203 protein-coding genes, 8 tRNA genes and 1 riboswitch (1 of these 212 running past the window's edge) are annotated in these 230,686 nt (G+C 69.4%); of the genes, 120 read left to right on the forward strand and 91 right to left on the reverse strand.

Annotated elements, in window-relative coordinates:
- Positions 1–162: 162 nt before the first annotated feature.
- From ACH4YP_RS09760 to ACH4YP_RS09775, 4 genes are read right to left on the reverse strand one after another with little or no spacing between them, the layout of a single operon-like run.
- Positions 163–2,418 carry a glycosyltransferase family 39 protein gene (locus ACH4YP_RS09760; RefSeq protein ID WP_361070538.1) on the reverse strand — a complete coding sequence of 752 codons (2,256 nt, stop codon included), beginning with the start codon at positions 2,416–2,418 and terminating at the stop codon, positions 163–165.
- Positions 2,415–3,902 carry a glycosyltransferase gene (locus ACH4YP_RS09765; protein WP_398490157.1) on the reverse strand — a complete coding sequence of 496 codons (1,488 nt, stop codon included), beginning with the start codon at positions 3,900–3,902 and terminating at the stop codon, positions 2,415–2,417. The genes ACH4YP_RS09760 and ACH4YP_RS09765 overlap by 4 nt, the downstream gene beginning before the upstream one ends.
- Before the next feature lie 14 nt (positions 3,903–3,916).
- A complete protein-coding gene (locus tag ACH4YP_RS09770) occupies positions 3,917–5,530 on the reverse strand; it encodes a HAMP domain-containing sensor histidine kinase (RefSeq protein ID WP_361070533.1) in 1,614 nt (537 codons plus the stop codon).
- Complete coding sequence (locus ACH4YP_RS09775) at positions 5,527–6,267, reverse strand: response regulator transcription factor (protein ID WP_361070530.1); 741 nt, start codon at positions 6,265–6,267, stop codon at positions 5,527–5,529. Before ACH4YP_RS09775 ends, ACH4YP_RS09770 begins: the two co-directional genes overlap by 4 nt.
- Positions 6,268–6,470: 203 nt before the next feature.
- Between ACH4YP_RS09775 and ACH4YP_RS09780 the strand changes: the two genes are divergently transcribed.
- Positions 6,471–7,802, forward strand: coding sequence for a PQQ-binding-like beta-propeller repeat protein (locus tag ACH4YP_RS09780; protein ID WP_398490158.1), 1,332 nt, complete (start codon positions 6,471–6,473; stop codon positions 7,800–7,802).
- Between the two features lie 59 nt (positions 7,803–7,861).
- On the opposite strand, the gene ACH4YP_RS09785 is transcribed toward ACH4YP_RS09780, so the two are convergent.
- The 4 genes from ACH4YP_RS09785 to ACH4YP_RS09800 all read right to left on the reverse strand — a co-directional run bounded on the left by ACH4YP_RS09785 (position 7,862) and on the right by ACH4YP_RS09800 (position 10,909).
- Positions 7,862–8,764 (reverse strand): amidohydrolase family protein, encoded by a 903-nt coding sequence (locus ACH4YP_RS09785; protein WP_361070524.1) that lies wholly within the window; start codon positions 8,762–8,764, stop codon positions 7,862–7,864.
- 164 nt (positions 8,765–8,928) lie between these two features.
- Positions 8,929–9,279, reverse strand: coding sequence for an antibiotic biosynthesis monooxygenase (locus ACH4YP_RS09790; RefSeq protein WP_361070547.1), 351 nt, complete (start codon positions 9,277–9,279; stop codon positions 8,929–8,931).
- Positions 9,280–9,534: 255 nt separating this feature from the next.
- The gene (locus ACH4YP_RS09795; protein ID WP_398490159.1) at positions 9,535–10,431 is read right to left on the reverse strand and encodes a DUF2797 domain-containing protein; all 897 of its coding nucleotides are present in this window, start codon (positions 10,429–10,431) and stop codon (positions 9,535–9,537) included.
- A 79-nt stretch (positions 10,432–10,510) separates the two neighbouring features.
- Entirely contained in the window at positions 10,511–10,909 is a 399-nt protein-coding gene (locus ACH4YP_RS09800) for an HGxxPAAW family protein (protein ID WP_398490160.1), read from the reverse strand.
- Positions 10,910–11,131: 222 nt separating this feature from the next.
- Here ACH4YP_RS09800 and ACH4YP_RS09805 point away from each other — a divergent pair, with 222 nt between their 5' ends.
- On the forward strand, positions 11,132–11,554 hold the full coding sequence (locus tag ACH4YP_RS09805; protein ID WP_398490531.1) for a MarR family winged helix-turn-helix transcriptional regulator: 423 nt from the start codon (positions 11,132–11,134) through the stop codon (positions 11,552–11,554).
- A gap of 88 nt (positions 11,555–11,642) precedes the next feature.
- On the opposite strand, the gene ACH4YP_RS09810 is transcribed toward ACH4YP_RS09805, so the two are convergent.
- Together ACH4YP_RS09810 and ACH4YP_RS09815 are read right to left on the reverse strand one after the other, a co-directional pair.
- A tRNA-Arg gene (locus tag ACH4YP_RS09810) sits at positions 11,643–11,715 on the reverse strand.
- A gap of 231 nt (positions 11,716–11,946) precedes the next feature.
- A tRNA-Ser gene (locus ACH4YP_RS09815) sits at positions 11,947–12,037 on the reverse strand.
- A gap of 300 nt (positions 12,038–12,337) precedes the next feature.
- Here ACH4YP_RS09815 and ACH4YP_RS09820 point away from each other — a divergent pair.
- Both ACH4YP_RS09820 and ACH4YP_RS09825 read left to right on the forward strand, forming a co-directional pair.
- Positions 12,338–12,796: an SSI family serine proteinase inhibitor gene (locus tag ACH4YP_RS09820; RefSeq protein WP_398490161.1), complete on the forward strand. Its 459-nt coding sequence runs from the start codon at positions 12,338–12,340 to the stop codon at positions 12,794–12,796.
- A 301-nt stretch (positions 12,797–13,097) separates the two neighbouring features.
- Positions 13,098–17,849, forward strand: coding sequence for a PAS domain-containing protein (locus ACH4YP_RS09825; RefSeq protein ID WP_398490162.1), 4,752 nt, complete (start codon positions 13,098–13,100; stop codon positions 17,847–17,849).
- Positions 17,850–17,996: 147 nt separating this feature from the next.
- Here the strand turns inward: ACH4YP_RS09825 and ACH4YP_RS09830 are convergent, their stop codons facing one another.
- The 8 genes from ACH4YP_RS09830 to ACH4YP_RS09865 form a co-directional block, all read right to left on the reverse strand.
- The gene (locus ACH4YP_RS09830) at positions 17,997–19,643 is read right to left on the reverse strand and encodes a long-chain fatty acid--CoA ligase (protein WP_398490532.1); all 1,647 of its coding nucleotides are present in this window, start codon (positions 19,641–19,643) and stop codon (positions 17,997–17,999) included.
- A 204-nt stretch (positions 19,644–19,847) separates the two neighbouring features.
- The gene (locus tag ACH4YP_RS09835; protein ID WP_143643394.1) at positions 19,848–20,393 is read right to left on the reverse strand and encodes a SigE family RNA polymerase sigma factor; all 546 of its coding nucleotides are present in this window, start codon (positions 20,391–20,393) and stop codon (positions 19,848–19,850) included.
- Positions 20,394–20,946: 553 nt separating this feature from the next.
- Positions 20,947–22,119: a lipid-transfer protein gene (locus ACH4YP_RS09840; protein ID WP_398490163.1), complete on the reverse strand. Its 1,173-nt coding sequence runs from the start codon at positions 22,117–22,119 to the stop codon at positions 20,947–20,949.
- The gene (locus ACH4YP_RS09845; RefSeq protein WP_398490533.1) at positions 22,116–22,592 is read right to left on the reverse strand and encodes a MaoC/PaaZ C-terminal domain-containing protein; all 477 of its coding nucleotides are present in this window, start codon (positions 22,590–22,592) and stop codon (positions 22,116–22,118) included. Before ACH4YP_RS09845 ends, ACH4YP_RS09840 begins: the two co-directional genes overlap by 4 nt.
- 17 nt (positions 22,593–22,609) lie before the next feature.
- Positions 22,610–23,683, reverse strand: a complete 1,074-nt coding sequence (locus ACH4YP_RS09850; protein WP_398490164.1) for an acyl-CoA dehydrogenase family protein — start codon at positions 23,681–23,683, stop codon at positions 22,610–22,612.
- A 1-nt stretch (position 23,684) separates the two neighbouring features.
- Entirely contained in the window at positions 23,685–24,794 is a 1,110-nt protein-coding gene (locus tag ACH4YP_RS09855) for a bifunctional MaoC family dehydratase N-terminal/OB-fold nucleic acid binding domain-containing protein (protein WP_398490534.1), read from the reverse strand.
- A 38-nt stretch (positions 24,795–24,832) separates the two neighbouring features.
- Positions 24,833–26,017 (reverse strand): acyl-CoA dehydrogenase family protein, encoded by a 1,185-nt coding sequence (locus ACH4YP_RS09860; protein WP_398490165.1) that lies wholly within the window; start codon positions 26,015–26,017, stop codon positions 24,833–24,835.
- Positions 26,018–26,257: 240 nt separating this feature from the next.
- On the reverse strand, positions 26,258–26,569 hold the full coding sequence (locus tag ACH4YP_RS09865) for a hypothetical protein (protein ID WP_361059503.1): 312 nt from the start codon (positions 26,567–26,569) through the stop codon (positions 26,258–26,260).
- 383 nt (positions 26,570–26,952) lie between these two features.
- Between ACH4YP_RS09865 and ACH4YP_RS09870 the strand changes: the two genes are divergently transcribed.
- Positions 26,953–27,822: a bifunctional DNA primase/polymerase gene (locus ACH4YP_RS09870; protein ID WP_398490166.1), complete on the forward strand. Its 870-nt coding sequence runs from the start codon at positions 26,953–26,955 to the stop codon at positions 27,820–27,822.
- Between the two features lie 167 nt (positions 27,823–27,989).
- On the opposite strand, the gene ACH4YP_RS09875 is transcribed toward ACH4YP_RS09870, so the two are convergent.
- The 3 genes from ACH4YP_RS09875 to ACH4YP_RS09885 all read right to left on the reverse strand — a co-directional run bounded on the left by ACH4YP_RS09875 (position 27,990) and on the right by ACH4YP_RS09885 (position 29,614).
- A tRNA-OTHER gene (locus ACH4YP_RS09875) sits at positions 27,990–28,070 on the reverse strand.
- Between the two features lie 87 nt (positions 28,071–28,157).
- Positions 28,158–28,823, reverse strand: coding sequence for a YdcF family protein (locus ACH4YP_RS09880; RefSeq protein WP_398490167.1), 666 nt, complete (start codon positions 28,821–28,823; stop codon positions 28,158–28,160).
- A complete protein-coding gene (locus ACH4YP_RS09885; protein ID WP_398490168.1) occupies positions 28,820–29,614 on the reverse strand; it encodes a GntR family transcriptional regulator in 795 nt (264 codons plus the stop codon). Before ACH4YP_RS09885 ends, ACH4YP_RS09880 begins: the two co-directional genes overlap by 4 nt.
- A 736-nt stretch (positions 29,615–30,350) precedes the next feature.
- On the opposite strand from ACH4YP_RS09885, the gene ACH4YP_RS09890 reads away from it, so the two are divergent.
- From ACH4YP_RS09890 to ACH4YP_RS09955, 14 genes are all read left to right on the forward strand, one after another.
- Positions 30,351–30,617 (forward strand): DUF6284 family protein, encoded by a 267-nt coding sequence (locus tag ACH4YP_RS09890; RefSeq protein WP_398490169.1) that lies wholly within the window; start codon positions 30,351–30,353, stop codon positions 30,615–30,617.
- Positions 30,614–31,057 (forward strand): Pycsar system effector family protein, encoded by a 444-nt coding sequence (locus ACH4YP_RS09895; RefSeq protein ID WP_398490170.1) that lies wholly within the window; start codon positions 30,614–30,616, stop codon positions 31,055–31,057. Before ACH4YP_RS09890 ends, ACH4YP_RS09895 begins: the two co-directional genes overlap by 4 nt.
- Positions 31,054–32,148, forward strand: coding sequence for a conjugal transfer protein (locus ACH4YP_RS09900; RefSeq protein WP_398490171.1), 1,095 nt, complete (start codon positions 31,054–31,056; stop codon positions 32,146–32,148). Before ACH4YP_RS09895 ends, ACH4YP_RS09900 begins: the two co-directional genes overlap by 4 nt.
- Entirely contained in the window at positions 32,148–32,531 is a 384-nt protein-coding gene (locus tag ACH4YP_RS09905) for an RRQRL motif-containing zinc-binding protein (protein ID WP_398490172.1), read from the forward strand. Before ACH4YP_RS09900 ends, ACH4YP_RS09905 begins: the two co-directional genes overlap by 1 nt.
- A gap of 30 nt (positions 32,532–32,561) precedes the next feature.
- On the forward strand, positions 32,562–33,116 hold the full coding sequence (locus ACH4YP_RS09910) for a hypothetical protein (RefSeq protein ID WP_398490173.1): 555 nt from the start codon (positions 32,562–32,564) through the stop codon (positions 33,114–33,116).
- A 21-nt stretch (positions 33,117–33,137) separates the two neighbouring features.
- Positions 33,138–35,255 carry an FtsK/SpoIIIE domain-containing protein gene (locus ACH4YP_RS09915; protein ID WP_398490174.1) on the forward strand — a complete coding sequence of 706 codons (2,118 nt, stop codon included), beginning with the start codon at positions 33,138–33,140 and terminating at the stop codon, positions 35,253–35,255.
- 203 nt (positions 35,256–35,458) lie between these two features.
- Complete coding sequence (locus tag ACH4YP_RS09920; protein ID WP_398490175.1) at positions 35,459–35,767, forward strand: hypothetical protein; 309 nt, start codon at positions 35,459–35,461, stop codon at positions 35,765–35,767.
- An 11-nt stretch (positions 35,768–35,778) separates the two neighbouring features.
- Positions 35,779–36,099: a hypothetical protein gene (locus ACH4YP_RS09925; protein ID WP_398490176.1), complete on the forward strand. Its 321-nt coding sequence runs from the start codon at positions 35,779–35,781 to the stop codon at positions 36,097–36,099.
- Positions 36,100–36,186: 87 nt separating this feature from the next.
- Positions 36,187–37,458, forward strand: a complete 1,272-nt coding sequence (locus ACH4YP_RS09930) for a DNA cytosine methyltransferase (RefSeq protein WP_398490177.1) — start codon at positions 36,187–36,189, stop codon at positions 37,456–37,458.
- Between the two features lie 87 nt (positions 37,459–37,545).
- Positions 37,546–38,454: a bifunctional DNA primase/polymerase gene (locus tag ACH4YP_RS09935; protein WP_398490178.1), complete on the forward strand. Its 909-nt coding sequence runs from the start codon at positions 37,546–37,548 to the stop codon at positions 38,452–38,454.
- A complete protein-coding gene (locus ACH4YP_RS09940) occupies positions 38,451–38,798 on the forward strand; it encodes a hypothetical protein (RefSeq protein ID WP_398490179.1) in 348 nt (115 codons plus the stop codon). The genes ACH4YP_RS09935 and ACH4YP_RS09940 overlap by 4 nt, the downstream gene beginning before the upstream one ends.
- A complete protein-coding gene (locus tag ACH4YP_RS09945; protein WP_398490180.1) occupies positions 38,795–39,940 on the forward strand; it encodes a DUF3631 domain-containing protein in 1,146 nt (381 codons plus the stop codon). The genes ACH4YP_RS09940 and ACH4YP_RS09945 overlap by 4 nt, the downstream gene beginning before the upstream one ends.
- 199 nt (positions 39,941–40,139) lie before the next feature.
- Positions 40,140–40,328: a helix-turn-helix domain-containing protein gene (locus ACH4YP_RS09950; RefSeq protein ID WP_217457206.1), complete on the forward strand. Its 189-nt coding sequence runs from the start codon at positions 40,140–40,142 to the stop codon at positions 40,326–40,328.
- Positions 40,329–40,400: 72 nt separating this feature from the next.
- Positions 40,401–41,792, forward strand: coding sequence for a tyrosine-type recombinase/integrase (locus ACH4YP_RS09955; protein WP_398490181.1), 1,392 nt, complete (start codon positions 40,401–40,403; stop codon positions 41,790–41,792).
- A gap of 155 nt (positions 41,793–41,947) precedes the next feature.
- Here ACH4YP_RS09955 and ACH4YP_RS09960 read toward each other — a convergent pair.
- Together ACH4YP_RS09960 and ACH4YP_RS09965 are read right to left on the reverse strand one after the other, a co-directional pair.
- Positions 41,948–42,034 (reverse strand) — tRNA-Ser (locus ACH4YP_RS09960).
- Positions 42,035–42,075: 41 nt separating this feature from the next.
- Positions 42,076–43,572, reverse strand: a complete 1,497-nt coding sequence (locus tag ACH4YP_RS09965; protein ID WP_398490182.1) for a S1C family serine protease — start codon at positions 43,570–43,572, stop codon at positions 42,076–42,078.
- Between the two features lie 279 nt (positions 43,573–43,851).
- Between ACH4YP_RS09965 and ACH4YP_RS09970 the strand changes: the two genes are divergently transcribed.
- From ACH4YP_RS09970 to ACH4YP_RS09980, 3 genes are all read left to right on the forward strand, one after another.
- Positions 43,852–44,664, forward strand: coding sequence for a glycerophosphodiester phosphodiesterase (locus ACH4YP_RS09970; protein ID WP_361059495.1), 813 nt, complete (start codon positions 43,852–43,854; stop codon positions 44,662–44,664).
- A gap of 120 nt (positions 44,665–44,784) precedes the next feature.
- Positions 44,785–45,414: an ATP-binding protein gene (locus ACH4YP_RS09975; RefSeq protein WP_361059492.1), complete on the forward strand. Its 630-nt coding sequence runs from the start codon at positions 44,785–44,787 to the stop codon at positions 45,412–45,414.
- A gap of 405 nt (positions 45,415–45,819) precedes the next feature.
- A complete protein-coding gene (locus ACH4YP_RS09980; protein WP_361059489.1) occupies positions 45,820–46,785 on the forward strand; it encodes a DUF5926 family protein in 966 nt (321 codons plus the stop codon).
- A 244-nt stretch (positions 46,786–47,029) separates the two neighbouring features.
- Here the strand turns inward: ACH4YP_RS09980 and ACH4YP_RS09985 are convergent, their stop codons facing one another.
- Together ACH4YP_RS09985 and ACH4YP_RS09990 are read right to left on the reverse strand one after the other, a co-directional pair.
- A complete protein-coding gene (locus tag ACH4YP_RS09985; RefSeq protein ID WP_398490183.1) occupies positions 47,030–47,608 on the reverse strand; it encodes a hypothetical protein in 579 nt (192 codons plus the stop codon).
- A 136-nt stretch (positions 47,609–47,744) separates the two neighbouring features.
- The gene (locus tag ACH4YP_RS09990) at positions 47,745–48,410 is read right to left on the reverse strand and encodes a bifunctional DNA primase/polymerase (RefSeq protein ID WP_055613955.1); all 666 of its coding nucleotides are present in this window, start codon (positions 48,408–48,410) and stop codon (positions 47,745–47,747) included.
- A 471-nt stretch (positions 48,411–48,881) separates the two neighbouring features.
- On the opposite strand from ACH4YP_RS09990, the gene ACH4YP_RS09995 reads away from it, so the two are divergent.
- The 4 genes from ACH4YP_RS09995 to ACH4YP_RS10010 all read left to right on the forward strand — a co-directional run bounded on the left by ACH4YP_RS09995 (position 48,882) and on the right by ACH4YP_RS10010 (position 54,985).
- Positions 48,882–50,393: a PP2C family protein-serine/threonine phosphatase gene (locus ACH4YP_RS09995; RefSeq protein ID WP_398490535.1), complete on the forward strand. Its 1,512-nt coding sequence runs from the start codon at positions 48,882–48,884 to the stop codon at positions 50,391–50,393.
- Positions 50,394–50,503: 110 nt separating this feature from the next.
- Positions 50,504–51,991 carry an aminopeptidase P family protein gene (locus ACH4YP_RS10000; RefSeq protein ID WP_398490184.1) on the forward strand — a complete coding sequence of 496 codons (1,488 nt, stop codon included), beginning with the start codon at positions 50,504–50,506 and terminating at the stop codon, positions 51,989–51,991.
- 177 nt (positions 51,992–52,168) lie between these two features.
- Positions 52,169–53,536, forward strand: a complete 1,368-nt coding sequence (locus ACH4YP_RS10005) for a PLP-dependent aminotransferase family protein (RefSeq protein WP_398490536.1) — start codon at positions 52,169–52,171, stop codon at positions 53,534–53,536.
- 159 nt (positions 53,537–53,695) lie between these two features.
- Positions 53,696–54,985 carry an MFS transporter gene (locus tag ACH4YP_RS10010; protein ID WP_398490185.1) on the forward strand — a complete coding sequence of 430 codons (1,290 nt, stop codon included), beginning with the start codon at positions 53,696–53,698 and terminating at the stop codon, positions 54,983–54,985.
- Here the strand turns inward: ACH4YP_RS10010 and ACH4YP_RS10015 are convergent.
- From ACH4YP_RS10015 to ACH4YP_RS10025, 3 genes are all read right to left on the reverse strand, one after another.
- Positions 54,960–55,799, reverse strand: coding sequence for a triphosphoribosyl-dephospho-CoA synthase (locus tag ACH4YP_RS10015; protein ID WP_398490186.1), 840 nt, complete (start codon positions 55,797–55,799; stop codon positions 54,960–54,962). The genes ACH4YP_RS10010 and ACH4YP_RS10015 overlap by 26 nt on opposite strands.
- Before the next feature lie 33 nt (positions 55,800–55,832).
- Entirely contained in the window at positions 55,833–56,777 is a 945-nt protein-coding gene (locus tag ACH4YP_RS10020; protein ID WP_361052074.1) for an intradiol ring-cleavage dioxygenase, read from the reverse strand.
- Positions 56,778–56,913: 136 nt separating this feature from the next.
- On the reverse strand, positions 56,914–57,369 hold the full coding sequence (locus ACH4YP_RS10025) for an ATP-binding protein (protein WP_361052077.1): 456 nt from the start codon (positions 57,367–57,369) through the stop codon (positions 56,914–56,916).
- Between the two features lie 224 nt (positions 57,370–57,593).
- Between ACH4YP_RS10025 and ACH4YP_RS10030 the strand changes: the two genes are divergently transcribed.
- The 9 genes from ACH4YP_RS10030 to ACH4YP_RS10070 all read left to right on the forward strand — a co-directional run bounded on the left by ACH4YP_RS10030 (position 57,594) and on the right by ACH4YP_RS10070 (position 67,963).
- On the forward strand, positions 57,594–58,424 hold the full coding sequence (locus tag ACH4YP_RS10030) for a hypothetical protein (RefSeq protein WP_398490187.1): 831 nt from the start codon (positions 57,594–57,596) through the stop codon (positions 58,422–58,424).
- A gap of 129 nt (positions 58,425–58,553) precedes the next feature.
- A complete protein-coding gene (locus tag ACH4YP_RS10035; RefSeq protein WP_398490188.1) occupies positions 58,554–59,300 on the forward strand; it encodes a YcnI family protein in 747 nt (248 codons plus the stop codon).
- A 127-nt stretch (positions 59,301–59,427) separates the two neighbouring features.
- Positions 59,428–60,099 (forward strand): SCO family protein, encoded by a 672-nt coding sequence (locus ACH4YP_RS10040; RefSeq protein WP_398490189.1) that lies wholly within the window; start codon positions 59,428–59,430, stop codon positions 60,097–60,099.
- A gap of 56 nt (positions 60,100–60,155) precedes the next feature.
- On the forward strand, positions 60,156–60,620 hold the full coding sequence (locus ACH4YP_RS10045) for a copper chaperone PCu(A)C (protein WP_398490537.1): 465 nt from the start codon (positions 60,156–60,158) through the stop codon (positions 60,618–60,620).
- 14 nt (positions 60,621–60,634) lie between these two features.
- Positions 60,635–62,641 (forward strand): copper resistance CopC/CopD family protein, encoded by a 2,007-nt coding sequence (locus tag ACH4YP_RS10050; protein ID WP_398490190.1) that lies wholly within the window; start codon positions 60,635–60,637, stop codon positions 62,639–62,641.
- A gap of 8 nt (positions 62,642–62,649) precedes the next feature.
- Positions 62,650–64,041: an iron uptake transporter deferrochelatase/peroxidase subunit gene (gene efeB / locus ACH4YP_RS10055; protein WP_398490191.1), complete on the forward strand. Its 1,392-nt coding sequence runs from the start codon at positions 62,650–62,652 to the stop codon at positions 64,039–64,041.
- A gap of 89 nt (positions 64,042–64,130) precedes the next feature.
- Complete coding sequence (gene pheA / locus ACH4YP_RS10060; protein ID WP_361052098.1) at positions 64,131–65,063, forward strand: prephenate dehydratase; 933 nt, start codon at positions 64,131–64,133, stop codon at positions 65,061–65,063.
- Between the two features lie 768 nt (positions 65,064–65,831).
- A complete protein-coding gene (gene serS, locus ACH4YP_RS10065) occupies positions 65,832–67,109 on the forward strand; it encodes a serine--tRNA ligase (protein WP_361052101.1) in 1,278 nt (425 codons plus the stop codon).
- The gene (locus tag ACH4YP_RS10070) at positions 67,106–67,963 is read left to right on the forward strand and encodes an HAD family hydrolase (RefSeq protein ID WP_361052104.1); all 858 of its coding nucleotides are present in this window, start codon (positions 67,106–67,108) and stop codon (positions 67,961–67,963) included. The genes serS and ACH4YP_RS10070 overlap by 4 nt, the downstream gene beginning before the upstream one ends.
- A 352-nt stretch (positions 67,964–68,315) precedes the next feature.
- Here ACH4YP_RS10070 and ACH4YP_RS10075 read toward each other — a convergent pair.
- From ACH4YP_RS10075 to ACH4YP_RS10100, 6 genes are all read right to left on the reverse strand, one after another.
- Positions 68,316–68,402 (reverse strand) — tRNA-Ser (locus tag ACH4YP_RS10075).
- 364 nt (positions 68,403–68,766) lie between these two features.
- Positions 68,767–69,030 (reverse strand): hypothetical protein, encoded by a 264-nt coding sequence (locus tag ACH4YP_RS10080; RefSeq protein ID WP_398490192.1) that lies wholly within the window; start codon positions 69,028–69,030, stop codon positions 68,767–68,769.
- A 146-nt stretch (positions 69,031–69,176) separates the two neighbouring features.
- A complete protein-coding gene (locus tag ACH4YP_RS10085; RefSeq protein WP_361052110.1) occupies positions 69,177–69,896 on the reverse strand; it encodes an ABC transporter permease in 720 nt (239 codons plus the stop codon).
- A 9-nt stretch (positions 69,897–69,905) separates the two neighbouring features.
- The gene (locus tag ACH4YP_RS10090; RefSeq protein ID WP_398490193.1) at positions 69,906–70,817 is read right to left on the reverse strand and encodes an ABC transporter ATP-binding protein; all 912 of its coding nucleotides are present in this window, start codon (positions 70,815–70,817) and stop codon (positions 69,906–69,908) included.
- Positions 70,814–71,773: an ABC transporter permease subunit gene (locus tag ACH4YP_RS10095; RefSeq protein ID WP_361052116.1), complete on the reverse strand. Its 960-nt coding sequence runs from the start codon at positions 71,771–71,773 to the stop codon at positions 70,814–70,816. Before ACH4YP_RS10095 ends, ACH4YP_RS10090 begins: the two co-directional genes overlap by 4 nt.
- On the reverse strand, positions 71,763–72,749 hold the full coding sequence (locus ACH4YP_RS10100) for an ABC transporter ATP-binding protein (protein WP_398490194.1): 987 nt from the start codon (positions 72,747–72,749) through the stop codon (positions 71,763–71,765). Before ACH4YP_RS10100 ends, ACH4YP_RS10095 begins: the two co-directional genes overlap by 11 nt.
- A gap of 285 nt (positions 72,750–73,034) precedes the next feature.
- Here ACH4YP_RS10100 and ACH4YP_RS10105 point away from each other — a divergent pair, with 285 nt between their 5' ends.
- The 7 genes from ACH4YP_RS10105 (at position 73,035) to ACH4YP_RS10135 (ending at position 80,503) form a co-directional block, all read left to right on the forward strand.
- On the forward strand, positions 73,035–73,904 hold the full coding sequence (locus tag ACH4YP_RS10105) for a M24 family metallopeptidase (protein ID WP_398490195.1): 870 nt from the start codon (positions 73,035–73,037) through the stop codon (positions 73,902–73,904).
- Positions 73,901–75,655: an SDR family oxidoreductase gene (locus tag ACH4YP_RS10110; RefSeq protein WP_398490196.1), complete on the forward strand. Its 1,755-nt coding sequence runs from the start codon at positions 73,901–73,903 to the stop codon at positions 75,653–75,655. The genes ACH4YP_RS10105 and ACH4YP_RS10110 overlap by 4 nt, the downstream gene beginning before the upstream one ends.
- Positions 75,652–76,575, forward strand: a complete 924-nt coding sequence (locus tag ACH4YP_RS10115) for a metal-dependent hydrolase (protein WP_398490197.1) — start codon at positions 75,652–75,654, stop codon at positions 76,573–76,575. The genes ACH4YP_RS10110 and ACH4YP_RS10115 overlap by 4 nt, the downstream gene beginning before the upstream one ends.
- A 65-nt stretch (positions 76,576–76,640) precedes the next feature.
- On the forward strand, positions 76,641–77,585 hold the full coding sequence (locus ACH4YP_RS10120) for a MerR family transcriptional regulator (protein WP_398490198.1): 945 nt from the start codon (positions 76,641–76,643) through the stop codon (positions 77,583–77,585).
- A gap of 122 nt (positions 77,586–77,707) precedes the next feature.
- The gene (locus ACH4YP_RS10125) at positions 77,708–78,256 is read left to right on the forward strand and encodes an RNA 2'-phosphotransferase (RefSeq protein ID WP_361052135.1); all 549 of its coding nucleotides are present in this window, start codon (positions 77,708–77,710) and stop codon (positions 78,254–78,256) included.
- 119 nt (positions 78,257–78,375) lie between these two features.
- Positions 78,376–79,290, forward strand: a complete 915-nt coding sequence (locus ACH4YP_RS10130) for an LLM class flavin-dependent oxidoreductase (RefSeq protein ID WP_398490199.1) — start codon at positions 78,376–78,378, stop codon at positions 79,288–79,290.
- Between the two features lie 325 nt (positions 79,291–79,615).
- Positions 79,616–80,503, forward strand: coding sequence for a Cof-type HAD-IIB family hydrolase (locus ACH4YP_RS10135; protein ID WP_361052141.1), 888 nt, complete (start codon positions 79,616–79,618; stop codon positions 80,501–80,503).
- Between the two features lie 105 nt (positions 80,504–80,608).
- Here the strand turns inward: ACH4YP_RS10135 and ACH4YP_RS10140 are convergent, their stop codons facing one another.
- The 6 genes from ACH4YP_RS10140 to hisC form a co-directional block, all read right to left on the reverse strand.
- Complete coding sequence (locus ACH4YP_RS10140; RefSeq protein WP_398490200.1) at positions 80,609–81,655, reverse strand: M23 family metallopeptidase; 1,047 nt, start codon at positions 81,653–81,655, stop codon at positions 80,609–80,611.
- A gap of 173 nt (positions 81,656–81,828) precedes the next feature.
- Positions 81,829–83,490 carry a GAF domain-containing protein gene (locus ACH4YP_RS10145; RefSeq protein ID WP_398490201.1) on the reverse strand — a complete coding sequence of 554 codons (1,662 nt, stop codon included), beginning with the start codon at positions 83,488–83,490 and terminating at the stop codon, positions 81,829–81,831.
- A gap of 199 nt (positions 83,491–83,689) precedes the next feature.
- Complete coding sequence (cydD, locus tag ACH4YP_RS10150) at positions 83,690–87,205, reverse strand: thiol reductant ABC exporter subunit CydD (RefSeq protein WP_398490202.1); 3,516 nt, start codon at positions 87,203–87,205, stop codon at positions 83,690–83,692.
- Positions 87,206–87,306: 101 nt separating this feature from the next.
- Entirely contained in the window at positions 87,307–88,311 is a 1,005-nt protein-coding gene (gene cydB / locus ACH4YP_RS10155) for a cytochrome d ubiquinol oxidase subunit II (protein ID WP_361052153.1), read from the reverse strand.
- Positions 88,312–88,331: 20 nt separating this feature from the next.
- Positions 88,332–89,840: a cytochrome ubiquinol oxidase subunit I gene (locus ACH4YP_RS10160; RefSeq protein ID WP_361052156.1), complete on the reverse strand. Its 1,509-nt coding sequence runs from the start codon at positions 89,838–89,840 to the stop codon at positions 88,332–88,334.
- A 213-nt stretch (positions 89,841–90,053) separates the two neighbouring features.
- Complete coding sequence (gene hisC, locus ACH4YP_RS10165; RefSeq protein ID WP_361052159.1) at positions 90,054–91,160, reverse strand: histidinol-phosphate transaminase; 1,107 nt, start codon at positions 91,158–91,160, stop codon at positions 90,054–90,056.
- A gap of 432 nt (positions 91,161–91,592) precedes the next feature.
- On the opposite strand from hisC, the gene ACH4YP_RS10170 reads away from it, so the two are divergent.
- The 3 genes from ACH4YP_RS10170 (at position 91,593) to ACH4YP_RS10180 (ending at position 95,178) form a co-directional block, all read left to right on the forward strand.
- On the forward strand, positions 91,593–92,705 hold the full coding sequence (locus tag ACH4YP_RS10170; protein ID WP_361052162.1) for a LacI family DNA-binding transcriptional regulator: 1,113 nt from the start codon (positions 91,593–91,595) through the stop codon (positions 92,703–92,705).
- Between the two features lie 212 nt (positions 92,706–92,917).
- Positions 92,918–94,120, forward strand: a complete 1,203-nt coding sequence (locus ACH4YP_RS10175; protein WP_361052165.1) for a metallophosphoesterase — start codon at positions 92,918–92,920, stop codon at positions 94,118–94,120.
- A 182-nt stretch (positions 94,121–94,302) separates the two neighbouring features.
- The gene (locus ACH4YP_RS10180; RefSeq protein ID WP_361052168.1) at positions 94,303–95,178 is read left to right on the forward strand and encodes a hypothetical protein; all 876 of its coding nucleotides are present in this window, start codon (positions 94,303–94,305) and stop codon (positions 95,176–95,178) included.
- 333 nt (positions 95,179–95,511) lie between these two features.
- Here ACH4YP_RS10180 and thiC read toward each other — a convergent pair whose 3' ends face one another.
- Positions 95,512–97,368: a phosphomethylpyrimidine synthase ThiC gene (thiC, locus tag ACH4YP_RS10185; protein ID WP_361052171.1), complete on the reverse strand. Its 1,857-nt coding sequence runs from the start codon at positions 97,366–97,368 to the stop codon at positions 95,512–95,514.
- A riboswitch (TPP riboswitch) is annotated at positions 97,361–97,517 on the reverse strand. It overlaps the preceding gene by 8 nt.
- 71 nt (positions 97,518–97,588) lie before the next feature.
- Between thiC and ACH4YP_RS10190 the strand changes: the two genes are divergently transcribed.
- Positions 97,589–99,085, forward strand: a complete 1,497-nt coding sequence (locus ACH4YP_RS10190) for a YibE/F family protein (protein ID WP_361052175.1) — start codon at positions 97,589–97,591, stop codon at positions 99,083–99,085.
- A 196-nt stretch (positions 99,086–99,281) separates the two neighbouring features.
- Here ACH4YP_RS10190 and ACH4YP_RS10195 read toward each other — a convergent pair whose 3' ends face one another.
- From ACH4YP_RS10195 to ACH4YP_RS10210, 4 genes are all read right to left on the reverse strand, one after another.
- The gene (locus ACH4YP_RS10195) at positions 99,282–99,722 is read right to left on the reverse strand and encodes an SsgA family sporulation/cell division regulator (RefSeq protein ID WP_359715395.1); all 441 of its coding nucleotides are present in this window, start codon (positions 99,720–99,722) and stop codon (positions 99,282–99,284) included.
- Between the two features lie 99 nt (positions 99,723–99,821).
- Positions 99,822–100,535 carry an IclR family transcriptional regulator gene (locus tag ACH4YP_RS10200; protein WP_398490538.1) on the reverse strand — a complete coding sequence of 238 codons (714 nt, stop codon included), beginning with the start codon at positions 100,533–100,535 and terminating at the stop codon, positions 99,822–99,824.
- 303 nt (positions 100,536–100,838) lie between these two features.
- Positions 100,839–101,051, reverse strand: a complete 213-nt coding sequence (locus ACH4YP_RS10205) for a DUF5326 family protein (protein ID WP_361052178.1) — start codon at positions 101,049–101,051, stop codon at positions 100,839–100,841.
- A 173-nt stretch (positions 101,052–101,224) separates the two neighbouring features.
- Positions 101,225–101,542: a cupin domain-containing protein gene (locus ACH4YP_RS10210; RefSeq protein ID WP_055610299.1), complete on the reverse strand. Its 318-nt coding sequence runs from the start codon at positions 101,540–101,542 to the stop codon at positions 101,225–101,227.
- A gap of 60 nt (positions 101,543–101,602) precedes the next feature.
- Between ACH4YP_RS10210 and ACH4YP_RS10215 the strand changes: the two genes are divergently transcribed.
- The 5 genes from ACH4YP_RS10215 to ACH4YP_RS10235 all read left to right on the forward strand — a co-directional run bounded on the left by ACH4YP_RS10215 (position 101,603) and on the right by ACH4YP_RS10235 (position 105,296).
- The gene (locus tag ACH4YP_RS10215; protein WP_361052181.1) at positions 101,603–101,980 is read left to right on the forward strand and encodes a phage holin family protein; all 378 of its coding nucleotides are present in this window, start codon (positions 101,603–101,605) and stop codon (positions 101,978–101,980) included.
- 8 nt (positions 101,981–101,988) lie between these two features.
- A complete protein-coding gene (locus ACH4YP_RS10220) occupies positions 101,989–102,492 on the forward strand; it encodes a low molecular weight protein-tyrosine-phosphatase (RefSeq protein ID WP_398490203.1) in 504 nt (167 codons plus the stop codon).
- Positions 102,489–103,628 (forward strand): cystathionine gamma-lyase, encoded by a 1,140-nt coding sequence (locus ACH4YP_RS10225; protein WP_398490204.1) that lies wholly within the window; start codon positions 102,489–102,491, stop codon positions 103,626–103,628. Before ACH4YP_RS10220 ends, ACH4YP_RS10225 begins: the two co-directional genes overlap by 4 nt.
- A gap of 213 nt (positions 103,629–103,841) precedes the next feature.
- Positions 103,842–104,747: a LysR family transcriptional regulator gene (locus tag ACH4YP_RS10230; RefSeq protein ID WP_361052191.1), complete on the forward strand. Its 906-nt coding sequence runs from the start codon at positions 103,842–103,844 to the stop codon at positions 104,745–104,747.
- 66 nt (positions 104,748–104,813) lie between these two features.
- Positions 104,814–105,296 (forward strand): NUDIX hydrolase, encoded by a 483-nt coding sequence (locus ACH4YP_RS10235; protein WP_361052194.1) that lies wholly within the window; start codon positions 104,814–104,816, stop codon positions 105,294–105,296.
- 14 nt (positions 105,297–105,310) lie between these two features.
- Here ACH4YP_RS10235 and ACH4YP_RS10240 read toward each other — a convergent pair whose 3' ends face one another.
- The gene (locus ACH4YP_RS10240; protein WP_398490205.1) at positions 105,311–107,014 is read right to left on the reverse strand and encodes a globin domain-containing protein; all 1,704 of its coding nucleotides are present in this window, start codon (positions 107,012–107,014) and stop codon (positions 105,311–105,313) included.
- A 419-nt stretch (positions 107,015–107,433) separates the two neighbouring features.
- A complete protein-coding gene (locus tag ACH4YP_RS10245) occupies positions 107,434–108,066 on the reverse strand; it encodes an HAD family hydrolase (protein ID WP_398490206.1) in 633 nt (210 codons plus the stop codon).
- A gap of 76 nt (positions 108,067–108,142) precedes the next feature.
- Here ACH4YP_RS10245 and ACH4YP_RS10250 point away from each other — a divergent pair, with 76 nt between their 5' ends.
- Both ACH4YP_RS10250 and ACH4YP_RS10255 read left to right on the forward strand, forming a co-directional pair.
- Entirely contained in the window at positions 108,143–108,724 is a 582-nt protein-coding gene (locus ACH4YP_RS10250; protein ID WP_361052203.1) for a DUF2269 domain-containing protein, read from the forward strand.
- Between the two features lie 5 nt (positions 108,725–108,729).
- Complete coding sequence (locus ACH4YP_RS10255; RefSeq protein WP_398490207.1) at positions 108,730–109,596, forward strand: GNAT family N-acetyltransferase; 867 nt, start codon at positions 108,730–108,732, stop codon at positions 109,594–109,596.
- 160 nt (positions 109,597–109,756) lie between these two features.
- Here ACH4YP_RS10255 and ACH4YP_RS10260 read toward each other — a convergent pair whose 3' ends face one another.
- Positions 109,757–110,176, reverse strand: a complete 420-nt coding sequence (locus tag ACH4YP_RS10260) for a heme-binding protein (protein WP_361052209.1) — start codon at positions 110,174–110,176, stop codon at positions 109,757–109,759.
- Positions 110,177–110,363: 187 nt separating this feature from the next.
- Entirely contained in the window at positions 110,364–111,593 is a 1,230-nt protein-coding gene (locus ACH4YP_RS10265; protein WP_398490208.1) for an MFS transporter, read from the reverse strand.
- Between the two features lie 140 nt (positions 111,594–111,733).
- Between ACH4YP_RS10265 and ACH4YP_RS10270 the strand changes: the two genes are divergently transcribed.
- Together ACH4YP_RS10270 and ACH4YP_RS10275 are read left to right on the forward strand one after the other, a co-directional pair.
- Positions 111,734–112,198 carry a MarR family winged helix-turn-helix transcriptional regulator gene (locus ACH4YP_RS10270; protein WP_398490209.1) on the forward strand — a complete coding sequence of 155 codons (465 nt, stop codon included), beginning with the start codon at positions 111,734–111,736 and terminating at the stop codon, positions 112,196–112,198.
- A 67-nt stretch (positions 112,199–112,265) separates the two neighbouring features.
- The gene (locus tag ACH4YP_RS10275) at positions 112,266–112,718 is read left to right on the forward strand and encodes a GNAT family N-acetyltransferase (RefSeq protein ID WP_361052219.1); all 453 of its coding nucleotides are present in this window, start codon (positions 112,266–112,268) and stop codon (positions 112,716–112,718) included.
- Between the two features lie 112 nt (positions 112,719–112,830).
- Here the strand turns inward: ACH4YP_RS10275 and ACH4YP_RS10280 are convergent, their stop codons facing one another.
- Positions 112,831–114,216, reverse strand: a complete 1,386-nt coding sequence (locus tag ACH4YP_RS10280; RefSeq protein ID WP_398490210.1) for a serine hydrolase domain-containing protein — start codon at positions 114,214–114,216, stop codon at positions 112,831–112,833.
- A gap of 168 nt (positions 114,217–114,384) precedes the next feature.
- The gene (gene dnaB / locus ACH4YP_RS10285) at positions 114,385–115,860 is read right to left on the reverse strand and encodes a replicative DNA helicase (protein WP_361052225.1); all 1,476 of its coding nucleotides are present in this window, start codon (positions 115,858–115,860) and stop codon (positions 114,385–114,387) included.
- A 459-nt stretch (positions 115,861–116,319) separates the two neighbouring features.
- On the opposite strand from dnaB, the gene ACH4YP_RS10290 reads away from it, so the two are divergent.
- Entirely contained in the window at positions 116,320–117,657 is a 1,338-nt protein-coding gene (locus ACH4YP_RS10290) for an MATE family efflux transporter (protein WP_398490211.1), read from the forward strand.
- Between the two features lie 228 nt (positions 117,658–117,885).
- Here ACH4YP_RS10290 and rplI read toward each other — a convergent pair whose 3' ends face one another.
- The 4 genes from rplI to rpsF all read right to left on the reverse strand — a co-directional run bounded on the left by rplI (position 117,886) and on the right by rpsF (position 119,625).
- Positions 117,886–118,332: a 50S ribosomal protein L9 gene (gene rplI, locus ACH4YP_RS10295; protein ID WP_055610620.1), complete on the reverse strand. Its 447-nt coding sequence runs from the start codon at positions 118,330–118,332 to the stop codon at positions 117,886–117,888.
- An 18-nt stretch (positions 118,333–118,350) separates the two neighbouring features.
- The gene (gene rpsR / locus ACH4YP_RS10300; RefSeq protein ID WP_003949403.1) at positions 118,351–118,587 is read right to left on the reverse strand and encodes a 30S ribosomal protein S18; all 237 of its coding nucleotides are present in this window, start codon (positions 118,585–118,587) and stop codon (positions 118,351–118,353) included.
- 57 nt (positions 118,588–118,644) lie between these two features.
- The gene (locus tag ACH4YP_RS10305; protein ID WP_398490212.1) at positions 118,645–119,268 is read right to left on the reverse strand and encodes a single-stranded DNA-binding protein; all 624 of its coding nucleotides are present in this window, start codon (positions 119,266–119,268) and stop codon (positions 118,645–118,647) included.
- Between the two features lie 66 nt (positions 119,269–119,334).
- The gene (gene rpsF, locus ACH4YP_RS10310; protein ID WP_055610618.1) at positions 119,335–119,625 is read right to left on the reverse strand and encodes a 30S ribosomal protein S6; all 291 of its coding nucleotides are present in this window, start codon (positions 119,623–119,625) and stop codon (positions 119,335–119,337) included.
- A 276-nt stretch (positions 119,626–119,901) separates the two neighbouring features.
- Between rpsF and ACH4YP_RS10315 the strand changes: the two genes are divergently transcribed.
- The 3 genes from ACH4YP_RS10315 (at position 119,902) to ACH4YP_RS10325 (ending at position 122,654) form a co-directional block, all read left to right on the forward strand.
- Positions 119,902–120,222, forward strand: a complete 321-nt coding sequence (locus tag ACH4YP_RS10315) for a hypothetical protein (RefSeq protein WP_189841539.1) — start codon at positions 119,902–119,904, stop codon at positions 120,220–120,222.
- Positions 120,223–120,435: 213 nt separating this feature from the next.
- Positions 120,436–121,557 (forward strand): peptidoglycan bridge formation glycyltransferase FemX, encoded by a 1,122-nt coding sequence (gene femX / locus ACH4YP_RS10320; RefSeq protein WP_361052238.1) that lies wholly within the window; start codon positions 120,436–120,438, stop codon positions 121,555–121,557.
- A 65-nt stretch (positions 121,558–121,622) separates the two neighbouring features.
- Positions 121,623–122,654, forward strand: coding sequence for an alanine racemase (locus ACH4YP_RS10325; protein WP_361052241.1), 1,032 nt, complete (start codon positions 121,623–121,625; stop codon positions 122,652–122,654).
- Positions 122,655–122,762: 108 nt separating this feature from the next.
- Here the strand turns inward: ACH4YP_RS10325 and ACH4YP_RS10330 are convergent, their stop codons facing one another.
- Positions 122,763–124,277 carry a glycosyltransferase 87 family protein gene (locus ACH4YP_RS10330; protein ID WP_361052380.1) on the reverse strand — a complete coding sequence of 505 codons (1,515 nt, stop codon included), beginning with the start codon at positions 124,275–124,277 and terminating at the stop codon, positions 122,763–122,765.
- A 324-nt stretch (positions 124,278–124,601) separates the two neighbouring features.
- Between ACH4YP_RS10330 and ACH4YP_RS10335 the strand changes: the two genes are divergently transcribed.
- Together ACH4YP_RS10335 and ACH4YP_RS10340 are read left to right on the forward strand one after the other, a co-directional pair.
- Complete coding sequence (locus ACH4YP_RS10335; RefSeq protein ID WP_361052244.1) at positions 124,602–125,012, forward strand: peptidase inhibitor family I36 protein; 411 nt, start codon at positions 124,602–124,604, stop codon at positions 125,010–125,012.
- Positions 125,013–125,094: 82 nt separating this feature from the next.
- Complete coding sequence (locus tag ACH4YP_RS10340) at positions 125,095–126,015, forward strand: hypothetical protein (protein WP_361052247.1); 921 nt, start codon at positions 125,095–125,097, stop codon at positions 126,013–126,015.
- A 115-nt stretch (positions 126,016–126,130) separates the two neighbouring features.
- On the opposite strand, the gene ACH4YP_RS10345 is transcribed toward ACH4YP_RS10340, so the two are convergent.
- Positions 126,131–128,833: a transglycosylase domain-containing protein gene (locus tag ACH4YP_RS10345; RefSeq protein WP_398490213.1), complete on the reverse strand. Its 2,703-nt coding sequence runs from the start codon at positions 128,831–128,833 to the stop codon at positions 126,131–126,133.
- 374 nt (positions 128,834–129,207) lie between these two features.
- Here ACH4YP_RS10345 and ACH4YP_RS10350 point away from each other — a divergent pair, with 374 nt between their 5' ends.
- The 4 genes from ACH4YP_RS10350 (at position 129,208) to ACH4YP_RS10365 (ending at position 132,979) form a co-directional block, all read left to right on the forward strand.
- Positions 129,208–129,891: a PadR family transcriptional regulator gene (locus ACH4YP_RS10350; RefSeq protein WP_361052253.1), complete on the forward strand. Its 684-nt coding sequence runs from the start codon at positions 129,208–129,210 to the stop codon at positions 129,889–129,891.
- A gap of 44 nt (positions 129,892–129,935) precedes the next feature.
- Positions 129,936–131,018, forward strand: a complete 1,083-nt coding sequence (locus ACH4YP_RS10355; protein ID WP_361052256.1) for an inositol-3-phosphate synthase — start codon at positions 129,936–129,938, stop codon at positions 131,016–131,018.
- 78 nt (positions 131,019–131,096) lie between these two features.
- On the forward strand, positions 131,097–132,362 hold the full coding sequence (locus ACH4YP_RS10360) for an MFS transporter (protein ID WP_398490214.1): 1,266 nt from the start codon (positions 131,097–131,099) through the stop codon (positions 132,360–132,362).
- A 116-nt stretch (positions 132,363–132,478) separates the two neighbouring features.
- Positions 132,479–132,979, forward strand: a complete 501-nt coding sequence (locus ACH4YP_RS10365) for a hypothetical protein (protein ID WP_398490215.1) — start codon at positions 132,479–132,481, stop codon at positions 132,977–132,979.
- Between the two features lie 112 nt (positions 132,980–133,091).
- On the opposite strand, the gene ACH4YP_RS10370 is transcribed toward ACH4YP_RS10365, so the two are convergent.
- Complete coding sequence (locus tag ACH4YP_RS10370; protein WP_361052265.1) at positions 133,092–134,558, reverse strand: CCA tRNA nucleotidyltransferase; 1,467 nt, start codon at positions 134,556–134,558, stop codon at positions 133,092–133,094.
- A gap of 234 nt (positions 134,559–134,792) precedes the next feature.
- Here ACH4YP_RS10370 and ACH4YP_RS10375 point away from each other — a divergent pair, with 234 nt between their 5' ends.
- From ACH4YP_RS10375 to ACH4YP_RS10385, 3 genes are all read left to right on the forward strand, one after another.
- On the forward strand, positions 134,793–137,153 hold the full coding sequence (locus tag ACH4YP_RS10375; protein ID WP_398490216.1) for a DUF6049 family protein: 2,361 nt from the start codon (positions 134,793–134,795) through the stop codon (positions 137,151–137,153).
- Positions 137,154–137,199: 46 nt separating this feature from the next.
- Positions 137,200–139,428: a murein biosynthesis integral membrane protein MurJ gene (murJ, locus tag ACH4YP_RS10380; RefSeq protein WP_398490217.1), complete on the forward strand. Its 2,229-nt coding sequence runs from the start codon at positions 137,200–137,202 to the stop codon at positions 139,426–139,428.
- 118 nt (positions 139,429–139,546) lie between these two features.
- Entirely contained in the window at positions 139,547–141,244 is a 1,698-nt protein-coding gene (locus ACH4YP_RS10385) for a protein kinase family protein (RefSeq protein ID WP_361052275.1), read from the forward strand.
- Between the two features lie 22 nt (positions 141,245–141,266).
- On the opposite strand, the gene ACH4YP_RS10390 is transcribed toward ACH4YP_RS10385, so the two are convergent.
- Together ACH4YP_RS10390 and ACH4YP_RS10395 are read right to left on the reverse strand one after the other, a co-directional pair.
- Entirely contained in the window at positions 141,267–142,037 is a 771-nt protein-coding gene (locus tag ACH4YP_RS10390) for a hypothetical protein (RefSeq protein ID WP_398490218.1), read from the reverse strand.
- Positions 142,038–142,285: 248 nt separating this feature from the next.
- The gene (locus ACH4YP_RS10395; RefSeq protein WP_361052280.1) at positions 142,286–142,753 is read right to left on the reverse strand and encodes a hypothetical protein; all 468 of its coding nucleotides are present in this window, start codon (positions 142,751–142,753) and stop codon (positions 142,286–142,288) included.
- 276 nt (positions 142,754–143,029) lie between these two features.
- Here ACH4YP_RS10395 and sigM point away from each other — a divergent pair, with 276 nt between their 5' ends.
- The 4 genes from sigM (at position 143,030) to trxA (ending at position 146,269) form a co-directional block, all read left to right on the forward strand.
- Entirely contained in the window at positions 143,030–143,785 is a 756-nt protein-coding gene (sigM, locus tag ACH4YP_RS10400; protein WP_398490219.1) for an RNA polymerase sigma factor SigM, read from the forward strand.
- Positions 143,782–144,726, forward strand: coding sequence for an anti-sigma factor family protein (locus ACH4YP_RS10405; RefSeq protein WP_398490220.1), 945 nt, complete (start codon positions 143,782–143,784; stop codon positions 144,724–144,726). The genes sigM and ACH4YP_RS10405 overlap by 4 nt, the downstream gene beginning before the upstream one ends.
- A gap of 194 nt (positions 144,727–144,920) precedes the next feature.
- A complete protein-coding gene (gene trxB, locus ACH4YP_RS10410; protein WP_361052290.1) occupies positions 144,921–145,892 on the forward strand; it encodes a thioredoxin-disulfide reductase in 972 nt (323 codons plus the stop codon).
- A gap of 44 nt (positions 145,893–145,936) precedes the next feature.
- Positions 145,937–146,269, forward strand: coding sequence for a thioredoxin (gene trxA / locus ACH4YP_RS10415; RefSeq protein ID WP_143641354.1), 333 nt, complete (start codon positions 145,937–145,939; stop codon positions 146,267–146,269).
- 128 nt (positions 146,270–146,397) lie between these two features.
- Here the strand turns inward: trxA and ACH4YP_RS10420 are convergent, their stop codons facing one another.
- The 9 genes from ACH4YP_RS10420 to rpmH form a co-directional block, all read right to left on the reverse strand.
- Complete coding sequence (locus tag ACH4YP_RS10420; RefSeq protein WP_189841525.1) at positions 146,398–147,015, reverse strand: GNAT family N-acetyltransferase; 618 nt, start codon at positions 147,013–147,015, stop codon at positions 146,398–146,400.
- Between the two features lie 327 nt (positions 147,016–147,342).
- Entirely contained in the window at positions 147,343–148,449 is a 1,107-nt protein-coding gene (locus ACH4YP_RS10425; RefSeq protein WP_361052295.1) for a ParB/RepB/Spo0J family partition protein, read from the reverse strand.
- Positions 148,446–149,519, reverse strand: coding sequence for a ParA family protein (locus ACH4YP_RS10430; protein WP_361052383.1), 1,074 nt, complete (start codon positions 149,517–149,519; stop codon positions 148,446–148,448). The genes ACH4YP_RS10425 and ACH4YP_RS10430 overlap by 4 nt, the downstream gene beginning before the upstream one ends.
- A 386-nt stretch (positions 149,520–149,905) precedes the next feature.
- Positions 149,906–150,622 (reverse strand): 16S rRNA (guanine(527)-N(7))-methyltransferase RsmG, encoded by a 717-nt coding sequence (gene rsmG / locus ACH4YP_RS10435; protein WP_361052298.1) that lies wholly within the window; start codon positions 150,620–150,622, stop codon positions 149,906–149,908.
- A 138-nt stretch (positions 150,623–150,760) separates the two neighbouring features.
- On the reverse strand, positions 150,761–151,273 hold the full coding sequence (locus ACH4YP_RS10440) for a R3H domain-containing nucleic acid-binding protein (RefSeq protein WP_055611477.1): 513 nt from the start codon (positions 151,271–151,273) through the stop codon (positions 150,761–150,763).
- Positions 151,274–151,288: 15 nt separating this feature from the next.
- Positions 151,289–152,578, reverse strand: a complete 1,290-nt coding sequence (gene yidC, locus ACH4YP_RS10445; RefSeq protein ID WP_361052302.1) for a membrane protein insertase YidC — start codon at positions 152,576–152,578, stop codon at positions 151,289–151,291.
- Positions 152,579–152,581: 3 nt separating this feature from the next.
- Entirely contained in the window at positions 152,582–152,947 is a 366-nt protein-coding gene (yidD, locus tag ACH4YP_RS10450) for a membrane protein insertion efficiency factor YidD (RefSeq protein ID WP_055611475.1), read from the reverse strand.
- Positions 152,944–153,315: a ribonuclease P protein component gene (rnpA, locus tag ACH4YP_RS10455; protein WP_079052841.1), complete on the reverse strand. Its 372-nt coding sequence runs from the start codon at positions 153,313–153,315 to the stop codon at positions 152,944–152,946. The genes yidD and rnpA overlap by 4 nt, the downstream gene beginning before the upstream one ends.
- An 18-nt stretch (positions 153,316–153,333) precedes the next feature.
- Entirely contained in the window at positions 153,334–153,471 is a 138-nt protein-coding gene (rpmH, locus tag ACH4YP_RS10460; RefSeq protein WP_006381191.1) for a 50S ribosomal protein L34, read from the reverse strand.
- 442 nt (positions 153,472–153,913) lie between these two features.
- On the opposite strand from rpmH, the gene dnaA reads away from it, so the two are divergent.
- From dnaA to ACH4YP_RS10505, 9 genes are all read left to right on the forward strand, one after another.
- On the forward strand, positions 153,914–155,806 hold the full coding sequence (gene dnaA / locus ACH4YP_RS10465) for a chromosomal replication initiator protein DnaA (protein ID WP_398490221.1): 1,893 nt from the start codon (positions 153,914–153,916) through the stop codon (positions 155,804–155,806).
- 1,041 nt (positions 155,807–156,847) lie between these two features.
- A complete protein-coding gene (gene dnaN / locus ACH4YP_RS10470; RefSeq protein WP_398490539.1) occupies positions 156,848–157,978 on the forward strand; it encodes a DNA polymerase III subunit beta in 1,131 nt (376 codons plus the stop codon).
- 128 nt (positions 157,979–158,106) lie between these two features.
- The gene (gnd, locus tag ACH4YP_RS10475) at positions 158,107–158,988 is read left to right on the forward strand and encodes a phosphogluconate dehydrogenase (NAD(+)-dependent, decarboxylating) (protein ID WP_361052310.1); all 882 of its coding nucleotides are present in this window, start codon (positions 158,107–158,109) and stop codon (positions 158,986–158,988) included.
- Positions 158,989–159,092: 104 nt separating this feature from the next.
- Positions 159,093–160,217: a DNA replication/repair protein RecF gene (gene recF, locus ACH4YP_RS10480; protein ID WP_398490222.1), complete on the forward strand. Its 1,125-nt coding sequence runs from the start codon at positions 159,093–159,095 to the stop codon at positions 160,215–160,217.
- A complete protein-coding gene (locus ACH4YP_RS10485; RefSeq protein ID WP_398490223.1) occupies positions 160,214–160,759 on the forward strand; it encodes a DUF721 domain-containing protein in 546 nt (181 codons plus the stop codon). The genes recF and ACH4YP_RS10485 overlap by 4 nt, the downstream gene beginning before the upstream one ends.
- Before the next feature lie 310 nt (positions 160,760–161,069).
- On the forward strand, positions 161,070–163,130 hold the full coding sequence (gyrB, locus tag ACH4YP_RS10490) for a DNA topoisomerase (ATP-hydrolyzing) subunit B (protein WP_361052319.1): 2,061 nt from the start codon (positions 161,070–161,072) through the stop codon (positions 163,128–163,130).
- 42 nt (positions 163,131–163,172) lie between these two features.
- Complete coding sequence (gene gyrA, locus ACH4YP_RS10495; protein ID WP_361052322.1) at positions 163,173–165,773, forward strand: DNA gyrase subunit A; 2,601 nt, start codon at positions 163,173–163,175, stop codon at positions 165,771–165,773.
- An 18-nt stretch (positions 165,774–165,791) separates the two neighbouring features.
- Positions 165,792–166,589 carry a DUF3566 domain-containing protein gene (locus ACH4YP_RS10500; RefSeq protein WP_361052326.1) on the forward strand — a complete coding sequence of 266 codons (798 nt, stop codon included), beginning with the start codon at positions 165,792–165,794 and terminating at the stop codon, positions 166,587–166,589.
- A gap of 190 nt (positions 166,590–166,779) precedes the next feature.
- Positions 166,780–166,853, forward strand: a tRNA-Ile gene (locus tag ACH4YP_RS10505).
- A 631-nt stretch (positions 166,854–167,484) separates the two neighbouring features.
- Here ACH4YP_RS10505 and ACH4YP_RS10510 read toward each other — a convergent pair.
- A complete protein-coding gene (locus ACH4YP_RS10510; protein WP_361052329.1) occupies positions 167,485–167,826 on the reverse strand; it encodes a DUF6344 domain-containing protein in 342 nt (113 codons plus the stop codon).
- Between the two features lie 326 nt (positions 167,827–168,152).
- On the opposite strand from ACH4YP_RS10510, the gene ACH4YP_RS10515 reads away from it, so the two are divergent.
- Both ACH4YP_RS10515 and ACH4YP_RS10520 read left to right on the forward strand, forming a co-directional pair.
- Positions 168,153–168,281: a DLW-39 family protein gene (locus tag ACH4YP_RS10515; protein ID WP_003999697.1), complete on the forward strand. Its 129-nt coding sequence runs from the start codon at positions 168,153–168,155 to the stop codon at positions 168,279–168,281.
- A 260-nt stretch (positions 168,282–168,541) separates the two neighbouring features.
- Entirely contained in the window at positions 168,542–169,957 is a 1,416-nt protein-coding gene (locus ACH4YP_RS10520) for a hypothetical protein (protein WP_361052332.1), read from the forward strand.
- Positions 169,958–170,001: 44 nt separating this feature from the next.
- Here ACH4YP_RS10520 and ACH4YP_RS10525 read toward each other — a convergent pair whose 3' ends face one another.
- The gene (locus ACH4YP_RS10525) at positions 170,002–171,771 is read right to left on the reverse strand and encodes a protein kinase (protein ID WP_398490224.1); all 1,770 of its coding nucleotides are present in this window, start codon (positions 171,769–171,771) and stop codon (positions 170,002–170,004) included.
- A gap of 130 nt (positions 171,772–171,901) precedes the next feature.
- Positions 171,902–172,453 (reverse strand): DNA-binding protein, encoded by a 552-nt coding sequence (locus ACH4YP_RS10530; RefSeq protein ID WP_143641370.1) that lies wholly within the window; start codon positions 172,451–172,453, stop codon positions 171,902–171,904.
- Positions 172,454–172,636: 183 nt separating this feature from the next.
- Between ACH4YP_RS10530 and ACH4YP_RS10535 the strand changes: the two genes are divergently transcribed.
- From ACH4YP_RS10535 to ACH4YP_RS10550, 4 genes are all read left to right on the forward strand, one after another.
- Positions 172,637–172,709 (forward strand) — tRNA-Ala (locus ACH4YP_RS10535).
- Between the two features lie 653 nt (positions 172,710–173,362).
- A complete protein-coding gene (locus ACH4YP_RS10540; RefSeq protein WP_361052340.1) occupies positions 173,363–173,521 on the forward strand; it encodes a hypothetical protein in 159 nt (52 codons plus the stop codon).
- A complete protein-coding gene (locus ACH4YP_RS10545; RefSeq protein WP_361052343.1) occupies positions 173,518–174,168 on the forward strand; it encodes a sigma-70 family RNA polymerase sigma factor in 651 nt (216 codons plus the stop codon). Before ACH4YP_RS10540 ends, ACH4YP_RS10545 begins: the two co-directional genes overlap by 4 nt.
- Positions 174,152–175,105, forward strand: a complete 954-nt coding sequence (locus ACH4YP_RS10550; protein ID WP_398490225.1) for a hypothetical protein — start codon at positions 174,152–174,154, stop codon at positions 175,103–175,105. The genes ACH4YP_RS10545 and ACH4YP_RS10550 overlap by 17 nt, the downstream gene beginning before the upstream one ends.
- A 97-nt stretch (positions 175,106–175,202) precedes the next feature.
- On the opposite strand, the gene ACH4YP_RS10555 is transcribed toward ACH4YP_RS10550, so the two are convergent.
- On the reverse strand, positions 175,203–175,916 hold the full coding sequence (locus ACH4YP_RS10555) for a DUF5324 family protein (protein ID WP_361052349.1): 714 nt from the start codon (positions 175,914–175,916) through the stop codon (positions 175,203–175,205).
- Between the two features lie 338 nt (positions 175,917–176,254).
- Here ACH4YP_RS10555 and ACH4YP_RS10560 point away from each other — a divergent pair, with 338 nt between their 5' ends.
- Positions 176,255–176,782 (forward strand): peptidylprolyl isomerase, encoded by a 528-nt coding sequence (locus ACH4YP_RS10560; protein ID WP_143641373.1) that lies wholly within the window; start codon positions 176,255–176,257, stop codon positions 176,780–176,782.
- Between the two features lie 144 nt (positions 176,783–176,926).
- Positions 176,927–177,829, forward strand: a complete 903-nt coding sequence (locus ACH4YP_RS10565) for a rhomboid family intramembrane serine protease (protein WP_398490226.1) — start codon at positions 176,927–176,929, stop codon at positions 177,827–177,829.
- Between the two features lie 327 nt (positions 177,830–178,156).
- Here ACH4YP_RS10565 and crgA read toward each other — a convergent pair whose 3' ends face one another.
- Positions 178,157–178,411: a cell division protein CrgA gene (gene crgA / locus ACH4YP_RS10570; protein ID WP_055613069.1), complete on the reverse strand. Its 255-nt coding sequence runs from the start codon at positions 178,409–178,411 to the stop codon at positions 178,157–178,159.
- A gap of 142 nt (positions 178,412–178,553) precedes the next feature.
- Between crgA and ACH4YP_RS10575 the strand changes: the two genes are divergently transcribed.
- The 6 genes from ACH4YP_RS10575 to ACH4YP_RS10600 all read left to right on the forward strand — a co-directional run bounded on the left by ACH4YP_RS10575 (position 178,554) and on the right by ACH4YP_RS10600 (position 183,435).
- Positions 178,554–179,333 carry a DUF881 domain-containing protein gene (locus tag ACH4YP_RS10575; protein ID WP_361052357.1) on the forward strand — a complete coding sequence of 260 codons (780 nt, stop codon included), beginning with the start codon at positions 178,554–178,556 and terminating at the stop codon, positions 179,331–179,333.
- Positions 179,334–179,395: 62 nt separating this feature from the next.
- Complete coding sequence (locus tag ACH4YP_RS10580) at positions 179,396–180,115, forward strand: class E sortase (RefSeq protein ID WP_361052360.1); 720 nt, start codon at positions 179,396–179,398, stop codon at positions 180,113–180,115.
- Between the two features lie 52 nt (positions 180,116–180,167).
- Entirely contained in the window at positions 180,168–180,329 is a 162-nt protein-coding gene (locus ACH4YP_RS10585; RefSeq protein ID WP_107102406.1) for a hypothetical protein, read from the forward strand.
- Positions 180,326–180,964: an aminodeoxychorismate/anthranilate synthase component II gene (locus ACH4YP_RS10590; RefSeq protein ID WP_200397078.1), complete on the forward strand. Its 639-nt coding sequence runs from the start codon at positions 180,326–180,328 to the stop codon at positions 180,962–180,964. Before ACH4YP_RS10585 ends, ACH4YP_RS10590 begins: the two co-directional genes overlap by 4 nt.
- Before the next feature lie 323 nt (positions 180,965–181,287).
- Positions 181,288–182,553, forward strand: coding sequence for a class E sortase (locus ACH4YP_RS10595; RefSeq protein ID WP_398490540.1), 1,266 nt, complete (start codon positions 181,288–181,290; stop codon positions 182,551–182,553).
- Positions 182,554–182,694: 141 nt separating this feature from the next.
- Positions 182,695–183,435 carry a class E sortase gene (locus ACH4YP_RS10600; RefSeq protein WP_361052364.1) on the forward strand — a complete coding sequence of 247 codons (741 nt, stop codon included), beginning with the start codon at positions 182,695–182,697 and terminating at the stop codon, positions 183,433–183,435.
- A gap of 116 nt (positions 183,436–183,551) precedes the next feature.
- On the opposite strand, the gene ACH4YP_RS10605 is transcribed toward ACH4YP_RS10600, so the two are convergent.
- The 8 genes from ACH4YP_RS10605 to ACH4YP_RS10640 form a co-directional block, all read right to left on the reverse strand.
- Positions 183,552–184,595 (reverse strand): restriction endonuclease, encoded by a 1,044-nt coding sequence (locus tag ACH4YP_RS10605; protein ID WP_398490228.1) that lies wholly within the window; start codon positions 184,593–184,595, stop codon positions 183,552–183,554.
- A 216-nt stretch (positions 184,596–184,811) separates the two neighbouring features.
- Entirely contained in the window at positions 184,812–186,824 is a 2,013-nt protein-coding gene (gene pknB / locus ACH4YP_RS10610; RefSeq protein WP_398490230.1) for a Stk1 family PASTA domain-containing Ser/Thr kinase, read from the reverse strand.
- 168 nt (positions 186,825–186,992) lie between these two features.
- Positions 186,993–188,483: a penicillin-binding transpeptidase domain-containing protein gene (locus ACH4YP_RS10615; RefSeq protein WP_361052373.1), complete on the reverse strand. Its 1,491-nt coding sequence runs from the start codon at positions 188,481–188,483 to the stop codon at positions 186,993–186,995.
- 244 nt (positions 188,484–188,727) lie between these two features.
- Positions 188,728–189,225 carry a hypothetical protein gene (locus ACH4YP_RS10620; RefSeq protein WP_361064926.1) on the reverse strand — a complete coding sequence of 166 codons (498 nt, stop codon included), beginning with the start codon at positions 189,223–189,225 and terminating at the stop codon, positions 188,728–188,730.
- Positions 189,226–189,346: 121 nt separating this feature from the next.
- Positions 189,347–190,786: an FtsW/RodA/SpoVE family cell cycle protein gene (locus ACH4YP_RS10625; protein WP_361064924.1), complete on the reverse strand. Its 1,440-nt coding sequence runs from the start codon at positions 190,784–190,786 to the stop codon at positions 189,347–189,349.
- A 26-nt stretch (positions 190,787–190,812) separates the two neighbouring features.
- Positions 190,813–192,393 (reverse strand): Stp1/IreP family PP2C-type Ser/Thr phosphatase, encoded by a 1,581-nt coding sequence (locus ACH4YP_RS10630; RefSeq protein WP_361064938.1) that lies wholly within the window; start codon positions 192,391–192,393, stop codon positions 190,813–190,815.
- Positions 192,394–192,491: 98 nt separating this feature from the next.
- Positions 192,492–193,016 (reverse strand): FHA domain-containing protein, encoded by a 525-nt coding sequence (locus ACH4YP_RS10635; protein ID WP_143641383.1) that lies wholly within the window; start codon positions 193,014–193,016, stop codon positions 192,492–192,494.
- 10 nt (positions 193,017–193,026) lie between these two features.
- Complete coding sequence (locus ACH4YP_RS10640; RefSeq protein ID WP_361064919.1) at positions 193,027–193,869, reverse strand: DUF3662 and FHA domain-containing protein; 843 nt, start codon at positions 193,867–193,869, stop codon at positions 193,027–193,029.
- 513 nt (positions 193,870–194,382) lie between these two features.
- On the opposite strand from ACH4YP_RS10640, the gene ACH4YP_RS10645 reads away from it, so the two are divergent.
- The 3 genes from ACH4YP_RS10645 (at position 194,383) to ACH4YP_RS10655 (ending at position 195,885) form a co-directional block, all read left to right on the forward strand.
- Positions 194,383–194,469 (forward strand) — tRNA-Leu (locus ACH4YP_RS10645).
- Between the two features lie 562 nt (positions 194,470–195,031).
- A complete protein-coding gene (locus tag ACH4YP_RS10650) occupies positions 195,032–195,175 on the forward strand; it encodes a hypothetical protein (RefSeq protein WP_361064918.1) in 144 nt (47 codons plus the stop codon).
- A 110-nt stretch (positions 195,176–195,285) separates the two neighbouring features.
- Entirely contained in the window at positions 195,286–195,885 is a 600-nt protein-coding gene (locus ACH4YP_RS10655; RefSeq protein ID WP_361064915.1) for an epimerase, read from the forward strand.
- Positions 195,886–196,087: 202 nt separating this feature from the next.
- Here ACH4YP_RS10655 and ACH4YP_RS10660 read toward each other — a convergent pair whose 3' ends face one another.
- Positions 196,088–196,747 carry an NAD(P)H-dependent oxidoreductase gene (locus ACH4YP_RS10660; protein ID WP_361064912.1) on the reverse strand — a complete coding sequence of 220 codons (660 nt, stop codon included), beginning with the start codon at positions 196,745–196,747 and terminating at the stop codon, positions 196,088–196,090.
- A 218-nt stretch (positions 196,748–196,965) separates the two neighbouring features.
- Here ACH4YP_RS10660 and ACH4YP_RS10665 point away from each other — a divergent pair, with 218 nt between their 5' ends.
- From ACH4YP_RS10665 to ACH4YP_RS10680, 4 genes are all read left to right on the forward strand, one after another.
- Positions 196,966–197,337 (forward strand): helix-turn-helix domain-containing protein, encoded by a 372-nt coding sequence (locus ACH4YP_RS10665; protein ID WP_361064910.1) that lies wholly within the window; start codon positions 196,966–196,968, stop codon positions 197,335–197,337.
- 143 nt (positions 197,338–197,480) lie between these two features.
- Positions 197,481–198,917, forward strand: coding sequence for a DUF2252 domain-containing protein (locus ACH4YP_RS10670; RefSeq protein WP_398490541.1), 1,437 nt, complete (start codon positions 197,481–197,483; stop codon positions 198,915–198,917).
- Between the two features lie 423 nt (positions 198,918–199,340).
- Complete coding sequence (locus ACH4YP_RS10675; RefSeq protein WP_398490542.1) at positions 199,341–200,315, forward strand: J domain-containing protein; 975 nt, start codon at positions 199,341–199,343, stop codon at positions 200,313–200,315.
- A 134-nt stretch (positions 200,316–200,449) separates the two neighbouring features.
- Positions 200,450–200,779: a rhodanese-like domain-containing protein gene (locus tag ACH4YP_RS10680; RefSeq protein WP_361064932.1), complete on the forward strand. Its 330-nt coding sequence runs from the start codon at positions 200,450–200,452 to the stop codon at positions 200,777–200,779.
- Between the two features lie 118 nt (positions 200,780–200,897).
- On the opposite strand, the gene ACH4YP_RS10685 is transcribed toward ACH4YP_RS10680, so the two are convergent.
- On the reverse strand, positions 200,898–202,034 hold the full coding sequence (locus ACH4YP_RS10685) for an acyl-CoA dehydrogenase family protein (protein WP_361064904.1): 1,137 nt from the start codon (positions 202,032–202,034) through the stop codon (positions 200,898–200,900).
- Between the two features lie 297 nt (positions 202,035–202,331).
- On the opposite strand from ACH4YP_RS10685, the gene ACH4YP_RS10690 reads away from it, so the two are divergent.
- From ACH4YP_RS10690 to ACH4YP_RS10700, 3 genes are read left to right on the forward strand one after another with little or no spacing between them, the layout of a single operon-like run.
- Positions 202,332–203,378, forward strand: coding sequence for a DUF5819 family protein (locus tag ACH4YP_RS10690; RefSeq protein ID WP_398490234.1), 1,047 nt, complete (start codon positions 202,332–202,334; stop codon positions 203,376–203,378).
- Positions 203,375–204,928, forward strand: a complete 1,554-nt coding sequence (locus ACH4YP_RS10695; RefSeq protein WP_398490236.1) for an HTTM domain-containing protein — start codon at positions 203,375–203,377, stop codon at positions 204,926–204,928. The genes ACH4YP_RS10690 and ACH4YP_RS10695 overlap by 4 nt, the downstream gene beginning before the upstream one ends.
- Before the next feature lie 10 nt (positions 204,929–204,938).
- Entirely contained in the window at positions 204,939–205,730 is a 792-nt protein-coding gene (locus ACH4YP_RS10700; RefSeq protein WP_398490238.1) for a TrmH family RNA methyltransferase, read from the forward strand.
- Between the two features lie 88 nt (positions 205,731–205,818).
- Here the strand turns inward: ACH4YP_RS10700 and paaN are convergent, their stop codons facing one another.
- A complete protein-coding gene (gene paaN, locus ACH4YP_RS10705; protein WP_361064892.1) occupies positions 205,819–207,510 on the reverse strand; it encodes a phenylacetic acid degradation protein PaaN in 1,692 nt (563 codons plus the stop codon).
- Between the two features lie 148 nt (positions 207,511–207,658).
- On the opposite strand from paaN, the gene ACH4YP_RS10710 reads away from it, so the two are divergent.
- Together ACH4YP_RS10710 and ACH4YP_RS10715 are read left to right on the forward strand one after the other, a co-directional pair.
- Positions 207,659–209,173 (forward strand): 3-hydroxyacyl-CoA dehydrogenase, encoded by a 1,515-nt coding sequence (locus ACH4YP_RS10710; RefSeq protein ID WP_361064889.1) that lies wholly within the window; start codon positions 207,659–207,661, stop codon positions 209,171–209,173.
- Positions 209,170–209,760: a TetR/AcrR family transcriptional regulator gene (locus ACH4YP_RS10715; RefSeq protein WP_055613049.1), complete on the forward strand. Its 591-nt coding sequence runs from the start codon at positions 209,170–209,172 to the stop codon at positions 209,758–209,760. Before ACH4YP_RS10710 ends, ACH4YP_RS10715 begins: the two co-directional genes overlap by 4 nt.
- 36 nt (positions 209,761–209,796) lie before the next feature.
- Here ACH4YP_RS10715 and ACH4YP_RS10720 read toward each other — a convergent pair whose 3' ends face one another.
- Positions 209,797–210,297, reverse strand: coding sequence for an Lrp/AsnC family transcriptional regulator (locus tag ACH4YP_RS10720; protein WP_398490241.1), 501 nt, complete (start codon positions 210,295–210,297; stop codon positions 209,797–209,799).
- 173 nt (positions 210,298–210,470) lie between these two features.
- On the opposite strand from ACH4YP_RS10720, the gene pdhA (ACH4YP_RS10725) reads away from it, so the two are divergent.
- The 7 genes from pdhA (ACH4YP_RS10725) to ACH4YP_RS10755 all read left to right on the forward strand — a co-directional run bounded on the left by pdhA (ACH4YP_RS10725) (position 210,471) and on the right by ACH4YP_RS10755 (position 218,910).
- On the forward strand, positions 210,471–211,634 hold the full coding sequence (gene pdhA, locus ACH4YP_RS10725) for a pyruvate dehydrogenase (acetyl-transferring) E1 component subunit alpha (RefSeq protein WP_361064886.1): 1,164 nt from the start codon (positions 210,471–210,473) through the stop codon (positions 211,632–211,634).
- Positions 211,631–212,635, forward strand: a complete 1,005-nt coding sequence (locus ACH4YP_RS10730) for an alpha-ketoacid dehydrogenase subunit beta (RefSeq protein WP_361064883.1) — start codon at positions 211,631–211,633, stop codon at positions 212,633–212,635. The genes pdhA (ACH4YP_RS10725) and ACH4YP_RS10730 overlap by 4 nt, the downstream gene beginning before the upstream one ends.
- Positions 212,635–214,206: a dihydrolipoamide acetyltransferase family protein gene (locus ACH4YP_RS10735; protein ID WP_398490244.1), complete on the forward strand. Its 1,572-nt coding sequence runs from the start codon at positions 212,635–212,637 to the stop codon at positions 214,204–214,206. The genes ACH4YP_RS10730 and ACH4YP_RS10735 overlap by 1 nt, the downstream gene beginning before the upstream one ends.
- Positions 214,207–214,296: 90 nt before the next feature.
- Positions 214,297–215,334 (forward strand): NTP transferase domain-containing protein, encoded by a 1,038-nt coding sequence (locus ACH4YP_RS10740; protein WP_398490246.1) that lies wholly within the window; start codon positions 214,297–214,299, stop codon positions 215,332–215,334.
- Positions 215,331–216,788 (forward strand): molybdopterin molybdotransferase MoeA, encoded by a 1,458-nt coding sequence (locus ACH4YP_RS10745; protein WP_398490248.1) that lies wholly within the window; start codon positions 215,331–215,333, stop codon positions 216,786–216,788. Before ACH4YP_RS10740 ends, ACH4YP_RS10745 begins: the two co-directional genes overlap by 4 nt.
- Positions 216,785–217,882, forward strand: a complete 1,098-nt coding sequence (locus ACH4YP_RS10750) for a potassium channel family protein (protein WP_361064875.1) — start codon at positions 216,785–216,787, stop codon at positions 217,880–217,882. Before ACH4YP_RS10745 ends, ACH4YP_RS10750 begins: the two co-directional genes overlap by 4 nt.
- A gap of 47 nt (positions 217,883–217,929) precedes the next feature.
- On the forward strand, positions 217,930–218,910 hold the full coding sequence (locus tag ACH4YP_RS10755; RefSeq protein ID WP_361064872.1) for an NAD(P)H-quinone oxidoreductase: 981 nt from the start codon (positions 217,930–217,932) through the stop codon (positions 218,908–218,910).
- 41 nt (positions 218,911–218,951) lie between these two features.
- On the opposite strand, the gene ACH4YP_RS10760 is transcribed toward ACH4YP_RS10755, so the two are convergent.
- Positions 218,952–219,413: a hypothetical protein gene (locus tag ACH4YP_RS10760; RefSeq protein ID WP_398490250.1), complete on the reverse strand. Its 462-nt coding sequence runs from the start codon at positions 219,411–219,413 to the stop codon at positions 218,952–218,954.
- Positions 219,414–219,568: 155 nt separating this feature from the next.
- On the opposite strand from ACH4YP_RS10760, the gene ACH4YP_RS10765 reads away from it, so the two are divergent.
- Both ACH4YP_RS10765 and ACH4YP_RS10770 read left to right on the forward strand, forming a co-directional pair.
- Entirely contained in the window at positions 219,569–220,144 is a 576-nt protein-coding gene (locus ACH4YP_RS10765) for a PadR family transcriptional regulator (RefSeq protein WP_361064866.1), read from the forward strand.
- Between the two features lie 100 nt (positions 220,145–220,244).
- Positions 220,245–220,787 (forward strand): bacterial proteasome activator family protein, encoded by a 543-nt coding sequence (locus ACH4YP_RS10770; protein WP_143641401.1) that lies wholly within the window; start codon positions 220,245–220,247, stop codon positions 220,785–220,787.
- A 151-nt stretch (positions 220,788–220,938) separates the two neighbouring features.
- Here the strand turns inward: ACH4YP_RS10770 and ACH4YP_RS10775 are convergent, their stop codons facing one another.
- On the reverse strand, positions 220,939–222,579 hold the full coding sequence (locus ACH4YP_RS10775; protein WP_398490253.1) for a protein kinase: 1,641 nt from the start codon (positions 222,577–222,579) through the stop codon (positions 220,939–220,941).
- Positions 222,580–222,927: 348 nt separating this feature from the next.
- Between ACH4YP_RS10775 and ACH4YP_RS10780 the strand changes: the two genes are divergently transcribed.
- A complete protein-coding gene (locus ACH4YP_RS10780; protein WP_361064860.1) occupies positions 222,928–224,490 on the forward strand; it encodes a protein kinase in 1,563 nt (520 codons plus the stop codon).
- A gap of 140 nt (positions 224,491–224,630) precedes the next feature.
- Here the strand turns inward: ACH4YP_RS10780 and ACH4YP_RS10785 are convergent, their stop codons facing one another.
- From ACH4YP_RS10785 to ACH4YP_RS10795, 3 genes are all read right to left on the reverse strand, one after another.
- On the reverse strand, positions 224,631–225,656 hold the full coding sequence (locus tag ACH4YP_RS10785) for a phosphotransferase (RefSeq protein WP_398490255.1): 1,026 nt from the start codon (positions 225,654–225,656) through the stop codon (positions 224,631–224,633).
- A 45-nt stretch (positions 225,657–225,701) separates the two neighbouring features.
- On the reverse strand, positions 225,702–226,124 hold the full coding sequence (locus tag ACH4YP_RS10790) for a pyridoxamine 5'-phosphate oxidase family protein (protein ID WP_361064855.1): 423 nt from the start codon (positions 226,122–226,124) through the stop codon (positions 225,702–225,704).
- 261 nt (positions 226,125–226,385) lie between these two features.
- On the reverse strand, positions 226,386–227,048 hold the full coding sequence (locus ACH4YP_RS10795; RefSeq protein WP_398490257.1) for a response regulator: 663 nt from the start codon (positions 227,046–227,048) through the stop codon (positions 226,386–226,388).
- Positions 227,049–227,426: 378 nt separating this feature from the next.
- On the opposite strand from ACH4YP_RS10795, the gene pdhA (ACH4YP_RS10800) reads away from it, so the two are divergent.
- The 3 genes in view from pdhA (ACH4YP_RS10800) to ACH4YP_RS10810 are tightly spaced (at most 10 nt apart) and all read left to right on the forward strand, a layout consistent with a single transcriptional unit that may run on beyond the window.
- Positions 227,427–228,602 (forward strand): pyruvate dehydrogenase (acetyl-transferring) E1 component subunit alpha, encoded by a 1,176-nt coding sequence (gene pdhA / locus ACH4YP_RS10800; protein WP_361064849.1) that lies wholly within the window; start codon positions 227,427–227,429, stop codon positions 228,600–228,602.
- Positions 228,603–228,604: 2 nt separating this feature from the next.
- Entirely contained in the window at positions 228,605–229,585 is a 981-nt protein-coding gene (locus ACH4YP_RS10805) for an alpha-ketoacid dehydrogenase subunit beta (RefSeq protein ID WP_361064847.1), read from the forward strand.
- 10 nt (positions 229,586–229,595) lie between these two features.
- Positions 229,596–230,686, forward strand: partial view of a dihydrolipoamide acetyltransferase family protein gene (locus ACH4YP_RS10810; RefSeq protein WP_361064844.1) — the 5' portion only. 466 nt of this gene lie beyond the right edge of the window; only the first 1,091 of its 1,557 coding nucleotides appear in the window; it begins with the start codon at positions 229,596–229,598; the stop codon falls past the right edge of the window.

Consider the following 230,686-nt stretch of genomic DNA (forward strand, 5'->3'; position numbering starts at 1 on the left):
GGTTTGGTTGTTTGTTTTTTTATTAGTTATAAATCTAACTAAACAAGACCTCCTCCTTAAACAACAATTTGTGGGGGGGGGGGGGGGGGGGGGGGCCGCCCCCCCCCCCCCCCCACCCCTCTGCTGCCCCCGGCCTCTACTGCCCCCGGGTACTGCCCCGGCCTAGCTCGTCGGCTGCGTCAGGTCGTAGAAGGTGGACGAACCCACCGTCACCTCCTTGAAGTTCTCCTGCACCCACTCGCTGATCTGGGTCCCGGTGCCGGAGCTGCTGCCGCCGCCACCGCCCATGGAGCCGGAGGAGATGAAGTAGTGGATCTTCCCGTCCTCCACGTACTTCTTGAACTGGGCCAGCGTCGGCGACGGGTCGCTGCCGTTGAAGCCGCCGATAGCCATGACCGGGTCACCGGTGGAGAGCTGGTAGCTCGCGGCGTTCTGGGCGCCAATGGCCGCCGCGACCCAGGTGTAGTCACCGGAGTTCTTCTCCAGAAGGGCCTTGGCCTCGGAGCTGACGGTCGCGCCGTTGAGCAGACCGCCCATGCCGCCACCGCCGCCCATACCGCCGCCGTCGCCGGTGCCGCCACCGCGCTGGGTCTGACCGTTCTGGCCCGTCTGGCCGTTGCCGTTCTGCTGGCCCTGGCCGTTCTGGCCGTTCTGGCCGCCGCCCGGCATTCCGCCGGTCGGGGGCTGGCCCATCTGGCCGTTGCCGTTCTGCTGGTTCTGACCGGTACCGCCCTGCTGGTTCTGGCCCGGCATACCGCCGCCGCCACCGGGGCCGCCGCCCATGCCGCCACCGCCGCCGGGTCCGCCCCGGCCGCCCGAGACCGCCGGACCGGCCGTCACGATCGAACCGGTGTGGCCCTCGTTCAGCGTGGTGAGGGTGTACGCCGTCGGACCCGCGAGGGCCGCGACGAAGCTCAACCCGACGACCGCGAGGGCCAGTCGGCGCCCGAGCCGCGAGACGAAGACCAGGCCGAGCGCGGCGACCAGGCCGCCCACCAGGACCAGCCACTTCAGCCAGGGCAGGTAGTCGGAGGAGCGGTTCAGGAGGACGTATCCCCAGACCGCGGTGGCCGTCATGCCGGCCGCCATCGTGAGCGAGATCCACAGCTTGCCGCGCTCTTCCCACAGCACGCTCGCGCCCATGCCGATCACGGCGGCGACGTACGGGGCGAGGGCCACGGTGTAGTACTCGTGGAAGATGCCCTGCATGAAGCTGAAGATCACCATGGTGATCAGCAGCGAGCCGCCCCAGGCGAGGAACGCGGCACGGGCCGTGTCGGTCCGCTTCGCCTTCCAGGTCAGGGCGATGCCCGCGGCCAGCACGATCAGCGCGGCCGGGATCAGCCAGGAGATCTGGCCGCCGATGGAGGAGCTGAACATCCGGTCCCAGCCGGTCTCGCCCCAGCTGCCGCCTCCGCCCCCGCCGCCTCCGACGCTGCCGGTCTCCTCGCCGTTGATACGGCCGAGTCCGTTGTAGCCGAAGGTCAGTTCAAGGAAGGAGTTGTTCTGCGAGCCGCCGATGTACGGGCGGGAGGACGCGGGCCACAGTTCCACGATGGCGACCCACCAGCCGCCCGCGACGATCATCGACAGGCCCGCCAGGAGCACCTGGCCGATGCGCTTGCGCACGGTCGTCGGCGCGAAGACCACGTAGATCAGGGCCAGCGGAGGCAGGATCAGGAAGGCCTGGAGGGTCTTCACCAGGAAGGCGAGACCGACGGCCGCGCCCGCCCACACCAGCCACTTCGTCTGGGCCTTCTCCATGGCGCGCAGCACGCAGTAGACCGTGACGGCCATCAGGAGCGCGAGGGCCGCGTCCGGGTTGTTGAAGCGGAACATCAGCGCGGCGACGGGCGTGAGCGCGAGCACCGCCATCGCGATGAAGCCGGCCGCGGGCCTGAACCGGCGGCGCAGGGCCCCGTACAGCACTCCGGCCGTGGCGACGGCCATGAGGACCTGCGGGAACAGGATCGCGAAGGAGTTCAGGCCGAACAGCCGCACCGACAGGGCCATCGGCCACAGGGAGGCCGGGGGCTTGTCGACGGTGATGGCGTTGGCCGAGTCGAGCGAGCCGAAGAAGAAGGCCTTCCAGGACTGGCTGCCGGCCTGGACGGCCGCGGAGTAGAAGGAGTTGGCGTACCCGGAGGCCGTGAGGTTCCAGGTGTAGAGCGCGCCGATCAGCAGCAGCGTGCCGAGGAACGCGGGACGCGTCCAGCGGTGGTCCTCGGGCCGCCCGCGCCACAGTCGGCGTACGAAGGGCTGCTTGGGGCTGCCGTCCTCGGGGGCGGCCGGCGGAGCAACCACGGGCTCCCGCACGGCGGTTGCCCCGGTCGGGTCCGGCGGTCCCCAGTCGGGGCTCGCGCCCCCGGAGGGACCGACGCCCCCCTGATAGGTCGTGTCGGGCTGAGTCGTCGTCATCGTGCGTCCCTCGGATCGTGATCGCTCGGACGCACCGGCTGGAGCTGCATGGTCGCGTCCCCCCAGGTCTGGTGGTCGTGCGGAGAGTGGGTCGTGCCGTACGCGTTCGTCCCGTACGAGGTCGTCTCGTGGGGCACGGGAGCAGATCCGTACGAGGACCGCGGCGTCGTCGCGTAGACGGGCGACGCGGGTCCGGCCGGCACGGCGGGTGTGTGCGAGGCGACGACGGTCGACGGTGACTCGTCGCGCCGGTCCGGGAACACCCAGGCCCGGAAGAGCAGGAACCGCAGCACGGTGGCCGCGAGGTTGGCGGCGACGAGCACCGCCAGTTCGGTGGCGTGCGCGGGCTCGGTCGTCGCCGCGTTCAGGGCGGCGAGCGAACCGCTGGTCAGGGCGAGCCCGATACCGAAGACGACCAGGCCCTGCGCCTGGTGCTTCACGGCACCGCCCCGGCCGCGCACACCGAAGGTGAGACGCCGGTTGGCCGCGGTGTTGGCGACCGCCGAGACGAGCAGGGCGAGCGCGTTGGCGACCTGCGACCCCGAGAACGTACGGAAGCCGCTGTAGAGCATCAGATAGAACAGCGTGGACAGAACGCCCACGACACAGAACCCGACGAGCTGGCGGGCGAGACCCTTCGGTACGCCGCTGATCTCGCGGTCGCGGGGATCGTCGCCGAAGGGACGGGCGAGCCGGTCGAGCGCCAGCGAACCGGTGGCCAGGGCGCGGCCCACCCGCCACACACCCTTCAGATCATCGGTCGCGGTCTTCACGATGTGCACGGTCGAGTCCGGGTCGTCGACCCAGTCGACCGGCACCTCGTGGATCCGCAGCCCCGCCCGCTCGGCGAGGACCAGCATCTCGGTGTCGAAGAACCAACCGGTGTCCTCGACGAGCGGCAGCAACACCTGCGCCACATCGCGCCGGATCGCCTTGAAACCGCACTGGGCGTCGGAGAAGCGGGCCTGCAAGGAGCCCCGCAGGATCAGGTTGTACGTACGGGAGATGAACTCCCGCTTGGCGCCCCGCACCACCCGCGAGCTGCGGGCGAGCCGCGAGCCGATCGCCAGGTCCGAGTGACCGGAGATCAGCGGGGCGACCAGCGGGAGAAGCGCGTTGAGGTCGGTGGAGAGGTCGACGTCCATATAGGCGAGGACCGGGGCGTCCGAGGCGGACCAGACGGTGCGCAGCGCCCTGCCGCGCCCCTTCTGCTCCAGCCGGAACGCCCTGACCTCGGATATCTCCGCCTCCAGCCGCGCCGCCACCAGGGGAGTGGTGTCCGTGGACGCGTTGTCCGCGATGGTGATGCGGAACGCGTACGGGAAGGTGCGGGCAAGGTGCTCATGCAGTCTGAGCACACACGGCTGGAGGTCCTTCTCCTCGTTGTAGACGGGGATCACTACGTCCAGGACAGGCGTACCGGCATTTCCGGCCGGGAGGTGCTCCCGCGCCGGCAGGTTGCCGGGAGAAGGTTCGGTTCGCATGACGAAGACTTTCGTCAAGCGCCCTGTTGCACCCATGTGGTCGTGCTGTGCTGTGCCTGTGAGTACGATTGCGAATTCGATGAGGAAATGAAGGCCTCATGAGAATGCTGCTCTTCGGGGGCCAGCGCGGGCAGATGCACGGTAAAGACGGTGCGTCCGGGCACGCTGTCGACGGTCACCGCGCCGCCGTGCGCGGCCGCGACGGCCTGCACGATGGCGAGCCCGAGTCCGGTGGACCCGGAGGCGCGTGACCGGGACGAGTCGCCCCGCGCGAACCGCTCGAAGACGTGCGGGAGCAGGTCCGGCGGGATGCCCTGACCGTCGTCCTGGACGTCCACGCACACCCAGGCTCCCTGGCGGCGCACGCGTGCGGTCACCGTCGTTCCCGGAGGTGTGTGCGTTCGCGCATTCGCAAACAGATTCACCATGACCTGCTGGACGCGGGCGGCGTCCGCCAGCACCAGCGCGGGTTCGTCGGGCAGCTCCAGGCGCCAGTTGTGTTCGCGACCGGCCGCGCGGGCGTCGCTCACGGCGTCCACGACCAGCGGGGAGAGGTCGGTGTGCTCGTAACTCAGGGGCCGTCCGGCGTCGAGCCGGGCGAGCAGCAGCAGGTCCTCGACGAGCCCGGTCATCCGCCCGGCCTCGGACTCGATCCGGCCGAGGGCGTGTCTCGTGTCGGGCCCGGTCTCTTCCCGTCCGCGTCTGGTCAGCTCGGCGTAGCCGCGGATGGACGCCAGCGGTGTACGCAGCTCATGGCTCGCGTCCGCGACGAACTGCCGTACGCGTGTCTCGCTCTCCTGGCGCGCATGCAGGGCCCCGTGGACGTGGTCGAGCATGCGGTTGAGCGCGGCGCCGACCTGTCCGACCTCCGTGTGGGGGTCGGTCTCGGACTCGGGGACGCGCTCGTTGAGGGTCACCTCGCCGGTGTGGAGCGGCAGTTCGGAGACCCGGGTGGCGGTGGAGGCGACCTTGCGGAGGGGGCGCAGCGCGACGGTGACCAGGACGGACCCGGCGATTCCGGCCGCGACGAGGCCGGCCACCGTGACGCTCACCTCGACGAGGATGAGGGTGTTGACGGTGCTGGTGACGGACTCGGTGGGCAGGGCGACGTAGTAGCCGCCCCTGTTGCCCTCGACGTACTTGACGCGGTACTCACCGAGCCCGGGGATCTCCACGGTGTGTTCCCCGGTCTTCGACACGGAGCCGACCGCGGACTTCTGCGCCTCGGTCAGCGAGCCGGCGACCATGCCCTCGAAGCCCTCGCTGTCGGAGTTCTTCTCCTTGGCGACGACCGCGTCGCTGATTCCGCCGTCGTCACTCACCTGGGCGACAACGGTGTTCTCCTCCGTGCCGCCCTTGGTGATGAAACCGAACGGCCCCCCGGGAGGCTCGCCCTTCGGGTCCGACGGACTGTCCGGCCTCACCGGGCCGCCGGTGGCCCGGTCGCCGACATCGCTCAGCGAGGTGTCCAACTGGTCGTACAGGTGCTGGCTCAGCGCGATCGTCGTCACCGTACCGATCACCGCACACACCACCGCGATGAGCGCGACCGCCGAGACGACGAGCCGCGTCCGCAGCGTCCGAGGCTGTCGGCGCCGTTGCTTCCGCAGCTGTCGTCGCCCGCTCATGACGCCGCGGGCTTGATCAGATACCCCGCACCACGCCGGGTGTGGATCATCGGCTCACGACCGGCGTCTATCTTGCGGCGCAGGTACGAGATGTAGAGCTCGACGACGTTGGCCTGACCACCGAAGTCGTACGACCACACGCGGTCGAGGATCTGCGCCTTGCTGAGCACCCGGCGCGGGTTGCGCATCAGGAAGCGCAGCAGCTCGAACTCGGTCGCGGTGAGGTGGATGCCCTCGCCGGCCCGCGACACCTCGTGGCTGTCCTCGTCGAGGGTGAGGTCCCCGACGACGAGCACGGACTCGGAGCGGCGGTCGGCGGCACCGGAGCGGCGGATGAGACCGCGCAGCCGTGCCACGACCTCTTCGAGGCTGAAGGGCTTGGTGACGTAGTCGTCGCCGCCGGCCGTCAGGCCCGCGATCCGGTCCTCGACCGCGTCCTTCGCGGTCAGGAAGAGAACGGGCACGTCGGGCAGATCGCGCCGCAGCCGGCCCAGGACGGCGAGTCCGTCCATGTCGGGCAGCATCATGTCCAGCACCACGGCGTCGGGCCGGAACTCTCGCGCGGTCTGCACCGCACCGGTCCCGTCACCCGCGCTGCGGATCTGCCAGCCTTCGTAGCGAAGGGCCATGGACAACAGCTCGGTGATCGACAGCTCGTCGTCCACCACAAGCACGCGGACGGGGCTCCCGTCCGGCCTCAGCAGTTCGGTGCGCCCCTGGGGCGAGGTCGTGGTCATAGCGCATACGTTGCTGGGCTCCTCTGAGAGCACGCTTTCCAGAACCTGTGAATTTCCTGAGAAACGCACAGCCACCTCTCAGGGAACTCCTTGGAACTCCTTGCCCCGGCGGACCGCGGCGGGGGAGGATCCGTCAGCCGCCGGGTCGTGGTGATCAGGGGGATGGCCTGTGGGGGGCTGTTGTGGCGGGTGGGGACAGACCTGTGGAATTCCTGGGACAGCCGGGTCCCCTGCGCATGCGCGACAACCCGCTGTACGTGGCATTCGCGATCGTGCTGCTCATGCTCCCCGTGATCTTCTTCTTCCAGTGGTACGAGAAGCGTGACGTCGTCACGGGTGCGCAGGGGCCCTTCCCCGCCGCGTTCGGCACCGAGGCACCGGTCGCGCCCGAGCACGTCATGCGCCGTGGGACGGGGGAGAGAGCCCTGGTGCACGGCCTGTCCGTGGAGTGGACGGCCCACGGCGCACGGGCGGTGAACCTGCGGACCGGCAAGGAGTACTGGCGCTACGAGCGACAGGACGAGGGCTCCACCGTGATGTCGTTCGAGGTGTCGGGGCGCACCGTGGTGATCGCCTACTCGGACAGCACCCTGGTCGGTGTCGATCTGCACACGGGCAAGCGGCTGTGGCGCGAGGACCTCGGTTACGGCAAGGGCTTCCGCAACGTGAGCCTCGGCGCCGGTCAGGCCCTGACCGCGGCACCCGGCGCCGTGCGCGCCTTCGACGAGCGCGACGGCCGGAGCCTGTGGACGGCGAAGACGCCCAAGTCCTGCCCCGAAGCGGGCGTCCAAGCCGTGTACGCCCTGCCGGACCACGTGAGCGCGGTCCCGGTCCTGTGCAACAGGTCGAGGCCCGACACGGACAAGAAGCAGTACTACCTGCTGCTCGGCATCGACAACCGGACGGGCAAGACCCTCTGGCAGCGGCACATCAGCGACCCCAAGTGGACGGTCAGGGCCGACACACACACGCTGGCCGCCCCGACACCGGACACGGACACAGATACGGATACGGATACGGATACGGATACGGACGACTCACCGGCCGTCCAACTGCTCGGCATGAGCCGGGAAGGAGCCGTTCCGCGCGCCGACCTGGACACCACCTCGTGGAATCCGGTCGGCGCGGGCAGCGGCACCGTGCTGCTGGCCACCGATGCCCGGGGCAACGGCGACGGCGACCATGACACCGTCCTGCACGCCTACGACACCGAGGACGGCCGCCTCACCTGGCGGCTGAAGGCGCCGACCGGCCAGGAGTACGGCTCAGGTGTGATCGCCGACGGCCGGGTGTACCTCGTGCGCCAGCCCCTCCTCACCAAGGCGGACGTCGGGCGCCGGATCCGGGAGGCCGAGTTGCTCGTCCTCGACGCGGGCACCGGGCGCGCGCTCCACACGCTGCGCCTACCGGCCATGACCGTGCCCGACGACGACGTCTACTTCATGAAACTCGACGTCGACCAGGTCACCGACGGAGCACTCAGCCTCTCCTGGCGGGAGCTGTCGACGGACGAGCAACTCATCGTCACCGACTGACACCCGCCGCCTGTTCCTTTCCTCTACTGGCCTCCACCCCTGCCTCCCCGCACAGCTCCTCACAGCCCGAACAGCCGCGCCCCGTTGTCATGACAAACCGCCCGAAGCCACTCGTCCCCGAGGCCGAGCCCCTCCAGTACCCGCAGCTGATGGACGTACGGATAGGGGATGTTGGGGAAGTCGGTCCCGAGCAGGATCCGGTCACCGAGGTCGGCGAGCCGGGGGAGCGCCCGCCGGGGGAACGGGGCGAACTGCTCGCTGAAGTCCGTGAACGCCATCGTCGTGTCCAGCCGCACCTCACCGAACCGCTCGGCGAGGCCGAGGAAGTCCTCGTACTCCGGCATCCCCATGTGCGCGAACACCAGCCGCAGCCGCGGATGTCGCGCCAGCACCCGCCCGATCGGATCGGGCCCGGTGTGCTTGCCGGGCGAGGGCCCCGAACCGCAGTGGATCACGACAGGCGTCCCGGCCTCGGCGAGCAACCCCCAGGCCGGATCCAGGAGTGCGTCGGCCGGGTCGTACGCCCCCACCTGGACGTGCGCCTTGAAGACCCGCGCGCCCTCGTCCATCGCCCTGCGGACGTACGCCGCCACGCCCGGTTCCGGAAAGAGCGTCGCCGTATGCAGACAGTCGGGGGTCCGGCCGGCGAACTCGACAGCCCACTGGTTCAGCCACTCGGCCATGCCGGGCTTGTGCGGGTAGAGCATGGCGGTGAACGCCCGCACCCCGAACTCCCGGAGCAGAGCGACCCGTTCGCGCTCCTCGGCCCGGTAGGTGATGGGCCACTCGACACCACCGGTCAGCGGCCCGAGCGCGTCGAAGTACTCCCAGACCTTCTTCAGAACCCGCTCGGGCATGAAGTGGGTATGGACGTCGACGAGCCCGGAAAGCCCAAGCCCCTCCCAGAACCGCCGCACCTCAAGAGCCTCACCCGCCCCGCCCACCACGCCAGCCCCACTCACCGGGCCTGTCCTGTCGTCCCCGTCTGTCCCCTCTGCCCTGTCGTCCCCGTCTGTCCTGCCGTCCCTGTCCGTCCTGTCATCTCTGTCCGTCCTGTCCCTCCCGACCGCTCCATCCACCCTGTCCACCCACGCCGTCCACCCACGCCGTCCATCCGGCCCACCCGTCAGCCCTGCTCACGCTCGAACCCGTGGCTTCGCTCGACCTTGGCGACGTGCAGGGTGTAGCGCTCGTACCACTCGGCACGCCCGCGCTTCTGCGCCGCCCGGTGCTCGGCATTGGTCCGCCATTCCTCGACGGCGTCCGCGTCACGGAAGTACCCGACGGTGATGGACAGCCCGCCGGGGGAACCCGCGTAGTCCATCCCGAGGTACCCCGGGATCTTCTCCACCAGCTCCTCCATCCGCTCGTTGGTCTCGCCGTACCCTCCCGGCACACCGTCCCGTCCGCCCTCCTCCGTCTTCACCGAGGTGAACACGACGGCGTAGTACGGCGGTTCGTACGCGGCGACGGGCACGGCGGGGGCGGAGACAGAGGCTGGAGTGGAGGCAGGACCGGAGGTGGTGGGATCAGGGGTGGTGAGAGCAGAGGTGACGGGGTCAGGGGAGGCAGGGGCATCGGCAACAGGGACACCGTCGGTGACAGGCACAATGGAGTGATCGCTCATGTCACCCACTCTCGGCCCCTCCGTCGCGCCCCGTCCAGGGCCTTTACCGAAGGGGATCCGCCAGGGATCGATCTCTTGACCGTTCCTCCCGCCTCCGCCCCGCCCTCAGAAGAGCCCGTCCTGAACACCACCGAACTCCCGTACAGGAACGGTGACTTCACGTCGCTCACCTCGCTCACTTCCCTCACCCCGCTCGCCCCCGCCGGTCCCGGTCAGTTCCCAGCCGGTCATGAGCCGCGTGTCGAGCACGACGACCCCACGCCCGGTCCGCAGATGCAGATCGGGCCCGGCGGCGGCGACGAGCTCCCCGCTCACGACACCTCCCGCCACGAGCTCACCGACGACACCGGCGGCGGGCGGCAACCCGACGAGCCCGAAGACCTCCGCATGATCGACGGCCGCGAACGGCATCCGCTCCAACGCCTCGGGCCACCCGCCCAGCCCCACGGCCCGGGCATGCAGTTCCCGGACCTCCGCCACCCGCACCCCCGCGTCCGGCAACTCGCTCCGCACGGCCCGCTTGGCGTCGTACGGAATCCGGTCCGGCACCCCCAGCGCCGTACGCAGCAGCTCCTCACTCCGCCGGGCTGCCATCAGCGGCCCCCGCCCGAGCCAGGTGAAGACGACGGCGCCCTGCTCCAGCAGCCGGGCGGACCCGCGCTCGACGGCGGTGATGCCGACCTTGACCAACCCGGGTCCGAACCACGCCAGATAGACCGAGTAGGGCCGTGGATCGTCGGCGATGGTGTCCGCGGCCACGGAGTGAGCCCGGTCCAGCCGCCCGCACTCCTCACACCGGGCCCCGACACTCCGCCCGGACACCGCGGCCCGCGTAGGACAGCTGTTCCCCCGCGCCCCCACACATGTCCGCCCGCCCCCACCGGCAACAGCGAACGCGACCTGCTTCCCCCACGGCAACGCACTTCGACGCCCCCCGTCCCACGTCAGCACGGGCCCTTCCACGCCCCACCGAAGCCCCGTGCATTTCCACAGTTGTGCCATCACTCACGAGCGTAGAGGGCACCACTGACAACGCGACGCCCGGCGAGCAACACGACGCCCGCGGCCGTCGCGACGCCCCTCAGACAACGGACTCAGAGGGAGCCGATCCCGAGGCTGGGTCCGGCCGCTGTGATCCCTGCACCCCCTGGGGAGAGGCAATCACGGCGGCACTCACCGACCGCCCCCGCCCGGCCAGCCGACACCCGACACACACGGGATGCCCGGCCCTCGCGGCACGGTCCCGCACCCGCATACCCCGCTCCGCCAGGGGCCGGATCCCGGGCGGTTTACCCCACCCCGCCAGATGCAGCCCCCAGGTCACCAGTACACCGAGACCCACGACGCCGAGCCCCAGCCAGATCCCGGCCGCGGACCCCAGACACATCCCGACCCCGGCCACCGAAGTGCCCACAACGGCCACAGCGCAACCGGTCCACCCGGCGACGGTGTGCCCCTCGTCATGGTGATGCCCGCTCATGTACGTACCTCCCCGGCGGATAACCTCTTAGCAAGTAAAGAATTTACCTTACGAACTAAGGAATCTTCCAGACGCCGGACAGGGAGAGAATGAGGAACGCGAGAGAAGAAGAAGGAGAAGAAGGAGAAGGGGGAGAAGCAGGTGAGCGAGAAGAGGGCGAGCGAGAGCGGCTCGGGCCCGCGCCGGCGCCCGCCGGCCACCCCGGCGGAGACCCTCTCGGCGATGGACCACGTCATCGCCACGAGCATGGTCGCCCAGCACGAGATGGCCCAGCGTCTGGGCCTGAACGCCTCGGACCTGACCTGCTTCGGCTTCATCCTGGAGGCGGGCGAGCACCTGCTCACGGCAGGCGACCTGGCCACCCGCGCCAACGTCACCACCGGCGCGGTCACCGGCATCGTCAACCGCCTGGAACGCGCGGGCTATGTGACCCGCCGGCCCGACCCGTCCGACCGCCGCCGCGTACGCATCGCCGCGGTCCCGGCCGCGGTCGACCGCGTCACCGCCCTCTACGGCCCGTACTACGCCCGCCTGACCGAACAGTTCGACGACTACTCCCCCGCCGAAATCGCCGTCCTGAACGACTGGTTCACCCGAACCGGCAAGCTGATGAGGAACTACCTCGAAGAGGTCCGCGAAACCTGACGACCACGCTTCTCCGCCATCCACACCAACGGCAGCCCACGCCAACACAAGAGGCCCCGGACTCACCGTCCGGGGCCTCTTACCTGTGTGCACTCGGCAGGATTCGAACCTGCAACCTTCTGATCCGTAGTCAGATGCTCTATCCGTTAAGCTACGAGTGCTTGTGTGTTCTGTTGTGTTCGCTCTTCCTTCCGGGCTTTTCTTCCCGGTCGGCGTTGCGGGAACAACATTACATGACTGGCGGCGTGAGGCGAAATCCGTTTGTCGGACCTGGCCTGACCTGCACAAACGACCCCGAAGCGGCCTCCGGCGAGGCCCACGGGACGCCCCGAAACGATCAAGGAACGGCCGAAGCCCCGGTCAGTCATGACCGGGGCTTTCGGGATCTTCGGCGGAGGCGGAGGGATTTGAACCCTCGATGGGATTTGAGTCCCAAACCGCATTAGCAGTGCGGCGCCATAGACCGGACTAGGCGACGCCTCCAGCACAACCGTCCGCGCGAGCGCGAATGGTGCGTGCAGATGATGACACAGCCGAGCGGGCTGTCACCAATCGCCCCCCACGGTACTAGGAGGAAAGGTCAGAGGGCAAAGCCCATCCCGCGGCGCAACGTCACGGCACGGACGGCGTTAGAGGAGTGGGGCACACGCCCCCGGACGACGAGACAGACGAGACAGACGGGACAGGCAGAGACCGGAGACGAGACATCGGAGCCGAACACGGAGGTCGTCCCTCGGTCCCGCCGACAGGTCCCGCCGATCCGCCTCACCCACTGGAGCCCTCATGCTGCGCCGCCTCGCCCTCACCGTCGCCACCTCCGCCGCCGCGTCCCTCGCCGCGCTGTCCGCGGCGCCGCCGGCCGCGTACGCCGCGTCGCTTCCCGTCATGCCGCCGCCGGCGAGCGGGGCGGACGACGCCGACCGGCTCACCGTGGCCGTGAGCAAGGCGGGCGGCGGCAAGGACGGGACGTTCGAACTGGACTGTCATCCGGCGGGTGGCAGCCACCCCGACGCCCGGGCCGCCTGCGATCAGTTGGACCGAAAGACCACGTGGGGCAAGGACCCGTTCGCGCCGGCCGCGCCGGGCGGGATGTGCACGATGCAGTACGGCGGTCCGGCCACCGCGCACGTCACGGGGACCTGGGCCGGACGGCCCGTCGACGCGACGTACGCGCGCGCCGACGGGTGCGAGATCGCGCGCTGGGACGCCCTCGTGCCCGTGCTTCCGGGGTTCGGATCGTAGGAACGCCCGTCGTTCAAGGGCTCGGTTCGTGGAGCGCCAAGGCACAACTGGCGGTCTGGACGGGAGCGGCGTGGACGGGAATCGCACAGCGGACTCATGGGCCGCGGGGGCGAAACGCACGGTCACAGGTTCTCCGTGACTTCTGCGTCCGTTCTGCGTCCCCTCTACGTGCGACCTCCCTCTCATCCGGCGCCGCGAGCGCAACCACTGCCCGTAGACTCCCTCGCGTGACACGTCGCGGACCGGTTGGCAAGATGGCACCCGCGGTCGGCAAGGTGCGGTAACAGGGAGGAAGCGTCTCGTGAGCAGCAGGCCATCCCGAGGCGCTGCTCGCCTCGCAGCCATACTCGACGCGCTTCCCGATGCGTTGGTGCTGGTCAACGCCAATGGAACGGTCGTCAACGCCAACACCATCGCCCTGGAGGCCTTCGAGGCCCCGGGCACGGCTCTCGTCGGTCGCGGACTGCTGGATCTGCTGCCGCAGTTCGACTCCCGGCTCATCCCCGGCACGATGCGGCGGCCCGACACCGTCGACGAGAGCGGCCGCACCAGGCCCACCCGGATGATCGCCCGCCGCACCGACGGCAGCGAGTTCCCGGTCGAGGTCACCAGCGCGAACCTGGAGAACGGCCAGCAGGCGTACGACGGTTACGGCTACACCAGCGATGAGCTGCTGATGCTCGTCGTACGCGATCTCTCCGGCACCGTCGACACCGAGGCGGAGCTCGCCCGTTCGCAGCGGCAGACGGAGATGATCCTGCGGGCCGCCGCCGAGGGTGTCGTGGGAACGGACACCGAGGGACGGGTCGTTCTCGTCAATCCGGCCGCCGCTCAGATACTCGGTTTCCGGGCCAGCGACCTGGGCGGGCAGGAACTGCACCCGCTGATGCTGCACTCGCGCGCCGACGGCGAGCCCTTCCCGTACGAGGAGTCGCCGCTCGCCGACACCCTGCGCTCCGGGCGCAAGCACCGGGTGCGCGGGCAGGTCCTGTGGTCCAAGAGCGGTGACAAGGTTCCGGTCGACCTGACCACCGCGCCCGTACGGGACGGCGACCAGCTCGTCGGGGCCGTGATGACCTTCACGGACCGCCGGCCGTACGACTCGCTCGCCGAGGAGAAGGACGCCGAGGCCCAGCGGCACCAGGAAGAGCTCGAACGGGCCGCCGAGGAGCACGCGAAGGTACTGGCTGCACTCCGGGAGGAGCACGGCGCTCGGCTCGCCGAGCTGAGCGAGCGGCACGAGGAGGAGCTGGCCGCGGGCGACGACCGGTACGCGGCACTCGCCGAGCGCGAGAAGGACCGGTACGAGGCGCTGTCCGCGCGGCACGAGCAGTTGCTCGCCGTGCTCGGGCGTTCCCTGCGCGGGCCGCTTGACCAGCTGCGGACCGAGCTGTCGGTCCTCGCCGCGGACGACGCCGGGCAGTTGTGGCCCGAGGCCAACCAGGTGCTGCACCACCTCTCGGCCGGGTACTCGCGCATCACCACGCTCGTCGACAACGTCCTCGCCTACCAGCGCCTCGACTCAGGGACCGAAGAGGTCACCCGTACGAAAGTGATGCTGGACGCGGTCGTCGCGGCGGGTGTCGACGGGGCGGTCGAGCTGATCGGGCCCGGACGGGTGCAGTTCGCCGTGCACGCGCCGCCCATCGAGGCCGAGGTCGACCCGCAGCGGCTCGCGACCGCGCTCGCGCATCTCGTCGCGGACGTCGCGGGCGTCGACTCCACGGGCAACGCGCCGGTCTCGGCCGGCGGTTACATGGACAACACGGTCGTCGTGGCGGCCGCGCAGCGCGGCGAGGTCGTACGGATCGAGGTGCGCGGGCCGTACACCGGGGGAGACCCGGTGCACGAGCCGATCGTGCGGGGGATCGTGCGCGCGCACGGCGGAGTGCTGCAGACGCACGAGGTTCCCGGGATGAGCGGCAGCGCGTTCGTTCTCGAGGTGCCGATCGGGGGCGGGGCCGGGGCGGTTCCGGCTCCCGGTGCGGACGCCGCCGGTACGGCCGTGGCCCTGAGTGCGGGTACGGGTGCGGACGCAGGTGTGGATCCGGGCTCGGCTCCGGACGGTGGAGGCGTCGGTGGCGGCGTCGGTTCCGCGGTCGCGCTGCCCGAGCAGGTCTCGCCGCAGGGTGGGGGGCGACGGCGGGCCCGGCGGGCTTCCGTCGACGCCTTCCTGGAGAGCGAGGTCGGGCCCTCGACGGAGACTGCCGTGCCCACCGGGCGGCGCAGGCGCGCTGCCGGGGACGACGGCGGGGGCGGGGCTCAGCCCGCCCTTCCCGCTCAAGCCGCCCTTCCGGCTCAAGCCGCACTTCCCGCCGCCCAGGCCGCGCTTCCCGCCCAGGCCGCGCTTCCCGCTCAAGCCGCGCTTCCGGCTCAGGCCTCGGCCGACGAGGGGGGCGCCGAGGGTTCCGGTGGGACCGGGCGGCGGCGGGGGCGGCCCAGTCCGGCCGAAGGTGACGGTGTCTCCGAGGGCGGCGTCTCCGAGGGCGCGGTCGTGACCGCCGCCGAGCACGCCGCCGGTGCCGCTGCCACGGGGCTCGGGCAGACCGTGCCGCCGCAGGGCGTGCCCGTGCCCGCCGGTGGACGGCGAGCGCGACGGGACGGCGAACGGCAGGCGCTGCCTGCGGCATTGCCCGCGGCGCCTTCGCCCGCTCCGGACCCGGGTGCCGCCGCGGACGCCAGTGGTGGCGCACCCCAGCCGACAGGACGGCGTCGGCGTGCGCTGGCCGCCGCGGCCGAGCGTGCGGCGGCGCAGGAGGCGGGGCCGCGCGCGGTGTTCGCGCTCCCGCCGGCCGAGGCGGACCGCTCTCCCGAGTACGCCGCCCAGCAGGCCGAAGCCCACGGTCAGGCAGCCCTCGCCCAAGCGCCCGTCGGTCAGCCGGCTCTCAGTCAGGCAGCGCTCGGACACGCTCCCGCCCAGACCGACGACGGGCGCCACGACGTGGCGTCGCACAACGCGGCCGACGATCACACGCCGCCCCAGCCTCATCCGTTGCAGGCGCCCAGCGGGCGTCGACGGGCTCGGCAGCCGGCGGGCGAGCTCGATGCGGCAACCGCCACCGCGGCGACGGGAGTTCCCGGGCAGCTGGACCCGGCTCAAGGTGCTCCCCAGGCTCCGGGTGTGCAGGGTGCGCCCGCCGCGCCGGGACAGGCCGTGGCGGTTCCGGGGCAGGGGATTCCTGGGCAGGCGGTTCCTGGACAAGGAGCTCCTGGACAGGGGATGCCCGCGCAACTGGGCCCCGTACAAGGCGTTCCCGGTCAGGCGCTGCCGCTGCCTGGTCAGCTGCCCCAGACGCAGGGCGTACCCGCTGAGGCCATGGCTCCGCAGGCTGCTTCCGGGCAGCCCCTGCCCGTCGCCGTACCCGCCCAGGGAAACTCCGCTCAGGGCGCCTCCGACCAGGCCGGTCCCGTTCCCGGGCAGGCCGTTCCTCCGCAGGGCATGCCCCAACCAGGTGCCCACGGACAGGCCCTCCCGCCGCCGCAGGCCGTACCCGGCCAGGTCGCGCAGGTAGGTACGGCTGGTCCTGCGGCAGCCGTCGGCCCCGGCGGCGTGCCGGTAGCCGCTGCGCCCGCGCAGGGCTCCCAGGCCCCTGAGCAGAACGTCCGGCCGCAGGCGCAACAGACCCCCGCGGACGCCGCTGCGGCACAGCAGCCCTGGCCCGGCGCGGCCGACACCTCCGGCGTCGGCGTCCCCGTAGAGCAGGAGGCCGGTGCGGCGGGCGGGCCCTGGCCGGGTACGGCCGACGGGCCGGCGGACCCGGAGCCCGGGCCTGCGCCTGTCCCGGAGCAGCCCCGTGCCGCCCAGCCGCTGCCCGCCGAGGCCGCGGCGCCTCCCGTTGACCCCAACTCGACTCAGGGACGTGCGTTCAGCGTCCGTACGCTCGGGCAGGGCGTCCCGTTCGGGCGCCGTATGACGGACGCGCAGCAGCCCCGGGCGAGCCGGCCCGCGTCCCCGACGCCCCAGCCGATTCCTCAGGCCCAGGCCCAGGCCCAGCAGGGGCAGGCTCAGGTCCAAGCTCAGGCCGCTCCGCAGCCTCAGGCGTCCACGCCTCCCCCACACGCGACCAACGGCTCCGGGCGGCGCCGTAAGCTCGGCACCCGCCCCGAGCCCGTCGCCGACGTCGCCGAGCAGACGGACACGGCGGCCCGCCCGCACCCGCAGGGCGGCGGACCTCAGTCCCGGCTGGCCAACGCCACCGAGGGCACCGGCCGTTCGTACGCCATAGGAGCCCCCGACGAGAACGCTGACGAAGGTCCCGAGCCGCTCGACGGCCCCGGCGGCGCGGTCGAGGTCGCGAACCAGCCCCATCCGCAGCCGATGGACGACGAGTTGCCCCCGGAGCCGCTGGACAACCCGCGGCGGCTGCTGGTCTGGCCCGCGCCGGACATCACCACCCAGCAGGCGCTGAGCGACCGCGGCTACCGGCCCGTCATCGTGAACTCGCGCGAGGAGGTCGCCGCGCAGATCGCCGCCTTCCCGGCCGCGCTCTTCGTGGACCCGCTCACCGGCCCGATCACGCGTACGGCGCTCCAGTCGCTGCGTCAGGCCGCCGTCGCCGCCGAGGTCCCTGTCCTGGTGACGGCGGGCCTCGGCCAGGCGACGCGCGAGGCGGCGTACGGCGCGGACCCGGCCGTACTCCTCAAGGCCCTGGCCCCGCGTGACAGCGAACAGCACCCGCCGCGTGTCCTGCTCATCGAGGAGCACGCGGAGATCGCGCTGGCGCTGACCTCGACACTGGAGCGGCGCGGGATGCAGGTCGCGCGGGCCTCGTCGGACGAGGACGCCGTCACGCTGGCCTCGCAGATGCGGCCGAACCTGGTCGTGATGGACCTGATGCAGGTACGCCGCCGACGTGCCGGAATCGTCGACTGGCTGCGGGCGAACGGCCAGCTCAACCGCACCCCGCTCGTCGTCTACACCGCAGCCGTCGACCCGACCGAACTGCCGCGCCTCGCGGCGGGGGAGACGGTGTTGTTCCTCGCGGAGCGATCGACGAGTACCGAGGTACAGGGCCGGATCGTGGACCTCCTGGCGCGCATCGGCACGAACTGAGGCGCCCTTCCTGGCCAGCACGGGTGGTTCCGTGAGAAGTGCACGTGCGCATATGTGAGTTGGGGCGTTGTTTCACGTGAAACAACGCCCCAACTCACATGTCGACCTAAATATGGCCAGAAGACTTTCGCTCGCCCTCGATGACCGTCAGATCTGGGTGACGTCCAGCTCGCCCGCCGCGTACTGCCTGCGCAGCACCTTCTTGTCGAACTTGCCCACGCTCGTCTTCGGTACCGACTCGATGATCGTCCAGCGCTCGGGAAGCTGCCACTTGGCGATCTTGCCCTCACCGGCGAGGAAGGACCTCAGGGACTCGAAGTCGGCGCCGGAGCCTTCCTTCAACACGACGGTGGCGAGCGGACGTTCGCCCCACTTGTCGTCCGGGACGGCGACGACCGCGGCCTCGGCGACGTCGGGGTGGGCCATGAGCGCGTTCTCCAGGTCGACCGAGGAGATCCACTCTCCGCCGGACTTGATGACGTCCTTGGCGCGGTCGGTGAGAGTGAGGAAGCCGTCGGGGCTGATCGTGCCGACGTCGCCGGTCTTGAGCCAGCCGTCCTCGCTGAACTTGTCGGCGGGGCGCAGGACTTCGGCGCCCTGGCCGCCGTAGTAGGCGCCCGCGATCCAGGGACCGCGCACTTCGAGCTCGCCCGCCGACTCGCCGTCCCACGGCAGCCGCTCGCCGCCCGGACCGGTCAGCCGGGCCTCGACACTCGCCGGGAAACGGCCCTGCGTCAGGCGGTACGCGAACTCCTCGTCCGAACCCACCACCACCTGGGCCGGAGGCCGCGCGATCGTGCCGAGCGGAGAGGTCTCCGTCATGCCCCAGGCGTGGCAGACACGCATGCCGAGCTCGTCGAAGGCCTTCATCAGGGCGGGGGGACAGGCGGAACCACCGATGGTGACCTGAGTCAGCGAACTCACGTCACGAGGCTTGGCCTTGAGCTCCGCGAGCAGACCCTGCCAGATGGTCGGGACAGCGGCCGCGTGCGTCGGGCGCTGGCTCTCGATCATCTCGGCGAGCGGGGCGGGCTGGAGGAAACGGTCCGGCATCAGCACGTTCACGCCGGTCATGAACATCGCGTGCGGCAGTCCCCAGGCGTTCACATGGAACTGCGGGACGACGACGAGGGAGGTGTCCGCGTCGGTGAGGCCCATGGACTGCGCCATGTTGACCTGCATCGAGTGCAGGTAGATCGACCGGTGGGAGTAGATGACGCCCTTGGGGTCGCCGGTCGTGCCGGAGGTGTAGCACATGGACGCGGCCTGGCGCTCGTCCAGCTCCGGCCAGTCGTAGCTCTCCGGCTTGCCGGCAATCAGGTCCTCGTACTCGTGCACCTGGACCGTCGCCCCGTCCAGCAGCGAACGGTCGCCGGGGCCGGAGACCACCACGTGCTCGATGGTCTTGAGGTGGGGCAGCAGCGGCGCGAGCAGCGGGAGCAGCGAACCGTTGGCGACGACCACACGGTCGGCGGCGTGGTTGACGATCCAGACGAGCTGCTCGGGAGGCAGCCGAAGGTTGAGCGTGTGGAGGATCGCACCCATGGCGGGGATCGCGTAGTACGCCTCGACGTGCTCGGCGTTGTTCCACATCAGCGTCGCGACCCGGTCGTCGTCCCGGACTCCGAGGTCGTCACGCAGCGCGTGCGCCAGCCGTGCCGCCCGGCCCCCGATCTCGGCGAACGAGCGCCTCTGCGGCTCCCCCTCACCGGTCCAGGTGATCACCTGAGACGAACCGTGGATCGTCGACCCGTGGGTCAGGATCCTCGAGATCAGCAGCGGTACGTCCTGCATCGTGCTCAGCACGGCGTCCTCCCGGGGGCGACATTGCCTACGCGGTAGTAAGGGTTGGGCTGATTCTGCTCACATACCGCGCGGTATGTCACTACTCCAGGATGATCGATCACGTCACGACAGGATTGCTTGCCCCTGCGTGAGCAGTGTGCTTGCCCCAAACCGGTCAGTCACACCGGTCGGTCATAACCGGTCAGTCACCGATCAGCGCACGGGACCCAGCTCGGGGTCCTCACGCAGCTTGCCCAGCGCACGCGACACGGCCGACTTGACCGTACCGATCGACACTCCCAGTACGTCCGCCGTCTGTGCCTCGCTCAGGTCCTCGTAGTACCTCAGGACGACCATCGCCCGCTGCCGCGCCGGCAACTTCATGATCGCGCGCCACATCGCGTCGTGCAGCGCCTGCTGTTCCGCCGGGTCCCCGGCCGGCGGAGCCTCCGGCTCCGGCAGCTCGTCGCACGCGAACTCGTCGACCTTCCGCTTCCGCCACTGCGACGTCCGCGTGTTCAGCAGCGCGCGCCGCACATAGCCGTCGAGGGCCCGGTGGTCCTCGATCCGCTCCCACGCGACATACGTCTTGGTGAGCGCGGTCTGCAGCAGGTCCTCCGCGTCGCTCGGGTTCGCGGTCAGCGAGCGAGCGGTACGCAGCAGCACTGGTTGGCGGGCCTTGACGTACGAAGAGAACGACGGGTACGCAAGGGTCCGCGTCGCCGCATTCGAAGCGCTGGTGCAGACGGTTGTGGTCATGGCTCCACGCTAGGAGCGCCCCCTACTCCAGCGGATCGGCCGCAGGTCCCGAAGCCGTGTCCGCCTCAGGTTGTAGGAGGGGGGCTGGCCCCACCTACTGAAGGTGGACGCCGGGCCCCGGCCCTCTGAGGGTTCACCCCCTGAGGACCGCTCCTCTGGCAGTAGCCCGGACCCAGGAATCGTGCGGGAGTAGTACGTCCGCACTCCACGAGCACTCCCGGAGAGTACGCCGGGGCGCTCGCCGAGCGCGAAAGCGAGCGCGGAAGCGAGCGCCTTGGGCTGCGCCGCGCTACGACCCGGCCTAGGCCACGACGACACCGTCGAGGCCGCCGAGGCCGCCGAGGCCGCACTGAGGACCCGGCCGACCCATACGGCAGGTCGCACAAGCCGAGCGAAGCGAGTGAGGAACGACGGTCCCGCTCCGACGCCCGGCTCGGACATGCGCCCAGCCTCGCACGGCACGGACATGCACCCCGCCCGCCACGGACGCGCACCCGGCCCGGCCCTGCCCGCACTCGTACCCGCATCGCGGTCAGGCGCCCCGCCCCCGGAGTCAGCCCTGGTCGTCCGAGCCCAGGATCAACCCCGATGTGGGGACCCCCGTCCCCGCCGTCACGAGCACCCGGCGGGCCCCGGGTATCTGGTTCACGGACGTGCCCCGGAGCTGTCGTACGCCTTCCGCCACACCGTTCATCCCGTGCAGATACGCCTCCCCGAGCTGCCCTCCGTGTGTGTTCAACGGCAACCGCTCCTCGGCGACGAAGTCCGCGGCCTCACCCGGCTTGCAGAACCCGAACTCCTCCAGCTGCGTCAGCACGAACGGCGTGAAGTGGTCGTACAGAATCCCCACGTCTATCCCGGCCGGCGTCAGCCCGGACGTGCGCCACAGCTGCCGCGCCACCACGCCCATCTCCGGCAGCCCCGTCAGGTCGTCCCGGTAGAAGCTGGTCATCTGCTCCTGTGCGCGGCCCGCGCCCTGGGCGGCCGCGGTGATCACGGCCGGCGGATGCGGCAGGTCGCGCGCTCGCTCCACCGAGGTGACGACCAGGGCCTGGCCGCCGTCGGTCTCCTGACAGCAGTCCAGCAGCCGCAACGGCTCGACGATCCACCGCGACGCGGCATGGTCGGCGAGTGTGATCGGTTTGCCGTGGAAGTACGCCGCCGGATTGGTCGCCGCGTACTTCCGGTCGACGACCGCGACGTGCCCGAACGCCTCGGGTGTCAGTCCGTACGTGTGCAGATAGCGCTGGGCCGCCATCGCCACCCAGGACGCGGGCGTGAGCAGTCCGAACGGCAGCGACCAGCCGAGCGCCGCGCCCTCCGCCGACGGCTCGCGCCGCTGCACCCCCGAACCGAATCTCCGTCCCGACCGCTCGTTGAACGCCCGGTAGCAGACCACCACTTCGGCCACGCCCGTGGCCACGGCGAGAGCCGCCTGCTGGACGGTCGCGCAGGCCGCGCCTCCGCCGTAGTGGACCCGCGAGAAGAAGGACAGCTCGCCCATGCCTGCCGCCTGGGCGACGGTGATCTCCGGGCTGGTGTCCATCGTGAACGTCACCATCCCGTCCACGTCGGCCGGTGTGAGCCCCGCGTCGTCGAGCGCGGCCCGCACCGCCTCGACGGCCAGCCGCAGCTCGCTGCGCCTCGAGTCCTTGGAGAACTCGGTGGCCCCGATCCCGACGATCGCCGCCCGCCCACCGAGCGCGTCCCTCGTCCGTACGCTCATGGCCGACTCCTCGCCTCTTGGACCGCGGCGCCCTCGGCTCGCGCAGTACCGTCAACGCCCTCAACGCCGTCGGCTCCGTCGGCTCCGTCGGCTCTGGGGACAGTGACCGTGACCGTCCCGGTGACATGTCTGCCGATCCCGTTGGCCCCCACCACCCTGACCGTCGCCGTGTCGCCCTCGACCTCCTCCACGGTGCCCGTCAACACCATCGTGTCGCCCGGGTAGTTGGGTGCACCGAGCCTGATCGCGACCCTCCGCAGCACGGACCGGGATCCGAACCGGTCCGTGATGTAGCGCCCGACCAGCCCGTTGGTCGTCAGGATGTTCATGAAGATGTCCGGCGAACCCTTCTGCCGTGCGAGCTCCGCGTCGTGGTGGACGTCCTGGTAGTCCCGCGACGCGATGGCACCGGCGACGATGAGCGTGCGGGTGATCTCGATCTCCAGCGGCGGCAGGGCGTCCCCGACCCGCACCGGCCCGACGTCGGTGTTCATTCGTCCCCCTCCCCGTGCACGATCAACTCCCCCAGTTCCTGGAGCACTTCGCTCCCGCACCCCAGATACGCGTCCAGCTGCCGCCCCCACAGAAAGTGCCGGTGCACGGGATGGTCGAGGTCGGCCCCCATACCGCCGTGCAGATGCTGTCCCGCGTGCACCACGCGGTGCCCCGCCTCCGACGCCCACCAAGCGGCGGTCAGCGCGTGCGCGGCGTAGTCCAGCCCCTCGTCCCGCCGCCAGGCCGCCTCGTAGGCCGTGACCCGTATCGCCTCGGTGTCCATGTACGCGTCCGCCGCCCGGAGTTGGACCCCTTGCTTGGTCGCGAGCGGTCTCCCGAACTGCTCGCGGGTGTTGGTGTAGGCGACCGCCCGGGCCACCGAACCCGCGCACACCCCGGCCTGCAGCCCCGCGAAGGCGGTACGCGCCGTGGCCAGGACATCGTCGTACGCCCCCTGCCCCGCCACGTTCGCGTCGGACCCGCCCAGCCTCTGGTCCAACTGCTCGCCCAACCGCTCGCCCGGTGTCCCGTCCAGCGTCAGTCTTCCCGCCGACCAGGGGGCTGTCAGCTCGACGGGCTCGCACCGCGCGTCGGCGGTCCGTACGAGCCACAGGCCGTGCTCGTCGTCGGCGACGAGGACATGCGTGGCGTCGCGGAGCCACGGCACCACCGGGACCACACCGGTCAACTCACCGGATCCGCCCACCCGTACGGCAGCCTCGGGCAGGGCGCCGGTCACGACAACCGTGCCGTCCCCGATCGCGGGCAGCAGCCGCTCCCGCTGGTCCGCCGAACCATGGGCCGACACCGCCAGCAGCCCGTACACACAGCTCGCGGCGAACGGCACCTGGGCGGTGGTGCGCCCCTGTTCCTCCAAGAGCAGCACCAGCCCGAGGAGCCCTATGTCCTCGACGGCGGCCGGCAACCCGGCCTCGCACAACGCCTTCCACAGCTCCGCGTCGCTGCCGGTGCCCGCAGCCGCGAGCCGCTCGTGGGTGGATAGGTCGCCGAAGATCCGCGCGGCCAGGTCGCGGGCCGCCGTCTGCTCCTCCGTGGGCGTGAAGTCCATGTCAGCCCCCGCTCCTCTCGACGGCCCGGAAGACCGGCAGCTCCAGCTCCTCGTCCACCAGCTCGAACTCCAGCCGGACCGGCATCCCGATCCGCACCCGGTCGTGCGGCACTCCCACCACGTTGCTGATCATCCGCACGCCCTCCGCGAGTTCGATCAGCCCCACCGCGTACGGCGGATCGAAGGCCGGGAAGGGCGGGTGGTGCATCACCACGTACGAGTAGACGGTCCCCTCGCCGCCCGCCTCGACCGTGTCCCAGTCCGGGCAACCGCACGCGTTGCACCCCGGCAGCCAGGGGAAACGCAGTGTCCTGCATCCGTCGCAGCGCTGTATGAGCAGCCGGTGCCGGGACACGCCCTCCCAGAAGCCGGCGTTGTCGCGATTGACGACAGGGCGGGGGCGCTTGGGCCGCGGGGCCTCGGCAGCCTGTCCGGTGACTGGCTTCGGCGAGCCCTCCGATGACCTCGAACCATTCGACGCCTTCGGTGGCTCCAGTACCCGCGAAGGCTCCTTCGAAGGAGCCTTCGAAAGCTCCGAGGCCACCGCGGTCCTCGCGGTCCTCGCCACCGAGGCCGTCCCCTCCGCCCCCTCCGCCCTCGGAGCGCTCCTTCTCCGGCCCGCCGGCACGTACTTCAGGATCCGGAACCGATGTGTCCCCACCGGCCGGCCGGCCACCCGGACATCCATCCGCGTCGTGACGAAGTACCCCGTCCCCAGCTTGGTGGTCTTGCGCTCGGAGACCGACTCGATCACCGCGTCGAAGGTGATCGCGTCCCCGGGCCGCAGCGGCCGCAGATACTCCTGCTCGCAGTCGGTGGCGACCACCGAGGTGTACCCGGCGTCGTCGAACAGCCCGAGCAGTTCGTCGTACGCCTCGGAGCGCCCCGCGCGCCCGGAGAGGCCTCCCATCGTCCACGCCTGGAGCATGGTGGGCGGTGCGATGGCGTGCGCCCCCGCGTACGCCGGGTTCGTGTCTCCCATCGCCTCGCACCAGTGCCGGATCATCGACTCGTTGACCAGGTCCTTGCCCACACCGCCGACCGCGGCGGCCTGCCCCTCGTACACCTTCGCCCGGGCGAACACGTCCTCGTACTCGCCGCCCTCGCCCAAGGCCGTCGCCCCCTCCGCGCCCGGAACCTCCCGCTCGCTCACCGACGCCCCCTGGTCATCCCGAGCCGCATGGTCGCCACGATCTCCCGCTGCACCTCGCTCACCCCGCCCCCGAACGTGTTGATCTGAGCCGCCCTGTTCATCCGCTCCAGCTCGCCGTCCCCGAACACACCCGGCGAACCGGAACGGACCAGCGCGTCCGATCCGACAATTTCCTGACACATTCGGTACACCGCGACCGCCGATTCGGTTCCCACGACTTTCACGCCGCTCGCATCGCCGGGTGCCAGCCGGCCGGCCCCCACATCCCCCACCAGACGCCAGCTGAGCAGGCGTGTTGCCGCCAGCCGGGCATGTACTTCGGCCAGCCTCGACCGCACCCACGGCTCGTCAACCCGGCGCCGACCAGTCACCGGATCGGGGGTACGGGCAGCGGCCAGCGCGGCCGCGTAGAAGTCCTCGGCCTGCATGCCGATCGCCGCGAGGGCGACCCGTTCGTGGTTGAGCTGGTTGGTGATGAGCCCCCAGCCGCCGTTCTCCTCACCGACGAGGTTGGCCACCGGGACCCGGATGCCGTCGTAGTACGTGGCGGTCGTGGTCAGCCCGCCCACCGTCGCGATCGGCGTCCACGAGAACCCGGGGGTGTCGGTGGGCACGAGCAGGATCGAGATCCCCTTGTGCTTCGGCGCGTCGGGGTCCGTACGGCAGGCGAGCCAGATCCAGTCGGCCTGCTGGGCGTTGGAGGTGAACACCTTCTGCCCGTCGACAAGCCACTCACCGCCACCCACCCGCACGGCCCGGGTCCGCAGTGCCGCCAGGTCCGTCCCCGCGGACGGTTCGCTGTACCCGATCGCGAACACGAGTTCCCCGCGCAGGATCCGCGGCAGGAAGTAGTCCTTCTGCTCCTCGGTCCCGTACTTCATGAGCGTCGGACCGACCGTGTTGAGCGTGACCATGGAGACCGGAGCGCCCGCCCGGTAGGCCTCGTCGAAGAAGACGAACTGCTCGTCGGCGCCGCGCCCCTGGCCCCCGTAGGCGACGGGCCAGCCGAGTCCCAGCCACCCGTCGGCACCGATCCGGCGCAACAGTTCCCGCTGTCGGTCCGAGGCACCCGGCTCATCAGAGCCCCCGGGCGGCGGCGGTCCGTCCGGCATCAGGTCGCGGAAGTACGTACGGAGTTCGGCGCGCAGTCGTCGCTGGCGCTCGGTGGGGGCGAGATGCACGACGACGGCCCTCCCGGACCTCGTACGAACAAGGATTTCTGACTGTCCGTCAGATAAGTGCGACTGTCAAGGTCACGGACCTCGACCGCCGGGGTCGCGATCGCCCGCCCGGCACACATGCGAAAACGTCTGCGCGGCAGCACCCAAGTGCCGCCGCGCAGACGTGTTACCACCCCACAAAGCACCCCACTGAGGAGGCGTACGACCGCCGGGGGTCTCCAGTCCCCGACAGCCGCCGGCTCACCAGAGCTCGGTGAAGTTGACGGCGATGTTCTCGTTCGACTGGTCGATGGCCGTGAACGCGGAACCGTTCACCTGGGCCGTGTTGCTCTGGTTCGAGGCACCGGAGCCGACGGCCTGCTGCTGCGTCGTGGACGAGGTTCCGTAGTTGTCGCCGCCGACGCCGCTGCCGACGACGTTCGCCACGGCCGCGTTCGATCCGTTGTCCGCGAAGGCGCCGTTGTCGGCCGCCGCAACGCCCGAGAAGAGGGCGACGGCGAGCGGCAGGGCTGCCGCGGCGGCGAGAAGGCGGGCGGTACGGATGCTTGCCATGTCTTTTCCTCCAGAAGCGGAAGTTCGCACCGGCCAGGACCGGCTGAGTACGGCTTGTTCCGGGGCAGTTGGCCGACCGCCTCGGTGTCTGTCACAACGTCGCGAAACCAGAATTGCCCACCGAATCCCCGGCGAACCACCCCGGAAGGCACTATTCGCTCGCAAGCGTGAGGACATGTCGATAAACCCCCTTCATGCAACCAAAACCGCAGATCAGGGCGGTGCGGGCGACTCAATCCCATACGCCGCAAGGGACGAAGCGTTCCGGCAGATTTTCAGCCAATCCGTCGGGGCCTGTTTCCACCCCTGCCACCCCGGTGCTCCTTCACTCAACCCTCGGGACGCCTCTTCCTTTTTTCGAACACTCGTACGAACATGGATTCATGGCCACCATCGACCGGCAGGCCACGACGCTGGCCCTCGCACACGCCCTGTCAGCCGCCGAACGCGGACTGGCCGTCATCCCGCTGTCCCGAACCAAACTTCCGGCACTGCGCTCCCCGCACCGCGACGACCCCACGGCCCCGCTCTGCCACGGCGAGTGCGGCCGCTTCGGGCACGGGGTGTACGACGCCTCGATCGACCCGCTACGCATCCGAGAGCTCTTCGCCGCCGCCCCCTGGGCCACCGGCTACGGCATCGCCTGCGGGCTGGACCCCCATCACCTGATCGGCATCGACCTCGACACCAAATCGGGTACGGACTCGTCCGCGGCTCTCCGGGAACTGGCCCTGCGCCACCTGTTCACGATCCCCGAGACGGTCGTCGTACTGACGCCCAGCGGCGGCCGCCACGTCTGGCTGAGCGGCCCGCCCGACGTCGTCGTCCCCAACTCGGCGGGCCGCCTGGCCCCCGGAATCGACATCCGCGGCGCGGGCGGCTACCTCGTGGGCCCCGGCTCACGAACCGAACACGGCGCCTACAGCACGGCCCCGGGCACCGCGCACCTGGCACCCGCCGCCTGCCCGCCGTCTCTTCTCCAACTCCTCCTGCCCCCGCCCCGCACCGGCCGCCACGCCACCCCGGCCTCGACGGGCCAACACGGCCAGGGCCTCGTCCAGTTCGTCCTCGCCGCCCACGAGGGGCAGCGCAACACCCGCCTCTTCTGGGCCGCCTGCCGCGCCTACGAGAACGGCCTCGGCCGGGACGTCACCGAGGCCCTGGTCGACGCCGCCATCCACACGGGCCTCACCGAACACGAGGCCCGCTCCACCATCACCTCGGCATCCCGCATGACGAGACACCGCCCTTAGCCTCGCCACAACCGAAAACGGCCCCCCTAGGTACCCAGAAGACCGAGGAGAGCCGAAAACAACCACCCACGCACGCGTGCACCCCAAAAACCCCTACGCACGCACCACCAAGAACAACAGGGGCGCCCGGAACCTCTCGGTTCCGGACGCCCCTGCTTCCCGCACTGCGGTGGGTGTGGGATTTGAACCCACGGTCACATCGCTGCGACGACGGTTTTCAAGAGCGTTCACTGACACGAACCCCAACCGGCCCTGACCAGCACGTTGCCTGGTTGCGTTCGCCTCAAAGGGGCGGCTCTGGCCGGAGGTTGGCCACAGAGGGGTTCAGAACCCGGTCAGCCCCGCGTCGCCTCATCCGTCAGAAGGCGACTGGTGAAGCCCTCGGCACACAGCCGCTCATACGCCGCCGCCACGTCGTCGGGGATCGTCTGCTCGATCATGAATCCCTGCCGGGGGTACACCGTGAGCCGCTGCTGGGCTCCGACCAACATATCGATGACGAGGCGCGCGTCCTGGATCGAATCGACGTACTCAGGGAGCGTCATGGGAGTGGATGCGCTCACCCACTCAACATCCGGCCAGAGCTTCCGTGCCGTGGCGTAGGCCCGTCGTTCCTCGTACGGCTTGCTGATCAACAGGACTGAGGACACGGGAACGCCCCGGTCCGCGAGGAGGGTGCGCGAGAAGCGGATGTTCTCACCCGTGTTCCGGGCCTGCGACTCGACAAGGATGACGTCCGCGGGGACGCCGAGTTCAATCGCCCGCTCGCGGTAGTGCTCGGCTTCACCACGGGGCATGCGCTCGCGCGTCGTACGGCTGGTCGCCCCGGTGAAGACGATGAGCGGCATCATCCCGCGCCGGTACAGGTCGACCGTCGCGTCTGCCACTCCCAGGTCGTGACTGCCGAGTCCGATCGCCACGGAGCAACGGCGCGGCTCATGGCCCATCTGCTGGAAGTCCCAGAGCTGTTGCGCGTCCGCCCACGCCTGCGTAGAGATCACTTGCTCTCGCCTTCCGTGTTCGCCGAGTCGGGCACCTTGAAGTCGTAGGCCCACGCGAAGCGCGTAGCCGCATGCACTCCCATGGCGAACTCCACCACAGTCCCGTCAGCGGTGTACGTGGTGCGGTGCAGCTCTACCACCCACTCCCCGGGCGAGAGCTGCAAGAGCTGGACTTCCTCCTCGCTGGGGACGCGCGCGAAGAGCTCCTCTTTCATGTGGTCGATCTCGTATCCAGCGTCGTAGAGGACGCGGAAGCCGCCGCCACGGCCGGCGGGCCCCGGTGTCGGGTCCACGATGCGCGTGCCTTCGACGTGCTCGGGCCTGTAGTAGCTGGTCAACGTGTGCGTGGGTTGCGTTCCCTCTTTCACGAGACGCGCCCGCGCGTACACCTCCGCGCCTTCGGGCAGGCCGTGGGCTTCTGCCACGAGCGGCGGCGCCGCGACTCGGCTGATGCTCTGGGTCTGCTCGTTCCGGCGATACGCGCGCCCGGACGCCACGCGGTCGGCGATGAACGCCACCTCGTCGCCATCGCGCCACTTCGCCTTGTCGTACCGCGCGATACCGAGCCGCTTAAGTGGCGTCTGCTGACGCACCACGGTGCCGTGACCGCGCGAGGAGGTCACCAGCCCCTGCGCTTCCAACGCCTTGTACGCCTTGTGGACGGTGTCCTTTGATCCCTCGCCTTCCTTCACCAGGTCCCTGATCTGGGGCAACTGGGCGCCCGGCGCGTACTCACCGCTCCTGATCTGTTCGGCGAACCTGTCCGCCAGTTCCCGCCACTTCGGTGCCACGCAGCACTCCTCTCGACGCGTCCCAGTGAAGCACAGTCCCAGGACTGTTGACAGTCCTGGGACTGCGATGCATAGTCATTCCAGGCGGTTCGCAGTCCTAGGACAGCGGATCGAAGGGTCCCCTTGGGGCTCTTCGTCGCCATGCCAGTTCGGGATGGCTCGGGTACGTGGGGCCCCTTGCTGATCGTTCCTTGACAACTCAACAGCGTTCTAGATCGACGGGGTGCAAGTCCCCGTCCCCGTGGCGACCGGGTCAAGGTCGCCGGCGGCCACTTCCTTGCGTGTCAGTACTGGAGAACCACCCTGGGGATCATCCCTTCATTTCTGAAGGTCAACTCCAGGTGCACTACCTGATACGCGCCGCCCTGCTGGCGTCAGAGCAGTGACGATGACGCACCCGATTCCCCCGGCTCGGGACCGGTCCGCCGCGCAACGGCGGACCGGTAAAAGCCGTGTCCCTGCACTCTGCGGGAGGTCGGTTGTGAGCCGACGACATCTGTAGGCGCCTGCTGCTCGGACCCGCGGCAGGCGCCGGAACGACTCGGGTCCCCTTCCTGGCCTCGCAGCGCCTCTTGCTGCGGCCGGCTGCCTCTCCCACCCGTCCGGGTCCGCTTGCTGCGGGGGCCGTACGGATGGGGGTGCGGGGAGCCGGAAGCGACTCCAACGGCGAGAGGTCCCCGGGGTGCGACCCGGGGACCTCGTTCGGGCCGTTCCCTTGTGAGAGGAACCACGACCCATGGTGTACATCGGTGCTGTTCAGGCGGTTGTTACCGCCGACGTTTTCGACCGCGAGCCGACGTTCGCGGAGCTGGACGCGATCGAGTGCGAGATGCCCGTCATTGAGGCGAGCATCGAGCTGCTGGACGCGCAGATCATCACGCTGGACCGCACGCCGACGGAGCTGGACGCGCGGCGTATCCGGCGGGCCCGCCGCAAGGTGCTGGCCGCTCGCCGCACGCTGGCGAACACGGCCGCGACGCGGGTTCCGGGGGTGGGCGCATGAGCACCCCTCAGACCCTCGCCGCTGCTCACGCTGAGGTGAAGGCGGAGATTGCGCGGACCGACACCAAGACCGGTCTCCTGTTGGCGTTCGTCGGTGCGGTCCTCGCCGGTTCATGGACGGTCGCCAAGGACGTCCCCCTCGCAGCTCCCGCCTACGTCGCGGGCGGTGTCGGCATGGGGGTACTGGTTGCGGCGGCTGGTCTGTTGCTGCGGTCGGTGCGCCCGAACCTGCGGGGCGGGCACGGCTTCCCACTGTGGGCCACGCTCACCGCCGAACAGATCACCGCGACCCTGTCTGAGGATCTGAGCGCGGACGTCGCGAATCTGTCCCGTATCGCGCTGGCCAAGTTCACCGGTCTGCGCCGTGCGGTCGACCTCACCATGACCGGCGGCGCCCTGCTCATCCTCGCTGCCCTGCTGGCCCTCGGGGGTGCCCGATGAGCAGCGTCAAACTGACCCGCGTTCAGGTCGGGGTGCTGGCTGCCGCGTTCGTGCCGATGCTGGCCACGGGCGTATTCGGTGGGATCGGCACGTACAGCAACATCGGCCATTCCTACGGCCAGGGCACCGCGCTCGGTGCGCTCGCGGCAGGTGAGGGTGCGACCGCCGTGCTGGCCCTGGTCCTGTTGGGGCTGACCATGCTGGGACAGTCCTCCCCGCGCATCGTGCGGGCCGGTTTGTGGGCGCTGCCGGCCGCTGCCGCCGTCATGGGCGCGATGGCCGCACCCGACGCCGGCCGCACCGTGATCTACGCCCTGACCCCCATGGGCATGTCGGTCTCTGCGGAGGGCATGGCCTTCCTCGCCCGGCGGATCGTCGTGCACACCGACGGCCGCGACGCGGAGAACGAACGCCGCACCGCCGACCTGGTCCAGGCGCTCGCCTACCACCGCGCCCGCGCCACACAGCACCCCAGCGAGCGGGTCAAGAAGTGGTCGGAGCGCAAGTCATGGCGGCTGGCCCGCAAGGTCGGCATCGGCGATGTGGCGCTGGGATCGAGGCTGCTGGACGTCCAGCGCGACCGGATCACCGCCGGAGCGGACGCCGCACTCGCCTCCATGTTCAGCGCCCCCGCCCTCGATCCCGCGCCGGGCGCGAATGCGGAGGAATCTACCGAGACCGCAAGGAAACGGTCTATGGCTGACCTGCCCGAATCGACCCCGGACCCGGTGGTGACACTGACCCGGTTGTCGGTGCCGGATCCGGTCGCGGTCGACCTGGCCAAGTCGATTCCACCGCTCAAACCGATTCCCGCGATCGACGCCCCGACCACAGCGCCCGCGCCGCGTCCGGTCGCGGCTGAGTCGACCCGCCCGCGCGCGGCCACCGGTCGGCTTCCCGAGGTCGCCCGATCGCCCCGGCTCAAGCGGACCCCGGCTCAACTGCTCGATGAGGCACGGCGCGTGACCGCCGGTTGGCCGGACGCGAAGGTGACCGCTGAGGGCATCCGCCGTGAGGTCCGCACTTCGCCAGCCAACGCCCGGATGCTGCGGGACACGCTCCTTGCTGAGCGCGCTGCCAAGGTCGCCTGATGTCCGGGGTCTACGGCAAGTGCTTCGACCCCACCGGCGCCCGCCACGGCATCCCCACCTACCCGTGGCGGTGCGCCCCGGACGGTTTGGCTTCGCGTCGGCAGTTGCGCGCGCGGGGTCTGCGTCCGGGTGGTCAGCCAATACAGGCGCAGGTCATGCGGGTCAACCGGCGTGCCGGCGGCGTCCGCGTCGCCTACCTCTACCGCGAGGACCTGGCCAAGCCGGTCCGCCCGATGACCTCGCGCAAGTGGGAAGCGCTCGCACTGGCGATGCTCGCCCGCCGCACCTGCCCCCGCTGCCGGATCGATGTCGGCTACTGCATCCCCACCTCGTACGGCATCTGCGGCCTGTGCATCGCCAACGAGGAACAGCCCACCGCCTGACCTGCGGAAATCTTCGAGACGGAGACACGTGTGAAGACCACCGTGAGCACCCACAAGCTGCCCGGATACGGCGCCACCCTGCGCACCGCAAAGCGCCTCACCATCGAGGCCGTACGGATCGTCAACCGGTCAGTGCCCGGCCGCATGCCCGACGTTGAGGTCACCCTCACCACCGAGCGCGGCATGGCCGAGCTCAGCGCCGCCGCCGATCTCGCCCTCGCCGGGACTGCGGACCGCCGCGCGACCCGCCGCGCGGTCAGCGACGGCAAGCACACCGCCCGCGAGGCAATGGCCCGTGCCGTCCCGCGCCCCGACGGTTCGGTGTTGGTCCTGATCATCGCCGACAAGCACCCCACCGAAGCCGAGTTCGCCGTAACCCTCGTGCACGAACTCGTGCACGCCATGCAGTTCAGCCGCACCGGCGTGATCGAACGGATCGTCCGCGACACCCGCGCCGGCCTCGGCATCGAGCGCCAGTCCCCCCGCCACGCCCGTGAACACCTCCGCCTGCTCCGCCAGGAAGAGCACGAGGCAATGGGCCGCGAGTACCTCGCAGGCCAGCTCGTTCCCGCCGCCGCTGCCTAACCCGTCAGGAGACCAACTCCCATGACAGACAACGTCGTTCACCTGCACAAGACCCCTGAAATGCCTGCTCAGGACGCGTCGGTGACCACCCTGACCGTGGTGCCCGACGCGCCCGCCGCGCCGCTGGTGCCGCTGTGGGTGCGCTCCGGCCGCGCCGTGAAGACCGCCGTCACGCACGACCGCGCCAAGACCGGTGCGCGGGCGGTCGCCCGGCACAGCCTCTACGTGTGGGGCGGGGGCCGGATCGTGGCCCGCCGCACCTGGGACGGCCGCACCGGCGCCCGCTACGAACGGTTCCTGCGCGCGGCCGAGGCCGCGGGGAACATGGAACTGGCCGGCGAGTGGGAAGAGCGGTTGCAGCACTTCCGCGACGCCCGGCACCGCCGCCGCATGGACCTGCTCACCTCCCCGATCGACGCGGCCAAGGGCGCCCTGGTCGGCACCGGTCTGGGCATCGGCTCGCTGGTCGCCCTCGGGGTGGTGCTGGCCATCGCCAACAAGGACATCGTCGACGTGATCACCCCGATCATGGCCGTGATCGAGTTCATCCGCCTGGTCATCACCATCGTGCAGGTGGTGTGGGGACCGGCGCTCACGATCGGCCCGTTCCTCGCCCTGCTCGCCCTGTGGACCGTCGGCAGCAAGCAACAGGCCGCACCCGCATGGGCGCTGCCCGACAACATCCGCTCCGGCGAGGGCGAGCCCATCACCCCCTCGATCGTGGTCAAGGCCCTGCGCGATTTGGGCGTGCCCGCCCTGCGGGGCGCGATCAAGGAGATGGGCGACGCCGGCGCGAGCATGCTCGGGCCGATCCGGATCGCGGGATGCGGTGTGGAAGTCGACGTGACGCTGCCCTCGGGCGTGGCGACCAACGAGGTACAGAGCAAGCGCCGCAAGCTCGCGGAGAACCTCACCCGGCACGAGCACGAGGTGTTCATCACCATCCCGCAGGCCGCGCGCACGGTGCGGCTGTGGGTGGCCGACTCGGGAGCGCTCGATGAGCCGATCGGGCCGTCTCCGCTGGTCACGGACGAGACGATGACCGCCGACTACGCCAAGGGCCGCGCCCCCTGGGGACAGGACCTGCGCGGGGATGCCGCCGCGCTCAGTCTCTACCAGCGGCACTTGCTCATCACGGGCCTGTCCAACCAGGGCAAGACCGTTGCCCTGCGCTCCCTCGCCCTGTGGGTCGCGCTGGACCGCTCCGTGCAGTTCCTGATGGGCGACCTGAAGGGCGTGGGCGACTGGGCCATGTTCGACGGGCTCGCGACCACCCTGATCCAGGGTCCGACGGATGAGCACGTGATCCAGGTGACCGAGATGGTCGAGGGTGCGGTTGAGGAGATGAACCGCCGGATCCAGGCCCCGCCCGGCACCGTCTTCCCCGCGCTGATCGTGCTGGTCGACGAAGCGCAGATGGCGTTCATGTGCCCGGCCAAGGACGAAGACAAGCGGCCCTACGGCGGTGCCAAGGCCAACTCCCGGTACTTCATGGCGGTCCGTAAGATCCACAACCAGGGGCGTGCGGTCAACGTCCTGATGTGGCAGGGCACCCAAGACCCCACCGACCAGAACCTTCCCAAGCTGGTCCGCGAGGGCGCCCACACCCGCGCCTCGCTCGCCCTGGGTACCGAGTCGCAGGCCCGCATGGCGCTGGGGGACAAGGCCGTTGACGGCGGGGCCGCGCCGAACCTGCTGCGTCCGGGGCTGGACCGGGGAACCCTGGTTGTTGCTTCCGACGGCATCGACATTCCCGCCGGACAGGCGTCCATCACGGTGCGCACGCACTACATCGACGACGACGCGGCCAAGGCCATCACCGACCGGGCCAAGGCCCTGCGCGACGGTGTCACCACCCTGCACGCCATCGACCGCGACCCCGACCGTGACTCGCTCGCGGACATCGCGTCCGTGGTCGGCACCGCGGAGCGGGTCCGCACGAAGGACGTGCTGTCCCGGCTCGGCACGCTCAACGCGGACGCCTACGGCGGCTGGTCGTTCATCGACCTCAAGCGCGTCCTCGACGGGACCGGAGCCGAGCCGTACAAGTCCGACGGCGTCATGGTCGTCGGCCGCGACCGCCTCGCCCGCGCCCTCGCCAACCGCGACAGCGAGGGTTCCGCTTCCGCCGACGGATGACAGGGAGCCGACCGGTGGCGGGGCAGGGAGGCAGGGAGAACTCCCTGAACCCCTCCCTGACCCGCCTCCCTCCACCTGACCTGCGCAAATGATCGCCAGGGAGGCAGGGAGGCACCGCAGGTCAGCCCCCTGAAACCCCCTCCACAGCGCACCCACAAGGGGGTGCTTCCGCCTCCCTGCCCCAACCACAGATGGGATTCCGGATGAACCACCGCGACCCGCCGGGGATCATCGCCCCGCACATCCCCGCCGACGACTGGCGCCGCGCCGAAGCCACCGGGCAACCGGTCGTCATCGTCGTGCAGACCACCGACCGGACCGGGCGCCCGCTACGGCACTACCTGTACCCGCTCGCCATCGCGGGCGCCGCGACGATGGGCGTCTTCGGCCTCGTGGCCGCGTTCTTCGCCCTGCTCGACTTCGCCTCCCAGACCGCCGCCACCGTCGGAGGCGCGGCCGGATCACTCGGCATCGGCGGCATCACCCTGCGACTCGCCCGCCCCACCAAGTAGCGAAGGAAGCCATGTTCGAGATCCGCATCACCTGTCCGACGCCGGATCAGGCCTACGCCGACGCCCCCAGCATCCTCAGCGAGATCGGATGGACGGCCCGCACCCTCGCCGCACGGGAATGCTTCACCTCGCTGGACCGGGAGTTCTACCTGCGCAAGGCCGCACTGCTCGACCGCATCGCGCTGCTGGACGAACCCGACGCCCCCGGCGACGTCACGGAGACCGCCGTGGCCGCCGCCTTGTACCTGATCGGCTCCGACCGGGCGGACGTCACCGGCGACCCGCGCGCCTACGTCCGCCGGCAGTACGCCTACTGGGCCCGGAACAACTAGCTACGCCAAGGGCGGCCCCCCTTCCGCCAAGAACGCGGGGCCGCCCTTGCCAACCAGTCCGCAACAGACCTGTTGGAGGCATCCAGCATGACCCATCCCGTCGTGCCGCCGGGGGGCGGCAACGTCAGCTTCTGCACCGGCTCCGCCGCGCTGGACCAGGCCGTTCAAGCCGTCACCGGCCTGCCCACCGTCCTGGTCGGTGAGAAGGACCCGGCCGCGTCCCGGCTGCTCGCCGCGCGCCTGCCGCACGCGCCCAACCTGGGCGACATCACGGCCGTCGACTTCGCGGCCCTGGCCACAACGATGCCCCGCCCGGCGGCGCTCACCGCCGGTTTCCCCTGCCAGGACATCTCCAACGCCGGACCTCGGGGAGGGATCGCCGGTGACCGCTCCGGACTCTGGAAAACCATCGCCCAAGCCGTTCGCCATCTACGACCCCGACTCGTCTTCCTGGAAAACGTCGCGGCCCTCCGCAGCCGGGGACTCGACGTCGTCGCCGCCGACCTGGCCGCGATCGGGTACGACGCAAGGTGGATGTGCCTACGCGCTGGAGATCCTGAAGTCGGAGCCTGCCACCGGCGCGACCGCTGGTTCGCCATCGCGTATCCCGCTGCTGAAGACCCCCACCTCACAGCTCGGACGCAACGGCGGACCCCAGCACCCGGACAAGCGCAAAGCGGGCGGACACGGGCCCACGCTGGAGGACGAAGTGGTCTTCTTGCTTCCCCCGCAGGACACCTGAGGCTGCTGCCCACCCCCGCCGCCGCCGACGGAACCGGCGGCCCCGGCACCTCCCCCAAACGCCAGGGCGGCATGAACCTGCGCACCGCCGTCACCCTCCTGCCCGCCCCGGCCGCACGCGACTGGAAGTCCGGCGCCTCCAACCTGATCGGGACCAACTCCCGCCCGCTGAACGAGGTGGTGGTGAACCTCCTGCCCACCCCCAAGGCGTCCGACGGACCGCACGGCGGTCCCAATCAGCGCGACACGGCAGGCCGCTACTACCTCCCAGGACAGGCCGTGCGCCTGGACGGACAGTGGGTGGCCACCAACGGCACCGACTACGGGCCCGCCATCCACCGGTGGGAGCAGGTTCTGGGCCGCGCCGCGCCGGAGCCGACGGAGCCGGGCACGAAGGGAAACCGTCGGCTGTCCCCGGCGTTCGTGGAGTGGATGATGGGCGCCGATCCCGGCTGGGTCACCAGCCCGGAGCTGGGCCTGTCCCGCTCCGACCAGCTCAAAATCCTCGGCAACGGCGTCGTCATCCACCAAGCCGCCCTCGCCTACCGCACACTCCTGGCCGCCGACATCGCACCCGAAGCGGCGGCCCCGGCACAGCTTGCCCTGGACATCGCCTAAAGACGCCAAGGGCGGCCCCCCTTCCGCCAAGAACGCGGGGCCGCCCTTGCCAACCAGTCCGCAACAGACCTGTTGGAGGCATCCAGCATGACCCATCACCCCCCATCCGCGCTGCTGTCCGCAGCACTGGACGCAGCCGAACGCGGCTGGTACGTCTTCCCGCTCCGGGTCGGCAGCAAGCGGCCCGCCCTGCACGGTGAGACGTCCTGCCCCCGCACCGGCCCGTGCGCGAGCGGCCACGCCAAGTGGGAACAGCGCGCCACCACCGACCCAGACCGCATCCGCGCGGCCTGGTCGAACGGACCGTTCAACGTCGGCATTGCCACCGGCCCCTCCGGGCTGGTCGTCGTCGACCTGGACATGCCCAAGGACAACAGCAGTACGGACACGCCTGACGGCGTGACGACCTTTGCGGCGCTCTGCGAGCGCACCGGCCACGCCGTCCCCGACACCTACCGGACCCGGACCGCGAGCGGCGGACAGCACCTGTACTTCACCGCCCCGGCAGGGGTACGGCTGACCAACACGGCAGGCATGATCGCCCCGTTGGTCGACACCCGCGCCCGTGGCGGCTACGTCGTCGCCGCGGGCAGCGTCACCCCCGCCGGACCCTACGAGGCCGTAGGCGGCCCCGTGGCGGCCCCGGTGCCCGCATGGCTGCTGAGCACCCTTCAACCCGCCCCCAAGCCCGTACAGATCCCTACAGGACCCGTAGCGGGGCAATCTCGCCAATATGCGGACGTAGCGCTCGACTGTGAGGTGCGGAACGTGGCCACCGCCGCCGACGGCACCCGCAACGCCACCCTGCTCAGGGCCGCACGGGCTCTGGGACGGTTCATCGCGTCCGGCGACCTCAGCCGACCGGTGGTTGAGCAGGCTCTTAGAGGAGCGGCGGGGGCCAACGCCACACAGCCACAGCGCTACTACGACGACGTGATCCGCCGCGCCCTGGACTGGTCGATCACCCACAACTCGCCCCGGGGCAGGGCCGCATGACCAACCCTCCCCCCTCTAAGAGCCCCACCCGACACCCCGCCGGCCCGCAGGTCGCCGAACCTGCCGGACCCCGGACGGCCGTAGGCGCCCCGAAGGGCGTCGCCGGAGGCGTCCCCACTGCTGTTCGCCCTGACCCGCAGACCGGAGACGGCCGCTACCCCATCGCATGGCTGACCATCCGCGTCCCATACCACGCCGCGCCCACCGCGACCTCGTGGTGCGCGTGCGGCCGTGACCGCAACGCCACCGGAAACGCCGACGTGTGGGCCCTGATCGCCGACCACGAAGCACACCGCGACACCTGCCCGCTCCACACCCCCCAGGAAGGGAAGGCCGCCGCATGACCGACACCATCGACGGCGCCGCGCTGCTCGACGAGGTGGAAGCCTTCCACCGCCGCTTCAACGTCTTCCCCCACGAGGCCGCCTACGTCGCCGTGGCGCTGTGGGACGCGCACGCCCACCTGCTCGACTGCTTCGACTCCACCCCACGGTTGGCGTTCCTGTCCCCGGAACCGGGGTCGGGGAAGTCCCGGGCGCTGGAGGTCGTGGAAACCCTCGTACCGGCGCCGATGACGGCCGTGAACGCGTCCGCCGCCGCCCTGTTCCGGTCCGTGTCCAACCCGAACGGGCGGCCCACGATCCTGTTCGACGAAATCGACACGGTCTTCGGGCCCAAGGCGGGCGACAACGAAGAGCTGCGCGGGTTCCTCAACGCAGGTCACCGCCGTACCGGGGTCACCTACCGGTGCATCGGCGACGGCGGGAACCAGACCGTTCAGGCCTTCCCCTCGTACTGCGGGGTCGCGGTCGCCGGACTCGGCAACCTGCCCGACACGATCATGACCCGCTCCATCATCATCCGGATGCGTCGGCGGGCCCGCAACGAACGCGTGGAAGCCTTCCGTGCCCGCCTCCATGAGGCCGAGGGGCACGCGTTGCGGGACCGGCTCGCCCAATGGGCCGAGCATGCCCGGGGGTTCGTCATGGGTGCGTGGCCGGAGATGCCGGACGGTGTCTCCGACCGGCCGGCGGACGTGTGGGAATCGCTGCTCGCCATCGCCGATGCGGCCGGCGGACAGTGGCCCGAGCGGGCGCGTGAGGCATGCGTGACGCTGGTGACCGCCTCACGGGCCAACGACAAGGGCAGTCTGGGGGTTCGGCTGCTGACTGATCTGCGTGATCACGTCATGGTCGGCATCGACCGCCTGCCCACCGTCGCCATCCTGGACCGGCTCAACGCGCTCGATGACGCCCCGTGGGCCGATCTGCACGGTAAGCCGCTCGACAACCGGCGCCTGTCGAAGATGCTCGCGGAGTACATGACGGCGGACACGGAGCCGATCGCCTCCCGCAACATCAAGACCGCTGGGAGCGTCCTCAAGGGCTACTACGCGGCTGATCTTTGGGACGCGTGGGCCCGCTACTGCCCCCCGCCCCCGGAAAGTCCGCTACCTCCGCTACCCGGCACCGAAAACCTGGCCTGACCAGCGACAACGGGGTAGCGGCAACCGGCGTCGGTTGCCGCTACCCCGCCGCTACCCGTCCGCTACCGCTACCCCTTCCCGCTACCCCGAAAAGGCCCCTGACCTGCGAGGTAGCGGCGGTAGCGGAAGTAGCGCCCCTCAGAAGGGGGCCCGATGAGCCCCCCGCCCGCTCCTTCTTCCTGTCCCAAGGAGTCATGCCGTGGCACGCCCTCAGAAGCTCAAGCTCCGTGAAGTCCTCGCAGAGATCCGCATGAGCCGCGCCGCGTTCTACCGCATGCGCGCCCGTGGCCAGGCCCCCCGCCTCCAGAAGCTCCCGAACGGCGAGATCCGCGTGAACCGCGCCGACTTGGACGCGTGGTGGGCGAGCTGCGACCAACGCGCCGCCTGAATCGACGCCACATCATCCGAACGCCCGTTGAGGGGACCGCTTCCGGCGGTCCCCTCCGTCATGAGGTGATCAATGAAGAGCCACAACGTACGGATCTGGGGTATCCGTCGCCGCAACAGCAAGTCGGCACCTTTCCAGGTGCGTTGGACGGTGGCGGGCAAGGTCTGCCAAGAGCCTTTTGCTACCAAGACCCTCGCGGACGCCCGTCGTTCGAAACTCGTCACCGCGGTTGGCGCTGGTGAAGCGTTCGACGTCGTTACGGGACTCCCGGCTTCGGAGCTGCGGGAGGCGACGTCTCCGACCTGGTACGAACACGCTTGTGCGTACGCGCTCATGAAGTGGCCCAACGCGTCCGCCAAGCATCGCGCGGGCATCGCAGAGGCCCTGACTGCTCTGACGGTGGCTCTCGTCTCTACCTCCCGTGGGGCCCCGGACTCTGCCGTCCTGCGCCGCGCTCTCCAGGGATGGGCGTTCAGGGCCACGCTCGGGGACGGCGGGGAACATCAGGCTCTGAAGGATGCCGATCAGGACGTTCCGCGCGAGATCCGCAGTGCCCTGGACTGGGTGGCCGGCGCCTCGCTGAAGGTGGTCGACGTGGCCGAGTCGGACAACATCCGCCGTGCCCTGACTGCTCTGTCCAAGCGGCTGGACGGGAAGCGTGCGGCGGACAACACGATGAGGCGTAAGCGCATGGTCTTCAGCAACGCCATGCGGTACGCGGTCGAGCGGGAAGTACTTCCTGCGAACCCCTTGGGCCGAATCGACTGGGCCGCGCCGGACACCACGGATGAGGTGGACTTCCAGTACGTGCCCGACCCACAGCAGACGCGCCGGCTGATCGACGCTGTTCGGGATGCCGACGTGCGCGGCCCACATCTGCACGCGTTCTTTGGCTGCCTCTACTACGCCGCTATGCGCCCGTCCGAAGTGGCTTCGCTCATGCGGCGGAACTGCAAGCTCCCTGCTGAGGGTTGGGGGGAGCTGGTACTCACGCAGAGCCGACCAGAGGTCGGCAAGGGGTGGACCGACGATGGCCGCTCGTTCGACGAACGAGGGTTGAAGCGGCGGGCGCGTAAGGCCACACGTCCCGTGCCGATCCCGCCCACGCTGGTCGCGATGCTCCGCGCTCACTTGGACCGGTTCGGTACGGCGGCAGATGGTCGGCTCTTCCGTGCGCCCCGTGGCGGTCGTATCGGGTCCAACGAGTACACCGACCTGTGGCAACAGGCCCGAAAGGCTGCCCTCACACCCGAGGAAGCGGCCACCCCACTCGCGGACGTCCCGTACTCGCTCCGGCACGCCGGGGTCTCGCTGTGGATCAAAGCGGGTGTCGATCCGGTGGAAGTGGCGCGGCGTGCCGGTCACAGTCCGGCCGTGCTGTGGCGGTTTTACGCGAAGATCCTTCGCGGCCAACAGGCGGTGTCGAACCAGATGATTGATGCCGCGCTGGCCGATGGTGCCTGACCAGGGCTTATGGCGCCTGCCTCTTGGCCACAGGTTGGCCGCACGCACTGGTCAAGGGTGGGACAACCCGACTCAGGGTGAGACAGGCTGAACACAGAAGGGGTGCCCCTCCGGAGAGCGGCACCCCTTCTGACCTGCAATACGTCTGACCTGCGCGGTGGGTGTGGGATTTGAACCCACGGTCACATCGCTGCGACGACGGTTTTCAAGACCGTTCCCTTAGGCCGCTCGGGCAACCCACCCCGCGCCGCTGAGAGATCGGCGCGGGGACAAGACTAACCGGTCAGCTGTCGCCCTCGCGCTGGCCCAGGGTGACTTCGGCCGTCTGCTGCTTGCCGTCGCGGGTGTAGGTGAGTTTGACGGTGTCGCCGGGCTGGTGGGTCCAGATCTCGCCGATGAGGGTGGGGCCGCTGTCGATCACCCGGTCGTCGAGCTTGGTGATGACGTCGCCGGGCTTGAGGCCGGCCTTGGCGGCGGGGCCGTTCGGCGTGACCGCGTCCGAACCGCTGGCGCCCTGCTCGGTGATCTTCGCGCCCGTGCCCTCCTCCAGGGAGACCGAGGCGCCGATCACCGGGTAGACGGGCTTGCCGGTCTTGATCAGCTGCTGGGCGACGGTCTTCGCCTGGTTGATCGGGATCGCGAAGCCCAGGCCGATGGAGCCGGACTGGCTCGTGCCGCCCAGGCCACCGCCGCTGGAGGACTGGATCGCGGAGTTGATGCCGATCACCGAGCCGTTCGCGTCCAGCAGCGGGCCGCCGGAGTTGCCCGGGTTGATCGAGGCGTCCGTCTGCAGGGCGCTCATGTACGAGGCCTTGCTCTGGGCGCTGCCGTCGCTGGAGGCCACCGGGCGGTTCTTGGCGCTGATGATGCCCGTGGTCACCGTGTTCGACAGGCCGAAGGGCGCGCCGATCGCGATCGTCGAGTCGCCGACGGCGATCTCGTCGGAGTTGCCGAGGCGCAACGGCTTGAGGTCGCTCGGCGCGTTCTTGAGCTTGATGACCGCGACGTCGTAGCCCTGGGCGTGGCCGACCACCTCGGCGTCGTACTTCTTGCCGTTCGAGAAGGTCGCCGAGAGCTTGCCGCTGTCCACCGCCTCCGCCACCACGTGGTTGTTGGTGAGGATGTGGCCCTGGGTGTCGAAGACGAAGCCGGTGCCCGTGCCGCCCTCGCCGTTGCTCCCCTCGGCCTCGATGGTGACCGTGCTCGGCAGCGCCGTGGCGGCCACGGTCGCGACCGTGCCCGGGTCACGCTTGAGGTCGCCGCCGCTCTGGGAGGCGGCGACCGTCGTGGAGCCCGTGGAGTCGTCGTTCCGGTCGGCCGCCCAGAAGCCGATGCCACCGCCCACGCCGCCCGCGACCAGCGCGGCCACCAGGACCGCGGCGACCAGACCGCCGCGCCCGCCGGACTTGGGCTTGGGCGCGGGCTGTTGGTACGAGGAGCCCCAGACATCCCCCGAGCCGCCTTCACCCCCGCTCGCGTACGAAGGTGTGGCCGGCGGGGGAGGCGGCCAGGCACCCGCTTCCGGTGCCGGACCCGCGGCCCCGGGCGCCCCGGAGGGAACCGGGGGCAACGTGGCCGTCGGCGTGCCTCCCTGTGAAGCGCCCGTCTCCTGCGGGTAGGCCGGGCCCTGGGACGGAGCCGTGCCCTGGTGGGGGTCCACAGGATCCGTTCCCCGCGACACCCCCTGCTCCGGCGGCACGGAAGCAGCAGGAGTGTCCACCGGCACGGGAGGTGCAGACGGGGCCGGGGGTACCGCAGTGCCCTCGTTCTCGGTGCTCACAGCTCTTCCTCTCGATCCACGGCTGTTCATTCCGGTCGCGCCCGGTCACGATCACTCAGGTGTGTTCATGACTCCACCCGCGTGTGTTCAGGAACCGGCGCGATTCAGCTGTGCATGTGCTTTTGTATGCCGTCAGCTTTTCCCATGGGCCGTCAGGGCACCATAAGCGGTGCCTGTGACTCCGGGATCTTCATTTATATCGGACAGGTCTGACAAAACCATCGCATGTACCACGCCACCGACCTCACGCCTACCCACTCGCGATGGCACCATGACGCGGTGACCCACGCACGACAGCACCTGAACCAGGTCGTCGCCCACCGCGGGGCCTCCGAAGAGGCCCCGGAACACACCCTGGCCGCGTACGAGAAAGCGATCGAGGACGGGGCGGACGCCCTGGAGTGCGATGTTCGGCTGACCGCGGACGGACATCTCGTCTGCGTCCACGACCGCCGCGTCAACCGCACCTCCAACGGCCGCGGCGCCGTCTCCGCCCTGGAGCTCGCCGACCTCGCCACCCTGGACTTCGGCTCCTGGAAGAACCGCGACGAAGCGCCCGACTGGGAACAGCAACGGCCCCCGTCCTGGGAGCAGCAGTCCGTCCTCACCCTGGAACGCCTGCTCGAACTCGTCGCCGACGCCGGCCGCCCCGTACAGCTCGCCATCGAGACGAAGCACCCCACGCGCTGGGCGGGCCAGGTCGAGGAGCGCCTGCTCGTACTGCTGAAGCGTTTCGGCCTGGACGCCCCGCCCTCGGCCGCCGAGTCGCCCGTACGCGTCATGAGCTTCTCGGCGCGCTCGCTGCACCGCGTCCACGCCGCGTCCCCGACGCTGCCGACGGTCTATCTCATGCAGTTCGTCTCACCCCGGCTGCGCGACGGACGACTGCCCGCGGGTGTGCGGATCGCGGGCCCCTCGATGCGCATCGTCCGCAATCACCCGGCGTACATCGAACGCCTGAAGCGTGCCGGACATCACGTTCACGTGTGGACGGTGAACGAACCCGAGGATGTCGATCTCTGCGTCGGGCTGGGCGTCGACGCCATCATCACCAACCGCCCGCGCGCGGTGCTCCACCAGCTGGGCCGCTGACCTGGGGCCCTGCGGGGTCCCTCGTTCAGCTACCCCCGCACCTCGGCCACACCGTCGAATTCAGGCCACGCGATTACAGGGAGTGCTCCGGCGCGTTCGGTCCGTATTCGATCGTTACGAGTGCGTCACTGCACGTGCATTGGCCGGTTTCCGGTCCAGTCCAGGGGGGCATTCACACCGTGGCGTGGGGCAAAGGAGGTCTCGGGGGTGGCGTTGGTGGTGGCACAGGAGGTGCCCACGTCGTCGAGCATGGCCGTACCCCATGGCCCTGCGGGCGTGGGGGAAGCAAGGCACCGGATGCGGGTTCAACTGCGCACCGGCGGTGTGGCGGAAACGGTCATCGACGATGCCGTATTGATCCTTTCCGAACTATTGAGCAACGCCTGCCGACACGGCAGGCCGTTGGGTGACGCACTGGCGGGGGACGGCGACGTCCGGGCCGCGTGGCGTGTCGAACCGACCGGCAGACTCACTGTCGAGGTGACGGACGGCGGCGGTCCGACCCGTCCGGTTCCGGCCACACCCTCGGTCACCGCACGCGGCGGCCGCGGGCTGAACATCATCACGGCGCTGGCCGACGACTGGGGCGTCCGGGACGACGCCCGCGGTGAGGTCACGGTGTGGGTGGTCGTGCACAAGGACGCGCACGCCGGACATCGCCGCGACGACTTCGCCGCGCGCGTGACGGCCCCGTCGGTGTCCGCGATACCCGACCTCGACTTCGGGAACGCTTTCGACGGCATGGACTGAGCTGGACCGAGGACGACCTGGGCGGATCGCTTTCCGAGCCGGGGAACCCCTGAACCGACAGCAGCCCGAGACGACAGCGGCCCGAGTCGGGGACGCCCCGAGCCGGCGCACGAGGAGACGATCCCGGGGACGACCTGGACCGAGATCGGTCCGGGCCGGGAGTCCGCCGCCCCCGGAGCGATCCGAACCCAGGACGACGCGAACCCCGGACAACCCGAACCCAGGACGAACTGTTCCGAAACAACCTGAAGCAACCTAAAGCAGACGCAAGCACTGGTTCAAGGACGAACCGAATCACCGCTTCCGGGACGACCCGGCACGTTGTCCACAGGGTCCCGTGGCTCCCCGTACGAGCGGCTAGGCTCGCGCCCGTACGAGTCGAGCCGTAACCGGGAGACATCCACGATGGCCAAGAAGCGACCCCAGACGAAGGCCAAGCAGCCTCAGCTGACGGATGGAGAGATCCCGGTCGTCGGGGCGCGCGAGCCCTGCCCATGCAACAGCGGCCGCCGTTACAAGGCCTGCCACGGACGGGCCGCCGCGCACGCCGTGACCGAGCTGGTGCACCGCCCCTTCGAAGCGCTGGCGGGCGAGGCCGACTGGGTCGCGCTGCGCGAGCTGGTGCCCGCGGCCACCGTCGAGCTGCATCTGAAGGAGGCGCTCCCGGAGGGCGTCCCGTCGGTGACGCTCGCGACGGTGCTGCCGATGGCGTGGCCCGCGCTGCGCCGCGAAGACGGCTCGGTCCTGATCGGGCTGCAGAACGACACCGCGTCCGGTGACATCAGCCGTGACCTGGCCGACACGCTCGCGCGCGCCCTCATCGCGGAGCCCGGCACTCCGGTCCAGGGCCGTCGCGCCCCGGCCGACGGACCGCGGCTGCAGGACCTCCTCGACCCCGAAGGCGCGTTCGAGCCAGTTGTGCACCCGGGCTTCGAATTCTGGGTTCCGGACGCGCAGAACGCGACCACGGAGGTGACCGCCTCCCTGGAGCGGGCCAACGCCGCCGCCATCCCGACCGTGAAGCTCGCGGGTGTCGACGCCGCGTACTGGTGCGAGACGCCCGACAAGAACCACCTGCGCTGGGTCATGCCGCATCCGGAGGAGCAGCTTCTGGACGCGCTCGCCCGGCTGCACGCCGCGGGCCGGTCGAGCCTCGGCGACGGCACCCGTCTCGTGGGTTCCTTCCGTGCCCACGGCCTCACGGTGCCGGTCTGGGACCTGCCGACCGGCGTCACGGCGGAGGATGTCGAGAAGCCGGCCACCGAGTTCGCCGAGCGCCTCGCCGGCGCGCTGGCCTCGGACGAAGCGCTCACGCCGGACGAGCGCCGGGCGCGCGGCGGCCTCACCAACCGGCAGGTCACGCTCAGCTGAGGCACAGCCGACACCCAGGCGGGACTGGCCGACCAACTCAGTCGGCCGACAGGGTCGTGGACCGGGTGACTCCTGTCACAACTCCCCGTTGCGGCAGGGAAGTCGGTGTCCGAATAGCCGAGATCGAATTTGCGAACAGCCGATCTCTTGTTACCGTTCCATTAGCCCGGTTGCTGGTGCATCCCCCGTCGCCAGCAACCGGGTCTTCTCATTCCCGGGTTCGGGTCCCCTGCCGACGAAAGCCTCAACGCGCGTTCTGTGCAGGTGAGTTGCTCCCCGAGCGCAACAACAGCGGCCCCTCGGCCCCCTCCGCGAACTCCACGACCGCCGTGTACGCGCCCGCGTCCCCCGTCGTGCGCTCCCGCGGTGTCTCGCACACCCCCGGCTCGTCGTCCGCGCCCACGGCGCAGTGCATCCGTACGGTGCGGTCCGCGGGCCCCATGAGGGTCAGTACGGACGTGAGATCGTCGCCGGTCGCGTTGCGGTAGTACGTACGTGCCCAGGTGTCCTCCCCCTGGGTCAGCACACAGGTCTGTGCCTCGATGCCGTCGGGGGACGCGAGTTCGGGACCGCAGCGCGCGGCGGTGGCGAGGCCCAGGCCGAGCGTCAGGGGGCTCTCGGAGGGCGCGGAACGGGGCTCGGGCGCCTGGAGTGCGCCGGCGTGCCCGGCGGCGCCAGCAGGCGCGTCGTCGGAAACACGGGCGCCCGAGGCGCGTACGGCGTCGTCGGACGCGCGTGAGTCGTCGTCGGAGGTCCGTGTGGTCGCGGAATCCTTGTCACCCACAGGTCCCGCGGAGGCCACGGCCAGTGGCAGCGCGGCCATGAGCGCTACCACGCCCGCCAGCGCGATCGGGCGGACTCTTCGAGGGCCTGGGGCTCGTCGTCCCCGGGAGTGACGCAGCATGAAAGGAACATAACGAGCGAGGGCGGGCGCGCGGCTCGCCGCGCGCCCGGTATCCCTACAACTCGGGGGCGCTCACACCCGTACGGGTGAGGGCCTCCACCACGGCGTCCACGACCGCCTCGACGTCGGGCACCCAGGGGGCGGCCGAGCCGGGCAGCGGAGCCCGCTCCCAGCGGAGCTGGCCCTGGCCCGTCTCGGACGGGGGCAGCGCCACATAGCCGCCCTCTCCGTGGAAGCGCAGCGAGCCCGGAACGTGGTCCTGGGCGTAGAGCAACTCGCCGAGCTGCTCCAGGGAGTACGGCTTCACGAGCAGGGCCCAGCGCGTCGGGGACGCGATCACGGGGCCGAGGCGCATCCCCATGTGGTCGAGCGCGAGGAGCGCGCGGGACGCGGCGAGCGCCGGCAGGCTCACCGCGCAAGGAGCCTTGTCCCCGGTGGCCAGGATGATCGGCGCCGTTGGCCGGTTCGTCCACCACCAGCGCACCATCCGCTCATCGGTGGTGGCCGCGAGGAGGCCGGGGTCGAAGGGATGGGCACCGGGCACTGTGCATTCCGGGTCGGGGCACGCGCATCGGGCCCGCCCCTGCGGGTCCGCCGCCACTCCCGGGAGTACGGGCCACTGCCATGCGGTCGCGAAGGTCAGGGCCGCGCCGAGCATCTCAGGCTGTCCGCCGTTTCGCTTGGACAGGAGCCTGCGTCGCTTTCCGAGGATCTCGCGCATGAGCGCTCGTTCCTTTCCGTTGCACGCCTGGCAACACCGAGGACCACATCACACCATGTGTCGATCACTTCACTGTGCGTACCTACTGGCGCATCACACCCCCGTCCGAGACAAGGGGAACCCGTATGGGTCGAGCGTTGGGCTGCGTCCGTGTCCATACTGCGTCTGGCAAAAGCACGGGCATGGCGTGGGGTGGCGGAGCCTGGCGTTTGCCGTCCCGCGTATTTCTCGCCGCCTCCGCCACGGGAGGATGGGGCACGGTCGTCGGTGGTTAAGACGCCCGGGTCCGCCGCCAGGTTCCGGGAGATCCCAACCACCCCTGGCCTTCACCGAGTACGTACCCATCACGACCGCTGTGACGCTCCGTCGAACAAGGCCAGTCGACCTCAATACGCCGAGACTCGAGTCAGTTTTAAGCCAACTTTGCATTTCCGCAACGGTCCCATGGACACCAGGAATCCCGGCAGGACAATGCTGGACATCCCCTCACGAGTGCGTGTACATGTGGAGACACTGCTAGCGGCGCAGAATGACATGGGGGTTTGCGATGCTATTGAGCAATACGCACCGGTCGGAAAGCCGGACGCCATGAACGCCCCTCACCTCCCGAAAGTGGCCGGAATCGATTCAACGGTTCCATCGCCCACACACACTGTCGCGCCCGCGCCTGCCGCCCCGGGTACCTCTTCGACCACTTCTCCACACGCCCCCGGGGCCGTTCTCCAGGACAGACTCGCAGGTTGGGTCTCTGATCTCACCACTCTGCACGAACTGACCGAGCGCCTGGCGCGCACCGCCGCGCTGCCGGACGCGCTCCAGGAGTTGCTGCGCGCCGGAGCCGCTCTCGTGGGCGCCCGCCGCGGTCTCGTGGTCCTGGAACCGGGCGACGGACTCGGCCCGGACACCACCATCGGCCTGGGTCTGGCCCGAGCCGATCTCGGCCACATCGAGACCGTCCCGCGCAGCGCCATGTCGTACGGGAAGATCCTCGACGGGCTCCCCGGAGGCGAGGGCGAGATCGCCCAGCCCGACCTTCTCTCCGAGGACGGCCTCGACCCGCGCCACCGCGAGGTCGCCGCCCGCCTCGGCTACGCCGCGAGCTACGCGCTCCCGCTGTCCACGGAGGCGGCGGGCCGCCTGGGCGCCGCCGTGTGGCTGTACGACGAGCCGGCCGAGCCCGTCGAGCGCCAGCGGCACCTGGTGGGCCTGTACGCGCGCTATGCGGCCGAGCACCTGGCCCGGCTGGTGGAACTGGACCGCACGCGCGCGTGTATGGCGACCATCTCCGAGGAGCTGCTCCCCTCGCGGCTGCCCCGCGTCTCCGGCGTCCAGCTCGCCGCCCGGCACCGCACGGGGCCGCGCGGCGGCGGCGACTGGTACGACGCGCTGCCGCTGCCCGACGCCGCGCTCGGCCTCGCGGTCGGGTCCGTCACCGGTTCGGGGCCCAGCGCGGTCGCCGCGATGGGCCGGCTGAGAGCCTCCCTGAGGGCGTACGCGGTGATGGAGGGCGAGGACCCGGTCGCCGTCCTGTCCGACCTCGAACTGCTGCTGCGGCTGACCGAGCCCGCCCGTTCCGCCACCGCCCTGTTCGCGTACTGCGAGCCCGCGCTGCGCAAGATCACGCTCGCCGGGGCCGGGCACAGCCCGCCGCTGGTGATCGGCGAGCGGCGCACGGAGTACGTGGAGACGTCGCTGTCGGCGCCCCTGGGGATGCTCGCCTGCTGGGAGGCGCCGAGCGTGGAGTTCCAGGCCGAGGCCGGAGAGACGGTTCTGCTCTACACGGACGGGCTGCTGCACCGCACCGGCGACCCCATGGACCGTGCCTTCTCGCGGCTGCACGCGGCCGCCGCGTCCGTGCCCCGGGCGCTGCGCACCGACCCGGGCGCGGTCGCCGACCACGTCCTGCGCAGTGTGCTGCCGGACGGACTCGACGTCGCCGACAGCGACGAGGACGTGGTGCTCCTGGCGGCACGCTTCGAGTGAGCGTCCCGCACCTTCGGGCGAGCCCCGCGTGACAGGTCTTCCGGCCCTGGGCGTCCTTCCGTACGACCGTACGATGGAGGGCGTCCAGAGTCGTATCGAGGAGGCAGACCGTGTCGGAGGCGCTCAACCCGGAGACCCCGGAAGCTGTGCTTGACGATGACGCCGACCAGGCGGATGAAGAGAAGCCGATCAAGCCGCGCAAGAACGGCCTGTACCCGGGCGTGTCCGACGAGCTGGCCGAGAGCATGAAGTCCGGCTGGGCCGACACCGAGCTGCACGGCCTGGAGCCGATCCCGCAGGCCGCGTACACCGCCGCCCGCCGCGCCGCGCTCTCCGCGCGCTTCCCGGGCGAGCGCCTGGTGATCCCGGCGGGCAACCTGAAGACCCGCTCGAACGACACGGAGTACCCCTTCCGTGCCTCGGTCGAGTACGCGTACCTGACCGGCAACCTGACCGAGGACGGCGTCCTCGTGCTGGAGCCGGCGACGAACGGCCACAAGGCCACGATCTACCTGCTGCCGCGCTCCGACCGTGAGAACGGCGAGTTCTGGCTCTCCGGCCAGGGCGAGCTGTGGGTCGGCCGCCGCCACTCCCTGACCGAGGCCGGGCAGCTGTACGGCATCCCGGCCTCCGACGTCCGTGAACTCGCCGACGCGCTGCGCGAGGCGACCGGCCCGGTGCGGGCCGTGCGCGGCTACGACGCCGGCGTCGAGGCGGCGCTCACCGACAAGGTGACCGCCGAGCGCGACGAGGAACTGCGCGTCTTCCTCTCCGAGGCCCGGCTGGTCAAGGACGAGTTCGAGGCCGGTGAGCTGCAGAAGGCCGTCGACTCGACGGTCCGCGGCTTCGAGGACGTGGTGAAGGTCCTCGACAAGGCGGAGGCCACCTCCGAGCGCTACATCGAGGGCACGTTCTTCCTGCGCGCGCGGGTCGAGGGCAACGACGTCGGGTACGGCTCCATCTGCGCCGCCGGACCGCACGCGTGCACGCTGCACTGGGTGCGCAACGACGGCCCCGTGCGCTCCGGAGACCTGCTCCTGCTCGACGCGGGCGTGGAGACCCACACGCTCTACACCGCCGACGTCACGCGCACGCTGCCGGTCAACGGCACGTACAGCGAGATCCAGAAGAAGATCTACGACGCCGTGTACGAGGCCCAGGAGGCCGGTATCGCGGCCGTGCAGCCGGGCGGCAAGTACCGAGACTTCCACGACGCCTCGCAGCGCGTGCTGGCCCGGAAGCTGGTCGAGTGGGAGCTCGTCGAGGGCCCCGTGGAGCGCGTTCTGGAGCTGGGGCTGCAGCGTCGCTGGACGCTGCACGGCACCGGCCACATGCTCGGCATGGACGTCCACGACTGCGCGGCCGCGCGCGTCGAGACGTACGTGGACGGCACTCTGGAGCCGGGCATGTGCCTGACCGTCGAGCCGGGGCTGTACTTCCAGGCGGACGACCTGACCGTGCCCGAGGAGTACCGGGGCATCGGTGTCCGCATCGAGGACGACATCCTCGTCACGGAGGACGGCAACCGGAACCTGTCCGCCGGACTGCCTCGCCGGTCGGACGAGGTCGAGGCATGGATGGCGTCCCTCAAGGGCTGACATCGCTCATGGGCTGACATGACATGGATGGCCGGGTACCGGTGTGGTGCCCGGCCATACGTCTGCCCGTACGTCTGCGCGCGGTGGTGGCCGGTCGTGCCCCCGTGGCGGAGCCGCACAATGTGACGGCCCGCGCCCCTGGAAGAAGGGACGCGTTTCACCGAGGGGGACTTGTCTGTGGACGCGTTCTGGTCCGGCGTCGGTGTCGATCTGCACCTCGAACCCGACGCCGCCGACGGGCGCCGAGCCGGGCTCGAACGGGCGTTGCGCGATGCCGTACGGGACGGGCGGCTGGCGCCCGGGACACGGTTGCCGGCCACGCGTCGGCTCGCGGCCGAGCTCGGGATCTCGCGAGGGACGGCCAAGTCGGCGTACGACCAGCTGATCGCCGAGGGGTATCTGACCGCGCGGCAGGGGTCCGGCACCCAGGTCGCCCCGCTGCCCTCCCCGGCCGCGGACGCGCCGGAGTCGACCGCACGCGCGCGTGCACCCCGTTTCGATCTGCGGCCCGGCAGCCCCGACGTCGGTACGTTCCCGGCGGCGGCCTGGCTGCGGGCACTGCGCCGGGCCATCGCGAGCGCGCCCTCGCTGGCCTACGACTACGGGGACCCGCGCGGCCGGATCGAGCTGCGGACGGCGTTGTCGGGGTACCTGGGGCGGGCCCGCGGGGTGATCGCGCCGCCCGAGCGGATCGTCGTCACCTCCGGGTACGTGCAGGGGCTCGCGCTCCTCACGCGCGTGCTGGACGCCGGTGTGATCGCCATGGAGGACCCCGGCCTCCCCTTCCACCGGGACGTGGTGCGGCACAACGGCGGAACCGTGGCCCCTGTGGAGGTCGACGAACGGGGCGCTTCGGTACGGGGGTTGGACGACGCGGCGGCCGTCGTCCTCACGCCCGCGCACCAGTACCCGACCGGGGTGACCCTGCACCCGGAGCGGCGGCGCGCGCTCACCGACTGGGCACGCGCGCGTGGAGGGCTGATCGTCGAGGACGACTACGACGGGGAGTTCCGCTACGACCGGCAGCCCGTGGGCGCCCTTCAGGGGATGGCACCCGGACATGTCGTCTACCTGGGGACGGCGTCCAAGACGCTCGGGCCCGCGCTGCGGCTCGGCTGGATGGTGCTGCCGCCGCACCTCGTGGACGCGATCGCCGACGCCAAGCTGCACACCGACCACCACACGGAGTCCATCGGCCAGTTGGCCCTCGCCGAAATGATCAACAGCCACGCCTACGACCGGCACGTACGCGCGTGCCGCCTGCGGTACCGGCGACGACGGGACCAGTTGCTGGACCGGGTGGGGACGCGGCGCGGGGTACGAGGCATCGCGGCGGGGCTGCACGCGCTGATCGACGTGGCCGACGAGGCCGCGGTGCTGGCGGGGGCCGCCGATGAGGGGCTCGCGGTGGGGCACCTCGGGGAGCACTGGCACACGGCGGGTGACGGACGCCCGCAGGGGCTGGTGGTCGGGTACGGGACGCCTCGGGAGCGGGCTTATCCGGAGGCGCTGGAGGTGTTGGGGCGGGTGCTGGAGGGGGCCTGAGGAACCGGTCCGGGCCTTGAGTCGAGCCTTTGAGCCAGGCCTTGAGCCAGGCCTTGAGCCAGGCCTTGAGTCGAGCCCTTAGCCGAGGCGAATTGGGCCAAGAAAGTGCATGAATATTAGACCTGTTGAGGGTTCCATTCCACTCGTAGCGTCGTAGCCATGACGGACCGAGCCGCACCCGCCGGAGCCCCCGCGAAGACGAGCCGCGTGATCCCGCCCGCGGGTCCGCAGCGGGTGCTGGCCCTGGCCCAGTTGAGCAACTCCGTCGGGGACGGTGCCTACTACGTCACGTCCGCCCTCTACTTCACCCATGTCGTCGGGCTCGCCCCCGCGCGCGTGGGGCTCGGACTCACGGTCGCGTGGGCGGTCGGTTCGCTGGTGGGCGTGCCCCTGGGACGGCTCGCCGACCGGCGCGGGCCGCGCGGCACTGCCGTGCTGCTGGCACTCGCGACGAGCGTCGCGGTGGCGTCCTTCCTCGTCGTACGCGGCTTCGTGCCGTTCGTGCTCGCGGCGTGCGCGTACGCCTCCGCGCAGTCGGGGCTCGCGGCGGCCCGGCAGGCCCTGCTGGCCGGGCTGGTGTCCCGGGAGGCGCGGACGGGGCTGCTCGCGCACCTCCAGTCGACGCTCAACGCCGGTCTCGCGGTGGGGGCGGGGCTCGGCGGACTCGCACTGCACCTGGGCACGCGGGAGGCCTACCTGGGGGTGTTCGCGCTGGACGCGGTGAGCTTCCTGCTGTGCGCGGCGGTGCTGCTGCGGCTGCCCGCCGTGAAGGCGGTGCACGCGCGCGTGGCCGACGAGAAGGGACGCGGCGACGCCCTGGGAGTGCTGCGTGATCGCCCGTACGCCCTCGTGACGCTTCTCAACACCGTGCTGTTGCTGCGGATGCCGCTGCTGAGCCTGGGCATCCCGCTGTGGATCTCCGAGCGGACCGAGGCGCCGACCTGGTTGGTGTCCGCGCTGTTCGTGCTCAACACCGGTGCGGTGATGCTCTTCCAGGTACGGATGGCACGCGGGGTGCGGGGGTCCGTGTCGGCCACGCGCGCGGTGCGGCGTTCGGGGCTCGTGATGCTGGCGTCCTGCGCGGTGTTCGCGCTGTCGGCCGGGGTCCCGCCCTGGGTGGCGGTGGCCGTGCTGACGGTCGGCGCGGTGCTCCAGGTCGTCGCCGAGATGCAGCAGTCGGCGGGTTCCTGGCAGTTGTCGTTCGACCTCGCCCCCGCCGACCGGGTGGGCGAGTACCAGGGCTTCTTCGGTACGGGCGTGACGGTGGCGCGGACCGCGGGGCCGCTGGTGCTGACGTCGCTGCTCGTGGGGTGGGGGACGCCCGGGTGGCTGCTCCTGGGCGGCCTGATGCTGGCGGCGTCGTACGCGATGGGGCCGGCCGTGCGGTGGGCGACGGACAGCCGGCCCGCCGCCGCACCGGTGGTCAGGCGGCCAGTGCCGGTGAACTGACCGTCACCGGCAGCGAGTCCACGAACAGGGCCCCCGCGAGCAGCCCGCTGCTTCCGCGGGGGCTCCACGCGCGCGCGTGGAGGTCGTCGTCGAAGGCGGCCAGGGCCACGCGGCCCGCCTCGGTGGACGTACTGCCCGCTTCCAGGACCCCGCGGGCGCCCGCCTGGACGTGCCGCAGACCGTGCGGGCCCACCGTGTAGAGCAACTCCGTGTCCTGGAGCGTCGACATCACGGTCAGCAGAGCGTCGAGCCGGGCGTACGGCTCTGGGACCCCCGCCGAGCGAGCCGTGGCCAGTGCCTCCAACGCCCGCCGTACGTGCGGGAACCCGGCCCTGGCCTCGCCCCTCGCCCCGGCCGCGCCGTACTGCGCGGAGACCGACGAGCCGCGGGACGGCCGGCGCGGCGCCCGCCGGTCGGGGTGCGCCGCGATCCGCTTGGCGGTCGCGGCCAGATCGCGCCCGGTGGCGCGGGGTTCCAGGGCCGCCGCGGCGACCAGCAGGCCGAGCACCCACAGGGCCCCGCGATGGCCGCCGCCCGCCAGGGCCACCGAGTGCTCGGTGGAGCGCCCGATCGAGCCGAGCTCCGCCCTCAGCTCCGGTGTCGCCGAGCCGGTACGGCGAGCGGCAGCCGCCATGGCCGCGAGCCCGGGGGCCAGCGCCTTGGCCGACCAGCGCAGGGAGCAGTGGTCCTCGCCGGTCGCGCGGGCGCCGAGGTCACGCGGGTCGGGCAGTCCGGGCTTGGGGGCCAGCGCCAGGTGTCCGGTCAGCGCGGTCACGGCGGCGTGGGCGAGCGTCTCGTCCTGACGGCTGTTCATCGAAGCTTCACGGCCTCTCATCGACGTAAACGTTTACGAGGAGGAGTCGGTGGAGGAGGCCGACGCGCTCGGGGCGTCGCTGGGGGCATCGCCGGGCGCGCCGCTCGGGGGCGTACCGCCACCACCGCCGCTGCCAGCGCCCGTGTTCTCGGTGTCCGGGTCGATGCCGAGGGTGATGGTTCCCTTGTAGCCCTTGGAGGGGTCCTTCTTGTGGACGGGCTTCAGGGTGAGCAGGCCGCTGGAGGCGCCTCCGCCGTCGTAGACCATGTCGTCGTCGAGCTTGGTCCAGGTGCCGGTGTGCTTCGAGTACGGCTCCAGGTCGAAGATCTGCTCGGCCACGGCGTCGTCGAAGAAGAGCTGGCCGGTGAAGTTGACCTTGCCGCCCTCGTACGTGCCGTCCTCCTTCTCACCTCCGGTGTGCACCTTCACGTGGATGTGGCAGGTCCGCGGCGTGTACCAGCCGGGGACGATCGTCTCGAACTTGACGACCCCGTTGGCGTTGGCGACCTGGTAGCCGCGCAGGTACGTCTTGTCGTCGGCGGTCGAGCCGTCCTCGCTCTCGGCGGGCGCCGAGCCGCCGGGGTTGGCGGTCGTGTAGCCGGAGTAGTAGCCCCAGGCGTCGCAGTGCCAGATCTCCACGGCCGCGCCGGCCACCGGGGCGCAGGACTCGGTGGTGTCCTGCACGGTGATGCGCAGCGTCAGCGGGACACCGCTCTTGCCCTCGGTGATGTCTTTCCGAACGAGCGCGCCGTCCAGGTAGTACGGGCCCTCCGTGACGCTGGACATGAGGACACAGGTGCCGCCGCTCGAACCGGCGGACGCGCTCGCGGCGGCCGTCTCCGTGGCCGTGGCGGTCGTCTCGTCGGCGAAGGCGGACTGGTATCCGGCGATCGCGAGCCCGCCGGCCGCGACCGTGCCTCCGGTGACCGCGATCGCGCGGCGCCGAGTGATCGTCGTGTCTTTGTGTGTTCCCGTCATGCCGGAAAAGCTAGGGACGCCGCCCGTCAGGGACATGAGGGGCGGCTGTGAGGACCCTGAGAATGCGCGGAAGGCCGAAGTCGGCGGGAAAACACCCCTTCCTAGGGGTGCAACAGAACGCCCGCCCGAAGGCTCTTCAGGTGGCCACCAGCGGCGCGTCCTCGCGCCACTTGAGCATCTTGTCGAAGCTGACCACCGCGCCGCCCCGGCCCGGCTTGTTGCCGATGTGGACGTGGTCGGCGAGCTCCTGGATCAGACACAGACCCCGGCCGTTCTCGGCGTCGTTGTGGGCGGGGCGGACCGGGGCACGTCCCCGTCCCGACGGGAACCCGGGTCCGGAGTCGGCCACCTCGATGCGGCACGTCTCGCCGTCCAGATAGGCCGTGACCCGGTAGGCCTCGCCGTGCTCCCCATGGACGGACTCACCCCCGTGCTCAACGGCGTTGGCGCAGGCCTCGCTCAGCGCGACGGAGAGGTCGTAGGAGATATCGGGATCCACCCCTGCCGACTCCATCGTGCCGAGCAGCAGGCGCCGGGCGAGCGGCACGCTCGCCGCTTCACGCCGGAGATGGAGGGACCACCAGATGCTCATGCTCCAGCCTCCTGGCCGCGGCTCGACATACCGATACGTATTGCCGCACAGGGCCGGGTGTAAGCGTGCCGTTGACGTGATACCGCCCATTCGGGGGATATGCCGGCGCCATCCGCCGGTGTATGTGCGTACTACCGGTGTCAGAACGTGACCTTCCGGAACGTACGTCACCTTGTGGACCTGCCGTGTGGAGCGGGTGAGCCCAGTGCGATGATGAGCCCGCCATGACTGCCCCCCACCAGCGCGCGCGCACCGGAGGTGAACTCCGGGTCCTGAGGGCCGCGGTGTTCACCGCGGTCTGTGTCGTGCTGGCCGCGGCCGGTCATGCGATCGTCTCCTGCGCCGCGGTTCCCCTGTGGTCGCTGGGTGCCGGATTCCTCGCCGTCTTCGCCGTCGCGGCACCGCTCGCCGGGCGTGAGCGCTCCCTGCCGGGCATCGCCGTACTGCTCGCGGCCGGCCAGACCGGACTGCACACGCTCTTCGGGCTCGGCCAGCACGGCACGGCGACGACGACGGCCACCGGTGTGGACGCCACACTCGTGGCCCGGGCCGCCCGGCTGGTGTGCGGCGCGTCCGTCGCGGCGCTCAGCCCCGCCCAGGCACAGCGGATCCTCGCCGACGCCCGGCTGGACACCGTCGGAACGGGCGGGGCAGGCGGGTCGGGAACGGCTCACGCGGCCCACGAACAGGCGGGCGCCATGGCGTCGGCCGCCACCGGAACACCGATGTCGGCGCTGCCGTCACTGTCGATGTTCCTCGGTCACGTTCTCGCGGCCGCCGCCACCGGATGGCTGCTGCGCCGCGGGGACATCGCGCTGCGGCGCCTCCTGCGCCTCTCGGCGCACGGAGTGGCCGAAGGGACGCTCGTCTCCCTGCGCGGGGCCCTGGCGCTCGTACGCGCCCTGCTGGCGGGGCTCCCGGGCACGTCCCCCGAGGTGCCGCGCGTGCCGCGGGCCACGGAGTACGTGCCACCGGCCGTGCCCGCGACCGCTCTTCAGCACTCGGTCGTCCGGCGCGGTCCGCCGGCCGGCGCGGTTCTCGCCCTCGCCGCCTGACACGACGCACCACATCTGGACGTATCACTCCCGGGGGTGCCGTCGTGCGGCACGCGCGCGTGCCCGCTCTTTCGCGCGCGCAACCCCGTTCTGCCACCGAACCAGTGCTGAAAACCGGAGTGTCCTGCCATGAAGGCTTCCCGTATCGCCGCGACCGGTGCCGTCGCCGCCTCCGCCGTTCTCGTCCTGTCCGGCCCCGCGTTCGCGCACGTCAGCGTGCAGCCCGAGGGCACGGCCGCCAAGGGCGGCTACGCGACCGTCAACTTCAAGGTGCCGAACGAGCGCGACAAGGCCTCGACCACCAAGCTCGAAGTGAACTTCCCGGCCGACCACCCGCTCGCCTCGGTGATGCCGCAGGCCATCGACGGCTGGACCGTCAAGGTCACCAAGTCCAAGCTCGAAAAGCCGCTCGAACTGCACGGCGAGAAGATCAACGAGGCCGTCACCAAGGTCACCTGGACCGCCGACGGCAAGGGCATCCAGCCCGGCTACTTCCAGAAGTTCCCGCTCTCCATCGGCGCGCTGCCCGAGGACACCGACGAGCTGGTGTTCAAGGCGATCCAGACGTACTCCAACAAGGAGGTCGTGCGCTGGATCGAGACCCCGACGAAGGGCGAGGAGGAGCCCGAGTCGCCGGCTCCGGTGCTCGCCCTGTCCGCCGCCGAGGACGACCACCACGGATCGGCCTCCTCCGCCTCCGACGACTCCGCGAAGGGCGACGACGCCAAGGCCGCCGCCAACACCTCGACCACCGCGGCCGCCTCCTCCGACAGCAGCGACACCACGGCCCGCGTGCTGGGCGTCGTGGGCATCGTCGTCGGCGTGGCGGGCGTGGCGTTCGGCGTACTCGCCGGTCGTCGGCGTACCACCGCGTAAGCCAAGTCCCACCCACCGAAACCTCGGGACGCCCCACCGGGATCCCCGGCCGAATCCGTTTTTCGGGCCGGGGCTCCGGCCCGCCGCACAGCGGCGATCGGGTGTGGCGTCCCCCCGGAGATGCACTATGCGCAAGAAGACGTACGCCGCGGCCGCGCTGTTCGCCGCGGCCGCCCTGACCCTTTCCGCCTGCGGCAGCGGTGACGACGCCGACAACGCGGTCGCCGAGGTGTCCGAGGAGGCGGGCTCGGACAAGGCCGCGACGGTCCTCGACAAACCGTTCGAGAAGCCGGACCTCGTCCTCACCGACACCCACGGCAAGCAGTACGACCTCCGCAAGGAGACCAAGGGCAAGCCGACACTGATCTACTTCGGCTACACCAACTGCCCCGACGTCTGCCCGCTGACGATGAACAACATCGCCGTCGCCGAGAAGCAGCTGGCACAGAACAAGCAGGTGACGCAGGCCGAGAAGGACTCGCTGCGCATCGTGTTCGTCACCACCGACCCGGAGCGGGACACCTCCGCCGCGCTCGGCAAGTGGCTCAAGGGCATCGACCCCGACGTCGTCGGCCTGACCGGCTCCTTCGCCACCATCCAGGGCGGTGCCCGGACACTCGGCATCTCCATCGAGGCGCCGAAGAAGGACAAGAACGGCAAGGTCGTCTCGATGCACGGCACCCAGGTCATCGCCTTCTCCCCGAAGACCGACGGCGGTTACGTGCTGTACGGCGAGGACGCCACCGTCGACGACTACACCAAGGACCTCCCCAAGCTGATCAAGGGCGAGAAGCCGTGACGCGTCGTACGCCGTCCGCCAAGGTGTCGACCGGAGCCCCGGCGGCTGCCCTCGTCATGGCCGCCGCGCTGGCCCTGGCGGGCTGCGGCGACTCGGACCCGGGCTCCTCGGAACCCGAACTGTCCGTCGGCTCCGTCTACATGCCACAGCCCGTCTCGGACTCCATGGCGGCCGGTTTCCTCGTCGTCGCCAACACCGGCGGAGCCGACGACAGGCTGTCCTCCGTCACCAGCGACGTCGCCGGCGAGGTCACCCTCCACACGACGTCCGGGCAGTCGATGACCGAGGTCAAGAACCTCGACGTCCCCGGTCACGGGAAGCTCGTCCTGGAGAGCGGCGGCAACCACCTCATGTTCGAGAAGCTGAAGCGCAAGCCGAAGGAGGGCGACAAGGTGTCCCTGGAGCTGCACTTCACCAAGTCCGGACCGATGAAGGTCGAGATGCCGGTGAAGTCCCCCACCTACCGGCCGACAACAACCACCAAGTCGTCCATGCAGTCGTCCTCGACGTCTCACCACTGAGGGAGGGACCAACCGTGAGCCAGACCATCGCTCCCCGCGTCCGGACGCTGCTGTTGCTGCTCCTCGCCGTCACCGGCGCGCTCCTCGCCGGGTCCGCGCCCGTCTCCGCGCACGCCGCCCTGACGGCGAGCGACCCCCAGCAGGGAGCGGTGGTCAAGGAAGCGCCGACCCAGGTGTCGCTCACCTTCTCCGAGGGCGTCGCGATGTCCGACGACTCGGTGCGCGTACTCGACCCCAAGGGCAAGCGCGTCGACACCGGAAAGACCAGCGAGCAGGGCACGAACACGTACTCCGTGAAGCTGCACTCGGGTCTGCCGGACGGCACGTTCACCGTCACCTACCAGGTGGTGTCGGCGGACAGCCACCCCGTCTCCGGCGCCTTCACCTTCTCCATCGGGGCGCCCTCGACGACCTCCGTCTCCGTGTCCGACCAGGAGGCCGGCGGCGGAGTGGTGGGCGGGCTCTACGGCTTCGCGCGCTATCTCTCGTACGCGGGCTTCATCCTCCTCGTCGGCGGCGCGGCCTTCGTGCTGGCCTGCTGGCAGCGGGGCACCGGGGAGCGGTCGGTCCAGCGGCTCGTCGTCTCCGGGTGGCTCGCGCTGACCGGGGCCACGCTCGCCATGCTGCTGCTGCGCGGCTCGTACACCGGCTCCGGGAAGGTCGGGGACATCTTCGACCTGGCCCTGCTCAGCGACGTGCTGCAGACCAAGACGGGCGCGGCGCTGATCTCACGCCTGCTGCTGCTCGCCGCGGGCGCCCTGTTCATCGCCGTGCTCTTCGGAGCGTACGAAAAGCGCGAGGACGACGAGGAGAAGGGCGATCTGACCTTCGGGCTCGCCATCGGCGGATTCGTCGTGGCGGCGGGTCTGGCCGCGACCTGGGCCATGGCCGAGCACGCCTCGACCGGTATCCAGACCGGGATCTCGATGCCCGTCGACGTGCTGCACCTGCTCGCCGTCGCCGTCTGGCTGGGCGGCCTGGCGACGCTGCTCGTGGCGCTCTACCGCGCGCCGTCCATCGAGCCGTCCGTCGTACGCCGCTTCTCCCGCATCGCGTTCGGCAGCGTGGCCGTGCTGGCCGCGACGGGCATCTACCAGTCGTGGCGACAGCTCGGCTCCTGGTCCGCGTTCACCGGCACGTCGTACGGGCAGCTGCTCCTCGTCAAGATCGGCCTGGTGGTCGTCCTCGTCGGCATCGCGTGGATATCGCGGCGCTGGACGGCGCGGCTGTCGCAGGCGCCGGCGGCGAAGGCCGCGAAGACCTCGGTGTCCGCGCCGGTGAAGGCCACCGCGAAGACCGGCGCGAAGACCTCTGCCAAGACCTCGGCGAAGGCTTCGGCAAAGGCATCGGCGAAGACCTCTGCGGCGACCTCGGACAAGTCGGAGGACGAGGACCGCGAGACCGAGGACGAGAAGGAGCCGACCGCCGCGCCCGCGGGCGGTGGCGACGGCAAGCGGGCCACCCAACTGGCCCGGCAGCGGGCCGCGGTGGCCACCGCGCGCGAGAAGCGCGTGCGGGACGCCGATCCGCTCCGCTCGGGCCTGCGCCGCTCGGTGCTCGCCGAGACGGGCGTCGCGGTGGTCCTGCTGGCCGTCACCACAGTGCTGACGTCCACCGAGCCCGGGCGCACGGTGGAGGAGGCCGAGGCCGCCACCGCCGCCACCTCGCAGGAGGCCACCGGGGCACTGGCCGTGGACATCCCGTTCGACACCGGCGGCAAGGACGGCAAGGGCCTCGCACGCGTCGAGATCGACCCGGCCCGCGTCGGCGGCAACGACATGCACGTCTACGTACAGCGGCCCAACGGCAAGGCCTTCGACATCCCCGAGGTCAAGGTCGCCTTCACCCTCAAGGCGAAGGACATCGGACCGCTGCCCGTGGTCCCCGACCGGATCGCCACCGGACACTGGACGGCGACCGGGGTACAGATCCCGCTGGCGGGCAACTGGTCGATCGCGGTGACGGTCCGGACCTCCGACATCGACCAGGTGACCGTGGACAAGAACGCGCAGATCGGCTGAACGACACCATGGCTGAACAGTCCATTCCGGAGACGTCTCCCCCGGATGCCCCCGCCGAAGGGGCACCTCCTCAAGGAGGCGTCTCCAAGAAGGCCACCGCCGCCCCTAAGTCCACTCCCAAGGGGGCCTCTTCCGAAAACGCCCCTCCTAAGGGGGCCGTTTCCCAAAAGGCCCCCTCCAAGGGCGTCATTTCGCGGCGCCGCCTGCTCGGTACCGCCGGTGCCACCGGGCTCGCGCTCGGCGCCGCGGGCGGGGCCGCCGGGTACGCCGCGGCGCCCTCGGCCGACCGGACCGCGCTCCTCAGCTCGCTCGGCGCGGACGAGGTGATGTTTCACGGGAAACATCAGCCCGGCATCACGACCGCCCTCCAGGCCCGCGGCCACCTCGTCGCCTTCGATCTCGCGGCGGGCGCGGGCCGCAAGGAGGCGACCGCCCTGCTGCGGCGCTGGTCGACGACGGCCCAGCGCCTGATGGCGGGCGAGGCGTCCGCGAACGCCGACACTGACGTGGCACGCGACGCCGGGCCCTCGTCCCTCACGGTCACCTTCGGCTTCGGCCACAGCTTCTTCGCCCGTACGGGACTGGAGAAGCAGCGGCCGATCGCCCTCGACCCACTGCCCGACTTCTCCTCGGACCATCTGGACAAGGCGCGCAGCAACGGCGACCTGTGGGTGCAGATCGGCTCGAACGACGCCCTCGTCGCCTTCCATGCCCTGCGCGCGATCCAGCAGGACGCGGGGCAGGCGGCGAAGGTGCGCTGGCAGATGAACGGCTTCAACCGCTCGCCGGGAGCCACCTCCCAGCCCATGACGGCCCGCAACCTGATGGGGCAGATCGACGGCACACGCAATCCCAAGCCGTCGGAGTCCGACTTCGACCGCCGGATCTTCGTGCCCGACGCGGGCGACCCGTCGTGGATGGCAGACGGCTCGTACGCCGTCGTACGCCGTATCCGGATGCTCCTCGACGACTGGGAGCAGCTCTCGGTCAAGGCCCAGGAGGACGTCATCGGGCGGCGGAAGTCCACCGGGGCACCGCTCTCCGGCGGCACCGAGACGACCGCGATGGACCTGGAGAAGACCGACGCCGACGGCGGGCTCGTCGTCCCCATCAACGCCCATTCCCGGATCACCCGGCCCGACGAGAACGGCGGCGCCGCGATGCTCCGCAGGCCGTTCTCCTTCCACGACGGCATCGACGCGGACGGCGTTCCGGACGCGGGCCTGCTCTTCGTCTGCTGGCAGGCCGACCCGCTGCGCGGCTTCGTACCGGTGCAGCGCAAGCTCGACCGCGGTGACGCGCTGTCCACGTACATCCGGCACGAGTCGAGCGGCCTGTTCGCGGTGCCGGGCGGGACGGCGGAGGGGGAGTACGTGGGGCAGAAGTTGCTGGAGGGGTGAGATCCGCTCGCTGAGGCGGCTGGGACGGCTGAGGCGGCAGGGCCCCGGAAGCGGGAGCCGGGCCGCGCAAGGCCCATTAGGGTGAGGCCATGCCAGCCAGCTACGCGTATCTCGGCCCCGAGGGCACCTTCACCGAAGTAGCCCTGCGGACTCTTCCGGAGTCGGCCACCCGGCAGCTCATCCCGATGGTGTCCGTGCCCGCCGCGCTCGACGCGGTCCGGGCCGGCGAGGCCGAGGCCGCGTTCGTACCGATCGAGAACTCCGTCGAGGGCGGCATCACCACCACGGTCGACGCACTGGCCGTCGGCGAACCGCTGATGATCTACCGCGAGGTCCTTCTCTCGATCACCTTCGCGCTGCTGGTCCGCCCGGGCACGAAGCTCTCGGAGATCAAGACGGTCAGCGCGCACCCGGCCGCTCAGCCGCAGGTCCGCAACTGGATGAAGAACAACCTCCCGGACGTCATCTGGGAGTCGGCGGCCTCCAACGCGGACGGCGCCCGCCTGGTGCAGGAGGGACGCTACGACGCGGCCTTCGCTGGCGAGTTCGCGGCGGAACGGTACGGCCTCAAGGCCCTGGAGACCGGGATCCACGACGCGGAGAACGCGCAGACCCGGTTCGTCCTGGTGGGCAGGCCGGCCCGGCCCGCGGCGCCGACCGGCGCGGACAAGACCTCCGTGGTGATCTGGCAGCGCGACGACCACCCGGGTGCCCTGCTCGAACTCCTCCAGGAGTTCGCCGTCCGCGGGGTCAACCTGATGCTGCTGCAGTCCCGGCCGACCGGCGAGGGCATCGGCAACTACTGCTTCGCCATCGACGCCGAGGGGCATATCGCGGACCGCCGCGTCGCCGAGGCGCTGATGGGCCTCAAGCGGATCTGTCCGCAGGTGCGATTCCTCGGCTCCTATCCGCAGGCCGACGTCGACCCCAAGGACGTACGCGCGCCGCGGGCCGGTACGTCCGACAGCGAGTTCGCGGCCGCCTCGGACTGGCTGGCGCGCTGCCAGGACGGCCGGTTCTGAGCGGGGTTCCCGTGCGGAATCTGTCGCCACGCGGAATCTGCTGAGCAGGCCGCGCTGGGCGGGCTTCGCCAAGCACCGCTTGTTGAGCGGGGTTCGCTGAGCGCGGCTTGCTGAACGCGGTTGCTGAGCGGGTTTTTCTCACAGCTGGCAAGCGGCCACCCGTTGGCAACCCGGCAGCCACCGGCCGTCCTCCGGGCGGATTCCCTGGCGGAGCCGTCGGCTCCGTCGGCCGGTTTCGGCCGGTCCTACCTGCAGATTGTCTCTGTCCACAGAAGTTATCCACAGGCATGCTTCTCGACCTGGGGACAAGTCGACAACGAAGCGCGACTCGGTCGACAAATCGGCCTACAGCCCACAAGTCCGTCCACAGCCCCATCGGTCACCCTTCGTCCACCCGTTTCTGTTGACCAATCCCATAGAGCGAACCATTTCCACTCGAAAGTGCGTGTAGGGAGGGTTTGGTCCGGGAATTCTTGGCCCTGCACACAGCCTTGAGAACGATCATTTCCGGCGTCCACAGATCTTTCGCACAGCCTGTGGATAACTTTTCCGAGGTGTGGATTTCTGTGGACAACCCAGCTCCCAAGTCCCGTTCTTCGCAAGGGAATCGAGTCAACCGACCGAATCCCACCTGCCCCGTTCCAGGGAGCGGCGCCCCTTTCATTGACGTCTATTGAAGCGCCTCACCAATTCCCGCAAAACATGACAGAAGCGACAGAACGGAATACCGGGTCGTGAGTCGGAACCCCGCACCGGTAGCCTTGTGGGGTGATTGACCTTCGCCTGCTTCGTGAGGACCCCGACCGTGTTCGCGCCTCCCAGCGCGCCCGTGGAGAGGACGTCGCCGTTGTCGATGCCCTCCTCTCCGCCGACGAGCGGCGCAGGTCGTCCGGCGTCCGCTTCGACGAGCTACGTTCCGAGCAGAAGGCGCTCGGCAAGCTGATCCCCAAGGCCTCGGCCGACGAGAAGGCCGAGCTGCTGAAGAAGGCCGGCCAGCTCGCCTCCGACGTCAAGGCGGCCGACGCCGAGCAGCACGAGGCGGACGAGGAGACCAAGCGCCTTCTGCTCCAGCTCGGCAACCTCGTGCACCCCGACGTCCCGGTCGGCGGCGAGGAGGACTTCGTCGTCCTGGAGACGCACGGGACCATCCGCGACTTCGGCGCCGAGGGCTTCGAGCCCAAGGACCACCTGGAGCTCGGCGAGGCCCTGGGTGCCATCGACGTCGAGCGCGGCGCCAAGGTGTCCGGCTCGCGCTTCTACTACCTGACGGGTGTCGGCGCGCTCCTGGAACTCGCCCTCGTCAACGCGGCGATCGCGCAGGCGACGGAGGCCGGGTTCATCCCGATGCTGACCCCGGCGCTGGTCCGCCCGCGCGCCATGGAGGGCACCGGTTTCCTCGGCCAGGCCGCGGAGAACGTGTACCACCTGGAGAAGGACGACTACTACCTGGTCGGCACCTCCGAGGTCCCGCTCGCGGCGTACCACATGGACGAGATCCTCGACGCCGACAAGCTGCCCCTGCGCTACGCGGGCTTCTCGCCGTGCTTCCGCCGCGAGGCCGGCACGTACGGCAAGGACACTCGGGGCATCTTCCGCGTGCACCAGTTCGACAAGGTCGAGATGTTCTCGTACGTCAACCCCGAGGACGCCGAGAACGAGCACCAGCGGCTCCTGGAGTGGGAGAAGCAGTGGCTGACCGGGCTTGAGCTGCCCTTCCAGGTCATCGACGTGGCGTCGGCCGACCTGGGCTCGTCCGCCTCGCGCAAGTTCGACTGCGAGGCGTGGATCCCGACCCAGGGCAAGTACCGCGAGCTGACGTCGGCCTCGAACTGCGACGGTTTCCAGGCCCGCCGTCTGTCGGTGCGTATGCGCGACGGCAAGAAGGTGCAGCCGCTCGCGACGCTGAACGGCACGCTCTGCGCCGTACCGCGCACGATCGTCGCGATCCTGGAGAACCACCAGCTGGCCGACGGCTCCGTACGGGTTCCCGAGGTGCTGCGTCCGTATCTGGGCGGCCGTGAGGTGCTGGAGCCGATCTCCAAGTGACCGGCACCACTGGGTCGACGGACTCGACCGCTTCGACCAGGGAGACCGGCGAGACCGGGGCGTTCCCCTACAAGCTCGTCGCCACCGATCTCGACGGAACGTTGCTGCGCTCCGACGACACGGTCTCGGAGCGCACGCGTGAGGCGCTCGCCGCGGCCACCGTGGCGGGTGCCGCGCACCTCGTCGTCACCGGGCGCGCGGTGCCCTGGACTCGCCACATCCTCGACGAACTCGGGTACGAGGGACTCGCGGTGTGCGGTCAGGGCGCGCAGCTGTACGACGCCGGGGCGCACCGCCTGCTCACATCGGTGACCCTCGACCGGCAGGTGGCCGGTCTCGCGCTCGCCAAGATCGAGGCGGAGGTCGGCCCACTGGCCCTCGCCGCGAGCCGTGACGGCGTCGACGGGGACGTCCTGATCGGCCCCGGCTACCGGGTGTTGGGCCAGCTGGAGGCCGTCCCGTTCACCGATGTCTCGGAGCTCTGGGCCGCGCCCCTGACCAAGATGTACATCCAGCATCCCGAACTCACCGACGACGAGCTGGCGGCCGCGGCGCGAGTGGCGGCCGGCGGTCTGGTGAGCGTCGTGATGGCGGGCGAGGGCATCGTCGAGATCCTCCCCCTCGGCCTGTCCAAGGCCACGGGCCTCTCCCTTGCGGCCCGCCGCCTTGGGGTGAAGGCCGCCGACACGATCGCCTTCGGCGACATGCCGAACGACATCCCGATGTTCGCGTGGTCGGCCCACGGCGTGGCAATGGCCAACGCCCATGAGGAACTCAAGGCCGTGGCGGACGAGCTGACGTCGTCGAACGAGGAGGACGGCATCGCGGTGGTCCTGGAGAGGTTGCTGGGCTGACGCCACCGCCCACCCTCTGCGCTGCCGAAGAAGCCGACCGCAGCACGCGATGAGCCCGCCAAGCCGCGACGGTCCCATCCCCGGTCGGACGCCGGTGTGCCGGGCTCGGGTTGCGGCGGCGCGAGGCGGCCCACCAGGACGTACAGCAGTACGGCTCCGACGGTGGCCACCTGTCACGGACGGCAGCGCGCCGGTGACACCGGTCGAGTCGGGCCTGCCGGTCGCGGCGACCGGAAGGCGCGATGGCGGTCGCGGCGACCGGAAGGCGCGAAAGGCGCGGGCGACGAGCGGCGGGGAATCTCGCCGCGAAGCGGCGTCTCGAACTCCGCCGAGTCACAGCGACGGCGTCTCGCGGAGGATGCGTGGATCGAACACGCGCGGGGGGTCAACCCCGACCACGGCTTAGCAAGCCGGTGCCTTACCGCTCGGCCAATCCTCCGGGTGGGCGGCCCGCGCCAATGTGCGCGCTCGAAGCGGCCGCCCCGGGCAGCTCCCCGTGTGGGGCGGACTCGACGGAGGGGTAGCTACTCCGGAGCCAGCCGGCTGCCCTGCTGGGAGCTCGACGAACTGCTACTGACGGGCATCGTCGTGCTCCTCTCCCGGATCGCGGCGCCGGATGAACCCGGCGACTTGGACATAACCACTGTGCCCGTACGCCGAGTTGGACGCCACCGAATAAATCACCGGCCGAGCACTCCCCCTCTTCGGCCGGCAGGCGACCGGGGGAGCTACCGCGGGCCGGGGGCGGGCTACCAGCGGCAGGCGGCCGACGGGCTGAGGGTCGGCTGCCTACTGGGAGACGGCTACCGGCGACGCCACCTGCGGCGCCGTGCCTTGCTGAAGAACCAGCCCGCGGGCGGCTCGTCGGAGCGCCAGGGCTGCGGGTCGGGGCCGCCGTCGCGCCAGCGGGCCGCGAGCATCCGGGCGCGCGCGGACGGCTCGGCCGTGTCGGCGGACCGTATGAAGTCGTCGTCCAGGACGAGCTCGTCCCAGATGTCCTCGGGCGCCCCCTGGCTCTGACCGTCGCCCGGGCCCTGTCCTTCGCTCCTCGGTGCCTGCGCTGCCATCCCCGTTCCTCCTCGCTGTGCATCCCCTTGAGCAAGTGTGCCGTTCCGCGTGTAAAGCCGATCTCAAGATCAAAAGTGGCTCCACGCGCGCGTGGCCCAGGAAAACGGTCACGCGCGCGTGGAGCCGCTCCGACTCCCCGGAGCGGTTACTCCTCGCCGGCCAGCGTCAGCGTCCGCAGCTTCTGTCCGGCGAACCAGGTGGCGGCGACGGTCACCACGACCAGCAGCACCGCCCCGGTGGTCAGCCCGACGTCCGAGGTGACGAGGTCTCCGCCGGACACCTTCTGGGCGACGGCGAGGGACCACTGCTGGACGCTGAGCGTGCGCGCCCCGGAGACCAGCGACCCGAAGAGGGTCTCCCACACGAGGGCGTAGACGAGTCCGAAGACGACCGCGTGCCGCGTGATGGTGCCCAGGAGCAGGAAGAGCGCGGCGTACGCGATGGAGGCGACCAGCGCGGCGACCGTGTAGGCGACGGCGATCTGCTGGCCGTTGCCGTTGAGGATCATGCCCGCGAGGAACGTCGGGATCGCCGAGAACGCCATGGTGACGGCGATGGCGACGATCAGCTTGGTGAAGATGATCGTGGGGCGTTTGACCGGCTTGGCGAGCAGATAGACGACCGAGCCGTCGTCGATCTCGGGGCCGATCGCCCCGGTGCCCGCGATGACGCCGATGAGGGGCACCATCGTGGCGAGCGCGAACCCGCCGAGGACGTCCGATGCCACCTGGTCGTCGGCGCCCGTGAAGGCTCGTACGGCCACGGAGATGACGATCAGCAGGACGGGCAGGGCGCCCAGGATGAGGGCCCGGCGGCGGCCGAGCAGGCCGCGGTAGGTGAGCCGGGCGACTGTGGGGTCGTACATCTTGGCCTCCTACGCCGCGACGAGATACGAGAAGACGGACTCGAGGGACTCGTCGGACGGCGAGACCGTGAGCAGCCGGATGCCGTGGTCACGGGCCACCCGCGGCAGCAGTGCCGTGAAGCGTGGGAAGTCGACCGCCTGGATGCGCAAGGCGCCCTCCTGGAGGTCCACTTCGATGCCGGACGTCGACGGGTCGGCGATGAGCGCGGCCGCGAGGGCACGGTCGTCGCTGGAACGCACCAGGTAGCGGTGCGGGCGGTCGGTCATCAGGCGGCGGATGCGGCGGAAGTCACCGCTCGCCGCGTGCCGTCCGGCGACGATCACCTCGATGTGCGAGGCGAGTTGCTCGACCTCTTCGAGGATGTGGGACGAGAAGAGGACCGTACGGCCCTCGTCGCCCATGCGCCGCAGCAGGTCCATGAGCTGCATGCGCTGGCGCGGGTCCATGCCGTTGAAGGGCTCGTCGAGGAGCAGCAGGGACGGGTTGTGGACGAGCGCCGAGGCCATCTTCACGCGCTGGCGCATGCCCTTGGAGTACGTGGAGATCTTGCGGTCCTGCGCGTACTCCATCTGGACCGTGGAGAGGGCCCGCTGGGCGGCCTTGTCGCCGAGGCCGTGCAACTCGGCGTTGGCGACGACGAATTCGCGGCCCGTGAGGAAGTCGTACATCGCCTCGCGCTCGGGGACGAGGCCGATCTGCTTGTAGATCTGTTCGTTGCGCCAGGTCGCCTGGCCGTCGAGCGTGACGCTGCCCGTGGAGGGGGCCAGGAAGCCGCCCATCATGTTGATGAGGGTGGACTTTCCCGCGCCGTTCGGACCGAGCAGGCCGGTGACGCCGGGGCCGATCGTCATGGTGACGTCGTTGACGGCCACCACGTTGCCGAACCAGCGCGACACGTGGTCGATGGTGAGCGTAGTCACAGTCCGACCTTTCGGTAGCGGCGCATCAGCAGGCCGTAGCAGCCGGCGATGAGTCCCAGGGTGACGAGGAGAAAGACGACACCCGCTGCGGACGAGGGCCCCGCCTCGCCCGGGTACGAGGACGACGCGCCTAGGAAGGCGGTCTGTACGCCGTCGATGAGCGTGATGGGTGAGAACAGGCCGAGCCAGGGGATCGCCGAGGTGCTGTCCTGCGACTGTGCGATGGCCTGGACGGTGGAGACGGCTCCGTAGGAGATGGTCAGTACGGCGATGACGGCGGCGATGCCGAAGCCGCGCCGGGGCGTGGCCGCGGAGATGACCAGGCCGATGCCGGCGAAGAGGAGAGAAAGCAGTGCCACGGAGACGAGCCCTTGTGCGAAACCCTTGGTCTGGTCGGAGAAGTCGAGCTTGGCCAGCAGCGCGCCCACGTACAGCACGAGCAGCGGTGCGGCGGTGAGCATGAAGAGCGCCGAGGCCAGCGCCGCGTACTTGGCGCGGACGTAGTCGGCGGTCTCGATGGGGCGCGAGAAGTACAGCGGAATGGTCTTGAAGCGCAGGTCACGGGAGACGGACTGCGGTCCCTGGGAGGCTACGTAGAGGCCGATGACGGCCTGCATGATGATCGCGTAGCGCGTGTAGTCGACGGGCAGGTCCTTCGCCTTGGTGGCGACGGCGACCGCGACCATGATCAGCGCGGGGACGCACATCACCACGAAGAGCAGCATCGGCAGCACCTTGGACTTCACCGAGCGGCCGAGGCCGTAGGCGCCGCGCAGGGACTGCGAGTAGAGCGAACGGCGGGCGTACGCTCGGCCGAGGCGCGGGCCGTCGTAGTTGCGGTAGCCGATGTTGTGGATCCGGGTCTGCTCGCCCGGGCGGGCCGGGGCCGTGGCCTGGGCCGAGGTCTGTGCCGAGGTCTGTGCCGAGGTCTGTGCCGGGGGCTGCTCAACCGCCATGGCCGACCGCCTCCTTCCGCTGTTCGTCGCCGCCCTGGAGAGCCTGCTCGTCGCTGTCCTCGAAGACCTCCGAGATGTGGTGCCTGCGCTGTTCCATGCGCACCAGACCGAGGCCCAGGTCGGCGACGACGTCCCGGACGACGTCGTACGTCTCCTCGCCCTCCGCCGTGAGCAGGAGGATGTGGCCCGCACCGGGCAGTCCGCTGCCGTCGTGGGTGTCGATCCCGCGCGCGTGGAGCGCGTCGCGCGCCGCGCGGGTGCCGTCCGGGTGCTCGTCGGTGTCGGTGACCTCGATCGCGAGGATCGCGGTGCTCTGCGTGAAGTCCGTGGTGGAGCTGGACCGCAGGAGCTTGCCGCCGTCGACGACCACGACGTGGTCGCAGGTGCGCTCCAGTTCGCCGAGGAGGTGCGAGGTGACCAGGACGGAGATGCCGAAGTCGGTGTGGATACGGCGGATCAGGCCGAGCATCTCGTCACGGCCGACCGGGTCCAGGCCGTTGGTCGGCTCGTCCAGGAAGACCAGCTGCGGGTCGTGGACCAGCGCCTGGGCGAGCTTCACGCGCTGCTTCATGCCCGTCGAGTAACCACCGATGGGTCGGTAGCGCTCCTCGTAGAGGCCGACGTGGCGCAGCGTGTCCGCGGTGCGTTCTCGGGCCGCCGCCGGGGGCAGTCCCGACATGCGCGCCATGTGGACGACGAACTCGGTGGCCGAGACGTCGGGCGGCAGACAGTCGTGCTCGGGCATGTACCCGACGCGCTCACGGATGTCGCCGCCCTTGGTGGCGACATCGAGTCCGAGCACTTCGGCACGGCCCTCGGTGGCGGGGGACAGACCCAGCAGGATCTTGATCAGTGTGGACTTGCCGGCTCCGTTGGCTCCGACGAGTCCGGTCACACCGGGCCCGACGTCCACGGAGAGCCGGTCAAGAGCGGTCACCCTCGGGAACCGCTTGCTCAGGCTTTCGGTCGCGATCACAGTCACAATTCGAAGGTAGTGGCGCAGACCACAATGGTCGTCAACCCTGGGAGCTGTATCGGCGTCACTCTCGGGTATTACGGGCCCGTAGGGGTCCCCCTGAGGTCGAACAACCGGCGGCGGACGGACGGCATTCGCGGAGGGCCCGTCTCGACCCTGTTGTCCACATCGACCGGGTTGTCCACAGGTCGCGTGCACGCCTATTGACGTAGCCTCCGATAATTGTCACATTCATCAGTGTCAAGTTGCGGCGGGTACGGCAGTCGGCTTGGGACGGACGGTGGCATGACCTCGGCAGTGGCTTCACCAGGTACTTCTTCGGGGAAGAGCGGCGGACTCACCGCGGAACTGCGGGGGTTCAGAGAGGTACAGCGGCTCGCGTACGAGTGCGCGGAGGCGGTCGCGGCGCGGCTGAAGCCTGGCGTGACCGAGCGCGAGGCGGCACGGATGCAGCGCGAGTGGCTGTGCGAGCGCGGTGTGCGGGACTGGTTCCATCTGCCCTTCGCCTGGTTCGGGGACCGTACGGCGTTCGTGGACTTCCGGATACCGCTGCAGTTCTTCCCCACCAACCGGCGCCTGGAGGCGGGGATGCCGTTCATCCTCGACATGGCGCCCGTCCACAAGGGCTTCACCGCGGACATCGGTTACTCCGGCTCACTGGGGCCCAACCCGTTGCAGGACAGACTCCTCACCGACCTGGAGGCCCACCGCGAGCTGATCCTGCGCGAGGTGCGCGAGCGGCGCCCGCTGCGCGAGATCTACCAGGACGTGGAACGGCTCATGGTCCGCCAGGGCTACGCGAACCGGCACCGTGCGTATCCCTTCGGGGTGATCGCGCACAAGGTCGACCGGGTCAGGGAGCGGCGCTGGTCACCGAAGCTGTTCGGGTTCGGCACGCAGTCGCTCAAGGGCCTGGCGAGCGACGCGATCCACGGCCACCGTGACGGCTGGTCCCCGCTGTGGTCGCCGTACAGGTTCTCCGACCACCCTCCCCGGCCCGGTCTGTGGGCGGTCGAGCCGCACCTCGGATTCCGGGGTACGGGCGCGAAGTTCGAGGAGATCCTCGTGGTCACCGACTCCGAGGACCCCGAGCAGAGCGCCTTCTGGCTGGACGACGATCTGCCGCACGTGCGGCGCTGGGCGGAGGACAAGTGACGCTTCAGGGTGCGCGCGAGCGCTGGGTGCGTACGGGCGGGGTCGAGCTGTGTGTCGCCGAGCTGGGCGACCCGGCACGGCCCACGGTGATGCTCGTGCACGGTTATCCGGACTCCAAGGAGGTGTGGTCCGAGGTCGCCGCGCGCCTGCCCGGGCACTTCCATGTCGTGCTGTACGACGTGCGTGGCCACGGCAGGTCGTCGGCTCCGCAGCCGCTGCGCGGCGGGTTCACGCTGGAGAAGCTGACGGACGACTTCCTGGCCGTCGCGGACGCGGTCAGCCCGGACCGCCCGGTCCACCTGGTGGGCCACGACTGGGGCTCGGTCCAGGCCTGGGAGTTCACCACGGTCGAGCGCACCGAGGGACGGATCGCCTCCTTCACGTCGATGTCGGGGCCGTCCCTCGACCACTTCGGACACTGGATCAAGAAGCGCGTGTCCCGCCCGACGCCCCGCAGGATCGGCCAACTCCTCGGCCAGGGCGCCAAGTCCTGGTACGTGTACCTGCTGCACACCCCGGTACTGCCCGAACTCGCCTGGCGCGGCCCCCTCGGCAAGCGGTGGCCGAAGATCCTGCGGCGGCTGGAGAAGGTCCCCGGGGGCGACTACCCGACCCCGTCGCTGCCCACGGACGCCGCGCACGGCGCCTGGCTCTACCGGGACAACGTGCGGGCCCGGCTGCGCAGGCCGCGCTCCGACGCGTACGCGCACGCGCCCGTGCAGCTCGTCACGCCGCTGGGGGACGTGTTCCTGTCGGAGAAGCTCTACGACGAGCTGGAGCTGTGGGCCCCGCAGCTGACGCGCCGTACGCTCCCGGCCAAGCACTGGATCCCTCGCACCCGGCCGGACCAACTGGCCGCCTGGATCACCGAGTTCGTGACCGCCACCGAGGGCGGCAGGACCGCACCGGCGGCGACCGGCCCGTACGCCGACCGCTTCGGCGGGCAGTTGGTGCTGGTCACCGGTGCGGGCAGCGGTATCGGGCGGGCCACCGCATTCGCGTTCGCCGAGGCCGGCGCGCGCGTGGTGGCCGTCGACCGGGACGCGGAGAGCGCGGCCCGCACCGCGGAGCTGTCCCGTCTCATCGGCGCCCCTCAGGCCTGGGCCGAGACGGTCGACGTCTCCGACGAGCAGGCGATGGAGAAGCTCGCCGAGAAGGTCGCCGCCGAGTACGGGGTGGTCGACGTCCTGGTGAACAACGCCGGGATCGGGCTGTCCGGCTCGTTCCTCGACACCACCGCCGAGGACTGGCGCAACGTCCTCGACGTCAACCTGTGGGGCGTGATCCACGGCTGCCGGCTCTTCGGGAAGCAGATGGCCGAGCGCGGACAGGGCGGCCACATCGTCAACACCGCGTCGGCGGCCGCGTATCTGCCTTCCAGGACGCTGCCCGCCTACAGCACCTCGAAGGCGGCGGTGCTGATGCTCAGCGAGTGCCTGCGCGCCGAACTGGCGGGGCAGGGCATCGGGGTCTCGGCGATCTGCCCGGGCTTCGTCAACACGAACATCACGTCGACCGCGCGTTTCACGGGGGTCGACGCCGACGAGGAGAAGCGGCGCCAGAAGAAGTCCGCGCGGCTGTACGGGCTGCGCAACTACCCGCCGGAGAAGGTCGCCGAGGCCGTGCTGCGCGCGGTCGTCCGCAACCAGGCCGTGGTTCCCGTGACGGCGGAGGCGCGCGGCGGCCGCCTCATGTCCCGCTTCGCGCCCAGAGCGCTGCGCGCGATTGCGCGGATGGAGCCACCACTGTGACCGATGAAGGCACCACCGCGAGCGACCACTACCCGATCACACCGCGACGGGTGTCCTTCGACTGGGAGGAGACCCCGCTCCACTGGATACCGGACGAGCCGACCGCGACCCACGTCATCAATGTGCTGCATCTGCTGCTGCCGGCGGGGGAGCGGTGGTTCGTGAAGGTCTTCAAGGAGGGTCTCCCGCTGGTCCGCGACCCCGAACTCCTCAAGGACGTCAAGGGGTTCATGGGCCAGGAGGCGACGCACAGCGTGCAGCACTCGTACGTGCTGGACCACCTCGCCGCACAGGACCTCGACACGGCCGCGTACACGAAGCACGTCGACCACCTCTTCCAGAGGATCCTCGGTGAGACCCCACCGCTCGGCGCACCGGTACCGGCGCGGGAGTGGCTGCGCTTCCGGCTCTCGGTGATCGCGGCGATCGAGCAGTTCACGGCCGTCCTGGGCGACTGGGTGCTGGCCGCCGAGGGGCTCGACCGCGCGGGGGCCGACGCGGTCATGCTCGACCTGCTGCGCTGGCACGGCGCGGAGGAGGTGGAGCACCGCGCGGTCGCCTTCGACATGTACCAGCACTGCGGCGGCGAGGGCCTTCCCCGGTACGCGCGCAGAGTCGCCGGCATGGCGGTCACGGCCCCCGTGATGCTGTACATGTTCGCGTGGGGCGCGGCCTACCTCATACGTCACGACCCGCGGCCGGCCGGGCGGCCGCGCTACTCGCTCGGCGCGCACAACCGGGCGGTGCGCAAGGGGCTGTTGCCCACGTGGAAGGAGCTCGGCTCCGCCGTGCCGCGCTACCTGCGGCGCTCGTACCATCCCTCGCAGGAGGGCTCGATGCGCAGGGCGGTCGAGTATCTGGCGCAGTCACCCGCGGCCCGGACCGCGGCGGGGGCGATCGGCAGGGCCGCGATCGGCTGATGCCATCGGTCAGCCGCATCGGGTAGCGCCATCGGGAGCAACGAGGACTCGGGAGGGCAGGGACCGTGGACGACGAGCCGGCCGGCGTCGCGTACCGGATCGAGGACCTGGCACACCACAGCGGTGCCACGGTCCGGACGATCCGTGCCTACCAGGACCGCGGGCTGCTCCCCCGGCCCGAGAGACGCGGCCGCGCCAACGTGTACTCCGACGCCCATCTGGCCCGGCTGCGGCAGATCGCCGACCTCCTGGACCGCGGCTACACACTGGCCTCGATCAAGGAACTCCTGGAGGCCTGGGACGCGGGCCGGGGCCTCGGCGGCGTGCTCGGCCTGGTCGCGGAGGTCGACGGGCCGTGGACGGACGAGGAGGCGGTCCGCATCTCGCGGGCCGAGCTGGACGAGCGGTTCGGCGGCCACCCGGACGACACCGCGGTGGCCGACGCCGTAGAGCTCGGGGTGCTCGAACGCGTTCCGGGCAGCGAGGACACGTTCCTCGTGCCGAGCCCCCAAGAGCTGGCCGTGGCCGCCGAGTTGTACGAGGCGGGGGTCCCACTGTCCGCGATCTCGGGCCATCTGCGGGAGTTGAGGGGTCAGGTCGAGCACATCGCCTCGCGCTTCCTGGAGTTCACCAGCGAGCACGTCTTCGCCCGTTATCTCGGCGAGCACCCGCCGACCGACGCGGACGCCACCGAAGCGGCCGCGCTCGTACGACGGCTGCGGCCACTCGCACGCCAGACGGTGGACGCCGAACTCGCCCGGGCCATGCGGCTGTTCGCCAACCGGCATCTGCGCCGGCACCTCGGCGCGGAGCAGCCCCCGGCGCCTGGGGACGAGATGCGATTCGTGGCCGTACCCGCGGAGACAATAGCCGCTGTGGAGCGGCTGGTCGGCGCGGAGCAGGCGGCCGAGTTCATCGCCGTGGCAGCCGAACGGGAGGTCAGGGCCCGTGCCTTGGACGCACTCGCCGCAAATCATGCTGAGCCCGGGAAAGTTGACGAACCGTCGTAAAATGTCGGCGAGTTGTCCACAGATTCTCCAACTGGCCCTGTGGATAACGCATTTGGCTGTGGATCAAACCTCCGGGTCAAAATCAAATGCGTGACGAGCGTCTCGCCAGGCACTCTGGCGGGATGGACGAAAGACGCACCGTGAAGGTGTCGAAGTACCTCTCGAAACATCTGCGGCATCAGCCCGAGCGGATCGGGCTCACTCTCGACGAGGCCGGCTGGGTCGAGATCGAAACGCTCATGGCCGCGGCTCAGGCGCACGGCTTCCAATTCACCCGGGACGAGCTCGACCACGTGGTCGCGAACAACGACAAGCGGCGCTTCGCGATCGAGGGCTCGCGGATCCGCGCCAGCCAGGGCCACTCCGTCGAGGTCGACCTGGGCTTGGCGGCGGCGACCCCGCCCGCGTACCTCTACCACGGGACCGTCGCCCGCAGCCTGGACGCGATCCGCGCCGAGGGGCTGCGGCCGATGAACCGGCACGACGTGCACCTCTCGCCCGACCGCGAGACCGCGACCCGTGTCGGCGCCCGCCGCGGCCGTCCCGTCGTGCTCTCCGTGGACGCCGCCGCCATGCACCGAGACGGCCACGAGTTCCGGGTGAGCGCCAACGGGGTCTGGCTCACGGCAGCCGTACCCCCGAGCTACCTGCGGTTTCCCGCCCCGCACTGACCGGCCCGGGCCCGTCCCGCGCGGGCTTGCCCGGCCCGTTCCCCTTGGGGTTGCCCGGGCCCGTCCCCGCCCACCGGCCGTTTGGGGTGTGCCCCGCGGCTGCGCTTAGGCTCTGAGGCATGAGTCTGCGCCTGAGCACCGTGATCCTGCCGTACCTCCGCTGGCACGAGGGAGGGCGTTCGGCATGGCAGCGCGCCGAGCAGCTCGGGTTCCACACCGCGTTCACGTACGACCATCTGTCGTGGCGGACGTTCCGCGAGGGGCCCTGGTACGGGGCCGTACCGACGCTCACCGCCGCCGCGGGAGCCACCGACCGGCTGCGCCTCGGCACGCTGGTGACCTCCCCGAACTTCCGGCATCCGGTGACCCTCGCCAAGGAGCTGATCGCGCTCGACGACATCTCCGGTGGCCGGATCACGCTGGGCATCGGCGCGGGCGGCTCCGGCTTCGACGCCACGACGCTGCTGAAGAGCGACGAGGAGCCCTGGACGCCGCGCGAGCGGGCCGACCGCTTCGGCGAGTTCGTACCGCTGCTCGACCGGCTGCTCACCGAGGACTCCGTTTCGTACGACGGCACGTTCTACTCGGCGCGCGAGGCCTACAACATCCCCGGGTGCGTCCAGCGCCCCCGGCTGCCCTTCGCGGTGGCCGCCACCGGGCCGCGCGGACTGAAGCTCGCCGCCGGGCACGGGCAGGCGTGGGTGACGACGGGCGACCCGAAACTGTTCGAGACGGGCACGCCCGAGCAGTCGGTTCAGGCCATTCGCGGACAGGTCGCGAAGCTGGCCACCGCGTGCGAGGCGGTCGGCCGCGACGTGAACGAGCTGGACAAGGTGCTGCTCACCGGCTTCACCCCGGACCGCGCGCGTCCGCTGGAGTCCCTCGACGCGTTCGTCGACTTCGCGGGCCGGCACATGGAGCTCGGTTTCACCGACATCGTGATCCACTGGCCCGTCCCCGACTACCCGGCCTTCGCCGCGGACGAGAAGGTCTTCGAGCACATCGCGATGGAGGCGGCCGGGCAGCTCGGCTGAAGCGTTGTCCGACGCCTGGCTCCGGCTCCTGGCTCTGGGCGCTTCGCTCCGGTGGCGGGCTCCGGCCGCTGGCTCTGGCGGTGGTACGCCGATGGGCCGGCCCCGGCGGACGCTGGTGGGTCGGCTCCGGCGAGCGGACGCTGGTGGGTCGGCGTCGCCGGACAGGTCCTGGAGGCCCGCTACCGCGACTGATGCGGCGGCCGCTTCGGTGGTCCTCCGCAGGCGTCCCTCAAAGAGGCCCCGACTCAGCCCTCGGGTTGACATAACTGCAGGTGAGGGCACGCCTCACTCACCTGTGCGGACCGCCGCACGCCCGTGCGCGCATATGCGGGAGAATGAGGTAGTGACCTCAGCGACCCGACGGCCCGGGAACCCGGCCTCCACTCTCCCGCCCCGCCTGATCGCCACGGATCTCGACGGCACCCTGCTGCGCGACGACAAGTCCGTCTCGCCGAGGACGATCGCCGCCCTGGCCGCCGCCGAGGAGGCCGGCATCGAGGTCTTCTTCGTGACCGGGCGCCCCGCCCGCTGGATGGACGTCGTCAGCGACCACGTCCACGGTCACGGCCTCGCCATCTGCGGCAACGGCGCCGCCGTGGTCGACCTGCACGGCGGCCCCGGCGCCCACCGCTTCGTCAAGGTCCGGGAGCTGGCGCGGGAGAACGCGCTCGACGCCGTACGGCTGCTCCGTGACGCCGCGCCGGGGACCGTGTTCGCCATCGAGCAGACGTACGGCTTCTACCAGGAGCCGGCGTATCCGAAGCTGCACATGGAGACCCCCGACACCCTCGCGCCCGCCGAGAAGCTCCTGGCGCCGGACGCGCCCGGTGCCGACGAGCCCGTGCTCAAGATCCTCGCCTTCCACCACGAGATCGCCCCGGACGACTTCCTCATGACGGCCCGCCTGGCCATCGGCGACCGGGCCGACGTCACCCGCTCCAGCCCGAGCGCGCTCCTGGAGATCAGCGGCCCCGGTGTCTCCAAGGCCAGCACGCTCGCGCTGTGCTGCGCCGAGCGCGGTATCTCGCACGAGGAGGTCGTCGCCTTCGGCGACATGCCCAACGACGTGGAGATGCTCACCTGGGCGGGCACGTCGTACGCGATGGGCAACGCCCACCCGGACGTGATCGCGGCGGCCTCCGGCCGTACGGTCGCCAACAACGAGGACGGGGTGGCCGTCGTGATCGAGCGGATACTCGCGGAACGCCGGTAGACGAGCGGGCACTCGCCGAGCGCCGGTAAGTAAGGGACGGCGTCCTGGCGCCTGCCCCTTACCGCCCCCACCCTCACCCCTTGCCAGCCCTCTCCTGGACCCGATCTACAGCCGAACCCCACGCGTGGCCAGCCACTCCCGCGGATCGACTCCCGATCCCAGCTGAGGCGTCAGGCGTACCTCGAAGTGCAGATGCGGCCCGGTCGAGTTGCCGGTCGTGCCCGACTGGCCGACCCACTGCCCCGCGGTCACCCGCTCTCCCTGCTCCACGGTGACGGCGGCCAGGTGGGCGTACTGGGTGTAGTAGCCCCCCGCGTGTTTCACCACGACCTCGATGCCGAACGCGCCGCCGCACGACACCTTCACCACCCGACCGGCGCCCACCGACCGCACCGGCGTGCCGATGTCCACCGCGAAGTCCTGCCCGGTGTGCCGGCTCGCCCAGCGGTCCCCACCGCTGCCGAAGCCCGAGGAGAGTTCGTACGTCTCCACCGGCGCGACCCACGGCTGCGCGAAGCGCGTTCGCGGCTGGTCGAGCCGGACGGCGCCACGGCACGCGCCGGCGGCGACCGAGGCGTCCGCCTGGCCCTGGAGCGTCCACTGGGCCTCTTCCAGCTTCTTCTCGATCCCCCGCTTGATCTCGGCGAGTTCGCCGTTGCGCCGCTCCAGCACCTGCCAGGCCGACGCCGCCTTCTCCTCGTCGGCGGCGAGCCGTGCCTCGGCCCTGCGGCTCTTGGTGACGGCGTTGTTGACCGCCAGATCCGCCTGCCAGACGGCACGCTGACCGCGCATCAACTCCTCGGGGCTGTCCGCGAGCAGCATCTGCGCAGTGTGCGGGAGCCCGCCGCCGCTGCGGTACTGGGCGCGAGCGATCCGGCCGAGGTCCCCGTGCAGCGCGGCGATGTCCTGCCGCTCGCGCACGAGGAGACGTTCCAGCCGCTGCGCCCGGCCCCGCTGCACCTCGGCAGCCCGGCGCCCCGCCTCGTACTGCTGCGTCGCCAGGGACGCCTCGTCGTACAGCCGCACCACCTCGGCGCTCAGGCCGCCCGAGGTGTCGGCGTCTCCTGAAGCGGACGTGGGCCGGGCCACCAGGACGGCCAGCGCGCACACCAGCACGGGGACGAGCAGAGGATGGCGACGACGTGAGCGCATGACATCGATCGTGTCGCGCTCAACCGGCTCCGGTCCTGTTCAAGTCGTACACCTGGGGGACCGGTTGTCACGGACGGACCACTCCACTGGGCCGAACAGGGGTCTGGCTCAGGGAACTTCGGCGTGCCGCCTTGCCGCGGCTGCCCGGGCCGGCCGACCGCGCCCGGGATCCTTCAGTACGGCGCCTCCCACACCACCGACGCGCCGCCGCTCTCCTCCCCGCCGCCCGGCCCGTACCAACTGTTCCCGCCCAACGACTCCGCCCGTCGCGCCAGGTTCTTGAGCCCGCTGCGCCGCCCCCCTTCGGGAATGCCGACGCCGTCGTCCGTGACGCTCAGCCGTACGCCGGGCCGCCCGTCCGGCAGTCGTACGGTCGCGTCCACGGTGACGTCGATACGGGACGCCCCCGCGTGCCGGAAGGCGTTGGACAGGGCTTCGCGGAGGGCCGCGACGAGGTTCTTGGCCGTGAGTTCGGCGACCGCCGTGTCGACGGGACCGACGAAGTAGTGCGCCGGCCTGAAGCCGAGTGGCACGGCGGCCATGTTGATCTCGCGCAGCACGCGTGTCCGGAGCCCCGTCGGCACCTCGGCCGGTTCCTGCTGGAGCGCGAAGATGGCGGTACGGATCTCCTGGATGGTGACGTCGAGTTCGTCGACCGCCTTGCCCACGCCCTGCCGTACCTCGGGCACCGCGGACCTCCGCTGGGCGCTCTCCAGCATCATTCCGGTGGCGAACAGCCGCTGGATGACGAGATCGTGCAGGTCACGGGCGATCCGGTCGCGGTCCTCGTAGACCGCGAGCCGTTCCCGGTCTCGCTGCGCCTCCGCCATCATCAGCGCCAGAGCGGCTTGTGAGGCGAACCGCGTCGCCAGGTTGCGTTCGGTCTCCGAGAACGGCCGCGTGCCCTCCGCGCGCGCCATGACGAGGGTTCCCAGGACGCGTCCGCCGCTCTGGAGGGGCAGGAGCATCGTCGGCCCGTAGCCGCGGGCGAGGTCACTGAGCATGCGCGGGTCGGTTGCCGCGTCCTCGACGAACACGGCTTCTCCCGCGAGGAGTTCACCGATGACCTCGTTCTCGGCCGGCACGACCAGCCCCAGCGCCTTCGACGGTCGTTCTGAGGCCACGGCGACGATCTCCAGACCACCCTCGGCCGCGGGCAGCAGTACGAGTCCGGCGGCCGAGTCGGAGAGCCGGCGGGCCTGTTCCGCGACCACCTGGAGGGCTTCGTCGGCGTCTCCTCCGGACAGGAGCGCGGTCGTGACGGCCACGGATCCGTCGATCCAGCGCTCGCGCTGCTCGGCGGCCTCGTGCAGACGCGCGTTCCCGATGGCGATGCCCGCCTCCCCGGCGAGCACACGCACCATGTCGAGGTCGTGGTCGTCGAACGGCTCCCCGTCGCTCTTCTCGGCCAGGTAGAGGTTGCCGAGGATCTCCCCCTGCGCACGGATGGGCACCCCCAGGAAGCCGCGCATCCGCGGATGGTGCTCCGGGAACCCGCACGACCGGGGATCCTCCGTCGGCTCCGCGAGCCGCACGGCTCCGGGCTCGCGGAGGAGCTCCCCCAGCAGCCCCTGGTGTCCGTCCGGCAGCCGCCCGATCAGCCGGGCAGTCGCCCCGTCGACCCCCTGGTACACGAACTGGGCCAGCCCGTTCCCGTCCTCCGCCGCCACGCCGATCGCCGCGTACCGCGCGCCCGCCAGCTCCGCCGCGGTCCCGCAGATCCGCTCCAGCGCGGACCGCAGTTCAAGCCCACTCCCCACCGACCTCATCGCTTCCAGCAACTGCGGCACGTCGTCAGGATTCGGGGCACCATTGGGGCTCGAGACGACTGGCATACAGAGAGCCTAATTAGTCCCTTTTGCGAAGGAAAGCCGAGCCTTCCTCACAGAGCGCGCAGCAGCCCGGCTTTCTTGGGGCGCGGGGCTGTGAAATTTGCGGCTCCGCCGCTATGGGGGTCCTCCCGCTCGAGCGAAGCCGAGAGTGGGGAGCGACCAGCCCCCACAACCCGTAGCCGACCCACCACCGCACCAACCCTCACCGCACACCAACCAACCGCTCCGTCCGGCTCTCCCGCTCGAACATGTCCCGCAACGCCCCCTCCCCACGCACCAACTCCCCGTACGCCCCCCGCTGCACCACACACCCACCGTCCAGCACGATCACCTCGTCGACCGCCTCAAGACCCGCCAGCCGATGCGTGATCAACAACGTCGTACGCCCCTCGGTCGCGGCCAGCAGGTCAGCGGTGAGCGCATCGGCGGTCGCCAGATCGAGATGCTCCGCGGGCTCGTCGAGAACGAGCACGGGAAAGTCCGCGAGCAACGCCCGCGCCAGAGCGAGCCGCTGCCGCTGCCCCCCGGACAACCGCGCCCCGTGCTCCCCGATCAACGTGTCCAGGCCATCGGGCAGCCCGTCGACCCAGTCGAGCAACCGGACCCGCCCCAGCACGTCCCGCAGCCCGGATTCGGTGGCGCCCTTCCGAGCGAGCAGCAGGTTCTCCCGTACCGAACTGTCGAAGAGATGGGCGTCCTGAGCACACAGTCCGACCAACCGCCGTACGTCGTCTCCGTCCATGCCGTACGCGTCGACACCGCCCAGCGTGTACGTCCCCGCGTCCGCGTCCAGGAACCGCAGCAACACCTGGGCGAGGGTCGTCTTGCCCGCACCGGATGTCCCCACGACGGCGGTCCGGCGTCCGCGTTCGAGCGTCAGGTCCACCCCGGCGAGGGCATCCCGCTCCTGTCCGGCGTGACGGGTGACCAGGCCCTTCACCACGACGGGGAACGGCGACCCGGGCGCCGCCAGCAGCCGCTCCGGTTCGCGTACGGGCTCGGGCGCGTCCAGCACCTCGTACACGCGCTCCGCGCTCTTGCGCACCCGTTGGCGGTACTGGACCGCGAGCGGCAGCCCCAGGACAGCCTCGAAGGCGGCGAGCGGGGTGAGGACGACGACGGCCATCGCCACCCCGCTGAGTCGCCCGTCGAGGACCGCCTGGGCGCCGACGAGGGAGGTGGCCGCGACGGTGAGTCCGGAGACCAGCGCGATGAGCCCGTCACCGAGTGCGGTGGCGGTGGCGGCGCGTGAGGCGATACGGGTCAACTCGCCGTCGGCACGGCGTACCTCGGCGGTACGCGCGGGCAGCGCGCCCGCGACCGTCAACTCGGCCGTCCCCGTGAGGAGATCGGCCACCCTGGTCGCCAGTACCCCGCGTGCCGGGGCCAGCCGCCGCTCCGCACGGCGTGCGACGGCACCGGTCACCAGCGGGACGCCCACGCCGGCGGCCAGCAGCCCGAGCGCGAGGGCGGCCCCCGCCTCCGGCAGCAGCCAGGCGGTGAACCCGACGGAGCCGGCGGACACGACGGCCGCGGCCGCGGCGGGCAGCAGCCAGCGCAGCCAGTAGTCCTGCAACGCGTCGACGTCGGCGACGAGCCGCGAGAGCAGATCACCGCGGCGAGCGGTACGCAGTCCGGCGGGCGCGAGCCGTTCGAGGCGCTGGTACACGGCGACCCGGGTGTCGGTGAGCATCCTCAGCACCGCGTCGTGCGACACGAGCCGCTCGGCGTACCGGAAGACGGCCCGCCCGATCCCGAACGCCCGCGTGGCCGTCACGGCGACCATCAGATAGAGCACGGGCGGCTGCTGGGAGGCCCTGGAGATCAGCCAGCCGGAGGTGGCCATGAGACCGACGGCACTGCCGAGCGCCAGACTGCCGAGCAGGAGGGCAAGCACCAGGCGCCCGCGCCGAGGCCCGGCCATGGCGCGCACACGCGCCAGTACGCCTTCTCGCCCCTCCTGTTCCCGCCCCTCCGGGAGCAGAGTCGCCTCTGCCTCACCACCCGCGGGCACAGCGGCCACCACGTCGGCCCGAAGCTCCTTGTCGCCGCCGGAACCCGCGGAACCGTCCACCGCGACCGGCGCCTCCGGCTCCAGTCGCACCACCCGGTCCGCCACGTCCAGCAGCGCCGGCCGGTGGACGACGAGCAGCACGGTCCGCCCCACCGCCAGGCGCCTGACCGCCTCCACGACCTCGGCCTCGGTCGCCCCGTCGAGCGACGCCGTCGGCTCGTCGAGCAGCAGCACCGGCCGGTCCGCGAGGAACGCCCGTGCCAGAGCGAGCCGTTGACGCTGCCCGGCGGACAGCCCGGCACCCTCTTCACCCAGCACCGTCCGCACGCCGTCGGGCAGCGCGTCCACGAATTCGAGAGCCCCGGCATCAGACAGCGCCCGTCGCACCGCGGAGTCGTCGGCGTCCGGCCGCGCCAGCCGTACGTTCTCGGCGACGGACCCGGCATACAGATGGGGCCTCTGCGGCACCCACGCGATCTGTGAACGCCACTCCTCCAGCGAGGTCTCGGTGAGTTCGGCTCCCCCGACACGCACCCGCCCCGACGTGGGCTCCACGAATCCCAACAGCACGTTCAGAAGCGTCGACTTGCCCACTCCGCTGGGCCCGACGAGTGCCACCGTCTCCCCGGGCTCGACCTCGAACGACACGTCCGACACCGCGTCGGAGGCCCGCCCGGGGTACCGGACCGTCACCCCTTCGAAGCGCACCCCTCCGGAGGACGGCACCGCGCCGGTCCCGGACGTCGGCTCCGGTGTTTCCAGGACCGAGAAGATCTCCTCGGCGGCGGACAGCCCCTCCGCCGCCGCGTGGTACTGAGCCCCCACCTGCCGCAGTGGCAGATAGGCCTCGGGCGCGAGGATCAGGACGACCAGACCGTCGTACAACGCCATCTCGCCGTGGACGAGCCGCATTCCGATGGTCACCGCTACCAGGGCGACCGAGATCGTGGCGAGCAGTTCCAGCGCGAAGGACGAGATGAAGGCGATCCGCAGGGTCCGCATGGTCGCCTGCCGGTACTCCCCGGTGATCCGGCGGATCGAGTCGGCCTGCGCCTTGGCCCGACCGAACACCTTGAGTGTGGGCAGTCCCGCGACCACGTCCAGGAAGTGGCCCGAGAGCCGTGACAGCAATCGCCACTGACGGTCCATCTGCGACTGGGTGACCCAGCCGATGAGCATCATGAAGATCGGGATGAGCGGCAGGGTGCCGACGATGATCGCCGCGGACACCCAGTCCTCGGTGACGATCCGCGCAAGCACCGCCACCGGCACGACCACCGCGAGCCCCAACTGCGGTAGATAGCGCGAGAAGTAATCGTCCAGCGCGTCGACCCCGCGGGTGGCGAGCGCGACCAGTGAACCGGTCCGCTGTCCGCTCAGCCAGCCCGGCCCGAGCGCACCCGCACGCTCAAGCAACCGCCTCCGCAGCTCCGACTTGACCGCCGCGCTCGCCCTGTGTGCGGCGAGTTCGGTGAGCCAGGAGACACACGCCCTACCGACCGCGACCGCCGCCAACAGCAGGAGCGGCGTGCGCAGTTCGGCAACCGACAGTTCGTGCTGGAAGGCACCGACCACCACTTCGGCGATGAGCATCGCCTGGGCGATGACCAGCACCGCCCCCACAACTCCCAGGCCGACAACCGCGATCAGGAACAGGCGGGTGGCTCGGGCGTATCGCAGCAGTCGCGGGTCGATCGGTTTCACGTGAAACACACCCTTGGGTCAAGCAGGCATGTTTCACGTGAAACACACCCTCTTCTCATTGGGCCTGTTTCACGTGAAACAGGCCCATGGATTCATCGGCGCTAGTGCGCGGCCTCGGCGATGTGCTGCGTACCGATCCGCTTGCGGAACACCCAGTACGTCCAGCCCTGGTAGAGCATCACCACGGGCGTCGCGATGACCGCACACCAGGTCATGATCTTCAGCGTGTACGGGCTCGACGAGGCGTTGGTGACCGTCAGGCTCCACTCGTCATTGAGCGAGGACGGCATGACGTTCGGGAATAGCGACAGGAAGAGCATCGCGACGGCGGCGACGATGGTGAGGCCCGACAGCGCGAACGCCCAGCCCTCGCGCCCCCTCTGGTTCGCCCCGATCGCCGCGACCAGGGCGACGACGGACACGACCAACGCGACCAGGCTCTTGCCGTCACCGTTGTCGGCCTGGGTCCAGAGCAGGAAGGCCAGCGCGAGCACAGCCGTCACCAGACCGAGCCCGAGCGCCAGCTTCCTGGCCCGCTCGCGAATGTCGCCGAGGGTCTTGAGCGCCGCGAACACCGCCCCGTGGAAGGTGAACAGCGACAGCGTCACCAGGCCGCCCAGGATGGCGTACGGGTTGAACAGGTCCCAGAGGTTGCCCACGTACTCGAAGTCCTGGTCGATCTTCACGCCCCGGACGATGTTGCCGAAGGCCACGCCCCAGAGGAACGCCGGGAGCAGCGAGGTCCAGAAGATCGCGTTCTCCCAGTTGCGCTGCCACTGTTCCTCGGGCCGCTTCGCCCGGTACTCGAAGGCGACGCCGCGCACGATCAGGCAGACCAGGATGAGCAGCAGCGGCAGATAGAAGCCGGAGAAGAGCGTGGCGTACCACTCGGGGAAGGCGGCGAAGGTCGCGCCGCCCGCCGAGAGCAGCCACACCTCGTTGCCGTCCCAGACCGGCCCGATGGTGTTGATCAGCACCCGCTTCTCGGTCCGGTTCCGGGCGAGCAGCTTGGTGAGGACGCCGATCCCGAAGTCGAAGCCCTCCAGGAAGAAGTAGCCGGTCCACAGGACGGCGATGAGGACGAACCAGACGTCGTGAAGTTCCATGACTCAGCAGCTCCCTGGGCCTAGTACGAGAAGGCCATCGGCTTGTCGGCGTCCTTGGGATCGCCGCCGATCTTCGTGGGCGGATTGAGGTCGGCCTCCGTGAGCTCGGGCGGACCGGCCTTGACGTACTTCACGAGCAGCTTGACCTCGATGACGGCGAGGATCGCGTAGAGCGTCGTGAAGACGATCATCGAGGTGAGGATCTCGCCCTGGGAGACGCCGGGCGAGACCGCGTCGCGGGTCTGGAGCACGCCGTAGACGACCCACGGCTGACGGCCCATCTCGGTGAAGATCCAGCCCCACGAGTTGGCGATCAGCGGGAATCCCAGGGTCAGGATCGCGATGCGCCAGTACCACTTGGTGAGCGTCGGGCCGAGAGCCTTGTTCTTGAAGAGCACCACGTGCGGCACTTCGTCGTCACCGACCCGCAGATGCTGCCCGAGCATGAACTTCTTCCTGGTCAGCCAGAGTCCGGCCAGACCGATGGCGAAGGACGTCATACCGAAGCCGATCATCCAGCGGAATCCCCAGTAGGCGACGGGGATGTTGGGTCGGTAGTCCCCGGGCCCGAACCTCTCCTGCTCGGCCTTGTTCACGTCGTTGATGCCGGGCACGTACGAGGTGAAGTCGTCCTTGGCCAGGAAGGACAGGAGTCCGGGGATCTCTATGGCGACCTTGTTGTGGCCGGCCTCGACGTCCCCGTAGGCGAAGACGGAGAAGGGAGCCGGGGCTTCGCCGTCCCACAGCGCCTCGGCCGCGGCCATCTTCATCGGCTGCTGCTCGTACATGATCTTGCCGAGGGTGTCGCCGCTGAGCGCGGTGAGCATGCCGCCGACGACGACGGTGACCAGGCCGAGCCGCAGCGAGGTCTTCATCACGGGGATGTGCTTCTTGCGGACCAGGTGGAAGGCGGCGATGCCGGCCATGAAGGCGCCACCCGTGAGGAAGGCCGCGGAGAGGGTGTGGAAGGCCTGGGCGAGCGCGGTGTTCTGGGTCAGGACCAGCCAGAAGTCGGTGAGTTCGGCTCGGCCCTTCTGCTCGTTGATCCGGTAGCCGACGGGGTGCTGCATCCACGAGTTGGCCGCGAGGATGAAGTACGCCGACAGGATCGTGCCGATCGAGACCATCCAGATGCAGGCGAGGTGGATCTTCTTGGGCAGCTTGTCCCAGCCGAAGATCCACAGGCCGATGAAGGTGGACTCGAAGAAGAAGGCGATCAGCGCTTCGAAGGCGAGGGGAGCACCGAAGACGTCACCGACGAAGCGCGAGTAGTCGGACCAGTTCATGCCGAACTGGAACTCCTGCACGATGCCCGTGACGACGCCCATCGCGATATTGATCAGGAAGAGCTTGCCCCAGAACTTGGTGGCCTTGAGGTACTTCTCGTTCTCCGTCCGCACCCAGGCGGTCTGCAGGCCGGCGGTGAGCGCGGCGAGCGAGATCGTGAGCGGCACGAAGAGGAAGTGGTAGACGGTGGTGATGCCGAACTGCCATCGCGCCAGCGTCTCCGGCGCCAAAGCCATTTCCACGTCGTCATCTCCTTACATCGCCGAAGCATCGGCGTCAGTTTGTCCCGTTTGTCGCAGACATCACGGGATCAACTGGACACGCTTGTGAACGCGTTCACATTCACAAGCAATTATGACGCATGACAGTTCGAGGGTTGACACGAGGGGGGTGCCGGATCGGTCACACCGGCCGACGGCACCCCCGCCAACAAGCTCCGGCACCCCACCAACCGGCTAGAGCTCCTTGCGGAACGCCTCGGTCGTCCTGAGGAAGATGTCGTTCGCCTCGGTCTCGCCCACCGTGACCCGGACCCCTTCGCCGGCGAACGGCCGCACGACGACCCCGGCCTGCTCGCACGCGGCCGCGAAGTCGAGCGTGCGCTCACCGAGCCGCAGCCACACGAAGTTCGCCTGCGTCTCGGGCACCGTCCAGCCCTGGCCACGCAGCGTCTCGACCACACGGGCGCGCTCGGACACCAGCGAACCCACCCGGCCGAGCAACTCGTCCTCGGCCCGCAGCGAGGCGACCGCCGCGTCCTGCGCGAGCTGGCTCACACCGAAGGGCACGGCCGTCTTGCGCAGCGCCGCCGCCACCGGCTCATGGGCGATCGCGAAGCCGACCCGCAGCCCGGCCAGTCCGTACGCCTTGGAGAACGTCCGCAGCACGCACACGTTCGGCCGCTCGCGGTAGATCTCCACGCCGTCCGGCACCTCGGAATCGCGGATGAACTCCCGGTACGCCTCGTCGAGGACCACCAGGACATCGCTAGGCACCCGGTCGAGGAACCGTTCCAGCTCGGCCCGGCGCACCACCGTGCCCGTGGGGTTGTTGGGGTTGCAGACGAAAATCAGCCGCGTCCGCTCGGTGATCGCGTCCGCCATCGCGTCGAGGTCGTGCACGTCCCCCGGCGTCAGCGGCACCTTCACCGACGTCGCCCCGCTGATCTGGGTGATGATCGGATACGCCTCGAAGGACCGCCAGGCGTAGATCACCTCGTCGCCCGGCCCCGAGGTCGCTTGCAGCAACTGCTGGGCGACGCCGACCGAACCGGTGCCGGTGGCCAGATGCGTGAGCGGCACACCGAAGCGGTCCGCCAGCTCGTTCATCAGCCCCGTGCACGCCATGTCGGGGTAGCGGTTGAAGGCACCGGCCGCCGAGACCACGCTCTCCATCACACCGGGCAGCGGCGGGTAGGGATTCTCGTTGGAGGACAGCTTGTACGCCACCGGACCGTCCGCGGCCGCGGCGCCCGCGGCGGCAGCCGCTGATGAACCACGCCCCGGCTTGTAGGTGGGGATACCCTCCAGCTCGGCACGCAGCTTCGGGCTCGTCTCGCTCACCGCACTCCTCCTCGTGACCGTCTCCGGCTCATGACCACCACCGGCTACCAATGCTCCTCACCTTAAGAGGCTTCGGCTCGGCTGCGTACGGCCCGGGGCCGACCGCATCGACGGCGCCCGGCAGCCACGTACGCACTCCCGGGCATCACCGCCCGAAGGCGTACGAAAGAGGGGGCGCACTGCCCACCGGAGCACGCGCCGGTGGCTCGCGCCGTGGCGCGCATCCCTCGTGAAGGTGAGTTGAGACCTCTTCGAGACATGGCCCATTTGGCAGGCCCATGCGCGCCGACAAGTGACGTCCTGCCATTGAAACGGTCAACTCCCTTCCCTTCCAAGGGACTTACCTACTGATGACCATGCAGAAACGTGCCTGTCAACGCGTGCATATGCGTCCGCACTACCCCACCTCATGAGCCCTACTATCGGCTCGCCATGACAGCAGCAGGGAAGCACCAGGTGAGCCGGTCGGATACCTCCCGCCGAGGAAGCCGGCCGGGCCGGGCGGGCATCAGAGACGTGGCCGCGGCCGCCGGAGTGTCCATCACGACCGTGTCCGACGCGCTCAACGGCAAGGGGCGGCTCCCGGACGCCACCCGACGCCATGTCCGCGAGGTCGCCGACCGGCTGGGCTATCGCCCCTCCGCCGCGGCCCGAACCCTCCGTACCGGAAAGTCCGGCCTCATCGGCCTGACTGTGACGACCTACGGGGATGAACCTTTCACCTTCACGGAGTTCGCGTACTTCGCGGAGATGGCCAGAGCCGCCACCTCGGCCGCGCTCGCCCGGGGCTACGCCCTGGTCATCCTCCCCGCGACCTCGCGCCACGACGTGTGGTCGAACGTGGCCCTGGACGGGACGGTCGTCATCGACCCCTCCGACCACGACCCGGTCGTCAGCGAACTGGTCCGCCAGGGCCTGCCGGTGGTCTCCGACGGCCGCCCGGCCGGCTCGCTGCCGGTGACCGCCTGGGTGGACAACGACCACGAGGCCGCGGTCCTGGGCATCCTCGACCACCTGGCCGACGCCGGCGCCCGCCGGATCGGCCTCCTCACGGGGACGACCACGGACACGTACACACATCTGTCCACGACCGCGTACCTGCGTTGGTGCGAGCGCGTGGGCCAGGATCCGGTGTACGAGGCCTATCCCGCGCACGATCCGTGCGCGGGGGCCGTCGCCGCCGACCGGCTCCTCGCCCGGCCCGACCGGCCGGACGCCGTCTACGGGCTGTTCGACCCGAACGGCACCGACCTCCTCGCGGCGGCCCGCCGCTACGGACTGCGCGTACCGGAGGACCTGCTGCTCGTGTGCTGCAGCGAGTCCACCGTGTACGCCAGCACCGAGCCGCCCGTCACGACACTCTCGCTCAAACCGCGTCGCATCGGCACGGCCGTGGTCCAGCTCCTCATCGACGCGATCGAGGGGGTCGAATCGGACCAACCGGTCGAGCAGGTGATACCGACCGAGCTGATCGTGCGGACGTCCTCCCAGCGGCGGCCTCCCCGGACGACCGTCAGCCCGCCCCGATCACCGGAGGAGGGATGACCTCCGGATGACCTACGGGTAGATCCGGTGCGGAAAGCCCCTCCCAATTCGGGAGAAAACCACGGTGAACTGGGGTTCTGCTCCGATTCACCACCCCTGGGTCATCACATGGCGCGATCCGCATTCCTATGATGGGCGGACGACACCGCGGGCCGCTGCGACCAGGCAGTCCGACGCGGTGCAGGTGCGGCGCGATGGTGGTGGAGGGGTCGATGACTCAGGGGGCCGGTCAGGGACCCGAGATGCGTACGCCGACGGTGCGCGACTTCCGCGTGCCGGCGTACGTCCACGAGGCCGGTCCGTACACACAGTCCCCCGGCCCGCATCCGCAGTCCGGCGAGGTGTACGACCAGGCCGCCGAGCCGTACGACCAGGCCCGGGACCGGGCCGCGGGTCCCTACGCCGAGACCTCCGACCGGTACGACCGGCCCGGCCCCTACGCGCAGCAGGCGCCTCCCGGCGAGGGCGCCGGACCGGCCGGCGAGCCGGAGGGGTACACGCCGACGCAGCGCGACCTGCCCGTCATCAACCGCGGTGACACCCTTCAGGTACCGGTCGAACCCGAGGCCGGACCGGTCGTCCAGCCCGCCGAGGGGCCGGGACCGCTGTACGTCGTCGGTGACGTCCACGGCTATCTCGACGAGCTCGTCGCCGCGCTGCGCGAGAAGGGCCTCATCGACATCGACGGCAGCTGGGCGGCGGGGACCTCGCGGCTGTGGTTCCTCGGCGACTTCACCGACCGCGGGCCCGACGGCATCGGCGTCATCGACCTCGTGATGCGGCTGTCCGCGGAGGCCGCCGCGGCCGGGGGCTACTGCAAGGCGCTGATGGGCAACCACGAGCTGCTGCTGCTCGGCGCCAAGCGGTTCGGGGACACCCCCGTCAACTCCGGGGCGGGAACGGCCACCTTCCAGGCAGCCTGGCTGCTGAACGGCGGCCAGAAGACCGACATGGAGCGCCTCCAGGACCACCATCTGCAGTGGATGGCCCGCCTCGACGCCATGGAGATGGCGGACGGCCACCTTCTGGTGCATTCCGACACCACCGCCTATCTCGACTACGGCGACTCCATCGAAGCGGTCAACGACACCGTCCGCGAAACGCTCACCCGCAATGACGCGGACGAGTGCTGGGACGTCTTCCGCAAGTTCACCAAGCGCTTCGCGTTCCGCGACGACGGCGGTGCGCAGGCGGTGCGTTCCTTGCTGGACATGTACGGCGGTTCACGCATCGTCCATGGTCACAGCCCCATTCCGTATCTCCTGGGAGAGGTCGGCTCGGAGGAGGGGGAGGACTCCCGGAACCCCGTCGTCGAAAAGCCGCATGTGTACGCCGACGGGCTCGCCATCGCGATGGACGGCGGCGTGACCATGGCCGGAAAGCTGCTGGTCCAGCAACTTCCCCTGGATAGCTGAGCGTTCACCGGGCAGGCGTCCCCGACGGAGGACAAGCTCAACACGGGGGCAAATTCTGGAAACCCCCTGTCACCGTGTGCCGTCACCGCTCTACCATCGGCTTATCCGTAGCAGGCTCCCCTCCGTTTCTGCCCGACGGCTCGTCAGCATGCCGAGCCCCAAGCCCTACGGAGCATCGGGGGATGCACATGAACAGCGTTCCGCAGCACCTGCTGAGCGAGGACCGCCAAGAGTACGAGCGGATCCTCGATGAGGCGCTGCGCTCCGCACCACACCGTCCGGAACTCGCCGCTGTCGGTCAGCGGCTCAACCCCGAACAACTGCGCACGATGGCGCTCAACGCCACCGCTCTCATCACGGCGGCTGCGGCGACCGAGTACCAGCACTATGTGAAGGTCCGCGAGGAACTGCGCCAGCCGGCGCCGTCCACCCCTCCTGTCCGCGAAGGATCCACCAGCAGCACCACGGATCCGGCCACGGGCGCGGTCGGGCTCGCCACCACCATGGGGGAGGTCGCCGAGACCGCCGGGGCAGGTGCCGCGGCGGTCGTCGCCGTGCTCGCACCCGTCCTCGCCGGCACCGCCGCGGCGATCTTCCTGCTCGTCGGCTACATCCTGAAGATGCTCGACCCCCAGCCGGGCATCGCCCAGACCCTCCTCACCACCGGGTGGGTCTTCGGAGCCATCACGGCCGTCACGATCCTGGTGGCCGCGGTCGGTCTCCTGCTCGCCGCCCTGCGCAACGGCGCCAGTTCACTCCAGGCCGACGCGCACGGCGAACGCAGCGAAGAGGTGAACCGGGCCAGGGAAGCCTGGCACGACGCCCTTCTGGAGCGCGGCATCATGCCGTTCCTCAGGGAGGCCCTCGCCGACCCGGGCACGGCCGCCCTCGGCCGTACGAAGCCGTCGGCGCCGATCAGCCGGATGCCCCAACTCGGCTACAACCGGCCAGGCTTCAGCAGCCCGGACGGCGGCCCGACAGCGGGACCCCGCCCCAGCTTCTCCAGCCCGGACTTCAGCAGCCCCGACTTCGGGGGGCCGGAGCACCAGCCGGAGTAGCCCCGCCCTCGCCCGGGCCCGGCCTTGCGGGGCCGGCAACCGGGCGCGGCCAGGCGGGAATGAGGCCCGACCTGCCGCAGCGTCGCGGGCACTACGCCCGCGACGGCCGAGTACCACCAGGTGCGGCCTTCGTGCCGCGCCTTTTCCCTGCCTTCCGTTCGCAACCTGTACCAGCCGTTCTGCAGGGGTTGCCGGGCAGGGCAGGGAAGTCGATCACGCCATGCGCGATCTTGTCTCTACCGTTGTGGCCCGGGTCAATGCGTCGCGTTCCCCCGCGAGGCCCCGGCCGGGATGGCCGGGACCCCGGAGAAGGGGTCGGACAGCGCGCCGGAGTCAGTCCGCCATGGGCAGGTACACCCTGTTGCCGCTCGCCGCGAACTCCTTCGACTTCTGGAGCATCCCCTCGGCGACCTCCTCGGCCGTCGCCCCCGCGGCCGCCGTGCCGCCGAACTGCTCGGTGATGCTGTGGCTGATCTTCATCGAGCAGAACTTCGGCCCGCACATAGAGCAGAAGTGCGCTGTCTTGGCGGGCTCGGCGGGGAGGGTCTCGTCGTGGAACTCCCGGGCCGTGTCGGGGTCGAGGGCCAGGTTGAACTGGTCCTCCCAGCGGAACTCGAAGCGGGCGTCCGACAACGCGTCGTCCCACTCCTGTGCGCCAGGGTGTCCCTTGGCGAGGTCCGCCGCATGGGCCGCGATCTTGTAGGTGATGACGCCCGTCTTGACGTCGTCACGGTTGGGCAGGCCCAGATGCTCCTTGGGCGTGACGTAGCAGAGCATGGCCGTGCCCCACCAGGCGATCATCGCGGCACCGATGCCGGAGGTGATGTGGTCGTACGCCGGCGCGACGTCCGTCGTCAGCGGGCCGAGCGTATAGAACGGAGCTTCATCACAGATCTCCTGCTGAAGGTCGATGTTCTCCTTGATCTTGTGCATCGGGACATGCCCCGGGCCCTCGATCATGGTCTGTACGTTGAAACGCTTCGCGACCCTGTTGAGTTCCCCGAGCGTCCTCAACTCCGCGAACTGCGCAGCGTCGTTGGCGTCCGCGATCGAACCGGGCCGGAGCCCGTCGCCCAGCGAGTACGTGACGTCGTACGCCGCGAGGATCTCGCAGAGTTCCTCGAAGTTCTCGTACAGGAACGACTCCTTGTGGTGTGCCAGGCACCAGGCCGCCATGATCGAGCCGCCGCGCGAGACGATGCCGGTCTTGCGGTTCGCGGTGAGCGGGACGAACGGCAGCCGCACGCCCGCGTGGACGGTCATGTAGTCCACGCCCTGCTCGGCCTGCTCGACGACCGTGTCCTTGTAGATCTCCCAGGTCAGCTCTTCGGCCCGCCCGTCGACCTTCTCCAGCGCCTGGTAGAGCGGGACCGTGCCGATGGGGACGGGGGAGTTCCGCAGCACCCACTCGCGCGTGGTGTGGATGTTGCGGCCGGTGGACAGGTCCATGACCGTGTCGGCGCCCCAGCGGGTCGCCCAGGTCATCTTCTCGACCTCCTCCTCGATGGAGGAGGTGACCGCGGAGTTGCCGATGTTGGCGTTGACCTTCACCAGGAACCGCTTGCCGATGATCATCGGCTCGATCTCCGGGTGGTTGACGTTGGCCGGCAGCACGGCCCGGCCCGCCGCGATCTCCTCGCGGACGACCTCGGGAGAAACGTTCTCCCGGATGGCCACGTACTCCATCTCCGGCGTGACCTCGCCCCTCCTGGCGTACGCGAGTTGCGTCACCGCCTGTCCGTCACGGCTGCGCCGGGGCTGGCGCGGACGCCCCGGGAAGACCGCGTCGAGGTTGCGCAGTCCGCCCCGCGGCGAGGTGTGCTTGACCCCGTCGTCCTCGGGGCGGACGGGTCGGCCCGCGTACTCCTCGGTGTCGCCACGGGCGATGATCCAGTTGGCCCGGAGGGCTCCGAGGCCCCTGCGTACGTCGGTGTCGACGGTCGGATCGGTGTACGGGCCGGAGGTGTCGTACAGGGTGACCGACTGCCCGTTGGTGAGATGCACCTGACGGACCGGCACCCGCAGGTCGGGGCGCGAACCCTCGACATACGCCTTGTGCCAGCCGATGGACTTCCCGGCCTCGCCGTTCTCGCCGTTCTCGGGCGAAGCAGTCACTTCACCGTTCTCGGCCGAGGCGAACGCCCCGTCCGTCGGGCTGGAGGCAGGCGTGCGTGCGTCCTTGTTGGTCATGAGACCTACTCCCTACGCCGGCATTACCCGGTAACAGGTTCGGCGGTCGACGCAGCGATTTCCGTCCGGCGATGTTCCACGTGAAACATCGCGTCTACGGAGGTCAGCGCCCTCTCAGCCCGGTGCTCCGAGCTCCCGCGTGTGCAAAGGTGTCTCCACGCTAGCGTCAGATGTGGCGCGGTGAACAGTGGGCCCCGGCTGTTCTTGCGATGATCGGTCGGTGACCACGACGCAACAGCCCCCACTCCCACCGTCCGAACCGCCCCATGGACACGGCCACGACGGCCATGGGCACGGCGGCGGACCCGGGCAGCACGGACCCCATGGCCCGGGAGCGGGCAGTGGCGGAGGCAGGCCCGGCGGTGGTGACGGTGACGGACCGGGTGGCGGTGGGCATGGCCACTCGCACAGTCATGGGCCCGCAGCGCCTGTCTCGATGCATCTGCGCAAGGTCATCGCGGCTGTGCTGATCCCCTTCGCGGCGGCGGTCGTCGTCGGCCTCGTGGTCCTCTGGCCCGGCGGCGCCCCCGGGCACGAGCGCACCGGTGTCGGCTTCGACCGGCAGACCCAGCAGGCCACGGTGACCAAGGTCGACAAGGTCGACTGCAAATCGGTGAACGCCTCGGGGGAGACGCCGACCGGCGACACGTCGACCGCCGAGGGCTCGTCGGCACAGCAACAGGCGTCCGGCAGCTGCAAGAAGGCGACGGTCCGGGTCGACACCGGCAAGGACAAGGGCCGTACGTTCACGGAGATCGTCCAGCCGGACTCCTCGCGGCAGCTGGAGCAGGGCCAGGAGGTGATCGTCGCCTATGCGCCGGACGCCCCCAAGGAGCTCCAGTACTCGGTCACCGACGTGAACCGCAAACTCCCGATGACGCTGCTCGCCGGGATCTTCGCCGTCGCCGTGGTCGTCGTGGGCCGGATGCGCGGCGTCATGGCGCTGGTCGCACTGGCCGCCAGCTTCCTGATCCTGACGTTCTTCATCCTCCCCGCGATCCTTCAGGGCTCGAACCCCCTGGTCGTGGCGGTGGTCGGGGCGAGCGCCATCATGCTGATCGCGCTCTACCTGTGCCATGGTCTGTCCGCCCGTACGTCGGTGGCGGTGCTCGGCACCCTGCTCTCCCTGTTGCTGATCGGGCTGCTCGGCTCGCTGTTCATCGACTGGGCCGCGCTGACCGGCAACACGGACGACAACACCGGTCTGATCCATGGGCTGTACCCGTCCATCGACATGAGCGGCCTGCTGCTCGCGGGCATCATCATCGGCTCGCTGGGTGTGCTCGACGACGTGACGGTGACGCAGACCTCGGCGGTCTGGGAGCTGCACGAGGCCAATCCGACGATGGGCTGGCGCGGGCTGTACCGCGCGGGCATCCGCATCGGCCGCGACCACATCGCGTCGGTCGTCAACACGCTCGTCCTGGCCTATGCGGGCGCCGCGCTGCCGCTGCTGCTGCTCTTCTCCATCGCGCAGAGCAGTGTGGGGACGGTGGCCAACAGCGAGTTGGTCGCCGAGGAGATCGTGCGCACGCTCGTCGGCTCGATCGGACTGGTCGCCTCCGTGCCGGTGACCACCGTTCTCGCCGCCCTGGTGGTCTCGGCGGACCGCCCGGGCCCCGCCGCCCCGGCACAACAGGAACAGCCGCAGCCGCTGCCCCAGTCGGGCGTCAAGGCGCCTCTGCGTGGCGGGAGCGGCCGCCGCCGCAAGCACTGACCCCGGCCCCTGCCGGATCCGGTTGTCGAAAGTCGAGAGTCGAGAGTCGAGAAGAAGCGTTACGGCAGTCAGCGATGCCGCGAAGGAACAAGAGATATGACGTACGGCCGACGCCGGGCGGGCTGAGAACGCGTCACACCCGTACGGGAGGACATACAGCGAGGCAGCGTCACGCCCGCCTCAGCCCCGTACCGCTTCAGCCGGCGCTCTGTTCCTCCGCCAGGATGCGGTTCAGCGCCTCGTCGAGGTGCGTGTCGAAGTCCGCGAGGGAACGCTCCTGGCCCAGCGGCACCAGCCGGTCCGTACGGTCGAGGAACGCCAGCAGCGGCGCCGTCCCGCAGCGGAACAACGCATGGTCGCAGCCCACCTGAAGCCGGATCAGCACGTCCCCGAACCCCTCGGTGTCGGCGGGAGCGATGTGCACATCGCCGTCCCCGCACGCCCGGCCCACCCCGTCGATCAGCAGCTCCCGGCCGAAGGCCCAGGTCACCGGGGCGTCGCCGGGCAGGTGGAAGGTCAGCCGCACGGCATAGGGATCACAGGTCTCGTAGCGCAGCTCCACCGGGATGCGAAAGGACAGCTCCTCCGAGACGACGAAGCTCATCATGACCTCTGCCTGTACTACCGACTCGCGCATCGCCTACCCCGTCGTTCGCCTTCGACTGGCCGGGAATCATCCACCTGACACTGCTGGCATCTTGCTGAAAGTACACACCAGATCACAAGGAGTGAGTTTTCAGATGCTGATAGAGAGCGAGAGTGTCCCCAGCAGCCTGCCGATCTCGCTCTGCAATCGGCGTGCCGCCGGCAGCAGTCGGTCGGCCTGGTGGGCCGGCAGGGAAATGGCGATCGTGGCCGCAGTACTGCCCACTGTGATCGGAATCGCGGCGCAGACCGTACCCAGCGCGTACTCCTGACGCTCGATCACGGGCTGCATTCGTCGCGCGGATTCGAGGCGTCGCAACAGAGTTCGATCGTCACGCACCGTATATGGCGTGATGGACCGGACGGAGTAGCGGTCGACGTGGTCCCGACGGGCATCGTCGTCGAGCTGGGACAGCAGACACTGGCCGATCGCGTGCGCGTGACCCGTCTCGCGGAAGTCGGCCCACTCCTCGACGGCGGGATTGGCCGGGGTGTCGGCGACGCACTGGACCTCGATCTCACCGTCGCGGTAGAGCGCGTAGTACACGGGCGCGCCGATCGAGTCACGGCACTGCGCGAGTGCGTCGGCGACCATGCTGCGACGTTTCTGCTGGGCACCGCTGTTGCTCAACCGCTCGACCGCCTCACCGAGGAAGAACAGGCCCTTCTCCCGGCGTAGATAGCCCTCGTGGGCCAGGGTGCGCAGCAAGTGGTACGCGGTGGGCAGAGCGAGCCCGGCCTCCCGGGCGAGCTGTTTCGCGGGCGCCCCGTGCTCATGGCGGGCGACGGACTCCAGGAGGCGCATCGCGCGCTGCACTGATCCGATGAGGGTCGTGGGATGGGGCTCGGAGGAAGGGATGTGCGGTCCTACGGGTGCGGTGTCAACCGTGGCCAAGGGTTACTCCCGAAGCGCGAGGGGGGCCGCCCGTGCGGGGGTAACACGGGAGGGATCGGAGCGCCGCTCGCGGGAATCAACCCCGCGTCGAATTCCGGACTTTAACCGTCTGCCACCGCTCGCAGACGGCCTGTGCCGAAACTTCCCTCGCCCGAGGGAACTGCCTGTTCCTGTTACCGCCGGCCGGTTGCCGACCGGCGGGTCTCCCCTGGCCTACCAGTCGCTCCTCGACGAAGAGCTCGACATGAACTTCCGTACGACGTAGATCAGTCCGCCGACCAGTGCCACGAAGACCAGCAGCTTGAAGAGCAGGGTGATCACGATCCCGACAACGCTCATGATCAGGCCGCCGAACACGACCAGGGCGATGACCGGCACCGCGACCCACTTAACCCACCACGGCACACCCGCGAAGATCTCTCGCATCGCCCTTGCTCCTTGTCTCTCTGCCCGTTTCCGAGTGCTGTCCCGGCCCGCTCCCGAAGGGTGACGGGGCTCGAATGTCCTGCTCTCGATGCTAGGCGCGGCAGGGTGCCGGCGGGGGCCTCGCACCCCTTGTCCTCCCCTGAACGTTCCCCTAGGGAACCCTGAGGCGGACGTCAGCTCTCCGGCGGAGAGAAGACCACCACAACCCGCAGATCCTCGCTGATGTGGTGGAACTTGTGGGCCACCCCCGCGGGCACGTAGACGACGCTGCCGCGGGCCACCTGGGTCGTCTCCATGCCGACCGTGATCGCGGCGCGGCCGCTGACGACGAAGTACACCTCGTCCTGGCGGTGGGGCTGCTGAGGGTCCTGGGTGCCCGCGTCCAGCGCGTACAGGCCGACCGACATGTTCTTCTCACGCAGAAACTGGAGGTACGCGCCGTCGTTGGCGGCGCGCTCCGCCTCCAGTTCGTCCAGCCGGAATGCCTTCATCGCCCTTGTCCGCCCTTGCCCCGCTGCTCGTAGTCGATCTCGTCTGTCACGATCAGACACATGAAGAATTTCGTAGTCAAGACGATCGCCAACGCGGGCGCCCTGGCCGTCGCCGTGTGGCTTCTGGACAAGATCACCCTGTCCGGTGGCAGCACGGGCAAGGAGATAGGCACGCTGCTGCTCGTCGCACTGGTCTTCGGCCTGGTCAACTTCCTGGTCAAGCCGATCGTGCAGGTGCTCACGTTCCCGCTGTTCATTCTCACGCTCGGCCTGATCACGCTGGTGGTCAACGCCCTGATGCTGCTGCTGACCTCGTGGCTGGCGGACAAGCTCGACCTGAGCTTCCACGTCGACGGCTTCTGGACCGCTGTCCTGGGCGGCCTGATCATCTCCATCGTCTCCTGGGCGCTGAACGTCGTCCTCCCCGACGAGGACTGAGCGATCCGATGCCCTATCGCGTGTGCTTCGTCTGCACGGGCAACATCTGCCGCTCCCCGATGGCCGAATCCGTCTTCCGCGCGCGGGTGGCGGAGGCCGGGCTCGACGGCCTGATCGAGGTGGACAGCGCCGGCACCGACGGCTGGCACGAGGGCGACGGCGCCGACCCGCGCACCGTCTCCGTCCTCGAAGCAGGCGGCTACGAAGGCGGCCATGCGGCCCGCCGGTTCCACGCCGACTGGTTCACCCGGCTCGACCTGGTCATAGCCCTCGACGCCGGCCACCTGAAGGCCCTGCGCCGCCTCGCCCCCACAGAGGCGGACGCCGAGAAGGTGCGGCTGCTGCGCTCGTACGACCCTGCCGTCGCGTTGGCCTCGGGGGCCGACCTCGACGTGCCGGACCCCTACTACGGGGGCCTGGACGGCTTCGAGGAGTGTCTTGAGATGGTGGAGGCGGCGAGTCCCGGCCTGCTCGCCGCGGTACGGGAGCAAGTGGAGGGACAGGCGGTATGACAGATTCCGTTACGGGAGCCGGTGACGGCACACGCGCGGTGCGGGCAGGGCTGCCCGAGCCCGTCAAGCACGAGCCGACCCTCCCGGGGCCGGTCTTCGCCGCCCACTTCCATCTGCCGGGCGACCCCACGGGCCCGTACACCTACGGCCGCGACGAGAACCCGACCTGGACGCACCTGGAGCGCGCCATCGGCGAGCTGGAGGCACCGGGGCGTGATGACGTCCAAACGCTCGTCTTCGCCTCCGGCATGGCCGCCATCTCGGCCGTCCTCTTCTCCCAGCTGAGCGCCGGTGACACGGTCGTGCTGCCCGACGACGGCTACCAGGTGCTGCCGCTCGTGCGCGCGCAGTTGGAGGCGTACGGAATCGAGGTGCGCACCGCCCCGACCGGCGGCGACGCCCAGCTCGACGTCCTGGACGGCGCGAAGCTGCTGTGGATCGAGACTCCGTCCAACCCGGGTCTCGACGTGTGCGACGTACGGCGGCTCGTCGAGGCGGCACACGCGCGCGGCTGTCTGGTCGCCGTCGACAACACCCTGGCGACCCCGCTCGGGCAGCGCCCACTGGAACTGGGCGCCGACTTCTCCGTGGCCAGCGGCACCAAGCAGCTCACCGGGCACGGCGACATCCTTCTGGGGTACGTCACCGGTGGCGACGCCGCGGCGATGGCCTCCGTACGGCGCTGGCGCAAGATCGTCGGGGCGATTCCCGGGCCCATGGAGGCATGGCTCGCGCACCGCTCCATCGCGACGCTCCAACTGCGTGTGGAGCGGCAGAACGCCAATGCGCTGGTGATCGCCGAGGCCCTGCGCGACCGGCACGAGGACCTCGGGGTCCGCTATCCGGGGTTGCCCGGCGACCCCTCGCACAAGATCGCCTCGCAGCAGATGCGGCGCTTCGGGTGCGTGGTGTCGTTCACGCTGCCCACGCGCGCGCGTGCCGACCGTTTTCTCGACGCGCTGCGGCTGGTGGACGACGCGACCAGCTTCGGCGGTGTGCGGTCGACGGCCGAGCGCCGCGGTCGCTGGGGCGGTGACGCGGTGCCGGAGGGCTTCATCCGTTTCTCGGCCGGTGCCGAGGATCCTCAGGACCTCGTGGCCGATGTGCTGCGCGCGCTCGACGAGTCCTCGCAGTGAACGCCCGCTGAGTCGCCGGTCAGTAGCGGGCACGTACGGCGGACGGTCCGAGCCTCCCCCCTCGTGGCTCGGACCGTCCCGGTTCTGCGCGCGAAGAACCGCGCGAACAAGGCTAGTTGACTCTGTGTCAGTGTCCAATCACAGTAGCGACAGAGACCTATCGACATATTTATAGTTGGGGGCTTCCGGGGAGCTGGAGAGAGAAGGGACGCCATGGATCTGGCCTTGCTGCGGACCTTCGTGACCGTGCACCGGGCCGGCTCCTTCACCCGCGCGGCCGCTCTGCTGGGCCTCTCGCAGCCTGCCGTCACCTCCCAGATCCGAACCCTCGAACGACAGCTGGGACGCCCTCTCTTCCTGCGTCAGGCCCGTGGAGTGACCCCTACGACCATGGGCGACGAACTCGCCCACAAGGCGGCACCCCATCTCGACGCCCTGGTGGAGATCACCGAGACCGGCATCGACGAGGACTCCTCCGAGCGCACGCTCCATCTCGCCGGGCCGCCGGAGTTCACCGCCGAACGCGCCCTGCCCGCGCTCACCGAGCTGACCGGGGACGACGGCCAGGGCTTCGCGCTGCGGGCCTCCTTCGGAAATGCGGAGGAGACGCTGGAGGGGCTCGCCGCCGGGCATCACGATCTGGCCATCAGTACGGCCCGCCCACGCGGAGCCCTGCTCACCGCGACTCCGCTCTGCGACGAGGAGCACGTCCTGGTCGCCGCCCCGCGCTGGGCCGAACGCCTCGGCTCCGGCTCGTTACATCACCAGGGCGAGCCCTCCCTGGAGAACTTCCCCGTGGTGGAAGTGCACGAGTCGCTGCCATTCGTCGCCCGCTACTGGGCCTCGGTCTTCGACTCCCGCCCGGCCGCCTCGGGCACCGTCATCGTCCCCGACCTGCGCGCCGTCCTCGCCTGCGCGACCACCGGCGCCGGGCTCGCGGTGCTACCGCGCTATCTGTGCGCACCGGCCCTGGAGCGGGGAGACGTGGTCGCGCTGACCGAACCCGCGGTGCCTCCGCTTCGTACGTACTTCCTGGTGGTGCGCACCGGCACACTGGCCATGCCGCATATTGCGCGGGCGCACGAGTGGCTCATGCGCGCCGCCATAGACTGGGCATGACCAAGATGCATCACCTCGTCAAGAGGGCGATGTTTCACGTGGAACCAACTGGGCCACATTTCTCCCATGACCGTCCGACCCGTGGTCAAGCGCACCGCCCGGGCCGTCCTTCTGGACGGCAATGACCTGGTCCTCATCAAGCGGACCAAGCCCGGCGTCGATCCCTACTGGCTCACGCCCGGCGGCGGGGTCGAGCCGGAGGACACGACCGTCGTCGACGCACTCCATCGTGAGGTGCACGAGGAACTCGGCGCCAAGGTCACCGATGTGGTGCCCTGCTTCGTCGACACCGTCGAGCACATCGGCGAGGATGCGGGCACGACCGGCGTGAAGGTCCAGCACTTCTTCGTCTGCCGCCTGGAATCCATGGACCCCTCGCTGCGCCACGGCCCCGAGATCGACGAGCCCTGCGGAGAGTACGAGATCGTGCGGATCCCCTTCACCCGCGTGGGCATCGCTTCGGTCCATCTCGTACCGCTGTCGCTGCGGCACTATCTCGACGGGAACATCGAGGGCGTCCTGGCGATGCACGCACCCGATCTGGGCTGACGACCGGCTCGGAGTCAGTCTCCGGTCACGGCGAGTTCTTCCACCGCGTCGTGACGGATCCGTTCCGCCGGGATACCGATGTCCCTGAGTGCGTCGAATCCGCTGCGGATCATGCCGGGCGGTCCCGACAGATACGCGTCGTACTCGTTCCACGGCCCGTACTCTCGTACGGCGTCGGGGAGGTGCCGATGCCCGTGGTGGTCGACTATCGGGCGCACCGCGAGCCAGGGGTGGCTCTGCTGAAGCCGGAGCATCGTGTCGATGTCGTACAGGTCGTGATCGGTGCGGGCTCCGTAGAACACCTCGACCGGGCGTCGCTCGCCGTGCTCGGCGACGTCCTCGACGAGGGCCTTTATCGGCGCTATGCCGGTACCGCCGCCCAGGCAGAGCAGGCCGTTGTCGGTCGTGTGGTCGACGGTCATCGAGCCGGCCGGGGGGCCGAGTCGGATGACGTCGCCGGGGCGGGCGCGGTGCACCAGCGCGTTGGATACCCAGCCCGCGGGAATCGCCTTCACGTGGAACGACAGCAGGCCGTCGGAGCGGGGCGCCGAGGCGAACGAGTAGTGCCGCCAGATCCGCGGCCACCAAGGGGTCTCCACGCTCGCGTACTGCCCGGCGAGGAAGGGATACGGCTGGTCGGAGCGGACCGTGATGACGGCGACGTCCGGGGTCCTGAGGTCGTGCGAGATCACCTCGCCGTGCCACCAGGCCGGGGCCCGCAGTTCGTCCGCGGCCGCGGCGTCGATCATGACCTGCGAGATCGTCGTGTACGCCCGGACCCAGGCAGCCTCGGTCTCCCCGTCCCAGACCGAGGCGGCGAACCGGCTGAGCGAGCCGATCAGGCACTCGCCGACGGCCGGGTAGTGCTCGGGGCGGGTGCCGTACTTGCGGTGGCCACGACCGAGGTTCTTCAGATACGCGACCAGGACCTCGGTGTTGTCGATGTGCTCGGCAGCGGTCAGCAGTGCCCGCAGGAGCCGGTCCCGCTGAGTGTCCATCGCGGCGGGGAAGAGCTGGCGCAGTTCCGGGTGCCGCACGAAGAGCAGCGCGTAGAAGTACGAGGTGACCTTGTCGGCGACGGGACCCACCTCGGCCATGGTCCGGCGGATGAGGATGGCGTCGGGGGAGGCGGCCTGTGCTGGGGCAGGAACGGCCACCGCGACAGAGGAAGGGGCGAAGCGCTGGTCGGGAACGCGGGGCGCGCGGTCGGGCCCGGGTGGGACGGGAGGACCGGTGTGGGCCTGCGGGCTGGGAGGACCCGTGTACGCCTGCGGGGCGGGTATCGCCTCGTGGGTCATTGCCGGCGTCGCGCTCGGGCCGACAGGAGCGGCCCCGGCGTGCGGGGCCTCGGCATGTGCATGGGGAACGACGGCCTGGGTGGCGTCGGCAGGAACGAGCCTGGCGCCGGTGGGGCCACCGCGGGTGTGGCCGCCGTCGGGGGAGCCCGCGTGGCGACCGAGCGTGTCCGTGGCCCCGGTGTCGGCCTGCTCGGTGTCGGAGGCGATCTCGTCGGTCAGGGGTATTCGTTGCCGCGTCGAGGCGTCGGCGCCTGTCGCGGTCCTGCCGACGGGGCGCAACGCGGCGAGGCGGTGGCCCTCGGGCGCTTCCTTCTCGCCGCTCGCGGGCGGCTCGGGCGGCTTGTGCGGCGTGAACCAGCCGCCCGCGCCGCTACCCCCTGAAGTGCCGTTGTCGGCCGACGTGGTGGTCGGAGCGTCCATGCTGTGCCTCGCCTCGAACATCTTTCGGTCGGTCTGCACACTTCCTCGATCGGAAGATGCCTGCTTTCCCCCGCAGACTGCTTTGCTTTCCCTGTTCCGCCCCGTCGCCCCATGGCGGCCACATTGAACCTCGGAATCCCGCACCCTACGGACAAGTAAGCCAAGAGTGTGACATTGGCCGCACTACCGCCATCGCAGCATCTCACCCTGTACCAACACCCCGGCCATGTAACCGGAAATGCGAGTCTTCGATCTCTCTGTCTCGTTAGGCTGCATCACCCTTTGTTCGCCCCGGCGGGATGCGCGGACATCACACCGGACACGAACCGGAGTCGACCATACCGGCCGCTGTCCGGCACACAAGTCCCCGCTTACCCGCGTCGGTAACTGAAGGGGGACCGGGCCGTCGATTCCTTCAATTACCGGGCAGGGCACACCAATTCATAGGCATCCCGCAGATCCCGCCCCACGTAGGAGTGGGTGGCGAGACCTTCCAGATGCAGATCCGCGTTGACGGCGACGGTTACCGGAACCACTCCGAACAGGTCCCTGTCCGACATCGAGTCGCCGTACGCGACGCAATCGGCCCTAGCCACCCCGAACTCCGCGCAGAGCAGGTCGGCGATCCGCACCTTGGCCGCCGCGCTCAGGACCCCGACAGGATCCACCGGCTCGGTGAACGGCACCGCGGGAAAGCGTGATCCATACGCCGCGTGTGCACCCCAGCCAGTCAGCCGCTCGACGAAGAAGGAGGGGGAGAGCGAGATGACGGCGCAGTAGTCGCCGCTCCCCCTGATCTCCGCCCACACGTCCTGGATGCCCTCCAGCCACGGCGCACTGGCGAATGCCGTCGCCACATGCGCCTCGGTGAGATCTTTCCAGAGGGCGTGTACCTGCGTCGCGTACTCCGGCGGGCCTATGAGACCCGCGCCGATCGCTGCGTCAAGCGCCACGGTCTCGGCTTCCAGGCCGAGCTGCCGGGAGATCTCCACGGGCGCCGAGGTGCCGTGCAGCAAGGTTCCGTCCAGATCGAAGAGATGAAGTCTCGCCATGTACGCCGAGGCTAGTACGTGGGGTTACTCCCGCCGGCAGACGTACTCTCCGCTCCCGCCCGGCACGGTGTTTCACGTGAAACTAAGCCGCCCCGCACGCCGGGCCACCCTCGTCGTCCATGTAGCCGCCTCCGCGGGCTGGCTCGGGCTCACGCTCGGGCTGCTCGCGCTGGGGATCACCGCGACCACCACAGGGTCCGCGGTGACCGTGGAGGCCTCCGTCCGTGCCATGAAGCTGTTCGCCGACTGGCTCCTGCTTCCCCTCGCGTTCCTCACGCTCGTAAGCGGTCTCGTGTTGTCCCTGGGCACGCCGTGGGGGCTGGCGAGGCACCGCTGGGTCTACATCAAGTTCTGGCTGACCCTGGCCACGACCACCGCCACTGTCTTCGCACTGCGCCCCGGAGTCGGTGCCGCCGTCACCGCTGTTTCAGCAGGTGGCCCGCTGCCTGATGCCGGTGACGTGCTGTTCGGTCCGATCGTCTCGCTGTGCGCCTACCTGTTCATGACGGTGATCTCGGTCCTCAAGCCCTGGGGACCGACCCGGCGTGGACGGAGGCTGCGTGAGCAGAAGTCAGCCGGGCAGAAGCCGCGCGGGCAAAAGATCAGTGCGGCTGACCGGAAACCGGTGGACGCCGAGCGGGCATCTCAGACAGCCTGACCTGCGTGTCGACTCCTTCCTCCGCCTTCCAGCCCATCCGCCGTCTGACGCCACGCGATCTCTCCGCCTGCGCCGATCTCTCCGAGAACCGCGGCTGGCCCCGCGAGGAACACAAGTGGGGCCTCCTGCTCACGGCCGGCACGGGTTACGGCATCGACGACCCCGACGGGGGCCTCGTCACCGCCTGCGTCGTGACCTCGTACGGCCCCCAGGACCGCCCTTCCCTGGCCGCGATCGGCATGGTGCTCGTCGCCGAGCGGCACGCCCGCCAGGGCGTCGGACGCCGGCTGATGCGGCACGTCGTCGCCGAGCTGGGCACCACACCGGTGACGCTGCACGCGACGCCGTACGGGCGCCCCCTCTACGAGGAACTGGGGTTCAAGACCACGGGACGGGCCGAGATGGTCCGCGGCCACTTCGTCCAGGGCGGCCCGGAGCCCGAGGTGGCCACGCGTGCCGCCACGGCCGAGGACCTCACCGCGATCCTCCGGCTCGACGAAGAGGTCTTCGGTACCGACCGCACGCACATGATCACGCGCTTGCCCGCCTTCGCCGACCAGCTCCGTGTCGCCGAGGAGGACGGCCGGATCATCGGCTACGCGGCCGCCTGGCCCAACTTGGACAACCATGTCGTGGGGCCGCTGATCGCCCGGGACACGGAGACGGCCAAGGCGCTCATCGCCTCGCTGGCCGCCCACGTCGACGGACCTCTGCGCATCGACATCGACGTACGGCACGAGGAGTTGCTGACGTGGGTGAAGGAACGCGGGCTCGCCTCCCTGAGTTTCAACGCCGTCATGACGTACGGCATCGCGGAATTGCCGGGCGACTGGACCCGGCGGTTCGCTCCGCTCACGGTGGCCGCAGGCTGAAGGGCCGAGGGTGAGCTCGGCCGACGTCCGAGAGCTCGGCGGCTGAGAACTCCGCGGTTGCCGGCCCGGCGGTCGAGAGCCGGCGGCCAACCGAAAACGCCTGCCCCGGACAGGGCAGGCGTTTTCGGTGTTCCCGGCGCTACGGCGCCTTCGAGCGCTCCTAGGTGAGCGTCTCCAACGCGGCGGTGGCGAAGGCATGGTCCTGCTCCGGAGCGCCGCCGCCGACTCCGATCGCACCGATCGGACGGCCGTCGCGGTGGACCGGGACACCGCCCGCGATGAAGAGCAGTGGCCGGTCGAGGGCGGTGGGCAGGGTGTGGAAGAGGCCACCCGGCTGCACGGCGTCGACGAGGTCGGCGGTGGGGGTGTCCAGCTGCAGTGCCGTGTAGGCCTTGCGGGTGCTGGTCTCACCGGAGATCAGCACGGCCCGGTCGTCGCGCCGGAAGGCGAGCAGGTTGCCGCCCGCGTCGAGGACGGTGACGCTGACCGTCGCATCCGCGGCTTCCGCGGCACGACGGGCTGCCGTGACGAGAGCCTCGGCGTCCTGGATGGTCAGCGGGGCAACGGTGGTGGTGCTCATGAGCCTGTTCTCCTTGATGGTGGTGCTGTGTGTGTGGGGGGTGGCGGTTGGCAGGGTGGTGGCGTGTGGGGGCAGCGGTCCGCCGAGGTGCGGGTGAAGGCTTCCTCGGGGCTTCGGTCGGACGCCGGGACAGCTCCAGCCCGGCGTCCGACCCCACCAGGGCGGATACGACCGCCCTGGCAGCGCGTCAGTGGTGAACAGCGGCCTTCTGCTGCGCGGACTCCGCCTGTGTTACCCCGGTGACGACCAGGCCGTCGGTTGCGTTGCCGGCGTCGGCCCGACGCTCCAGCGCGGCCGAGAGGACGGCGAGCACGAGAGCGGAGGCGGCCAGCACGGCGCCGACCCAGTTGGGGGCGGTGTAGCCGAGGCCGGCCGCGATGACGAGGCCGCCGAGCCAGGCGGAGAGGGCGTTGCCGAGGTTGAAGGCGCCGATGTTCACGGCGGAGGCGAGCGTCGGGGCACCGTGCGCCTGGTCGAGCACCCGCTTCTGGAGCGGCGGGACGGTGGCGAACCCGAGGGCACCGATCAGCGTGATGGTCACGGCCGCCGCGACCTTGTTGTGCGCGGTGAGCGTGAAGAGGGCGAGTACGACCGCGAGGGCGCCCAGGGAGACGTACAGCATCGGCATCAGGGCGCGGTCGGCGAACCTGCCGCCGACGAGGTTGCCGCCGACCATGCCGAGGCCGAAGAGGACGAGCAGCCAGGTGACGGAGCCGTCGACGAAGCCGCCCACGTGCGTCATCATCGGCGCGATGTAGGTGATCGCCGCGAAGACCCCGCCGAAGCCAAGCACGGTCATCGCCATGGCGAGCAGAACCTGGACGTTCTTGAACGCGGCCACCTCATGACGCAGGCGCACACCTTCGGGCCTGGGCATGTCGGGGACGAGCTTGGCGATGCCCGCCAGGCCGAGGACGCCCAGGAAAGCGACGATCGTGAACGTCACGCGCCAGCCGACGGACTGGCCGATGAGAGTGCCCAGCGGTACGCCGACGACGTTGGCGACGGTGAGGCCCGTGAACATCATCGAGATGGCGCCGGCCTTCTTGTCGGGCGCGACGAGGTCCGCGGCGACGACCGAGCCGATGCCGAAGAAGGCACCGTGCGCGAGCGAGGCGACCACGCGACCGATCAGCATCACGGAGAAGTTGGGAGCGACGGCGGAGAGCAGGTTGCCGACGATGAAGAGCCCCATCAGGAGCATCAGCATCCGCTTGCGGGACACCCTGGTGCCGAGGACGGTCATGATCGGTGCGCCGAACATGACGCCGAGCGCGTAGCCGGTCACGAGGAAGCCCGCGGTGGGGATGGAGACACCGAAGTCACCGGCGACCTCGGGCAGCAAGCCCATGATCACGAACTCGGTGGTTCCGATTCCGAAGGCCCCGATCGCGAGGGCAAGAAGCGCGAGAGGCATGGGGGAGAACCTTCCCAGACGATTGCAGGAGCGCCTTACATGCGTTGACAATACTTGCAGACGCCGATTAATTGCAAGCGCGGACTATTGCGGCAGTGCTCTATCCTGGTGTCAGCCGCTCCGGTACGGAGGAGAACGCCATGACAGCGACAGACCCCGCGCTCACCGCCCTCGCCCAGGGCTGGTGCGCCCTCTCCCTGCTGCACGGGAGGATCGAGGCGCACATGGAACGGGCTCTGCAGACCGAGCACGACCTGAGCGTGCGCGAGTACTCGCTCCTCGACGTCCTCAGCCGTCAGCACGACGGCGACGGCGGCCATCTCCAGATGAAGCAGGTCGCGGACGCGGTCGTCCTCAGCCAGAGCGCCACCACACGACTGGTGACCCGCCTCGAGGACCGCGGGCTGCTCTCGCGCTACCTGTGCCCGACCGACCGTCGAGGCATCTACACGAACGTCAGCGAGGCGGGCCTCAAGCTGCTCGACGAGGCCCGGCCCACCAATGACACCGCCCTGCGCGAGGCACTCGACGCGGCGGCCAGGAATCCCGAGCTGGCTCCGCTGGTCCGCGTCGTCGAGTCGGCGAGCGTGCCGTCGCCCGCGTAGCGAGCGCGGCGTCCCAGCGCGCGCCGGGACGCGCCTGCCCTGGGGCACGTCTGCGTAGGGTGCTGCCATGGGAGATCTTGAGATACGACCGGCTGCCCCGGACGACGTCCCTGCCATCGTCGCAATGCTCGCCGACGATCCTCTGGGAGCGCAGCGCGAGTCAACGGACGACCTGAGCCCCTATCTGGCCGCCCTGGAGCGCCTGAGCGGCGATCCGAACCAGCATCTGGTCGTCGCCGTGCGCGAGTGCCGCGTCGTCGGCACGCTCCAACTCACGATCATTCCGGGGCTCTCCCGCAAGGGCGCGACCCGCTCGATCATCGAAGGCGTGCGCGTCCATGCCGACGAGCGCGGCAGCGGCCTGGGCACCCGCTTCATCGAGTGGGCGATCGACCGTTCCCGGAGCGAGGGCTGCCAGTTGGTGCAGCTGACCTCCGACGTCAGCCGCACCGACGCCCACCGGTTCTACGAACGGCTCGGCTTCACGGCGTCCCACGTCGGGTTCAAACTGCAGCTCTGAGGTAGGCGTGTCCCGGCCGCCGAGTCGGTGCACAGGTCCGGGTGCGCCGAAGGGCGCCTTGTTTCACGTGAAACATCACGCCCCGCCACGCAGCTCACCCATCGCATGGCGGCTAACGGATCCCGCGCCACCCCTCAGGATCCACGCCACCCGGCACGGAAGCCCCCTCCTCGTACGGCTGCCGCGTGAACACGAACGACCCGAGGTCCAGGTGGTCCACCGATCCATCGGGGCGCCGTACAGCCCTCAGCGCCTCCCCCGCGTAGTAGCCGTCGAGTCCCGTCCAGGTTCCGTCTCCGTTGGCCCGGAAACGCGAACGCCGGCCGTTGCCCGACAGGGGACCGAGCGAGACGCCGCCTTCGGCCGTGAGGCGCAGCGCGAAGGCGTGCGTTCCCCAGTACCACGGTCCTGCCAACTCCAGTACGGAACGGTCGACTTCAGGCAGCGGCTGCCACGGCTCGGGGATCCGGGGCTCTGCCTCGGCGACGATACGTACGAGATCGGCGGCGACCGTGAACACGGGCGGGCCGGAGGTGCAGTTGGCGAGCACGACGGCGGCCAGGTCGTCCTCGACGCTGATCATGAGACCGGCGAGGAAGCCGGGGAGGGAACCGGAATGCCCCGTGAGCATCCGGCCGTCCCGGTACTGGACCTGCATACCGAGGCCGTACGCGCTGCCGGCTGCCACCTCTTCGGTTTCGGCCGGAGCGGCGGGCGTACGCATCTCCCGTACGGACTCGGCGCTCAGCACTCGGTCGTCGCCCTTGGTAAGGAAGGCTGCGAAGCGCGCCAAGTCGCCCGTGGTCGACCAGAGTTGACCCGCCGGTGCCATCCGGCCCAGGTCCTCGACGGGCTCCGGCAGCATCACGTCCGCCCAGGGATGCACGGCCCAGCCGCCCGCGTGCGGTGCTTGCGGCTCCGCACCCGTGCGGTGCAGCCCCAGCGGTTCGAGCACCTCGTTCCGCAGGGCCTCCTCCCACGGGGCGCCCCTCAGCTCCTCCACCAGCGCGCCCAGCAACGTATAGCCGGGGTTCGAGTAGTGGAACCGCCGCCCGGCGGGATGCCGGTGCGGCTGTTCGCCCAGCACGTCGGCGAGCTCGGGACGCAGTGATCCGGGGGTGCGCTCCCACCAGGGGGAGGGCGATTCGGCCGCCAATCCGCTTGTGTGCGCGAGGAGTTCGGCGATGGTCGCCTCCCCCGCGCCCGTGCCGGGAAGATGTTTCTCCAGCGGATCCCCCAGGTCCAGGGTGCCTTCGTCACGCAGCCGCAGCACCAGGACGGCGGTGAACGTCTTGGTGATCGAACCGATCCTGTACTGCACGTTCTCGTCCGGTCCGTGCCCGTCCACCGAGGTGCGGGAACCGTGCCAGACCGTCTCTCCACCCCGGGCGACCGCCGCCACCAGCGACGGCGCCCGCCCGTCGGCCTGAGCGGTGGCGATTCGGTGCAGCAGAGCCCGGCGCGTGGCGGGAAGCAGTTCTTCCACAGAAGTCGTCATGGCCCAAGTCCACCTGCCCCGGCGTTCCGCGTCGAGCGTATTTGAGCCCGGCGCGGGATCTGGCGGACCAGAACATCCTCGGCCCCCAGGGCGAACGCTTCCACATCAGGGCCAGTTACCGACGCGACTGACCGCCGCGCACTCATCACAGTCCGGACGGACGGACGATCAGGTCTGTGCCATGTCCACGAAGCGCGAGTAGTGGCCCTGGAAGGCGACCGTGATCGTGGCCGTCGGGCCGTTACGGTGCTTGCCCACGATGATGTCCGCCTCGCCGGCGCGCGGCGACTCCTTCTCGTACGCGTCCTCGCGGTGCAGGAGGATCACCATGTCCGCGTCCTGCTCGATCGACCCGGATTCACGCAGGTCGGAGACCATGGGCTTCTTGTCCGTGCGCTGCTCGGGGCCACGGTTCAGCTGCGAAAGCGCGATCACCGGCAGCTCGAGCTCCTTGGCGAGCAGCTTGAGGTTTCGCGACATGTCGGAGACTTCCTGCTGTCGGCTCTCTGACCGCTTGCCGCCCGACTGCATCAGCTGCAGATAGTCGATGATCACGAGCTTCAGATCGGCACGCTGTTTGAGGCGACGGCACTTGGCACGGATCTCCATCATCGACAGGTTCGGAGAGTCGTCGATGTAGAGCGGAGCGGCCGAGACGTCCGGCATCCGGCGCGCGAGCCGGGTCCAGTCCTCGTCGGTCATCGTCCCGGAACGCATGTGGTGCAGGGCCACACGCGCTTCGGCGGACAGCAGACGCATCGCGATCTCGTTGCGGCCCATTTCGAGCGAGAAGATCACGCTCGGCATGTTGTGCTTGATCGAGCAGGCTCGTGCGAAGTCCAGCGCCAGCGTCGACTTACCCATGGCGGGGCGGGCGGCGATGATGATCATCTGGCCCGGGTGCAGACCGTTGGTGAGCTGGTCGAGGTCGGTGAAGCCCGTCGGCACACCGGTCATCTCCCCCGACCGCGAACCGATCGCCTCGATCTCGTCGAGCGCGCCCTCCATGATGTCGCCGAGCGGCAGATAGTCCTCGGTGGTGCGCTGCTCGGTGACCGCATAGATCTCCGCCTGGGCGCTGTTGACGATCTCGTCCACGTCGCCGTCGGCCGCGTACCCCATCTGCGTGATGCGTGTACCGGCCTCGACCAGGCGGCGCAGCACGGCCCGCTCATGAACGATCTCCGCGTAGTACTCGGCGTTCGCCGCGGTCGGGACCGTCTGGACCAGGGTGTGCAGATACGAGGCGCCGCCGACCTTGGTGATCTCGCCGCGCTTGGTGAGTTCGGCGGCGACCGTGATCGGGTCGGCCGGCTCACCCTTCGCGTAGAGGTCGAGGATCGAGCCGTAGATGGTCTCGTGCGCCGGCCGGTAGAAGTCGTGGCCCTTGAGCACCTCGACGACGTCGGCGATGGCGTCCTTCGAGAGCAGCATGCCACCGAGAACGGACTGTTCGGCGTCCAGATCCTGCGGCGGCACTCGCTCGAACGCCGAACCTCCGCCGTCCCAGGCTCCGTTGTCAGGACCGCGGTCGTGCTGGTCGTCCCTGCCCCGGCCACCGTCGCGGCGCTGGCGGGAGGCGGGCAGACGGTCACTGGGACCGCTGTCGGCCCACGGATCGTCCAAGGGCTCGGAAATACTCACCGGGCCACCTCCTCCCGTCCGCCGAGCGGACCTCGCCGTGCCCCTCATTCCTACGGCACGACACTGACAAATGAGATGCCCAACTCCGGTTCTGACGCGTCGGTTTTGTGAGGTTTCCGAGGACGGAGGAGCGAGCGGGTGCCGCACCACGGTAGGCCCGCGGGCACCGTCAGCCAATCTGGTTATCCACAGGCCATGTGGACGACGGCCCCGATGCTGTGGAGAACCCTGCAAAACCTGTGTACGACCCGGTGGACAGGCCTGTGAACAAGCACTCAGCCTTATTTCCGCACCTGCTCTGACCTGCACATATCCCGTCCACCGGCTGTGCAGAAGAAAAACTTTCCCGGTCGGATCAAGATCGATGCGAATGGCGCGACGCAGCGCATCTCGCGAGATCGTAAGTAAGGGTCACATGATACTTGCATCTCTTACCTGTGGAAGATTAGATTGATGCGCATGACACAGGCTCCCGCGGCATCCAAGGCCGCCCGGCGTCGGCACGACCGAGAGATCGTCGCGCTGGCCGTTCCGGCCTTCGGCGCACTCATAGCCGAGCCTCTCTTCCTCATGGTCGACACCGCGATCGTCGGACATCTCGGCACCGCACAACTCGCCGGTCTCGGTATCGCCTCGGCTCTCCTCCTCACAGCCGTGAGCATCTTCGTCTTCCTCGCGTACGCCACCACGGCCGCCGTCGCCCGACGGGTCGGGGCGGGCGACCTCCAGGACGCGATCCGCCAGGGCATGGACGGCATCTGGCTGGCCCTGCTGCTCGGCGCCGCCGTCATCGCCGTCGTCCTGCCCACCGCACCCGCCCTGGTGGAACTCTTCGGCGCTTCTGACACCGCCGCCCCCTACGCCACCACCTATCTGCGCATCTCGGCCCTCGGTATCCCCGCGATGCTCGTGGTCCTCGCGGCCACCGGCGTCCTTCGCGGCTTGCAGGACACAAAGACGCCCCTCTACGTCGCCATCGCGGGCTTCGTCGCCAACGGTGCCCTCAACGCGGGCCTCGTCTACGGCGCGGACCTCGGTATCGCCGGCTCCGCCTGGGGAACCGTCATGGCCCAGTACGGCATGGCCGCTGTGTACCTCCTCGTGGTGGTCCGCGGAGCACGGAAGCACGGGGCATCCCTACGACCGGACGCCGCCGGGATACGTGCCTGCGCCCAGGCCGGCACACCGCTGCTGATCAGGACCCTCTCCCTGCGCGCGATCCTGATGATCGCCACCGCCGTCGCCGCTCGCCTCGGGGACGCTGATGTCGCCGCGCACCAAATCATCCTGTCGCTGTGGAGCCTGCTCGCCTTCGCCCTCGACGCCATCGCCATTGCGGGTCAGGCCATCATCGGCCGCTATCTCGGCGCCGGAGACACCCAGGGAGCCCGCGAAGCCTGCCGCCGCATGGTGGAGTGGGGCATCGCCGTCGGCGTTGTGCTCGGCGGGCTGGTGATCGTCAGCCGCCCCCTGTTCCTACCGCTCTTCACCAGCGACTCGGTCGTCCATGACACCGCGCTGCCCGCCCTGCTCATGGTGGCGCTCTCCCAGCCGATCTGCGGAATCGTCTTCGTCCTGGACGGCGTACTGATGGGAGCAGGGGACGGCCCGTATCTCGCCTGGGCCATGATCCTCACTCTGGCGGTCTTCGCTCCCGTGGCACTGCTCGTACCTGTATTCGGCGGCGGGCTGACCGCGGTCTGGGGAGCGATGACCCTCATGATGACCGTGCGAATGCTGACCTTGTGGCTACGCACGCGCTCGGGTCGCTGGATCGTCACAGGCGCTACGCGTTGAGCACGCCCACTCCCAGCGTCCAGCGTCACGGAGGCGCGCGAGGTCGCTCGGTTTCACGTGAAACAACGAGCATTCCGCACCGTTCTCGACGACGGATTCGCTTTGTTTCACGTGAAACACCCGCCGCCTGCGTGTCACGTCGGAGGAGCTCCCTGCCCGAAGGCCCAGGCAAACAGTGAGGGCCGCACCCTTGGGGTGCGGCCCTCACATGTACTGCTAGCGCACCGCTTACGCGGCGACGACCTCGATGTTGACCTTGGCGGCAACCTCGGGGTGCAGACGCACGGACGTCTCGTGAGCGCCCAGCGTCTTGATCGGCGAGCCCAGCTCGATGCGGCGCTTGTCGACGTCGGGGCCACCGGAAGCCTTGATCGCCGAGGCGACATCGGCCGGGGTGACGGAACCGAAGAGACGACCGGCGTCGCCGGAGCGAACGGCCAGACGGACCTTCACACCTTCGAGGCGGGCCTTGATCTCGTTGGCCTGCTCGATGGTCTGGATCTCGTGGATCTTGCGAGCACGGCGGATCTGCTCGACGTCCTTCTCGCCACCCTTGGTCCAGCGGATCGCGAAGTTCCGCGGGATCAGGTAGTTGCGAGCGTAGCCGTCCTTGACGTCGACGACGTCGCCCGCGGCGCCGAGGCCGGAGACCTCGTGGGTGAGGATGATCTTCATTTGTCGGTCACCCTTCCCTTATCGCGCGGTGGAGGTGTAGGGCAGCAGCGCCATCTCACGGCTGTTCTTCACAGCCGTGGCGACGTCACGCTGGTGCTGCGTGCAGTTGCCGGTCACGCGGCGGGCACGGATCTTGCCGCGGTCGGAAATGAACTTCCGCAGCATGTTCGTGTCCTTGTAGTCCACGTACGTGACCTTGTCCTTGCAGAATGCGCAGACCTTCTTCTTCGGCTTGCGCACAGGCGGCTTCGCCATGTGTGTCTCTCCTGTGTGATCAAGAAGTGTGGGTACGACCCACCCTCAGCCCGTGGGCTAGAAGGGGGGCTCGTCCGAGTAGCCGCCGCCGGAGCCGCCTGCAGCGCCGCCGGAGTTTCCGCCCCAGCCGCCACCGCCACCGCCGCCGCCCTGCTGGCCGCCGCCGGCAGGAGCGCCGGTCGCCCAGGGGTCGTCGGCGGGAGCGCCGCCGCCCTGCGGCTGACCGCCGCCGGAGCCTCCGCCCCAGCCGCCGCCACCGCCGCCGCCCTGCTGGCCGCCGCCGAAGCCACCGCCACCCTGGCCGCCACCACGACCGCCGGGGGTCTTGGTGACCTTGGCAGTGGCGTAGCGCAGCGAGGGGCCGATCTCGTCGACCTCGAGCTCCACGACCGTCCGCTTCTCGCCCTGCTGGGTCTCGTACGAACGCTGCCGCAGTCGTCCCTGAGCGACGACGCGCATACCACGCGTCAGCGATTCGGCGACGTTCTCTGCGGCCTGACGCCAGATCGACGCGCGGAGGAACAGCGCGTCGCCGTCCTTCCACTCATTGGTCTGGCGGTCGAACGTCCGAGGCGTCGAAGCGATCGTGAAGTTCGCGACGGCCGCGCCGGACGGGGTGAAGCGCAGCTCGGGGTCGTCGGTCAGGTTTCCGACGACGGTGATGACGGTCTCGCCTGCCATGGAGGAACCTCTCAGCGGTTTTGCTGCGGGCTTGCTGCTACTCGAGTCGCAACTGAACTAGGAAGTTCAGTGGGTCTCGGGACGGAGGACCTTGGTCCGGAGGACCGACTCGTTGAGGTTCATCTGGCGGTCGAGCTCCTTGACGACCGCAGGCTCGGCCTGCAGGTCGATGACCGAGTAGATGCCCTCGGGCTTCTTCTTGATCTCGTACGAGAGACGACGACGGCCCCAGGTGTCGACCTTCTCGACCTTTCCGTTGCCCTCACGGACGACGGAGAGGAAGTTCTCGATCAGGGGGGCGACAGCGCGCTCCTCGAGATCGGGGTCGAGGATGACCATCATTTCGTAGTGACGCATGTGGAACCCACCTCCTTTGGACTCAACGGCCACGGTCGTTCCGTGGCAGGAGGGTTGTGATGCGTACGCAACGGTATCGGCCGCCACTGACAATCGGGCCCACCGATCAACGAACCGAGCGGGGGATCCTGTCGTGGCCTGAGCAGACACCGGTGCAGAGGGTACAGACTACCTGCACACCGGCTTGCGGTTGAAATCCGGGGCCCGTGACCGTCAATCTGTACACATCGGGTGTGTATGGCGCTACGATGCGCCGCCTTCCGCAGGAGGTGCCACATGGCACAGGCATTGCGACCCAACTCCAAGACCGTCGGTTCCCTGTTCGCCACCGACCACAAGCCCCATCCGCTCCAGGACACCTTGCTCGCCGTCACGCTCGTCCTCGGAGTGACGGCCTTCGTCACCGCGATGTTCCACAGCCTCCATCTGCTCAGCTCGTGGACGGGACTGGTGGGCATCCTGACCGGGGCGGCCGGACAGTTCGTCTCCGTGACGACCCGGGAGCGCTTCGGGCTGATCCTGGGTCTCGGTGCCTCCGCCGTCGGCTTCTTCCTCGGTATGGCGCACGGCGGCCTCTTCGGCGGCGTCATCGGCTGACCGCGCCGCCCCGGCCCACGGGAGCCGCCGGCCCGCGGTCTTCCCAACCCCCGGCCCACGGCCGGACAACACCTCCGGGTGCCCCGGCCATGTATTGGTCGGGGCACAGGTTCCGTACGGCCAGACGAGGCGCTCGCAGGGCGCAGTAGGCTTCGGCGCGAGAGCCGGAGCCCCTGTACCCATGGGGACACACCAGCCCGAGGAGCGCCCCGAATGAGCCTGACCCTGAGGACCATCAGCCGAGAGCAGCATCTGGCGTACATCCAGAGTCTGCCCGCGGCTAGCCACATGCAGGTCCCGGCCTGGGCAGACGTCAAGGCCGAGTGGCGCTCCGAGAGCCTCGGGTGGTTCGACAACAGGTCCGGCGAAATGGTCGGGGCGGGTCTTGTGCTGTACCGCCAGCTGCCCAAGATCAAGCGCTATCTCGCCTATCTGCCCGAAGGCCCGGTCATCAACTGGTTCGCGCCGAATCTGACCGACTGGCTGGATCCGATGCTCGCGCACCTCAAGCAGCAGGGCGCCTTCTCCGTGAAGATGGGCCCGCCGGTGATCATCCGGCGCTGGGAGGCCGCTTCGATCAAGAAGGGCATCCAGGACCCGGACGTGAAGCGCCTGCGTGACATCGAGGCCGACTTCATCGAGCCGCGCGCCTTCGAGGTCGGCGACAAGCTGCGGCGCATGGGCTGGCAGCAGGGCGAGGACGGCGGGGCGGGCTTCGGCGACGTACAGCCCCGTTACGTCTACCAGGTGCCGCTGGCCAACCGGTCGCTGGAGGACGTCCACAAGGGCTTCAACCAGCTCTGGCGACGCAACATCAAGAAGGCCGAGAAGGCCGGCGTCGAGGTCGTCCAGGGCGGCTATCAGGATCTGGAGGAGTGGCAGCGCCTCTACGAGATCACGGCCCTGCGCGACCACTTCCGGCCCCGACCACTCTCGTACTTCCAGCGCATGTGGACGGCGCTCAACACCGAGGACCCCAACCGCATGCGGCTGTACTTCGCGCGGCACGAGGGTGTGAACCTGTCCGCCGCGACGATGCTGGTCGTGGGCGGGCACGTCTGGTACTCCTACGGGGCGTCCGACAACATCGGGCGTGAGGTCCGGCCCTCGAACGCGATGCAGTGGCGGATGCTGCGCGACGCCTACGCGCTCGGCGCCACCGTCTACGACCTGCGTGGCATCTCCGACTCGCTGGACGAGACCGACCACCTCTTCGGCCTCATCCAGTTCAAGGTGGGCACCGGTGGTCAGGCCGCCGAATACCTCGGTGAGTGGGACTTCCCGCTCAACAAACTGCTCCACAAGGCGCTCGACATCTACATGTCGCGCCGCTGACGTACCAGAATTCGCCTTCATACCTCTGATACACCGCTGCCACGAGAAAGGTTCCAGGTCCGGCCATGGCGCTCACGCTCTACGTCGACACCGCACGCTGGCGGGCGCACCACAAGCACGTGTCCGAGCAGTTCCCGGCACTCGTCCCGGTCTGCAAGGGCAACGGCTACGGCTTCGGCCACGAGCGGCTCGCGGACGAGGCCACCCGAATGGGCTCCGACGTCCTGGCCGTGGGCACGACGTACGAGGCCGCGCGGATCAAGGACTGGTTCGGCGGCGACCTGCTCGTGCTGACGCCGTTCAGACGGGGCGAGGAGCCCGTACCGCTGCCCGACCGGGTCATCCGCTCCGTGTCGTCGGTCGACGGCGTCTACGGCCTCGTGGGCGCCCGTGTCGTCATCGAGGTCATGTCCTCCATGAAGCGGCACGGTGTGAGCGAGCAGGACCTGCCTCAGCTCCACGCCGCCATAGAGAACGTGCGCCTCGAAGGCTTCGCGATCCATCTGCCCCTGGACCGTACCGACGGCTCGGACGCCGTCGAGGAGGTCATCGGCTGGATGGACCGGCTGCGCGCGGCCCGGCTGCCGCTGCACACCATGTTCGTCAGTCACCTCAAGGCCGAGGAGCTCGCCCGGCTGCAGCAGCAGTTCCCGCAGACCCGCTTCCGCGCCCGCATCGGCACGCGGCTGTGGCTGGGGGACCACGACGCCACCGAGTACCGCGGAGCCGTCCTGGACGTCACGCCCGTCTCCAAGGGCGACCGTTTCGGCTACCGCCAGCAGAAGGTCGCCTCGGACGGCTGGCTGGTGGTCGTGGCGGGCGGTACGTCGCACGGGGTGGGCCTGGAGGCCCCGAAGGCCCTGCACGGCGTGATGCCACGTGCCAAGGGCGTCGCCAGGGCCGGTCTCGCCACGGTCAACCGGAACCTCTCACCGTTCGTCTGGGGCGCCAAGCAGCGCTGGTTCGCGGAGCCCCCGCACATGCAGGTCTCGATCCTCTTCGTGCCCTCGGACGCGCCGGAGCCGAAGGTCGGCGAGGAGCTGGTGGCCCATCTGCGGCACACCACCACGCAGTTCGACCGCATCGTCGAGCGCTGACAGCAGGGGGACACCAGGCCCCGCGCACAGACGACGCACAAACGAACGAAAGGCCGTACACGGACTCCGTGTACGGCCTTTTACGTGACTCGCCCGCGCCCTGTTCGCTCAGGGCGAACGCCTCTTCGTCGGTTCGTCGTCGGTTCCCCACTCCACGTACGGCCCGTCGAAGTGTGCCGCGTGCCGCGGCGGGTGGGCAGCGGCTCCCAGGACGAAGACGTCCTGCGCGCCGTCGAGAACTCCACCGGACGGGTCGTCGTCACCGGACCGGCGCACCACGTCCCGCTCCGGCATGAAGATGTCGCGCACGATCACCGCGCACAGATACAGCGTCCCCAACAGATGTACGGCGATGGCCAGTTGGTACCCCTCTTGCGGCAGTCCCTTGTGCGCGTCTCCGCTGGTCGTGTACGCGAGGTACATCCAGATGCCGAGGAAGTACGCCACCTCGCACGCCTGCCAGATCAGGAAGTCCCGCCACTTCGGACGGGCCAGCACGGCGAGGGGCACCAGCCACAGTACGTACTGCGGCGAGTAGACCTTGTTGGTGAGGATGAAGGCCGCGACGATCAGGAACGCCAGCTGGGCGAAGCGCGGCCGGCGCGGGGCGGTCAGCGCGAGAGCCGCGACACCCACGCAGGAGATCAGCATCAGCACTGTGGCGAACGTGTTGACCGTGTCGGTGTCGAGCGGGGTCTCCATGCGCTGGGACAGGATCAGCCAGAAGGAGCCGAAGTCGACGCCGCGTTCCTGGCTGAACGTGTAGAACTTCGCCCAGCCCTCGGGGGCGAGCAGCATCACCGGAAGGTTCACGACCAGCCAGGAGCCGGCAGCGCCGAGGAGGGCCGTACCGAACTCCCGCCATCTGCCCGCGCGCCAGCACAGTACGAGCAGCGGACCTAGCAGCAGCGCGGGATAGAGCTTGGCGGCCGTGGCGAGCCCCAGCAGGACTCCGAAGGCAAGGGGGCGGCTCCGTGCCCACATCAGCATCGCGGCGGCCGTCAGAGCGACGGCCAGCAGGTCCCAGTTGATGGTGGCGGTCAGCGCGAAAGCAGGTGCCAGAGCGACCAGCAGGCCGTCCCAGGGGCGCCGCCGGTGAGTGCGGGTCACGCAGACGGCGATGACGGCCGCGCACGCCATCAGCATCCCGGCGTTGACCATCCAGTAGACCTGCTCCTGGTCCTGGATGCTGCCGCTGCCCGGCGTCAGCCACGAGGCGACCTCCATGAACACGCCGGTCAGCACCGGGTATTCGAGGTACTCCATATCGCCTTCGAGCTTGTCGAAGTACGGCACGAGCCCGTCGGCGAAGCCCCGCCCCTGGTAGAGGTGCGGGATGTCCGAGTAGCAGGCATGCGTGTACTGCGAGCTGGCCCCGAAGAACCAGGCGCCGTCGTAGCAGGGCAGCTTCTGCACCATGCCGAGGGCGAACATACCGATCGCGACGAGCGCGATGACCCGCACGGGAGTCCACCAGGACGTCCCGAGCAGCGCCCGCCGCCCGAGAGGACCACCGAACAGTTCACTGCCGGTCGCGGCGACCGGGTCCTCCTTGGTCGGCCGCACCAGATCTGGCTCGTGCACGCTCGCGCGCGTCGTTTCTGCACTGGGCATGCCGCACATCCTGCCGTACGCGCCCAGGAACACGCTGAGGGCCACCCAGGCGAGCGGACGGGCGACCGGCATCGAGGTGTGCCACTCATGTCTTCCCACCCCATAAGCCCGTAGCAGGAACACAAGCAGAGCTCTTGAGGCGCTCCTACGGACGACCGAAGGCCGCGATGGGAATTACCTTCCATTTCCATCCAATTTACCACAGATATCCGCTTTTCGGTCCAGATAAATCCTTGACAGCGCTTTCCCGAAGCAAAGTAAGATGATCTTTACCAGGGGGAGCCGTAACGCGGCTTATCTGCCCACTCGCGAAGAACTCCTAGGGGGAGCAAAATGAAGAGAAAACGCCTTGCAATCGCTGCAGTCGTCGGCGCTATCGCCTTGTCCATCGGCTCGATTGCTCCGGCAGCTGCAGGCGACCCGGACGATTGCACTGAGGGGTCCGCTTGCCTCTACTACAATTCCAACCTCGGTGGCGCATTCGTCGATGACACGGGGGATAACATCGACAATTACGATCCCTGGAAGTATTCCTACAGGCAGTCCGGCACCGGCGGTTCGAACGGCATCGGGCAGTACGTGAAGAATAACGCAGCCTCGATCAGCTCCGGAAACGACACCGGCGGTTACCGCGTCTACTTCAACAGCAATTACGCTGGCGTCTACCAGACCATCGGCGGCAACAGCTGGGCCAACCTGAACAGCCAGCTGAAGAACAACAACGCATCGGGTCGGCACCTCTGACCCTGGCTCGACCGACCACTGAAGCGGCCCTTGGAGTAGACCTCCAAGGGCCGCTTTGGGCTGCACTGAGATTGGCAGATAAGTGATCGCAACGAAGAAGAATCTCAGATCAAGAGTCGCCGTGGTGGGCAGCGGCCTGATCGGAATCATATTGACCGGATGCACTGCACAGGCAACAGATGAAGCACAAGAAGGTGCACTGAAGGATCGGCCGGCACCGAGGGCAACAACGGCGACCCAAATGAGCCTGCCCATAGAGTCTTACATGTTCAGCAACAGCCAAAGAGAACGAATAGTGGAGGCGAAGGAGGAATCGATCAGCCGCTGCATGCGTCGGTTCGGCTTCACGTACGAAATACCGAAGAGTGCGGACTCGTATCGCCCCGCATCGCTGACTGAGCTTCGCTATGGCGTCACAGACCCATCAGGTGCCGCCATCTACGGATACAGGCCCAAGGGTAGCGAGGGAGCCGTAAAACCCCCGAAGCAAAGCCCACAACCCGAGAATTTCTCACAGGTACTCAAAGGCGTCGACGGCCAATCTCACGAGCGCACCGGAAAGACGGTACCCCAAGGGGGCTGCATAGGGGAGGCCAAGCGAGCACTACGGGACACGGAGAAGGACGGTGGCGGGGGCGACGCAGAAATATCCAATAAAATCAATGCGGCCAGCTGGCAGAGTTCCTTCGAAGACAGCAGGGTACGTAAGGCATTCCAGAAATGGTCAAAGTGCATGGCGGAAAAGGGCTACAAATATACCGACCCGATGCAGGCGAACAACGATCCACTCTGGAGGGAGGGGCGGCGTGCCACAACAAAGGAGAAGAAGGTGGCAGAAGGCGATGCCACATGCAAGAAGCTGCACAATGTCGTAAGCACGTGGTACACCACCGATAAGTCCTACCAGCAGAAAATGATCGCAGGGAACATCAAGGAATTGAGCCCTGTTAAGAAGAAAATAGAGATGCAGCTTCGCTTGGCATCGAAAATACTCGCCGACTGACGGCATGCCACAAACGCGAGCTCCTGGACACAAGGTGGCCGCCTTGCGTCCAGGAGCCCTTCAGGGAGCTCGTTCTACGGAAAGCCGCGGAACGCGTGAGGAAGATGTCGAACGGTCAGCCGGAGGAACCTCCGAAGAAGCCGCCATTGCCATTACCTCTGGTGTTGCCTGGCTCCTCGGAGTTCGTGGGTGAGGACGACACTCCTCCGTCCGTACCGCCGGTCTCGGCTCCGCCCGTTTCTGTTCCGCCGGTGTCCTCGCATGGGAAGTTACCGAGGGGGCCACAGGTCTCGCTCGTGGAGGGCGAGGGGGAGGTCTCCGTCTCGCTGGGCTCCGCACTGGGCTCGGTCTGCTCTTCTTCGGACTCGGTGGGCGAGGGGGTAAAGCTCGGGGTCGGAATGTCGTTGACGACCACACCGATGGGCTCGGCCTCCGGGAAGTCCTCGGACGGCTCACCCTTGAGCGCCTGCTCCATGTAGTCGTGCCAGACCTCGGCCGGGAACGAGGCACCGTGGATGGTCACCTGGCCACCCGTGCCGTACATCTCCAGGAACGGACGACTCTTCTTGGTCTCGTCGTCGTCCATGCGGTACATGCTGACCGCGGTCGACAGCTGCGGCGTGTACCCGACGAACCAGGCGGACTTGTTGCCGTCCGTCGTACCGGTCTTGCCTGCCACCTCGCGACCGTTGAGTTGGGCCGAGGTACCGGTTCCCTCCTCGACGACGGTCTTCAGGACGTCGGTGACGTTGTTGGCAACCTTCTCGGTGAAAGCCGGCTTGGGCCGGGACTCGTGCTTGAACACCGTGGCCCCCTCGTGCTCGACGTCCGTGACCGAGAACGGGTCGTTCTGCTCGCCGCTGGTCGCGAACGTCGCGTACGAGCCGGCCATGCGGATCGCACTGGGGTCGGAGATGCCGATGGAGAAGGACGGGAAGGTGGTGCCTGTCAGGCTGTTCGGCCTGAGGCCGGCGTTCTCCGCTGCCTTCTTCACCTTGTCCAGCCCGATATCCATGCCGAGCTGCACGAAGGCCGAGTTCGCCGAGACCCTCATGGCTTCACGCAGGTCGATCCGGTAGTTCGGCGGAGTGCCGTACGACTCGTCGTCGTCGTTGGTCTGGAGCCACTCCTTGCCCTTGTCGTCCTTCCAGATGCTGCCGTCGTAGGTCTTGATCTTGAGTTTGTTCTCGCCGCTGTAGAAGCTGTCCGGCGAGACCTTGGTGCGTTCGTCCTGTGCCTGGGACTCCCCGAGATCGGGGTCGCGCTTGCCGTCCTGCATGGCGGCCGCCAGGACGAACGGCTTGAACGTCGAACCGACCGCGGCACCGGTTTCGTCGGCGTTGTTGGTGAAGTGCTTGGTCGCGGACTCACCGCCGTAGATGGCGACGATGGCACCGTCCTTGGGATCCACGGAGGCCCCGCCGAACTGGACGTGTGTGTCGGTCTTCGGCCGGCGCTTTACGTCGAGGTTCTCCTTGCGGACCTTCTTCACGGCCTTCTCGAGATCGGCGACCTTCTTCTTGTCGAAGGTCGTGTGGATCTCGTAGCCGCCCTGCCGGAGCTGCTCCTCGGTGATGTCCGTGTTGTTGATGACATAGCCCTTGGCGAGATCGACGAGATAGCCGATCTGACCACCCAGCTCAGAGCTGGACCGCGGGTTCTGGAGCTTGGGGAGCTCCGTGTACTTGGCCCGCTCCGTGGCCGACAGATGCCCGTCCTTGACCATCTCGTCGAGGATCCAGTCCCAGCGTTCCGTGGCCCGCCTGGTGTTGGCCTCTTGTGTGGCCCCCGGGTCGATCGCCGTCGCTCCCGCGGGGTCGTAGTACGTGGCGCCCTTCAGAACGGCGGCGAGGAGGGCGCACTGGCTCGCGTTCAGTTCGGTCGCGTCCTTGCCGAAGTACGAACGAGCGGCCGCCTGGAGACCATAGGAGGTACGGCCGTAGTAGGCGGTGTTCAGGTACCCCGCCATGACCTCCTCCTTGGGCTCCTCTCGGCCCACCTTGATGGAGACGAGCAGTTCCTTGAACTTCCGGGACACCGTCTGCGACTGGTCGTTCAGCATCGCGTTCTTCACGTACTGCTGGGTGATGGTCGAGCCGCCCTGCGTCTCGCCGCCCTTGGCCATGTTGAACAGCGCTCGGCCGATGCCCACGGGGTCGATGCCCTTGTCGGTCTCGAACTTCTTGTTCTCGGCCGACATGACGGCGTACCGCATCTCCTTGGGGATCTGCTCGTACTTGATGTTCTGGCGGTTGGTCTCACCGCCCGTGGACACCATCGGCTTGTTGTTGGCCCAGTAGTAGACGTTGTTCTGCGCCTTCGCGGCCGCCGCGACGTCCGGCACGCCCACCATGGCGTACGCGACGCCCGCCACGACCATCAAACTGCCGCAGAAGCCGATGAACGTACCCGTCACGAGCTTCCACGAGGGCATCCAACGCGCCCATCCGTACTTGCCCGCGCGCGGATAGTCGATGATCCGCTTCTTGTAGGGCTCGGGCCCGCGCCCTCTGCCCCGCCCAGGGCCGTTCGGCCCACCGGGACCACGCCGGCCGCCACCACCGTGGCCACCCTGCCCCGCGCCGTCGGCAGCTCTGCGCCTGCCACCGCTGGGGCTGCTTCTCTGTGCCGCCCGTCGGGCCTCGGCACGGCTGCCGAAGGGGCGTTCCTCACCTCCCGAGTCATACGAGTCGGAAGGAGACCCGGTGGCGCTTCGCGGCGCCGCACGGCGGCCGGAGGACGACCCGGTCTGGCCGCGTCGGGCCGCGGCACGCCCGCCGCCCTGCGGCTGCGACGGTTTGCGACGGTGCTCGCTCATCGAACGATTACTCCTCGGGCAGGCGCACCTGAGCGCGCCTGGAAACGGCGGCTGGTTTCCGGTCCCCCCGAAGTACGGATGCGGTCGTTCTTACATTCATCCGTACCGCACCGAGGACGAGGACGTCCCCATGCGTCACTCGGTTCCCGGTGGTTTGCATGGCGCACAGACTACGCACCGTCAAAACCTGCCTAGCACCGAAGATCACCCCAAATCAGGCAACTTGCTTCCTACGAATCGGTGATGTGACCCCGTTCACGATGCCCCCTCTTGTCGCATGCGACAGACCGATCTATCGTTCTGATGTATCGAGTCGATACATCAGCTCGGCATAAAGACCGTCACGGCAAGACCGCGGCAGAGAGGAGGCGACGATGAGCCGGCGTTCCGGAATCCTCGAGTTCGCCGTCCTCGGCCTGCTCCGCGAGTCCCCGATGCACGGCTATGAGCTGCGCAAACGCCTCAATACGTCGCTGGGTGTGTTCCGTGCGTTCAGCTACGGGACGCTCTACCCCTGCCTCAAGACGCTGGTCGCCAACGGCTGGTTGATCGAGGAGCCGGGGAACACCCCCGAGGACGCGCTCGCGGTGCCACTCTCAGGACGTCGCGCCAAGATCGTCTATCGGTTGACGGCCGAAGGTAAGGAGCATTTCGAGGATCTGCTCTCACAGACGGGTCCCGACGCGTACGAGGACGAGCATTTCGCGGCTCGCTTCGCCTTCTTCGGCCAGACGTCACGGGACGTACGGATGCGGGTCCTCGAAGGCCGCCGCAGCCGTCTCGAGGAGCGCCTGGAGAAGATGAGTGCTTCTCTGGCGCGCACCCGGGAGCGCCTTGACGACTACACCCTTGAGCTCCAGCGCCACGGAATGGAGTCCGTGGAGCGCGAAGTGCGCTGGCTGAACGAGCTCATCGAGAGCGAGCGTGCCGGACGGGACCAGCGGCGTCCCGGGTCCGACGGCTCCGCTCAGCAGGACAGCACATCTGGGGAGTCGGGCGGCCTGCCCCGGCCCGGGGGCAATCCCGGGCCGGATCCGTCCGATGACACTGCCACGTGAAGTCCCCTCGGGGCTTCACCGAGTACACACAGGGAGCAACCGGAATGGGTTCGGTTCGCGTAGCCATCGTCGGCGTGGGCAACTGCGCCGCCTCGCTGGTACAGGGCGTCGAGTACTACAAGGATGCCGACCCGGCGTCCAAGGTGCCCGGCCTGATGCACGTCCAGTTCGGCGAGTACCACGTGGGTGACGTCGAGTTCGTCGCCGCCTTCGACGTCGACGCGAAGAAGGTCGGCCTCGACCTCTCGGACGCCATCGGCGCCAGCGAGAACAACACCATCAAGATCTGCGACGTCCCGAACAAGGGCGTCACGGTCCAGCGCGGTCACACCTACGACGGTCTCGGCAAGTACTACCGCGAGACCATCGAGGAGTCCGCCGAGGCCCCGGTGGACGTCGTCCAGATCCTCAAGGACAAGCAGGTCGACGTTCTCGTCTGCTACCTGCCCGTCGGTTCCGAGGACGCGGCGAAGTTCTACGCCCAGGCCGCCATCGACGCCAAGGTCGCCTTCGTCAACGCCCTGCCGGTCTTCATCGCCGGCACCAAGGAGTGGGCGGACAAGTTCACCGAGGCGGGCGTCCCGATCATCGGCGACGACATCAAGTCGCAGGTCGGCGCCACCATCACGCACCGTGTGATGGCGAAGCTGTTCGAGGACCGCGGTGTCCGTCTCGAGCGCACGATGCAGCTCAACGTCGGCGGCAACATGGACTTCAAGAACATGCTGGAGCGCGACCGCCTCGAGTCCAAGAAGATCTCGAAGACGCAGGCCGTCACCTCGCAGATCCCCGACCGCGACATGGGCGCGAAGAACGTCCACATCGGTCCCTCGGACTATGTGGCCTGGCTCGACGACCGCAAGTGGGCGTACGTCCGCCTCGAGGGCCGTGCCTTCGGTGACGTCCCGCTGAACCTGGAGTACAAGCTCGAGGTCTGGGACTCCCCGAACTCCGCGGGTGTCATCATCGACGCCCTGCGTGCCGCGAAGATCGCCAAGGACCGTGGCATCGGCGGCCCGATCCTCTCCGCGTCGAGCTACTTCATGAAGTCGCCGCCGGTCCAGTACTTCGACGACGAGGCCTACGACAACGTCGAGAAGTTCATCAAGGGCGAGGTCGAGCGCTAGAACGCTTGATGTGCCGCTCTGTTGAGGGTCCCCGGGGCGCATGCCCGGGGACCCTCCTCGTATGTGAGGCTGTGCCCCATGGCTGTCGTGCGTGACCTGCGCGTCCTCCTGCGTTTCGGGAACTTCCGGCGTCTGCTCGCCGTCCGGCTGTTGTCGCAGGGTGCCGACGGCGTCTATCAGGTCGCGCTCGCCACATACGTCGTCTTCTCACCGGAGAAGCAGACCTCGGCGGCGGCGATCGCCTCGGCGATGGCGGTCCTGCTGCTCCCGTACTCCCTCGTCGGCCCCTTCGCCGGTGTCCTGCTGGACCGCTGGCGGCGCCGCCAGGTCTTCCTGTACGGGAACCTGCTGCGGGCAGTGCTGGCCGCCCTGACGGCCGTTCTCATGCTGAGCGGCGTGCCGGACTGGCTCTTCTACGCGTCCGCGCTGTGCGTGACCGCGGTCAACCGGTTCGTCCTGGCGGGCCTGTCCGCCGCACTGCCCCGCGTCGTCGATGCCGAGCGCCTGGTCATGGCCAACTCGCTGTCGCCCACGGCGGGAACGCTCGCCGCGACCGTCGGCGGCGGTCTCGCCTTCGTCGTACGCCTGGTCGCCTCGGACTCCGATGCGGCGGTCGTCCTCGTCGGAGCGGCCCTCTACGTGTGCTCCGCGCTTGCCTCGCTGCGACTGCCACTGGAACTTTTGGGCCCCGACCGGGAGTTGGTGCATCCACGGTTGAAGGCAGCTCTGGCCGGTACGGCACACGGCCTGACGTCAGGCGTACGGCATCTGGCCGAGCCCGCACGACGGGAGGCCGCCCGGGCCCTGGCCGCGATGACGCTGATGCGGTTCTGCTACGGCGCTCTGACGGTCATGGTGCTGATGCTCTGCCGGTACGCCTGGTCGTCGGGCTCGGACGACGACGGGCTCGCCCTCCTGGGTCTGGCCGTGGGGATCTCCGGAGCGGGCTTCTTCGCCGCGGCGGTACTGACCCCGGCGGCTGTCGGCCGACTGGGGTCCAGCGGCTGGATCATCGCCTGTGCCGGATCCGCCGCGGTCCTGGAGCCGGCGCTCGGGCTGCCGTTCGCCGAAGTTCCCATACTGGTCGCGGCCTTCGTTCTCGGCCTGACCACCCAGGGCGCGAAGATCGCCACCGACACCGTGGTCCAGTCGTCCGTCGACGACGGCTTCCGTGGCCGGATCTTCGCCGTCTACGACGTTCTGTTCAACGTGGCTTTCGTCGGCGCCGCCGCGGTGGCCGCACTGATGCTGCCCCCCGACGGCCGCTCGGTCCCACTCGTGGTCACGGTGGCCGTTATCTACGGGGCAGTTGCTGCGTCTATGGCCCGCTTTGAGCGGCAGTAAGTGTCACATCAATGCCACAGAGCCCCTGTGGGCTACAGAGTTGTCAGTGGCGGCCGGTAGCTTACGTGCGTCTTATTTCGCGCCACGCGCTCCTACGTTCTAGGGGGACTCCCAAAGTGACCACTCCGCCGCCCCAAGGCCAGAACCCGTTCGCACAGGGGCAGCCGCCCCAGGGCCAGAACCCCTACGGGCAGCCCCCGAGCGGGAACCCGTACGGCCAGCCGCAGCCCGGAGACCCCCAGCAGTCCCCGTACTTCAATCAGGGTGCACCGGTTCCGCCGCCTGCCGCTCCGGCGCGTAGCGCCTTCAAGAAGTACCTGCGGTTCATCATCCCCGTGGCCGCGCTGTCCATAGCCGCCGGTACCTACTTCTTCGGCGGCGACGACGCCACGAAGCTCCAGGCCGGCGACTGTCTGCGCAACACGGGCTCCGACTCCAACGCCACGGTCGAGAAGCTCGACTGCGGTGACTCGAAGGCCACCCACAAGGTTCTGGCGAAGAAGGACGGCTCCAGCCTGGCGCAGCTCGCCTGCCAGTCCGTCCAGGGCACCACTGCTGCTCTCTCCTGGCAGGAAGGGTCCGACTCCTTCGTGCTTTGCCTGGCAGACAACAAGTAGGGGCAGCGCGGACACGAGGGGCGGTGTTTCACGTGAAACACCGCCCCTCGGCATGTCCGGCTCCAGGAGAGCGAGTCATGTTTCACGTGAAACATGACTCCGCCCAGCGTCATCAGTTCTGTGCGGCCCACCACTCCTTGAGCGCGGACACTGCCGCGTCGTACTCCATCGGCCCGTTCTCCAGCCGCAGTTCCAGGAGGAACTTGTAGGCCTGCCCGATGGCCGGTCCGGGCGCGACCCCCAGGATCTCCATGATCTGGTTGCCGTCGAGGTCGGGCCGGATCGAGTCCAGCTCCTCCTGCTCCTGAAGCTGAGCGATGCGCTCCTCCAGGCCGTCGTACGCGCGCGAGAGCGCGGCGGCCCTGCGCTTGTTGCGCGTCGTGCAGTCCGAGCGGGTCAGCTTGTGGAGGAGGTCGAGGAGCGGGCCCGCATCACGCACGTACCGGCGGACCGCGGAGTCCGTCCACTCCCCGGTGCCGTAGCCGTGGAAGCGCAGGTGCAGCTCGACCAGGCGCGAGACGTCCTTCACGAGCTCGTTGGAGTACTTGAGCTCGGTCATCCGCTTCTTGGTCATCTTGGCGCCCACCACCTCGTGATGGTGGAAGGAGACCCGCCCGTCCGTCTCGAAGCGTCGCGTCCGCGGCTTGCCGATGTCATGCAGCAGGGCGGCCAGGCGCAGCGTGAGGTCGGGGCCGTTCTCCTCCAGCGCCATCGCCTGCTCCAGGACGATCAGCGTGTGGTCGTAGACGTCCTTGTGCCGATGGTGCTCATCGCGCTCCAGGCGGAGAGCGGGCAGCTCGGGCAGCACCCGGTCGGCGAGCCCGGTGTCGACGAGCAGCGTCAGTCCCTTCCGCGGGTGCGCGGACAGGACCAGCTTGTTCAGCTCGTCACGCACGCGCTCGGAGGAGACGATCTCGATGCGCTCTGCCATGGCCTTCATCGCCGCGACGACGTCCGGTGCCACCTCGAAGTCGAGCTGCGCGGCGAACCGGGCGGCCCGCATCATCCTCAGCGGGTCGTCGGAGAAGGACGCTTCGGGGGTGCTCGGCGTCCGTAGAACTCTCGCGGCAAGATCGTCGAGTCCGCCGTGCGGATCGATGAACCGCTTCTCGGGAAGCGCCACGGCCATCGCGTTCACTGTGAAGTCACGGCGCACCAGGTCTTGCTCGATCGAGTCGCCGTACGAGACCTCGGGCTTGCGCGAGGTCCGGTCGTACGCCTCCGAACGGTAGGTCGTCACCTCGATCTGGAAGCTCTGGTTGACGTCTCCGACACGGGCGTCCTTCTGCCCGCCGACCGTGCCGAAGGCGATCCCTACCTCCCACACGGCATCCGCCCAGGGCCGCATGATCTTCAGTACGTCCTCGGGCCGGGCGTCGGTCGTGAAGTCCAGGTCGTTGCCGAGCCGGCCGAGGAGGGCGTCCCGGACCGAGCCGCCGACCAGGGCGAGGGAGAAACCTGCCTCCTGGAAACGGCGGGCGAGCTCATCGGCGACGGGGGACACCCGCAGCAGTTCACTCACCGCGCGGCTCTGCACCTGATTCAGGGCACTGGGATTGTCTTCGTTGGCGTTCGGCACAACAGAAAAGGGTACGTGGCCCGGACCCCCGCGGGCGCCTCCATTAAACGTGCATTGGCGCCTTGCCCCGCCCCTGCGGAAACCTCGCCACTGATAGGTGGACATAGTGGGACAGCGCGGTCTCGTCTTCGATCTTGTGGACCGGACCGCGGCACTTACCCTCAGCGCGCATCGTTACCATGCGTGGACGCACATTCCGACGACCACTGACGACGACGAGGGACGGGCGAGCGCGTGGCCGAGGCGGCAGACTTCCAGGGGATGAGTCCCTCACCTGCCCGCCGCCTGCTGCGGCGTACCGGGGCGCTGCTGGCCGCGGCTCCCCTGCTGGCCGGCCTCTGCCAGCTGCCCGGAGTGCCGTCCGCGTACGCAGCCGAGCGCAGCGCCGCAGCGGAGGTCTCCGGTTCCCGTACGGTCGATGTCTCTCTGGACACCCTCAGCCCTCGCGTGCCCTCCGACGGGGACACGCTCACCGTCTCCGGCAGGGTCGTCAACAAGGGCAAGCAGGCGATCACCGACGCGCACGTCGGTCTCCGGGTGGGCCCGACGATGAACGGCCGCTCGGCGATCGACAGCGCCGCACAGAGCAACCCGTACGCGGGTACGGACGTCGGCGGAAAGTACGTCGCGAAGTTCCCCAAGCTGGCGCCTGGTGTCCCGCAGACCTTCAGCATCTCCGTCCCCGTCGACAAGCTGCCCCTCAGCTCTGACGGCGTCTACCAGCTCGGTGTCACACTCACCGGCCGGACCGCCGCCGCGGCCTACGACCAGATCCTCGGCATCGAGCGGACCTTCCTGCCGTGGCACCCCGACGCGGCGGACAAGAAGACCCGCACCACGTACCTCTGGCCGCTCATCTCCACCTCCCACATGACGGCCGAGACGGGTTCGAACGAGCAGCAGACCCCCGTCTTCAAGGATGACGACCTGGCCGCGGAGATCGCTCCCGGCGGGCGCCTGCAGCAGCTCCTCTCACTCGGCAAGAACCTCGACGTCACATGGGTCGTCGACCCGGATCTGCTGGCGTCCGTCGACGCGATGACCCGCAGCTACCGCGTCCAGGTGAACGGCTCCAGCACGACGACCACGGCGGGCACGCACCAGGCGGTGGCCAAGCAGTGGCTCTCCGAGCTGGAGAACACGGTCGAGACCGAGGAAGTCGTCGCCCTCCCCTTCGCCGACCCGGATCTGGCGGCGCTGGCCCACAACGGAAAGACCGCCACCGGGTCGCTCAGCCGTCTCAAGGACGCCACCACCGTGGCCGCGACGACGGTGGAGTCGATCCTCCACGTGACGCCCAGCACGGACTACGCCTGGCCCGCGAACGGCGCGATCGACCCCTCGATCGTCAAGGTCGCCACCTCGGCCGGGGCCGACACGGTGATCTCCCGCAGCGACAGTCTGAAGGAGGCCGGAAGCCTCCCGTACACGCCTTCCGCGGCGCGTCCGATCGGCGGCGGCACCACCGCGGTGGTGGCGGACGCCCGTCTGTCGACGGCGTTCCAGGGCGACATGACGGTGGCGGACAACTCCACGCTCGCCGTGCAGAAGTTTCTCGCCCAGAGCCTGATGTTCTCGCTCCAGGTCCCGGACAAGCAGCGCAGCGTCGTGGTCGCCCCGCAGCGCATGCCTACCTCCAGCCAGGCCCAGGCGATGGCGCAGGCCCTGACGGCGCTGCAGGACGGAAACTGGTCACAGTCGGCGGACCTGTCCGCGGCCACCAAGGCCAAGCCGGACGCGGGCGCCACCACGCGGGTCCCGTCGGCGGCGTCGTACCCCTCGTCGCTGCGCAAGCAGGAGCTGCCGCAGACGGCCTTCGGGCAGATCGAGCGCACGCAGGACAACCTCGACAGCTTCCAGGTGATCCTCGCGGACAAGTCCCGTGTGGTCACCCCCTTCGGACGGGCCATGGACCGGTCGGTGTCCACGTCCTGGCGCGGCCGTAGCACCGATGCGACGCTCTACCGCGACGGCGTGGAGGCGTATCTCGTCAAACTCACCGAGAGCGTCGGACTGATCAAGAAGTCCGAGGCGAAGCTGTCGGGCCGCAGCGCCACGATCCCCGTGACGGTGCAGAACAACCTCGTCCAGGGTGTCGATCACCTGACGCTGCGCCTGACCTCGACCCAGCCGAGCCGCCTCAGCATCGGCGACGGCGCCTACGACGAACAGCCGGTCGCGGTCTCGGGCGGGCACAGCCAGTCGGTGAAGTTCACCACCAACGCCCACGCCAACGGCCGTGCGGGAGTCGTCGCCCAGCTGTTCACGGAGGACGGCCGGCCGTACGGTCCCGAAGTCGCCTTCGACGTGAAGGTCACCGAGATCACCGCCACGGTGATGCTGGTCATCGCCGGTGGTGTCCTGCTGCTCGTACTCGCCGGGTTCCGGATGTACACCCAGCGCAAGCGCGCGTCCGCCCGCCAGGCCGCACAGGAATCCGAGAACGCCCAGGCGGACGGCGAGGACAAGGACGCTCCCGAGGCATCCGAAGCCGAGTCGAGGGCACACGAGCCGGAGCAGCCGAGTGACCCGTCACCGGACACCGCACCGAAAATCACGGACCCGTCCGGCACTGGTGAGAGAGTGGACCGTTGAGCGATGTCGCGGCCGGTGGGCCCGGGGACGATGAGGTGGGGTAACCATGAACGCGCCGTACGACGGTGACCGCGGTCAGGGCGCGGGCGGCTCCGGCTACCCCGACGACCCGCCGCAGGGCCCGCCGGAGCCCGGCGAGGTGCCTCAGCAGCCCGCACCCGACGTGTACCTCCAGGACGCCTACGCCCAGGATCCCTACCGGGCGCAGGATCTCGCCGCCCAGGACCCTGTCACCGAGGCCCTCTACGACCGCGCCGCGCATCCCCCACCGCCGCCCGGCACCTACCAGCCGCAGCCCCCGCTCTACGCTCAGCCGCCCCAGTCCCCGTATGCCCCCGACCCGCGCGTGTGGGCCCAGACGCCGGCCCCCGAGCCGGAGGGCCCCACCCAGTACCTGCCGTACGGCGACGACCCCCGGACCACCCAGTTCGTGGGCGTCGACGACCTGGTGACCCAGGCCGGCGAGCAGCGCCACGAGCCGGACGCCTTCGCTCATCTCTTCCGGGACCAGCAGCAGGGCGGCGCGTACCCGCCCGCGGGGGGTCCGCCCAGCGTGCCCTCTCCGACGCCGGAACCCGCTCCGGCCGCCGAGCCGCCTTCGGCACCCCCGCCCGCACCCGCGCCGGCGGCCGCGAAGAAGTCCGGTGGCCGTGCGTCCGGTCTGCTGAAGTCCAGTGCGGTCATGGCGGCGGGCACCATGGTGTCCCGCCTCACCGGTTTCATCCGCTCCGCGCTGATCGTCGCGGCGCTGGGCGTCGGCCTCCTCGGCGACACCTTCCAGGTCGCCTACCAGCTGCCGACGATGATCTACATCCTGACCGTCGGCGGCGGCCTCAACTCCGTCTTCGTACCGCAGCTGGTGCGCGCCATGAAGGACGACGAGGACGGTGGTGAGGCATTCGCCAACCGGCTGCTGACCCTCGTCGTCGTGGTTCTCGGCGCACTCACCGCGCTCGCGGTGCTCGCCGCCCCGTTCCTGGTGCGCGTGCTGTCGACGCCGGTCGCCAGAGACGCGGCGGCCAACGACGTCGCCGTCACCTTCGCCCGCTACTTCCTGCCCACGATCTTCTTCATGGGCATCCACGTGGTGATGGGCCAGATCCTCAACGCGCGCGGAAAGTTCGGCGCGATGATGTGGACCCCGGTCCTCAACAACGTCGTCATCATCGTGACGCTCGGACTGTTCATCTGGGTGTACGGCACCTCGGGGAACTCCGGCATGGAAGTCGGGACGATTCCGCCGGAGGGCGAGCGACTGCTCGGCATCGGTGTTCTGCTCGGCCTCGTCGTGCAAGCCCTCGCTATGATCCCGTATCTCCGCGAGACCGGATTCCGGCTGCGGCTGCGCTTCGACTGGAAGGGCCACGGCCTCGGCAAGTCCGCGATGCTCGCCAAGTGGACGGTGCTCTTCGTCCTCGCCAACCAAGCGGGCGCGATTGTTGTGACCCAACTGTCCACCGCTGCGGGCAAGGACTCCCCGGTCAAGGGCACTGGCTTCGCCGCCTACGCCAACGCGCAACTCATCTGGGGTCTCCCGCAGGCCATCATCACGGTCTCCCTGATGGCCGCCCTGCTGCCGCGGCTCTCGCGTTCGGCCCACGAAGGCGACAGCGGCGCGGTCCGTGACGACATCTCCCAGGGGCTGCGTACGACCGCCGTGGCGATCGTGCCGATCTCCTTCGGCTTCGTCGCGCTCGGCATCCCGATGTGCACGCTGATGTTCGGCTCCTCCGGGACCAGCGAGGCGACGAACATGGGCTTCATGCTGATGGCCTTCGGTCTGGGCCTGATCCCGTACTCCGTGCAGTACGTCGTGCTGCGCGCCTTCTACGCGTACGAGGACACCCGGACCCCCTTCTACAACACGGTGATCGTGGCGGCCGTCAACGCCGGGGCCTCGGCGCTCTGTTTCTTCCTGCTTCCCCCGCGCTGGGCGGTGGCGGGCATGGCCGCGTCGTACGGTCTTGCCTACGCGATCGGCGTCGGAGTCGCGTGGAGCCGGCTGCGCAAGCGGCTGGGCGGCGACCTGGACGGTGGCCGGGTCCTGCGCACGTACGCCCGGCTCGGAATCGCGTCGGTGCCGGCCGCGCTGCTCAGCGGCGCGGCCTGCTACGGAATCGGCCACACACTGGGACAGGGCGTCGGCGGCTCGTTCGCCTCCCTGCTCGGCGGTGGTGTCGTACTGCTCGGTGTCTTCTATGTCGCGGCGCGGCGGATGCGCATCGAGGAGCTGAACGGAATGGTCGGCATGGTCCGCGGGCGCCTTGGGCGCTGAGACGAGGGTAGGCGCACAACCATCGTGTGCGACCGCGTGTCGTGCATAGGGGCGGACTGTGGGCACAATTGGCTTTGGCGTCGGACAGCGCGTAATGGATGGGGAGGCAGGAACGACGGTGGCGGAACGCAGCACGGCTGCCGTCGACGTGGCAGACAACAGTGGCGACGAGCCGCTGACCGCGAAGGCGGACCAGTCCACGGCCGACGGGGTGGCCCAGAACCGGGAGCGGGACACGGACAGCTCGGAGAGCGAAGAGGAACAGGGGAGCGGGGGGAACGAGAGCCCTGGCAGGACCTCGCCGCCCGAGCTGCACAGCGGTCACAAACTCGCCAGACGCTACCGACTGGAAGAGTGCGTCACCCGTCTGGACGGTTTCAGCAGTTGGCGTGCGGTGGACGAGAAACTCCGCCGCGCCGTCGGTGTGCATTTGCTGCCCGCCGACCATCCACGAGCACGCTCCGTCCTGGCGGCGGCCCGTTCCTCCGCCCTCTTGGGCGATCCACGGTTCGTCCAGGTCCTGGACGCGGTCGAGGAGAACGACCTCGTCTATGTGGTGCACGAGTGGCTGCCGGATGCCACGGAGCTGACGGCGCTCCTGGCCGCCGGCCCCCTGGAGGTGCACGAGGCGTACCAGATGGTCAGCCAGGTCTCCCAGGCGATGGCCGCCGCACACCGTGAGGGGCTGGCGCATCTGAAGCTGACCCCGAGCGCCGTGCTGCGCACCTCGTCAGGGCAGTGGCGCATCCGCGGTCTCGCCGTGAACGCGGCGTTGCGCGGCATCAGCTCCGACACCCCGCAACGCACCGACACGGAGGCGATCGGCGCGCTGCTGTACGCCACGCTCACGCAGCGCTGGCCGTACGAGGACGACGCCTACGGCCTCTCCGGGCTGCCCAAGGGTGTGGGCCTCATCGCCCCCGACCAGGTACGCGCGGGAGTGCACCGGGGCCTTTCGGAGCTCGCGATGCGCGCGCTCGTCAACGACGGCGCGACCGCTTCCCGCCAGGAGCCTCCGTGCACCACGCCGGAGGAGCTCGTGAAGGCGGTCGGCGAGATGCCTCGCATCCGGCCGCCCGAGCCCGCGTTCACGGCGCCGCCGGACTACCAGCGCACGACGTACCAGCAGGGCAACTACGGCCGCACCTCGTCCCACCCGGGGGCCACCCAGCCGGTGCCGACTCCCCTGCCCCCGTTGCAGACCCGTACCGGCAAGGCCCTCAAGTGGGCGGTGTCGGCGTTGCTCATCGCCGCCCTGGGCCTGGGGAGCTGGCAGCTGGCAGACGCGTTGATGGACCGCGGGAAGCAGGCGGACCCGACGCCGACGGAAACCGCCGGTGGCAACGACAAGGCACCGAAGCCGACTTCGGGCAAGCCCATCGCCATCACCGGTGCTGAGGACTTCGATCCGTTCGGCAGCGACGGTTCCGAGACCCCCTCCGACATAGGGAAGATCTATGACGGCAGTTCGAGCACGTACTGGCAGACCAGCTTCTACACCAGTGCCGACTTCGGGCGGTTGAAGGAGGGGGTCGGGGCAATTCTCGACCTTGGAAAGGTCCAGGAGGTCGGAAAGGTGCGCGTCTCCTTCGTGGGGAGCACATCTGTCGAGCTTCGCGCAGCCACAGGAGCCGATGCGGACCCCAAGTCCTTCGACAGCTACACGAAGGTCGCAGACGGCACCGGCACAAGTGTGACGCTTGAGCCGGCCAAATCCGTGAAGGCCCGGTACCTCCTGGTGTGGCTGACGAAACTCCCGCCGACCAATGAGGGCACGTTCCGCGGAAAGGTGCTGGATGTGAAGGTGACCAGCTGAGCGATCAGAAACCCCCGTCGACTCAACCTGTTATGGAGCGCGCCTCCGCCAACAGCTTTCGGTGCGCTTCAGACAGGCGATGCAGGTCGTCGCGGTTCTTTTTGATCATGTCTTTCTGGATTTCGGATTCCTGGTCACTCCAGATCTTCACCAGGTCGGTACGCGTCTTGCAGTCGACGTCTGCTTTCGCGGCAGAAATCTCGCGCTTCGTGATCTGCTGCCCGGAATTCTCGTCCGCCCCGAGTGCCTGAAGTGGAGTGCGGTAAGAGAACCCCTTGCCCTTCATGCACTGCGACCATTCTTTGGTCGCTTTTTCAACACTCTGTGAGTTCATGGACTGCTCAAAGCCGGCTGACGCAATGTTCTGGGCAGTCCGGACACCTTTCTCGTCCGTGTATTTTCCGCGGAGGTCCTGTTTGACCTGACCGAGGCAGCCGCCCTCGGGCACCGTCGAGCCATTCACCTCTGCGGTCGCACCCATTCCACCATTCAGTGCGAGAATTTCTTTGTCTGAAAGCTCAGGACCGCGCGGAGCGCTACGTGTTTCGGGGAGGTGATACCCGTACTCCGATACCACGGCCGGGTTCAGAACCCCGTATCTGCGGTTCGTTCCCGGAATGTACTTCGCAGCGGAGTCCGAGCTTTTCGCCCGGTATCTGAGACCGTACTTTCGCATGCAGGCGTCCGCGAGCTTTTCCTCCGCCTTGGAGATGACATGCAGTTGCCCAGCGGAGAGCGCATACCCTCCTATGGGAAGCTCCAGGCCGCGTTCCAAAGCCGAGACCTTGACCACCCGATTCGACCCAGCACCGGCAGCTGGGGTCGAGGGGGAAACAGCAGAGCTCGCGGGGGTAGGAAGACCGCTCCGCTCCTCCTGCTGTCCGCTGCAGCCGGAGGCACATACAAGAGCAACGCACACGACTGCGGTCGCCTGCGTCCTGCGGTTGCCATAACCAATCATGCGATCACCTTCGTGGTTCAAAGAGAATGGGTGCCGGAAGCATTGTGACCGCTTCCGACACCCAATTATTCAACGCATTTCTAGTTGAACTGGTAGCAGTTCCAGCCTTCGGACATCTCCCCGTCCACTATCTTCAGAGATGCATTGTTGTTGTACGTGCGCTTCAACTGGTTCGCCTGTGCCTGCTTGGGCCCCTGAGCCCAGAGCCAGTCGCACGCTCCACCGTAGTTACTGCTGTAGTAGACCGTGGCGCTCTCATTGACGGTCTTGGCGATGAAGAACGCCGAAGCAGCCTTGTTCTTGACGGACTGGCCCTTCCCCGCGCCGGCCGTCGCGAACTCGTACCCCGCCAGGTTGCTGATTCCGCCGTAACCGACGAAGTTGGCCGCGGAGCCCTTGAAGTTCGAGTTGAAGAAGAACACGAAGCACGGGTAGGCGCCGCTACAGTCGGCTCCCGTGTAGGTCGTGGCTCCGGCCTGAGAGACACCGGAGAGCGTTAGCATGCCGGCTGCCAAACCGACGGTTATTGCCCTCTTGAAAAGCTTCACACTTCCCCCTTTTCCTGGTGCAGAAATCAAGCTTGACTATATTTTCACTCCCCCTGACGATCAAGGGAACAAAATAGCCTCACTCACCCCTTTCCTGCCGCATGGCGGGTGATATGCATCACTCGTACATTTACGTCGGGCTCCCCGAGCTCTTGAGTTCCCGCAGAGGCGTGAAGCGTGCTCCGTCCTTCGCGCCTCCGGATGACGGCGTCCAGCGCAGCCCGGCGTCCAACGCAGCCCCGTGCCTGCTAATTACGCTGCTTACCGTCGCGCTCGATGGGAGAAGTCCGTAAGGTTGCCGGTGAGGGGAGGGACAGAGTGCAAGAAGAGCCTTCGCTCGCCGCTTTGAGTGATCAGGATCTCTTGGCCCGTCATGTCGATGGCGACCCTGACGCCTTCGGAGAACTAGTCAAGCGGCATCGCGACCGACTCTGGGCTGTGGCGCTACGGACGCTGGGGGACCGGGAGGAGGCGGCTGACGCCGTCCAGGACGCACTGCTGTCCGCCTACCGGGCTGCCCACACCTTCCGCGGTCATTCGGCCGTCACAACCTGGCTGCACCGGATCACGGTGAACGCCTGCCTGGACCGCGCGCGCAAGGCGGCTTCCAGGAAGACGTCCCCCGTGGACGACACGGAACGGCTCGAACAGCTCCTGGAGCCTCACGAGTCGGCCTCCGCTCCCGCCGAGCGCAACGATCTGCACCGTGAGCTGCTGGAGGCACTGGGCACCCTGCCCCCCGACCAGCGGGCAGCCCTCGTCCTGGTGGACATGCAGGGCTACCCCGTGGCAGAGGCGGCCAGCTTGCTCGATGTGCCGACCGGCACGGTCAAGAGCCGCTGCGCGCGTGGCAGAGCCAGACTTCTCCCACTGCTCAAACACCTGCGTACGGACAGTGGGAGCGACAGAGCGAGCAAGAAGTCGGGTGAGGGACGGAACCGCACGCAGGGGGCATCCGTCCCACCCGCAGCGGGAGAACACGATGGACCAAGCGATTCAGCTGCTGTGAAGGGCGGAGGTGGGCGAGCGTGACATCCACGACCGGCACGGCCGGGCACCCGGACGTCGAGGAGATCTCCGACCTCACCGAAGGTCTACTCCCTCCCTCCCGCACGGCGGACGTCCGGCAGCACCTGGACGACTGCACGCTCTGCGCCGACGTGTACGACTCGCTGGAGGAGATCCGCGGCCTGCTCGGCACGCTGCCGGGCCCGCCCCGCATGCCCGACGAGGTCGCTGGACGCATCGACGCCGCTCTCGCCGCTGAGGCCCTTCTGAATGCCACGGCTCCCGAGGACGACGTCACGGGCGCCCTCGCGTCCGTCGGTACTTCGCGCCCCATTTCCGATGACAGCGACGGCGACGACGACAGGCATGTTTCACGTGAAACATCGAGTACGGCAGACCGTCCCGCGGGGCACCCTCGCGCCGCCACCGGCCCGGGCCGCGCGAACCGCCCGCGTCGTGCACGCCGTAGGACCGCGGTCCTGAGCGCCGTGTTCACGGTCGCCGCGCTGGGACTCGGCGGTCTGCTGTTCCAGTCGCTGAGCAACAACGCCTCCGACAATGACTCTCCGTCGGCTTCCCCTGAGCAGAGCGACTCCGCGAACACCTTCGCTGAGGGCAAGCTCAAGGGCCAGGTCGCGGATCTTCTCGACAAGGCCGACAAGAAGAAGGACGGCGGCCCTCGCACCTCCAACCCGTACGGCACCCAGTCCACTGAGGAGCCGCACATCCTGAACACGCCCTCGGTCTCGGTTCCCGGATGCATCACACAGGGGATCGGTCGCGACGCGGACCCACTCGCCTTCAAGGAAGGTTCCTACGAGGGCAAGGAGGCGTATCTCGTGGTCCTGCCCGACGCCTCCGACACCACACGCGTCACGGCCTACGTCGTGGATTCCGCCTGTGTGGACAAGCCGTCGATCTCCGTCGGCAAGGTTCTGGTGAAGCACAGCTACGCGCGGAGCTGAGCGAGTCCGGCTCCGCCGCGGACCGTCCCGAGCCTCTGTGCACCATCCTTGGCGTCCCCGCGCGGTGACTCGTCTTCGTGTGCCCGGACACAGTGGGAATGCGCGCCCCTTAGGATCCGTTGGGTGGGGTGAGAGTTCTGAGAGAGGCTCCCACCAGTTGTACGAAGCAGTCTCCAGAGACGAGGAATCAATCCGTGAGCGACGTCCGTAACGTGATCATCATCGGCTCCGGGCCCGCCGGCTACACGGCGGCGCTCTACACCGCGCGCGCGTCGCTTAAGCCGCTGGTGTTCGAGGGCGCCGTCACCGCAGGCGGTGCGCTGATGAACACCACTGAGGTGGAGAATTTCCCCGGCTTCCAGGACGGCGTCATGGGCCCCGAGCTCATGGACAACATGCGCGCGCAGGCCGAGCGCTTCGGCGCCGAGCTCGTACCGGACGACATTGTCGCGGTCGACCTCAGCGGCGAGATCAAGACCGTCACGGACACGGCGGGCGCCGTACACCGGGCGAAGGCGATCATCGTCACCACGGGTTCGCAGCACCGCAAGCTGGGTCTGCCCAAGGAGGACGCACTCTCCGGACGCGGCGTCTCCTGGTGCGCGACCTGTGACGGCTTCTTCTTCAAGGACCAGGACATCGCCGTGATCGGCGGCGGCGACACCGCCATGGAGGAAGCGACCTTCCTCTCCCGATTCGCCAAGTCCGTGACGATCGTCCACCGCCGCGACACCCTGCGCGCCTCCAAGGCGATGCAGGAGCGTGCCTTCGCCGACCCGAAGATCAAGTTCGTCTGGGACAGCGAGGTCGCCGAGATCCAGGGCGACCAGAAGCTCTCCGGTCTGACGCTGCGGAACCTGAAGACCGGCGAGACGTCCGAGCTGCCCGTCACCGGCCTGTTCATCGCGATCGGCCACGACCCGCGCACCGAGCTCTTCAAGGGCCAGCTCGACCTGGACGGGGAGGGTTACCTCAAGGTCGAGGCACCCTCGACCCGGACCAACCTGACGGGTGTCTTCGGCGCCGGCGACGTCGTCGACCACACCTACCGCCAGGCGATCACCGCGGCCGGCACCGGCTGCTCCGCCGCCCTCGATGCCGAGCGCTTCCTCTCCGCCCTCGCGGACGATGAGGCCGCCGCGGAGCCCGAGAAGACCGCTGTCTGACCCCCTTCCCGCCCCACCGCACCAACCCAGTTAAGGAGCCCGCCGTGGCCGGCACCCTCAAGCACGTGACCGACGATTCCTTCGAGCAGGACGTTCTCAAGAGCGACAAGCCCGTCCTGGTGGATTTCTGGGCCGCCTGGTGCGGTCCGTGCCGCCAGATCGCTCCGTCCCTCGAGGCGATCGCCGCCGAGTACGGCGACAAGATCGAGGTCGTCAAGCTCAACATCGACGAGAACCCGGGTACGGCGGCCAAGTACGGCGTCATGTCCATCCCGACCCTGAACGTCTACCAGGGTGGCGAGGTCGCCAAGACGATCGTCGGTGCCAAGCCGAAGGCCGCGATCGTGCGGGACCTCGAGGACTTCATCGCCGAGTAGTTCGACATGTCGCTCGCAGCAGGCGGCGATGTTTCACGTGAAACACAGATGGGCCAACCCGGACGGGTTGGCCCATCAGCATGTATGGCGTCCGCTGCAGGCGCCTCTCCCAGAGATCCGAGAGCTGTCTACAGCGGACGCAGTACTGGCTCCTTCTGTACCGCCCCCAGCAACCGGTCGAGCGCCAACTCCACGTCTTCCTTCCAGGAGAGCGTTGTACGCAGCTCCAGGCGCAGTCGCGGGTACGTCGGGTGCGGTCGGACCGTCTTGAATCCCACGGCCAGGAGATGGTCGGCGGGCAGGACGCAGGCCGGCTCCTTCCAGCGGGCGTCTCCGAAGGCCTCGATCGCCTTGAAGCCCCGCCGGAGCAGATCCTTGGCGACCGTCTGCACCATCACACGTCCGAGCCCCTGCCCCTGAAAACCAGGCGTGATGAAGGCCGTCATCAGCTGGACCGCGTCAGGGGAGACCGGGCTCGTGGGGAAGGCCGTCGCCCGGGGCACATAGGCGGGCGGCGCGTAGAGCACGAAGCCCGCCGGTACGTCATCCACGTACACGACCCGTCCGCAGGATCCCCATTCGAGCAGAACGGCGGAGATCCACGCCTCTTTCTCCAGCTCGGGTGTTCCCGCCTTTACCGCGGCCTGACCGCTGACTGGGTCCAACTCCCAGAAGACACACGCGCGACAGCGCTTGGGAAGGTCCTGAAGGTTGTCCAGCGTGAGCGGTGCGAGCCGGCGCCCCATGAAGGCAGTTCCTCACTTTCCTCGCCCGCAGCGTCGCGAGCGGCTGTCAGAGCGCTCCGTTCCCTGAGCAGGCTGCCGACGAACCCGCCGACCGCGCCGAGCCCCAGGCCCGCGCTCACCAGTCCGGTCCGGCTCACCGTTCGCATGGCCCCTCGCCTCCCCACAAAAGGTGCTGCCAGGTGGATGCGCCATATCCGAACGCATCGTATCCACGATGCGATTCCATCGATACCGCCTGAAAGCAAAGAGCGGGCCGTGTTCCGGTACACACCGGACACGGCCCGCTCTGCTGGTCAGCTGCTCAGAATCGACCGGCCGACCCAGGCCTCAGGCTTCCGTCTCCTCGGAGTCGTCGTCCAGGAGGCTCTTCTGCAGAACCGGTCCCTCACCCGGGGCGAGGGAGCCGAGGATGCGCTCAAGGTCGTCCATCGAGGCGAACTCGACGGTGATCTTGCCCTTCTTCTGGCCGAGGTCGACCTTCACCCGAGTCTCGAAGCGGTCCGAGAGACGGGTCGCAAGGTCGCTCAGCGCCGGGGAGAGCCGAGTGCCGGCCCGCGGCCCCTTGGAGCGTGCGGCCGACTGCGGCCGCGATCCCATGAGCGTGACGATCTCCTCGACCGCTCGCACCGAGAGCCCCTCGGCCACGATCCGGTGAGCCAGGCGGTCCTGCTCCTCGGAGTCGTCGACGGAGAGCAGGGCTCGCGCATGTCCGGCGGAGAGCACCCCGGCGGCCACGCGGCGCTGAACCGACGGCGACAGCTTCAGCAGACGCAGGGTGTTGGAGACCTGAGGGCGCGAACGGCCAATCCGGTCGGCCAACTGGTCGTGCGTGCAGTTGAAGTCCTTGAGCAGCTGGTCGTAGGCGGCAGCCTCTTCCAGCGGGTTCAGCTGAGCACGGTGCAAGTTCTCCAGAAGCGCGTCCAGGAGAAGCTTCTCGTCATCCGTGGCCCGCACGATCGCCGGGATGGCGTCGAGCCCCGCCTCACGGCAGGCCCGCCAGCGCCGCTCGCCCATGATGAGCTCGTAGCGCGCCGGACCCATCTGCCGTACGACGACCGGCTGGAGAAGGCCAACCTCCTTGATGGACGTGACGAGTTCCGCGAGAGCGTCCTCGTCGAAGACCTCACGGGGCTGGCGCGGGTTCGCGGTGATGGAGTCGAGAGGCAGCTCGGCGAAGTACGCGCCGACAGGTGCCGACGGAGGAGCCTCTCCGAATACGCTCGCCGACGGCTCCTCTGTTTCATGTGAAACATGGGCCGATGGAAGTGCGGCCACCTTGGCCGCCGCAACCCCGCGCTCTGCGGTGAGCACGGGAACGGCTCCCGGCGATGTGGACCCGCCGCCCATCGCGGGTGGTGCCGCCTTCTCTCCTGTCGGTGCAGCCGGGATCAGTGCGCCGAGACCACGGCCCAACCCCCTCCGTCGCTCGCTCACTGGATCCCCTCCACCATGCTCTGTTCGTTGTGTGCGCCCATGTGGGCATGCTGCGCGTCGTACGCCATTCCGACTCCACGCAGCGCGATCTCTCGCGCCGCCTCAAGGTAGGAGAGGGCGCCGCTCGACCCCGGGTCGTAGGTCAGCACCGTCTGACCGTAACTGGGGGCCTCGGAGATACGGACCGAGCGCGGAATACTCGTCCGCAGCACCTCATCGCCGAAGTGGCTGCGCACCTCGTCGGCGACCTGGGACGCGAGGCGGGTCCGGCCGTCGTACATGGTGAGCAGGATCGTCGATACATGCAGGTTGGGGTTGAGGTGCCCCCGCACCAGATCGACGTTGCGCAGCAGCTGGCCCAGGCCCTCCAGTGCGTAGTACTCGCACTGAATCGGGATGAGAACCTCGGCACCGGCTACGAGAGCGTTGACCGTCAGGAGACCCAGCGACGGCGGGCAGTCGATAAGGATGTAGTCCAGCGGCTGCTCGTACGCCTGGATAGCCCGCTCCAGCCGGCTCTCTCGTGCCACCAGGGACACCAGCTCGATCTCCGCACCGGCGAGATCGATCGTGGCAGGTGCACAGAAGAGACCCTCGACATCAGGTACTGGCTGGACAACCTCGGAGAGTGGCTTGCTGTCGATCAGCACGTCGTAGATCGAAGGAACTTCGGCGTGATGGTCAATGCCCAGCGCGGTGGAGGCATTGCCCTGAGGATCGAGGTCGACCACCAGGACGCGCCCACCATGCAGCGCGAGCGAAGCGGCAAGGTTGACCGTAGACGTGGTCTTGCCCACCCCGCCCTTCTGGTTGGCGACCACCATCACGCGGGTTTGGTCAGGCCGTGGCAGGCCCTCGCCGGCGCGGCCAAGAGCCTCCACCGCCAGTTGGGCAGCACGACCGATGGGAGTGTCGTCCATCGGGGGCGGTGTTTCACGTGAAACATCCTCCCCCATCGACTCGGTACGGGGACCGGGGACCGGATCGGTCATCGGTCCCGCGATGTTGGCGTCGGACCGCAAGGATTCACTCTCCTCGACTTCAGGCTCGCAATGAACAGAGCCTCCCATGTCTTCGGGGTCGTGAACCAGCGAGGCCCGTTGTTCTGTGGAGAAATCCACCTCTGTGGACAACTCCGTGCCCTCTCCGGGGGACGCATGGCCGCCACGAGAGGGTCTTTTTCCGAAGGATCCCAGGGATCCAAGAGGGTTTCGGTCGCGGGGTTCGGCCGCGGCGCGGCCGCGACTGATGATGCCGTGCAGCAGTGAGCGACGTTTCACGTGAAACACGATGCACAGCGCGCGCGACCACGACCGCGCGACACTCCGACATGCATAGGTTTGGCAGCTTGTGTGGAGTACGTCTCGTCGTCAGGACGGATCAGTCAACGAGTCGGTCAACGAGCCGCTGACCCGACAACACGCCTCCCGAATGAGTCGCTCTCCTCGGGATCCGGTCAGCGACGCCTCCGGGTTCGCCCCGTCCGGGCCGCCTTCGCCCGCTTGGCCGCGAAGCGCACGCCGCCGGGGCTCTCCCCGACCTCGACGCGTACCACCGTGGCGAGAGGATCCACCACACCTTCACCCACGTGAAGCACCGAGATGTCCACGGCTCCCAGCTTGCTCAGGGCGGCCCCGGCGTTCTTGACCTCTTCCTCCGCCGTGTCGCCCTTGAGGAGAAGCATCTCGCCGTACGGGCGCAGCAGCGGCACACCCCAGGCCGCGAGGCGGTCCAGCGGTGCCACGGCCCGCGCCGTCACCACATGGACCGGAGGCAGCGTGCCAAGGACCTCCTCGGCACGCCCACGGACGACGGTGACGTGGTCGAGACCGAGCAGCTCGACGACCTCGGTGAGGAAGTTCGTCCGGCGGAGCAGGGGCTCAAGGAGCGTGATCTTCAGATCCGGGCGGACGAGGGCGAGCGGGATACCGGGCAGCCCGGCACCGGAACCGACATCGCACACCGTCACGCTCTCGGGAACGACCTCCGAGAGCACCGCGCAGTTCAACAGGTGCCGTTCCCAGAGGCGAGGCACTTCACGGGGGCCGATCAGCCCCCGCTGCACTCCGGCGTCCGCCAACAGCTCCGCGTACCGAACCGCGTCTGCGAAGCGATCGCCGAATACCGCCCGGGCCTGCTCGGGCGCAGGGGGAAGCTCCGCTGCCTCCGTCACGGGGAACCGTCCTTCCGTACCGCTTGAGCGCACTGCGCGCTGACTACCAGGACTATCAGGAACCATCGGGGACTATCAGGCTGACAAAGTTCGGCCCCGCCTGCGAACACAGACGGGGCCGGAGAACGACGTGCTGGATCAGGCAGGGAGCACGACGACGAAGCGCTGCGGCTCCTCGCCCTCGGACTCGCTGCGCAGGCCCGCGGCCTTGACCGCGTCGTGCACCACCTTGCGCTCGAAGGGGGTCATCGCCTTCATCTTCACGGGCTCACCGGAACTCCTGACCTCGGCCGCTGCCTTCGCGCCCAGCTCGGAGAGTTCCTCGCGCTTCTTGGCGCGGTAACCCGCGATGTCCAGCATCAGCCGGCTGCGGTCCCCGGTCTCCCGGTGCACGGCCAGCCGTGTGAGCTCCTGGAGGGCCTCCAGTACCTCACCGTCGCGGCCGACCAGCTTCTGCAGGTCACGGCCGCTGGAGTCGCTGATGATCGAGACCGCCGCGCGATCGGCCTCGACATCCATGTCGATGTCGCCGTCGAGATCGGCGATGTCCAGCAGACCCTCGAGGTAGTCGGCCGCGATCTCGCCCTCCTGCTCCAGGCGGGTCAGGGTGTCGCCACCCTCAGGGGCAGCGGAGGTGGTGCCTTCCGTCACGGGATGGACTCCTTCTTACTTCTTGGACGGGGACTTGGGCCGCTGCGGGCCCTTGCGCTGTCCGGACTGGGCCTTGCTGCGGGTGCCACCGGACGCGGACTTGCCGCCCGCCGGCTTGGTACCGGGCTTGGCGTCCTGCGGTTCGTCGGACTTGCTGAGCGAGGTCTTCGGCGCGGACTCGTCCGCGGCCTTGGGACCGCCCTGGGCAGCGCCCGACTGACGCTGGGACTTGCTCTGCCGCTTGGGCTGCTGGCGCTTGGGAGCGGCGCCGCCCGTCGCCGGGGTGCCGTCCTCGGTCTCGACCACGGTCGAGGCCTCGCTCTTCACCACGGTGCCGTCGGCCTGGGCCGCCAGGCCCGCCTTGCTCAGGCCGTTGATGAACTTGCGCTCGAAGTCGTTGCGATCGCGGCCCTTGGCCACGATGGCCTTGACGATGGCCTTCTCACCGCGGCCACGCGTCTTCTCATGCTGCGTGACGCGCTTGTGCAGCCGCTCCAGGTAGGAGGCCTGAGCCTTGGAACCCGGCGTCGGGTTGTTGTGGATGACGTACATCTGCTGGCCCATGGTCCACACGTTGGTGGTCAGCCAGTAGACGAGGACACCGACGGGGAAGTTGATACCGAAGACGGCGAACATGATCGGGAAGACGTACATCAGCATCTTCTGCTGCTGCATGAACGGCGTCTTCACCGTCGTGTCGACGTTCTTCGTCATCAGCTGGCGCTGCGTGTAGAACTGCGAGAACGACATCAGGACGATCATGATCGCCGTGACGACGCGCACGTCGGCGATCGAGGAGCCCAGCGCCTGGACCTTGGCGTCGCCGTCCGTGAACTTCGCGGCCAGCGGAGCACCGAAGATGTGCGCCTTCTGCGCGCTCTCCAGCAGCCGGGTGTTGATCACGCCGATGGTGTCGTTCGACGCGATGCTGTTGAGCACGTGGTACAGGGCGAAGAAGAACGGGGACTGCGCCAGGATGGGAAGGCACGAGGAGAGCGGGTTGGTACCCGTCTCCTTGTACAGCTTCATCATCTCTTCGGACTGACGCTGCTTGTCGTTCTTGTAGCGCTCCTGGATCTTCTTCATCTCGGGCTGGAGCGTCTGCATCGCCCGCGTCGCCTTGATCTGCTTCACGAAGAGCGGGATCAGGCAGATACGGATCAGGATCACCAGGGACACGATGGACAAGCCCCAGGCCCAGCCCGTATCAGGGCCGAAGACGGCGCCGTATACGGAGTGGAACTGGACGATGACCCAGGAAACGGGTGTCGTGATGAAGCTGAAAATACTGGCAATCGTGTCCACTAATCAGGCTCCTTGAGCATGGGACGGGGTCTCGGCGGCCGGGCTCGAAGGATGGTTGGACATACCGTGCCCCTCGGTGGCCGGTTCGGCGGCGGAGGTCCCGCCCTTGCGTGCACGCCAGGCGTTACGCAGCATTTCGTGCCACCGCGGACGCTTGCGCGGCGGGACATGGTCCACACCGCCCAGCGACCACGGATTGCACCGCAGGATGCGCCAGGCGGTGAGTGCCGTTCCCTTGATCGCACCGTGACGGTCGATGGCTTGGTACCCGTAGTGGGAGCACGACGGGTAGTACTTGCACACCGGCCCGAGCAACGGGCTGATGGTCCACTGGTACAGCTTGATGAGAGCCAGCAGCGGGTACTTCATCGCGCGCCCCCTCCCAGTAGCCGCTCCAGGGCGGCGTCCAGGTCTCGGGCCAGCTGTGCATGGTCGGCGTCACCCGCACCGGGCAGCGCTCGTACGACTACCAGGCTACCGGGGGTCAGCAGAGCCACTCGGTCACGCATCAGATGGCGAAGCCGGCGCTTCACCTTGTTGCGTACGACGGCGCCGCCCACTGCTTTGCTGACAACGAAACCCGCACGCGTCGGGGGAGCGCTCTCCCCAGGCGCGTGCGGGTCCGTTGCACCGCTACGTAGATGAACGACGAGAAGCGGGCGTCCGGCCCGGCGTCCTCGGCGTACCGCGGTCGCGAAGTCCTCGCGCCGCCTCAGCCGATGCTCGGTAGGCAGCACGTCATGACCTGTTGGTGATCAGGCGGACAGGCTGGCGCGACCCTTGCCACGACGGTTCGCGAGAATCGCGCGACCGGCACGGGTACGCATCCGCAGGCGGAAGCCGTGGGTCTTGGCGCGACGACGGTTGTTCGGCTGGAAGGTGCGCTTGCTCACTCGGGGGCTCCAGAAGAAATCGGTAGTTTCGGGGTGCCGTCTTGGCTGTCACCGTGCGCCCACGAGTAGCTCGCTTACGCCCGAGTGCACCGCTTCCCGATCACTCTTCGCGATCTGTGCCCATCGGAGGCAGGCGGCAGCAGCCATCGACAACTCGACCTGGTTACGGTACGCGCGGCTACGCCATCCGGTCAAACCAGCCCTGCCCGGGAGACACTATCCACAGCCTGGGGACAACAACTTGAACCGCATGGGTCGCCCTGACTACCGTGGCTGGACTCCGGTTCGTTCCCTTCTCCCTGCTCCATCTGATTCGTGCCGCCCGCCCCAGCTGCCTTGTTCCCCCCGCCCCAGCTGCTTCGTTCCACCCGCCCCACCCGAGTTCCAACCCAATCCGTCCCAGGAATCACACGTTCGTGGGACCCGTGAGAGAGCGTGCCCTGTGGCTGACGTACCTGCCGATCTTGCCGCAGTGTGGCCACGAGTATTGGAGCAACTTCTCGGTGAGGGGCGTGGGCAGGGTGTCGAGACGAAGGACGAGCACTGGATCAAGCGCTGCCAGCCGCTGGCACTCGTAGCGGACACCGCACTGCTCGCGGTCCCCAACGAGTTCGCGAAGGGTGTCCTGGAAGGGCGCCTGGCGCCGATCGTCAGCGAGACCCTGAGCCGCGAGTGCGGCCGCCCGATCCGTATCGCGATCACCGTCGACGACTCCGTCGGCGAGACCCCGGCCCCGCCTGCGCCGCCCGCCCAGTCGCAGCAGCGCTACGAGGAGCCCGAGCGCCCCTCCCCGCAGGGCCGTGACGGATACCGGGGATACGGCCGCCACCGTGCGGACGACCACATGGACGACCACCCGCAGGGCCGCCCCGACCAGCAACAGCCCCGTGGGGACCAGCTCCCGACCGCCCGTCCCGCGTACCCCGACTATCAGCGCCCCGATCCCGGCGGCTGGCCGCGGCCCTCGCAGGACGACTACGGCTGGCAGCAGCAGCGGCTCGGCTTCCCGGACCGGGACCCGTACGCGTCGCCCCCCCAGGACTACCGGCAGCAGCCTCCGGACCGCTCTCCCTACGAACAGCAGCGGTCCGACTACGAGCAGCAGCGGCCCGGGTACGACCAGCCTCGCTCGGACTACGACCAGCGCCCGGACCGCCGCGACCGTCGGCCCGAGCCGCCCTCGCAGTCCGGGACCGGGCATGTCCACCGCGGCGGACCCGTCGGCTCCAATCTGCCCGCCTCCAGTGGTGCCCCGGGCCCCCTGGCCGCGCAGCCGGCGCCGGCGGCCGGTCCCGGAGAGCCCACCGCGCGCCTCAACCCGAAGTACCTCTTCGACACCTTCGTCATCGGCGCCTCGAACCGTTTCGCGCACGCCGCCGCGGTCGCCGTCGCCGAGGCACCAGCCAAGGCCTACAACCCCCTCTTCATCTACGGGGAGTCGGGACTCGGCAAGACGCACCTGCTGCACGCGATCGGGCACTACGCACGCAGCCTCTACCCGGGCACGCGCGTGCGGTACGTGAGCTCGGAGGAGTTCACCAACGAGTTCATCAACTCGATCCGCGACGGAAAGGGCGACAGCTTCCGCAAGCGGTACCGCGAGATGGACATCCTGCTCGTCGACGACATCCAGTTCCTGGCGGACAAGGAGTCGACGCAGGAGGAGTTCTTCCACACCTTCAACACGCTCCACAACGCGAACAAGCAGATCGTGCTCTCCAGCGACCGGCCGCCCAAGCAGCTGGTGACCCTGGAGGACCGGCTGCGGAACCGTTTCGAGTGGGGCCTGATCACCGACGTCCAGCCGCCCGAGCTGGAGACCCGTATCGCCATCCTTCGTAAGAAGGCGGTGCAGGAGCAGCTCAACGCCCCACCCGAGGTGCTGGAGTTCATCGCGTCCCGGATCTCGCGGAACATCCGTGAGCTGGAGGGCGCGCTGATCCGGGTGACGGCCTTCGCGTCGCTCAACCGGCAGCCCGTGGACCTCGGCCTGACGGAGATCGTCCTCAAGGACCTGATCCCCGGCGGCGAGGACTCGTCCCCGGAGATCACCGCGCCGGCCATCATGGCGGCGACCGCCGACTACTTCGGTCTCACGGTGGACGACCTGTGCGGTTCCTCGCGCAGCCGCGTGCTGGTCACGGCACGCCAGATCGCCATGTACCTGTGCCGTGAGCTCACCGACCTCTCGCTGCCGAAGATCGGCGCCCAGTTCGGCGGCCGCGACCACACGACCGTCATGCACGCCGACCGGAAGATCCGCGCGCTGATGGCCGAGCGCCGCTCCATCTACAACCAGGTCACCGAGCTCACGAACCGCATCAAGAACGGCTGACAGCCGTGGCGATACGTCGCTGAAGGCGCCCCGGGACACGCTCCCGAGGGCGCCTTTCGTCGTGCCGGACGCCCATCAAAGGCGTCCGGCACGCGTCAAACGTCGTCCCCGCACACCTCGGAAGACGGCTTCCGCCGCTCTCACATGCCTCCTGAGGACCCTCGTTCCGCCTTCGGTCAGCCTTCGGTCGGCTCTCTTCCGCCCTCGTACGAGCCTCCCGGCCGCGTCACGAGTCGCTCCACCGCCACCCGAAGACCATCCGTTGTTCGAATACGTGCCCTGGTTACGGCCGTCCTCCACAGATTCGGGTACTTTCTCGTGTCCACATCCTGGGGACTGGGAAGTTGTCCAGATCGTGTCCACAGGGCGTGCTGCTGAAAGGGCATCAGGCGAGGTCAGCCGGTTGTGGATTCGTGGACGAACGATCTCCACAGGCTGTGGACGAAGAAAAGATCCACAGGCTGTGCAGAAAGTTGTCCACCGGCGCCCCACAGGCTGGGGGCCGTTGTCCCCAGCGATCACCGGCTTCTCCACATGGCTGTCCACTGTTCGGCAACGCGACGCGTCTCCTCACCGTGTCGAGTGAAAGGCGTCACACGAAGGTGCTGGGTTGGGCTGTGGGGAACGTGGGTAAACCTGGGGACGGCGCTGGGGAGAAGTGACCCCCGCCTGTGTATCGGGTGTGCAGAACTTTTCCCCGTCCACAGAAGTCGCCTGTTTTCCACCGCCTCCACCCACAGGGCCAGTGGACAAAAAACCAACCCTGACCTGCGAAAACGGGGTTATCCACGGTATCCACAGCCCCTACTACTACTCCCAACTAGAAAGAGTCTGAGAGTCGATTCGAAGTGGGGGCTGTGCACAACTCGCGCTCGGAGCCTCAGTCGCCGCTCGGAACGACTTGACCCCGAGGGGCACCGACTGTCAGTGCGGTGCGTCAGACTGTTCCCCGGTGTCCTTCCCATGACCGGGCTGAGCGACACCGAGTCAGACGACGAGGCAGCAGGGCGAGAGCGCCGGCAACAGACGGAGGCGGCAACGGTGAAGATCCGGGTGGAACGCGACGTACTCGCGGAGGCAGTGGCCTGGGCGGCACGCAGCCTCCCGGCCCGTCCGCCGGCGCCTGTGCTCGCCGGCCTTCTGCTGAAGGCCGAGGAGGGCACGCTGAGCCTCTCCAGCTTCGACTACGAGGTCTCGGCACGGGTCTCCGTGGACGCCGAGATCGACGAGCAGGGCACGGTGCTCGTCTCCGGCCGGCTGCTCGCCGACATCTGCCGCGCCCTGCCCAACCGACCGGTGGAGATTTCCACGGACGGTGTACGGGCGACCGTGGTCTGCGGCTCCTCGCGCTTCACCCTGCACACACTGCCGGTGGAGGAGTACCCGGCGCTGCCGCAGATGCCGTCGGCGACCGGCACCGTCCCCGGTGAGGTCTTCGCCTCCGCCGCCGCCCAGGTGGCCATCGCGGCGGGCCGCGACGACACGCTGCCCGTCCTCACCGGTGTGCGCATCGAGATCGAGGGCGACACGGTCACGCTGGCGTCCACCGACCGCTACCGCTTCGCGGTCCGCGAGTTCCTGTGGAAGCCGGAGAACCCCGAGGCGTCCGCGGTGGCCCTGGTGCCCGCCAAGACGCTCCTGGACACCGCCAAGGCCCTCACAAGCGGCGACAGCGTCATCCTGGCGCTGTCCGGCTCCGGTGCCGGCGAGGGGCTGATCGGCTTCGAGGGCGCGGGACGGCGGACGACCACGCGTCTGCTGGAGGGCGACCTCCCGAAGTACCGCTCGCTGTTCCCGACGGAGTTCAACTCCATCGCCGTGATCGAGACCGCCCCCTTCGTGGAGGCCGTCAAGCGTGTGGCCCTGGTCGCCGAGCGGAACACCCCGGTGCGGCTCTCCTTCGAGCAGGGCGTGCTGATCCTGGAGGCCGGTTCCAGCGACGACGCACAGGCTGTGGAAAGGGTTGACGCCCAGCTGGAGGGCGACGACGTCTCGATCGCCTTCAACCCCACGTTCCTGCTCGACGGCCTGAGCGCCATCGACTCCCCGGTCGCGCAGCTCTCCTTCACGACGTCCACGAAGCCGGCGCTCCTGAGCGGCAAGCCCGCCTTGGACGCGGAGGCGGACGAGGCGTACAAGTACCTGATCATGCCGGTGCGGCTCAGCGGCTGACGAAGGCCGCAGGTGGGGGCGTACGTCTGAGCGGCTATGCCCACAGGTGTGCAGGAGCGTCCGGGTTTAGGCTCGGACGCAGGTACGAAAGTGCCCTCCTGCCACATCGCTAGTGAAGGAACAACCTGATGGAGCTCGGTCTCGTCGGCCTCGGCAAGATGGGCGGCAACATGCGCGAGCGCATTCGCCGCGCAGGCCACACCGTCATCGGATACGACCGCAATCCTGACGTCGCCGATGTCCACAGCCTCGAGGAGCTTGTGGGCAAGCTCAAGGGTCCGCGTGTGGTGTGGGTGATGGTCCCGGCCGGTGCGGCGACCCAGTCGACGGTCGACGAGCTCGCCGAGCTCCTGGAACCCGGTGACGTCGTCGTGGACGGCGGCAACTCGCGCTGGACGGACGACGAGAAGCACGCCGAGGAACTGGCGGCCAAGGGCATCGGCTTCGTCGACTGCGGCGTCTCGGGCGGCGTCTGGGGCCTGCAGAACGGCTACGCGCTGATGTACGGCGGCGACGCCGAGAACATCGCCAAGGTCCAGCCGGTCCTCGACGCCCTCAAGCCCGAGGGTGACGCCGGCGTCGGCGCCGTCCACGCGGGCAAGGTGGGCGCGGGCCACTTCTCGAAGATGGTCCACAACGGCATCGAGTACGCGATGATGCAGGCCTACGCCGAGGGCTGGGAGCTCTTGGAGAAGGTCGACTCGGTCACCGACGTGCGCGAGGTCTTCCGCTCCTGGCAGGAGGGCACCGTCATCCGCTCCTGGCTGCTCGACCTGGCGGTCAACGCGCTGGACGAGGACGAGCACCTGGAGAAGCTGCGCGGCTACGCACAGGACTCCGGCGAGGGCCGGTGGACCGTGGAAGCCGCCATCGACCACGCGGTGCCGCTGCCCGCGATCACCGCGTCGCTGTTCGCGCGGTTCTCGTCCCGCCAGGACGACTCCCCGCAGATGAAGATGGTCGCGGCGCTGCGGAACCAGTTCGGCGGCCACGCGGTCGAGAAGAAGTGAACCCGCCGAAGTGAGGTCGAAGTGAATCGGTCGGGTAGCCGGAAGAAGTAGTCCACAGGTCCGCGCCGCGGATCCACAGCCCTGGGGGAGGTCGGCGAACGACCATGCACGTCACGCATCTGTCGCTGGCCGACTTCCGCTCGTACGCCCGGGTCGAGGTCCCGCTCGATCCGGGCGTCACCGCGTTCGTGGGGCCCAACGGACAGGGCAAGACCAACCTTGTCGAGGCGGTCGGCTATCTCGCCACCCTCGGCAGCCACCGCGTCTCGTCCGACGCGCCCCTCGTGCGGATGGGCGCCGACCGGGCGATCATCCGGGGCAACGTCCGGCAGGGCGAGCGTCAGCAGCTCGTCGAGCTGGAGCTGAACCCCGGCAAGGCCAACCGCGCCCGCATCAACAGGTCCTCGCAGGTCAAGCCGCGTGACGTGCTCGGCATCGTACGGACGGTGCTGTTCGCCCCTGAGGACCTCGCGCTGGTCAAGGGTGATCCGGGCGAGCGCCGGCGCTTCCTCGACGAGCTGATCACCGCTCGCTCCCCGCGCATGGCGGGCGTGCGCTCGGACTACGACCGTGTCCTGCGGCAGCGCAACACGCTCCTGAAGTCGGCCGCGCTCGCCCGTCGGCACGGCGGCCGCACGATGGACCTGTCCACGCTCGACGTCTGGGACCAGCACCTCGCGCGCGTCGGCGCCGAACTCCTCGCCCAGCGCCTCGACCTGGTCGCCGCGATCCAGCCACTGGCGGACAAGGCGTACGAGCAGCTGGCGCCGGGCGGTGGTCCCGTGGCGCTGGAGTACAGGCCCTCCTCGCCCGAGATCACCGGTCACGCGCGCGAGGAGCTGTACGAGCAGCTGATGGCCGCGATGGTGGAGACGCGCAAGTCGGAGATCGAGCGGGGCGTCACCCTGGTCGGACCGCATCGTGACGAACTACTGCTCAAACTTGGCGAGCTGCCCGCGAAGGGATACGCGTCACACGGCGAGTCCTGGTCGTACGCGCTGTCGCTGCGCCTGGCCTCGTACGACCTGTTGCGGGCCGAGGGCAACGAGCCGGTGCTGGTCCTCGACGACGTGTTCGCCGAGCTGGACACCCGTCGCCGAGAACGCCTCGCAGAGCTGGTCGCCCCGGGTGAGCAGGTGCTGGTGACGGCCGCGGTCGACGACGACGTACCGGGCGTGCTGACGGGGACGCGGTTCACCGTGTCAGGGGGCGCGGTGGAGCGCGTATGAGCGAGAACACACCCGAGCCGAAGCCCGAGCCGGCGAAGGGCCCCGAACCCTCCGGCGTCGACCTCGCGCGCGTGGCCCTGCGCGCGGCGAAGGAACAGGCACGCGCGCGTGGGGACGCGGCGCGGCAGAAGAAGCAGGCGCGGCGCGGCGGTCTGCGCTCGGGCGCGCACGCCGACGGTCGTGACCCCATGGCGCTCGGTTCCGCCATCAACCGGCTCATCACCGAGCGCGGCTGGGAGGCGCCGGCCGCCGTCGGCGGTGTCATGGGCCGCTGGCCGCAGATCGTCGGCGACGACCTGGCGAACCACTGCGTACCGGAGAAGTACGACGAGGACGAGCGCGTGCTGATCGTGCGGTGCGACTCGACGGCCTGGGCGACCAACCTGCGACTGCTCGCTCCGCAGCTGGTCGCACGCCTGAACAAGGACCTCGGGCACGGCACGGTGAAGCTGATCAAGGTGCTCGGCCCCGGGGGTCCCGTCCAGCGTTTCGGCCCCTTGCGCGCGCCTGGCAGCACGGGCCCCGGTGACACCTACGGGTGAGCCAGACCGGACGGTATGCCGTTCGTAGCGGGGGGTTGACACCTCGAAGCGCTGAGTGCCGCTCTGCGCCTCTTTGGGCCCGGGTCCACATATGGGGAGTCGGTGGAGACCGGTTCAGGGCGGCACATGCGGACTCAGGTACCGGCAAACCCCCATCACTGTCGGCGCTACCGGTAGACTGGAGGCTAATCCCGCCCCACTTGTGGGACGCACCGAGCAACGCTGACTAAGGCTTACCAACGCAACACGCCGCAGCCGCTCCGGCCACCCGCCGGGAGCTTGGCTTGTGCTGTGCCAGAAAGGGCGCTTCGTGGCCGATTCCGGCAACCCCAACGAGAACATCCCGTCCACCGACGCCGGCGTCGACGGCGAGGCCAAAACCTTGAACGGCGAGGTCACCGCCTCGTACGACGCCAGCGCCATCACCGTCCTCGAGGGTCTGGACGCGGTCCGCAAGCGACCCGGCATGTACATCGGCTCGACCGGTGAGCGTGGCCTGCATCACCTCGTGTACGAGGTGGTCGACAACTCCGTCGACGAGGCGCTCGCCGGGCACGCGGACACGATCGACGTCACGATCCTCGCCGACGGTGGCGTCCGGGTCATCGACAACGGCCGCGGCATCCCGGTGGGCATCGTCCCCTCCGAGGGCAAGCCCGCCGTCGAGGTCGTCCTGACCGTGCTGCACGCGGGCGGCAAGTTCGGCGGCGGCGGCTACGCGGTCTCCGGCGGTCTGCACGGCGTGGGCGTGTCCGTCGTGAACGCGCTGTCCTCGAAGGTGGCCGTGGAGGTCAGGACCGACGGGCACCGCTGGACGCAGGACTACAAGCTGGGCATCCCGACCGCCCCGCTCGCCCAGCACGAGGCCATCGAGGAGACCGGTACCTCGGTCACCTTCTGGGCCGACGGGGACATCTTCGAGACCACCGACTACTCCTTCGAGACGCTCTCGCGGCGCTTCCAGGAGATGGCGTTCCTCAACAAGGGTTTGACGATCAAACTCACTGATGAGCGCGACTCCGCGAAGGCAACGGCGGGTGCCGACGAGGCCGGTGCGGACGAGACCGAAGAGGTCAAGACCGTCACGTACCACTACGAGGGCGGCATCGTCGACTTCGTGACGTACCTCAACTCCCGCAAGGGCGAGGTCATCCACCCCACCGTGATCGACATCGAGGCCGAGGACAAGGAGCGCATGCTCTCCCTCGAGGTCGCGATGCAGTGGAACGGCGGCTACAGCGAGGGCGTGTACTCCTTCGCCAACACCATCCAGACCCCCGACGGCGGCACGCACGAGGAGGGTTTCCGTGCGGCGCTCACCGGTCTCATCAACCGGTACGCGCGCGACAAGAAGCTGCTGCGCGAGAAGGACGACAACCTCACGGGCGACGACATCCGCGAGGGTCTGACGGCGATCATCTCGATCAAGCTCGGCGAGCCCCAGTTCGAGGGGCAGACGAAGACCAAGCTGGGCAACACCGAGGCGAAGACCTTCGTCCAGAAGGTCGTCCACGAGCACATCACCGACTGGCTGGACCGCAACCCGAACGAAGCCTCGGACATCATCCGCAAGGGGATCCAGGCGGCCACCGCGCGCGTGGCGGCCCGCAAGGCCCGCGACCTCACCCGCCGCAAGGGGCTCCTGGAGACGGCGTCGCTGCCGGGCAAGCTGAGCGACTGCCAGTCGAACGACCCCACCAAGTGCGAGATCTTCATCGTCGAGGGTGACTCCGCCGGCGGCTCGGCCAAGTCCGGCCGGAACCCGGAGTACCAGGCGATCCTCCCGATCCGGGGAAAGATCCTCAACGTCGAGAAGGCCCGGATCGACAAGATCCTGCAGAACCAGGAGATCCAGGCACTGATCTCCGCCTTCGGCACCGGAGTCCACGAGGACTTCGACATCGCCAGGCTCCGCTATCACAAGATCATCCTGATGGCGGACGCCGACGTCGACGGACAGCACATCAACACCCTGCTGCTGACCTTCCTGTTCCGCTTCATGCGGCCGCTGGTCGAGGCCGGGCACGTGTTCCTGTCCCGTCCGCCGCTCTACAAGATCAAGTGGGGCCGGGACGACTTCGAGTACGCGTACTCGGACCGTGAGCGCGACGCCCTGATCGAGCTCGGCCGCCAGGCGGGCAAGCGCGTCAGGGAGGACTCGATCCAGCGCTTCAAGGGTCTCGGCGAGATGAACGCCGAGGAGCTGCGCATCACGACGATGGACCAGGAGCACCGGGTCCTCGGTCAGGTCACGCTCGACGACGCCGCCCAGGCCGACGACCTGTTCTCGGTCCTGATGGGCGAGGACGTCGAGGCACGCCGCGCGTTCATCCAGCGCAACGCCAAGGACGTCCGCTTCCTCGACATCTGAGTCGGTCTCAGCTGACCGCACCAGAAAGGATCTTCACCAGCAATGACCGACGAGACACCTCTTTCCCCCACTGGTCCGATCACCCCTGAAGAGGGCGAGATCGCCCTGCGTGTCGAGCCCGTCGGGCTCGAGACCGAGATGCAGCGCTCGTACCTCGACTACGCGATGTCCGTCATCGTGTCGCGTGCGCTGCCCGACGTACGGGACGGTCTCAAGCCCGTCCACCGCCGCGTCCTGTACGCCATGTACGACGGCGGCTACCGGCCCGAGAAGGGCTTCTACAAGTGCGCCCGCGTCGTCGGCGACGTCATGGGCACCTACCACCCGCACGGCGACTCCTCGATCTACGACGCGCTGGTCCGCCTCGCGCAGCCGTGGTCGATGCGGATGCCGCTGGTGGACTCCAACGGCAACTTCGGCTCTCCAGGCAACGACCCGGCCGCCGCCATGCGGTACACCGAGTGCAAGCTGAAGCCGCTGTCCATGGAGATGGTCCGTGACATCGACGAGGAGACCGTCGACTTCACGGACAACTACGACGGCCGCAACCAGGAGCCGACGGTTCTGCCGGCGCGCTTCCCGAACCTGCTGATCAATGGTTCGGCGGGCATCGCGGTCGGCATGGCGACCAACATCCCGCCGCACAACCTGCGCGAGGTCGCGTCCGGCGCCCAGTGGTACCTGGAGAACCCGGAGGCCACGCACGAGGAGCTTCTGGACGCCCTGATCGAGCGCATCAAGGGCCCCGATTTCCCGAGCGGCGCCCTTGTGGTGGGCCGTAAGGGCATCGAGGAGGCGTACCGCACGGGCCGTGGCTCCATCACGATGCGCGCGGTCGTCGACGTCGAGGAGATCCAGAACCGCCAGTGCCTGGTGGTCACCGAACTCCCCTACCAGGTCAACCCCGACAACCTCGCGCAGAAGATCGCCGACCTGGTGAAGGACGGCAAGGTCGGCGGTATCGCGGACGTCCGCGACGAGACGTCGTCCCGTACGGGCCAGCGCCTGGTCATCGTCCTGAAGCGGGACGCGGTCGCCAAGGTCGTGCTGAACAACCTCTACAAGCACACCGACCTGCAGACGAACTTCGGCGCGAACATGCTGGCGCTGGTCGACGGTGTGCCGCGCACGCTGTCGCTCGACGCGTTCATCCGGCACTGGGTGGCGCACCAGGTCGAGGTCATCGTCCGCCGTACGCGCTTCAGGCTGCGCAAGGCCGAGGAGCGTGCGCACATCCTGCGTGGCCTCCTGAAGGCCCTGGACGCCATCGACGAGGTCATCGCACTGATCCGGCGCAGTGACACCGTGGAGATCGCGCGAGAGGGCCTCATGGGCCTTCTGGAGATCGACGAGATCCAGGCCAACGCGATCCTCGAGATGCAGCTGCGCCGGCTGGCCGCTCTGGAGCGCCAGAAGATCGTCTCCGAGCACGACGAACTCCAGGCGAAGATCCGCGAGTACAACGCGATCCTGGCCTCGCCCGTGCGTCAGCGCGGCATCATCAGCGAGGAACTGGCCGCGATCGTCGAGAAGTTCGGCGACGACCGCCGGTCCAAGCTGGTCCCCTTCGACGGCGACATGTCCATGGAGGACCTGATCGCCGAAGAGGACATCGTCGTCACCATCTCGCGCGGCGGCTACGTCAAGCGCACCAAGACGGACGACTACCGCTCCCAGAAGCGCGGCGGCAAGGGCGTACGCGGCACGAAGCTCAAGGAAGACGACATCGTCGACCACTTCTTCGTGTCGACGACGCACCACTGGCTGCTGTTCTTCACCAACAAGGGCCGCGTCTACCGCGCGAAGGCGTACGAACTCCCGGACGCCGGACGTGACGCGCGTGGACAGCACGTCGCCAACCTGCTGGCATTCCAGCCGGACGAGGCGATCGCCGAGATCCTCGCGATCCGCGACTACGAGGCGGCGCCCTATCTGGTGCTGGCCACGAAGGGCGGACTTGTGAAGAAGACGCCCCTGAAGGATTACGATTCACCGCGTTCGGGCGGCGTCATCGCGATCAACCTCCGTGAAACAGAGGACGGTTCTGACGACGAACTGATCGGTGCTGAGCTTGTTTCGGCAGAGGATGATCTACTTCTGATCAGCAGGAAGGCTCAATCGATCAGGTTCACGGCGACGGATGACGCTTTGCGTCCCATGGGCCGTGCGACCTCGGGTGTGAAGGGCATGAGCTTCCGTGAGGGAGACCAGCTGCTCTCGATGAATGTTGTTCGACCCGGTACGTTCGTGTTCACTGCCACAGACGGCGGGTACGCGAAGCGGACCAACGTCGACGAGTACCGCGTCCAGGGTCGCGGTGGCCTGGGTATCAAGGCCGCCAAGATCGTCGAGGATCGCGGCTCGCTCGTCGGCGCGCTGGTGGTCGAGGGGACCGACGAGATCCTCGCCATCACGCTGTCGGGCGGTGTGATTCGTACGCGAGTCAACGAGGTCAGGGAGACGGGCCGTGACACCATGGGCGTCCAACTGATCAACCTGGGCAAGCGCGATGCCGTTGTCGGCATCGCTCGAAACGCCGAGGCCGGTCGCGAGGCCGAGGAAGTCGACGGGGTGGTCGACGACTCGGACGAGGTCGAGACGGTCGCCGGCACGGACGAGGGCGATCAGTCCTCGGACGAGTAGCGCGAGGAGTGAGTCATCGTGAGCGGAGCCACGGGCGCCGGTTCGACCGGTACGGAAAAGGACGGCGGCCGTGGCCCCGCCACGGAGGCGACTGACTCCCATGAATCTCATGGATCCCAGGGGGGAACTGTGACGGACACCAGAGGTCCGCAGACGCCGCAGCACGCGGCGGGTGCGGCCCCAGGCTCGCCGGTGCCTCCGGGCCCGGCGCCTTCTCCGGGGCGGGGACCAGCCCCGGGCCCGGCGGCACCGGCGAGCCACGCGCCGCCGGTGGGCCAGCCTGCTCCCGCGGGCGCGGCGCCGCCGCCTCCGGGATCGCCGCTGCCGGGGGAACGGCAGCCGCAGCAGACCGCTCAGCCGTACCACCCGCCGCAGGCGTACCCGGCACAGCAGGCGGCCACCGGCACCGTCCGCAGGCCGCGCACCGGGGCCCGTACGACTCCGCGCACGCGCAAGGCGCGTCTGCGGGTGGCCAAGGCGGACCCGTGGTCGGTGATGAAGGTCAGCTTCCTGCTCTCCATCGCGCTCGGCATCTGCACGATCGTCGCGGCCGCGGTCCTGTGGATGGTCATGGACGCGATGGGCGTCTTCTCCACGGTGGGCGGCACGATCTCCGAGGCCACCGGCTCGAACGAGTCCAACGGTTTCGACCTGCAGTCCTTCCTGTCGCTGCCGCGTGTGCTCATCTTCACGTCGATCATCGCGGTCATCGACGTCGTCCTCGCCACCGCGCTCGCCACCCTCGGAGCGTTCATCTACAACCTCTCCGCGGGCTTCGTCGGCGGTATCGAGCTGACGCTCGCCGAGGATGAGTAAAACGTTGTCGTAACCGCTTGCTGCTAGGAGCGCATCCCTTGTCGGGGATGCGCTCTCACGCTGTCCGGGGATGCGTTGTCAGGCTGTCCGGGCAGGCTGGAGCGGGGCTCGGATACCGATTTTGGGACTGACCCCGTCGTGCGCTAATCTTCAGAGGTCAGCGCGCGGGACATACACCGCAGAGCGCGGCGGGGCTATAGCTCAGTTGGTTAGAGCGCATCCCTGATAAGGATGAGGCCACAGGTTCAAATCCTGTTAGCCCCACATCACGAAGACCCCCAGGTGATCACGCCTGGGGGTCTTTTGGCGTCCATGGCTGACATCGGTCGATGAGTTGATCTTCCAGCTGGACGCCGTGAGCCACGCCCGTTCCACGGTGTGCGGGCCGACGGCGGACGCGACGCCACCCACGGCGGCCAGGTATTCCTCTTGATCTGGGGGGTGGGCGCACTCGTCATGGGCTCGGCACTCGCTTCGAAGAAGGGGTCCATCTGGTTTCGCGCGGTGGTCGCGTCGGGGCTTCAAGGAAGACCTGTGGAACAGGCGCGAGCGCAGGACTTCGGTGGCCTGCGGGTCATAGCCACAGTGGTTGCCGTAGCAGGGCTGATCGGAATCGGGGCGGCGATCGTCCTGCTGTCCCGAGGCTAGAGCACTCGTGTCTGCCAAGATCTCGTGTGTCGGCTGACACCAGATCAGATCCTGTTGGCCACGCACTGCGAACCCCCAACCAGCCCTGGTTGGGGGTCTTGTCGTGTGCCCGGTGTGTACGCAAGTTCGCCCCGGACGTGAGGTGTGTGAGAGGCAGAGGTAATCGGAGGGACGTGAAACGAGGTCTACGTAGAGGCTGAACTACATGAAGAGGGTCTACGTAGGGGCCTGTTCGTCTGAGCTCGGCCTACGTCCGGTCGGTGCAGGGAGCGGCGGAGTCCGCCGCGGGCTCCTCCTCGTCGGAGGTCTCGTCCGTGTCCGCCGGCGCGCGGTGGCGGCAGCTCGGCGAGGAACCGTGGGCCTCGGCGCGGATGCGTTGCTTCATGGTGGGGGGCAGGGAACGGGCGTACGCCCACGCCCAGGCGGCCGTCGTCGGGAACGTCACGGTCGCGGTGCTGTTGCGCGGGCTCTCCGGCTGCTGTACCGGTGTGGCCGCGCCCGCCGTCGTGACGAGTCCGAGCGTCGTGCACAGTGCGATGAAGGCGGTGATGACCGCGGTCCACAGCTTCATGACCCAGATCTTGGCCATGGCCCCTCACTTTCGGGTTGGGCGATTTGCGTACTTTCCTCATGATGTGTATGGCGGCCGTGAAGTGGTGGACCCGCACCCGTGGCGCGTCGATCTTCTGATGAACACCACCCGGATGGACCCAAGAAGCCAGAAAAGCGACGAAGAGCATTAAAAGTCGTGGTGTGTGGTGACTTCCAACGTTCCGGAGGGAACGCCGTCATCCGGTTCTACTGCTGTGTGCCGTGCGGGAGTTGGCTGCCGACGCAGGTCACCGATCGGTATCGGCCGGTGTGTATAGTCGGGCGGCAGAAGTCCCCTACGCCAAGGAAAGACGAGGTCTCGCGGTGAAGAAGCTTCTCCTGGTCGCACTGGCCGCCATCGGCGGGCTCCTCGTGTACCGCCAGATCCAGGCGGATCGCGCCGAGCAGGATCTGTGGACGGAGGCGACCGACTCCGTGCCCACGGGTTCGTGAGTACCGACGACAGTCTCAGTACAGACCCCGGCCGCCTCGCGGTCGGGGTTTTGTGTTGCCGGGGGCAGGGCGGCCGGGACAGCGCGTCGTGGACGTCACAGGAAGCGCTTGCGTGGCCGAACAAGGGGTGGCGCGGCGGCCGGAGGGGCAGGATGGTCGAGGCTTCACGGACGTCCGGGACAGCGTCGGGACAGCGCCGACACCGGTCCGCGGACGCCCGGTGAGTGACGATCCGGTGCTACGGCGAGGGGTGGCGCGTGATGGGGCGGCGCACGGGACGGTGGCGCGGCCGTACGGTCCTGGCCGGGGCGGCGGCGCTGCTCTCGGCCGTGGCCTCGGCGGGACAGGCGACGGCGGCCGGCACTCCCCCTCCGTACCGCTTCGCCGCCGGCGCCGAGCAGGTCGAGGGCGCGACGGCGGCCACGGATGCCGTAGGGCTGACACCCGGCACGACCTATAGGAGCACCCTCCGCGACAAGGGGAAGCTCTACTACAGGCTGCGGCTGGACGCCGTGTCCACGGCCTACGTGTCGGTGACCGCCGTCCCCAAGGCGGGAACTGAGGCCGTGTACTCGGACGGCATCAAGGTGTCCATGCAGGACCCCGACGGCCACAAGTGCTTCTCCGGGGACGCCGGTGCCGCACGGTTCGGCCCCACCGAGAGCCCGCGGCCGATCACCGCCTGGGCCTCGCGCAGAGCGGGCCCCGGCACGTACACCTGCAAGAGCGCGGGGGCGTACTCCGTGCTCGTCGAGCGCATCAGCGGTGCCGGGTCCTCGCCGGACGACTGGGAGCTGGAGCTTCGGTACGTGTCGGAGCCCGCGCTGAAGAAGGCCGCTTCGACGACCGCCCCCGAGGTGTGGGACTCCGCCTCCCCGCAAGCGGTCGAGGGCCTCGCCAGGACTCGTAGAGGCGGTACCAGCTTCAACGAGGCACGTTCCCTGGAACAGGGCGTCTGGAAGGACGACATCCAGGCCGGGCAGACGCTCTTCTACCGCGTTCCCGTCGACTGGGGGCAACAGCTCTACGCCACCGCCGAACTGGGTCCCGCGAGCGGTGAGGGGTTCCTGGGCAACGCCCTCGGCCTGTCGCTCTACAACCCGGTGCGCGCCTTCGTGGACGACGCGGGCACCGGATACGACGGCAAGGCGAAGTCGGCCACGCTGGAGCCGCTGCCCCCGGTCGCCTACGAGAACCGGTACGACGTCGACGACCAGGTGAGCGGAATGCGGTTCGCGGGCTGGTACTACCTGGGCGTGCATCTCAGTGCGGAGATGGCCGGCAAGTTCGGCGACGGTCCGTTCGACCTGACCCTGCGTGTGCGGGTGAGCGGTACGGGCGGGGCACCGGCGGTGTACGACGGAACCGCCGTGCCGCCCGACGTGTTCGACGTGACCGCGGGGGACAAGGCCGAGGCATCGAACGGCGCCGCGGCGGCCGACGGCGGGGGACCGGACGGGAACACCGCGATGAAGGCGGTGGCCGTGGGCGGTATCGGCGCGGGGACCGTGCTCGTACTGGGGCTCGCCGTGTGGACCGTGGTCGCACGGAGGCGGGCGGCGGCTGCCGGAGCGGGGGCGCCCGGCGGTGGTCCCGCGGAGGGGACAGTGCCGGTGCCGTCCGCCGAGGGTCCGGACGCGTGGTCACGGGAGTACGGACCGCCGCGAGCCTGGTAGTCGGCGTGGCTCATGGGTGGTCCACGGATGGTTCCGGTGCGGGCTCAGATCTGCGTCAGTGCCCAGAACCCGACCGCGAAACAGGCCAGCGCGAGCAGGAGCACCGGAACCGCGACCATCGCGGGTGGCCCCGGACGCCGCTGCGCCCGCTTGGCGCGATGCCGCGCAACGGGCTGCGGCTGGGGTGGAACCCGAACGTCTTGAGCGGTGTATGAAGCAGTAGAGGCGAATTCGTGCGGCTGGGGCGACGACACGGGGGTCGTGGCCGAGGGGTGAGCGGCCGAGGGGTGCGGAGCCTGGGGGGAGAGCACATGAGTGGGTTCGTACGGCAGCGACGGGGAGTGGGCGGGGTTCGGGAGCGCGAGCGACGTGGGGGGAGTGGGGGGCTGCTCGGGCTGTGGTTGTGCCTGTGGGTGGGGATGCGGCTGAGAGTGGGGATGTGGCTGGTGTCTCTGTACGGGAGAGGTACTGGTCCGGGGAGGAGGCGGAGGCGGGGGTGGCAGGGGGAAGCCTCCGGTGTCCGACACCGCGGGGGACTGCGGGGGGACGGGCGCGGTCGAGGGCGGTGGTGGTACGTCGCCGGGGGTGGCTCCGGGCGTTACGGCGCCGGTGTGGGGGTGGGGAGGGACAGCGCCTGCGGGGGGCATCGGCGAGCCGGCACCCGTGCGCGTCTGGGGCCAGGCCGTATCTGTGTGAGCGTCTGGGGACACGCCACCGGGGTGGGCCTCAGGAGACGTACTCGGCTGGGGGGATACGGCGCCTGCGGGGGCCTCGGACGGAGCGGTGCTCCCGGATTGCGCCGCACGGCCCTCGGTGGCTGTCCGAGCGTCCGGAGACACGGCACCGGACTGCTGCGAAGGGGTCGCTGGGCCCAGGCCCTGCCGCTGGGGCGCGGTGTCGTGAGCCGGGGCGCCCCCGGACGCGGCAGTGGTCGTCAGAGGGCCCTGCGGGCCGAACTCCGCCGGAAGCGGGCCGAGTTGGTCGAAGATCTCGATCAGCTCGTCGTCGGGGCCGGGCTCGGGCAGGAGCTCCCTGGCCGCGGCGAGCGCCTTGCGCGCCCCTGTGGCGGTGCGGAACCGCGCCTGTGGATCCGGTTGGAGGAGAGAGGCCACGATCTGCCACAACGGCTCGGGAATCCGCTTCGGGGCGGCCGGTGTGCCGTGGGCCGTGAAGTGGTCGACCAGCGCCTTGGCATCGGGCTTGGCACCCTCCAGGAGATAGAGGGCGACCAGGCCCACCGCGAAGAGGTCGGCGGGGAAGTCGGGCTCCGCGCCGAGCAGCTGCTCGGGCGCGAAGTAACCGGGCGTCCCCACCACGTAGTTGGTCTCCGTCAGGCGTGGCTCGCCCAGCCGCATCGAGATGCCGAAGTCGGACAGCCGCAGCCGCGGACGGCCTGTTCCGGTCGCTTCGAGCAGGATGTTGGCGGGCTTGATGTCACGGTGCACGACCCCCTCCGCGTGCACCGCGGCGAGCCCCGCCAGCAGCTGATCGAGCAGAGTGCAGACGAACGCCGGCGGCAGGGGACCGTAGTCCCCGATCAGATGGACCAGCGAACCGCCGCCGACGAGGTCCATGGTGAACAGGACCTTGTCGTCGTCGGCGGCCCAGCTGGCGGGCGCGAGCACATTGGGGTGGTCGATCCGCAGTGCCTGCTCCCGCACGAAGCGCAGCAGCGAGTGCGCGTCGCTCTGCTGGAGCACCTTGGCGGCCACATACCGGCGCCGCCGGTGGTCCCAGGCACGCCAGACGGCACCGACTCCCCCGCGTCCGATCGGGTCGACCAGTTCGTACCGGCCGGCGAAGACCTCACCCATGGTCGTGCGTCGCTCCCCCTTCGGCGGTCGGTACGGCTGCCTTTCCGAGGTGCCCGGCTGCCTGGCCTCCGGTGACCGGCAGACCCAACAGGACTGCGGCTACCGGGCGTTCGGCGGCCGGGCGATGTGCTCAGTTCTGGTGGGACTGGTAGTGGGCGACCGCGTCCGAAGTGCGGCCGGCTCCGTACACCCGGAGGAACTCTGCCAGTTCCGGGTGGGTCGGGGCGAGAGTGTCGGCCGCTTCGATGATGTCCCCCGCGGCAGCAACCGAACGCAGCAATGACTGGATCTCGCGCACCACACGCTTCACCGTGGGCGCACCCCCCGAACTGGTCGTCGACTGCGTGGTGTTGCTGAGCACCGAGCCCCCTTGCGACTTCTTGATCTCGTCCATGCGCTCGGTGGCCTCGGCTGCACTCACGCTGCCGTCCGCCACCTGCCCCGCCAGGTCCTGCAGCAGCTGTACGCGCTGGACCACCGCGGGGTTCCCGATCTTGGCGCGCTGGCCACTCATCAGCTGCGACAGCATGGGCGCAGACAGACCGAGCACCCCGGCGAGGCGTGCCTGATTGAGCCCCAGATCATCTATGAGCCTACGGAAGAGCGCCCCCAACGGCTCCCCGTACCAGTTCCGCTGCAGCTCCCGGGCTCTTGCGGTTGCTTCCTGCTGTGCGGCGTCCATTCGCGTCTCCCCATCGCTTCCCCAAGTACCGCGGTTCGCTGTCGCGAACCACGTCGAGCATCTTACGGAGAGTGGTCGTGCGCGGGGAGCCCCAATCTTTTTGCGGGATACCGGGGGTGACCCGGTACTCTGGTCTGCGGCGCTGCTCAGAAGGGGGATCCTTCTGGCGGATGCCTCCCTTCCGGGGCCTTAGCTCAGTTGGTAGAGCGCTGTCTTTGCATGGCAGATGTCAGGGGTTCGACTCCCCTAGGCTCCACACGATGAACCCCCTTTGACCGGCTCAGCTGCAGGTCAGAGGGGGTTTTCTTGTGCCGTGGGGCCCGTGGGCTGAGAGGTCCGGATCTGTGTTTCGGGGGACTCCTGGGGTGTCCCGGCCGTCCCGCGGCGGCGGCATCAGCACTGCCTGCCCTTGCCCGTCGAGCCATTCGGCCTCCCGTTCTTCAGGGGCGGTTCCACGCCGGGACGGGCCCATCAACGGGTGCGAGGTGGCCGGGAATTGCCCGTCTGTCCAGTGGTGACGTGGCCTCGTCAAGCTCGTCGGCCCTGCTCGCGTTGAGCGCCGGAGCGCCACAGGGGGCGTGTGCGGTGACGTGCGTCACAAGATAAAGGCGGCGATGTTTGCGATTATTTGCGCAAAGAGATGCCTGGTTCGAGGGTGCTGTGGTCGCAACGCAGGTGACCGGGGTGGCGTGAGGGCGGCGCGTAGAAGTCGTGAAGGCTTGCGTGAGCTGCTGTGAACGAAGATGCGTAACCAGAACGCTGCGCTCCGTTAAGAAAATCTGTGCGGGTGTTGCACACCTGGACCGTTGCAAACGTCATCGTGAACGGAGGGCGTAGAACAAGCGCCCTCCCGAGGCCGCCAGAAACGCCACGAGGCCTCGCCCTCTGTAAGGAGAGGCAAAACCCCACGTGAATCTGGACGTTGCCGACGATGTGATCCTGGCGGTGCTCACCCTGCGGGTGTTCGGCCGTGACGTGCTCGGTCTGCTGCGCCGCGTGGCCGCGGCCGGAGTCCGAGCCGGCATCAGCGAGATGCGGCGCGAGAGCGGTACGGAGGGACAGACGTGAGCCAGGAACTTCCCCGAACCGCGACCGGCGCCCGGCCGATGAGGAAACTGCCGCTGGATTTCGAGGCATTCCACCGGATGTACCGGCCGATCTACGTCCACTGGGCGGAGATCCGGCTGGGCAGCAGGGCCGATGCCGAGGAGGCCGTCGACGCGGCCTTCGAGAAGTTACTCAGGGCCTGGTCCACCGTCCTGACCAAGGAGAACCCCACCGCGTACGCCTGGCGCGTGCTCAGGCACACCACCATCGACATCTCCAGGGCCCGGGACCGCCGCCCCGCACTCATCGGCGAGGCCGCGTTCGAGACGGTGGCGCTCAGTCAGGCGGTCGACCCCATAGGCCAGTTCGAGGAGAGCCTCAGCCTCTACGACGCGATCGGACAGCTGCCACCACGTCAGATGGACGTCATGCTCCTGCAGTTCGGCCACGGCTTCACCGTGGAAGAGGTGGCGGCCGCACTCGGGATCACCCCGGCCGGCGTACGCTCCACCGTCCGCCACGCCAGGCGACGCCTGGAGCACGCCTACGGAGTCAAGAGGCGACTCGATGTCCCGCGGCATGAGAGTGCCGCACAAAGAGAGGGCGAGGGCGATGGCTTCGCGCGGAGCGAGAGCGAGGAAGGGCATGCCGATGACATCGCACATTGACGAACTGCTCGCCCGCGCCAGGCTGCGCCGCGAGCCCTACACCACGGCCGACATCGACGCGGCCGTCGCCCGCCTGGCCGCCCGAGCAGCGGTTCGGTGGGACGCGCCGGAGGAACCCCCCTGCCCCACGTCCTGCACCCACAATGTCTCCGCGCCGGCCGCCACAGACCCGGCCGGTGTGAGCGTCCTCTGCAACAACCCGGCCGGCAGAGGTGCAGACGACGAGACCTCGGCGGACGAACACTCCCCGGGTAGAGAGCAGGACCGCGAGGAATCGGTGGACGAAAGCTCCGCCGCCGACGATCTCCAGACCCTCTGCGAGACCGTGATCACCCACACCGGAGCCCTCGCCGACCTCAGGATCTTTCTCGCCCGGGCACTGCCCGAGCCGTCCGGGGCACGCGTACTCGGATGCATGCTGCAGCTCTCCGAGCGCGAGGAGTCCGCCCGTTTCTGGTGGCAGTACGCCGCCGGGGCCGGTGACCCCGCCGCCAGCTACTGCCTCTACCTGCACCACCGGGCCCTGGGCGAGCACGGAGCAGCCGACTGGTGGCACACCCAGCACACCCAGCACACCCAGGCCGACACCGTGGCCGACACGGAGGCCGGACCCGAGGTCGAGATCACCACCACGCTGCGCATCCTCCGCGCGCTCAAGCCGGACGACTCATCAGTACCCGAACCGGTCAACGCCGTCCTGCACTACGTGCCCGCGGCCGTCGCCTATGTGGACGACGACCTGGACCTTCCCCTCCCCGACCCCGACTTCACCGACCGCGTCAGGGCCCTCACGGCCCTCACAGCCACGGCACCCGTTCCTTCGGCTCCGACCGCACCGGTGGTCGGCGGTTCGGCGGAAGCCCCCCGCCGCACACGCAAGCGCAAGCCCCTGCCGGAACGCAGGCGCCCGCGCCGCACCGCGACGGGCTCTACGTAGAGCTCGCTCCACATAGGGCCGGTTTCACGTGAAACATCGTGGGGGCAGGAGGCACCAGGCCTTCCTGCCCCCCACGACGTGATGTCCTACAGCCGCGTCAGCCGCGGTCCTTGTGCTCCGCGGCCTCCGCCTCGGCCTGCTTGGCCTGGACCTCGGGGTCGAGCTCGTCCTGAACGCTGCCGTCGACCGAGGTCAGACGGCCGCCCTCCGGGACCTCCGTGGCGGCAGGCGGTTCGACCAGCCAGTCGGGGTTGGCCTGCTTGTCCCACCACTTCCACGCGGCGAAGGCGCCACCGGCCAGAATGCCCAGCACGGCGAGACCCTTGGCGAGACGGCCGACCCTGGCCCGCCGCTCCTGCTTACGGACCAGCTTCTCCACCTGCTTGGCCGAGACCTGACCGCGCAGCGCCGCCAGCGCCGCCACACTGCGGGACGTGGCCTCCTCGCGAACGGGGCCGGCCGCGACCCTGGCCTGCTCGATCCTCGGCCGGGAGTAGTCCGCCGCCTGCCGCGCGGCCTTGCGGGTGCGGACAGCTGCCTCGTGGGCGGCCTGGTCGACCTTCGGCGGCACATGCGTCCGCGCCTGCTCAAGACGCGGGGCGAGATGGGCGTCGTACTGCGTGCGTGCCTGTTCAGCGGCCTGGAGAGCTGCGGCCGACACCTTCGGCGCGAGCTTGACGCGTGCTTCGTGCGCATACTGCGTGGCGCGGTCCCTGGTCGTGTCGGCGTAGGGCGCCACCACTTCCGCGGCGTGCCGCACGCTGTCCTTTGCCGACTCGGCCGCTGCGCGCACGCTGTCCTTGCGGGTCACGGGATCCTCCTCCTCGGTGGCGTACTCGGGGGCTTGGGGCCATCCCCCAGCAAGTCACAGTTCACCTTTCCACCCTTATCCGGATCATGCCTGCCGGAGAGCTCCGGGGCATGCGAGGGCGGGCATCCGGGTCATGAGAGCCGACTCCGGACCTACTCGGGGCAATAACTGATCAATGCCGTGCAACGGGAGCTTGCCACGACAATGCCACGGATCCCCGGACTGTGCGCCGCTTCGGTACGAAGCGGTTGAAGCGGTCCGGAGCGGCGGTGACGCAAGACGAGGGACGCGGTCCGTGCGAGGATCGGGGAGTCACAAAGGACAACGGAAGGCAGATCGTGGCCGAGCAGCTTTACGCCACCCTGAAGACCAATCACGGCGACATCGAAGTGCGGCTCCTGCCGAACCACGCGCCCAAGACGGTCCGGAACTTCGTCGAACTCGCCAAGGGCGAGCGTGAGTGGACCAACCCGGCCACGGGTGCGAAGTCCACGGACAAGCTCTACGACGGCACGGTCTTCCACCGGGTGATCAGCGGATTCATGATCCAGGGCGGTGACCCGCTGGGCAACGGCACCGGCGGTCCCGGCTACGAGTTCGAGGACGAGTTCCACCCCGACCTCGGCTTCGACAAGCCGTACCTGCTGGCCATGGCGAACGCCGGCCCGGGCACCAACGGCTCCCAGTTCTTCATCACCGTCTCCCCGACGGCCTGGCTGACCCGCAAGCACACCATCTTCGGCGAGGTGAGCGACGGGGCCAGCCAGAAGGTCGTGGACGCCATCGCCTCCGCGCAGACCAACCCGCGCACCGACCGCCCGGTCAGCGACGTGGTCATCGAGTCGGTCGTCATCGAGACCCGCTGAACCGAAGCCCCCGGAGGGAATCGAGGCCCCTCGGCGGAAACCGAGAGAGGCCTCCCGCAGGGAACCAAACGCCCCGCCCATCCGTAAGGATGAGCGGGGCGGTGCGTTGCGTACCAAATGCGTACAGAGGATGAGGGGATCCCGATGGACCAGGCGCCAGGCAGCCCGCAGGAACCACAGGGTGCCGCGAGCCTGCCCACCTGTTACCGGCACCCGGACCGGGAGACCGGCGTCCGCTGTACCCGCTGCGAGCGCCCCATCTGCCCCGAGTGCATGATCAGCGCCTCGGTCGGCTTCCAGTGCCCGGAATGCGTGAGGAACGGCTCCGGCACGGGCCACGCCCCCAACGCCACCCAGCCCCGCACCCTCGCCGGCGGCACGGTCGCCGCGGATCCCCGGCTGATCACCAAGATCCTCGTCGGGCTCAACCTCGCCGTCTTCCTGGTCCAGCTCTCCGTCGGCGACCGCTTCACCGAGAGCTTTTACCTCGTCGGCCGGGTGTTCCTGCCGATCCTCGGAAACGACCTCCAGGGCGTCGCGGAGGGGCAGTGGTACCGGCTGGTCACGTCGATGTTCCTGCACGGCAGCTATATCCACATCGCCTTCAACATGCTCAGCTTGTGGTGGATCGGCGGCCCCCTGGAGCAGGCCCTCGGCCGCGCCCGCTATATCGCCCTGTACGCGGTGTCCGGCCTCGCCGGCAGCGCGCTCACGTATCTGCTCGCCGAGCCGAACCAGCCGTCGCTCGGCGCCTCCGGCGCGATCTTCGGCCTGTTCGGCGCGACCGCCATCCTCATGCGACGGCTCAACTACGACATGCGCCCGGTGATCGCCCTGCTGGTGATCAACCTGATCTTCACCTTCAACCCAGGGTTCAACATCGCCTGGGAAGCCCACATCGGCGGTCTCGTCGGCGGTGTCCTGATCGGCTACGCCATGGTGCACGCGCCTCGCGAGCGGCGGTCTCTGATCCAGTACGGCGTGTGCGCGCTGGTGCTGATCGCGGTTGTGGTCATGACACTGGTGAGGACCGGCCAGCTCACCTGAGCCGAGGCGCTCGACCCGCCTGAGAATCCCGCGGGAGCCCACGTTGTCCACAGACCGTGGCGGATCTTGTGCATGCTGTGTGGGAACAAGTGTGCCCCCTGTCCCTGACCTGGGTTTCCCCAGGCGGGACAAGGGGCGAACGCACTTGCGGATACCGGTAGGTCAGTCACACCGGCGTCAACACCGGATGGGTTATCCACAGATCTTCAGACCTATCCACACTGTGTGGAAACTCTTGTGGATAACTCAGTGGGCAACTTGGGCCACGGCTTGCGGACACAGGCTCGGAGAAGCCCTGGTACAGGCTCCCGACACCTTATGGCCGCGTTACTTCCACTGCGTGGAAACGCCGAATCCCGCCGCGATGAAGCCGAAGCCCACCACGATGTTCCAGTTGCCCAACGCGTCGATCGGCAGCGAACCGTCCGTCACGTAGAACACGACGATCCAGGCGAGGCCGATGAGGAACATGGCCAGCATGACCGGGGCGACCCAGGCACGGCTGTTCAGCTTGATGTTGGTCGCCTGCTTCGCCGGGGGCGGCGTGTAGTCGGCCTTCTTGCGGATACGTGACTTCGGCACGAGGGTCTCTCCTGTCGATGCGCTGCGTGGCCGCGCAGGGAACGTGGGCTGGCTCCGGGGCAGCGTACAAGGGGACTCTTAGCGCTCCCCCGGGCGTCCGTTAGCGTAGTGCTTCCGCGGCGCCGAAGGAGATAAGGGTACGTTGAGCAATTCTGCCGACTCTCCCCAGCCGGGTTCCAGCCCTGGCACAATCCGGCGTTTCCGGCCGGTGCGGGTGCTGACCGTGGCCGTCTTCGCCCTGGCCGGGCTGATCTTCTTCACCAGCTTCGACACGGCCAAAGGCACCAATATCCGTACGGACGCCTCGCTGCTGAAGCTCTCCGACCTGATTCAGGAGCGCAGTCACAAGAACGGGCAGCTCGACGAGAGCAACGGATCGCTGCGTGAGGACGTCGAGTCGCTCGCCGAGCGGGACAACGGCAGTACGAAGGCGGAGGAGGCCAAGCTCGCCGCCCTGGAGAAGAACGCGGGCACCCAGAAGCTCAAGGGCGAGGCCCTCACGGTCACCCTCAACGACGCGCCCCCGAACGCCACCGCCAAGCTCCCCGGCTACCCCGAGCCGCAGCCCGACTACCTGGTCATCCACCAGCAGGACCTCCAGGCCGTGGTGAACGCCCTGTGGCAGGGCGGCGCCAAGGGCATCAAGGTCATGGACCAGCGGCTGATCTCCACCTCCGCCGTCCGCTGTGTGGGCAACACCCTGATCCTCCAGGGCCGCGTCTACTCGCCCCCGTACAAGATCCAGGCGGTCGGTGACCCGGAGAAGCTCCAGAAGGCCCTCTCGGCGTCCAAGGCGATCCAGAACTACATGGTGTACGTCAACGTCTACGGGCTCGGCTGGAAAGTCGACGAGGACGGGACCGTGACTCTGCCCGGCTACTCGGGCACAGTGGATCTCCACTACGCGAAGCCTGTGGAGTAGCAGCCCGTGGGGTAAGAGCCCATGGAGTAGTGGAGCCGCTGCCGCTGGGGGACCTTGTGTCGGTGCGAGTGGTCGTCAGGACGTTCAGCGAGCTGTGCATCACGGTCGGGACCGTGATCGTGCTCTTCGTGGTGTACGTGCTGTTCTGGACGGGTGTGAAGGCCGACACCGCGATGGACGACCAGATCGCGCAGCTCCAGGAGCAGTGGTCGAAGGGTTCCGTGGCCGCCGGGCCCAAGGAGCCGAGGTCCACGGCGACGGGCGCTCCCGGCGCCAGCACCGGAACGAGCCCCGAGGACCCCGCCTCGTACAAGGACGGCAGGCCCTTCGCTGTGATGTACATCCCGCGGCTTGGTTTCACGTGGAACAAGCCCGTGCTCGAAGGCACGAGGACGAGCACCCTCAAGAAGGGTCTCGGCCACTACGCGAGCACCGCGCAGCTCGGGCAGCCGGGGAACTTCGCCGTCGCCGGCCACCGGCGCACGTACGGGGACCCGTTCAAGGATTTCCCCAGGCTGCGGCCGGGTGACTCGGTGGTGTTGACCGACGGGACGACCTGGTTCACGTATCGCATCGATACAAAGCCGTACAAAACATTGCCCAGTGACATAGCGGTCATTGACCCCGTACCGAAGAAGTCGGGGTACACGCGTGCGGGCCGGTATCTGACGCTGACGACCTGTGAGCCGGAATGGGGCCACAGCCACCGGCTGATCGTCTGGGCACATCTTGACTCGACCCAGCCTGTAGAGGCTGGGAAACCGGAGGCCCTACGCCGTTAGTCTGGTCCGGTACGGCGTGAGTCCGGTGCCGTGGCGCGACGGAAGGGACGGCATGTACGGCTTTATCTGGCGGCATCTGCCGGGGAACACGTGGATCAAGGCACTGATTTCCCTGGTGCTGGTCCTCGCGGCGGTCTACGTGCTCTTCCAGTACGTCTTCCCGTGGGCCGAACCGCTGCTGCCCTTCAACGATGTGACGGTGGACAACCAGTGAGCGCGCGGATTCTCGTCGTCGACAACTACGACAGCTTCGTCTTCAACCTGGTCCAGTACCTGTACCAGCTGGGTGCCCAGTGCGAGGTCCTGCGCAACGACGAGGTGTCGGCGCTGCACGCACAGGACGGTTTCGACGGCGTACTGCTGTCGCCCGGCCCGGGCACGCCCGAAGAGGCCGGAGTCTGCGTCGACATGGTGCGGCACTGCGCCGAGACCGGTATCCCCGTCTTCGGTGTCTGCCTCGGGATGCAGTCGATGCAGGTGGCGTACGGCGGCGTGGTGGACCGCGCTCCCGAGCTGCTGCACGGCAAGACGTCGCTCGTCGAGCACGAGGGCAGGGGGGTGTTCGCGGGGCTTCCGTCGCCCTTCACCGCCACCCGGTACCACTCGCTGGCCGCGGAGCCGAAGACCGTCCCTGTCGAGCTGGAGGTCACGGCCCGTACGCACGACGGGATCATCATGGGGCTCAGGCACCGTGAACTCCTGGTCGAGGGTGTGCAGTTCCACCCGGAGTCCGTGCTGACCGAGCACGGTCACCGCATGCTGGCCAACTGGCTGGTGGAGTGCGGGGACCAGGGAGCCGTCGCCAGATCGGTCGGGCTCGCCCCGGTGGTGGGCAGGGCCACGGCGTGACCGCCCTGCGCCCCGAGCGCGACAGTGCCGCCCCGTTCGGCGAGGACGCCGTGTACGGGGGCGCTGAGGCGTTTGAGGCGCCGGGCGCCTTCGAGGGGGCGGCGGCCTTCGAGCCGTCCCGTGACTTCGGGGCACCGAATGCCGATGCCCGGCCGAGCGGTGCGATGCGGGCCGCCGTCGACGGGCTCGCCGACCCGCTCAGCGACCCCCTGCCGGGGCAGCGGCCGCCCGCGGCGCCCGAGCCCGAGCAGGAGTGGTACGACCCCCAGGGGTATCCGCGGGACTGGAGCGGCGGGCAGACCGCCTCCTCGTACGCGGAGCCGATACGCCGCGCGCACACGGACCCCGCGCACGGGTACGCCGAACCGGGGCAGCCGTCGCCGTTTGCCGGGCCGCAGCCGCAGCCACAGCAGCCGTACGAGCCGCAGAGGCCGTACGAGAAGCAGCAGCGGCCGGCCTACGGAGGGGCGCCGCAGACGTCGTACGACTGGGCCTACGACAAGCCCGATCCGCCGAGTCCGACGAGTTCCCCGAGTTCGACGGGCCCGCTGGGTTCTGCCGGCCCGCTGAGCCAGGCGGGTTCGCCGGCTCAGGCGTACTCCGCTCCGTACGAGCCGCCGCTCGTCGACGACGAGACGGTCGGGCTGCGTATCGCCGATGTCGTCGAGTCCATACCGGGGATCCCGACGCCTGCCGCCGGGCCGGCTGAGCGCGCCGTACCGCCCACAGGGGCGGCAGACGGCGCGGGAGTCCCGGGTGGCGGCCGTGCGGCCCGTCGCAAGGCCTCCAGGCGCCATGGGCGGCATGGTGGGGCCGGTGGGGCACACGAGGGGCAGGAGGAGGCCCAGGAGAGCCGGGCGGCGTCCGGGGCGCCTCTCTCCCGCATGGAGGCGCGGCGTGCGGCGCGGGCGCGGAAGCCGGGCGCGGCCGTGATGGCCAGCCGGGCGATCGGCGAGGTGTTCATCACCACCGGCGTACTGATGCTGCTGTTCGTGACGTACCAGCTGTGGTGGACGAATGTCCGGGCGCATGCTCAGGCGGGGAACGAGGCGAGCAGCCTCCAGGACGACTGGGCCAACGGGAAGCGGAATCCGGGGGTGTTCGAGCCGGGCCAGGGCTTCGCTCTCCTGCACATCCCGAAGCTCGATGTGGTCGTGCCGATAGCCGAGGGCACCGACAAGAAGCGGGTGCTGGACCGCGGCATGGTCGGCCACTATGCCGAGGAGGGCGTGAAGACGGCGATGCCGGACGCCAAGGCGGGCAACTTCGGTCTTGCCGGGCATCGCAACACCCATGGTGAACCGTTCCGGTACATCAACCGCCTGAAGCCGGGCGACCCGATCGTCGTGGAGACGCAGGACAAGTACTTCGTGTACAAGATGGCGTCGATCCTGCCGGTGACGTCGCCGAGCAACACGGCCGTCCTGGACGCGATCCCCAAGGGCGCGGGCTTCACCAAGGCGGGCCGCTACATCACTCTCACCACCTGCACCCCGGAATTCACCAGCAAGTACCGGATGATCGTCTGGGGCACGATGGTCGAGGAACGATCGCGCGACAAGGGCAAACCGGACGCTCTCGTCGACTGAGACACCTGGGCGGCCGGCGACCCCACGCTTCACGGCACGACATCTCACGCTTCACGACATCTCAAGCTTCACAACGTCCCAAGCGACATCCCGAGCTTCACGACATTCCAAGATTCCTGAGAGACCAGACGGGGCAACGCAGTGGCAGCGACGACCGACCACGAAGAGCACACGGACGCCCGGGCGTCCTCGCCCGCGCCGCGGCGCCGTGGCGGCGGCCGGATCGCGGCAGCCGTCAGCGTCTTCGGTGAACTCCTCATCACGGCGGGTCTGATCCTCGGCCTGTTCGTCGCCTACTCGCTGTGGTGGACGAACGTCGTGGCGGACCGTGAGGCCCACAAGCAGGGCGACAAGGTGCGCGACCACTGGGCGGAGGACCGCGGTCCGGTCGGTCTGGACACCAAGGACGGCATCGGCTTCCTGCATGTCCCGGCGATGAAGAACGGCGAGGTGCTGGTCAAGAAGGGCACCTCCACGAAGTCCCTCAACAACGGCATCGCCGGCTACTACACCGACCCCGTCAAGTCCGCCCTCCCGCAGGACAAGAAGGGCAACTTCTCGCTGGCGGCCCACCGCGACGGCCACGGCGCCAAGTTCCACAACATCGACAAGCTCAAGAAGGGCGACGCGATCGTCTTCGAGACCAAGGACGACTGGTACGTCTACAAGGTCTACGCGACCCTTCCCGAGACGTCGAAGTTCAACGTCAAGGTCCTCGCGCCCGTCCCCAAGGAATCGGGCAGGCAGAAGGCCGGCCGCTACATCACGCTGACGACCTGCACGCCCGTCTACACGTCCCGCTACCGGTACGTCGTGTGGGGCGAGCTGGATCGCGTGGAGAAGGTCAACGACGAGCGGACGCCGCCGGCGGAGCTGCGCTGAGCGTGACCGGGGTCCTGCGAGGGGCCCGGTCCTCTAACATGGCGGAGGCCCGAAGCCGCAACTACCTTTTGCGGCTTCGGGCCTTCGTGTTCGGGCCTCCGTGTATGGGGTGGCGGTTATCCCAGGACGTCCAGCGTCGTCCCTGAAGCCCATGTCTCAAGCAGTGTGCGAGGTACGGCGGTGATGCCGCCGTCGGCCGCGATGTTCAAGGCGTCGCGTGTGAACGGGCATGTGGCGACGTAGAGCGCCACTTCCGCGTTGTGGAGGACTTTGGCCGAGCCGAGGAACTTCTGGACGTCGGGGCTGGTGATGGACATGTAGGGCGCGAATCTCTTGCACTGGGCGACGAGGTGCCGTCCGTCGGCAGTACGTCCGGTGATGTCCAGGCCTCGGTCTCCGTGGCCGCCACGTACGACGACAGCGGTGCAGCCGTCGCGGCGCAGCAGTTCGGCGACGTGCTCCTCGAACTCGGGTCCGTTCATGGCGTCGAGGGATGCCATGATTCCGGCGAGTGGCCGGTCCTCGCGTGGGCCTTCCAGCCGGTGCAGCCGGGCGTTGTGCTGGTGGAGCCGCCGTTCGATGCGCTGGACGCCGGTACGCAGGGCGATCAGTTCCCGGCGGTGCTCGCTCGATGTCTCGATCAGTGCGTTGAACATCGGAACGACGGTCCTGCCGAGGACTTGGGTGATGCGTTGGTCGATGCGGTCGTCGAGGGACACGGCGCCACGCTCGGCGTCCCTCTCGACAGAGTTGTCCACAGGCTGCGTGCGAGCCATGTACTCCATGTCGAGCAGGTACGTACGCACCTGACGTGCGACTTCGCTGTCGCGGAGGAGCATGGCGACGTTGAGGACTATGCGGCGGGCGAAGAGCGCGATGGCTCGGGTTCGGGACTGGATCCGACAGACCTCCTTGAAGGAGGTCAGTTCTGAACCTGTCAATACGCGGTACCCGCTGGCGGTTACCTCCTCTCGATGATCGACCACCAGAGACTCGATGGCCTTGACGCCCACCTGGAAGTACGTGGCGACCATCGCCGTAGTCACATGCATGCCGTCCGGCAGCAGTGACAGTGCCTTGACTCTGTCGAGGACTTCCGTGCGTTCCAGCGCGCCGTCGCGCAGGGTCTTCGATTCCAGCAGGGCCGTTTCGTTGATCACGCTCTGTCCCGTCTGCTCGTGCAGTGGCCACACGGCCAGGGGCGGGCTCTGACTTCCCACCCCAATTCTTCAACGAGCAGGGCTGTATGAAGATGTGGTCGGCTCTCGCACAAAGGAGCGGCGCAATCCGCTCAGAGTGGTGAAAATGCTGATGGCAGTGCCTCGGCACCCATTGACCGGTGTCGAGGCACTGCCATGCGTTGAGGAAGCGGTCGGTCAGTCCTCTGTGCGGAACGACGCGCCGTTGGCGCCTCCGAAGAGGCCGCCGTTGCCGTTGCCGCCGTTGTTCTGCTGCCCGGCGTCGATCGTTCCGAGGTTGACCCTGTCGCCGGCCTTCACCTGCTGGCCCTCCTGCGGGTTGCTGGCGAGGACGATGGCGTTGTCGTCCTGCGAACCCTGGATGTTGCCGAGCTGGAGGTTGTTCTGCGTGAGAACCTGCTTGGCCTGGGCGAGGGTCATCTGGGTTACCTTCGGCATGGCGAACTGCTGGTCTTCCTCTTCCTCCGCCTTGCCGATCTGGATGGTCACCGTGGAGCCGGGGTCGGCCTGGGAGTTGGCCTGAGGTGCTGTCCCGATGACCTTGCCGACGAGGTTGTCGTCGTCGGTCTCCACGTCGGTGCAGTTGCCCGTGAGGTCGTTCTCCTGCATCCGCGCCTTGGCGTCGTCACAGCTCAGACCGCTGACGTCCGGAACGGTGGACTGCTTCTTCTCCTTGGCGACGGTGAGGGTGATGGTTGTGCCCTTCTCCTGTTCCGTGTCGCCGGGAGGATCCTGATCGGTGACGACGCCCGGAGTCTGGTCGGACTCCTCGGTCTTCTTCTCGACCTCGAAGCCCTTGTCGGTGAGCTGCTCCTCCGCCTTGTCGAAGGTGAGGCCCTGGACGTCCGGAACGGTGACCTTCGGCGATCCTGTCGACACGGTCAACGTGATCGTGTCGCCCTTCTTTACCTGGGTCTCCGCCTTCGGAGTCTGGGAGCAGACGCTGTTCTTCGGGGTGTCCTCGCAGGCCTTGGGGTCGATCTTCAGCTCCAGCTCGCGGTTGTTCGCCAGCTTCTCGGCCTCGGACTGGGTCTGGTTCACGAAGTTCGGCGCCGGGAACGCGTCGTTGCCCGCCCCGCCCTGCCCGGTGAACGCCCACTTGCCGATGATGATCGCGCCGACCAGCACGAGCAGACCCGCGACGACCAGCAGGATCGTCGAGGTGTTGCTCTTCTTCTGCTGGCGTCGGCGTCCGGCGCGGTCGTCGTAGCCGAAGCCGCCGTCGTCCGGGTTCATCGGGGGCAGCATGGACGTGGCCTGCGCGTCCGTGGAGCGCAGAGCGGTGGTGGGGCGGTCGTCCGGGTAGCCGCCGTAGCCCACGGAGCCCATGGCCGCCGTCGCCGCGACGGGCTGGCCGTCGAGGCAGGCCTCGATGTCGATGCGCATCTCGTCGGCGGACTGGTAGCGGTAGTCCGGGTCCTTGGTGAGCGCCTTCAGGACGATGGCGTCCATCTCGGGCGTGATCTCGGGGTCGAAGACGCTGGGCGCCTGCGGTTCCTCGCGTACGTGCTGGTACGCGACCGCGACCGGGGAGTCCCCGATGAACGGCGGGCGGACGGTCAGCAGCTCGTACAGCAGACAGCCCGCGGAGTACAGGTCGGAGCGGGCGTCGACCTGCTCGCCCTTGGCCTGCTCCGGCGACAGGTACTGCGCCGTTCCTATGACGGCCGCGGTCTGCGTCATCGTCATGCCGGAGTCGCCCATGGCGCGGGCGATGCCGAAGTCCATGACCTTGACCTGGCCGTTGCGCGTCAGCATGACGTTCGCCGGCTTGATGTCGCGGTGGACGATCTGGTTGCGGTGCGAGTACTCGAGCGCCTGGAGGATGCCGATGGTCATCTCCATGGCGCGCTCGGGCAGCAGCTTGCGCCCGGAGTGCAGCAGCTCTCGCAGCGTGGACCCGTCGACGTACTCCATCACGATGTACGGGATGGAGATGCCCTCGATGTAGTCCTCACCCGTGTCGTACACGGCGACGATCGCGGGATGGTTGAGCGAGGCGGCCGACTGGGCCTCCCGGCGGAACCGGGCCTGGAACGACGGGTCGCGCGCGAGGTCCGCTCGCAGCGTCTTCACCGCCACCGTGCGGCCGAGCCGGGTGTCATGGGCGAGGTGTACCTCCGCCATGCCACCACGGCCGAGCACGTGGCCCAGCTCGTACCGGCCGCCGAGGCGACGCGGCTCTTCCATAGCTACCTACCAGCCCTCTCCGACGGTCCTGACCACACCACGTGTGGTCCGGCGGTGTGCTGTCCGGGCTACCGTACCCGGCTCGCCTTGACTGACCTGGCCACAACCGTCACCCGATACAGGACCGGTATCGCAACGTGCACCGATGTGAAGGGGACGTGAGCGGGGTCACTTCTTGCTGTCGATGACTGCCTTCATCACGTCCTTCGCAATCGGTGCCGCGAGGCCGCCGCCGGAGATGTCGTCACGGTTGGCGCTCTCGTCCTCGACGACCACGGCGACGGCGACCGGGGAGCTGCCGTCTTCGAGCTTCGCGTACGAGATGAACCAGGCGTACGGGTTCTCGCTGTTGTCGACACCGCGCTGGGCGGTACCGGTCTTGCCGCCGACGGTGACGCCGGCCTCGTTGATCTGGCCCTTGGTGCCGGTGCCGTCCTTGACGACCGTCTCCATCATCGACTGAAGGATCTGGGCGTTCTCCGCCGACAGCGGCTGGCTCAGCGGCTCCGGCTCGGTCTTCTTGACGGGGTCGAAGTCCGGCGCCTGGAGCTCGTCGACCATGTACGGCTTCATGAGCTTGCCGTCGTTGGCGATGGCCGAGGCCACCATGGCCATCTGGAGCGGCGTCGTGGCCGTCTCGAACTGGCCGATCGAGCTGAGCGCGGTCTGCGGCCTGTCCATCTTCTCGGGGAAGTTGGAGGCGCTGGAGCGGATCGGCACGAACTGCTCCTCGTTGAAGCCGAACTTCTTGGCCGTCTCCAGCATGTCCTCCTTGCCGACGTCGACGCCGAGCTTGCCGAAGACGGTGTTGCAGGACACCCGCAGCGCCTCGCGCAGCGTCGCGTCCTTGCAGGGGATGTTCCCCTCGTTCTTCAGCTCGGTGGTGCTGTCCGGCAGGGTGTACGGCAGCGGCGAGTCGGTTTTCTCATCGGCGCTGTCGACGATGCCGTGCTCCAGCGCCGCCGCGGCCGTGACCACCTTGAAGGTCGAGCCGGGCGGGTAGATCTCGCGCAGCGCCCGGTTCTGCATCGGGTCGTCGGGGTTGTTCTTCTTCTGCAGCTTGGTCCAGGCGTTGCCGTCGACCTTGGTGGAGTTCCCGGCGAACTTCGAGGGGTCGTACGAGGGAGTGGAGGCCAGCGCCAGGATCGCGCCGGTCTCGGGGTCGATCGCGGCGACGGCACCCTTGCCCTGCTTCAGCAGACCCTTGTACGCGGCCTTCTGTGCGGCGGCGTTGAGCGTCGTGACGACGTTGCCGCCCTCCTGCTTCTTGCCTGTGATCATGTCGAGGGTGCGGCGGAAGAAGAGCCGGTCGTCGTTGCCGGTGAGGATGCCGTCCTCGATGCCCTCCAGCTGCGTGGCGCCGAACGCCTGCGAGGCGTAGCCCGTGACGGGGGCCCACATCGCGCCGTCCTTGTACGTGCGCTTGTACTCGAAGTCGTTGAAGTCGTCGCCGCTGGTCTTGGTGGACCCGGTGATCGGGTTGCCGTCGACGATGATGTCGCCGCGCGGTGTGGCATAGCGCGCGATGGCGACGCGGCGGTTCTTGGGGTCGTCCTTCAGCGAGTCGGCCTGGACGTACTGGATCCAGTTGTCGCGGATGAGGAGTGCGAGGACAAGGAGTCCGCAGAAGATCGCGATCCGGCGCAGAGGCTTATTCACTGCCAGCTTCTCTAACTCGAGTGATCCTGGTTCGTGCTGCTTGCACGGGGCTGGCCAGTTGGTAACTCAGCCACCTCCCCGAGTCTAGGACGTGGACCGGGTGTCGTGTGGGTGGAGTCCGTGAGAGCGTGGTCACCACCACGAGTCACTCGGCAGGGTGCCCGTACGCGAACGGGGTCTACGGTCGCTTTCCGTAGACCCCGTTCGCGTACGGGCACCCTGAAACCGGTTGGTAATGAAGGTGTCAGTTGATTGCGGGTGACCCGGTGAGGGACCAGGTGGTTCCGCCCTCGCCGTCGTTGTTCTTGTCGTATTGCACTAGGCCGTCAGCTGTCCAGCCGCCGTTCAGAGAGCTGGTGTAGTTGGGCGTGTTGAAGTTGATGTCGTTCGAGTACGTCCTGTTGATCAGCGTCGTGTAAGGGCTGTTCGACGAGGTCTTCATGTCGTTGTTGCGCTCCAGGCGGACTTCGACGCGGAAGTTGTCGAATCGGTTGCCATGGTGACCGGCGGAGCCCCGCCACTTCACGAATGCCTTCGCGTAGTGGAGGTTGCCCTCGGAATACACGCAGAGCTTGACGTCGACATCGATGTCCGGCTCAATTCCGGGCAAGGTGATGGTCCTGCTGTTGTTCTTGCATGCGGACGCCGCTTCGGCAGTGGTGGTGGTCAGGATCACTGTGGATCCGAGAGCGAGAGCGAGGACGCCGAGTCTGGCAGTGCTGCGCTTCACGTTGTTTCGCATGTGGTCTACCCCCTGGCTGCCCTTGGTTGGAAATGATCAGAGCAGTCGCCCATAAGTATCACTGGTGTTACTTATGGGGCAAGGGCGTTCGATTTTAACTGTTGTGATGGGCCACTGCGCTTCACGGTCGGACCACTTGGGTCATCTCGGCGTCGGGGTTGGGTGCGGGGGCCGGTGCGGGGCGGCGGGCGGTGTCGCTGATTCTGATCAGGATGCCGACGAGGGCCCAGTTGGCGATGACGGAGGAACCGCCGTACGCCAGGAAGGGCATCGTCATACCGGTCAGCGGGATCAGGCCCATGACGCCGCCGGCGACGACGAAGACCTGGAGGGCGAAGGCGCCGGAGAGGCCGACGGCGAGGAGCTTGCCGAAGGGGTCACGGGCGGCGAGTGCCGTACGGACGCCGCGTTCCACGATCAGGCCGTACATCAGCAGGATCGCCATGACGCCGGCCAGGCCCAGTTCCTCGCCGAAGGTGGCGAGGATGAAGTCGGAGTTGGCGGCGAAGCCGATGAGGTCGGAGTTGCCCTGGCCGAGTCCGGTGCCGAGGGTGCCGCCGGAGCCGAAGGCCCACAGGGCCTGCATCGACTGTTCGGTGTGGCCGAGGACGCCTTCCTGGCTCAGTGTGTACTCGCGCATCGGGTCGAGCCAGGCCTGGACGCGCTGCTGGACGTGCGACTCGAAGGAGGCGACGCCGACGGCGCCGGCCGCGGACATCAGCAGACCGAACACAATCCAGCTGGTCCGCTCGGTGGCGACGTACAGCATGATCACGAACATGCCGAAGAACAGCAGTGAGGTACCGAGGTCGGTCTCGAAGATCAGGATCAGGATGGAGAGTACCCAGATGACGACGATCGGGCCGAGGTCTCGTCCGCGCGGCAGGTAGAGCCCCATGAAGCGGCGGCTGGCCAGGGCCAGGGCGTCGCGTTTCACCATGAGGTAGCCGGCGAAGAAGACCGCCAGGGCGATTTTCGCGAACTCACCGGGCTGGATGGTGCCGAGGCCGGGAATATTGATCCAGATCCTCGCGCCGAAGACGTTCACGCCGAGGCCCGGGACCAGCGGGAGGAGCAGCAGGATCACTGCGGCGACCATGGAGATGTAGGTGTAGCGCTGCAGGACGCGGTGGTCCTTGAGGAAGATCAGCACGACCACGAACAGGGCGACGCCGAGCGCGGAGTTCAGCAGCTGGCGGGGGGCCGCCTCGATGAAGTTGGAGCTCTGTTGCAGTCGTTGCGACTGGTCCAGGCGCCAGATCACCACCAGTCCGATGCCGTTGAGCAGCGTGGCCAGCGGCAGCAGCAGCGGGTCCGCGTACGGTGCGAACTTCCGGACGACGAGGTGGCCGACGCCCGCGAGCAGGCCGAGGCCGAGGCCGTAGCTCAGCAGCCCGGGCGGCACCGAGTCGTTCATGGCCAGGCCGACGTTGGCGTAGGCGAACACCGGGATGACCACGGCGAACACCAGGAGCGCGAGCTCGGTGTTGCGTCGGCTCGGTGCTCCGATCGCGCCGATCGTGGACGTGTGCTGCGTCGACGGGTTGGAAGTGCTGCTCATCGTGTGACAGGGCCCCTCACGGCTGCTTACTGCTTACCGCACAGCGAGACCAGCTTCTGCTCTTCGTCGGAGAGGCTGGGGCCGGGTGTGGGAGTGGGTGCGGTCGTGGACTTGGACGGGTCGGGTGATGCTGTACCGGACCCCGACGAGGGCGCCGTCGGCGTAGGTGTCGCCTTGGACGCGGTTGAGGTCCGTGTGGTTCCCGTGACACCACCGGCCTCGCCCTCACCGGTCTTCGCGTTCTCTTTGCTCTCGGCCTCGCGGCGATCGGCGTCCTTCTTGCACGCGGACGCCTGGGTCGCCAGCTCGTCGATCTTCGAGCGGGCGTCGGTCAGACCGCCCTCGGCGATCGTGGCCTTGACCTGCTTCTGCTGGTAGGGCGGCAGGTACTTGAGTTCGATCTCGGGGTGATCCTTCTCCACCTTCGAGAGCGAGACCCAGGCCAGGTCCTGGCTGATGCCCTGGTAGAGCGCGACGTGCTCGTCGTTGGCGCCGACGTAGTACTGCGTCTGCGTCCAGCGGTAGCCGCCGTACAGTCCGCCGCCGATGACGCCGAGCGCGAGGGCGATGTAGAGGGATCTCTTCAGCCACTTCCGCCCGGAGCTCGGTTTGACGAAGTCGTCGTCCGAGTAGCCGCCGAAACCGCCGGTGGGTACGTAGCCGGTGGTGTCGCCGCTGCCGGGCGGGCCGAACTCTCCGCCGCCGCCCTGCCCGGGTACCTGCCGGCCGAGGCTGGAGGCGCGGCCGGCGGGCGTCTGCATGGCGCCGTTGTCGTGCAGCTGGTGCTGGTTCTCGGCGACCGCGCCCACCACGACTGGGGTGTCGGAGAGCTGCCCCGCGAGGGTGTCCCCGCCGTCGATGTCGAGGACGTCGGCCACGATGACCGTGATGTTGTCGGGGCCGCCGCCGCGCAGCGCGAGCTCGATGAGCTGCTGCACGGTCTCCTGCGGGCCCTGGTAGCTGGCGAGGGTGTCCTCCATCGTCTGATGGGAGACGACCCCGGAGAGTCCGTCGGAGCAGATCAGGTACCGGTCGCCGGCGCGGACCTCACGGATGGAGAGGTCCGGTTCGACGTGGTCGCCGCTGCCCAGCGCGCGCATCAGCAGGGAGCGCTGCGGGTGGGTGGTGGCTTCTTCCTCCGTGATGCGGCCCTCGTCGACGAGGCGCTGCACCCAGGTGTGGTCCTGCGTGATCTGCGTCAGCACGCCGTCCCGCAGCAGGTAGGCGCGGGAGTCACCGACGTGTACGAGGCCGAGCCGCTGCCCGGTCCACAGGAGCGCGGTGAGGGTCGTCCCCATGCCTTCGAGCTGGGGGTCCTCCTCGACCATCATCCTGAGCTGGTCGTTGGCGCGCTGAACGGCCGTGCCGAGCGAGGTGAGGATGTCGGAGCCCGGCACGTCGTCGTCGAGCGCGACGATGGTGGAGATGACCTCGGAGGAGGCCACCTCACCGGCGGCCTGGCCGCCCATTCCGTCCGCGATCGCGAGCAGCCGGGGACCGGCGTAACCGGAGTCCTCGTTGCCCTCGCGGATCATGCCTTTGTGCGATCCGGCGGCGAAGCGCAGTGACAGACTCATGCGCACCTCGCCCGTCGGCTCCGGGTACATCCGCACGGTGCCCACCCTCCGGTCGGGAGCGCGCCGGGGTCCGTCGTGTGGACCGCCGCTGCCCGCTCGCTCCGCTCGCGCTCATTCATGACGTAGCACTACTTCCGCAGCTCGATGACGGTCTTGCCGATGCGGATCGGCGCGCCCAGCGGGATCGGCGTGGGAGTCGTCAGTCGGTTCCGGTCGAGATACGTGCCGTTGGTGGACCCGAGGTCTTCGACGATCCACTGGCCGTCACGGTCCGGGTAGATCCTGGCATGCCTGCTGGACGCGTAGTCGTCGTCCAGCACGATGGTGCTGTCGTGTGCACGTCCCAGGGTGATGGTCTGCCCCTGAAGGGCGACCGTCGTGCCCGTGAGGATGCCCTCGGAGACCACCAGTTTGGTGGGGGCGCCGCGGCGCTGTCGGCCGCCGCCGCTCGGTGGTGCCGCCTGCTGGCGCTGCTGCGGCGGCGCGGCTTGGCGCGCGGTCTGCTGCGGTCGGTTGGCGTCCCTGCGCGAGCCGCGCTGTGTGACGCGCGTTCCGAACAGGTCGCTGCGGATGACCTGCACGGCCACGATCACGAACAGCCACAGTACGGCCAGGAAACCCAGCCGCATGACCGTGAGGGTCAGCTCTGACATTGCCCCCGCTTCACCCTTCGGCTTGCCGGTAAATGATGGTGGTGCTGCCCACGACGATCCGCGAGCCGTCGCGGAGCGTAGCGCGGGTGGTGTGCTGTCCGTCCACCACGATGCCGTTGGTGGACCCGAGATCCTGGACAGTCGAGGGCGTTCCGGTCCGGATCTCACAGTGCCGGCGCGAGACGCCGGGGTCGTCGATCCGCACGTCGGCTTCGGTGCTGCGGCCCAGCACCAGCGTCGGGCGGGAGATCTGATGGCGGGTGCCGTTGATCTCGATCCAGTGCCGCGTACGTCCACCCGGCTGCGGGGCCGCGGCGGGCCGCTGGCCCGCGGGTGCGGCGCCCGGACGGCCGCCGGGGGGCGGCGCGGCAGGCATGGGAGGAGCGGCCGCGGGCGGGTAGCCGTAGCCACCTGCCTGGCCGCGGGCCGCCGGGGGCGGGCTCGCGGGTGCGCGCTCGGGAGCGGCCTGCTGGTTGGCGGAGGAGGCGAGCGTACGGCTGCGGACCCGGTACAGGCCCGTGTCCAGGTCGTCCGCCTTCTCCAGATGCACCTTGATGGTGCCCATGAAGGTGTAGCGCTGCTGCTTGGCGTAGTCGCGCACCATGCCGGCGAGCTCGTCTCCGAGCTGGCCGGAGTAGGGGCTGAGCCGCTCGAAGTCGGGCGTGCTCAGCTCCACGATGAAGTCGTTCGGGACGACGGTCCGGTCGCGGTTCCAGATCGTGGCGTTGTTGTCGCACTCGCGCTGGAGCGCTCCCGCGATCTCCACGGGCTGGACCTCGGACTTGAACACCTTGGCGAAGGTGCCGTTGACCAGACCTTCGAGACGTTGCTCGAACTTCTTCAGGACTCCCATGGGGCACCTCCTCCTTCGTCGTTGCCCTGGTACTGCTTACTGATCGTATCCACGCGCCGGGAAATCGGCTGGTTCCCCCTGTCGGCCCGGTCGACAGAAGTCGACGCCCACTGAAGTCCCCTCCCGAAGTTCCCTGGGAAGCCCCTCTTCGAACTCTCCCCGGGCACTCCGTACGAGAAGGATCGTAGAGGTGGCGTACCCACAGTGTCCCGCACCCGACTGTGGACCCCGGCCCCCTCCTGGGGAGATGGCCTGGACCGGTACGAGGTTGATACGTGAACCGGTTCTCGTTGATACGTGGAGGGTGGGGACGGAGGGATCCGGGGTGCCGTCCGAGGCGGTCCCGCAGGTGATGCGGGGGTGAAGCGGGGCTGATGGCGGGCCGCAGCGGAGGTCCGCTGCCCCACCGCCGGCCCTCCGAAACGGATGTGAATCCACCCCATCCAGCGTGCTAATCTTCTGCATGTCGGCAGGCGCTCACCCACTCGGTGAGAGACGGACGACACACCCAATGCGCGGGTGGCGGAATAGGCAGACGCGCTGGATTCAGGTTCCAGTGCCCGCAAGGGCGTGGGGGTTCAACTCCCCCCTCGCGCACCATCAGGAGACCGGGTCTCCACCAGAACGAAAGTTCCGGTGGGGGCCCGTTCTTCGTTCCCCGGAACGTTCCCGGCCGGACTGTTCACCCCGGCCGACGGCATGACAGGGCAGGCCCCCGGCGGTGAGGTATCTCACGGCCGGGGGCCTGCTTTGTGTGAGGCGGGGTCTTCGCTGGAGTGGCGCCGGGGCGGCGTCGCGGGAGGAAGATCACCTATCGGAACGCGGGCGTCGGCTGTGGGTTTGCCGCTGGGCTCGGCGGCGGCTTCTGCGGTGGCGGATCGACTGTACGTACGCCAACACCGCCAACGGGACATACCGGATGTCTCGCGGGTGGACGCACCCCGAGTGCAAGATCGGCCCGATGCGGAACAACTCTCCTCAGGCGCTGCCTCGTTATGGAAAGGCGTGTGCGCATCTGTCCGTCAACGGGGTGCGCCGGGTGAGTCAGTGCCACGACATCACGAAGTGAGCCGTTCATGATCGATCGGCAGGCGGGCCGGGACCGGGCTCGGGATGTGCGACCGCGGTGGGCCGGAGTCGCGGCGTTCGTCGGGGGGGGCTGGTGGTGACGCTGGCTTTCTTCGGCTTCTTCCCCGGGCTCCCGCATGTCATCGACTGGGGGGCGATCGTCGTCGCCGTCCTTGTCGGGGGGCTCGTCCGGTGGCTTTGTCAGGCCTGGATGAAGAAGAAGCGGGGCAGGGCCTAGGGTGCCGGTCCGGCTATGTGGTGGGAGTGGGCCTTGTGAAGGTGATCCTTTTTGGGGCGACCGGGATGGTCGGGCAAGGGGTTTTGCGGGAGTGCCTGCGGGACACGGGTGTGGAGCGTGTGCTCGTCGTCGGGCGGACGGCCGTGGGGGTCTCGGATCCGAAGCTGAGTGAGGTCGTGCGGGCCGATCTCAGTGATCTCGGCGGGCTCGAGGGCGAGCTCTCCGGGTACGACGCCTGCTTCTTCTGCCTCGGGGTTTCGTCGGCGGGCATGAAGGAGGGCGCGTACCGGAAGGTCACGTACGACCTCACGCTCGAGGTGGCTCGTTCGCTGGGCCGCTGGAATCCGGGGCTGGCCTTCTGTTACGTGTCCGGGCAGGGGACCGACGGTTCCGCGCAGGGGCGTGTGATGTGGGCGCGGGTCAAGGGGGAGACGGAGAACGCGCTGCTCGCCCTGGACGGTGTGGAGGGGTACATGTTCCGGCCGGGGCTCATCCAGCCGCTGCACGGAATCCGGTCGAAGACCCGGGCGTACCGGGTGATCTACGCGTTGACCGGGGCCCTGCTGCCTGTCCTGCGGAAGCTGGCGCCCCGGCGGATCACCACGACCGAACAGGTGGGCCTGGCGATGATCTCGGTGGCCCGGGACGGGGCGGCGGAGCGGGTGCTGGAGACGGACGGGATCAACCGGGCGGCGGCAGCGGCCGCGTAGGGCTCGCCTTCCGCCGTGATGGGCCCCCTGGGGTCGCGATGGGGACCCAAGGGGGAAATGGGTCTCCCAGGGATGCCCATCAGTGAAAGTGCCCTCTCCGTAGAGGGTGAAGAACGGCCGTGCGGCGCCGCTTCGGGCGCGTTGGGCGCCGTACGACCGGGTGCGTGGTCACGTGGTGCGCGCGTGCTCACGTGGTGAAGCGTCAGGCCGCCTTGGACGTGAGCTGCTCGGCGAGGGCCCTTGCCTTGTCGGCCGCCTCCTGGAGGGCCTTGGCTCGGGAGGCCTCGAAGAGCGGGACCAGCTCGGACATCGCCGGGTTGTGCGGGGCCATCGTGAGCTCCGGGACGATGAATTCGAGGTCCAGGGCAAGCATGTCCTTGAAGATGGCCTCCAGGTAGTTCTGCACGTACTCGTAGCCCGCGCGCGGGGTGCCCGGCGCGTAGGAGCCGCCGCGGCTGGCCACGACGGTGAGCGGGGTGCCCTTGGCGGACGGGGTCTCGCCCGCGGTGCGGCCGAAGAGGACCACGTTGTCGAGCCACGCCTTGAGCGTCGACGGGATCGAGTAGTTGTACATGGGCGCGCCGATCAGCACGGCGTCCGCCTGCTCCAGCTCCTCGATGAACTTCACACGCTCGGCGAAGGCGGCGGCCTGCTCCGGGGTGTGCTCCGACGGATCGGCGAAGCCGGCGCTGTGGGCGTCGGCGGTGATGTGCGGTACGGGATTCTCGGAGAGGTCGCGGTAGATCACCGTGCCCTCCGGGTGCTGCTCCTCCCAGGCCTTGCGGAAGGCGTCCGTGACGGCGCGGGACGCCGAGGCGGGACCCGGGAAGACGGACGAGTCCAGGTGCAGCAGGGTGGCCATGAGTTCTCCAGTGAGGGTGGTTCGGCCGGCGATGGGGTTCGAGGGAGTGTTGTCCGAACGGAGCGTTCTCCGACGGGTGCGCCGAGGGCGCGCTGTGCTCTTGGCGGCCCGGGCGTGGTGAGGCCCGTCGCCATGGGCTGCGTTTCTGTTCGTAACTATGAATAACACAGTCACTTACTTTTTTTCATCCCCTCACGGAAGGCCAGTACCCTGAAGCCATGGCGGTCCAGGAAAACCACGACGCCGCGTCGTGCAGGCGGGTGGACAACGGCATCACCCAGGTCTTCCAGGTGCTCGGAAAGCGCTGGACGGGCCCGATCGTGGCCGTGCTCCTGCCCGCCCCCGTGCACTTCGCGGATCTGCGCCGTGCCATCCCCGGCATCAGCGAGCGCATGCTCTCCGACCGGCTCACCGAGCTGGCGACGGTCGGGCTGGTGGTGCGCGAGGTCGACGACGGGCCGCCGCTGCGCGTCTCCTACCGGCTGACGGAGGCGGGGGCGGCCTTGGAACCCGCGCTGGGGGAACTGGGCGCCTGGGCGAAGGCGTATCTGGCGGAGGACGGGCGCTGCCAGGAGCGGTTCCGACGCTAGCGCCGGAACCGCCTGCGAGCTGTCCTCCACGTTGAGCTGCGGTGTTTTCCACAGGTGCGGAGTTGTCCACAGGGGCTCACGCGGATCGGCGCCCGGCGGTACGGTCATCTCGAAATTGATGTTCGTGCGCGGGGGAGGCGGTTCTGGTGAGCGAGACCGGTGGTGTGGTGGCCGGGGCGGCAAGGGTTCCGGCGGTGCGCGGGTTCGCGCGACCGGCCGGGGAGGGCCCGGCCAAGGAGCAGGGTTCGCCCAAGGAGGAGGGCAAGGCGCTGCGAGGCGGCGTCCCGCGCAGTGCGCACGCCTCCCTGGACACGAACGGCGACCGCCCGGACGCGGTGACCGCGGTCGACGCGTCCAACCGCGGCCGGATCTCCGAGCTCACGCCGATACGGGTCGGCCGGATGGCGGCCACACCCTTCGCCTTCCTGCGCGGTTCGGCCGGTCTCATGGCCTACGACCTGGCGCGTACGCCGCTGACCGGCATCGGCGCCCAGATCTGCGGCGACGCGCACGCGGCGAACTTCGGTCTGTACGGGGACGCGCGCGGCGGCCTCGTCATAGACCTGAACGACTTCGACGAAACGGTGCACGGGCCGTGGGAGTGGGACCTCAAGCGGCTCACGACGTCGCTGGTGCTCGCCGCCCGGGAGGCGGGGGCCGACGAGGACACCTGCCGCAAGGCGGCGTACTTCGCGACCGGTTCGTACCGGCGCACCATGCGGCTGCTCGCCAAGCTCCCGGTCCTGGACGCGTGGAACGCCATCGCGGACGAGGAGCTGGTCTCGCACACCGACGCCCACGATCTGCTCGGCACGCTGGAGCGGGTCTCGGAGAAGGCCCGTGGCAACACCAGCGGGCGGTTCGCGGCCAAGTCGACGGAGGTCGTGGAGGGCGGCGGGCGCCGCTTCGTCGACGCCCCTCCGGTGCTGCGGCGCGTGCCGGACGAAGAGGCCTCCGCGGTCGCGCGGTCGCTGGAGGAGTATCTGGCCACGCTCTCCGAGGACCGTCTCCCGCTCCTCGCGCGGTACGCGGTGCACGACGTGGCGTTCCGAGTGGTCGGCACGGGCAGCGTGGGCACGCGCTCGTACGTGGTGCTGCTCCTCGACCACCGCGGTGAGGCCCTTGTCCTCCAGGTGAAGGAGGCCCGTACGTCCGTCCTGGTGCCTCATCTGGCGACGGTCGGCATCGCGGTGCCCGAGGTCGAGCACGAGGGCCGCCGGGTCGTCCTCGGCCAGAAGAGGATGCAGGTCGTCAGCGACATCCTCCTCGGCTGGACGTCGGTCGAGGGGCGCCCGTTCCAGGTGCGGCAGTTCCGCAACCGCAAGGGCAGCGTCGATCCCGCGGCGCTGGCCGCGGACCAGATAGACGACTACGCCCGGATGACGGGGGCCCTGCTGGCACGGGCCCACGCGCACAGCGCCGATCCACGGCTCATCGCGGGGTACTGCGGCAAGAGCGAGGAACTGGACGAGGCGGTCGCGGCCTTCTCGGTGGCCTACGCGGACCGGACCGAGGCCGACCACGCGGAGCTGGTGGCGGCCGTGCGGGCGGGACGGATCGTGGGTGAGCTGGGGGTCTGACGAGCCGGCGAAAGCTTCGGGAGGCGTCCGGGGGAAGGCCCTGGCCAGGCGATTCGAATAGGTGGCTGAGCCGTGGCCTAGGCTGGGCGGGTGACGACCCCGGAAGCTGATCAGCCCCCGCCCGAGCCCCTCGCGGAACCGGGCTCCGGTGAGCCGCGCGCCGAGAAGGTGCCGTCCGCCGAGTCGGACACCGAGAGGCCTGCCGAGCCGTCCGCCGAGACGTCCAGTGAGGCATCCGTCGAGGCATCCGTCGATTCGGGCGCAGACGCCGAGTCGGGTGCGGAGCCGTCGGTCGAGGCGTCTGCCGGGTCGGGCGCTGACGCCGACGTGCCGTTGTCGGACGTGACCGGAGGCGATGGGGCCGAGCGCGAGGAGTCTGCGGACGGGGCCACGGCGGGTGACCGTACGGCGGACGCTCCAGCGGTGGGCGACGGGACCGCGGACGACGAGTCGGCAGGTGGCTCGACCGCCGGCGAAGGGTCGGTTGATGGTTCCGTCTCGGGCGATGCGACGGTTGGCGGTTCGGCCTCGGGCGGCCCGACGGTAGGTGGCCCGACCGCCGGTGACGCGTCCGAAGGTGGTACGTCCGAGGGTGGTGCCGGAGGCGAAGGGCAGGCGCGGCCCGAGGAGCGGCTGGAGCGGGCCGTTCGGGCGGCCGAGCAGGCGTTGATCGAGTTCGAGATCGCGGTGGAGACGTTCCGGGTCGAGGTGGAGAACTTCTCCCGGCTGCACCACCAGAAGCTCGGGCCGATGTACTCGCGGCTCGACGAGTTGGACGCGCAGGTCGCCGAGGCGCGGGCCGCGAGCACCGGTGACCCGGAGGACGTGCGCAAGGCGCAGGAGGCACGGGCCCGCGTCATGCCGATGCCCGGGATCGAGGAGTTGTTCCACGACTGGCTCGACTCGGACGGGTTGTCCCCGGAGGCGTCGGCCATGCTGACCGAGCAGCCGGTGCGGCCGCCGCAGCGGGTCCGGCCGAGCGACGAGGCCCGCAAGCTCTACCGGGAGCTGGTCCGCAAGGCGCACCCCGACCTGGCGCAGGACGACACGGAGCGCGCGCGGCGCGACGAGTTCATCTCCCGGGTCAACGCGGCGTACGGCCGTGGGGACGAGACCCTGCTCCGGGAGCTGTCCGAGGAGTGGGCCGCCGGTCCCGTGTCCGAGGAGTGGCGCCCGACTCGCAGCGAGGAGCTCTACGCCCGTCTCGAATGGCTCGCCCAGCGCAAGGAACTGCTCGCCCTCGTAGCCCGCGACCTGGAGGAGAGCGCGATCGGCGCGATGCTCAAGATCGCGCCGGACGATCCCGACCGGCTGCTGGAGGAGATCGCCGAGCAGCTGCTGGCGCAGGTGAGCGAGCGGGAGACCGAACTGGCGGGCCTGCTCGGCAGCGGGGCCTGAGGGCAGGCCGGAGCCTGAGGACAGGCTTCCGGTGCCGTCGGCCATGGGGACAGTGGCCTCCCGTCCGCGTACACCGGGGTGAGTTGCGAAATGGCGCGGTCGGGTAGCGTCGGGGCATGAGTTTCGGAGCTGGTGTGCCCACGGTCGAGGTCTCGGATCTCGGGGACGGTGACTTTCTGCTGGACGTCCGGGAGGACGACGAGTGGCAGGCGGGTCACGCCGAAGGGGCGTTGCACATTCCCATCAGTGACTTCGTCGCACGTTACGGCGAACTGACCGAGGCGGCGCCGCAGGACGGCAGGGTCCATGTGATCTGCCGCTCCGGGGGCCGTTCGGCACAGGTCGCGATGTACCTGGTCCAGCAGGGCATCGACGCGGTGAACGTCGACGGCGGCATGCAGGTCTGGGCGGCCGCGGGCCGTCCCGTGGTGAACGCGGAGGGGCAGTCGGGGTTCGTGCTTTAGCGGACCGGGGCGGCCGGGTCTGCCGGCCGCCCGCCTGTCTCAAGCCTCGCGCTCAGCCCAATGTCCCGAGGCGTCGCGTTCGTCCCCAATGCCTCCCGTTCGTCCCGGGGCCTCGCGCTCATCCCAAGGGATGGGCCGCCAGCAGGTCGCCCAGTGCCTCCTCGTGTGCCGCCGCCGGGCCCAGTGAGAGTTCCAGGTGCTTGGCCCAGGCGTGGTACCGGTGCAGGGGGTAGTCGGTGTCCGCGCCGATGCCGCCGTGCAGATGCTGCGCGGTCTGCACGACACGGCGTACGCCCTCGGAGGCCCAGGTCTTGGCGACGGCGATGTCGCCGGACGCGGGGAGCGCCCCGCCCGCCCCCGAGCTGATCCGCCACGCGGCCTGCCAGAGCGTCACCTCCATCGCGCGCAGGTCGATGTAGCGGTCGGCGGCCTGCACGGCCACGGCCTGGAACGTGGCGACCGGGAACCCGAACTGCTCCCGCTTGCTGGTGTATTCGCTCGTCATCCCGAGTACTCCTTCACCCAGCCCGAGCGCCAGCGCGCACGTCCCGGTGGCGAGCAGGTCGCGCAGCGACTCCCAGGCTCCGTCGGCGTCGATGACGTCACGGGCGGGAACGCGTACGGAATCCAGCCGGAGTTCGCCGAGCCGCTCGCCCGTTGTCGAGAACTGCTCGGCGAGCAGCGCGCCTTCGTGGACGCGGGGGACGAGGGCGAGCACGGAGCGGCCGGAGTCGGTGCTCAGCGCGGGTACGAGGACGAAGTCGGCGTTCTGCGCCCAGGGGACGGCCGTCTGCATCCCGTCCAGCACCCACAGGTCGCCCTCCGGCCGCGCTGTCACGGCGAGTTCGGCGCCGTCGTGGCCGGTCCGTCCGTTCGCGGCGACCGTCAGGACCAGTTCGCCCCGGCCGGCCCGGGCGAGCAGGTCCGCCTTCAGCCCCTCGCCGCCGTACCTCTGCACGGTCACCGCCGCCGCGGTGCTCTCCAGCAACGGCACCCGCGCGAGCACCTTCGCGGACTCGCGCAGCACCAGGCAGAGTGCGACGGCGTCCAGGCCCGCGCCGCCGTGGCGGGCGTCGAGCAGCAGGCTCAGCAGGTCCGCGTCGGCGAGTTTCGCCCACAGGGCGCGGTCGAAGTCGTCCGCGACGGCACCGGCGGTGAGCGCCGGACTCGGTACACCGTCCGGCGCGACCCCCGCGAACACCGCCCTCGCCGCTTCCACGGCCGCCTGCTGCTCCTCGGTGAAGGTGAAGTCCACGGCCTTGTCCCTCCGGCGGATCCGTTGATCTGGCGGAGCGTCAAGATAGAACAGGTTCTACAAGAAGGGAACGGTGCGGGCGGGTCGGTCCCGCGGTCACCGAAGGGCTCCCGACCGATCGGTCTGTGTGTTCGATTCGGGGAGAGGTGAGGGTCGTAAGGTGTCAACCGCTGTGGATAACCTCGTTGCTTCTGTGACCCATGGGACTGTGCTGGGCGCGCGGGCCTGAGTACCGTGCCGGTGCGACTGTCGCGGGACGGGCGACGGGAATCGGACAGACTTCGGGAACGGGGCGGAATGGACGCGTACGACAAGGGCTCGAACGCCCGGCCCGTACCGGGCGAGCCCCCGGCCGCCGTCCCCGACAGCCTTCCGCCGGAGGGCCACGAGACCTCGGACGGTCACGAGACCGCAGACGATCACGGGACGTCGGACGCCCACGGCAACCCGGAGAGTCACGAGTCTCCGGGCGGGTACGAGCCCCCCGACAGTCATGAGCCCCCGGGCGGGCACAAGCCCTCCGGTGAAGCTCCCGCCCGGATCCCCCAGCAGTACGGCGACCGGCAACGCGACGACCGGCAGTACGACGACCAGCCATACGACCAGCCATGCGACCAGCAGTACGGCGACACCGCCCTCGTCGGTCCCCCGCTCCCCCCTCCCGCCGGTATCGCCGCCCTCTCCCTCCCGTACCAGATCGCCGCCGCGCTCGCGCTCGCCGTCGTCGCGGTCGCCGCCTGTGTGCACGTCGGCATGGTCTTCCTGCATGTCGCGCCGTCGAACACGGTCACCAAGCAGCACGGGCAGGCGATCGACGAGTGGATCTACCCCGAGTTCGAACAGAACTGGAAGCTCTTCGCGCCCAACCCGCTGCAGCAGAACATCGCGGTCCAGGTCCGCACCGAGGTGCGGGGCGCGGACGGTGACCTCAGGACGACCGGCTGGTACGACCTCTCCGCGCTGGACGGTGCCGCCATCGACGGCAATCTGCTGCCCAGCCACACCCAGCAGAACGAGCTGCGCCGGGCCTGGGACTTCTTCGTGGCCACGCACGACAACGCGAACCGTCCGAACGGCCTGCGCGGCTCCCTGTCCGAGAAGTATCTGCGCCGCATCGTGGTCCTGCGCCTCGACCGCGAGCAGGCCGGCGGCCGGGGCGCGGTCGTGCAACAGGTCCAGGTCCGCTCCCGTACGACCAATGTGCCGCCTCCGAAGTGGAGCCAGGAGCAGGTGTCCGACAAGCCCATCGTCCGCGAGCTGCCCTGGTGGCCGGTCTCGGAGGCCGACCGGGCGGCCGGGACGCGGCCCGCGGAGTCCACGGAGACGGAGGCGAGCGCCCGATGAGCGACCTCGGCCACGGCCCGAGGGGCGACCACGACCCCGAGCCCACCCCGCCGGACAACAATGGCCGCCCGGACAACCATGATCGCGGCCCCACCCCGACCGGCACCCCGACCGGCACCCCGACCGGCACCCCGACCGGCGATCCGACCGGCGATCCGGCGAGCACCCCCGATCACCACCAGACGCACACCCCCGACCACCACCGGACGAGCAGCCTCCGTCGTGACCAGGCGAGCAGCCTCGGCCGGGACCGGACGCGCAGCCTCGGTCGGGAGCGGCTTGCCGGCCGGATAAGCCGGTTCGACCGGAGGCACCGCGTCGACCGGACCCTCGCGCAGGCCATCACGCGCGTCACCGGCGAGGCGCTCGGCCCGTACCAGAGCGCCGTGATCCGCATAGGCTTCGCCGGCACCTGGCTGCTGTTCCTGCTGCGGGAGTTCCCGCACCGCGAGGAGATGTACGGGCCCGACGGCCCCTGGAGCTGGGATCTCGCCCAGCAGCTCATCGCGAGCAACCACGCCTTCACGGCCCTGATGTGGGCCGACGGCCAGGTCTGGTTCGGGATCGTCTACGCGTTCGCCGTGCTGTCCAGCCTCCTGCTGATGCTCGGCTGGCGCACCCGGACCATGTCCGTGCTCTTCATGGTCGGCGTGCTCTCCCTGCAGAACCGCAGCATCTTCATGGGGGACGGCGGCGACAACGTCATCCACCTCATGGCGATCTACCTGGTGCTCACGCGCTGCGGCCGGGTCTGGTCGCTGGACGAGCGGCGGGAGCGCCGGGCCCGGGACGCACGCGCGCGTGGAGCGTGGGTGGGCCCGGACAGGGCCGGTCCCGCCCTCTGGACGGTGCTCGGCCTCGTCCTGGCCGCGGCCACGCTGGCGGGGAAGATCGACGGTGGGTTTTTCGGCGGCTGGCGGACGATCTACTGGGGGCTGTGGGCCGTGCAGGGCCTGTGGTGGCTGGCCCATCGGTACGGCCGGAGCGTCCAGCCCCGCATCCTCCTCGACGTGGTCGCCAACCTCGTCCACAACGCCGCCCTCTTCGTGATCATGGCCGAGGCGTGTCTGATCTACGCGACCGCCGGCTGGTACAAGATCCAGGGTTCGCGCTGGCAGGACGGCACAGCCGTCTACTACCCCCTCCACCTGGACTACTTCTCCCCCTGGCCGGCCCTCTCCGAGCTGCTGTCCGCGAGCGGCACGCTGATGTTGCTGGTGACGTACGGGACGGTGATCGTGCAGGTCGCCTTCCCCTTCACGTTGTTCAACCGGCGGGTGAAGAACGTCCTGCTGGCCGCCATGATCACCGAGCACGCCGTGATCGCCGTCGTGCTGGGCCTGCCGTTCTTCTCGCTCGCGATGATCGCCGCCGACGCCGTGTTCCTGCCGACGTCCTTCCTGCGCCGCGTGGGCGGCTGGGCGGCACGCGCGCGTGGAGGGCTGTTTTCGCGTCTGGGCCGCACGCGTACGCTCCCGGGGCCCCGCGAGGAGCCCCCGCGCACCCCGCAGACGGCCGAGACGTCCTGGACGGCGAGCACCCGCACGTAGGCTTCACCGCATGACGGACGATCCCCGCGACCTCGATCCCGTCGACCCACGCGACCTCGACGCACCCGACCCCGACCCCGTGAGCGCCTGGCGTCGGCTCGCCGGTACCTCCGTGCTGCTCGACGGTTTCCACGCCCTCAAGCACGCCGTGCGTTTCCGGGCCGAGATCCCGGTGGCGGTCACCGCCGACCGGCGGGCCGCCCTCGCCCTCGCCGACGACCTGGCCCCGGACGTACGGGACACCCTGGACGCCCTCCTGACGGAGGTCCCGCAGGCCGCGTACGAAGCTCTCGTCCCGCGCCCGCACCCCACCGCCGTGGCCGCCCTGGCGGTACGTCCCGAGCGCGCCGCCAATCTGCGCGTGCTGGCCCGCGCGCCCCGCATCGCGCCCGTGGTCGTCCTCGACCAGCCGCGCAACCTCGGCAACGCGGGTGCCGTGATCCGGCTCGCGGCCGGTTTCGGCGCGACGGGGGTCGTCACGACCGGCACGCTCGATCCGTGGCATCCCACGGTGGTGCGCGCCGGGGCGGGCCTGCACTTCGCCACGGCCGTCGAGCGACTGACCGTGGACGAACTGCCCGCCGGGCCGGTGTTCGCCCTCGACCCGGAGGGCGAGGACATCCGGGCGCTGAAGCTCCCGGACGACGCGGTTCTCGCCTTCGGCTCCGAGCGCAGCGGGTTGTCGGGCGAACTGCGCGCCCGCACCGACCACTTGGTCTCACTGCCGATGCGGCCCCAGGTCTCCAGCTACAACCTCGCCACCAGTGTGGCGATGACGTTGTTCCACTGGAGTGCCTCGTAGTTGTGCCTCTGCGGGTCGGCTGTGGCTGGTCGCGCCCACGCGGCGGAGCCGCAAATGTGAACAGCCCCGCGCCCCTCTGGGGCGCTCCCTACGCCTCCCTGCGTACCTCCACCACCCGGAACCGGTTGGCCACGAACGCCCCGTCGCACAGTGCGGCGTTCGCCGCCGGGTTGCCGCCCGAGCCGTGGAAGTCCGAGAACGCGGCGGTCTGGTTGACGTAGACCCCGCCGGTCAGGTTGAGCGAGAGCTGGGCGCACTCCTCCAGGCAGGCCTCCTGGACGGCTTCCTCGACCTCCTCCGAGGTCGTGTACGCGCCCACCGTCATCGCGCCCTTGTTGGCGATGGTCCGCCGCAGCAGCGCCACGGCGTCCGCCGCCGAGTCGACCGCGACCGCGAAGGAGACGGGGCCGAAGCACTCGTTCATGAACGCGGCCTGGTCGTCCGGCTTGGCGCCGTCCAGCTTCACGATCACCGGGGTGCGCACGACCGCGTCCGGGAACTCGGGGTTGGCGATCTCCCGTGAGGCGAGGGCGACCTCGCCGAGCCCGGTGGCCGCCTCCAGACGGGCCTTCACGTCGGGGTTCACGATCGCGCCCAGCAGGCCGTTCGCCCGGGCGTCGTCCCCGAGGAGTCCGCCGACCGACTTCGCGAGGTCGGCGACCACCTCGTCGTACGTCCTGGGGCCCTCCTCCGTACGGATGCCGTCGCGGGGGATGAGGAGGTTCTGCGGGGTCGTGCACATCTGGCCGCTGTAGAGGGACAAGGAGAAGGCGAGGTTCGACAGCATCCCCTTGTAGTCGTCGGTCGACTCCACGAGCACCGTGTTGACGCCGGCCTTCTCCGTGTAGACCTGCGCCTGACGGGCGTTGGCCTCCAGCCAGTCGCCGAACGCCGTCGAGCCCGTGTAGTCGATGATCCGGATCTCCGGGCGTGTCGCCAGGGTCTTGGCGATGCCCTCGCCCGTCCGCTCGGCGGCCAGCGCCACCAGGTTCGGGTCGAAGCCGGCCTCGGCGAGCACCTCGCGGGCCACCTGGACGGTGAGCGCGAGCGGCAGCACCGCGCGCGGGTGGGGTTTCACGAGCACCGCGTTGCCGGTGGCCAGGGAGGCGAACAGGCCCGGATAGCCGTTCCACGTCGGGAAGGTGTTGCAGCCGATCACCAGCGCGATCCCGCGCGGCACCGGTGTGAACCGCTTGGTCAGCGCGATCGGGTCGCGCTTGCCCTGGGGCTTCGTCCACTCGGCGTCGTCGGGGGTGCGGACCTGCTCCACGTACGCGTACGCAACCGCCTCCAGGCCGCGGTCCTGCGCGTGCGGGCCGCCCGCCTGGAACGCCATCATGAAGGCCTGGCCGCTGGTGTGCATGACCGCGTGCGCGAACTCGTGGGTGCGGTCGCTGATCCGCTTGAGGATCTCCAGGCACACCACCGCGCGCATCTCCGCGCCGGCGTCGCGCCACGCGCGCTGCCCCGCGCGCATGGCGGGCAGCAGGGTGTCGACGTCCGCGTGGGGGTACGTGACGCCCAGTTCGATGCCGTACGGCGAGACCTCGCCGCCCACCCAGTCGTCGGTGCCGGGCTGGCCGAGGTCGAGACGGCTGCCGAGGAGGGCGTCGAAGGCGGCCTTGCCCGCCGCCATGTCCAGGCTGCCGTTCTCCCCGTACGCCTTGGGGTGCTCGGGGTGTGGCGACCAGTACGCGCGCGTGCGGATCGCTTCCAGCGCCTGGTCGAGGGTGGGCCGGTGCTGTTCGATCAGCTGGTGCGCGGTGAGTTCGGCGGCCATGAGGGACCAACTCCTCGTCTCGCGAGCTCTTCGTCGAGCTCACGACCTGGGCAGGAACGGGCGGACAGAGTTAGAGTAACCGAACGATCGGTCGGGACAAGGGGGTCCGCTGAACCTGTGGACAACCCCGTGCGGGAGGATCGCGAGCATGACAGCACTCGACCTCGCCGGCTCCGTGGCCGTCGTCGGTACCGGCACCATGGGCCAGGGCATCGCTCAGGTCGCGCTCGTCGCGGGCCACCCCGTACGGCTGTACGACGCCGTGCCGGGCCGAGCCCGGGCCGCGGCCGACGCGATCGCCGCCCGCCTCGACCGGCTCGTCGAGAAGGACCGGCTGACCGGCGCCGAACGGGACGCCGCCCGCGCGCGTCTGCGCCCCGCCGAGAGCCTCGCCGACCTCGCCGACTCGGGCCTGGTCGTCGAAGCCGTCCTGGAGCGCCTGGACGTCAAACAGCAGCTGCTGCGCGAGCTGGAGGACATCGTCGACGACGACTGCCTGCTCGCCACCAACACCTCCTCCCTGTCGGTGACCGCGATCGGCGGCGCCCTGCGCAACCCCGGCCGTTTCGTGGGACTGCACTTCTTCAACCCCGCGCCGCTGCTGCCCCTCGTGGAGGTCGTCTCCGGGTTCGCGACCGACGTCACGTCGGCCACGCGCGCGTACGAGATGGCCCGCGCCTGGGGGAAGACCCCGGTCGCCTGCGCCGACACCCCTGGCTTCATCGTCAACCGCATCGCGCGGCCCTTCTACGCCGAGGCCTTCGCGGTCTACGAGGCGCAGGCCGCCGACCCCGCCACGATCGACGCGGTCCTGCGCGAGTCGGGCGGCTTCAAGATGGGCGCCTTCGAACTGACCGACCTCATCGGCCAGGACGTCAACGAGTCCGTCACGCGCTCCGTGTGGGAGGCCTTCTTCCAGGACGTGCGGTTCACGCCCTCGCTGGCCCAGCGCCGGCTCGTGGAGTCGGGCCGCCACGGCCGCAAGTCGGGGCACGGCTGGTACGACTACGGGGACGAGGGCGACCGTCCGGAGCCGCACACCGCGGAGAAGGTCCAGCCGCCCGCCTACGTGGTCGCCGAGGGCGATCTGGGCGCCGCGTCCGAGCTGCTCGCGCTGATCCGCGAGGCGGGCATCCAGGTCCGCGAGGACGAGGAGGACCACGGCACCCGGCTGGTGCTGCCGAGCGGCGGCCAGCTGGCCCTCGCGGACGGCCAGACCGCCGTCGAGTTCCGTGACGTCGTCTACTTCGACCTCGCGCTCGACTACCGCAGGGCGACCCGGATCGCCCTGTCCCACTCGCAGGACACCCAGACCCAGACCCTCGCCGAGGCCACCGGGCTCTTCCAGGCGCTCGGCAAGGACGTCAGCGTCATCGGGGACGTGCCCGGCCTGATCGTCGCCCGCACGGTGGCCCGCATCGTCGACCTGGCGCACGACGCCGTCGCCAAAGGAGTGGCCACCGAGGAGGACATCGACACGGCGATGCGCCTGGGCGTCAACTACCCCCTGGGGCCCTTCGAATGGAGCCGCAGGCTCGGCCGGGCCTGGGCCTACGACGTCCTGGACGACCTGCACATGCGCGACCCGTCGGGGCGTTACGCGCCGTCCCTCGCGCTCTACCGCCACGCGTACGCCTCCGAGAAGCGGGAGGGCACCCCATGACCACCGCCAAGCGCGACACCTACACCCCGGAGACGCTGCTCTCCGTGGCCGTGCGGGTCTTCAACGAGCGCGGCTACGACGGCACCTCCATGGAGCACCTCTCCAAGGCGGCGGGCATCTCCAAGTCGTCGATCTACCACCACGTCACGGGCAAGGAGGAGCTGCTGCGCCGGGCCGTCAGCCGGGCGCTCGACGGCCTCTTCGGGATTCTCGACGAGGAGCACGCGCGCGTGGGGCGTGCCGTGGAGCGCCTGGAGTACGTCACCCGGCGCATGGTCGAGGTCCTCACCGCCGAGCTGCCGTACGTGACGCTGCTGCTGCGCGTGCGCGGCAACACCGACGCCGAGCGGTGGGCCCTGGAGCGGCGCCGGGACTTCGACCACCGGGTGGCGGAGCTCCTGAGAGCCGCGGCCGCCGACGGGGACGTACGCGTCGATGTGGAGTTCCGGCTCGCGACGCGGCTGGTCTTCGGGATGATCAACTCGATCGTGGAGTGGTACCGCCCCGACGGGCGGGGCATGGGCGAGCGCGAGGTCGCCGACGCGGTGGTGCGGCTGGTCTTCGGGGGGCTCCGGCAGGAGGACTGAGGCGCGGGAAGAGCCCGAAGCCTCCAAAGGTGCAGGTCACCCCTGCGGCTCCAGGTCCTCCTCCTCGAACACGAGCAGCGTCCGTGTGCTGAGCACCTCGGGGATGGCCTGGAGCCGGGTGAGCACCAGCTCGCGCAGCGCCCTGTTGTCGGGCGTGTGCACCAGGAGCAGGACGTCGAAGTCCCCGCCCACCAGAGCGATGTGGGAGGCCCCCGGAAGCGCCCTCAGCTGCTCGCGCACGGTGCGCCAGGAGTTCTGCACGATCTTGAGGGTGATGTACGCCGAGGTGCTGTGCCCCGCGCGCTCGTGGTCGACGCGGGCACCGAAGCCGCGGATCACGCCGTCCTCGATGAGGCGGTTGATGCGCGCGTAGGCGTTCGCGCGCGACACATGGACGCGCTCGGCCACGGACCGTATCGAGGCGCGGCCGTCCGCCTGGAGCATCTGGAGGATGTCCTGATCGATGGCGTCCAGCGGGCGCGGCGGCGGCAGGGAGGATCCCGCCTCAGGCCCCTCGGCCATTTGTTCAGGTGCCATGTCCCCCCGCCTCCCTACCATGGACGTACTGCGTCCATCTCAGGCTGTGGAGAACCGTTTGTCCACAGCCTGGAGGTGCCTGTAGCCAAAATGTGCCGACGACCGAACAATCGGTAGGTGAGGCGCGTCACTCTCGGCACGCCTCTCGAAGCCGCCCACGAGGAGGTGCCGACATGACGGTCATGGAGCAGCGAGGCGCATACCGGCCGACCCCGCCGCCCGCCTGGCAGCCCCGCACCGACCCCGCGCCGCTGCTGCCCGACGCGCTGCCCCACCGCGTCCTCGGCACCGAGGCGGCCGAGCGGGTCGACCCGGAGCTCCTGCGCAGGCTGTACGCGCAGCTGGTGCGAGGCCGCCGCTACAACGCGCAGGCCACCGCCCTCACCAAGCAGGGCCGCCTCGCCGTCTACCCCTCCTCCACCGGCCAGGAGGCCTGCGAGGTCGCCGCCGCGCTGGTCCTCGAAGAGCGCGACTGGCTCTTCCCGAGCTATCGCGACACGCTCGCCGCCGTCGCCCGCGGCCTCGACCCCGTCCAGGCGCTGACCCTGCTGCGTGGCGACTGGCACACCGGCTACGACCCGCACGAGCACCGGATCGCGCCTCTGTGCACGCCGCTCGCCACCCAGCTCCCGCACGCCGTGGGCCTCGCGCACGCAGCTCGCCTCAAGGGCGACGACGTGGTCGCGCTCGCCCTGGTCGGCGACGGCGGCACCAGCGAGGGCGACTTCCACGAGGCGCTGAACTTCGCCGCGGTCTGGCAGGCCCCGGTCGTCTTCCTCGTACAGAACAACGGCTTCGCGATCTCCGTCCCGCTCGCCAAGCAGACCGCGGCCCCGTCGTTGGCCCACAAGGCCGTCGGCTACGGGATGCCCGGCCGCCTGGTCGACGGCAACGACGCCGCCGCCGTGCACGAGGTCCTCGGCGACGCCGTCGCCCACGCGCGCGCGGGTGGCGGTCCGACGCTCGTGGAGGCGGTCACGTACCGCATGGAGGCGCACACGAACGCCGACGACGACAAGCGCTACCGCGGCGACTCCGAGGTCGAGGCCTGGCGTGCGCACGACCCGATCGCCCTCCTGGAGCACGAGCTGACCGAGCGCGGGCTGCTCGACGAGGCGGGGATGCGCGCCGCGCGCGAGGACGCCGAGGCGATGGCCGCGGACCTGCGCGAGCGCATGAACCAGGACCCGGCGCTCGACCCGATGGACCTCTTCGCGCACGTCTACGCCCAGCCCACGACGCAACTCCTGGAACAGGAAGCACAGTTGCGGGCCGAGCTGGACGCCGAGGCACGCCACCACGAGGGCGAACACGAGTCGGAAGGAACGGCCCGATGACCACCGTCGCGGTGAAGCCGGCCACCATGGCGCAGGCCCTCGGCCGCGCCCTGCGGGACGCCATGGCCGACGACCCGACCGTGCACGTCATGGGCGAGGACGTCGGCACCCTCGGCGGCGTCTTCCGCGTCACCGACGGGCTCGCCAAGGAGTTCGGCGAGGACCGCGTCACGGACACGCCGCTCGCCGAGGCCGGCATCCTCGGCACGGCCGTCGGCATGGCCATGTACGGGCTCAGGCCGGTCGTGGAGATGCAGTTCGACGCCTTCGCCTACCCGGCCTTCGAGCAGCTGATCTCGCACGTGGCACGCATGCGCAACCGCACGCGCGGGGCGATGCCGCTGCCCATCACCGTGCGCGTGCCCTACGGGGGCGGCATCGGCGGCGTAGAGCACCACAGCGACTCCTCCGAGGCGTACTACATCGCGACCCCGGGCCTCCATGTCGTCACACCCGCGACGGTCGCCGACGCGTACGGACTGCTGCGCGCCGCCATCGCCTCCGACGACCCGGTGGTCTTCCTGGAACCCAAGCGCCTGTACTGGTCGAAGGACACCTGGAACCCCGACGAGCCGCAGACCGTGGACCCGATCGGCCGCGCGGTCGTGCGGCACCACGGCCGCAGCGCCACGCTCATCACGTACGGGCCGTCGGTGCCCGTCTGTCTGGAGGCCGCCGAGGCGGCGCGGGCCGAGGGCTGGGACCTCGAAGTCGTCGACCTGCGCTCCCTGGTGCCGTTCGACGACGAGACGGTCTCCGCGTCCGTACGACGCACCGGGCGGGCCGTCGTCGTGCACGAGTCGGGCGGCTTCGGCGGGCCCGGCGGGGAGATCGCCGCGCGGGTCACCGAGCGGTGCTTCCACTACCTGGAGGCGCCGGTGCTGCGCGTGGCCGGGTTCGACATCCCGTATCCGCCGCCGATGCTGGAGCGCCACCATCTGCCGGGCGTCGACCGGATCCTGGACGCGGTGGCGCGGCTGCAGTGGGAGGCACAGAGCTGATGGCACAGGTCCTCGAATTCAAGCTGCCCGACCTCGGCGAGGGGCTCACGGAGGCCGAGATCGTCCGCTGGCTCGTCCAGGTCGGCGACGTCGTCGCCGTCGACCAGCCCGTCGTCGAGGTCGAGACGGCCAAGGCGATGGTCGAGGTCCCCTGCCCGTACGGCGGCGTGGTCACGGCCCGCTACGGCGAAGAGGGCACCGAACTGCCCGTCGGCTCCCCGCTGCTGACGGTCGCGGTGGGGTCACCGGCCTCCGGCGCACTGGCTTCCGGCCCGCTCGCTCCCGGCTCCGGGGACGAGGACAAGGACGAGGGCTCCGGAAACGTACTCGTGGGTTACGGCACGCAGGCGCCTCCGGCGCGGCGCGGACGGCTGCGGCCACCGGGGGCCGGGGCGGCTCCGGTACGGCGGTCACCGGGTTCGCCGTCCGTCGGCGGGCCGGGTCCTGACCGGCTCGGGAACACCGGCAGGGCGGCCGGGACCGAAGCGCCGGCAAGCCGTCGCGCCGGGCTCCCGGACACCGGCCTGGCCGTCGCGGAGGCGCCCGCCGGGTCCGCCGCGCCCGCCGGGTCCGCCGGGTCGGACACGGCCACCCGTCGTCCCGTAGGGGACGAGGAGGCGGTCGTGGACGGGACCGGTGCCGATGCCGGGCGCCGGGCCGACGGTCCCGTGCCGGTGATCTCCCCGCTCGTGCGCAGGCTGGCCCGGGAGAACGGGCTCGACCTGCGGGAGCTGGCGGGCTCGGGTCGCGACGGGCTGATCACGCGCGCGGACGTCGAGCACGCCGTGCGGGCCGCCGCGTCCGCCCCGACCGCCGCGCGGCCACCGCAGGCCGCGGCGCCCGCGCCCCAACCGTCCCCGACGTCCACGTCCACGCGCGCGCGTGGCACCCGCGTTCCGCTCAAGGGCGTCCGCGGTGCCGTCGCCGACAAGCTCTCCCGGAGCCGGCGCGAGATTCCCGACGCGACCTGCTGGGTCGACGCCGACGCCACGGAACTGATGCACGCGCGCGTGCGGATGAACGAGGCGGGCGGGCCGAAGATCTCCCTCCTCGCTCTCCTCGCCCGTATCTGCACCGCCGCGCTGGCCCGGTTCCCCGAGCTCAACTCGACGGTCGACATGGACGCCCGGGAGGTCGTCCGGCTCGACGCGGTGCACCTCGGGTTCGCCGCGCAGACCGAGCGCGGGCTCGTCGTGCCGGTGGTGAAGGACGCTCACACGCGGGACGCGGAGTCGCTGAGCGCGGAGTTCGCCCGGCTCACCGAGGCGGCACGGACCGGGACGCTCACACCGGCGGAACTCACCGGCGGGACCTTCACGTTGAACAACTACGGGGTGTTCGGCGTCGACGGCTCCACGCCGATCATCAATCACCCCGAGGCGGCCATGCTCGGCGTCGGCCGGATCGTCCCCAAGCCCTGGGTGCACGAGGGCGAGCTGGCGGTGCGGCAGGTCGTGCAGCTCTCGCTCACCTTCGACCACCGGGTGTGCGACGGCGGCACGGCGGGCGGATTCCTCCGGTATGTCGCGGACTGCGTCGAGCAGCCGGCGGTCCTGCTGCGGACCCTGTAGCCCCCTCGGCCCCCACGACCTCGTCACCACCCCCGTCCACATACTGTGCGCGGGGGTGGAAATGATCCATCGGGCACCCATACTCGTGGGGTGACCGCGTACGAGCGTCCCAGCGCACCCGGTTCCTCCAGCGCAGCCGGTTCCGCCGTCGGACCCGCGCCCTCCGGCGCGCTCGGTGCCGACGGCCGGCACACGGACGGCCATGACGCCGTCGTGCTCGCCGGCGGCGCCGCCCGCCGCCTCGGCGGGGCGGACAAGCCCGGCGTCCGCGTGGGCGGCCGGGCGCTGCTCGACCGCGTCCTGGCCGCCTGCTCCGGTGCGGCCGTCACCGTGGTCGTCGCGGAGCCCCGGCCCACCGCGCGTCCGGTGGAGTGGGCGCGCGAGGACCCGCCCGGCGCGGGCCCGCTGGCCGCCCTCGACGCCGGCCTCCGGCTCACCGCCGCCGCGTACGTCGTGGTGCTCTCCGCCGACCTGCCCTTCCTGGACGAGAAGACGGTCGAGCGGCTGCTGACCGCTCTTCAAGAGGCAGACACGGAGGGCGTGTTGCTCACCGACTCCGGCGGCCGGGACCAGCCGCTGGTGGCCGCGTACCGGAGTGCGGCGCTTCGCCGCGAGCTGGCGGCCCTCCGTGCCGAGCACGGCGAACTGACCGGGCTGCCGCTGCGTCGGCTCACCGGTGCGCTCGAACTCACCCGTATCACCGACCCCGTCGCGTCCTTCGACTGCGACACCTGGGACGACATCGCCGCCGCCCGGGCACGTATCAGGGAGCATGGGCACGTGTTGGATGAATGGATTACCGCAGTCAAGGACGAGCTCGGCATCGACCTGGACGTCGACACCGGCACCCTGCTCGACCTCGCCCGCGACGCCGCGCACGGAGTGGCCCGCCCGGCGGCACCGCTGACCACGTTCCTCGTGGGATACGCGGCCGCGCAGGCCGAGGGGGGCCCCGAGGCGGTCGCGGAAGCCGCCCGCAAGGCGACGGCACTGGCGCTGCGCTGGGCGGCGGAGGCCGAGGCGGACGACGGCACCGCACCACCCCCGACGGCCCCGCCCGGCACCGGCGGCGGCACGGACACTGGCGCCGGGACCGGGACTCCCGAAGCCCGCCCGGACGCCGGATGACCGCCCCGCGGCAGTACGAGGAGGCCGGCCTCGACGACCTCGACGTGGAGGAGGCACTCGCCCTGGCCAAGGAAGGCGGTGCTCAGGTGCCCGACGGCTCCGGAGCCACTGGAGGTTCTCCCGCCGGGCCCCAGCCGTCACCGCGAGGCGGGAACCGTGAGCCGTCACCGCGAGACGGCAGCCGTACGCACGGGGAGCACACCGCCGACGGAACCGCCGACGGACCCTCCCGGGCTCACACGGCCGAGCACGGCCACCACAGGGCCACCCCCTGGCCCGAGGCCCGCGCCCTCGCCGGGCGGGCCCCCCGCAGGCCGGACGCCCCCGTCTCCGTATCCCTCGACGCCGCGCTGGGCCTCGTACTCGCCGCTCCCCTCGCCGCCCTCACGGACCTCCCGTCGTTCGACACCTCCGCGATGGACGGCTGGGCCGTCGCCGGGCCGGGCCCCTGGGCCGTCCGGGCCGAGGGAGTCCTCGCGGGCCACGCCGAGCACGAGCGCCTGACCGATGGCGAGGCCGTCCGTATCGCGACCGGCGCGCGGATCCCGCAGGACGTCACCGCGGTGATCCGCAGCGAGCACGGCCGCACCGACGAGAAGGAACGGCTCCACGCGACCCGGGAGGTCGTGCCCGGGCAGGACATCCGCCCCCGGGGCCAGGAATGCCGCTCCGGCGATCCCCTGCTGCAGCGCGGCACGGTCGTCACCCCGGCCGTGCTCGGGCTCGCCGCGGCCGCCGGATACGACACCGTCTCGGCCCTCCCCCGGCCCCGCGCCGAAGTCCTCGTCCTCGGGGACGAGTTGCTCACCGAGGGCCTGCCCCACGACGGACTGATCCGGGACGCGCTCGGCCCGATGCTGCCGTCCTGGCTGCGCGCGCTCGGCGCGGACGTCATCGCCGTACGCAGGCTCGGTGACGACGCCGAAGCCCTCCACAAGGCCCTGAGGAACTCCGACGCCGACCTCGTCGTCACGACCGGCGGCACCGCCGCGGGACCCGTCGACCATGTGCACCCCACCCTGCGCCGCCTCGGCGCCGAACTCCTGGTGGACGGCGTCAAGGTGCGCCCCGGCCACCCCATGCTCCTGGCCCGCACCAAGGAGAAGCAGCACCTCGTCGGCCTCCCCGGCAACCCCCTCGCCGCCGTCTCCGGCCTGCTCACGCTCGCCGAACCCCTGCTGCGCACCCTCGCGGGACGCGCTGCCCCGGAGACATACACGCTGCCCCTGAAGGAGACCGTGCACGGCCACCCGTACGACACCCGGCTGATCCCCGTCGTCCTGCGCGAGGACCGGGCCGTGCCGCTGCACTACAACGGACCGGCCATGCTGCGGGGCATCGCCGTGGCCGACGCGCTCGCGGTCGTGCCGCCCGGCGGGGCACGCCCCGGCCAGGAGCTGGAGATTCTCGACCTGCCCTGGGCCACGGCCGGGATCGGGGTGTGTTTCACGTGAAACTTCCGGGCCAGGACGCCATCGCCCGTCACGCGGACGAACGCGTCGTCACCCGTCGGGTGAAACTGCCTCGCCGACGGGTGGAACATCCGTTGAGGCAGGTCGCCAAACGGGTCACCATCGCGCTGCTCGTGCTGGTCGGCACCGCCCTCATCGTCTACGCCGACCACGACGGCTACAACGACAACTCGGACGGTTCGGTCGACCTGCTCGACGCCTTCTACTACGCGACCGTCACGCTCTCCACCACCGGATACGGCGACATCACCCCCGTCAGTGACGCCGCCCGGTTCACCAATATCTTCGTGATCACGCCCTTGCGCGTGATGTTCCTGATCATCCTGGTCGGCACCACTCTCGAGGTCCTCACCGAACGGACCCGGGAGGAGTGGCGACTGAACCGCTGGAGGACCGCCTTGAGGGAGCACACCGTTGTCATCGGGTTCGGCACGAAGGGCCGCTCCGCGATTCAGACCGTGTGCGCGACGGGGCTGAAGAAGGAGCAGGTCGTGGTCGTCGATCCCAACTTCAAGGTGATCGAGGCGGCGACGGCGGACGGGTACGCGGGCGTGGTCGGCGACGCCACCCGCAGTGACGTACTGATCCGCGCCGAGGTCCAGCGGGCCCGGCAGATCATCATCGCGACCCAGCGCGACGACACCGCCGTGCTGGTCACGCTGACGGCCCGGCAGCTCAACCGCGGGGCGAAGATCGTGGCCGCCGTGCGTGAGGAGGAGAACGCGCCGCTGCTCAAGCAGTCGGGCGCCGACGCCGTCATCACCAGCGCCAGCGCGGCCGGCCGCCTCCTCGGTCTCTCCGTGCTCAGCCCCAGCGCGGGCATGGTCATGGAGGACCTCATCCAGCAGGGCAGCGGCCTCGACATCGTCGAACGGCCCGTCATAAAGGCCGAGGTGGGCAAGGGCGTCCGCGAGACCGAGGACCTGGTGGTGAGCGTCGTACGAGGACACCGGGTCCTCGGATACGACGATCCGGCCGTCGGCAAGCTGCAGTTGACGGACCGCCTGATCACCATCATCCGGGTCACCCCGCACACCCAGGTCGCACCGGACATGAGGCCACTGAGGCAGGACTAGCGGCAGGAACAGCCGCAGGGCCGGAGGCCCGGAGTAGCCTCGCCCGCATGCGAGCGATCACTATTCCTGAACCTGGTGGGCCCGAGGCGCTGGTGTGGGACGAGGTCCCGGATCCGGTGCCCGGAGAGGGCGAAGTGCTGGTCGAGGTGGCGGCGAGCGCGGTGAACCGTGCCGATCTGCTGCAGCGGCAGGGGTTCTACGATCCCCCGCCCGGCGCGTCCCCGTACCCCGGACTCGAATGCTCCGGGCGGATCGCGGCGGTCGGTGCCGGGGTGTCGGGGTGGGCCGTCGGGGACGAGGTGTGCGCGCTGCTCTCCGGCGGCGGGTACGCCGAGAAGGTGGCCGTGCCGGCCGGGCAGCTGCTGCCGGTGCCCGAGGGGGTGGGGCTCGACAAGGCGGCCGCGCTGCCCGAGGTGACCTGCACGGTCTGGTCCAACGTCTTCATGATCGCCCACCTCCGCCCCGGCGAGACGCTCCTGGTGCACGGCGGGGCGAGCGGCATCGGCACCATGGCGATCCAGCTGGCCAAGGCCGTCGGCGCGAAGGTCGCCGTCACCGCGGGCAGCAAGGAGAAGCTGGACTTCTGCGCCGAGCTCGGCGCGGACGTGCTGATCAACTACCGCGAGCAGGACTTCGTCGAGGAGATCAAGGCGGCCACCGACGGGGCGGGCGCCGACGTCATCCTCGACAACATGGGCGCCAAGTACCTGGACCGCAACGTCAAGGCCCTCGCGGTCAACGGACGGCTCGCGATCATCGGCATGCAGGGCGGCATCAAGGGCGAGCTGAACATCGCGACGCTCCTGGGCAAGCGCGGAGCCGTCACCGCGACCTCGCTGCGCGCCCGTCCCGCCGGGGAGAAGGCGGCGATCGTCGCGGCCGTACGCGAACACGTCTGGCCACTGGTCTCCGCGGGCCACGTACGTCCGGTGGTCGACCGCGAACTGCCGATGAGCGACGCGGCCGCGGCGCACCGGGTGCTGGAGGAGAGCGGGAACATCGGCAAGGTGCTGCTCACGCTCCCGTAGGACTCGGCGGAGGGCGGGGCCGGGGTTCGGCCGGCCCCGCCTCAGCCCCGCCGTACGCGCAGTGCGACGAACGTGAGGCCGAGGCCCAGACCGATGAGGACCAGCCCGCTGCCGAGGGGCAGGACCCGCAGGACGGGTTCCGAGGCGCGTACGTGGCGGCCGGCGGCCTGCTCGGCATCGACGGGCGGGTGGGACCCCGGCGCGGTGTTCCCGGGCGTCTCGGGGGCGACAGCGCCCTCCGACTGCTCACCGTCCGCTGGACCGTCCGGGTGACCGACCCCGGGGTTCTCCTCCCGCGCCTCCTCTTCCGCCGTCTCCTCCGTGGGCGCGGGTGACCGGCCCGGCCGCTCGCGTCCCTCCCCGGCCCGGCTGCCGGCCCGTGACTCGCCGGGCGCGGGTTCGTACGAGGAGACGTGGGGGACGGCGTACGACAGTGGAGCGGGGCCCGCCAGCAGGACCAGCAGCAGACCGGTCACGCGCAGGGGGCGGAGCCATGGAGTCACGTCGGTGACCCCCTCCTGGTGCGAAGGAACCAAGATCGACGGCACCAGAGTCACACGGGGCGCCCGCACCGGCATCTCGGCCGTCCAGGTGCCGAAGCGGTCACCCTCAGTGACATCCTTGGCGTCCACAGCTGTACGGGGTACAGATACCGGTTATGTCGATACGTCACGGTCTGCTGGCGATTCTGGAGTGGGGGCCCCGCTACGGTTCGCGGCTGCGCACCGAGTTCGAGGCGCGCACCGGTTCCACCTGGCCGCTGAACATCGGCCAGGTGTACACGACGCTGGGCCGGCTGGAGCGGGACGGTCTGGTCGTTCAGCAGGGCGCGGACGAGGCCGGACACGTGCTGTACGCGCTGACGGACGAGGGCCGGGCCGAGCTGCGGTCCTGGTTCACGCGTCCGGTCGAGCGCACGAACCTGCCGCGCGACGAGCTGGCGATCAAGCTGGCCATGGCGGTCGGGGCGCCGGGGGCCGACACAGGGGCGATCGTGGAGGCACAGCGGCGGTATCTGTCGGAGGCGATGCACACGTACACCCGGCTGCGGGCGCAGGCGCTCGCGGAGGGCCCCGGGCACCGGGACGAGGTGGCCCGGCTGCTCGTCCTTGAGCACTTCGTCTTCCGTGCGGAGGCCGAGCTGCGGTGGCTCGACCACTGCGAGGCCCGGCTGCTGCGGCTCGCGGAGGCGGCGGCCACGGATCCGCCGCAGCCGCCGGCACCGCCGGCCTGACGCCCCCCGCCCGTACGCACATGTCGGTACGTACATGGTGGATCACGCCCGGGAGGGGGCACCAGGGTGATGAAGTGTGCGGGTGCGAGAGAATGGCGGCATGGAGATGCCGAGGAACGAAAGGTCGCCGGAGAACCCCCAGATCCTGGTCGTAGGCCAGGACGGGATGGCTCTCGGCGGCGGAGGAGACGAGGACTCCCGTGAGGTCCCGGTGACGGAGATGGTGGAGCAGCCCGCCAAGGTCATGCGCATCGGGAGCATGATCAAGCAGCTGCTGGAGGAGGTGCGTGCGGCACCCCTGGACGAGGCGAGCCGGGTCCGGCTCAAGGAGATCCACGCCAGCTCGGTCAAGGAGCTGGAGGACGGGCTCGCTCCCGACCTCGTCGACGAACTGGAGCGGCTGTCCCTGCCGTTCACGGACGACGGCATCCCTTCCGACGCCGAACTCCGGATCGCGCAGGCCCAGCTGGTCGGGTGGCTGGAGGGGCTCTTCCACGGGATCCAGACCACCCTGTTCGCCCAGCAGATGGCGGCCCGCGCCCAGCTGGAGTCGATGCGCCGGGCGCTCCCGCCGGGTGTCGGCGGCGGCGAGGACGACGACGACCCGCGTGCGGGCGGCCGTGTCGGGGGTCCGTACCTGTAACTGAGTCCGTGCCCCGAACCTGAACCCGTAACTCCGACGACTCCCACAACTCCGAACAGCGCGCGGACGAAAGGGGCCCGGCAGAAATGCCGGGCCCCTTCGCGTTGTCTTCGCGTTGTCCGAACGGTCGTTGAGTCGAACGGTCAGGGAATCAGGCGGGATCGCCCGTCGACACATAGAGCTGGATCTTGGGCATGTTCTTGGGGTCGACGTCCGAGTCCGCGGCGGGGATCTGGCTCATGACCGTGTTCTGGCCGTAGGCGTTCTCGTCGACCGGCTGGTTCTCGTACCGCCAGCCCGCCGCCTGGAGGCAGGTCTTCACCGAGTCCATGTTCTTGAACTTGAAGTCCGGGACCTTGATCTTGTCGGCGTCGTTGTACGACTCCTCGGGCTCCGTGCACTCGGTCTCTTCGATCTTCTTCGTCGTGTCCGGCCCCTTGTGCCCGGCCACCACGGACGCCGACGGGCTGGACTCGGTGCCGCCACCCTTGTCGTCGTCGCCCCCGCCGCCCAGCTGCAGCGCGGCGATCAGCCCGCCGACCGCGGCGAGCGCGACGACGATCGAGCCCACGATCACCGGCGTTCTGTTCTTGCGCCCGCCCCCGGAGGCGGGCGCCGAGGGCTGCTGCGGCGTGATCGTGTACGGCGGCGGGGTCGAGTAGCCCTGCTGCGGGGAGTACGCGGCGGTCTGGGCCGGCGTCTGGTAGGCGCCCTGCTGCGGATAGCCGTACGAAGGCGGGGGCGTGGACGAGTGCGCCGGGGTCGGCGGGCCGTAGGCGCCCGGCTGGTACGGCGTCTGTACGTTCCCCTGCGGAGCCTGGGCCGACTGGTCGACCGGCGGGAACACCGCGGAGCCGACGCCGGCGCCGCTCGACGTCTGGGCGCCCGGCACGATGCTCGGCGGTGCGGCCTGGAACGACTGGGCCACGCGCAGGCACTCGTCGCGCATCGACTCGGCGCTCACGAAACGCTCGTTGGGGTTCTTCTTCAGGGCGCGGGTGATCAGCGCGTCCACGGCCGGTGGCAGCGAGCGGTTGACGGAGGAGGCCAGCACGGGCTCCTCCTGGACGTGCGCATACGCTATGGCCAGCGGCGAGTCCGCCTCGAACGGCAGCCGCCCGGTGACCAGCTGGAACAGCATGATGCCGACCGAGTACAGGTCCGAGCGGGCGTCCACGCCCCGGCCGAGGGCCTGCTCCGGTGAGAGGTACTGCGGGGTGCCGACGACCATGCCGGTCTGCGTCATCGACGTGACACCGGACTGCATGGCGCGGGCGATGCCGAAGTCCATCACCTTGACGACGTTCCGCTTCGTCATCATCACGTTGCCCGGCTTGATGTCGCGGTGGACCAGGCCCATCTCGTGGCTGATCTCCAGTGCCGCCAGCACGTCCGCGGTGATCTTCAGGGCCTTGTCGGCGGGCATCGCGCCGTACTGGGCGATGTCCTGGTCGAGGACCGAGCCGAGCGGGCGGCCCTCGACGTACTCCATGACGATGTACGGAGTCGTCGACCCGTCCAGATCGTCCTCGCCGGTGTCGAAGACCGAGACGATGTTCGTGTGCGTGAGCTTGGCCACCGACTGGGCCTCGCGGCGGAAGCGCTCGCGGAAGGCCTGCTCACGGCCGAGCTCGGTGTGCAGTGTCTTGATCGCGACCTGTCGGTCGAGCACCGAGTCGTACGCGAGATGGACCGAGGCCATGCCGCCCTCGCCGAGCAGGTCGCGCAGTTGGTAGCGCCCGCCGGCGACCGAACGCCCCGCGTACCGGTCGTGTGCGCCGTCCTGGCTCATGTCTCTGCGTCCCCCATCGGCGTGCGCCGTCACGCGGGCCGAAGCTGCTGGTGTGGCCCCCGAGGCGGTGATCCTTAGTGTTATTCCCGGCCAAGTCTGCCGGAGGCCACTGACACGTCAAGCTCGGTGCCCGTTCCGTGACCGTACGCGAAAGAAGAGTCGCGGAAGCGTTACAGGTGCCGTACCGCCGGTACACAGAATTTGCACCTGCGGACCGACTGTGGGTTTCATGGCCGGTCCATCACGGGTCGGCCTCTCGCGCGGAGGCTGTAGCGTGGCCCGACGGAGACCGTAACAACCACCGCGCGTACTTTCGACCGGTGCGGACAGAAACGACGGCGAGGACTGATGGCACAGCAGCAGCGCGCTCAGGGCCCGTCCGACCCCGAGGCGACTGGCGGCGGTATGTCAGATGCGCCGGAGTTGTGGGGTAACGGCGGGCTGGTCGGGGACGGCCGGTATCGGCTGACCCACAGACTTGGCCGGGGCGGCATGGCCGAGGTGTTCGCCGCCGAGGACGTCCGGCTGGGGCGCACGGTCGCGGTCAAGCTACTCCGCTCCGACCTGGCCGAAGACCCCGTCTCCAAGGCGCGGTTCACGCGCGAGGCACAGTCGGTGGCCGGGCTCAACCACCATGCGGTGGTGGCGGTCTACGACTCCGGCGAGGACGCGGTCGGACACCAGGTCGTCCCGTACATCGTGATGGAGCTCGTCGAGGGCCGCACGATCCGTGACCTGCTGCTCAACGCCGAGGCGCCCGGGCCCGAGCAGGCACTCATCATTGTCTCCGGAGTACTGGAAGCGCTCGCTTATTCGCATCAGCACGGCATCGTGCACCGCGACATCAAGCCCGCGAACGTGATCATCACCAACACCGGTGCGGTCAAGGTGATGGACTTCGGCATCGCGCGCGCCCTGCACGGCGTCCAGTCGACAATGACTCAAACCGGCATGGTCATGGGCACGCCCCAGTACCTCTCGCCGGAGCAGGCGCTCGGCAAGGCGGTTGACCACCGGAGCGACCTGTACGCGACGGGCTGCCTCCTCTACGAACTCCTCGCGCTGCGGCCGCCGTTCACCGGTGAGACCCCGCTGTCGGTGGTCTACCAGCACGTCCAGGACATCCCGGTGCCCCCTTCCGAGGTCTCGGACGCGGCACCGCCGGAGCTGGACGGCCTGGTCATGCGCTCCCTGGCGAAGGAGCCGGACGACCGGTTCCAGACCGCGGAGGAGATGCGCGGGCTGACCCAGTACGGGCTGCAGATGCTGTACGACCAGGGCGGCCACACCGGGACCTGGAACACCGGCCCCGTGGAGATGCACGAGGCCGTGAACACCCCGGCGATGGGCCTCGCGGGCTCCGCCGGGCTGCCGCACCCCGGTGACTCGGGCACCGCCCAGATCCCGTCACCGATGCTGCCGCCCGGCCGTGGCGGAGGCGGCGACGACGGGGGCTTCGAGGGACACGGCAACCGGGGCAGCGGCCGCGGCAAGCTGTGGATCCTGGCGGTCCTCGCGGTGGTCGCCATCGCGGCGGGGGTCGCGCTGGCGCTGCAGGGCGGCGGCGGCAACGGTGGCGGGGGCGGCACGAAGGAGACGCCGACCACCTCGCAGACCGAGAAGGAGACGACACCGAGCGAGAGCCCGTCCGACGAGCCCACGGACGAGCCCACGAACCAGGACACCGGCACGGGCGGCGACTCGAACTTCACGCCGTCGTACAAACCATCGCCGAGCTACACCCCATCTCCCACGACGGGCGAGCCGACGGACACGCAGACGACTCCGACGGACAAGGAGACGACTCCGACGGACACGGAGACGACTCCGACGGACCCGGAGTCCGACCCGGTGGACCCGGGCGACAACGGCGGCCCAACCGGCGAGGAGGGCGACGGCCCGCTCGGCTGACCCGCCCCCCTCCGCGACGGACATCCCACGCGCGCGTGGAACCCGGAATCGGGCTCCACGCGCGCGTGCCGTTTCACGGGCCCCACGGCCGAGGCGCCGGACATGGCTGGGACGGCCGAGGTGACGGACACGGCTGAGCGTCACCCCACGAACGCCTCGCACACCGCGTCGTACTCCCGCGTCCACCACACCGCCAGCGCGGAGACGGCGGGGAACTGCGGGTCGGCGCGGGTGTCCCCGCGCTCGTAGTGCCAGCGCAGTATCCAGAAGTCGTTGAGCCGCTCCCACCACACGCGGTGCACGGCGGCGGAGAGTTCGGAGGGGGTGGCACGCGCGGAGCGCCGGTACGCGCGCGCGTAGGCCCGTACCTTCGTCAGGTCGAGCGTGCCGGCCGGGCGTACGAAGAAGATCACCGCGGCGCGTACCGCCTCCTCGGCCTGTGGCTGGACGCCGAGCCGGTCCCAGTCGACGATCGCGGCGGGGGTGTCTCCCCGGTAGAGCACGTTGAAGGGGTGGAAGTCCCCGTGCACCCAGCCCACCGAGCTGCCCTGCGGGGGCCACCGGTCCGCGTGCCGTTCCAGGAGGGCGCGTCGCTCCAGGAGGCGGTGGCGGGCCAGTTCGTCGAAGGCGTCGGCCGGGTGGCGGCGGCGCACCCGGGCGAGCAGGCCGTCGATGAGGGCGAAGGTGTCGGCGGGGTCGGCGCTCTCCGCACGTTCCTCGGCCTGCCGCGGCGGCATCACCCGCTCCAGGGACGCGTGTACGACGCCCAGGAGCGCCCCCAGGCGCCGGCACTGCTCCGTGGTGAGCTGGGCCCCGCTGCGGTGGCGTCCGTCGATCCAGGGGTGCAGCGCGTACGCGTGACCGCCGACGACGGCGACCGTGCGGCCGTCGGTGCCGGTCAGCGGCGGGGCCACCGGGACGCCGAGGTCGGCGAGGCGCTGGGTCGCGCGGTGCTGGCGGGCGATCGCGGCGGGGTCGGCGGTCTCGGGGTCGAAATGGTGCTTGAGGAAGTACCGGCCCCGGGTGGTGGCGAGGCGGTAGCCGCGGTTGAGCAGCCCCTCGTCGACGGGTTCGCAGGCCAGCGGGGCCCCGGCGGCGTATCGCCGCAGCAGGGCGCCCAGAGGGGGTGCGGGGGAGAGGGCGGGCGAAACAGATGAGCGCGGCACGCGCCAGATGTTAGGGCACCGGAGAGGTCGTTGACCTCGGGCTTGTCACGGACAGTGCCGGTGTGCAAGCTCCAGGCCACCGTCCGTCGAGTGCACGGTGACGAACTCCGGTGTGACCTCCAGGTACACGGGCTCGAAGGGCGCGTCGTCCACGCGGCGCGGGGCCGGGCCGAAGAGCGCGAGCTGGGCGGCGCTCGGCTCGACGGTCTCGCACACGCCGACGACCTGGACGGACCAGTGGCCCTCGCCCGCGCCCGGGGAGCCCAGGTTGTCCGCGCCGTACGCGACGACGCTTCCCGCGCACGCGCTGTGGTGGCCGTGTCCCCTGTGCATCCGCAGCAGGACGCGTCCGCCCACGACGATGTGGCGGGCGGTGGCCAGGAAGGGCAGCGCGCGCATGCTGGCCGCCAGGCGGCCGTGCTCGACGCGGCCGAGCAGTCCGGCGGCGAGCTGTTCGTCGGTCGGCATGCCTCTCAATGTGCGGCACCGCGGGAGACGGACAAAGGGGCGCCCGACCCTCAGGGGAGGGACATAAGTCCCGAATAAACGGCCTCTACGGAGTGCTGCACGGCCGCTGCGGAGTCAGGGACGGCGTCCGCGGAGCACTGATCGGCTTCTACGAAGAGCACCGAAAACTCGACACGGCCCCACGGAGAGCGCGGAATTCTCGACACGGTCCTACGGAGAGCGCGGAGAACTCGACACGGTCCTACGGAGAGCGCGGAAAGCTCAGCGCTGCTTCTCCGCCTGGATCCGGGCCACATAGGCCGCCGCCTGCGCACGCCGCTCCATGCCGAGTTTGGACAGCAGACTGGATACGTAGTTCTTGATCGTCTTCTCGGCGAGATGGAGCCGCTCGCCGATCGCGCGGTTGGTGAGCCCCTCGCCGATCAGGTCGAGGATCCTGCGCTCCTGGTCGGTGAGGCTCGCGAGCCGCGCGTCGCCCTTGGCGCTGCCTCCGCCGCGCAGCCGCTCCAGGACGCGGGCGGTGGCCTCCGGGTCGAGCAGGGACTTGCCGGCGGCGACGTCACGGACCGCCGAGAGCAGCTCCTCGCCGCGGATCGCCTTGAGGACGTAGCCCGAGGCGCCCGCCATGATCGCGTCGAAGAGGGCCTCGTCGTCGGCGTAGGACGTCAGCATCAGGCATTTGATGCTTTCGTCCCGGGAGCGGATCTCGCGGCACACCTCGACCCCGCTGCCGTCCGGCAGGCGTACGTCCAGGACGGCGACGTCCGGGTGGGTGGCCGGAATTCGTGCCAGCGCGTCGGCCGCCGTACCCGCCTCGCCGACCACTTCGAAGTCGTCCTCCACCGAGAGCAACTCGTGCACACCCCGGCGGACCACCTCATGGTCGTCGAGAAGAAATACAGTGATTTTTCCTTCTTCGCGCACGGAGTCAGTCTCACACACGATCTTTCCGACCGCCCCGGTCGAACTCTTCCCGTCCCCGGGGTGACCGGGATAACGTGCCGGTGTTCCGGCCCCCTGCCAGGCTGTAACCAGTGCTCTGACCAGCGACTGTTCCGGATCGGTGCGAAGTGCTTGGGAGTCCGAGTGGAAAGTACTCGGAGATCCAAGCAAAAACGCAGGTCAGGAGGGGTTTCACAGAAATGTGGAGCACTGGGTAACGTGCTGTGTGCAGGGCGCTCGCCGGGGCACCTGTCACGCCTGTTCCCGGCCGAGCACCCACCCCGTGCGCGGGTACGGAGATCAGGCGAGCCGCACTGGTCACCCGGCAACCCCGGGGGCCGGACCGACGGAGGAGCACACGTGACCGTGGAGAGCACTGCCGCGCGCAAGCCGCGACGCAGCGCCGGTACCAAGCGCACCGCTGCGAAGAAGCCGCCGGGCGCCCAGCCCGAGCTCGTACAGCTGCTGACGCCCGAGGGCAAGCGCGTCAAGAATGGCGAATACGCGGAGTACGCAGCGTACGTAGCCGACATCACCCCCGAAGAGCTCCGCGGCCTGTACCGCGACATGGTGCTCACCCGCCGCTTCGACGCCGAGGCCACCTCCCTGCAGCGCCAGGGCGAGCTGGGCCTGTGGGCCTCGCTGCTCGGCCAGGAGGCCGCCCAGATCGGCTCCGGACGGGCCACCCGCGAGGACGACTACGTCTTCCCGACCTACCGTGAGCACGGCGTGGCCTGGTGCCGCGGGGTCGACCCGACCAACCTCCTCGGCATGTTCCGCGGCGTGAACAACGGCGGCTGGGACCCGAACAGCAACAACTTCCACCTCTACACGATCGTCATCGGCTCGCAGACGCTGCACGCCACCGGCTACGCCATGGGCGTGGCCAAGGACGGCGCCGACTCGGCCGTGATCGCGTACTTCGGAGACGGCGCCTCCAGCCAGGGCGACGTCGCTGAATCGTTCACCTTCTCCGCGGTCTACAACGCTCCCGTCGTGTTCTTCTGCCAGAACAACCAGTGGGCCATCTCCGAGCCCACCGAGCGCCAGACCCGCGTGCCGCTCTACCAGCGCGCGCAGGGCTACGGCTTCCCGGGCGTCCGCGTCGACGGCAACGACGTCCTCGCGTGCCTCGCCGTCACCAAGTGGGCGCTGGAGCGGGCCCGCCGGGGCGAGGGGCCCACCCTCGTCGAGGCGTACACGTACCGCATGGGCGCCCACACCACCTCCGACGATCCGACCAAGTACCGGGCCGACGAGGAGCGCGAGGCGTGGGAGGCGAAGGACCCGATCCAGCGCCTGCGCACGTACCTGGAGACCTCAAACCACGCGGACGAGGGATTCTTCGCGGAACTCGATGCCGAGAGCGAGGCGTTGGGAAGGCGAGTGCGCGAAGTGGTCCGCGCCATGCCGGACCCGGACCACTTCGCCATCTTCGAGAACGTGTACGCGGACGGGCACGCGCTCGTCGACGAGGAGCGGGCCCAGTTCGCCGCCTATCAGGCGTCGTTCGCCGATGAAGGGGAGGGCAAGTAGCGATGACCGCGGAAAAGATGGCATTGGCGAAGGCGATCAACGAATCGCTGCGCACGGCCCTCGACGCCGACCCCAAGGTCCTGATCATGGGCGAGGACGTCGGCAAGCTCGGCGGTGTGTTCCGCGTGACCGACGGTCTGCAGAAGGACTTCGGCGAGGAGCGGGTCATCGACACCCCGCTCGCCGAGTCGGGCATCGTCGGCACGGCGATCGGCCTCGCGCTGCGCGGCTACCGCCCGGTGGTGGAGATCCAGTTCGACGGCTTCGTCTTCCCCGCGTACGACCAGATCGTCACGCAGCTAGCGAAGATGCACGCGCGGGCGCTCGGCAAGATCAAGCTCCCCGTCGTGATCCGCATTCCGTACGGCGGCGGCATCGGCGCGGTCGAGCACCACTCCGAGTCCCCGGAGGCCCTGTTCGCGCACGTCGCGGGCCTCAAGGTCGTCTCGCCCTCGAACGCCTCCGACGCGTACTGGATGATGCAGCAGGCCATCCAGAGCGACGACCCGGTGATCTTCTTCGAGCCCAAGCGGCGCTACTGGGACAAGTCCGAGGTGAACCGCGAGGCGATTCCCGGCCCGCTGCACAAGGCGCGCGTGGTGCGCGAGGGCAGCGATCTGACGCTGGCCGCGTACGGGCCGATGGTGAAGGTCTGCCAGGAGGTCGCGGCCGCCGCCCAGGAGGAGGGCAAGTCCCTCGAAGTGGTGGACCTGCGGTCCATGTCCCCCATCGACTTCGACTCCATCCAGGCCTCGGTCGAGAAGACCCGCCGCCTGGTAGTGGTCCACGAGGCACCGGTGTTCCTGGGGACGGGCGCGGAGATCGCGGCCCGGATCACGGAGCGGTGCTTCTACCACCTGGAGGCGCCCGTGCTGAGGGTCGGCGGCTATCACGCCCCGTACCCGCCGGCACGGCTGGAGGACGAGTACCTGCCTGGCCTGGACCGGGTGCTCGACGCCGTCGACCGCTCGCTGGCGTACTGAGGAGAGGGTCGTGACGACGATGACTGAGACTGCCTCGGGACTTCGCGAGTTCAAGATGCCCGACGTGGGCGAGGGTCTGACCGAGGCCGAGATCCTCAAGTGGTACGTCAAGGCCGGTGACACGGTGACCGACGGCCAGGTGGTGTGCGAGGTCGAGACCGCCAAGGCCGCCGTCGAGCTGCCGATTCCCTTCGACGGGGTGGTGCACGAGCTGCGCTTCCCCGAGGGGACGACGGTGGACGTCGGCCAGGTGATCATCGCGGTGGACGTGGACGGCGGAGCCGCTCCGGCCGCGCCGCCGGCCGAGGTGCAGACCCCGGCCGCTTCGGCGCCCGCCGCGTCGGCTCCGGCAACCGGGTCCGCGCAGGCTGCCGGGTCACCTCCGGCCGCCGGGTCCGCTCCGGCAGCCTCCGCCGAACGGACCGAGGCTCCTCCGGAGAAGCCCGCGGCCTCCGAGGAGAAGCCCAAGCCCGCGGGCCGCACGCCGGTCCTCGTCGGGTACGGGGTCGCGGAGTCCTCCACGAAGCGCCGCCCCCGCAGGGGAGTTCCGGCCCAGCAGCCCGAGGCCGCCGCGGCGAAGGTGGCCGTCCAGAGCGAGCTGAACGGGCACGGGCACGCGGCTGTGGCGGCACGCCCGCTCGCCAAGCCGCCGGTGCGCAAGCTCGCCAAGGACCTCGGCGTCGACCTGGCGACGGTCACGCCGTCCGGTCCCGACGGGATCATCACGCGCGAGGACGTGCACGCGGCGGTCGCCCCGGCCGCTCCCGTCCAGGAGACCCCGGCCACGGCAGTGCCCGCGTCGGCGCAGGCTCCCGTCCGGGCTCCGGTTCCGGCCCCGGTCGTCACGTACGACGGTGCCCGGGAGACCCGTATCCCGGTCAAGGGAGTCCGCAAGGCGATCGCGGCGGCCATGGTGGGCTCGGCGTTCACCGCGCCGCACGTCACCGAGTTCGTCACGGTGGACGTGACGCGCACGATGAAGCTGGTCGAGGAGCTCAAGCAGGCCCCCGACACATACGGACTCCAGGGGCTGCGGGTCAATCCGCTGCTGCTGATCGCCAAGGCCCTGCTGGTCGCCCTCAAGCGCCACCCGGAGGTCAA

It is taken from the genome of Streptomyces sp. NPDC020747 (genome assembly GCF_044334695.1).
Lineage (GTDB): Bacteria > Actinomycetota > Actinomycetes > Streptomycetales > Streptomycetaceae > Streptomyces.

Excerpts from the sequence above, each read along its gene's own strand:
- ACH4YP_RS10735 (WP_398490244.1), top strand. The coding sequence starts at position 212,635 with ATGGCACAGGTCCTCGAATTCAAGCTGCCCGACCTCGGCGAGGGGCTC.
- ACH4YP_RS10330 (WP_361052380.1), bottom strand. The coding sequence starts at position 124,277 with ATGTGCGGCATGCCCAGTGCAGAAACGACGCGCGCGAGCGTGCACGAG.
- ACH4YP_RS10275 (WP_361052219.1), top strand. The coding sequence starts at position 112,266 with ATGGGAGATCTTGAGATACGACCGGCTGCCCCGGACGACGTCCCTGCC.
- ACH4YP_RS09940 (WP_398490179.1), top strand. The coding sequence starts at position 38,451 with ATGACCAACCCTCCCCCCTCTAAGAGCCCCACCCGACACCCCGCCGGC.
- yidD (WP_055611475.1), bottom strand. The coding sequence starts at position 152,947 with ATGAAGTACCCGCTGCTGGCTCTCATCAAGCTGTACCAGTGGACCATC.
- rplI (WP_055610620.1), bottom strand. The coding sequence starts at position 118,332 with ATGAAGATCATCCTCACCCACGAGGTCTCCGGCCTCGGCGCCGCGGGC.
- ACH4YP_RS10105 (WP_398490195.1), top strand. The coding sequence starts at position 73,035 with ATGACCTCGGCAGTGGCTTCACCAGGTACTTCTTCGGGGAAGAGCGGC.
- rpsR (WP_003949403.1), bottom strand. The coding sequence starts at position 118,587 with ATGGCGAAGCCGCCTGTGCGCAAGCCGAAGAAGAAGGTCTGCGCATTC.
- ACH4YP_RS10080 (WP_398490192.1), bottom strand. The coding sequence starts at position 69,030 with ATGGCAGCGCAGGCACCGAGGAGCGAAGGACAGGGCCCGGGCGACGGT.
- ACH4YP_RS10690 (WP_398490234.1), top strand. The coding sequence starts at position 202,332 with ATGGACGCGTACGACAAGGGCTCGAACGCCCGGCCCGTACCGGGCGAG.
- ACH4YP_RS09995 (WP_398490535.1), top strand. The coding sequence starts at position 48,882 with ATGCTGGACATCCCCTCACGAGTGCGTGTACATGTGGAGACACTGCTA.
- ACH4YP_RS10565 (WP_398490226.1), top strand. The coding sequence starts at position 176,927 with ATGGACCAGGCGCCAGGCAGCCCGCAGGAACCACAGGGTGCCGCGAGC.
- ACH4YP_RS10635 (WP_143641383.1), bottom strand. The coding sequence starts at position 193,016 with ATGTCAGAGCTGACCCTCACGGTCATGCGGCTGGGTTTCCTGGCCGTA.
- ACH4YP_RS10045 (WP_398490537.1), top strand. The coding sequence starts at position 60,156 with ATGGCCGCCGCGCTGGCCCTGGCGGGCTGCGGCGACTCGGACCCGGGC.
- ACH4YP_RS10625 (WP_361064924.1), bottom strand. The coding sequence starts at position 190,786 with ATGAGCAGCACTTCCAACCCGTCGACGCAGCACACGTCCACGATCGGC.
- ACH4YP_RS09820 (WP_398490161.1), top strand. The coding sequence starts at position 12,338 with ATGCTGCGCCGCCTCGCCCTCACCGTCGCCACCTCCGCCGCCGCGTCC.
- pheA (WP_361052098.1), top strand. The coding sequence starts at position 64,131 with ATGCCAGCCAGCTACGCGTATCTCGGCCCCGAGGGCACCTTCACCGAA.
- pknB (WP_398490230.1), bottom strand. The coding sequence starts at position 186,824 with ATGGAAGAGCCGCGTCGCCTCGGCGGCCGGTACGAGCTGGGCCACGTG.
- pdhA (WP_361064886.1), top strand. The coding sequence starts at position 210,471 with ATGACGGTCATGGAGCAGCGAGGCGCATACCGGCCGACCCCGCCGCCC.
- ACH4YP_RS10180 (WP_361052168.1), top strand. The coding sequence starts at position 94,303 with ATGCACATGAACAGCGTTCCGCAGCACCTGCTGAGCGAGGACCGCCAA.
- ACH4YP_RS10245 (WP_398490206.1), bottom strand. The coding sequence starts at position 108,066 with ATGGCGAGACTTCATCTCTTCGATCTGGACGGAACCTTGCTGCACGGC.
- ACH4YP_RS10525 (WP_398490224.1), bottom strand. The coding sequence starts at position 171,771 with ATGGGTGAGGTCTTCGCCGGCCGGTACGAACTGGTCGACCCGATCGGA.
- ACH4YP_RS09770 (WP_361070533.1), bottom strand. The coding sequence starts at position 5,530 with ATGAGCGGGCGACGACAGCTGCGGAAGCAACGGCGCCGACAGCCTCGG.
- ACH4YP_RS10520 (WP_361052332.1), top strand. The coding sequence starts at position 168,542 with ATGGGGCGGCGCACGGGACGGTGGCGCGGCCGTACGGTCCTGGCCGGG.
- ACH4YP_RS09985 (WP_398490183.1), bottom strand. The coding sequence starts at position 47,608 with ATGGCCGCGCTGCCACTGGCCGTGGCCTCCGCGGGACCTGTGGGTGAC.
- ACH4YP_RS10145 (WP_398490201.1), bottom strand. The coding sequence starts at position 83,490 with ATGCCAGTCGTCTCGAGCCCCAATGGTGCCCCGAATCCTGACGACGTG.
- ACH4YP_RS10140 (WP_398490200.1), bottom strand. The coding sequence starts at position 81,655 with ATGCGCTCACGTCGTCGCCATCCTCTGCTCGTCCCCGTGCTGGTGTGC.
- ACH4YP_RS10270 (WP_398490209.1), top strand. The coding sequence starts at position 111,734 with ATGACAGCGACAGACCCCGCGCTCACCGCCCTCGCCCAGGGCTGGTGC.
- ACH4YP_RS09915 (WP_398490174.1), top strand. The coding sequence starts at position 33,138 with ATGACAGACAACGTCGTTCACCTGCACAAGACCCCTGAAATGCCTGCT.
- ACH4YP_RS09795 (WP_398490159.1), bottom strand. The coding sequence starts at position 10,431 with ATGGCACAACTGTGGAAATGCACGGGGCTTCGGTGGGGCGTGGAAGGG.
- ACH4YP_RS09905 (WP_398490172.1), top strand. The coding sequence starts at position 32,148 with ATGTCCGGGGTCTACGGCAAGTGCTTCGACCCCACCGGCGCCCGCCAC.
- ACH4YP_RS10025 (WP_361052077.1), bottom strand. The coding sequence starts at position 57,369 with ATGAGCATCTGGTGGTCCCTCCATCTCCGGCGTGAAGCGGCGAGCGTG.
- ACH4YP_RS10345 (WP_398490213.1), bottom strand. The coding sequence starts at position 128,833 with ATGAGCGAGCACCGTCGCAAACCGTCGCAGCCGCAGGGCGGCGGGCGT.
- ACH4YP_RS10010 (WP_398490185.1), top strand. The coding sequence starts at position 53,696 with ATGACGGACCGAGCCGCACCCGCCGGAGCCCCCGCGAAGACGAGCCGC.
- ACH4YP_RS10170 (WP_361052162.1), top strand. The coding sequence starts at position 91,593 with ATGACAGCAGCAGGGAAGCACCAGGTGAGCCGGTCGGATACCTCCCGC.
- ACH4YP_RS10335 (WP_361052244.1), top strand. The coding sequence starts at position 124,602 with ATGAAGAGAAAACGCCTTGCAATCGCTGCAGTCGTCGGCGCTATCGCC.
- ACH4YP_RS10020 (WP_361052074.1), bottom strand. The coding sequence starts at position 56,777 with ATGACGGGAACACACAAAGACACGACGATCACTCGGCGCCGCGCGATC.
- ACH4YP_RS10755 (WP_361064872.1), top strand. The coding sequence starts at position 217,930 with ATGCGAGCGATCACTATTCCTGAACCTGGTGGGCCCGAGGCGCTGGTG.
- ACH4YP_RS10305 (WP_398490212.1), bottom strand. The coding sequence starts at position 119,268 with ATGGCAGGCGAGACCGTCATCACCGTCGTCGGAAACCTGACCGACGAC.
- ACH4YP_RS10135 (WP_361052141.1), top strand. The coding sequence starts at position 79,616 with ATGCGGGAGAATGAGGTAGTGACCTCAGCGACCCGACGGCCCGGGAAC.
- ACH4YP_RS10430 (WP_361052383.1), bottom strand. The coding sequence starts at position 149,519 with ATGGGAGGCTCTGTTCATTGCGAGCCTGAAGTCGAGGAGAGTGAATCC.
- ACH4YP_RS10660 (WP_361064912.1), bottom strand. The coding sequence starts at position 196,747 with ATGGCCACCCTGCTGCACCTGGACTCGTCCGTCTTCCCGGGTCCCGCC.
- ACH4YP_RS09945 (WP_398490180.1), top strand. The coding sequence starts at position 38,795 with ATGACCGACACCATCGACGGCGCCGCGCTGCTCGACGAGGTGGAAGCC.
- ACH4YP_RS10325 (WP_361052241.1), top strand. The coding sequence starts at position 121,623 with ATGGCGCTCACGCTCTACGTCGACACCGCACGCTGGCGGGCGCACCAC.
- ACH4YP_RS10780 (WP_361064860.1), top strand. The coding sequence starts at position 222,928 with ATGGCACAGCAGCAGCGCGCTCAGGGCCCGTCCGACCCCGAGGCGACT.
- ACH4YP_RS09890 (WP_398490169.1), top strand. The coding sequence starts at position 30,351 with ATGGTGTACATCGGTGCTGTTCAGGCGGTTGTTACCGCCGACGTTTTC.
- ACH4YP_RS09775 (WP_361070530.1), bottom strand. The coding sequence starts at position 6,267 with ATGACCACGACCTCGCCCCAGGGGCGCACCGAACTGCTGAGGCCGGAC.
- ACH4YP_RS09835 (WP_143643394.1), bottom strand. The coding sequence starts at position 20,393 with ATGACCACAACCGTCTGCACCAGCGCTTCGAATGCGGCGACGCGGACC.
- murJ (WP_398490217.1), top strand. The coding sequence starts at position 137,200 with ATGAACGCGCCGTACGACGGTGACCGCGGTCAGGGCGCGGGCGGCTCC.
- ACH4YP_RS10210 (WP_055610299.1), bottom strand. The coding sequence starts at position 101,542 with ATGAAGGCATTCCGGCTGGACGAACTGGAGGCGGAGCGCGCCGCCAAC.
- ACH4YP_RS10225 (WP_398490204.1), top strand. The coding sequence starts at position 102,489 with ATGACAGATTCCGTTACGGGAGCCGGTGACGGCACACGCGCGGTGCGG.
- ACH4YP_RS10260 (WP_361052209.1), bottom strand. The coding sequence starts at position 110,176 with ATGAGCACCACCACCGTTGCCCCGCTGACCATCCAGGACGCCGAGGCT.
- ACH4YP_RS10125 (WP_361052135.1), top strand. The coding sequence starts at position 77,708 with ATGGACGAAAGACGCACCGTGAAGGTGTCGAAGTACCTCTCGAAACAT.
- ACH4YP_RS10040 (WP_398490189.1), top strand. The coding sequence starts at position 59,428 with ATGCGCAAGAAGACGTACGCCGCGGCCGCGCTGTTCGCCGCGGCCGCC.
- paaN (WP_361064892.1), bottom strand. The coding sequence starts at position 207,510 with ATGGCCGCCGAACTCACCGCGCACCAGCTGATCGAACAGCACCGGCCC.
- ACH4YP_RS10745 (WP_398490248.1), top strand. The coding sequence starts at position 215,331 with ATGACCGCCCCGCGGCAGTACGAGGAGGCCGGCCTCGACGACCTCGAC.
- ACH4YP_RS09930 (WP_398490177.1), top strand. The coding sequence starts at position 36,187 with ATGACCCATCCCGTCGTGCCGCCGGGGGGCGGCAACGTCAGCTTCTGC.
- ACH4YP_RS10665 (WP_361064910.1), top strand. The coding sequence starts at position 196,966 with ATGGCGGTCCAGGAAAACCACGACGCCGCGTCGTGCAGGCGGGTGGAC.
- ACH4YP_RS10585 (WP_107102406.1), top strand. The coding sequence starts at position 180,168 with ATGTACGGCTTTATCTGGCGGCATCTGCCGGGGAACACGTGGATCAAG.
- ACH4YP_RS10530 (WP_143641370.1), bottom strand. The coding sequence starts at position 172,453 with ATGGACGCCGCACAGCAGGAAGCAACCGCAAGAGCCCGGGAGCTGCAG.
- ACH4YP_RS10230 (WP_361052191.1), top strand. The coding sequence starts at position 103,842 with ATGGATCTGGCCTTGCTGCGGACCTTCGTGACCGTGCACCGGGCCGGC.
- ACH4YP_RS09895 (WP_398490170.1), top strand. The coding sequence starts at position 30,614 with ATGAGCACCCCTCAGACCCTCGCCGCTGCTCACGCTGAGGTGAAGGCG.
- recF (WP_398490222.1), top strand. The coding sequence starts at position 159,093 with ATGCACGTCACGCATCTGTCGCTGGCCGACTTCCGCTCGTACGCCCGG.
- sigM (WP_398490219.1), top strand. The coding sequence starts at position 143,030 with ATGGGAGAAGTCCGTAAGGTTGCCGGTGAGGGGAGGGACAGAGTGCAA.
- ACH4YP_RS10240 (WP_398490205.1), bottom strand. The coding sequence starts at position 107,014 with ATGGACGCTCCGACCACCACGTCGGCCGACAACGGCACTTCAGGGGGT.
- ACH4YP_RS10085 (WP_361052110.1), bottom strand. The coding sequence starts at position 69,896 with ATGTACGACCCCACAGTCGCCCGGCTCACCTACCGCGGCCTGCTCGGC.
- ACH4YP_RS10015 (WP_398490186.1), bottom strand. The coding sequence starts at position 55,799 with ATGAACAGCCGTCAGGACGAGACGCTCGCCCACGCCGCCGTGACCGCG.
- ACH4YP_RS10640 (WP_361064919.1), bottom strand. The coding sequence starts at position 193,869 with ATGGGAGTCCTGAAGAAGTTCGAGCAACGTCTCGAAGGTCTGGTCAAC.
- ACH4YP_RS09760 (WP_361070538.1), bottom strand. The coding sequence starts at position 2,418 with ATGACGACGACTCAGCCCGACACGACCTATCAGGGGGGCGTCGGTCCC.
- ACH4YP_RS09850 (WP_398490164.1), bottom strand. The coding sequence starts at position 23,683 with ATGGACTTCACGCCCACGGAGGAGCAGACGGCGGCCCGCGACCTGGCC.
- ACH4YP_RS09980 (WP_361059489.1), top strand. The coding sequence starts at position 45,820 with ATGGCCAAGAAGCGACCCCAGACGAAGGCCAAGCAGCCTCAGCTGACG.
- ACH4YP_RS10790 (WP_361064855.1), bottom strand. The coding sequence starts at position 226,124 with ATGCCGACCGACGAACAGCTCGCCGCCGGACTGCTCGGCCGCGTCGAG.
- ACH4YP_RS10805 (WP_361064847.1), top strand. The coding sequence starts at position 228,605 with ATGACCGCGGAAAAGATGGCATTGGCGAAGGCGATCAACGAATCGCTG.
- ACH4YP_RS10195 (WP_359715395.1), bottom strand. The coding sequence starts at position 99,722 with ATGCGCGAGTCGGTAGTACAGGCAGAGGTCATGATGAGCTTCGTCGTC.
- ACH4YP_RS09840 (WP_398490163.1), bottom strand. The coding sequence starts at position 22,119 with ATGAGCGTACGGACGAGGGACGCGCTCGGTGGGCGGGCGGCGATCGTC.
- ACH4YP_RS09800 (WP_398490160.1), bottom strand. The coding sequence starts at position 10,909 with ATGAGCGGGCATCACCATGACGAGGGGCACACCGTCGCCGGGTGGACC.
- rpsF (WP_055610618.1), bottom strand. The coding sequence starts at position 119,625 with ATGCGTCACTACGAAATGATGGTCATCCTCGACCCCGATCTCGAGGAG.
- ACH4YP_RS10485 (WP_398490223.1), top strand. The coding sequence starts at position 160,214 with ATGAGCGAGAACACACCCGAGCCGAAGCCCGAGCCGGCGAAGGGCCCC.
- ACH4YP_RS10770 (WP_143641401.1), top strand. The coding sequence starts at position 220,245 with ATGGAGATGCCGAGGAACGAAAGGTCGCCGGAGAACCCCCAGATCCTG.
- ACH4YP_RS10630 (WP_361064938.1), bottom strand. The coding sequence starts at position 192,393 with ATGTACCCGGAGCCGACGGGCGAGGTGCGCATGAGTCTGTCACTGCGC.
- ACH4YP_RS10420 (WP_189841525.1), bottom strand. The coding sequence starts at position 147,015 with ATGGGGCGCCGGCTCGCACCGCTCACGCTGGACAACCTTCAGGACCTT.
- ACH4YP_RS09830 (WP_398490532.1), bottom strand. The coding sequence starts at position 19,643 with ATGCAGGACGTACCGCTGCTGATCTCGAGGATCCTGACCCACGGGTCG.
- ACH4YP_RS10775 (WP_398490253.1), bottom strand. The coding sequence starts at position 222,579 with ATGAGCCAGGACGGCGCACACGACCGGTACGCGGGGCGTTCGGTCGCC.
- ACH4YP_RS10700 (WP_398490238.1), top strand. The coding sequence starts at position 204,939 with ATGACGGACGATCCCCGCGACCTCGATCCCGTCGACCCACGCGACCTC.
- ACH4YP_RS10205 (WP_361052178.1), bottom strand. The coding sequence starts at position 101,051 with ATGCGAGAGATCTTCGCGGGTGTGCCGTGGTGGGTTAAGTGGGTCGCG.
- efeB (WP_398490191.1), top strand. The coding sequence starts at position 62,650 with ATGGCTGAACAGTCCATTCCGGAGACGTCTCCCCCGGATGCCCCCGCC.
- thiC (WP_361052171.1), bottom strand. The coding sequence starts at position 97,368 with ATGACCAACAAGGACGCACGCACGCCTGCCTCCAGCCCGACGGACGGG.
- ACH4YP_RS10200 (WP_398490538.1), bottom strand. The coding sequence starts at position 100,535 with ATGCGCCTCCTGGAGTCCGTCGCCCGCCATGAGCACGGGGCGCCCGCG.
- ACH4YP_RS09900 (WP_398490171.1), top strand. The coding sequence starts at position 31,054 with ATGAGCAGCGTCAAACTGACCCGCGTTCAGGTCGGGGTGCTGGCTGCC.
- ACH4YP_RS10290 (WP_398490211.1), top strand. The coding sequence starts at position 116,320 with ATGACACAGGCTCCCGCGGCATCCAAGGCCGCCCGGCGTCGGCACGAC.
- ACH4YP_RS09935 (WP_398490178.1), top strand. The coding sequence starts at position 37,546 with ATGACCCATCACCCCCCATCCGCGCTGCTGTCCGCAGCACTGGACGCA.
- ACH4YP_RS09805 (WP_398490531.1), top strand. The coding sequence starts at position 11,132 with ATGGACCACGTCATCGCCACGAGCATGGTCGCCCAGCACGAGATGGCC.
- ACH4YP_RS10235 (WP_361052194.1), top strand. The coding sequence starts at position 104,814 with ATGACCGTCCGACCCGTGGTCAAGCGCACCGCCCGGGCCGTCCTTCTG.
- ACH4YP_RS10280 (WP_398490210.1), bottom strand. The coding sequence starts at position 114,216 with ATGACGACTTCTGTGGAAGAACTGCTTCCCGCCACGCGCCGGGCTCTG.
- ACH4YP_RS10620 (WP_361064926.1), bottom strand. The coding sequence starts at position 189,225 with ATGCGAAACAACGTGAAGCGCAGCACTGCCAGACTCGGCGTCCTCGCT.
- ACH4YP_RS10355 (WP_361052256.1), top strand. The coding sequence starts at position 129,936 with ATGGGTTCGGTTCGCGTAGCCATCGTCGGCGTGGGCAACTGCGCCGCC.
- ACH4YP_RS10765 (WP_361064866.1), top strand. The coding sequence starts at position 219,569 with ATGTCGATACGTCACGGTCTGCTGGCGATTCTGGAGTGGGGGCCCCGC.
- ACH4YP_RS10730 (WP_361064883.1), top strand. The coding sequence starts at position 211,631 with ATGACCACCGTCGCGGTGAAGCCGGCCACCATGGCGCAGGCCCTCGGC.
- ACH4YP_RS10350 (WP_361052253.1), top strand. The coding sequence starts at position 129,208 with ATGAGCCGGCGTTCCGGAATCCTCGAGTTCGCCGTCCTCGGCCTGCTC.
- ACH4YP_RS10360 (WP_398490214.1), top strand. The coding sequence starts at position 131,097 with ATGGCTGTCGTGCGTGACCTGCGCGTCCTCCTGCGTTTCGGGAACTTC.
- ACH4YP_RS09865 (WP_361059503.1), bottom strand. The coding sequence starts at position 26,569 with ATGGCAAGCATCCGTACCGCCCGCCTTCTCGCCGCCGCGGCAGCCCTG.
- ACH4YP_RS10550 (WP_398490225.1), top strand. The coding sequence starts at position 174,152 with ATGACATCGCACATTGACGAACTGCTCGCCCGCGCCAGGCTGCGCCGC.
- ACH4YP_RS10720 (WP_398490241.1), bottom strand. The coding sequence starts at position 210,297 with ATGGCACCTGAACAAATGGCCGAGGGGCCTGAGGCGGGATCCTCCCTG.
- ACH4YP_RS10510 (WP_361052329.1), bottom strand. The coding sequence starts at position 167,826 with ATGGCCAAGATCTGGGTCATGAAGCTGTGGACCGCGGTCATCACCGCC.
- ACH4YP_RS09920 (WP_398490175.1), top strand. The coding sequence starts at position 35,459 with ATGAACCACCGCGACCCGCCGGGGATCATCGCCCCGCACATCCCCGCC.
- gyrA (WP_361052322.1), top strand. The coding sequence starts at position 163,173 with ATGACCGACGAGACACCTCTTTCCCCCACTGGTCCGATCACCCCTGAA.
- ACH4YP_RS09870 (WP_398490166.1), top strand. The coding sequence starts at position 26,953 with ATGGCCACCATCGACCGGCAGGCCACGACGCTGGCCCTCGCACACGCC.
- ACH4YP_RS10715 (WP_055613049.1), top strand. The coding sequence starts at position 209,170 with ATGACCACCGCCAAGCGCGACACCTACACCCCGGAGACGCTGCTCTCC.
- ACH4YP_RS09990 (WP_055613955.1), bottom strand. The coding sequence starts at position 48,410 with ATGCGCGAGATCCTCGGAAAGCGACGCAGGCTCCTGTCCAAGCGAAAC.
- ACH4YP_RS09925 (WP_398490176.1), top strand. The coding sequence starts at position 35,779 with ATGTTCGAGATCCGCATCACCTGTCCGACGCCGGATCAGGCCTACGCC.
- ACH4YP_RS10220 (WP_398490203.1), top strand. The coding sequence starts at position 101,989 with ATGCCCTATCGCGTGTGCTTCGTCTGCACGGGCAACATCTGCCGCTCC.
- ACH4YP_RS10710 (WP_361064889.1), top strand. The coding sequence starts at position 207,659 with ATGACAGCACTCGACCTCGCCGGCTCCGTGGCCGTCGTCGGTACCGGC.
- ACH4YP_RS10035 (WP_398490188.1), top strand. The coding sequence starts at position 58,554 with ATGAAGGCTTCCCGTATCGCCGCGACCGGTGCCGTCGCCGCCTCCGCC.
- ACH4YP_RS10095 (WP_361052116.1), bottom strand. The coding sequence starts at position 71,773 with ATGGCGGTTGAGCAGCCCCCGGCACAGACCTCGGCACAGACCTCGGCA.
- ACH4YP_RS10175 (WP_361052165.1), top strand. The coding sequence starts at position 92,918 with ATGACTCAGGGGGCCGGTCAGGGACCCGAGATGCGTACGCCGACGGTG.
- cydB (WP_361052153.1), bottom strand. The coding sequence starts at position 88,311 with ATGGAACTTCACGACGTCTGGTTCGTCCTCATCGCCGTCCTGTGGACC.
- gnd (WP_361052310.1), top strand. The coding sequence starts at position 158,107 with ATGGAGCTCGGTCTCGTCGGCCTCGGCAAGATGGGCGGCAACATGCGC.
- ACH4YP_RS10695 (WP_398490236.1), top strand. The coding sequence starts at position 203,375 with ATGAGCGACCTCGGCCACGGCCCGAGGGGCGACCACGACCCCGAGCCC.
- ACH4YP_RS10315 (WP_189841539.1), top strand. The coding sequence starts at position 119,902 with ATGGCACAGGCATTGCGACCCAACTCCAAGACCGTCGGTTCCCTGTTC.
- ACH4YP_RS10030 (WP_398490187.1), top strand. The coding sequence starts at position 57,594 with ATGACTGCCCCCCACCAGCGCGCGCGCACCGGAGGTGAACTCCGGGTC.
- ACH4YP_RS10130 (WP_398490199.1), top strand. The coding sequence starts at position 78,376 with ATGAGTCTGCGCCTGAGCACCGTGATCCTGCCGTACCTCCGCTGGCAC.
- ACH4YP_RS09765 (WP_398490157.1), bottom strand. The coding sequence starts at position 3,902 with ATGCGAACCGAACCTTCTCCCGGCAACCTGCCGGCGCGGGAGCACCTC.
- ACH4YP_RS10265 (WP_398490208.1), bottom strand. The coding sequence starts at position 111,593 with ATGCCTCTCGCGCTTCTTGCCCTCGCGATCGGGGCCTTCGGAATCGGA.
- ACH4YP_RS09955 (WP_398490181.1), top strand. The coding sequence starts at position 40,401 with ATGAAGAGCCACAACGTACGGATCTGGGGTATCCGTCGCCGCAACAGC.
- ACH4YP_RS10215 (WP_361052181.1), top strand. The coding sequence starts at position 101,603 with ATGAAGAATTTCGTAGTCAAGACGATCGCCAACGCGGGCGCCCTGGCC.
- femX (WP_361052238.1), top strand. The coding sequence starts at position 120,436 with ATGAGCCTGACCCTGAGGACCATCAGCCGAGAGCAGCATCTGGCGTAC.